Origin of the sequence: Methyloversatilis sp. NSM2 (assembly GCF_038066675.1) — a bacterium.
GTDB classification, from domain to species: domain Bacteria; phylum Pseudomonadota; class Gammaproteobacteria; order Burkholderiales; family Rhodocyclaceae; genus Methyloversatilis; species Methyloversatilis discipulorum_A.
This window is the reverse complement of sequence record NZ_JBBUKV010000006.1, coordinates 1-224,968: the sequence shown is the minus strand read 5'-3', so window position 1 is coordinate 224,968 and position 224,968 is coordinate 1. Positions and strand designations below refer to the sequence as shown.

Genomic DNA, 224,968 nt, shown 5'->3' with positions numbered 1-224,968 from the left:
GGTGACACTGGCGGCGGTGGCGCTGGCCGCGGCCGTGGCTTTGTGGGCTGCACCGACAGCGAAGCTTGTGGAAGCGGTCGTTCAGGGCCAGGCCTCGGTGCTGCTCATCTTCGCGTCGGGCCTGAAGGCCGGCTTGCTCACCTTCGGCGGCGCCTACACAGCGATTCCGTTCGTTCGCAACGACGCCGTCGGGCGCGGATGGATGACGGATGGGCAGTTCCTGGACGGCCTGGCGCTGTCCGGTGTGCTGCCGGCACCCCTCATCATCTTCGCCACGTTCGTCGGCTATGTGGCAGGGGGGCCGATCGGGGCGGTGGCCATGACGGTGGGTGTCTTTCTTCCGGCCTTTGCGTTCTCGTTGATTTTCTACGACCGGCTGGAGGCTGTCGTGGAGAACAAACGGCTGCACGCGTTCCTGGACGGCGTCGCGGCCGGCGTAGTCGGCCTGATCGGCGCAACTACCCTCGACTTGGCGCAGGTCACGGCTGAACGTGTCCCATCGCTGGCGATGGGCATGTCGATCTTCGCCGCAGGCTTGGCGTTCCTTTATGCCTGGAAGAACAAGCTCAACGTCGTCGTCGTGATCCTCGCGGCGGGATTGGCGGGCTGGCTGGTGTTTCCGAACCAAGGCTGAACCTGATCGAGTCAGCCTTCGTCGCGCCGTTTCCGATCCACCTTGCTGAGGAAGCCAAGATGCCTTACGAACTGAAGCCCCTTTCGTGCGATCCAGCCAAGCTCACCGGCCTGTCCGAGAAGCTCATCGTCAGCCACTGGGAGAACAACTACGGCGGTGCGGTCAAGCGTCTCAACGCCATCGAGCAACAGCTGGCGCAATTGACCTGGGGAGCGGCGCCGGTGTTCGAGATCAACGGCCTCAAGCGCGAGGAGATGATCGCCAGCGGTTCCATGATCCTGCACGAGGTGTACTTCGATTCCCTCGGTGGCGCGGGAGGCGGCCCTGGCGGGACGCTGAAGGCGGCCATCGTGCGCGATTTCGGCTCCATGGACGCCTGGCGCGCCCAATTCACGGCCATGGGCAAGGCCCAGGGCGGCGGCTCCGGCTGGACCTTGCTGGTTTGGAGCCCGCGCCGCGAGCGTCTCGTGAACGCCTGGGCCGCCGACCACGCCCACAACCTGGCCGGCGCCACGCCGCTGATCGCCCTCGACATGTACGAGCACAGCTACCACATGGACTTCGGCGCAAAGGCCGCAGCTTATGTGGACGCCTTCATGCAGAACCTGTCCTGGGCGGCTGCCGAGGCTGCATTGGCCAACGTGGAGGGCTGAATGAAGCACGCCACTGCCCCGGCATCGTTCGCGCATGAACCGATCGGCCGGCCGACGCCGAATGGAGGCGGCGCGAGTCGAGCCATGAAGTGCCTCGCGCGGTCGATCGGCCTCGTGCTCCTGAGCCTGCTGGGGGTGGGAGCGTCATACGCCGACGTTCTGCCTGCACCTCGACAGTTGTCTCCCCATGCCTGGGCCTGGATTGGCCCGTACGAGGGCCCGAGCAAGGCCAATCGGGGTTTCCGCATGAATCTCGGCTTCGTTGTCGGCGAGGAGGCGGTGGCCGTCATCGACAGCGGTTATTCACCCGACATGGCCGAGGCGATGCTGCGCCACGTCCGCGCGCGCACCGCGCTGCCGGTGCGTTATGTGGTCAGTACCAATTCGCAGCCCCATCGCTTTCTCGGCAACGATGTCTTCCGCCGGGCCGGCGCCCGCATCCTCGCCGGCCGGGATGCGGCCGAGCGCATGTCGCGGGACGGCGCCACGATGGTGGGCGCGGCGGCGGGCATTCTCGGCATTGCCGAATGGCCCGTACCGGCCGCACCGGATCGATTGCTCAGCGCGGGCGAGTCCGCCGATCTTGATCTCGGCGGCGGCGTCGTGCTGCGCGTGCGCCACGCCGGCACGGCCCATACCAAGGGAAGCCTGGTGGCGGAGGTGCGCCCCGACCGCACCGTGTTCGCCGGCGACATCCTGTACGACGGCCGACTGCCGGCCCTGATTCCGGATGGCAGCGTCAAGGGCTGGCTTGAGGCCTTCGATGCGCTGCGCTCCCTGGACAGCGCCATCTTCGTGCCCGGGCATGGCGAGCCCGCGCCGCTCGCCGCCTTCGAGCATCCGACCCGCGACTACCTGACGCGGCTCAAGCGCCACATGGACGATGCGGTGAAGACAGGCACCGACATCGAACCGGCCAAGTCGGGCTTCGACGCCTCGGCCTGGCAATCGCTGGCCAACTTCAAGGAGCTGAATGGCCGCAACGCCTATCAGGCCTATCAGGAAAGCGAAGCCGAAGGTTTCTGAACAGGAGACGACCCCGATGAAATGGATCACCCGCGAACGCCCCAAGATCGACCGCATCGCCTGCCCCTGGCTGGTGGCGCGCTTCATCGACGAGGCCCCCGAGTTCCTCTACGTGCCGGCCGGCGACGTGATGCGCCTCGCCGCCGACACCGGCGCCATCCCCTATGACGTGCCGAATGTCGAGCTCGGCCACCACGGCGACCACTGTAGCTTCGACGCCTTCATCGAGAAGTATCAGCTCATCGACCCGGCCCTGAACAAGCTGGCGCTGATCGTGCGCGCCGCCGACTGCGGCCAGCCCCAACTCGCGAAGGAGGCGGCCGGCCTGCTGGCCATCTCGAAAGGGCTGTCGCTCAACTTCGCCGACGACCACGAGATGCTGAAGGCAGGCATGGTGATGTACGACGCGCTCTACGCCTGGTGCGCGGATACGCCGCTGAAGAAGGTCGCGCGGCTGCTCGGCTCGAAGTGATGCTGCTACCCGCCGGGGCCGCGCCCGAGGCGCGCCTGCTGCTCGCCGGCCGGGCGCTGCGGGCCTTCACCGACGGTTATGTCGCCATCCTGCTGCCGGTCTATCTGCTGGCCTTGGGGCTGGGCACGTGGGAAGTCGGGCTGATCAGTACCGCCACACTGCTCGGCTCGGCGCTGGCGACCCTGGCGGTAGGCCAGTGGGGACATCGCTTCCCGCAGCGCCGGCTGCTGCTCGCCGCCGCCGGATTGATGTGCCTGACCGGTCTGCTGCTGGCCGGCCTGGGTGGCGTTGGCGACTTCTGGCCGCTGCTGCTCGTCGCCTTCGTCGGCACGATGAATCCCAGCTCCGGCGACGTCAGCGTCTTCCTGCCGCTGGAGCACGCCCGCTTGGCCGAGTCGGCGCAGGGCGAGGCGCGCACCTTCCTCTTCGCGCGCTACACCTTCGTCGGCGCCTTGTGCGCCGCGGCCGGTTCTCTGGCGACGGCCATTCCGCAAACCCTGACGAATGCGGGCCTGGTGCAGCTCGACGCGCTGCGCCTCATGTTCGTCGCCTACGGGCTGACCGGCGTCGCGATCTTCCTTCTTTACCGCACGCTGCCGAACCATCCGGTCCACGCACAGGCGGCGCCGCCCGCACCACTGGGGCCTTCGCGCGGCATCGTGATCAAACTGGCCGCGCTGTTCTCGGTCGACGCCTTCGCCGGAGGACTGATCGTCAACACCTTGCTCGCGCTCTGGCTGTTCGAGCGCTTCGACCTCTCGCTCGCCGCCGCCGGCCACTTCTTCTTCTGGGCGGGGCTGCTCTCGGCAGGCTCCCAGCTCGCAGCGCCCTGGGTGGCGCGCCGCATCGGCCTCGTCAACACGATGGTGTTCACCCACATCCCGTCGAGCGTCTGCCTGATCCTCGCCGCCCTCGCCGAGAGTCTGCCGGTGGCGCTCACGCTGCTGTTCCTGCGCAGCGCCCTGTCGCAGATGGACGTGCCGACGCGCTCGGCCTTCGTCATGGCGGTAGTCACGCCGGCTGAGCGCGCCGCGGCGGCAAGCTTCACCGCCGTGCCCAGGAGCCTCGCGGCCGCGGTGAGCCCGGCCATCGGTGGCGCGCTGTTCGCCGCCGGCTGGCTGGCCGCGCCGCTGGTGGCCTGTGGCGCGCTGAAGATTGCCTATGACCTCGCGCTCTGGCGCGCCTTCCGACGGCACGGGGAGGCTACGCCGTGAGGCCGGTCCCCGCGCCCGATCCTGATGGGAAAGTCAGAAACACTTCAGTAGACCGGTCGCGAAGCTGGCCATAGATTGACGGCATCCGTCTGGAACGGTGCCGTCATGCGCATCCTGATCATCGAAGACCAGCTGCCGTGTCGGAGCGCCGAGTCACCGGAGCAACTTCGCCGGTTCATCGAGCGGATCGAACCGGTGCGGCCGCACTTGCCGGACCGGGCGGCGTCTTCAACGGCGAACCCGAGCGCCATCGCCACCGGCGAAATGACGGGCCCGAACCCGTCCTGACTTCCCTCGGAAACGGGGCGCCGCGCGTTTCGGATTTCCGGCATCCCGCGCAGCACGGTTCTGCAATGGTGAAGGCATCTCATCGCCATGGGGTGCCACATGCTGCCGTCTCTGCCTCGTTTCCTCTGCATCTTCGCCGTGCTCAGCGGCCTGCTGTCCGGCTGCACGACGACGCCGGCCACCTCTGACCGTATAGCAGCGCCGCCCGACGAGACAGCTTCGGAGCAGCGACTGGTGCCTGTGGCCCGCTACGGCCGCTACACCCTGGTCGAGCTGGTGCCGGAACCTGCGCAGCGTGATCTCTTGCAGCAGGCGGTGGAGGTCTCGATTCCGCCCATGCTCGATGCCAGCGTGGGCGATGCCATGCGCCATGTGCTGCTGCGCTCCGGCTATCGGCTCTGCGATGCGGCCGAGGCCGCATCGCTCCACGCGCTGCCGCTGCCCGCCGCACACCTGCGCCTGGGCCCGCTGATGCTGCGCGATGCCTTGCTGACCCTTGCCGGCCCCGCCTGGGAGCTGTCGGTCGATGACTTGACCCGCCAGGTCTGCTTCAGCCGGCACGGTGCTCCCACCTTCCTTTCCGCCAATCCGCCGGGCACCGCCACGCCCGTGCCGGACGCCGACCGGCCCGAGGAGCTGCAGCCATGACCCTTCCCCAATCGCCATCCGAGCGCGATTCCCGCACGCGCTGGCTCAAGATCGCCGCGGCCTTCTGGCTGCTGCTCATCAGTGCCGTGGCACTCATCAACAGCGTCGGCCTGTCGCGGCTCGCCGAACAGACCCAGAGCAGCGCACAGGATGCGCAGGTCAATGCGCTGGGCCTGCGCGTGGCCGATCTCGAACGACAGGTCGATGCGGACAAGCGCCGGCCGGCGCCGATCAGCCAGGCCGAATTCGCCAACGCGCGGCAGGCGCTGGACGAACGGATGACGCGCCTCGAAGAGGCCGATGAGGCGAGGGCCTTGGCCGTCGACCTGCAGACGCTGCTGGCGCGCGTGAACGCAATCGAAACCCGCCTTGAGAAAACCCGGCAGGTGGCATCCGCCGCTCGCCCGCGCACTCCGGTTGCGACGAAGCCCAAGGTGCCGGAGCCGCCGTTCCGTGTGCTCGGCGTGGAGCTGCGGGGAGGCGAGCGCTTTCTGTCGATCACCTCTACCGCCGCGGCCTCGCTCGCGGGCGCCCGGCTGCTGCGCGAGGGCGATGCCGAGGGCGGCTGGCAACTGCAGTCCATCGAGGCGCAGGCGGGCGTGTTCCAGGTGAACGGCCAGACGCAGCGCGTTGCGGTGCCGTAGGAGGTCGCCATGATCCTGCGGTCGTTGCTCGCTACCTTCGTCCTGTTCGCTGCTTTCGGCGCATCCGCCCAGCCGGCCCCGGTGACGAACTCGCGCATGGTGCCCGCCCAGGTGCAGCCGGGCGCTGATGCCGCGCTCGACGAGAGACAGGCGCGGGAGTGGGGGCTTCGCTCCGAGGAGTGGGCACGTTACCGGCAACTGATGCAGGGGCCGCTCGGGGTCTATTCGCCCCAGCTCGATCCGCTCACGGCGCTGGGCACCGAGGCCCGCAGCGAGGAGGAGCGCAGGCGCTACGCCGAACTGCAGGTGCAGGCCGAGGCGCGGCGCGTCGGCAAGACGCTGGCCTACCAGCGGGCCTACGACGCGGCGTGGCAGCGCCTGTTTCCCGGCCAGCCGCGCGTGAGCCTGCCCGGCGCCAAGGCGCAGGGCGCCGGCAACACCGGCTCCGGGCGCGTGGCGGTCTTCGTCAAGGCCGACTGCGCACCGTGCGCGCAGCGCGTGCAGCAGTTGCAGGCGGCCGGCACTGCCTTCGATCTCTACATGGTCGGCAGCCGTCAGGACGACGCGCGCATCCGGCAGTGGGCCACCCAGGCGGGCATCGACCCGGCCAGGGTGCGCGCCCGCACCATCACGCTCAACCACGATGCGGGGCGCTGGCTGTCGCTCGGCCTGCCCGGCGATCTGCCGGCCGTGGTGCGCGAGGTGAACGGCCAATGGCAGCGGCAATAGGTACTCCGGGCCGGGAGCGTCGGCCGTCCCGCGTCGCCATCCGCTGCGCCAGCGCCGTGCTGCTGCTCACCACCGGCGGCTGGGCGTTGGCCGTCCTGGCGCGGGAAGTCCCGCCGCCGGCCTATCGACTGGCGGCGCATCGTGCAGACGTGCCGGCGGCGGTGCTGTACGCGGTGGCCTTGCAGGAGAGCGGCGCCATGCTGCGCGGGCGCCTGATCCCCTGGCCGTGGACGCTCAACGTCGCCGGCTCGCCACAGCGCTACGCCACCCGCGCCGAGGCCTGCGCGGGGCTGCACCGTGCGCTCGCCCACACGCCGGCCAATCGCATCGACGCCGGCCTCGGCCAGGTCAATCTCGGCTACCACACGCATCGCTACACGCAGCCCTGCGAGCTGCTGGACCCGTACCGCAACCTCGCCATCGCTGCGGAAATCCTGCGCGAACAGCACACGCCGGGCGAGGACTGGCTGCTTGCCATCGGCCGCTACCACCGGCCCGCCGGCGGGGCACCCGCAGCGCGCTACCGGCGCAGTGTGCATCGGCACCTGACCCGCGTGCTCGACCCCGACGTTCCCGTTCCCACCCTCCAGGCCACCACGCCATGAACCACATCGTCCTCATCGCCGCCATCGGGCTGCTGCCCACGACCACCGTCTTTGCGCAGACCGCCTCCGCGCCGCTGATCGTCGTCGAAGATCGTGGCGGCGCCTCCGCGCTGCCGTACTACCGGCCGCTGAATCCCCAGCCGGACAAGGCCACGCCGCCGGCCCCGATGCCAGCCCCGCGCGCGGGCAACACGGCCGACGCCGAAGCCGCCATGCTGCCGGTGCGCTCGACGGAACTGTCGCCGGGCGAGGTGCAGCGCCGCGTCATCCGGGCGCCGGGCCTGACGGCGCTGTTCCTGATCGGCGACGACGAGCGGTCGCGCGCCTGGCTGCGGCAGCGGCAGGCGGCGCTGCGCGAGCTGCAGGCCGTGGGCCTGGTGGTCAACGTGGAATCGGCGACGGCACTCGCAGAACTGCGCCGCTTGGCTCCTGGCCTGACCCTCTCGCCGGCCTCCGGCGACGACCTGGCCCAGCGCCTGGGCCTGCGCCACTACCCGGTGCTCATCACGTCCACCGGCGTCGAGCAGTAGGTGCGCAAATGGCCCAACCGCATGCGGTCGAGGTGCTGCTGCGGCCAGCGGTGGAGCTTTACACCGTGGCGGTCTGCACTGGCGCCGCGATTCTGTGCCTGGTGGCACCGTGGTCGCTCGCGCTGAACCCGCTGCTCGGCCTGGGCTCGGCGCTGGCCTTCCTGACCTTCGGCGCGATTCGCCTGCGCGATGCCTGGGCGATCCTGCGCTATCGCCGCAACATCCGCCGCCTGTCGCGCTACGTAATGACCAGCCGCGACGTGCCGGTGAGTCAGCAACGGCTGTTCGTCGGCCGGGGCTTCCGCTGGGAGCAGCGACACACGCACCGGCTGATGCAGACCTACCGGCCGGAGTTCCGCCGCTATGTCGAGCCGACGGCGATCTACCGGGCCGCCCGGCGGCTGGAGGAGCGGCTTGAGTTCGCGCCGTTTCCTGTCTCGAAGCTGGCGCGCGCGCTGGCCTGGGACAGCCCGCTCAACCCGGCGCGGCCGCTGCCGCCGGTCGGCGGACTGCCGCGCCTGCATGGCATCGAGCCGCACGAGGTCGACGTCACCCTGCCGCTGGGCGAGCGCGTCGGCCACAGCCTGGTGCTGGGCACCACGCGCGTGGGCAAGACGCGGCTGGCCGAGCTGTTCATCACCCAGGACATCCGCCGCAAGGTTCGCGGCGAGCACGAGGTGGTGATCGTCTTCGACCCCAAGGGCGACGCCGACCTGTTGAAGCGCATGTACGTCGAGGCCAAGCGCGCCGGGCGCGAAGGCGAGTTCTACGTGTTTCATCTGGGCTGGCCGGACATCTCGGCGCGCTACAACGCCGTGGGCCGGTTCGGGCGGATCTCCGAGGTGGCAACGCGCATCGCCGGACAGCTCTCGGGCGAAGGCAACAGCGCCGCGTTCCGCGAATTCGCCTGGCGCTTCGTCAACATCATCGCGCGCGCCCTGGTCGAGCTGGGGCAGCGGCCGGACTACCTGCTGATCCAGCGCCACGTCATCAACATCGACGCGCTGTTCATCGAGTACGCCCAGCACTACTTCGCCAAGAACGAGCCGAAGGTCTGGGAGGTCATCGTCCAGCTCGAAGCGAAGCTGAACGACAAGAACATCCCGCGCAACATGATCGGGCGAGAGAAGCGCGTGGTGGCCCTCGAACAGTACCTGTCCCAGGTGCGCATCTATGACCCGGTGCTCGACGGCCTGCGCAGCGCCGTGCGCTACGACCGGACGTACTTCGACAAGATCGTCGCTTCGCTGCTGCCGCTGCTGGAGAAGCTCACCACCGGCAAGATCGCGCAACTGCTCGCACCGAACTATTCCGACCTGTCCGACCCGCGGCCGATCTTCGACTGGATGCAGGTGATCCGCAAACGCGCGGTGGTCTACGTGGGGCTGGATGCACTGTCCGACGCCGAAGTCGCGGCGGCGGTGGGCAACTCGATGTTCAGCGACCTGGTCTCGGTCGCCGGTCACATCTACAAGTTCGGCATCGACGACGGGCTGCCCGGCGCCGCGGTGGGCGCCAAGATTCCGATCAACGTCCACGCCGACGAATTCAATGAACTCATGGGCGACGAGTTCATTCCGATGGTCAACAAGGGCGGCGGTGCCGGCGTGCAGGTGACGGCCTACACGCAGACCTTGAGCGACATCGAGGCGCGCATCGGCAACCGTGCCAAGGCCGGCCAGGTCGTCGGCAACTTCAACAATCTGTTCATGCTGCGCGTGCGCGAGACCGCCACCGCCGAGCTGCTGACGCGACAACTGCCCAAGGTCGAGGTGTATGCCACGGCACTGATGAGCGGCGCCACCGACAGCTCCGACCCGCACGGCAATACCGCGTTCACGTCCAACACCCAGGACCGCATCAGCACGACCAGCGTGCCATTGATCGAGCCGGCGCATGTGGTGGCGTTGCCAAAGGGGCAGTGCTTCGCGCTGACCGAGGGCGGCAACCTCTGGAAAGTCCGCATGCCGCTGCCGGCACCCGACCCCGACGAAGCCATGCCGAAGGATCTGCAGGAGCTGGCCGGCTACATGCGACAGCACTACGTCGAGGCGGGAGACTGGTGGGAGAACCAAGGCATCCCCGGCCTGCAGGACAAGGCGCTGCCCGACGACCTGCTGGACGACTTCAAGCAGATGGCCGCCGCTGAAGAAGCCGAAGCATGAGCGATCCGGCCGTCGCGGCACAGCGCCAGCAGCAACGACAGCAGGGGCTGATCGCCAGCCTGGTCACGCTGCCATTCCGCTTCTTCGGCGTCCTGTGCGGCGCCCTGCTGCTGTGCATCCTGATCGAATGCGTCGGTATGCACTTCTTCTGGCCCGACCAGGGCTGGCGCCACGCGCAGGGCATGCTGCACTACGAGCTGGATCAGCTCTCCACGCACTTCACGCGCAGCGCGCTGGTGCAGGAGCCAGGGCGCACCGCGCACCGGCTGGTCGAGCAGGGCTACGACTGGCTGTTCGTGAAAAGCGGTCTGCTGGACTGGATACGCGATGCCTCGGCGCAGGCCAGCGTCGGCAGCCACCGCCCGACCAAGGATTTCCGCTATTACATCGGCTTGGTCTACGTGAACGTGGAGAGCTACCTGATAGCGGCGGCCTACACGACGCTGGTCTTCCTCGTGCGGCTGCTGGTGCTGTGCCTGACCCTGCCGCTGTTCCTGATGGCCGCCTTCGTCGGGCTGGTGGACGGCCTGGTGCGCCGGGACATCCGCCGCTTCGGCGCGGGACGCGAATCGGGGTTCATCTATCACCGCGCCAGGGCCAGCTTGATCCCGCTGGCCGTGCTGCCGTGGGTGACTTACCTGGCACTGCCGGTCAGCGTGAACCCGCTGCTGATCCTGCTGCCCAGCGCCGCACTGCTCGGCGTGGCGGTGTGCATTGCGGCGGCGACGTTCAAGAAGTACCTGTAGATCACTCCGGCTGTAGCAATTTAAAATTGCGGGGTTGCTTGCCTTCTTCGTTCAGACAGGCTCGCGCTTCGACAATCACGGTTGCTGCTGGAATCACAAGGAAGAGCATGACCGCCCTCTATCAACTTGCAGTGCTTGGTTCGCCAACCGATGCCCAGATTTCTGAGGTTGAAGAAGTCGTCGGAACTGCCGTAGGCATGTTCAACTTGCGACTAGGGCATGAAGTTGGATGGGAGGTGCGCCCGGAAGCGTTTAACCCCGACCAACAGCGCTCATCCGCTGCGGTATTTTTCGGAGGCGAGAATCCACCCCTTGCCAATGTGGCGAAGTTGCTGGAACGAGGCATCCCGTTACTGCCGATAGCGTCCGACGTCAATCGAGTTAGCGAAGAGATCCCTGAATTACTGCGACCTCTCAACTGCTTAGCCTATACGGCCAACGGACCACAGCGTGTCGCGACCGCTTTACTTGAGTGTGCGGGATTACTACCTCGCCAGCGTCGAGTATTTGTAAGCTACCGCCGCGGCGAAGCCCGTGATGCAGCCTTACAACTCTTCGATGCCTTGTCCGCTCGGCTATTCGATGTGTTTCTCGATACACATGGGATTCCACCTGCGGAAGATTTTCAGACGATGCTGTGGCATCGCCTTTGCGATTCCGACGTTCTTGTCATGCTTGACACACCAGGCTACTTTGAAAGCCGATGGACAAGCGCAGAGTTCGGACGCGCTCTGGCGAAAGGCATTAGCGTCTTACGGGTTGGCTGGCCAGACTGCACGCCATCTGCGCGAACAGCCACCGCCAGTCGCGCAGAATTGTTGCCCGAAGAAGTGGATGCGGCCACAGGACGCCTCGCAGACAGCGCTGTGGAGCGAATCTGTCTACAGCTCGAAGAAGTTCGCAGCCAAAGCCATGCGGTCCGTTCCGTCAATCTAGTGAGCAATTTGCGCAACGCTATTCAAACGATTGGCGGCCAACTTGTCGGCGTTGGACCGAACAAGGCGGTCTATATCCGACTACCGGATGGCCGGAATGTCGTCGTCTACCCAACAGTTGGTGTCCCCACGTCGACCACGTTGCATGACGCATCCACCAATTCGCCAGATCAATCGGTTGCCGTCGTTTACGATCATGTTGGCTTGCATCCCCGATGGCTGGGGCATTTGGACTGGCTGGGCCAGCATATCCACTCTGCGCGGTGGGTCAAAGCCAGCGAGGCTGGGTGGCAATTTGCGGACTGGGAGGTCTGAATCGTGAGCGCAATCTTCCTTTCAGCCAGTGTCCCACTTGTCGGCCGCGGCTCGTATCACGAGACCGCCAATCCATTCCTTATCCAGTGCGCTGTGAGGGAACTGGTCATAGCCGTCATCCGTCAGCACAAGATTGTGTGGGGAGGCCATCCCGCTATTACGCCCATGATCTGGAGCATTTGTGAGGATTTGGGTGTCGATTATTCTGGGTCCGTGGTTCTGTATCAGAGCACGTTCTTCAAGGACCGTTACCCGGAAGAAAACGACCGTTTTCACAATGTAGTCTTCACCAACGCAGTTGCCGGCGACAGGGATGCGAGCCTGCTGCTAATGCGGGAAGAAATGCTGTCGCGCGACGATCTCGTTGCCGCTGTTTTCATCGGCGGCATGGAAGGAGTGGAAGCCGAGCATGAACTCTTCAGGCAATTCCACCCCGCCGCCAAAGTTCTGCCCGTGCCATCGCCAGGCGGGGCAGCCCTGAACTTGGCCAAAGATCAAGGTTATTTCACCGACGTGGATCTTGGTGATATTGACTTTGCGCAACTCTTTCACACGCACCTCGCATTGAACATTCAAGGCGCAGCGAGCTGAATCTCCTCTGCCGATTCACACGAGCCAACGAAGGATTCGCCATGCCACGGAAAGTCTTCTATAGCTTCCACTATCAACGCGACAGTTGGCGCGCTTCCAAGATACGGAATATCGGTGTTGTTGAGGGCAACCAGCCCGCAAGCGATAACAAATGGGAAGAAGTGAAGCGAGGTGGCGAGGCCGCAATCAAGCGATGGATTGACGATCAACTGCAAGGACGGACGTGCGCAATTGTTCTGGTCGGCGCCGAAACGGCGAATCGCCCCTGGATTCGATATGAAATTGAGCAGTCATGGAATAGTGGCAAGGGACTCTTGGGAATACGAGTCCATAAGCTGCTGGACCATAACCAGCAACCATCAGTTGCCGGGGCCAATCCGTTTGACGCATTTACCTTGAACGACGGTAGAAAGCTATCCACCGTCGTCCGCATGTACGATCCACCGGGGGCCACCAGCAGCGCGGCCTATAACCACATCAGTGACAACCTATCGGGCTGGATTGAAGCGGCGATCGCTGCTCGCTAAGCAGCCCAGCCTCTCGTCAAAACAGCGACCCAGTGCTCATGGGGTGCCCATATAGTTCCGAGATTTGCTTCTGGAACTGGGTCTGTCCTCCGTAGCTAGGATGCCTCACGCAAATCACGGGTACGGAATCCGTGATGCGATGAGCCGCAGCGGCGGCATCGTTACCGATGGCGACGATACGCGAGGGGCGTAGCAAGACAATGAGCTGTTGGAGAAGTTCTTCGCCGGCTCGCCTCTCACGCGCGTTGTGCTGCCGGTTGGTGAAAGGATCTCCTGATTCATGCGGATGCAGAGGGAAAACGTTCCAGAGAAAGATGCGAGCATCAATATGTTCCAGCATGCCCCATATGACCGCGGCGGTTCGTTCGGCCACAGCACTGCCTATCGTCGGCCGCTCGGCGACCTGGTCGAGATTCCAACGCCTAGCGTGCTGGCTTATGTGAACGTCGTCGGTCAGGGCTAACCCAGTGCGGCGTCCTCCGCGGTATCCGAGGTCTCGTCCGATCCATATCGCGTCTACGGGTTCCTCGGTTGCACGACGCAACATGGCGGACAGTGCAGCGGCACGGCGACGTGGTGCGTCGCGTCTATCATGAACTTCACAACAATCCGAATACGGATTGAAGCAGTCTTCGAACTGCAGCGAAGCAACTGCATCAACGAACGGGTGGATCTTCATTTTTCAGACTCAAGTGGCATGTATTTGATGGTGCGTTGTTCTCGGTTTCCAATGATCCAGCCACCTTGATTTGCCTTGAGCTGGCGAAAGACAGCATAGCCATCCAGGATTGCCTTTTCCCAGAGCTTTAGCGGACATTTCTCCACTTCGTAACCACTCACGAACTCACCAATGGTCTTGAGAAACCCAAGTGAAACCTTTTCCTGGTTCTCGAAGAAATTCAGCTCCTTGGCCCTGGAGAAAATCCACGCTGAAAGCCCTTCCTCCACGACGATGGCCCGACCACTGTCCTGCTCTTCATCGTATTTCGGATTGCTCTTTCGCTTGTGCTTGATCAATGCCCGCATCACAGGCGACCAGTGCAGGATTGCGGCATAAGCAAAGTGGAAGACATCATGGAACCGGTAGCCATCGCGATCGGCAATGTTGTCCGTCAGAGGGTCTCCGATGAATACACCCTTCCATTGGAGATAACTCTTGCCGCTGCCTCGCTGATTGACCCGGATTTTGAAATCCCTGGGCAGTTGTTCCTCAATTCCAAACTCACTGTCGAAATCAAGGCCAGCCAGGTCTTCTGCCTGCGGCTCCAAGAATGCGCCGCGAGCTTTCCGGAGATTTCCGCGAGCCACCTCCGAAAACGCAAGCTCGGCCGCGTGGATTGCATCCAGATAGGCCCGTGCGAAAGCAATCAAGTCTGCACGTGCAGGCGTGCTTCCCAGTAGGGCCGCCGCTGACTGCCCCAAACGCACCAAGGTGGCATCCAACGAAGCAGTCACGGCGACGGGCACAGCGATATAGGCTAACGCACCTTCGGTGATGTCACTTGCAGCGCCCACATTCTTAAAGTTTCCGTGGTTCGCAGCTTCCGCGAAGATCTCTTCAAGAGGAATCTGCAGGCGCCTGCAGATTGCGGCCAAATACCAGAGGGTGTCGCCAAACTCCTCTTCTGCTGCCTTCTTGAAACCAGGGTAAGCCGTTCTCTCTCGAACATTTTTCTTGGCCGTAGCCATTATTCCGCCGACTTCTCCGTATAGACCTTGGAGGACAGGGTTGAAGTCATTCGGGTTGAGTACGTCTGTGGCTGCAATTTCCGCAGCGTAATCCGAGAGCAAGAGGGAGCCTTCCTTTTTCATCGGTCACCTACGAAGAGTCAGCCATTCGAATGGAGCGCCCTGATAACCGCTCACGTTAAAGCTGCGAATCCATTGCTCAAGGTTCGCAATCAGTTGCGCATCGTCAAAGGTGGTTAGGCCTCTTCCTGTTTTGCATAGAGGCCGATCTTGCTGGTCCTTCAGTTCCTCGGGAAACTCCGGACCCTCTCCCCCGAAATACACAAAATCATTACTGATCAGAACCCTATTGACGCCCGTATCACGGGCGACATGGTCCGGGTTGAGCGTGCCATTGGGGCGGGAGTGAAATGAGTCTCGCTGCTGCCAGGCAGCTCCAGGCACGGCCCTGAAGTAGATGTTGTCTCCGCAACTTTGCTTCCGACTTCCATTGCGGTACGGCTTCTTGTATTCAAACCGTGGATCTGCGCCGTATTCGTCAAATGTCATCGCCTCGGTAACGCGCATCGCGTACACGAGACGCCCGCCACGTCGGACAGTTCTATCATTGCTGCCACTGCCGACCACCCAATCACCGATGTCAGCGGATCGGCGGATATTGGGTTTGCAGGTCGCAAGCGTGCAGTAGCCATAGAAAGGATTGGGTGCGAAACCACTGTCGTATCGCACCACATAGGAGTGAATGCGAGCCATCAGCAGGGATGCCGCTTGAGTGGAACCGGGTCGCAGGCGCCGCCGTCAGGCTTTTCCCACGAGTCCTTCCCATTGATCGCGTCAATGATTGCATCGCCGTTCCACCCAACCAAGGCGTCGGCATACTCTTTCAGGGCATCCGGGAGGTCGCATTCCTTCTCACCATGCTCCCAAACACCAACAATGCGCTTGCCCTGTTTGGCCGCATACTCAATTTCCCAGTTCACCCAGTCGCTGTTCTTGGTCTGGGGGGAGACGTAGCAAATGAACACTCCGGCCCAGTTGATCGCAGGGGCAAGGATCTGCGTCTTTATGTAGTGCTCATCGGAAGCATTGTTGAACTTTCCTGTATGGATGGAGGAATCCCTGATTTCCATCCCATTTGGAGCCAACAGATCCTTGAGCTTTTGGAGCCCGTGATCGTCCTTATGGACATGGCTGATAAACACATTCCTTTTCTCTGTCACCTGTCACCTCCAAGGTTTTCATATGATCTGAAGATCGCAGCCGATTCAGCCAAAAGGTCGATGACAGAACGCTCGACCACGTAGCGTGCCGGATTCTCGCCAACCGCCAGCGCCTCAAAATGCGCCTCGCCACAGGCGATTTTTGCGCGCTCCTTGTTGCGCAGGTCGTCAGTGAACAGGCTGCCCTTGGTCTCCACCACGAAGTACAGTCGCTGCGCTCCACCGTCCTCCACCAGTACGGCCCAGTCCGGGTTATAAGTTCCCAGCGGCGTGGGCACCTTGAACCAGCCTGGCAGCTTGGCGTAGAGCTTAATGGCGTCGTTCTTCTCCAGCGCGTCGGCGAAGTCGCGCTCGGTGGTGGAGTCGTAGACCACGTGCTCGTAGATGGACTTGCCCGTGTCCATCAGCATGTTCTTCAGGTAGCCGGTCAGCTCTTCCTGCTCGAACAGTTCCTGTGCATAGACGTGCTGATCGCCAAGCTTCTGGTACTTGATGCCGTCGACCAAGGCCAGGCGCTTGCAGCGGTTGATGGTCTCGGCGGTCAGCTCGATGAACTGCTGCGGGTTGCGCTTGAAGTCGTCCAGCCGCCCGCTGCCGCTCAGGATGGTGGCGATGCTCCGGCGGGTGAGTTGGGTGCGATCCTGGAGGTCGGTGAGCAGGTCCGGCAGCTCGATGTCCGTCTCGTCCAGGACGACAGTTGCCGCGCCCGCTTTCTCCGTGGCCTCCACCCCTGCCTTGCCGATGGCGATGTCGGCCTTGCGCCATTGCAGCCGGGCCTTGGGGATGGCCGGGGCTTGTCGAAGCGAATCGATGCAGTTCTGGATCAGCTTGTCATTATCGAACTGTACCCGATAGGTCGTCTTGTGCTTGATGCGATCCCACAGCTCCTTGAACTCGGGGCTGAGATAGACGCCCTTGCGCACGGCAACCTGCTTGCGCTCGTCGGCGTTCTTGATTTCCAGACGGCCCGACACCTTGCGCAGCACCTCGGCGATTTGACTGCGCTGCGCGTCGAACTCCGCAGGTAGCGCCAGGGTTCCATCCTTTAACGCCGTCTTCAACGAATCCTGGACCTTGCCTTTGGCATCGATGTGGCCGGCAGCTTTCAGGTGCTCCCACAGCGTTTTCGATTGATCGACGCCCAGAGGCACGGCTTGGCCGTCGGCCCCGGTAACGGCGATGGCGGCGAACTGGTGTTGCTCGACGATGCCAAAGCGGATGCCGGTGTCGGCCTCGATTTCCTTCTGCAGGTTCTCGGCGAATTGCTCGTAGTTCTCGGTGGCAATCACCGTGAGGGTATTGACCTCGAAGCCGCGCACGCGCTCGCCGTTCTGGTTCACGGCGAGGCGTAACCCCCGGCCGATGGTCTGGCGGCGCTCGCGCTCGGTCTGAATGTCGCGCAGCGTGCAAATCTGGAACACGTTGGGGTTGTCCCAGCCTTCCTTGAGCGCTGAGTGGGAGAAGATGAATTTCAGCGGCGTATCGAAGGACAGCAGCTTCTCTTTCTCCTTCATGATCAGGTTGTAGGCACGCTCGGCGTTCTCCCGGTTGCCCGCATTGTTTTCACTGGTGTCCGTCCACCCGCCCTTCTTGTCGATGGAGAAGTAGCCGTTGTGGACTTCCTCGGCGGCACTCGCCAGGTCGATTTCGCCGAACAAACTTTGATAGGCGGGCAGCTTGGCCGCGCGGCGATATTCCTCTTCGAAGATACGCGCGTAGTCGCCCTTGACCGGGTTGCCGTCGGCGTCGTACTGGCGATACTTGTCCACCGCATCGATGAAGAACAGCGATAGCACCTTGATGCCCAGCGGGCGCAGGCGCTTTTCCTTGTCGAGGTGCTCCTTGATGGTGCGGCGGATCATCTCGCGCTGCACGGCCAGGGCATCGACATCACCATGCGCTTGCCCGACCCTGAGAAAGGTTTCGCCGCCGGGGTAGCGCAGCTCCAGAAACTCTTCGTCCTTGGCGGTATTGATCTCGCCTACGCGGAAATCGGCGTAGATCGGGCGCTTGGCGACCTGTTCCAAGTCATCGCCATCGGAAACGGTGACTTCTTGCCGTTTCACGCCCCCGGCAGTTGCCACGTCGAGTTCCACGCGGGCAGAGATCGTGCCACGACGGCTGGCCACCGAAACCAGCCGAACGAATGGTTTGTTATTGGCATCCTCCACGGTCGCCGAAGCGACTTCGATCTGCTTGACCAGCTTGCGCTCGTAGGCATCCACGGCATCGAGGCGGAACACCATGTGGTGCTTGTCTACGTGGGTGGCGGAATAACGCAGCGTGCAGAGCGGATTCATCGCGTCGAGCGCGGTCTTGCCCGCGCCCGTCAGGCCGCCGTCCACGCTCTGCGGCTCGTCGACGATCACGACCGGCCGCGTCGCCTTGATCAGATCGATGGGCTTCTCGCCGCCGGTCTTTTCGCTGTCCTTGTAGAGGTTGTTGACGTCCTTCTTGTTGATGGCCCCGACCGTGACCACCATGATCTGGATGTTTGAGCTGGTGGCGAAGTTGCGCACCTGGCCGAGCTTGCTGGAGTCGTAGAGGAAGTAGTCGAAGGGCACGCCGGCGTAGAGCCCCTTGAAGTGCTCCTCGGTGATCTGCAGGGTCTTGTAGACACCCTCCTTGATCGCCACCGACGGCACCACGATGACGAACTTGCTGAAGCCATAGCGCTTGTTCAGCTCGAAGATGCTGCGCAGGTAGACGTAGGTCTTGCCGGTGCCGGTTTCCATCTCGACGGTGAAATCGCCTGAGACCAGTGAGCCGGAAGGTGGCAATCCCCCACGCAACTGGATGTCGGCCAAGTTCTGGTGCAGCTCGTCGTCCAGCAACGTGAGGCGGTTGCCGACGCCCAGGTCCGATTCGGCCACGCCGAGGGTCAGCTGCTCCGGCTTTGTGCCCGGGAACATATCGTCGGCAACCGGCGGCGGTGCCTTCATCGTCACCGTGAATTCGGTGCGGCACACCTCTTGGCCACGAAACAGGTCGCAGACCGCCTCGATGGCCTGCAATTGGTAGTCGAGGTTGGGCTCGAAGTGCAGTTTCATCACCGAACCCTCACAGACTACGCACGTTCTGGATGCCGTGCTGCTCCAGGATCGCGGCGAGGTTGGTCTTGGTCACGTCGTCGGCGAAGGCGCTATCGCGGAACACGCAGGTGGTATCCCCTGCGGGCTGGAGTTCCTCCAGCCAGGCGACGATGCCTTGCGCCAGCAGCTCCACATCGTCGCGGAAAATACTTTCTGCCAGGCAGGCCATCAGCACGCCGCCGCCCACCGAATGCACGTCCTTGCCATGGATCGAGCGCTTCGCGATCGGCACGCACAGGTCGAGGCCCAGCTTGAGCAGAAGCTCGTAGAGGATGTCGGCCTCGGTTCGTCCCTCCACCAGATGATCCTGATGGGCAAACAGCGTCTGCTCCAGATCGATCGGGTCCGGATTCCAGGCGCGGATGTTGGAGGTGTCGAGCTTGAAGACGCGGAAGCCCACATCGCCAGTGAAGAGCGGGTCGGCCTCGCGATGGCGCTTACCGGCGCTACGGATACGGGCGCGGGTGACGTCCGCGATGGTCTTCCAGCCCGACGCCGCGGCACCGTCCAGAGGCTCGGGCAACTGCACCAGGATGCAGCGGCGCTTGCCGCCGTCCTCGGCGTTCTGCGCATAGACCGCTTCCATCGTCGTGCCGGTGCCGGCGAAGAAATCCACCACCAGATCTGCTGAATCCGGGGCCGTAGCCAATTGAAGAATGCGGCGCATCAGGCGCGTGGGCTTGGGCGTGTCGAAGACCACGTCGGAGTTGGGGAAGGTCACGGCCGCGAGGAGTTCTTTCTTTGCTTCCTGTGTGTGCCCGACTTCGTCATAGGTCCAGAGAGTCTGAGGGACACGGCCAGATTTCACTTCACTCAAGAAGCGCTTAAGGCGAGGCATGTTGTTGCCATCTGCACCCCACCAGATGCGTTTGTCCGCATCCAGTTCATCAAATTTGGCCCTGGAGACACGCCAGTAGGTTCCCGGTGGAGGGCCGTCGATTACGCGGCCAGATGGGCAGGTAACAGCGTAAGTTCCTTCACCGTAGAAATTGCGAGCAGATAGATCCCCCGACGTCCAAGGGCCGCGTGCGTCGTCATCAGGATTTGCGTATCGCGCCTCCATTTCTTCGGTACGCGGCAGCAGGCGCGGCGTCCAGACCTCCGCGTTCTTCGCATACACCACGATGTAGTCGTGGTCTTCGGAGAAATGCCGTGCGGAGTTTTTTGGCGAAAACACTTTCTGCCAGATCACCGCGGCGATGAAGTTCTCTTCACCGAACACCTCGTTCATTACCGCCCGCAGGTTGTGAATCTCGTGGTCGGCGATGCTGACGAAGATCACGCCGTCGTTGCGCAGCAGGCTGTGCGCCAGCTTCAGGCGCGGATAGATCATGTTCAACCAGTCGGTGTGAAACCGCCCGCTGGCCTCAGTGTTGCTGCTAACCTTGCGCCCGCCTTCGGCTTGCCCTGTCAGCTCCAGGTAGTTCTTGATGTTGTCCTGGAAGTTGTCCGGATACACGAAGTCCTTGCCCGTGTTGTACGGCGGGTCGATGTAGATTAACTTGACCTTGCCGGCATAGCTCTTCTGCAGGAGCTTGAGCACTTCGAGGTTGTCGCCCTCGATCATCAGGTTCTGCGTGGTGTCCCAGTCCACGCTCGCTTCAGGGCAGGGACGCAGGGTGCCGGTCGAGGGGGTGAGCGCCAGTTGCCGCGCGCGGCGCTTGCCATGCCAGTTCAGGCCATATTTCTCGTCGGCATCGGCGACGGTCCGATCGCCGACCAGCGACTTGAGGACGTCCACGTTTACCGCGACGCCGTTCGGGCCTTCGGTGATGAGTTCCGGGAACAGCGCCTTGAGCTGCTCGATGTTGCCGGCCACCAAGTCGGCAGACTGGGCCAGTGGGCTCGCGGCGTCGATGATCTGCATTTTCTTCTCCGTCATTCGTTCGATCTTCAAAGCTGTTCGCGTGCTGCAGCCAGTTGGACCAGCACGCGCTTGAGCGCGAGGTTCAGTTCAACCTGTCGCGCCAGTTGTTTTTCCCTGCCGGCCTGCGTGCGCAAGCGGGCCGCCTCGGCCTCCAGCCGCTCGCATTCCTGCAGGGCATGGCGACGGGCAGCGGCCTGCTCGGGGCCGTCGGCCGCCTTGAACATCCCGGTTAACTTCGCCGCCAACAGCGCCTGCGCGCTGTCCATCCACCCCTGATACAAGGCGAAAAGCGAGGATCGAGGCTGGCGAGTCAAGGCGATGACCTGAACAAATGCGTTCAGCGCATCGAGAGACGGCGCGTCCTCGGGCAACGACATGGACACCATGCCGCCGTCCAGCACCACTTTGCTCGCTTCGTTCTGTGCCCAGCGCTTATGTGCCAAAGAGAGCGTCATGCTCTGCCCGGAGTACAGCAGCAACAGGACCGGATAGGGGACCGCGCGGTGCACCAGCTCGGCGAGGCGGGCAGCGTTCGCTGGCTTGGCTTTGTCTTGCCCGGGCTGGCTGCGCAGCGTCACGGCAAGCACCGCGATCTCCAGGTACTCGCGCAACTCGTCTCGGTAGTCAGGCACGCCGATGGTGTTCGGCTTGAGCGCCGCGACCCACTGTATCTCCTCGACGGTATCGGCGATCAGTCGCTTGTCGGCAGCCGTGGGGGCTCCGTTCTCCAGCAGCAGCTTCTTCGGCACGCGCTGATCGACTCGGCAGCCGTCTGGCAGACCGAGCGAGGCGATGAATCCTGATACGTCCAGCGGCATGGTTCGCGTCACACCCTCGCACGAGCACGCGCCTGGACGCGGGCTTCAAGCACGGCACGCACTTGGGCATAGAGCTGGGCGTTCGCCTGCTCGCGGTCGGCGAGTACCACGGTGAGCGCATAGGGTTCTTCGCCATCGCGGCCGTTGGACCATGGACTGTCCTGGCGAGTCACCACCACGAAGACCTTGTTGCCGTTCGCAAGCGCCTGTTTGAAGCTCCAGCGAGAAACCTGCAACGTGCCGTTCTTGCGTGCGTCGTTGGACAGCCAGCGACCGTTGCTGCGCTCTCCCATGCCTTGCTCACGGTTCCGACGGAAAGCCTGTGTCACCTCGTCCAGGCCACTCGCTGTTACCACGGAGAACCACAGTTTGCTCATGCGGTAGTCCAGCCGCGTGGTACGGACGGCTGGACTGTGCGCCAGGGCAACCGTTATCTCCCGCGTACGGCGGCCGCCCGCCCAGAAGCTGTCAGGCAGTGGCAGCTCGAAAAAATGGTGCTGGTCGTTGCCGATGCGCTCTTCGGTCAGCAAGGTGACGGTGTGGTCCAGCGAACGAAAGAGGGCGGCATCCTCTACACACCCATAGCCGATCAGACGCAGCAGCTTGTCGCGCCCGTCACCGTTGCCGTCGGGGTTGAGCAAGCTCTCGCAGGCTTGCGGCCAGCCGGCATGCGCGCCGATCAACGCACGCAACAGGTTCGGTGTGGCATTCGGCAGTTCGGCCACGATCCTAGCCGCCTTATGCGCGACGACCGGGGCAGCATAGCTCGTCCCAATGTCCTCGCTGAACCCTGGTCCGCCGGCAAAGCCGCCGTTGAGTGAGACCACGCCCAACCCTGCATGCCGCGGACGTGCAACCGCCCGCATCAGCGCGACGTTGCCGGCATGCTCGACGACATCGGGTTTGATCGCGCCATTGATCGATAAGCCGCATCGCGTGAGCGGAAACGGCTGGTCAGTTCGCGCCAATGGTTGATCCTCAAGGGCGTTCGGATGCCGCTGCGCGTCCCTCGTCGCTTCGTTCTGTGCAATACCGCCTACCGTGAGCGCGTTCAGGGCAGTGGCCGGATCGAGCAAGCGCGCGGAGTCGGCAAGCAGATAGTCGGGATAGCGTTCTCGCGCGTCGGCTGGCAGCTCGGAAAGGTGCAGGTTGCCGGTGGGCACCACGAACAGGACACCGAGCTCCCGCGTCAGGCGATCCAGGGTGTAGGCCAGGCCGCGAACGTGGCGCCGGTCGTAGACCTTGTTGAGATCGCCATAGCTCAAATTGAAGACACGACACCCGTACTGGCCGTGCAACTCGCGCACAGCCTCCTCCACCGCCTTCTCGACGAACTCGGTCTGGTCGTTGCCGTCGTCATTGAAGACCTTTCCGGAGAACAGCCGGAGCTGCGGGACGAAGCGCCCGTCCCGGATCGCAGCCCCCACGTCCCCATACAGCGCCAAGCCGGCGACAAAAGTTCCGTGCCAGGGTTGATCGTCATGCGGGGTCCGATGGGGAGAAAGGTAGCCTTGTGCATCGCCCACTGCCGGCCCCAGCAAGGGGTGTCCAGGCGTCAGTCCCGAATCGAGTACCGCGACGGACGGAGCGCCGCCATCTGGAGGCAAGACAGCGGGAAGCTGGTTGACGTCAGTGAGCAGCAATTGGACGGCAATGCCGAGTCGCGGAGGAAGGTCGACCGTGCGCACGTCGCGATGCCGCAGGACCCGATCCGCTTGCTCTCGCGTACAGCGCATCCGCACCATCAGGAGGGAAGGCTGCGTGAGGCTATCCAGCCGCTCTATGCCGTATTCCTGCAGCCAGCGGGAAAACGCCTCCATGAGCGCCTGGCGTCTGTCTTGCCGCTCCTGGGGCCACAGTTCGACGTCGAGCGTGAAGGACTCCTCGGCGGGAAACCCCTGCTCGCGTATGAGCATCTGCGCCTGGGGAGAGAAGCGCCGCTGACGGATCGCCATAGACGTCAGGACAAGAGGCCTCGATTCAGGCCGGCTGACCCCCGCGCCCACGGCGCGATGCTGGCACAGAAGCTCGTCGTGGCGCGGGAACGGATCGGCGAAGAAGATCTGGGTGGATTCGACGATCGAAAGCTTCTCAAGATTCAGCTGCATGCCGGTGACAAAAGCGTTCCTGCATTCGACACGATTCCCGGTGTTGAGATCGTCAGCCAAGAAGACGAGTCCATCGTGCTGGCCTTCGCGACGGAAGAGGGTCTCGCAGAGTTCGAGAGTCGTCTCAGCACACTCGCCCGCGACGGCGTGGTGACGCGCAAGGAACTCCTGTTTGTCATCGAGGACTTCGACCATTGGACGTCCCAGGACCGTACCGGCGCGGCGCTAGCCCACTGTCACTTCCCTCCATGCTTAGCTCTTATGGCGATATTCGCGAGCCAGCGCAGTATCGACATGGGCCTTCTCAAGGAATTCTCGCCCCGAAAGGATCATCTCCTTCACGGCCCGGCGCAGTACGCGCTCGATGTCGGCATGGGACATTCCTTTGAACTGCGAGGCAACTTGGCCGTCGTCCGCCTCGAAATTTCGGCGAATGCCGGATAGCTTCAATGACAGCAGGCGTTTGATCTGCTCCAGACTGGGCAGCTCGAAACGCAGAACCTCGTCGAAACGCCGCCACACCGCCTTGTCCAGCAGGGACTCGTAGTTGGTCGTGGCGATGAGGATGCTCTCCCCACGGTAGCCGTCCATCATCTGCAGGACTGCGTTCACGGAGCGCTTCAGCTCGCCGTGATCGGCGCTGTCGCCACGATCTTTGGTCAGCGCATCGAATTCGTCGAAGAGCGCCACCACCGGCTGACTCGCCACGTAGTCGAACACTTTGCGCAGATTGGCCGCCGTTTCACCCAGGAAGGACGAAATAAGCGAATCGAGCCGAACCAGAACCAGTGGCATCGACAAGCTGTGCGCGATGACCTCCGCAGCCAGCGTCTTGCCGCAACCCGGCGGCCCACAAAACAAGAGCTTCTGCGCGGGGTGCATCCCAAAGGATCGCAACACATCGGCACGGTTGTGTTCCATCAGAATCTCATCCAGCGCCGACTTCGTGGCGTCCGAGAGGATGATGTCCTTTTCCTCTCGAATCACGGCACGCTCTTCGAGCAGCGCCAGACCATTGTCCTTGTTCGTGGGCAGATCGGTCACGGCATGCAGCCTGCGGGAGCCAGGACCGGGTTTGGCCTGATCGCCGTAAAGCAGGTGCTCGAGATCGTTGGCGAGCAGATGATGGTTCTTCTCGCGCTCTTCCTTGATGACCGCTTCGGAGGCGGAACGGAATCTGGCGAGATCCCCTTGTACGCCGGATTTGATCAATTGCCTGAGCAATTTTCCGCTAGCCATAAATGTCCCCTAGATTCTTCAACGCATTCTCTCGGTATGTTTCCTGTTCACTCTTGGGACAGCGCTACCATGAATGCCAACACTTCAAAGTCATTGCTTCCGGCGAACTCGCCTTTGATTGCATGCGTGCCGCCTGGCGAAAACAGACTGGCCACTGCGCGTTCCTCGTTCTTGCCGACAACCGACGCTACGCTTGCTGCGAGCAGCTTTTGCGCATGGCGCATGTCTTCGCCGTGCTTGGTGGCTTTGTCGAAGCGGGCGCAGGCGCCAGCGTCGGGCAGGTCGCGACCCAGCGCCAGGCGCTTGAGCCGGTCGAGAATGCGTTTGGCCTGCGTGTAGGGCAGCAACACGGCACCGTCGTCGCCGACATGGACGAGGTAATGGGGTGCCAAGGGGTAGTCCGATTCCTTGGCTTTGTGTGCCGCCGGGCCCTCGGCGCGCAGGCAGAAGATCACACCAGGCGGAATGTCGGCGTCGATGCTGGTGGTGACGGCGTAGGCCCCCAGCGGCTGCTTGTCCAGTTTGCCGGGATGCGCCTTGAGGTGCTGGGCCAGATCGATGCGGAAGTCGGTGAGCGTCAGGTCGGTAATTGATACGCCGGTGGACAGGTCTTCCAGGTCGATTACCGTGTCCTGCAGCTTGAGCAGCTGCTTGCGCCGGTACTCCAGATCGTTCATCGGGTTGCCGGACTGTTGCTCGATGAGGTTTTCCTCACCGGTGGCGGAGACGTCGAGCAGCACCATGCGGCCGCTGACGCGCTGTTCCAGATTGATGTATTCCTCCAGCTCCATGTTGGGCCAGAAGTTAACCAGCTGGATGCGTTCGTTGGGCGAGCCGATGCGGTCGATCCGGCCGAAGCGCTGGATGATGCGCACCGGGTTCCAGTGGATGTCGTAGTTGATCAGCCAGTCGCAGTCCTGCAGGTTCTGGCCTTCGGAAATGCAGTCGGTGGCGAAGAGCAGGTCCAGCTCGCCCTCGTCGGCCAAATCCGCCGGCCGCTCCTTGGAGCGCGGCGAGAACGCCGTAAGGATGGACGCCAGGTCCTTGCGCAGATGTGGCAGCGTGCTCTGATTTCGGCCCGAACCGGTAACGAGCGCCGACTCGATGCCGAGCGTGGCCTTCGCCCACGGCGCCAGTTGCGCGTAGAGGTATTCGGCGGTGTCCGCGAAGGCGGTGAAGACGATGAACTTGCGGTTGCCGGCATTGATCGGGTTGCGGCATTTGTCCTCGATCATGTTGCGCAAGGCGGCCAGCTTGGCGTCCCGGGCAGCATCGACCTGCTTGGCTGCGGCCAGCAGGGTGGCCAGACGGTTACGGTCTTCGATCAGGTCTTGTTTCCAACGGATGAGGTCGACGTCGCTGAGCAGTACCTTGACCTTGCGCCCGACCAGCAAGGTCTCGAAGGCGGGGTCATCGATGTCGACGTCGGCGATGTCGATTTCCTCGATGTCGGAAGCAGAAGCCTCAATGCGTGCGAGCGTGGTCTCCACGTCGCGAAGCTGGCGCTCGACGGTCAGGGTGAAGGAAGACACCGCGCTTTCCATGCGCTTGAGCACGTTGACTCGCAGGAGGTGGATCAGGCTCTCTTCGCGGTCCACCTGGCGGAAGAAGCTTTCACCCCCGCGGATCTGAGTGCTGTACTTCGCGTCATAGGCGGCCTGTTTGTGGGGCAGGACGTAGCGCAATGGCGCATAGCTGGCCAGATTGAGCCGCCGGATCTCTAGGTTGATGTCCCGGATGCTGCGGAACTCGCCGGCACGGTCCACGTCGGCCTTAATGTTGATCGGTGGCAGACGATCCGGGAAGCGGCCCGTCTCGCTGGTGCCGTAGTACTTCTCGATGTGCTTGCGCGAGCGGGCGATGGTGAGGTGATCCAGTAGGGTGAAGTAGTCGAAGCCCAGCATCTCGACCAGCCTCGCGGGTGTCTTCTCGGACTCGTCGAGGTTCAACCAGCGGTTGAACTGGGTCTGCGCCTTGCGGGTGGTCGCCTCGATGCTGGCGATGCCGTGTTCCAGCAAGGCGGTGTCGTCGCCCTCCGTGACGAAGGCGATCTGGTTGCGCAGGTCGGCCAGGCGGCTATTGACGGGCGTGGCCGACAGCATCAAGACCCGTGTCTTGACACCTTCCTTGATGATCCGTCGCATCAGACGGTCGTAGCGGGACTCCTTGCCCTTGTGCGTGGCCTTATTGCGGAAGTTGTGGGACTCATCGATCACCACCAGGTCGTAGTTGCCCCAGTTCACGTGCGACAGATCGATGTCGCCAGACGTGCCGCCGTCGCGCGAGAGATCGGTGTGGTTCAGGACATCGTAGTTGAAGCGGTCGGCCGCCAGGACGTTGCGCTTGTCGTTGGCCTTGTAGAGCGTCCAGTTGTCGCGCAAGCGCTTGGGTGCCAGTACCAGCACGCGATCGTTGCGCAGCTCGTGGTACTTGATGATCGCCAGGGCCTCGAAGGTTTTGCCGAGGCCCACGCTGTCGGCGATGATGCAGCCGCCGAAGCGGTTGAGCTTGTCGATGGCGCCGACCACACCATCACGCTGGAATTTGAAGAGCTTCTTCCACACCACCGTATTGCGGATACCCGTGGCGGACTTGACGATGCGCTCCTCGTCCATTTCATCGCCACTGTCGCGAAACAGGTGATGCAGGATGAGTGCATACAAGGAGAAGGGGTCGCGGTGCTCGCCAATCGTGCGGAGAGCTTCGAGTAAAACTTCACGCCCACTGCTGGCGTCTGCAGAGTGAGTCCGCAGAGCGGACCATTGATGATCGAACCATCTGGCAAGTTGCGCGGCCTCATCGGCCGATTCGGAAACCTGGATCAAGCTCAATGGGTTTCCCGGAGTCAAGCCGAGCCCATCGGTGCTGAAAGCAAAGGAACCGAGAACCACCTGCTCCGGCTGCTCTTGACCATTTCGTATGACTGCCGCCCCTTGCGGCACCGGGCCCGCAGCTCGGCGCAAGTCGACCTTGTCGCCGATCCATTTCGCACACTGGTTGGCTAGCCACCGGACCTGTAGGCGGTTGCGTGCGGCACGATCGCCTTCGACACCCAAGAACCCCAACTCCGCGTCGCCGGGAGGCAGAACGAGCTGGACGCGTTCCAGCGCCGTGAGCGCATCTCGCAACTCTGCAAACGCGAAGAGGGAGAACGACGGGGTCACGCAGCCGAGCTGGTTGCCATGCTTTAGGTGGGGGCGCATTAGGTCGATGACGCGGTCTGCGCCCGTGTTGTGGATCAGTTTCATGACCGGCGCCCCCCTTTCAACAGATCATCCCCGCCTTGCTGCTGATCGCCCGATGACTGCTGTTTGATCCAGCCGTCGATATCCGCACGGGAGAAGCGCCATATCCCGCCCACCTTAAAGGCCGGAATCTTCTTGGCTGCTGCCAAGCGATAGACCGTGCGCTTGCCCACCTTGAGGTAGGCAGCCACTTCATCGAGGGTCAATATCTGTCCGGGCTCGTCTTTCATTGCTTCCCCACCCGGTGAGGGTGGCACAGGCGGTAGTGACAATCCTGGCAAGTGTAGAGCAAACCAGTGCAATGCTGAACAGTTAAATGCGCAGTTCGCCGGCGTGAGGTCATCCAGTTCGTGAGGGGATAGCCCCACCACGGGGGCGAGCGCCACGTCGCGTCAAGCCGCCACCGCGGTGACGACCTCGGCCAGCGGAGAGAAGTAGGCGCACCGCGCCAGCAGGGTTTCCACATCAGTGACCGGCCCGTCTTGCTCTAGCTAGCAGCCAGGTCCTGGACTCCCGGCCCTTGTCCGGAAACGGCGCTACGCCAACCATCGAGGCAAATCCGGTGCACCGCCCGTTCCGATTCTTTGCGGCACACCCAAGCTTCACGCCGCAGCATCCCGCCATCCAGACGACTGTGGAACGGCGTGATGACACCCCTTGGCAACCTGACGAGCGCCTGGCGCCGTGTGCCGGCTCTGGCCTTGGCGCTGACCATCGCGCTGGCCGGCGCATCGCCCGCATCGGCCGGCGGTGTCGCCGCTGAACACGAGCAACTGGCGGCCCTCGCCCGCCAACTCGACCTGATCGACCGCCTCGCCGAGCACGCCGCCGGTACCGCTCCGCAGGAACGCGCCCGCTACCACTTCGACTACGCCCGATTGCGTGCCGACCTGAAGCGCGTTCGCGCCGGCCTGCAGGACTACCTCGTGCCCCAGCGCGCCCAGCTGCGCGATCCCGTCCCGCTGGCCGGCGATTACGTCCGCCGCGACCGCGCCGACGACGAGGAGCCGTCGCCATGACGCCCTCTGCCGATCAGGTCGCCGCCTTCCAGGCCAACGGCGGCTTTGCGCCTTCGGCCGTCTCTGCCGTGGTGCTCGCTTTCGTGTTCGCCGTGTTGCTGCTGTGGGGCGTGTGGGCCATGCGCACCGCCTACGTCGGCTGGGCCGAGCACCGCATCACTGAACGTCAGTTCCTCGCCGTCGTCGTGCGCTTCGTGGCGATGTACCTGGTGCTGACCTTCTTTCTCCTCTCCTGACCGTCACGAAGGGCCATACGCCATGAACACTCCAACGACATCCCATCGCATTCCGTCCCGCATCGCCGCTCCGCTGCTGCCGCTGGCGCTCGCGGGCCTGCCGCTGTCGGCCTTCGCGCAGGGCCTGCCGACCATGGAAGACCCATCGCGCGGCCAGGGCAGCGGCATCCTGCAGACCTTGCAGAACTACGGCTACGACATCGTGCTGCTGATCGCGCTGCTCGTGGTCGCCTCAATGTTCGTCGGCGTCTGCTATCACGCCTACACGCGCTACTCGGAGATCCACACCGGCCGCGCCACCTGGGGACAGTTCGGCCTGACGGTCGCCGTGGGCGCGATCCTCCTGGTGGTCGGCATCTGGCTGCTCACCAAGGCCACCGGCGTGCTGTGAGGGCGGCAAGCGATGGCCGTCCCTTCGGAGACCCCGCAAGACACGCTGGTGACCTTCCTGCCGCATCGGCTGAACCGCCAGCCGGTGGTCGTGCGCGGGCTGACCGCCGACGAGTTGTGGATCTGCACCGGCCTGTCGGCCGCCGCCGGGTTCGCGCTCGGCCTGCCGCTGGCCTGGCTCACGCACAGCATCGCCGTGGTGCCCACGCTGATCGTCGCCGGTATCGCGCTGGGCGTCTTCGTCGGTGGCGGCTTCCTGCGCGCGCAGAAGCGCGGCCGGCCCGACACCTGGCTCTACCGGCAGCTCCAGTGGCGGCTGGCATTGCGGCACCCGGCGCTGGCAGCGCTCCTGGGCGGCCAGCGCCTCATCACCCGCTCGGGCTACTGGACTACCCGGCGCAATGCCGATCGAGGTACGCCATGAGCCGTTTCAAGAACGAGGTTGCGCACCTGCAGGCGCACGTGAAGACGTTGCGTCTGGGGGCCGGCGCGTTGTTCGTGGTGGCGCTGCTGCTCGGCTTCGGTTGGTGGAGTGCGCCGAAGAGTCTGACCATCCATGTGCCGCCGGACTTGCGCTCGGGCAGCACGCGCAAGTGGTGGGACGTGCCGCCCGAGAGCGTGTATGCCTTCTCCTTCTACATCTGGCAGCAGGTACAGCGCTGGCCCACGAACGGCGAAGAAGACTACCCGCGCAACCTGCGCGCGCTGTCGGCCTACCTGACGCCGAGCTGCCGGGCCTTCCTGCAGCAGGACTACGAGTACCGGCGTGCCAGTGGCGAGCTGCGTCAGCGCGTGCGCGGCATCTACGAGATTCCCGGCCGCGGCTACGGCGATGATCCGGCCACGCGCGTCAAGGTGGTTTCCGACCGCGATTGGATCGTCACGCTCGACGTGAGCGCGGACGAATACTACGGCTCCGAGCAGGTCAAGCGCGCTCTGGTGCGCTACCCCATCAAGGTCGTCCGGCTGGACATCGACCCCGAGCGCAACCCCTTCGGCCTGGCGCTGGACTGCTACGCCAGCGCACCCCAGCGCATCGAACCGCCGCCGACGCCGACCCAGGCCGGCGCGCCCGCCAACGCCTCCGGCCACCTGCAGGGAGACTCCCCATGAAGCCCATTGCCTTGTCGGCCCTGGCCGGCGTCCTGCTGATCCTCGGTTTCGTGCCGGCCAGCCAGGCCGTGGAAATCCTGCGCTGGGAGCGTCTGCCCCTGCCGGTGCCGCTGGTGGTCGGTCAGGAGCGCGTGGTCTTCATCGACCGCAATGTGCGCGTCGGCGTGCCGGCAAGCGTCGGCGACCATCTACGTGTGCAGAGTGCGGGCGGCGCGATCTACCTGCGGGCGAGCGAGCCGATTCCGCCCACGCGGCTGCAACTGCAGGACGTGGAATCCGGCGCGCTGATCCTGCTCGACATCGCCGCCGAGCCGGCGAAGGACGGCCAGGCGCCGCTGGAGCCGGTGCGCATCGTGGAAGCGGAAGCCCCCGCGAAGCGCTACGGCGGCGGTGCAGCAAGCGGCGCGGACGAGCAGGCCGATGCGCCCGCGGACAAACCCCTTCTCCGGCGCGAAACGCCGGCACCGGTCGTGCTGACGCGCCATGCCGCGCAGAGCCTGTACGCGCCGCTGCGCACCGTCGAGCCGGTCGCCGGCATCGGGCGCGTGAACCTGCGCCGCGGCCTCGCGCTGGACACCTTGCTGCCGACGCTGCCGGTGCACGCGCGGGCACTGGTCGCGTGGCGCCTGGAAGACCAGTGGGTGACGGCCGTGCGACTCACCAACACCTCGGCGCGCTGGCTCGACCTCGACCCGCGCGCCCTGCAGGGGAACTTCGTGGCGGCGACCTTCCAGCATCCGAACCTGGGGCCGGCCGGTACCCCGTCCGACACCACGGTGCTCTATCTGGTCACGCGCGGCCACGGCCTGGCCGAGTCGCTGCTGCCGGCGCTGAGCCCGATCGACGCCAGCGTGAACCTGCCGCCGGCCGCCGCGGCCGGCTCGACCGGAGGAGCGCGCGATGAAGAGTAATCCGCTGCTCAAGTGGCTGCTGATCCCGATGGCGCTGCTGCTGGTGTTCGTCGGCATCAAGCTGTTCTCCGGCGCCCCCGGCGGCCAGCCCGCCCCCAAGGGCGCGGCCGGTACGCTCACGCCCGAGGAGATGAAAGCCCTGGGCATCGCTGGCGACACGCCGCGCGATACCGTCGCCACGCTGGTGGCCCAGGTGAAGCAGTTGCGCACCGAGCTGCAGAGCGCACTCGGCGACAACAAGCAGCACAAGGCCGAGAACGAGCGCCTGCGTGCGCGGGAAAGCGCGATCGACCAACGCATCCAGAGCGCGCTGGAAGGCGAACGCAACCGCCTGGAGCAGGAACGCAATCAGGTGGCCAGCGACAGGCAGCAGACCCAGGGGCTGCTGCAGGATCTGCAGCGGCAACTGGACGGCCTTTCCGGCAAGGGCGGCCCGTCCGACCTGCCCGTCGGGCTGGGGCTGGAAGAAGGTGACGGCAAGCGCTTCAACCGCGGCACCAGTGGCACGCAGTGGGTCGAGCCCGACGATGCCAAGGTCGACGCCAAGAACGGCAGCAAGGAGCCGAGCTTTCCCCTGAGCTTCGGGCCGGCCCAGAAAAGCCTGTCGGCCGCAGTGGAATCCGTCGCCGACGTCGGCAGCCGCGCGGTGGGCGCATCCACGAAGGCGGTCTACACCGTGCCGTCGAACTCGACGCTCATGGGGTCGATTGCCATGACGGCGCTGATCGGGCGCGTGCCGATCGACGGAACCGTCAACGACCCGTACCCGTTCAAGGTGTTGATCGGCCTGGACAACCTCACGGCCAACGGCATCGACATCCCCGACGTGGCCGGCGCCGTGGTCAGCGGCACGGCCTCGGGCGACTGGACGCTCTCGTGCGTGCGCGGGCAAATCCGCTCGGTCACGTTCGTGTTCCAGGACGGCACCATCCGCACGGTGCCGGAGGACAGCAGCAAGGGCGGCAGCAACAGCGGCAACTCGGGGCACAACGGCGCCAGCATCCAGGGCGGCCTGGGCTGGATCAGCGACCCCTACGGCATTCCCTGCGTCAGCGGCGAGCGGCGCAGCAACGCCCAGCAGTACCTGGGCAGCCAGGCGCTCATCACCGCAGCCGGCGCTGGCGCGGCCTCGCTCATCAAGTCCGACAACGGCAGCGTGGCCGTGGTCGCCAACAGCAACGGCTCGCTGGGCACCGTCGGCATCAGCGGCAATGAAGCGATGGGCCGCATCCTCGCGGGCGGCGTGCGCGACATGGCCGATTGGGTCAACAAGCTCTACGGCCAGGCCTTCGCGGCGGTCTACGTGCAGCCGGGCGCCAAAGTGGCCGTGCATCTGGAGCAGCCGCTCGACATCGACTACGACGCCAAAGGGCGTCGGGTCCACCACCGCACCGGAGAAGCCCATGCCTCGGATCTGGATTGACGCGGCCGCCGTCCTGCTGGCGGCCACCCTGCTCGGCGGCTGCGCCACCAGCAAGGAGAAGCTGCTGCCACACGGCGACAGCACCATGCTCGACATCTGGCATCAGGAAACCGGCGGCAGCGCGGGCGGCGGCCAGGCCGCGCGGCAACTGCTCGATGCGCGCCAGGGCCTGCGCCGGCCGCTGGCCGATGCCGATGTACAGGCGGCGCCCGGCGTGCAGGCGCGCTACACCCGCACCGCGCAGAACGAGATTTACCGCCAGTTCCACCGCCTGCCGAACCCCGACCTGGTGATGTACGTGTTCCCGCACCTGGCGGGCACCGACCCTGTGCCGGTGCCCGGCTACAGCACGGTGTTCCCGCTCTACCAGCGCGTGCAGTACGCGATGCCGGGCGAGCGCGTGGAGGACTACTGATGGCCTGGTCGCTGCCGTGGTCACGCAAGCCCGACGCATCGCCTGTTGACGCCGCGGATGCGGCCGATGATGCCTGGGCACGGCACGTAACGGCGCTGGCGGCACAGGGTGTCGCCGAGCCGGGCAGCGCGCTCGGCCGGGGCCGGCGCAGGCCGGCCACCCAGGCCGACCACGATGCGCTCTATGGCGTCGCGCCGTCGTTCGCGGACTTGCTGCCCTGGGTCGAGTACCTGCCCGGGACCAAGTGCATGTTGCTGGAAGATGGCCAGTCGGTGGCGGCCTTCTTCGAGCTGGCGCCGGTCGGCACCGAGGGCCGCGAGATGGCCTGGCTATGGCAGGCGCGCGATGCGCTGGAGAACGCCCTGCAGGACTCCTTCGACGAGTTGGACGACAACCCCTGGGTGGTGCAGCTCTACGCCCAGGACGAGGCCGACTGGGCCAACTATCTGCGCTCCCTGGCGAACTATCTGCAGCCGCGTGCGCAGGGAAGTGCGTTCAGCGACTTCTACCTGCGCTTCTTCGCCCATCACCTGCGGGCCATCGCCAAGCCGGGTGGCCTGTTCGAGGACACCACGGTGACGCGCCTGCCGTGGCGCGGCCAGGTCCGGCGCGTGCGCATGGTGGTCTACCGCCGCACGTCCGCGGCCTCAACCCCGCGGCGCAGCCAGTCGCCCGAGCAGGCGCTGACCACGATCTGCGACCGCCTCGCCGGCGGGCTGGCGAATGCCGGCGTGAAAGCCCGACGGCTCGGCGCGGCGGACATCCACGCCTGGCTGCTGCGGTGGTTCAACCCGAATCCGACCTTGCTCGGCGCCACTGCCGAAGACCGGGAACGCTTCTACGCGCTGACCCGCTACCCGGAAGAGCGGGAGGAGGGCGAGATCGAACTCGCCAGCGGCACCGACTTCGCGCAGCGCCTGTTCTTCGGCCAGCCCCGCTCGGACGTGCCAAACGGCCTGTGGTTCTTCGACGGCATGCCGCATCGGGTGATCGTGATGGATCGCCTGCGCACGCCACCCGTGACGGGCCATCTGACGGGCGAGACGCGCAAGGGCGGCGATGCCATGAACGCGCTGTTCGACCAGATGCCCGAGGACACGATGATGTGCCTGACGCTGGTCGCCACGCCCCAGGACGTGCTGGAGGCGCACCTAAACCACCTCGCCAGGAAGGCCGCCGGCGAGACCCTGGCCTCGGAGCAGACCCGGCAGGACGTGCAGCAGGCGCGCGGCCTGATCGGCAGCGCGCACAAGCTCTACCGCGGCGCGCTGGCGTTCTACCTGCGCGGCCGCGACCTGGCCCAGCTCGATGCGCGCGGCCTGCAGCTCGTCAACGTGATGCTCAACGCCGGTCTGCAACCGGTACGCGAAGAGGACGAGGTGGCGCCGCTGAACAGCTATCTGCGCTGGCTGCCGTGTGTGTTCGATCCGGCGGCCGACAAGCGCCAGTGGTACACCCAGCTCATGTTCGCGCAACACGCGGCGAACCTGGCGCCGGTCTGGGGCCGCAGCCAGGGCACGGGGCATCCGGGCATCACGTTCTTCAACCGCGGCGGCGGCGGTCCGATCACCTTCGATCCGTTGAACCGCCTCGACCGGCAGATGAACGCGCACCTGTTCCTGTTCGGCCCCACGGGTTCGGGCAAGAGCGCGACGCTCAACAACATCCTGAACCAGGTCACGGCGATCTATCGGCCGCGCCTGTTCATCGTCGAGGCGGGCAACAGCTTCGGCCTGTTTGGCGACTTCGCGGCACGGCTGGGTCTCACCGTGCATCGGGTGAAACTTGCACCCGGCGCGGGCGTCAGTCTGGCTCCGTTCGCCGACGCCTGGCGCCTGGTCGATACGCCGAGCCAGGTACAGACGCTGGACGCCGATGCGCTCGACGAAGACCAGACCGATGCCGGCATGGCCGTGGAGGGCGACGAGCAGCGCGACGTGCTCGGCGAGCTGGAGATCACTGCACGACTGATGATCACCGGCGGCGAGGACAAGGAAGAAGCGCGCATGACGCGCGCCGACCGCAGCCTGATCCGCCAGTGCATTCTCGATGCGGCACAGCGCTGCGTAGCGGAGAAGCGCACGGTACTGACCCGCGATGTGCGCGACGCGCTGCGCGAGCGCGCCCGCGATGCGACGCTGCCGGAGATGCGGCGCGCACGGCTGCTGGAGATGGCCGACGCCATGGATATGTTCTGCCAGGGCGTGGACGGCGAGATGTTCGACCGGTCCGGCACGCCGTGGCCCGAGGCGGACATCACCATCGTGGATCTCGCCACCTTCGCGCGCGAGGGCTACAACGCCCAACTCTCGATTGCCTACATCTCGCTCATCAACACCGTCAACAACATCGCCGAGCGCGACCAGTTCCTGGGCCGCCCGATCATCAACGTGACGGACGAAGGCCACATCATCACGAAGAACCTGCTGCTTGCGCCCTACGTGGTCAAGATCACCAAGATGTGGCGCAAGCTCGGCGCCTGGTTCTGGCTCGCCACGCAGAACCTGGACGACCTGCCGAAAGCGGCCGAGCCCATGCTCAACATGATCGAGTGGTGGATCTGCCTGTCGATGCCGCCCGATGAAGTCGAGAAGATCGCGCGCTTCCGCGAACTCAACGCTTCGCAGAAGGCGCTGATGCTCTCGGCACGCAAGGAGGCCGGCAAGTTCAGCGAGGGCGTCATCCTGTCCAAGTCGATGGAAGTGCTGTTCCGCGCTGTGCCGCCCAGCCTCTACCTGGCGATGGCGATGACCGAGCCCGAGGAGAAGGCCGAACGCTTCCAGTTGATGCAGCAGCACGGCATCAGCGAGCTGGATGCCGCCTTCCGCGTGGCCGAGAAGATCGACCGCGCGCGGGGCATCGAACCGCTGGCGCTGGACACGTTGGCCTGACGGGAGCGACACGATGCGCCTGCCTTCATTCGCCCGCCGTCATCCTCGGATCGGTCTGCTGATCGTGGTGACGATTGCGGTGGCCTCGTGGATGCTGCTGCGCGCGCCGCAACCGGCAACCGAGTCCATGCCCCTGGCCGCCGCCGGGTCCGAAGCGCCGAAACCGGCCGGCCCGCCCTGGCTGTATGGCCGTGCCGATGCGCGCTTCACGGTGGTCGGGTACGCCGACCTGGAGTGTCCGTACTGCCGGGCCTACTTCCCCGCGCTCAAGCGCTGGATCGACGCCCATCCCGAGGTGAACTGGCAGTGGCATCACTTGCCGCTGTCCATGCACGAGCCGGCCGCGACTGCCGGGGCACGCCTGGCCGAGTGCGCGGGCGAGACGGGCGGACATGCCACGTTCTGGCAGGCCGTGGCGTGGCTCTACTCGAACACCCGTGGCGACGGCCAGGGCCCGCCGGAAGGCCTGCGCTATCCCGACCTCACACCAGCCATGCAGGGTTGTCTCGACAGCGAGCGCCCCGATGCCGTCATCCGTGCCCAGGCGGTGGAAGCAGCACAACAGGGCATCGCGGCCACGCCGGCCCTGCAACTGCGCGACCGCGAGTCCGGCAAGACCCTCCTGCTGCACGGTCCCGTCGAAGGCGATGCCTTGCTGTCGGCCATCGACCTGCTCGCCGCCGGCAGCACGACCGTAGCCGAACCCGCCCATTCCCCAGACATGCCCGCCGGCGTTGCCGGTGACATGCCCAGGTAGCCATCGATCTTCAAGGCTGCGGCGCGGCTTGTCCGCGTTGATCGAAACCCGTTCGCATCGCATCCCTTGACGCGAACAGCCACCGCATCCGCGGTGGTGGATGCCCGCTCGTCACCCGTTCCATCCCCATCGTCCCCAGGAGGGTTTGCCCTCCAGGGGCAGGCGCCCTCCGATCTCATCCATTGGAGGTTCGCCATGTCTCTTGTCATCGCCGACTCCCGCCCGGAGTCGCTCACCCTGATCGCCGCCCAACACGAAGACTGGATCATCCGGCAGGCCATCACCCTGCTGGAGAACCGCGTGTTCAAGGCCGGTCCGGCGCTGGGCAGTCCCGCCGCCGTGCGCGACTACCTGCGCCTGAAACTGGTCGCGGAGCCGAACGAAATCTTCGCCGTCGTGTTTCTCGACAACCAGCACCAGGTGATCGCCTTCGAGCCGCTGTTCCAGGGCACGGTCGACCAGACTTCGGTGTATCCGAGGGTGGTGGTCCAGCGTGCGCTGGCGCTCAACGCTTCGGCGCTGATCCTGGCGCATCAGCACCCCTCGGGGACCACCGAGCCATCGGCCGCCGATCGTGCGATCACCGAGCGGCTGAAGAGCGCCCTGGCCACCGTCGATGTCCGGGTACTGGATCACTTCATCGTCGGCAAGGGCAGCCCGTACTCGTTCGCCGAAGCCGGCTTGCTGTAGCAGCACCACCCCACGCGCATTCCTTTCATCACCACGGGAGCCCTTGGCTCCCGTTTCTTTTCGCCGGTGCGCAGGAAATCGGGACTGACCGGTTTCGGTTTCTTTGTCGTCCCCTGATCTGCGTTGCGCTCGACTACGAGTCTGCATCGACTCCGCGGAGGCGCGACATGCCGGCTCATTCCCTCAACCTTCCTGCCGCCTCGCGGCGCCCCCTGGCCGCCCGGCTGGCCGCTGGACTGTGCGCCGCGCTGCTCGGTCCCATCGCGGCGGCCGCCGATGTGCTCGTCGTCACCGACAGCCGTCATCCGGTGCAGGCCCCGGCCGGCGTGCGGGTCATCGAGCTGGACCAGGCCACGCGCATCGAGGTCGAACTCGCCGCGCACCTGCCGGCCGACCCGCAACAGGCCGCGGCCCTGGTGCGGCAGCGGTTGCATGACGGCGGCGAGGCCCTGCAGCGCCGCATCGGCCATGCCTACCAAGGTGTCGCGGATGCCTGGGGGCTGGGCATCGCCAAGATTCCCGCCGTGGTGGTCGATCGACGCTACGTGGTCTACGGCGAGCCCGACGTGCCCCGCGCCGTCGCGCGCATCAACGCCTACCGGAGCACGCAGCCATGAGCCTCCTGCTGGCGTCCCGGCGCCTGCGCGCCACCGTCGCCTCGCTGCTGCTGAGCGCGGCCACGTCGACATTCGCCCTGGACACCGCCACCATCGTCTCGTCGACGCTGTCCCCCGACTGTCTCGAATACCGCGTGGTCGGAATCTGCTACTGGCTGTACTGCACGCCCTTCGGCTGCTCGGTTCGCACCTCCGTCAAGGTGCGCCACTACGTCCCCGATGCGGTGGTGTCGAGCTACTCGAACACCGGCGAAAACCCGTGGCTGGAAGTCAGGGCGATGAGCATGCCCAACCCGAGCGCCAAGGCGGGCGGTGACGGCACGACCAATCACGACAACGAGAACAACCTCGCCAAGTTCAAGAACGCCGATGTCATCGGTCATCCGGCCGGGATGGTGTTCAGCCAGTTCGCCAGCGCCTCCGGCTACACCTGCGAAGGCGCGGGCATGGCCTTCATGCCGTATCTGCTGAGCACGCTCGACACGATCGCCTGGCGCTACAACATCCCGGAAGCGTTCTACCCCGAAGCGCTCATCCCCGGCCGGCGAGAAATCGGTACGCGCACCGGCCTGAACCTCTGGGGCAACGTGTATCCCCGCGGCGGCTTCCTGCACCAGACCGACGACCACAAGAGCGGCGCCGTGGTCGCGCAGCGCGCGGGCGACATCGTGACGCGCCGCAACCAGATCCACGTGTACCAGCCCCTGCTGGCCAACGCCCGCGACGGGTACTGGCCGGCCGGCGCGTTGATGGAGACCGACGCCTCGACGGGCAAGTGGCAGGAGCTGACGCCCACGCTCTCGAACACTTGCGTGGTCTTCCCGCACAACCGCACCCGCGTGCAAGCCCAGCAAGGCGACTACGCCTGGGCCTTGTGGCGGCCGTACTCCTGCTGCCGGCGCCGTGGCCAGGTCTTCCTCGGCAGCGTCGATTTCATGTGAGGAACCCACGATGAACGCCTCCCTCCCTGACTTCCTGCGCCGCGCGAAGTCGCACCTGCGGCCCACGCTGCTCGTGGCGACCATCACGCTGGTCGTCGGCGCCGCCTGGGCGCAGACCCGCATCGATCCCAATGGCGTGAACGTCAGCGGCAGCGCGATCGGCGACGACGTGCTCTACAGCATCGGCGGCGGCCGGGCCGTGTCGATGGGTGGTGCCGGCAACATGCAGAGCATCGGCGTCGGCGTCGGCTGGAACAGCAACCTGATCTGCGGCGACATGAGCATCACCACGACGCTGCAGAACCAGCTCAACGGCATCACCAACGGCTTCCAGACGATCATGAGCAACGTGATCCAGAACGCCACCAGCGCCGTGGCCTCGCTGCCGGCCCTGATCATCCAGCGCGCCGACCCGGGGCTCTACAACCTGCTGACCAACGGCATCCTCCAGGCGCGCCTGGACTTCGACCGCTCGAAGATGACCTGCCGGGCCATCGCAAACCGGATGGCGGACATGGCCGGCGGCCAAGCCGGCTGGGACCAACTCGCCGAGGGGATGGCGCTGCGGGATGCGGTCAGCAGCACCGATGCCGTCTCCGCCATCGAGCAGGCCGAGTCCAACAAAGGGAACAACGGCGTGCCCTGGGTCGGCGGCGGCAACGCGGGCGGCTCCGGCCAGAGTTCGATCAAGGTGGTCGGCGACGTGACACGCGCGGGCTACAACCTGCTCAACGGGCGCAGCGTCACCGATACCTCGTCGATCGCGCGCAGCGCCTGCGGCAACCGCCTGACCTGCCAGACCTGGTCGTCGCCTGGTGCGGCCGCAGCCTTTGCGAACCGCGTGCTGGGCGAACGCGAGCAACGCACCTGCGAAAACTGCACGAAGACCCAGACCACGCCTGGCGTCGGGCTCACGCCAGTGATCCAGGAAGAGTACGAGACCAAGCTGCAGGTGCTGCAGGAGCTGGTGACGGGCGCCCGGCCGACGACGCCGGCCAATCTCGACGCGGCCGGCAGCAGCTCGCTGCCGATCACCCGCGGCGTGATCGAGGCCCTGCGGGACGAACCCGACCAGGACGTGCTGGGCAAGCGCCTGGCGTCGGAGGCGGCGCTGTCCAGCGTGCTGGAGAAGGCCCTGCTGCTGCAACGCACGTTGCTGACCGGCAAGAAGGAGCCGAACGTGGCCGCCAACGAGTTGGCCGTGCGTGCGGTCGACCAGGAGAACAGCGCGCTGGAGCAGGAGATCAACAACCTCAAGACCGAGCTGGAGCTGCGCCGCACGCTGGCCGGCAACTCGGCGATGGCGATCATCCAGCGCCACAGCACCCGCGCTGCCGGTTCGCGCGGCATCTTCGAGGGCGACACCACGCGCGACCGTCTGCGGGAAGTCCAGAAGCCGCGGAGCGGTACGCCATGAGCCGGCTGGCCTGGCTGCGGCTGCCATGGCTGTTCAACCGCCGCGTCGGCGTGGCGCTGCTGTGGACCTTGCTGGTGGTGGCCGCGGCGGTGGCGGTGAACATCGCCGGCATCCACGTGGTCGGCGGCGTCGAGGGCTGGCAGCACTGGCTGCAGGCGCACGCCGGCCACTTCTTCGTGTGGCGGCTGTGCCTCTACGGAGCGACGGCTTACGGCTGGTGGTGGATGCGTCGGCGCCTGTTGCGGCGGGAGCCGTCCCGCGAGACGCATCAGCGCCTGCTGCGCACGGAGATCGCGGCCGTGATCGCCGTGGTCGCGCTGGAAGCCAGCCAACTGTTGCGGCACGGCTGAGACCGGGAGGCAGGCATGACGCTCTACACCACGGACTACCTGGAGTATTACCTGACCCTGGTGGCTTGGGTGGTCAACAACGGCATCTGGAGCATCCTCGTGGCCAGCGGCGTGTTCGCGCTGCCGTTCGTGGCCATCGTGATCCAGGAATGGCTCAAGGCCCGCAGCGAAGGTGCGGACGAGGGCAACAAGGGCGTGCTGTCGTCGATGCGCATCGAGAACCGGGTGTGGGTGGCGATCGTGGTCATCATGTTCGCCGGCATCCCGTTGATCCCGGTAGATCTCGCCACGATCAAGTTCGACACCACGCGCTCCGCGCAATGCCAGGTCAACGTCCCGCTGCCCAACGACACGGGCTGGTCCAACGTCTACACGGCGCTCAACAACCAGAGTGCGCTGGTGCCGGTGTGGTGGTTCTTCATGCACGCCATCTCAAAGGCGGTCACCGGCGCCGCGGTGGCGGCGATTCCCTGCGGCACGGACCTGCGTCAGATTCGCATGGAAGTCGATGCCACGCGCATCGACGATCCGGTGCTGGCACAGGAGGTCGCCGACTTTACGCACGACTGCTACGGGCCGTCGCGCGCCAAGCTGTTCATGAATCGGCCGACGCTCTCCGACGAGCAGGTGAACGACGTGACTTGGATTGGGTCGAGCTACTTCCTCGACACGGCCGGCTTCTACGACACCTACCACTCCCGCACGCCGCGCACGGCCTGGCCCTACGACGCGACCCGCGATGCGGGGCTGGCACAGGTGGACAGCGGCGGCGGCTATCCGTCCTGCCGACAGTGGTGGGCCGATGGCGGTCAAGGGTTGCGCAGCCGGCTGCTGGCACAGGTCGACCCGGACCTGCTGACCCGCATCGGGCGCTGGGTGGGCTTCCTGTCGCAGAGCGAGGTCAATGACTCGGTGATCCGCGCCGTCGTCTCACCGCGGCAGCAGAAGATGAACCAGGGCGCCGTCTACACCGACTACGGCGGCCAGATCGACAAGACGCTGCCGAACATCGTCACGCGCGGCGCGAGCGACCTGGGGCTGACCGTCGGCTCGCTGGGCTTCTTTCCGGCGATGGACGTGGTGCGCCAAGCGCTGCCGATGGTGCTGACGATGCTCAAGATGGCGCTCGTCATCTGCATCCCGCTAGTGCTGCTGATCGGCACCTACGACCTGAAGACGGTGATGACGGTGAGCTGCGTCCAGTTCGCGCTGTTCTTCGTGGACTTCTGGTTCCAGCTCGCGCGCTGGATCGACAGCACGATCCTGGACGCGCTCTACGGCTGGGGGTTTGGCGCGGACAGGCCGCACGCCAACTTCGATCCGCTGATCGGCTTGAACAACGCTTTCGGCGATATGCTGCTGAACTTCGTCATGGCGATGATGTTCATCGTGCTGCCGACGTTTTGGGTGATGGCATTGGCTTGGGCAGGCGTGCGCACGGGAAATATCGTGCAGGGGTTGTCCACCGCCACGTCGGACGCCAAGGGCGCTGGGGGGCGTGGCGCTGGCATGGCAATGAGCGCCGTATCGAAGAAGTGACCGCCGTTCAGTCGTCGTCGGTCACATGCGGGTCGATGCGCCAGTCGCTCTTGTCATAAAGCCCGAAGCCGTTGGGGCCTTCCCTCCACTCGGGTTGCGGTTCCTCTTGATCAGGGTCGTCGTGCTGCACGAACCATGCAGCAGTCACCGCAAAGGCAAGCAGCAGGGCCAGCCAGAACGCGGAGTAGAGCAGCGCACCGAGCACGGCGAGCTTGACGATCCAGAGCACCGCCGTCGCCGCGCCTGCGGGCAGCCCGCGCGTCACCAGCCAGCCGGCGACACGCTGCTCGCGGCGCAGGTATCCACGCCAGGCACGGCCAGCCCCCCGGCCCAGCCGGTGGCTCCAGCGCCCGTTGTGCGTGTTGGTGGTCATGCTCATGTGCCTCGGCTTCAGTGGTGCCTCACCTCATGGAGCGGCCGGTTGTGGCTTGCCCTCCAGCATAGACCGCGATCAGGAGGGCGGGTTGCGGCTGGCAGGGCCGGGTCGGCCTGGGTCGCAGGTCGATTAGATTCTGCACTATAAATCAAACCTTATGCTACTTTCCATGCACGTTCCTGCGATAGCTCTAGGGGCTGATTGGATTCCGTGCTATTTTTATAGCATGGATGGAAATTCTAGGCACCAGATAATCAAGCGGCTGCAGGCGGGACTTCCCCGCGGGGCGCCGTTCGACCTTGCCACCCTGAGCCAGTTCGGGGTGTCGCCCCAGCTCGCCGCCCACTATGCCGACGGCGGGTGGCTCGTGCGCCTGGCCCATGGCATCTATGCCTTCCCGAACGATGAATTCGGGGTCTACGGTGCGCTGAAGTTCCTGCAACAGCGCGTGCCCGGCCTGCACGTCGGCGGCAAGAGCGCCCTGGCCCTGCAGGGCGTGCGGCACAACCTGGGCAGCCGGGAGACGCTGGTGCTGTGGGGCGACGGTCGCTTCGCGTTGCCGGCCTGGTTCACCTCGCGCTTTCCGGCCCGCTACGTCCACGCCCGCCTGTTCGACTGGCCGGACACGGCGCTGGCCAGCAAGACCCTAACCACGCCGCCTGGCCTGCCCGAGGATCTGCGGGTGGCTGCCTCCGAGCGTGCCGTTCTGGAACTGCTGTACGAAGCCGGCGTCAAGCAGAGCCTCGAAGAGGCCCGCAACCTCTTTGATGGACTGCGTTCCCCCCGCAAGGACTTGCTCGGACAACTGCTGTCCTGCTGCACCAGCGTGAAGGCCGTGCGCCTGTTCCTGACCTGGGCGCGCGAGACCAGCCTCGTGGATGTCGATGCCCTGTTGGAGCAGTACCCGGTTCGCACCGGCAGCAACACGCGCTGGATGAGCCGGCTCGATGACGGCACCTTGCTGAGCCTGAGACCTCATGGATAAGACCTACGCGGACACCGTTCGCCTGCTGCTGGCCGTCGCGCCCGACGTGTTCGCCAACGACATCTTCGCCATGAAGGGCGGCACGGCCATCAACCTCTTCGTGCGGGACATGCCGCGCCTTTCGGTGGACATCGACGTGGTGTACCTCCCGTGGCAGACGCCGCGCGACGAAGCGCTGCAAGCCATCAACCAGGAGCTGGCCGCCATCGCCACGCGCGTTGCGCCACTGGGCGTGCAGACACGCCTGGTTCGCGCCAAGGACCTGGGAGACACCAAGCTGATCGTCGAGAACGACGCCAGCCAGGTGAAGATCGAGGTCAATGTCGTGTTCCGCGGCAGCGTGCTGCCCGTCGAGCGGCGGCCGCTGAGCGCCAAGACCAGCGATCTGTTCGGCGTCGAGTTCGAGCTGCCGGTTCTGGCACCGGACGAGCTGTACGCCAGCAAGCTGGTGGCCGCGCTGGATCGACAGCACCCCCGCGACCTGTTCGACGTGTGGCAGCTCTACGAATCGGGCGACATCAGCGACGGCATGGTCGAGTGCTTCGTGATCTATCTGGCGGGCCACAACCGGCCGCCCCACGAAGTGCTGTTCGGCAACGACAAGGACATCGCCGGCGAGTACGAGCGGGCCTTTGTCGGCATGACCGAAGTGGACTGCTCCCTGGAGACACTGCTCGACGCTCGCGCCAGGATGCGGCGCGAGCTGCCACAGCGACTGAGCACCGCGCACAAGCAGTTTCTGAGCGGGCTGGCGCGCGCAGAACCGGACTGGTCGCTGGTGCAGTGCCAGCACGCCGCGCAACTGCCGGCACTGCGCTGGAAGCTCGCCAATCTCGAAACCTTCCGCAAGCGCCGTCCCGACGACTTCGCAGCGCAATCCGCCGCCCTCGACACCGGCTTGGGCCAGAGCTGACGAACGTCCCGCAGCGCCCCACTTGCCGGGATTGCCCCATGCCGCATTCATCGTGGCACCCGCGCAGCAGCGGCCCTATACCCAAAGGCTTCCGACAAAGGCCAAAGGGCTGGGAAGGGGCAAAGGAAGGGCGCCAAGGGGAAAGGCCCTATCCTGAAAAGGCCAAAAGGCGCCCCTGAGCAGCCCGTCATCCGGGGTTCGCCATGCTCTCGCTGTTCCAGCGCAAAAGGGTGCCACCCACCGCCGGCACACCGCCCACTTCCGCCATCGAAACTCCGAAAGGGTTGATGCGGCCGGAGTCGGCCGCATCGCTGCTGGCCACGCCGCGCCGGCAGAAACTCCTGGAACACATCTGGCAGCGCACATCGCTCTCGCGCCGGCAGTTCGCCACGCTCTACCTAGCCCCACTGGAGCGCTACGCCGAGTTGGTCCAGCAGTTCCCGGCCTCCGAGAACCACCACCACGCCTATCCGGGCGGCATGCTGGACCACGGCCTGGAGATCGTCGCCTATGCGCTGAAATTGCGGCAGTCATACCTGCTGCCTGCGGGCGTCACGCCGGAGGCACAGGCGGCCCAGGCCGAAGCCTGGACCGCAGGCACGGCCTACGCGGCCCTGCTGCACGACATCGGCAAGATTGCGGTCGATCTGCACGTCGAGCATGCCGACGGCAGCGTCTGGTATCCCTGGCACGGCCCGCTGCGAAAGCCCTACCGCTTTCGTTACCGAAAGGAGCGCGAGTACCGCCTGCACAGCGCCGCCACCGGGCTGCTCTACGCGCGCCTTCTCGATCGGGACATCTTCGACTGGCTCAGCGGCTATCCCGACCTCTGGGCCGCGCTGCTCTACGTGCTGGCCGGCCAGTACGAGCACGCCGGCACGCTCGGCGAGTTGGTCGTGCAGGCCGACCAGGCATCGGTCGCCCAGGAACTCGGCGGCGATCCCAGCAAGGCGCTGGCGGCGCCCAAGCATGCGCTGCAACGCAAATTGCTCGACGGCTTGCGCTACCTGCTCAAGGAAGCGTTCAAGTTGAACCAGGCCGGCCCGGCGGACGGTTGGCTGACCCAAGACGCCTTGTGGCTGGTGAGCAAGACCGTCTCCGACAAGCTGCGCGCACATCTGCTGTCGCAGGGCATCGACGGCATCCCGGCGAGCAATACGGCGGTGTTCAACGTGTTGCAGGATCACGGCATCGTGCAGCCGACACCGGATGGCAAGGCGATCTGGAAGGCTACCGTCACCAGCGACTCCGGCTGGTCGCACGCCTTCACCTTCCTGAAACTCTCGCCGGCGATGATCTGGGATGCCGCCGACCGGCCGGCGCCGTTCGCAGGCCGTGTGCAGGTCGAAGAGGAACAGGCGGAGCCGCCGCCGCTGGCGCCGGCGGTTGCCGATGGGCCGCACGTGGTAGGCACCGAAGCTGCACCCGCGAGCACGGCGCCGATCGCTTCCGCAGCCACAGACACCGGCGTGGCCGCGCTGCTCGACCTGCTGGGCGACACCGCTCCACCCACGGCACCGGAGATCCCGAGTTCCCCTGTTGCCGAGCCCGAGCCGGCCCCTTCGACCGTGCCCCCGCCGCAGGTGAGACCCGCGCCTTCCCAGAATCGCGCGGAGCCCTCCGGGGCGCACTTCATGGCCTGGCTGCGTCAGAGCATCCAGACGCGCAAGCTCATCATCAACGACGCCAAGGCCCTGGTGCATACCGTCGCCGGTACGACCTACCTCGTCAGCCCCGGCGTGTTCCAGCGCTACGAGCAGGAGTACCTTCAAGTCGCCGCGCTGGCCAAGCAGGAGAAGCTGGAGGGGTGGCAGTGGGTACAGAAGCGCTTCGAGAAGCTGGGACAGCACCGCAAGCAGCCGAGCGGGCTGAACATCTGGACCTGCGAAGTCACGGGGCCGCGCAAGTCGCGCCGGCTGCACGGCTACCTGCTCGCCAGCCCGGATGCGCTGTTCCAGGAGACGCCGCCAGACAACCCATACCTGCGGCTCGTCAACGAGGCCGCAAAGCGCGAAGATTCAGCCCTTGGGGGCAAGGACGACGATCAGGCGTAGGCATGCGACCGCTGTGCGGGCCGGCTTCAATCTGCGGATGGGGCCGACTCTGCCAGCTTGGCTTCGGTCAGAGTCATCAAGTGGGCGGAACTGCATTTCAGCGCACGGGCGATCTTGAGGATGAGAGGTAGCGTGGGGACATGCTCGCCGCGCTCGATCTTGCCCATGTGCGACCGTTCGATGCCGGCCATGTGGGCCAGCGTTTCCTGAGCGATACCCTGGTTGGTTCTTTCTTCCCGCACGGCAGCCCCAAACGCGATGGCTGGTTCCGCTTCGTAGGTAGTGGTGCCGGTGGGGCGGCCCCTTTGGATCGAACGCTTTGGCATTGCCAAGAGCGTCGAACACGGTCACGATTTAAACCACGTTAAACTTAACTCATTCAACGGCTTCGAGATCAGTTGCCACGACTTCACCGCCTGGGGGGAGCTGGACGTGGAATCGAGTGACATCACCGCCGAAATTCGCATGGCCGTCCTCGGCGAATGGGTGCCTCCCCAGCTCGCCGACGTGCTCGCCCTGCAGCGCGCCGAAGAGCCGGAGACTCATGCCGTCCTGGCCGGATGGACAGATCCCGGTCGAGGCGCGGAGCTGCCGGGCGACGGCTTCGACTTCGCCTTGTCTGCGGCTGCCCGGCAGTGGCCTGGCTGGATATGCGAGCCGCTGTGGCATGACACGCTGGCGGTCGCCGTGGCCAAGCGCTCCCACCTGCTGGCCTACCGTGAAGTGCCGTGCGAGGAAGTGCTCAAGCAGCCCTTGATCTGCTCGCAGTCCACGGCCGATGAACCATGGCGCGTGACCGTGCAGCGCGTGTTCGAAAACGCGCTGCAGGAGCGGGAGCAAACGGTGGAGACATTCGATGTGGCGATGACGCTGGTTGCTGCCGGGTACGGGATCGCCATTGCGCCTGCCGCGAGACTGGCGAGCTACCTACGCCGAGGCATCGCCGTACGGCCGCTGGCCGGCGCACCAATGATCGTGATGGCTTACCTGCTCCGCCGCAACGCTACCTTGTCGGACACCCAGGCAAGATTCGCCCGCCGCGCGCGCTTGGTGTCCTGACTGATGCGCTGGCCTTCCCATTGATGCGTAACGGCCGGAACTGCACGTCTTCGGCCCTCCGGCTCTGCCGCCATACGTAGTCGCCGATCAAATTGATGTGCTCCCAGCCCAGCGGCGACAGGTATTGCAGCAACCCGTCGTCGATCCCGTTGCCGGAGTCGCGCAGCGCCTGCGTCGCAGCTCATCCTGACAACAATCTACCCTTGTTACCCTTGTCTCGAATTTCAAGGAACCTAGCGATCAAACAGCCGACTCCGATGGAGATCGCAACATCGGCGAGGTTGAACGCGGGCCAGTGCATGCCCTGCCAGTGGAAGTCGAGGAAGTCCACAACCTGACCGCGCAGCAGGCGATCCACCACGTTGCCAAGTGCCCCGCCAAGAATGAGGCTGTAGCCGACGGCTTCGAAGCGCGGCAGCGTCTGCTTCAGTTGTCGGATGAGCCAGACCGCGACGAGCAGTCCTAACGTGATGAAGAAGTAACGTTGCCAGCCACTCGCTCCGGCCAAAAAGCTGAACGCGGCGCCCGGATTGAGCACATGCACGAGGTTGAAGAACGGCGTGATCTCGACCTGTTTGCCATAGACGAACGCCCGTTCGATCGAGAGCTTGGCTGCCTGATCAGCAGCAACCGCTGCCGCAGCCACCCCGTACCACGGCAAGGCCGGCGCGAGCAGCCCCTTTGCGCGCGCCGCAGTGGCGAACGAGATCAGCCACCGCGAGAGCACGGTGCAGCCCAAGCCCAGCCCCCAGCCTGCCAGCACGTCGCCCGGGAAGTGCATACCTGCCGCCATGCGTGACCAGCCAACCAGGGCGGCATACATCAACAGGCAACCGCGACCGCGCCAGGCCAGCAGCGGCCACAACGCAGCGGCCACCAGCGCCGCGTAGGTCGCGTGCCCGCTGGGCAGGCTGTAATGCAGCTCCACAGCGCCGATGACATGCACCGCTGCGCCCAGCACCGCATGCGGGCGCGGAAAGTCGAGCCACCACTTCAAGGCCGACGCCGCCGCCAAGGCCAGCAAGAACGCGACGCCGAAGTGCAACAAACGGCTCCGCACTAGCCGAACGCGGGCCGGATCGGAAGATGCCTTTGACCATGCCCATAGGCCCAGTACGGTTAGGGGCGCGGTCCAGTAGCTGCCGATTAGGCTGAAGAGCGACGCCAGCGGCCACAGCACTGCGGGCGTCCCAGCATTGATCGCTTGAAATAGCGCGAGATTCAGACCGGCCCAGTCATACAGCACGAATTTCCAACTCATCGGCGCAGCAGCCTCAAGCCATTGCCCACCACCAGCAGGCTAGCTCCCATGTCGGCGAACACCGCCATCCACATGGTCGCGTGGCCGGTGAAGGTGAGCACCAGGAACACGGCCTTGATGCCCAGCGCAAGCGCGATGTTCTGTGTGAGCACCTGTGCCGTGGTGCGGGACAGCCGCACGAAGGTCGGAATCTTGCGCAGGTCATCGTCCATCAGCGCCACGTCGGCCGTCTCGATGGCCGTGTCGGTGCCCGCCGCGCCCATCGCGAAGCCAATGTCGGCACGAGCCAACGCCGGAGCGTCGTTGATTCCATCACCGACCATGCCGACCCCGCCGGACTGGGCAAGCGCTTCGATCTCGCGCAGTTTGTCATCGGGGAGCAGGTTGCCTTGTGCGCGGTCGATCCCGGCCTGTGTGGCAATCGCCTTGGCGGTGTGTGGGTTGTCGCCGGTCAGCATCATGGTCTGGATGCCCAGCGCGTGCAGTTCGGCCACGGCGCTCCGGCTGCTGTCCTTGATGGTGTCGGCCACTGCCATGAGCGCCTGCACGCCCTCGGGCTCCACCAGCATCACCGCCGTCTTACCCTCGGCTTCCAGTGCGGTGATGCGTTGTTCCATTGCGGGGGAGCAATGTCCCAGCTCGTCGAGCATCCGATGGTTGCCGAGGTGATAGGCCACTCCGTCGATCACGCCGCGCACGCCTCGGCCGGGCAATGCGGCGAATTCCGCGACTTCGCGCAGCGCCACGCCGTCGGCAAGGGCGGCTTGCGCGATTGCCTTGGACACCGGATGGTCGGAGCGGCTGGCCAGGCTGGCCGCGAGACTACGGGCGTGCTGGGGCGAAGCGTTACCCAAGGCAACGAAGTCGGTCTGCGCGGGCTTGCCGTGGGTGATGGTGCCGGTCTTGTCCAAGGCCAGCCAGCGCAGCTTGCGGCCCTCTTCCAAATACACGCCGCCCTTGATGAGAATGCCGTGGCGTGCCGCTGCGGCCAACCCGCTGACGATGCTGACGGGTGTCGAAATCACCAGCGCGCACGGGCAGGCGATCACCAGCAAAACCAGCGCCCGATAGATCCAATCCAGCCATGCCGCTCCCACAAAGAGCGGCGGCACCAGTGCGACGACCACGGCCAAGGCGAATACGGCGGGCGTGTACCAGCGCGCGAACTGATCCACGAAGCGCTGGGTCGGCGCGCGGCTGCCTTGTGCGGCCTCCACCGCATGAATGATGCGGGCCAGCGTGGAGTTGTTCGCCAGCGCCGTGACACGGTACTCGAACGAGCCTGACTCGTTGAGGGAACCCGCAAAGACGGGATCGCCTAGGCCCTTGTCGACGGGCAGACTCTCCCCGGTGATCGGCGCTTGGTTCACGGTCGAGCGGCCTTCTACGACCTCCCCATCGAGGGCGATGCGTTCGCCAGGCCGCACTCGCACCCGGCTGCCGATCGCAACCTGCTTGGCATCCACCTCGCGCCATGAGCCATCAGGCTGTTGCACCGTGGCTCGCTCCGGGGCCAGATCGAGCAGCCCCGCGATGGCGTTGCGGGCGCGGTCCAGCGACTTGGCCTCGATGACCTCGGCCAAAGCGAACAACACCATCACCATCGCCGCCTCCGGCCAGTGCCCGATCAACATGGCCCCGGTGACGGCAATCGACATCAGGGCGTTCATGTTGAGGTTGCGGTTCTTGAGGGCAATCCATCCTTTCTTGTAGGTGGACAGGCCACCGGTGAGGATGGCGACCAGAGCCAGAACCATCACCGACCAATGATTGCCGCCTTGGAGCCAGTACACGGCCTCCGCCGCAACAGCGGCGACTAGCGAGATGCCGAGCGGCCACCAATGGGTCGTGGTCTGCCCCGGTGCTGATGACGCAGGCGTGCGGTTGGCTTCTTCGAGCACTTGGGCCTCGAAGCCGAGCGATTGCAGAGCACCCAGCACGTCAGGCAGCACGGCTGGGGCATGGCGCACGGTGAGCGTGCGTTGCATCAGGTTGAAGTCGAGATCGATCACACCGGCCAGCGTGGCGAGATTGCTGCGGATCAGCGCCTCCTCGGACGGACAATCCATCTTGGCGATGGCAAGGCGGGTGGTCTGCACCGCCGAGCGGTCGTCCTGTCGCACCGCCTGCATATCGACAGCCGCCAAGGCTTGTTCCACGGGGGCCAACGACGCCAGGGTGTGCCGCACGGTCAAGGTGCGCCGCATCAGGTTGAAATCGAGCTCCACCACGCCGGGCACGCCGCCCAGCTTGCCCCGGATCAGCGCTTCTTCCGTGGGGCAGTCCATGTTCTCGATGTGATAGACGGCAACCGCCACCCCGGTAGTGGCGCTGGTCTGTGTTTCTGATTTGAGAACGGGAGCATCAGCACAACCGTACCCGCTTGATCCGCAACTCATAGCAATTCCTCGGCGTCGTCATTCGTTCAAATGCATTAAAATCCCTATAGTGGCTATAGGGTCAAGCATTGGAGGACCAGCATGGAAATCAGGATCGGCGAACTGGCGCAGCGCACGGGATGCGAGGTCGTGACCATTCGTTACTACGAAAAGGAAGGGCTATTGCCTGAGCCGGCGCGAAGCAGAGGGAACTATCGGCTGTACGGCGAGGAGCAAGTCAAGCGCATGCAGTTCATTCGCCACTGCCGTTCGCTGGACATGTCGCTGGGCGAGATTCGGACCTTACTGAACCTGTGGGACAGCCCCACCCAGGATTGCGGAAAAGTGAATGCCCTGCTGGATGACCATATCCGGCAGGTGGAGGCGCGGGTCGAGGCGTTGTTGCAGCTAAGGCTGCATTTGACGGCCTTGCGTGAAAAGTGCGCCGGCGCACGACCCGTCGAGGCGTGCGGCATTCTTCAAGGGCTCGTGAATTGTTCTTGCCATACCGTCAGCACCCGAGACGAGGCCAGCGCTGGCGTTTAGCGTACGATTTTTCCCAAATTCTGTGGCTTCCCCTGCTAGGCGACCCCGACTCGCGGCAGGGTCCATTCGCTTTCCTTCACGGCTGTGCTCACGGCCATGACGAGCTTGTCGAGATTGCTGGCCGTCACGCCCTCCAGTGCCGAACGCCCCCGCAGCATCGAGCGCGGCTGCAGCAGTGCATGGTAGATCTGCCAAGGGTCCGCACCCCTGGTCAGCTTCAGGACGGACTGGATCAGCTCGTGCTTGAGTGGGTCGAGGTGCCAGTCCGGCACGCGCTGGCCGCGGTTGCCTACGTTCAACGCCAGCAAGTTGCCCGCCTTGATCTCGTAGCTGATCCACCTGCGGGATTTGCCTGCCATCCTGGCAAACGCAGCGACGGGAAGGTTGTGCGGCGCCTCGAAGACATCGAACAGTTCCATCCTCTCGCGCTGAATGTCCGAAGGCACCAGCGGCGCGGCCGATCGAGGGGGCGGAACCGCCGGCAGCCGATGTGCGGCGGCAGAAACCAACGGCATGGCGTCACCCGGCTTCGTCACGAGCAGGATTGGCGAAGCGGCAACCGGCGTGGAGGGCGCGCTTGCGGTTTGCTCACACGGGAACGCGGGCACGCCTTCCAGATGCACGGTGAGCGGCATGCTGGCTGCCTCGACCTGGTTCTGCTCGAAGAGGTCGAGCCGATCGGCCCAGTCCTGCATCATGCGGCGACGCTGCTCCACGTACTCGGCATGGTTGTAGGTCGCGCTGACCTTGTTGGGATCGACATGCGAGAGCTGTGCATCCACCCAGACCTTCGGGTAGCCGATCTCGTTGAGCGCAGTGGACATCGTGCCGCGGATGCCGTGTCCGGTCAGGCGTTCCTGATAGCCCATGCGCTTGAGCGCACCATTGAGCGTGTTCTCGCTGATGCGCTTCTTCAAGTCGCTGTCGTGCCGGAACAGGTGGCGCTGGGCCGGCTTGAACTCATCCAGCAGGTGCCGGACGATCTCCATGGCCTGAATCGACAGCGGCACGATGTAGGGCGGGATGTCCTTCGCCTGCTGCCGCTTCTTGCGCATATCCAACTGGAGTTGCTTCACGACGTCGGGCGGGATGATCCACAACCCACGGTCCAGATCGAATTGATCCGGCGTCGCCTGTCGCAGCTCTCCGGTTCGCACGCCGGTCAGCAGCAATAGCCGCAGCCCGAGCTGGGTCTGCCGCCTGCCGCGATAGCTGCGCAGCCGCTGCAACAGCTTCGGCAGCTCGGCCATGCGCAGGAACGGGTTGTGGTTGACGGGTGGCAGCGGCAGCGCCACCACATCGAGATCGGAGGCAGGGTTCTGCTCCAGGCCCGGCACGATCACCAGCGCGTAGCGGAACAGTTGGTTGAACCACGTCCTGACTTTCTCGGCGACGGAGAGCGCCCTGCGCTTCTCGATCTTGGCGATCACCTCCAAGAGGTCGGGACGCTTGATCTCATAGATCGACCGCTTGCCCAAGGCGGGCAGCACATCCTTGTCGAAGATGCGCGGAAGTATCGAGAGGGTCGTCTGCCGGCCTTCCTTGAGGCTGAGCCCGCGATGCTTGAGCCACTTGCGATACACCGCCTCGAAGGTGTTTTCGTCGGCGAGCCGGACAGCGGTGCGCTTCTGCTTGCGGTGAACGCGAGGATTGGTGCCTTTGGCCAGCAGGGCGCGCGCTTCGTCGCGCAGGCTGCGGGCCTCGCGAAGCGTCACCTCCGGATAGGTGCCGAGCGACATCCGCTTCTGCTTGCCCGCCCAGTAGTAGCGGAAGTGCCAAGTCCTGCCCCCTGCAGCCGTGACGGCCAGGGAGAGGCCATCCAAGTCAGGGAGGGTGTATGCCTTGCCAGTTGCCTTGGCCTGTCGAACGGCCAGGTCTGAGAGTGCCATGCTCTTGCTCCTGAACATGAGTCAGGAACCAGATGCTGGTCACGTCGACCTCGCCCCTCCATCAACAATCCGGAATCAGCCGCGCCCGCAAAAATGGACTTGTTTGTGGACTTAAAAGTCCCGGCTGTAGATGGATCGCAGTGGACCGCGGCAGAACGTCAAAGAGAGGAAAAGTCCTTGTGTGGCAACGACTTGCAGACTCTCTTGGACTTCTGCGGAAGTCCGCAGAATGATGCAGTGGAGCGGGTGAAGGGAATCGAACCCTCGTCTTAAGCTTGGGAAGCTTCAGCTCTGCCATTGAGCTACACCCGCATCGCGGCCCCGGCAGGTGCCGGGGCGCTGCGGATTGTACGCCGGATGCGTGTCTACTTCACCTCGATGGTCGCGCGCATGCCGGCTTCGGCCTGCGAGCGCTTCGACATCACGTCGTCGAATTTGCCGGTGCGTATCGGCAGGAACCACCACTCGACGCTGTGGCCGGGCGCCACTTCGATGCGCCGGATCGGGCCGTAGATCTCGGCGACTACCTTGCCGGCGGCGTCCTTGGCGACGACCTTGCGCGTGTAGACGGCATCGGCCAGGCCATTCGAGCCGAAGTAATAGGGTTCGCTGCCGGTGTTGTCGATGCGCAGCGCGTAAAGCCTGCCGGTTTCGAGCGTCAGCGCGTCCGGGGTGAAGCGGTGCTGGCCCTTGTCGACGCCCATCTGGATGGTGACGGTCGTCGGCTCCTGCTTGCTCAGATCGCCGGCGGCGAAGGCGACAGGCGACAGCAGCAAAAGTGCGGTGGCGATGCAGTAACGGTTCATCGGGCACTCCGTTGCGGGACTGTCGAAAAGAGTCATGCCGGCGCCGTCAGTTCCCGTCCGCTCGCGCGGACGGGAAATCTGGGCAGAGGCGGACGTGGATCAGAAGTCCCAGCGCACGCCGGCGATCACCTGCCGCGGCCGGTTCACGTGGATGCCGTTCACGCGGCTCACGATATAGGTGCGGTCGGTCAGGTTGGCGGCACTGAGGAACAGCGTCATGCCTTGCGGCTTCAGGCGGTAGTTGGCCGATGCGTTGAATATGGTTTGCGCATCGATCTCGCCCGATTGCCCGTCCGGCAGCGGCGTCTTCGAGTTCAGGCCGTCGGTGTACTGCTCGCTGATGTGCTCGACGCCCAGCCGCATGTCGAAGCCCGACGCGTGCTCGTAGCCGATCGCCGCGGCCAGCAGGTGGCGCGGCGCGTACGGCGTGCGGTTGCCATTGACGTTGACCTCGCCGATCTCGTTGCGCGCAGCGTCATAGACGGTGTTCAGCACGTCGTTCTCGAAGCGCGCCGTCCACAGATGCGTGTACGAGCCCTTCAGGTAGACGTTGTGCGCACTGCCGTTCATGCGGCCGAAGTCGATGCGGCCGCCCAGCTCCAGGCCTTCCTTGCGGGTTTCTCCGCCGTTGGCGAAGGTCTGGCCGAGGCCGAGCGACTGGCCGGGCACGATCTGGTTCTTGAAGTCGATGCGGAACAGCGTGGCTTCGAGCTGCACGCCCTTGAGCGGCGCCGAACGCATGCCCAGCTCGTAGTTGGTGCTCAGTTCCGGGCTCACCGCGACGTAGTCGGCGTCGAACGGCGACAGCGTGGCGTCCGGGCGCGGCGGCGCGAAGCCGCGGTGCACGCCGGCGAACACCGTGGTGTCGGGCATGCCGAACCAGGTTACGCCGAAACCGGGCAGCACCTTGTCGTTCTTGTCGGACAGGCGGGCATTGACCGGGTTGAAGTCCTCGGTCGAGGCGCTGAAGGTCTGCCGGTACTGTTCGTAACGCACACCCGGCGTCAGCGACCAGTTACCGACGTAGAAGGTGTTCTGCACGTAGCCGGACAGCGCGTCGGTCTTGATGCGGAAGTCGTCGCGCAGCAGCGTGCCGATCGAGTTCTCGCGCGCGGTCGAGAAGGCGCCGTTGTAGCGCTTGCGGCTGACATCCTCCCAGTGCAGGCGCACGCCCATCACCAGCTCGTTCTGGATGCCGAAGGTGTTGTGCTTCAGGTCCAGCCGCGGCTCGATGCCGAAGGTTTCATAGGTGCGCGGACGCATGTTGTTGCCGCACAGACGGGCGAAGTCCTCGAAGCCGTTCGGCACCGTGTAGTCGATGTTCGCCGGGCAGGCGCCGGACAGCGGCACCGGGTCGCCGTCGCGCAGCGTTTCCAGTTCGTCCTCCTCGGCGATGGCGTCGAGCTGGCGGTAGGAGGCGCGATCCACCTTGCTGTAATACATATTCGTGGTCAGCTTCGCCTCTTCGTTGATCTGGAAGGTGTGCACCGCCTGTGCGGCGTTGCGTTCCAGTTCGAAGCGGTCGTCGCGGAAGGGGTTGGCATACGGGTCGCGCTCGTAGCGGGCCTGGTCGAGGCCGGCTTCGCCGAACTTCGAGTCCTCCTCGAAGTAGCCGTACTTCAGCATCAGCGTGTTGCGCGCATTCAGGTTCAGCAGTGCCTTGATCGACACGTCCGTCATCTTGTGCTCGTTGCCGCGGCGGGTGCCGTCGCCTTCCTTCTGGCTGGCGCTGAGCAGCACGCCACCCCAGTCGCCGCCGGTGCCGACGCTGGCCGACAAGCCGTAGAAGTCGCGGCTGCCGGCCGAAGCCTGCACCGAACCCTGGAACTTGCGCGGTACGTCCTGCGTGACGAAGTTGATCACGCCGCCCACCGTCTGCGGGCCGTGCACGATCTGGCCCGATCCCTTGATCACCTCGATGCGGCGGATGCGCTCGAGCGGCGTGTGGTAGTGCGTGGTCGGATCGGCGTACGGCGCCAGCTGGATCGGTGCGCCATCTTCCAGCAGCAATGTGCGGCTGCTGCGGCGCGGGTCGAGGCCGCGCACGCCGATGTTCAGGTTCAGACCGAAGGCGTCCTCGCCGACGACATGTACGCCCGGCGCTTCACGCACCGCTTCCATGATCGACAGCGGGCGCTGCGCTTCAAGCTGTTCCGGACCGATCGCATGGACCGAGCCGGGAATGGCTTCGAGCCGGTCCGGCAGGGCTTCGATCACGGTGATCGCGGGCAGCGCGGTCGGGCTGCTCTGGGCGTGGGCGACGCCACCGATGCAGCCGATCGCCAGCGCGATCAGGGTGGGGGCGGGACTCCTCGCGATTTTTCTGGTTCTCACGTCTCTGATTCTCCGTTGTCGCGCGCGAACGCCTGCACATGCGAGTGCGCAGCCGGACGGCACGGGTGGCTTGTGTTGCGCGCCCGGGCGCACCTTCTCGCGGGTGCATGGACAGACATCGGGCGCGTCGCGACTATGATCAGTAGTGCGCGAATTGTTAAGGGACAAACTCCCGACCTGATCCGGCGCATCCGCCCGGCCCGGCGTGCGTTGCGCTGCAATACCGGTACACTTGTGCGGTGAGCGCACCCACCGTATCCATCCATCTGAACGGCCAGCCGCACCCGATCACGCCCGGGCAGACCGTGGCCGACCTGGTCGCCGCACTGGCGCTGACCGGCAAGCGCATCGCGGTAGAGCGCAACGGAGAAATCGTGCCGCGCGCGTCGCACGCGCAGACCGTGCTGAGCGCCGGCGACCGCCTCGAAATCGTCGTTGCCGTAGGCGGCGGCTGAACCCGGAACATTCGCATGAGCAAGGACATTCTGAAGATCGGCACGCGCGAGTTCTCGTCGCGTCTGCTGGTCGGTACCGGCAAGTACCGCGACTTCGACGAAACCCGCGAAGCGGTCGAGGCCTCCGGCGCCGAAATCATCACCGTCGCCATCCGCCGCACCAATATCGGCCAGGAGCCGGGGCAACCCAGCCTGCTGGAGGTGCTGCCGCCCGACCGCTACACGCTGCTACCCAACACCGCCGGCTGCTACACCGCTGACGACGCGGTGCGCACGCTGCGGCTGGCGCGCGAACTGCTCGACGGCCACAACCTGGTCAAGCTGGAGGTGCTGGGCGACGCCGACACGCTGTTCCCGGACATGACGCAGACGCTGGCCGCGGCCGAAACACTGGTGCGCGACGGCTTCGACGTGATGGTCTACTGCTCGGACGACCCCATCATGGCCAAACGGCTGGAAGAGATCGGTTGCGTCGCGGTGATGCCGCTGGCCAGCCTGATCGGCTCCGGCATGGGCATCCTGAATCCGTGGAACCTGCGCCTCATCATCGACAACGCGCGGGTGCCGGTCATCGTAGATGCCGGCGTGGGCACGGCGTCGGACGCCGCCATCGCGATGGAGCTCGGCTGCGACGGCGTGCTGATGAACACCGCCATCGCCAAGGCGCAGAACCCGGTGCTGATGGCCAGCGCGATGAAGAAGGGCGTCGAGGCCGGCCGCGAAGCCTTCCTCGCCGGCCGCATGCCGCGCAAGCTCTACAGCGGCGCGCCCAGCTCGCCGACCAGCGGCCTGATCACCGGCTGAACCCACTTCGCGCGGCGCCTGACGCGTCGCGCTGCAGGATTTTTCGCATGAACGACGACAACACGCCGGACACCTCGGAGGGCGCTGACGACGCGCGCCCGCAACGCCACATCCGCAGCTACGTGCTGCGCCAGGGCCGCATGTCGCCCGCCCAGATCCGCAATATCGAAGAAGGCATGCCGCGCTGGGGCATTCCGTACGCGGCGCAGGCGATCGACTACGCCGCTACTTTCGGGCGTACCGCGCCGGTGGTGCTGGAAATCGGTTTCGGCATGGGTTTCACTACCGCCGAAATCGCGGCCGCGCGACCGGATACCGATTTCATCGGCATCGAGGTGCATGGCCCGGGTGTCGGCAACATGTTCAAGCTGATCGCAGAACAGCAGCTCGCCAATGTCCGCGTCATCCAGCATGACGCGGTCGAGGTGCTGCGCGACATGATTCCCGATGGTTCGCTGGCCGGCGTGCACGTGTATTTTCCCGACCCGTGGCCGAAGAAGCGCCATCTGAAGCGCCGCCTGATCCAGGCACCGCTGGTCGCCCAGCTCGCCGCCAAGCTGGCGCCCGGCGGCTATCTGCACTGCGCGACCGACATCGAGGATTACGGCCAGCAGATGCTGGACGTGCTGTCCGCCGAACCCTTGCTCGAAAACACCGCCGACGGTTTCGCCCCGCGACCGGACTACCGCCCATTGACCAAGTTCGAGGCGCGCGGCCTCAGGCTGGGTCACGGCGTGTGGGACGTGATCTTCCGGCGCAGGGGCTGAAGCCGCAGCTGCGGGTCCTCGCACTGCGACGACCCGCAGGCATCCTCAGTCGAGAAATCGCTGCAGCAGCTCGTTCAGGAAGCGCCGCCCCCGCAGCGTCGGTTTTACCCGGCCGCTGTCCAGTGCCAGCAGCCCCGCTTCGCGCGCTTCGAGCAGTCGCGGCATCAGCTGCTCCAGCGCAAGGCCGGTGTGACGCGCGAACAGGTCGACGTGGAAGCCGTCGTTCAGCCGCGCCGCATTCATCATGAATTCGAAGGGCAGTTCATCGCTGCCGACCATGCGCGACTCCTGCACGAAATCGCCGCGCGCCGCGCCTTCCAGATAGGCGTTCGGATGCTTGTGCCGCATGTCGCGGCGGATGCGGTCGTGGAAGCTCAGCTTGCCGTGGGCGCCGGCGCCGATGCCCAGGTAGTCGCCGAACTGCCAGTAATTCAGGTTGTGCAGGCACTGCTGGCCCGGCCTGGCGAAGGCCGAGGTTTCGTAGTGCATGAAACCGGCGTCGGCCAGCTGCGCTTCTATCGCCTCCTGCATATCGGCCGAAACGTCGTCGTCCGGCAGGTCGGGCGGCTGCGCCGCGAACGGCGTATTCGGTTCCAGCGTCAGGTGATAGCAGGACAGGTGGGTCACGCCGGTGGCGATCGCGGTGTCGAGATCGGCGAGCGCTTCGGTCAGCGTCTGCTGCGGCAGCGCGTACATCAGGTCGATGTTCACCCGTTCGAAGGTGCGCAGCGCGAGGTCGATGGCGCGCCGCGCCTCGCGCGTGTCGTGGATGCGGCCGAGCGCGGCGAGCTGGCGGTCGTCGAAGCTCTGCACGCCGATCGACAGACGGTTCACGCCGGCGTCGCGGAAACCCTTGAAACGGTCGGCTTCCACCGTGCCCGGATTCGCCTCCAGCGTGATTTCCGCTTCCGGCGACAGATTCACGCGTGCGCGCACTGCGGTGAGCAGGCGGTCGAGCGCGTCCGGCGTCATCAGGCTGGGCGTGCCGCCGCCGAAGAAAATGGTTTGCACCCGGCGGCCCCAGATGTCGGGCAGCGACGATTCCAGGTCGGCGATCAGCGCGTCGATGTAGGCGGTTTCGGGAATGCCGTCGCGCACCGTGTGCGAGTTGAAGTCGCAGTAGGGGCATTTGCGTACGCACCACGGGAAGTGGATGTACAGCGACAGCGGCGGCGAAACGGTGAAGACCGGTGCAGATGTTGCTGCGCCCGCCGCAACCGGCTGCGCGGCGCGCGCCGGCTTCAGCGGGATGACGCGGCTCATGACGGCGTCTTGAGCCGGTCGAGCAGATGTCGCATCGCCGCTGCGCGATGCGACAGCGTGTTCTTCAGTTCCGGCGCCAGTTCGGCGGCGGTCTGTTCGAGCGAAGGCACGAAGAAGTGCGGATCGTAGCCAAAGCCGCCGTCACCGCGTGCCTGCGCGACGATTTCGCCATGCCATTCGCCGTCGGCGATCAGCGGCTGCGGATCGTCGGCCGAGCGCACCAGCACGATGACCGAATAGAAGTGGGCGCGACGGTCGTCGACGCCGTGCAGATCGGCGATCAGCTTGGCATTGTTGGCGAGATCCGATTTCGGTTCGCCGGCGTAGCGCGCCGACAGCACGCCCGGCTTGCCGCCGAGTGCGCTGACGCACAGGCCGGAGTCGTCGGCCAGCGCAGGCAGCCCGGTTTCGCGCGCCGCGTGGCGTGCCTTGGCCAGCGCGTTCTCGACGAAAGTGGGGTGGGGTTCTTCCGCCTCGCTGACACCAAGCGAGCCTTGCGTGACCACCTCGATGCCCAGTGGCGCCAGCATGGCCGACAGCTCGCGCAGTTTGCCGGCGTTGTTGCTTGCGAGGACCAGGCGTTCGATCGTCATCGGGGTCAGATCTCCAGTGCGCGGCGCTGGGCGGCGATCAGGCCGTTGATGCCGTTCTCGGCCAGATCCATCAGCGCGTTCAGTTCGTTGCGGGTGAAGGGTACGCCTTCGGCCGTGCCCTGCACTTCGCACAGGCCACCGGATGCGGTCATCACGACGTTCATGTCGGTGTCGCAGTTCGAGTCCTCGTCGTAGTCGAGGTCGAGCACCGGCGTGCCTTCGTGTATTCCGACCGACACCGCGGCGACCAGTTCGCGCAGCGGGTTGGCGGGCAGCAGTCCCTTCTTCACCAGACCGGTCAGCGCGTCGTGCAGCGCGACGCAGGCGCCGGTGATCGAGGCGCAGCGGGTGCCGCCGTCGGCCTGCAGCACGTCGCAGTCCAGCGTGATCTGGCGTTCGCCGAGCGCGGCGAGGTCGGTGACCGAACGCAGGCTGCGGCCGATCAGGCGCTGGATTTCCTGGGTGCGGCCGGTCTGCTTGCCCTTGGCCGCCTCGCGCGCGCTGCGCGTATGGGTGGAGCGCGGCAGCATGCCGTATTCGGCGGTCACCCAGCCCTGGCCCTTGCCGCGCAGGAAGGGCGGCACGCTCTCTTCGACGCTGGCGGTGCACAGCACGCGCGTGTTGCCGACCTCGATCAGCACCGAACCTTCGGCGTGGCAGGTGAAGTTGCGGGTGATGCGCAGGTCGCGCGCCTGGTCGGGCCGGCGGCCGCTGGGTCGTGTCACGTCATTGTCCCTTCGAGTACTTGTTGATCGCGGAATTGATTTCCGCGATGGCGGATTCGATTGCCGATTCGTCCCACTCTTCGCGCATCGACGCGCGGTCGCCGAAGCTTTCGATCACCGTGGTGTGACGGTCGAGCGGCAGCGTGCGGGTGGTGACCGAGCCCTGAGGCTCGTCGGCGTAGTTGTCGTGCCAGTTGATCGCCACCGTGGTCAGGTTGTCGGCCGTGTCTCCGCCCGCTGCCTCCGCCTGATCCATCAGCCGTGGCACGGCGGTCATCACATCGGGGTTCTCGAAGGTCTTCAGCAGCACATCGTTGCCCAGCGGACCCCACACACCATCGCTGCACAGCAGTACGGTGTCGCCGGCGAGCAGCGGCGTCTTGCGCGAATACTCGATCTGCGGCGCGATCGGGCCGCCGAGACAGCTGTAGATGCGGTTGCGGTGCGGGTGTGTCATCGCACCGTCCTCGTCCAGCAGGCCGCGGTCGATCATGCGCTGCACGCGCGAATGGTCGCGCGTCTGTGTCATCACGTGGCCGGCGCGCAGCACGTACAGCCGCGAATCGCCGGCGTGCGCCCAGTAGGCGACCGAATCCTGGATCACGCAGGCGACACAGGTGGTGCGCGGACCATCCTCGAGGTCGCGCTCGTCGGCGTAGTCGAGGATGGCGCAATGTGCGTTGGTCAGGCCGCGCGACAGGAACAGGAAGGGATCGTTCAGCCGCGGCTTGGCTTCGCGCTGGAAGGATTCGACCAGGTACTGCACCGCGATCTGCGCCGCCACCTCGCCCTGGAAGTGACCACCCATGCCGTCGGCCACCACCAGCAGCAGTGCGTCGCGCGAATACGAGTAGGCCATGCGGTCCTGATTGGACTTGCGCTTGCCGACCCGACTGTCCTGAAAGATGGTGAATCTCATTTGCTCATCCAGGTACTGAAGCGGCTGAACTGTGCGCGCACGCGGTCGAGCCAGTGTTCCGAGGCGTTGGTGCTGGCGCTGCCCGCCGCCGTCAGTTCGGCTTCCTCGTTCTCGCGATCCCAGGTGGCCAGCGACCGCTGCAGGGCGAAAACGCTCTGCGGCCGCTTCAGGTGATTGAGCTGCATGCACAGGTCTATCGTTTCGAGCAGCTGCTTCGAGTACTGGCCTATCCAGCGCTCGGAGGCGAGGATGACCGTATCGTTCTCCATGCGCTGGTCGGCCGCCTGCGGCGGTCCGCCCGACAGGCAGGCGTACATGCTGGCGCCGATGCTGTAGATGTCGCTCCACGGGCCGAGCAGGTCGCGGTTGCGGTAGTGCTCGGGGGCGGCAAAGCCGGGCGTGTACATCGGCTTCAGCATCGGCGTGTCGACCATCAGCGTGTTGCGTGCGGCGCCGAAGTCGATCAGTACCGGCGAACCGTTGTTGCGCAGGTAGATGTTCGACGGCTTGATGTCCAGGTGCAGCAGCTTGTGCGAATGCACTTCGCGCAGGCCGTTGAGCAGGCGCGTGAACACGTAGCGGATGAAACTTTCGCGAATCTCGCCGCGGCGACGCGTGATGTAGTCCTGCAGCGTGCGGCCGCGTTCGTAGCGCATCACCATGTACACGGTGTCGTTGGCGCGGAAGAAGTTGAGCACGCGCACCACGTTCGGGTGATTCAGCCCGGCCAGCGTGCGCCCTTCCTCGAAGAAGCACTTCATGCCATAGCGGAAGGCCGGCAGGAATTCCTCGGGAATCTTCGGCTGGATATGGCCTTCCTCGCGCAGGGCCAGCGCGTTCGGCAGGTATTCCTTGATCGCGACCGGCGTGTTGTCGCGGTCGTGCGCCAGATAGACGATGGAAAACCCGCCCAGGCTCAATTGGCTGTGGATGCGGTACTGGTCCAGTTCAAAGCCCGGCGGCAGGGCGCAATTGACTTGTGGGGGCATTCTGCGGGCCGCTATGATCCTTGTTTCGGCGCGATTCTGGGCGTTTGCCCACAGGCTGTAAAGCTGCCCGACAGGTGCTGTCGACAGCGTTTGCACGCGTTGATGACCGATGGATCAACAGGGGAAGAACGCGTGGCAGGCAGCATACACAGCATGACGGGTTTCGCGACGGCTGCAGTCAGTGTCGGCGCAGCAACGCTGAACCTTGAGCTCAGAACCGTTAATTCGCGTTTCCTTGACCTGCATTTCCGGCTGCCCGACGAACTGCGTGTGATCGAGCCCCTGCTGCGCGAGCAGATCACCGGCGCCTTGTCGCGCGGCAAGGTCGATTGCCGTGCCGGTCTGCAGGCGAGTGGCGAATCCAGCCGGGAGTTGGCACTGAACCCGCAGCTGCTGGCCCAGCTGGTGGCGCTCGAAGCCGGCGTGCGCGCGGCACTGCCACAGGCCGCCTCGCTGTCGGTCGCCGAGGTGCTGCGCTGGCCCGGCATGCTGGGCGACGACACGATACCGGCCGAGGCGCTGACCGAAGCCGGGGCACGGGCGGTGCGGCAGGCGCTGGCCGACCTCACCGCCTCGCGCAGCCGCGAAGGCGTGCGACTGGCCGGCATGCTGATGGAGCGCGTCACCCGCATGCGCGAACTGGTCGCGCAGGTAACGCCGCGTGTGCCCGAGGTGGTGCGCGAGTACCAGGCCAAGCTCGTGCAGAAGCTGCAGGAAGCCATAGGCAGCGCCGACGATGAGCGCATCCGCACTGAAGTCGGTCTGTTCGCGGTGCGCATCGACGTTGCCGAGGAACTGAACCGGCTGTCCGCGCATCTCGACGAAGTGGAGCGCATCCTCGCCAAGGGCGGCAGCGCCGGCAAACGGCTCGACTTCCTGATGCAGGAACTGAACCGCGAGGCGAACACGCTGGCGTCCAAGTCGGTCGCGCAGGACGTGGGCGGCGTCGCGATGGAGCTCAAGCTGCTGATCGAACAGATGCGCGAGCAGGTGCAGAACATCGAGTGAGCCCGAGTGAGTCGCTTGGCGGCTCCAGATTCACGCCGGCCTGCCGTTGACGCGGTTCCGGCGGATTTCGTCCTTTTCATTGCAAGACATGGCTAAACGCGGCGTACTTTTCATCGTCAGCGCACCGTCCGGTGCAGGCAAGACCACGCTGGTGCGCGGTCTGCTCGAACGTGACCCGCAGATCGGACTGTCGGTGTCGCACACCACGCGGGCGGCGCGTCCGGGCGAGGTGGATGGCGTTGCCTATCACTTCGTCAGCACCGACGCTTTCAGCGCGATGCGCGCGGCGGGCGACTTCATCGAGTCGGCGCACGTGCATGGCAATTACTACGGCACTTCGCGCCGCTGGCTCGAAGAACGGCTCAATGCCGGCCATGACGTGCTGCTGGAAATCGACTGGCAGGGCGCGCAGCAGGTGCGTGCGCTGTTTCCGGAGGCGGTGAGCATCTTCATCCTGCCGCCGTCGTTCGAGGCGCTGGCGCAGCGGCTGACCGGTCGCGGATCGGACGCGCCGGAGGTGATAGAACGAAGGCTGGCTGCGGCGCGCGAAGAGATCGGTCATCTTCGCGAGTTTGATTTCGTTATAATCAATAACATACTGAGTCAGGCGCTGGACGAAATGGTCACCGTCGCACGCGCTGCGCGGCTGCTCCGATCGAGCCAGATGGCCCGACATCCTGAGTTCTTCCAATCCCTGGGTGTGAATTGATATGGCACGCATTACCGTCGAAGATTGTCTGAAGCGCATTCCGAATCGTTTCCAGCTGACGCTGGTCGCTACCTACCGTGCCCGCCAGCTGTCCGCAGGTAGCACGCCGCAGGTCGATGGCGACAAGGACAAGCCCACCGTCGTCGCGCTGCGTGAAATCGCCGCCGGCAAGGTCGGTCTGGAAATCCTGAATCGAGGCCAGGCCTGATGAGGCCGGGCTGTCAGCGCTGAACTGAATGAACCGACCGGTGGACGACCTCATCATGCCCACCCCGGTCGCCCACGTTACGCCTGCACCGCCCATCGTCAGCCTCGGCCCGGCTGACAACGATCCCGACGCCGGTACGCCGGCGCCCCCCTGTTCCACGGTCGCCGATCTCGAACGCCTGATCGCCGACATTTCCACCTATCTGCGCGACGAAGACGTGCAGCGCGTGCGCGACGCGTACGCGCTGTCGGCCAGTGCGCACGCCGGGCAGTTCCGCATGAGCGGCGAGCCTTACGTGTCGCATCCGCTGGCGGTCGCCGAAATCCTTGCCGGCTGGCAGCTCGACTCCCAGGCGCTGTGCGCGGCGCTGCTGCACGACGTGATGGAAGACACCGCCATCACCAAGGCGGAGATTGCCGAGCGCTTCGGCAAGGTGGTGGCGGAACTGGTCGATGGCGTGTCCAAGCTCGACAAGATCGAGTTCCAGTCGAAGGAAGACGCGCAGGCCGAGAACTTCCGCAAGATGCTGATGGCGATGGCGCGCGACGTGCGCGTCATCCTGATCAAGCTGGCCGACCGCACGCACAACATGCGCACGCTGGGTTCGATGCGGCCAGACAAGCAGCGCCGCATCGCCCGCGAAACGCTGGAAATCCACGCCCCGATCGCTAACCGCCTCGGCCTGCACGCGGTGTACCGCGAACTGCAGGACATGTCCTTCCACGCGATGCACCCGATGCGCTATCGCGTGCTGGAGCGCGCGATGAAGTCGGCGCGTGGCAACCGGCGCGAGGTTGTGGGCAAGATCACCGAAGCGATCCGCACCCGCCTGCCGGAGCGTGGCATCGAAGCCGACGTGTTCGGCCGCGAGAAGAGCCTGTATTCGATCTTCCGCAAGATGCGCGACAAGCACCTGACTTTCTCGCAGGTGCTCGACATCTACGGTTTCCGCGTCGTGGTGAAGGACGTGGCGGCCTGCTATCTGGCCCTTGGCGCGCTGCATGCGCTGTACAAGCCGGTGCCGGGCAAGTTCAAGGACTACATCGCGATCCCGAAGGCCAATGGCTACCAATCGCTGCACACCACGCTGATCGGTCCGTTCGGCACGCCGGTCGAGGTGCAGATCCGCACCGCCGAAATGCACCAGATCGCGCAGAACGGCGTGGCTTCGCACTGGCTGTACAAGGACAGCGAACAGTCGCTCGACGACCTGCAGGCCAACACCCACCGCTGGCTGCAGTCGCTGCTGGAACTGCAGAGTTCGGCGCCGGATTCTGCCGAATTCCTCGAACACGTGAAGATCGATCTCTTCCCGGGCGAGGTGTACGTGTTCACGCCCAAGGGCAAGATCATGTCGCTGCCGCGCGGCGCGACCGCGGTCGACTTCGCCTACGCCGTGCACACCGACGTTGGCCACTGCTGTGTGGCCTGTCGCATCAACCAGGAACTGATGCCGCTGCGCAGCGAGCTCAGCAGCGGCGATCAGGTCGAAATCATCACCGCCTCGCACCCGAACCCGAACCCGGCCTGGCTGGGTTATGTGAAGACCGGCAAGGCGCGCGCGCAGATCCGCCACTTCCTGAAGACCATGCAGGTCGAGGAATCGGCGCAGCTGGGCGAGCGTCTGCTCACCCAGGCACTGCGCCAGTTCGGTGTCACGCCGGACGAGATCGGCGATGCCTCGTGGGCGCAGTGGCTTGAGACCACCGAGGTCAAGAGCCGCAAGGAGGCGCTGGCCGACATCGGCCAGGGCAAGAGTTCGGCCACCTTCGTCGCGCGCAGTCTGCTCAAGCTGCAGACCGCCAGCGAGCAGCAGGGCACGCCGCTGCCGGCGCCGGAGAGCGCGCTGCTGATCCGTGGTTCGGAAGGCATGGCGGTGCAGATCGCGCGCTGCTGCCAGCCGATACCGGGCGACCCCATCGTCGGTCAGCTGCGCGTTGGTTCCGGCCTGATGATCCACGCGCATGACTGCCCGACGCTGCGCCGCAACCGCAAGGACGGTGACCAGTGGGTCGACGTCGAGTGGGAACGCGACAGCAGCCGCGTGTTCGAGGTCGGCATCCGCGTCATCGCGGCGAACCGCCCGGGCGTGCTGGCCAAGGTCGCATTCGAGATCGCCGAATGCGGCGCCAACATCCAGAATGTCGGCATGGAAGAGGACGGCAGCCTCTACACGCAGATCCACTTCACGCTGCAGGTCAGTGATCGCGTCCATCTTGCGCGCATCATGAAGGGCCTGCGCCGCGTGCCGGAGGTCGTGCGCATCGCCCGCGTGCGGGCCTGCGACAAGGCCGACGAATCGCGCGGCAAGACACATTGAGTCGTTTCCAACGGAGTTTCAATTGGCTGATTACGAATCCGATCACACGCGTTTCATGCGCGAGTACCTCGAAAAGCACCCGGAACAGATCGAAGAGCAGCGTCGTGGTCGCGCGCTGTGGTGGGACAAGCCGCAGGACTTCGAAGCGCAGCGCCGCTTCAACGAAGCACGCGTCGCGCAGAAGCCCTATCCCTACCAGACCGACCTGACGCCCACCGACGCGCACTGAAGCCGCACCGTCCCACTTTCGGCTGCCCCGTGCGCTGCGCCACCGAGCGGGCGCGCAGGGCGGCGACCACCGCATGAGCGTGTTCGATCAGCCGCTGGCCATCGTCGACCTGGAAACGACAGGGGGCGACCCGCGCGCCGACCGTGTGACCGAGGTCGGCGTCGTGCTGATAGACGGGCCGCAGCGGCGCGAGTGGTCCAGCCTGGTCAATCCGGGCGTGTCGATTCCGTTGTCCATCCAGCGTTTTACTGGCATCACCGACGGCATGGTCGCCGGTGCGCCGCGCTTCGCCGATATCGCGGAAGAACTGGCGGCGCTGCTGTACGACCGCCTGTTCGTCGCGCACAACGCGCGCTTCGACCACGGCTTCCTGCGCAACGAGTTCGCCCGCGTCGGCCTGAACTTCGCGCCGCGCGTGCTGTGCTCGGTCAAGCTGTCGCGCGCCCTCTATCCGCACTTTCCGAAGCACGGGCTGGACGCGCTGATGGAGCGCTTCGGGCTGGTCTGCGACGCCCGCCACCGCGCCATCGGTGACGCGAGACTGGTGCGCGATTTTCTCGACATCGTCGCGCGCGACTTTCCGCCGGCGGTGATCGGTCCGGCAATGGAAAAGGCCGGGCGCACCGCGGCAGCGCCGCCGGGGATGGCACCGGGCGCGCTCGACGACGTGCCGGAGGCGCCGGGCGTCTATCTGTTCTACGGTGCGGCGCCGGAGTCGACCGACCTGCTGCCGGCGCCGGCCGAGCTGCCGCTCTACATCGGCAAGAGCCGTAACCTGCGTTCGCGCGTGCTGGCGCACTTCACCGGTTCGCACAAGGGTGGACAGGCGGCGCGCATGCTGCGCGAAACGAAGCGCATCGATTGGGTCGAAACGGCGGGAGAGCTGGGGGCGCTGCTTCTGGAAGCGAAGCTGGTGAAGCAGTTGCAGCCGCTGTACAACAAGCAGTTGCGGGCCGGCGGACCCGCCGTGGCGCTGGCGCTGCGCGGCGGCCCCGGTAACGAGGTGGCGGCCGGCGAAGCGGCGCTGACGCTGGTCGATCTCGACCGCGTCACGCCGCGTCAGCTGGCGGGACTGTACGGTCCCTTCCGCTCACGCCGCGACTGTCTGACCACGCTGCGCGAACTGGCGACTGCCTGGCAGCTGTGTCCGAAGCGCATCGGTCTGCAGGGCTACGAGCGGCGCACCGCCGCCTGCGTCAATGTGCAGATCAAGCGCTGCCGTGGTGTCTGCTGCGGTCGCGAAGACCCGCGGCAGCACGATATGCGGCTGATGAGTGCACTCGACGGCCTGCGCATGCCCGACTGGCCGTGGCCGGACGCCGTGGCGGTGCGCGAGCGCCGTCCGGGCGCCGAGCGGGGCGACCGGCACTGGCTGGCGCACTGGTGCTATCTGGGCAGCGCGCCGGAGGACAGCGACGACGCGGCGCCGCTGCAGCGCGACGCGCGCTTCGACTATGACCACTACCGCATCCTGCGCCGCCACCTCGACGGACTGCCGGCCGACGCGGTCGAGACCGTCTAGATATCGTCTGGCGGGTGCCGGAGCGACTGCCGCAGCTGGCCTGCCGACATCGGGCGCGCAAACAGATAACCCTGGCCCTCCGAACAACCGAGCCGCAGCAGCAGTTCGGCCTGTTCGGACAGCTCTATGCCCTCGGCGATGGTGGTCATGCGCAGTGAGCGACCCAGCGCCAGCATGGCTTCTATCATCGCGCGCGCGTCCTCGTTCTCGGTCAGGTCGATGATGAAGGAGCGGTCTATCTTGATGCGGTCTATCGGCAGGCCGCGCAGCACGCTCAGCGACGAGTAGCCGGTGCCGAAATCGTCGATGCTGATCGAGATGCCAAGCCGCTTCAGCGCATCGAGTATGCCGGCGCTCTGCTCGATCACCTGCAGCGTGGACTCGGTGATCTCGAGCTCTAGCGACTCGGCCGGGAAGCCGGTTTCGGTCAGCACCTCCAGCACATGGGCGACGAAGTCCTCGCGCATGAACTGCCTGACCGACACGTTGACGGCGAGGCGCATCTGCCGGCCATCGTTGTCCGGCAGGCCGACGATGTCATGGCAGGCGCGGCGTAGCACCCACATGCCCAGCGTTTCAATGATGCCGCTCTCTTCGGCGACCGGAATGAAGCGCGCGGGCGAAATCATGCCCAGTTCCGGATGCGGCCAGCGCACCAGCGCCTCGACGCCGATCACGTGCGCGTCGGACAGCCGGAGCTGGGGCTGGTAGTGCACCTCCAGCGCGTCGTTATCGATGGCGCGACGCAGGCCCTGTTCCATCTGCATGCGTTCCTGTGTGCGCTCCGACATGTCGGCAGTGAAGAACTGATAGCGGTTGCGTCCTTGCGACTTGGCCGAGTACATCGCGATGTCGGCTGCGCGCATCAGCACGTTGCGATCGGTGCCGTGGTCGGGGAACACGGCGATGCCTATGCTGCCGGTGATGCGTATCTGCTCGCCACCGAGGTCGAACGGATCACGCAGCGCACCGAGCAGCTTCATCGCCAGATGCGAGGCGTCTTCTGGCTGTGCGCTGCCGGTGAGCACGACGAATTCGTCGCCGCCGAGGCGGGCCAGCGTGTCGCTGCGGCGCAGCGCCTCACGCAGACGCACCGACACCGCGCGCAGCAGCTCGTCGCCGACGCCATGGCCCAGTGTGTCATTCACCCCCTTGAAGCTGTCCAGGTCGAGGAAGAGCAGGATGCAGCGCTGCTGCGCGCGACGTGCCTGTTCGATGGCGCGCTCGAAGCGGTCGTCGAACAGCAGGCGGTTGGGCAGGCCGGTCAGCGCGTCGTGATGCGCCAGATGATTCAGTTTCTCCTCGGCCTGATGGATGGCGCTGAAATCGGAGAAGGCAGCGACGAAATGGGTGACGGTGCCGTTGTCGTTGCGCACCGCGCTGATGCTCTCCCAGGCCGGGAAGCTGTCGCCCGACGCGCGTTGGCACAGCACCTCGCCCTGCCAGTAGCCGGTGCTCGAGGGGGCGACCAGCGCGGCGTAGAAATCGTCGCCGTGGCCGGTTCCGAGCACCGCGTCAGGGTCGAGGCCGAGTACCTGGGTCTCGTCGTGCCCGGTGATGCGTGTATAGGCGGCATTGACCGCGACGATGCGCCGACGCGCGTCGGCGATCACGATGGCTTCGGCCGTGGTGTGGAATACGACGCTGGACTGGCGCAGGCGCTCCTCGTCGCGGCGGCGTTGCGTCACGTCCTGCAGGATGCCGACGATGCGCTGCTCGCCGGCCGGGTCGCCGTAAGCGCGCGCGTGCGCTTCCAGACTGCGTGGGCCGCCATTGCCCACCGTCCGGAATTCGATGCGCACCGGATCGCCGCGCTGCAGTGCCGCGTTCAGCGCCGCCGACACGCGCTCGCGGTCGCCGGCATCGACGCGCGACAGAAAGAGATTCCACGATTCATCCAGCGGGACCGGGCGGTCGCCGAACAGGCTGCGCAAGTGGCCGTCGCCGTGCAACTGCATCGAATCGCCCTGCCACTCGATCACGCCGAGCGAGGCGGCATCCAGCGCCTGCTTGAACAGCTGTTCGCTGCGCTCCACGAGCACCTCGACTTCGCGACGCGCAAGCGCCATCTGTATCGTCGCGTGCAGCTCGCGCGCTTCGCACGGCTTGACCAGATAGCCGAAGGGCCGGCAGTCGAGTGCGCGGCGCAGCGTGTCGTCCTCGGCGTAGGCGGTCAGGAAGACCACCGGTACGCGGTGCTGCGACTGGATCTGCAGTGCCGCGTCTATGCCGTCGATCGGACCTTCGAGGTGGATGTCCATCAGCACCAGGTCGGGCGCCACCTCGCCGACCTTGCGCACCGCCTGCTCGCCGCTGGCCAGCACCGCGCCAACCTTGTAGCCGAAGGACTGCAGCTGGTTCTTCAGGTCGAAAGCGATCACGCGTTCGTCCTCGACCAGCATCAGATTGATCGGGAGCGGTGCGTTCATGTCGTACCTCGCACGTTGAGTGATGCCGGAAAGGTGATGAGATAGCAGGCGCCGCCGTCGCGCGCCATCTGCAGTTCGCCGTGCAGCTGATCTATCAGCAGGGGCACCAGCTGCAGGCCGAGCGACTTAACGGTGTCGAAGTCAAAACCGGCCGGCAGGCCGACTCCGTCGTCGCGCACGCCCAGCGTCAGCCGATCGTCGCTGCCGTGCAGCGAAACGGTGATGGTGCCGGCGCGCTGCGCAGGGAAGGCATGCTTGAAGGCATTGGTGACCAGTTCGTTCACCACCAGCCCGCACGGGATCGCGCGTTCCAGATCGAGATAGACCGGCTGCGGCGGGCGTTCGAGCCGCAGTTCGACGCCGCTCGCACTGCTGCGGTAGGCACCGCGCAGCAACTGCGCAAGACGGTCGAGATAGTCGCCGAGGTCCATGCGCGAAAAATCCTTGCGCTCGTACAGCAGCTGATGGGTCAGCGCCATCGCTCGCACGCGATTCTGGCTCTCGTTAAGGATGTCGCGTACGCGCGGGTCGTCGACATTGTTGGCCTGCAGGTTGAGCAGGCTGGTGATGACCTGCAGATTGTTCTTGACCCGGTGGTGAACTTCGTTGAGCAGCACCGTCTTTTCCTGCAGCGCCTGTTCCAGCACCTGCTGGGCGCGGCGCCGTTCGGTGATGTCGACGATGGATGCCAGCACCATGACCCCACTGCCGGTATCCATCGGGTTCAGGCCGATCTCGACCGGAAACTCGCTGCCGTCGGCACGGCAGGCGAACAGGTCGCGGCCGCCGCCCATCGGACGTGGGCTGGGCGATGACAGGAAGCTGTGACGGAAGTCGGCGTGGTGTGCACGCGCGGCCGACGGCACCAGCATATCGACCGAGCGGCCTATCAGTTCGGTACGCGGGTAACCGAACAGTCTTTCCGTCTGCTCGTTGACCAGCACCATCATGCCGCGGCCATCGACCAGAACCATCGCGCTGGGCGCGTACTCGACGACGCGGCGGAAGGCGTCGTCGTTCATCTGCGGCATCGGCGGGGCATCGTGCGCCGGTGTGCCATCGGTACGGATATCCATCGGCCATCCTCCGTGAGCCCGCGCTCATTTCGGGCTCATTCATTCTGGATGGCCGCGTGCGTCAAGACAAGGTCGTGTTGCCCTTCGTTTCGATTGCACAAAAACAAAAGCCCCTGCGGCTGGCAGGGGCTTTGGCTGTGGCTTTGCGCCGTGATCAGGCTTCCGGGTCGTACATGCAGTGCTTGATCTTGTGGCGGTTGGCGATCAGCTCGTCGATCGTCGGCTTGCCGGTCATCGCACGCTGTATCGCGATCTTGGTTGCTTCGTAATTGGTGCGGTACAGATCCTTCATGTCGAGGTTGGGATCCTTGACCGCGTTCGGGTCCAGCCACACCAGGTCGATGATGACCAGCTCGTCCACCAGATCCTTCGGGATGATGCCTTCCGACACGCAGTCGACGACCGCGTCGGCGGTGGCCGACTGCACCACGCCGCCGAGCAGTTCGACGGTGCGCGAGTTCTTGATCGTGACCTTGGGCACCATCATCGTCGCCGGCTTGGCCATCTGGTTGCAGTCGCGCACGGCGAGCATGCGGGTGTGACCGGCGGTCTGACCCATCATCTGGGCGAAGGCCTGGCCGACCGGGCCGTCGATCGAGCCGATGACGATTTCCGGCATGGCATCGGTGTATTGACCTTCCTTGGCGAAGACGGTGGCTTCACCGACCTTCATCACGATACGTTCGGACATGGTTCGATTCCTTTTGACAGTGTTTTCAATTCGTTGGCGCGCAAGGCTCAGCCGCCGCGAAGTTTAGCGCGCATGCGGTCGATTTCACGCCGCTGGGTCTTGGTGGGCCGTCCGTGCAGCATGTGTGACGGTTCCGGAGCAAGTCGGCGCCGTTCGCGTTCCGCTTCGCGCCGGGCGAGGCTCTCGGCGGTCTCTTCATAAAGCTTGCGTGCCTCTTCGGCCGGGCCGCGTTTGCCGGACAGCGCCTGCACGATCACCGTGTAGCGCACTTCGCCGGTCTGGATGTCCAGCCGGTCGCCGAGGCGTACCTCGCGCGACGGCTTGGCGCGCGCCTCGTTCAGCTGGATGCGGCCGGCGTCGATGGCGTCGGAGGCCAGCGTGCGGGTCTTGAAGAAGCGCGCCGCCCACAGCCACTTGTCGAGCCGCAGCCGTTCGCGCGCGGCCTCTTCGTCCTGGCTCACGGCAGCAGGCGTTCGCCGGCATAGAGGTCGGCGATGCGTTCGCGCGCGCGGATCAGGTGCACCTTGTCGCCATCGACCATCACTTCGGCGGCGCGCGGCCGCGTGTTGTAGTTCGAACTCATGGTCATGCCGTAGGCGCCGGCGGAGAAGATGGCGACCAGGTCCTCCGGCTCGACCGCCAGTTCACGTGCGCGGCCGAGGAAGTCGCCGCTTTCGCAGACCGGGCCGACCACGTCGTAGGTATCCGCCTCGCCGCGCGGGCGTACCTCGGCGATGCGGTGCCAGGCGTCGTACAGCGCCGGCCGGGCAAGATCGTTCATCGCCGCGTCGATGATGGCGAAATTGCGCTCCTCGCCGCGCTTCAGGTACTCGATCTTCGACAGCAGCACGCCGGCGTTGCCGACCAGAGAGCGGCCGGGTTCGAGCAGCAGTCTCTCCTTGCGGCCGGCCAGCACGGCCAGCAACGGCGCCAGGTAGTCACGCGTCGCCGGCACGTCCTCGTCGTCGTAGCGGATGCCGAGGCCGCCGCCGAGGTCGAGGTGGCGCAGTTCGATGCCGTCGCGGTTCAGTGCTTCGGCCAGCGCCACCACCTTGGCGGCCGCTTCGGCCACCGGCGCCGGGTCCAGCAGCTGCGAGCCGATGTGGCAGGCGATGCCGCGGATCTCCAGCTGCGGCAGTTTCACCGCATCGAGATAGATGCGGTGTGCGTCGGCGATGGGCACGCCGAACTTGTTGCACTTCAGGCCGGTGGATATGTACGGATGGGTTTTCGGGTCGACGTCCGGATTCACCCGCAGCGCGATCGGCGCACGCTTGCCCAGGCTGCCGGCGACCTCGGCCAGCCGGTGCAGTTCGGCTTCGGACTCGACGTTGAAGCAGTAGATGCCGTGGGTCAGCGCAGCGCGCATTTCGTCGCGCGTCTTGCCGACACCGGAGAACACCACCTTGGCCGGATCGCCGCCCGCCGCGATCACGCGCGCCAGTTCGCCGCCGGACACGATGTCGAAGCCGGTGCCCAGCCGCGCGAACACATTCATGATCGCCAGGTTGGAATTCGACTTCACCGCGTAGCACAGCATGGCGTCACGGCCGGACAGTGCATCGGCGTAGGCAGCGTGCGCTTCGGTCAGCGCCGCGCGGCTGTATACGAAGGTGGGCGTGCCGTACTCGGCGGCAATACGCTCGAGCGCAACGCCTTCGGCGTACAGCGCGCCGTCGCGGGTTTCGAAATGCTTCATTGCTTGTCGGCCTTGTTAGTATCTTGCGGAGCAGGTGCGGGCGCGGGCTTCGCGGCCGCCGGCTGGGCGCCCTGCTTGGGCGGCAGCGTCAATGGTCCCTTGGTGCCGCAGGCGGCGAGCGTCAGGGTCAGTGCGACGATGCGCACGAGCGGGCTGGAAAACATGTCGGATGGCCGGAATATGAACGAGAGTGAATTTAACAAATTGGCCGATGCGACGCTGGCTGCGATCGAGCAGGCCATCGAGCGCAGCGGCGCCGGAATCGACTACGAACTGCAGGCCGGCGGCGTGCTGGAACTGGAGTTCGACGACGGTTCGAAAATGGTGATCAACCGTCACGGCGTCGCGCAGGAAATCTGGGTCGCGGCGCGCTCCGGCGGCTTCCACTTCCGTGCCGACGGCGGCCGCTGGATAGGCACGCGCGACGGCAAGGAACTGATGCAGGCACTGGAAGAGCTGCTCAGCCAGCAGGCGGGCGAGCCGGTGAAGCTGCGCGGCTGAGCGTTTCCGGCACCGTCAGCCGCGATTCGCTCGGTACGATGTGGCCGGTCGGCGAGCGTGGCGGCGTCGGAATCGGTGCCGGCGACTGCGGCGGCGGGCCGGGCTGCAGCTCACCTTCCGAAGCCGGCGTTTCCGGCTCTTCCGGCAGCGATTCGGGCGGCGGCGGCAGGTGTTCCTCGTACATCAGGTCGGTGCGCGGGTTACCCTTGCTGTCCTCGCCGGCATCGATGCTGATCAGGCCGTCGGGCAGCGGCAGCCGCTGTTCGGGCACGTCCTTCAGTGCGTGGCGCATGTAATCCACCCACATCGGCAGCGCTGCCGAACCGCCGGTTTCGCCACGACCCAGGGTGCGCGGGTTGTCGAAGCCTATCCATGCAACGGCTACGCGCGAGGGCTGGTAGCCGCAGAACCAGGCGTCGAGATAGTCGTTGGTGGTGCCGGTCTTGCCGGCGAGGTCGCCGCGCTTGAGGGCCAGCGCGCGGGTGGCCGTTCCGCGGCGCACGACGTCCTGCATCATGCTGTCCATCAGGTAGGCGTTGCGCGCGTCGATGACGCGCAAACCTTCGTCGCCGGCCTTGCGCGGCGTGAAGCGCGCCAGCACGCGTCCCTCGCTGTCGGTGATCTCGCTCACCACATAGGGCTCGACCCGGTAGCCGCCGTTGGCGAACACGGCGTAGGCGGACGCCATCTGCCACGGGGTGACAGACCCCGCACCGAGCGCCATCGTCAGGTAGGGCGGGTGGCGCGCGGCGTCGAATCCGAAGCGTGAAACATAGTCCTGCGCATAGCGCGGACCGATCGAGCGCAGCATGCGGATAGACACCATGTTCTTCGACTTCGCCAGCGCCGTGCGCAGCGAGATCGGGCCGTCGTACTTGCCGTCGTAGTTCTTCGGCTGCCAGCTCTGGCTGCCGGTTTCGCCGGCCGACACCACCAGCGGCGTGTCCTCCTCGACGGTCGCCGGCCCGTAGCCCTTCTCCAGTGCCGCCGAGTAGATGAAGGGCTTGAATGCCGACCCGGGCTGACGCCAGCCCTGGGTGACGTGGTTGAACTTGCTGCGATTGAAGTCGAAACCGCCGACCAGCGCGCGGACCGCGCCATCGCTGGTGTCGATGGCGAGCAGGGCCGCCTCGACTTCTGGCATCTGCGCCAGCGTCCAGCCGAGCTTGGCGTCCTGCATCACGCGCACGACCGCGCCGCGACGCAGCTTGCGGGCCGGCGGCGCCTTGTCGTCCAGCATCGCCTTGGCGAACTTGATCGCGTCGGCGCCCAGGTTGAGCACTTCGCCGCCGCGCTTGTAGACCTTTACCGCCGTCGGACTGGCGGCGAGCACCACGGCGGCGTGCAGGCCGACCGCGTCCGGCACGTCCTGCAGCAGATCGTCGAGCAGTTCGTCGTCGTCGGCGCCGACGTCCTTCATGTCGACGAAGGACTCCGCGCCGCGATAGCCATGCCGGCGGTCGTAGTCGAACACGCCCTTGCGGACGGCCTCGATGGCGGCGTCCTGGTCGGCGCGCCGTATCGTCGTCACCACACGCAGGCCGAGCGAGTAGGCGTTCTCGCCGAAGCGCTCGACCGCCATCTGGCGCGCCATTTCGGCGACGAAATCCGCCGGCTTCGGCCCGCTGGCGGTGCTGCTGCTGTCGCGACGCAGGACCAGCTCTTCCTCGACCGCGCGAGCGCGGGTCGCTTCGTCGATGTAGCCCAGCTCCTGCATGCGCCGCAGCACGTAGGACTGGCGCAGCGCGGCGCGCTTCGGGTTCACCACCGGGTTGTACTTGGAAGGCGCTTTCGGCAGACCGGCGAGCATCGCTGCTTCGGCGACGCTAATGTCCTTCAGGTTTTTGCCGAAATAGGCTCTGGAGGCGGCGGCAAAACCGTAGGCGCGCTGACCGAGATAGATCTGGTTGATATAGAGCTGGAGTATCTGGTCTTTTGTCAGGCTGTTCTCGATTTTGAACGCCATCAGTGCTTCATAGACTTTCCGGCGCAGGGTGCGTTCGCTCGACAGGAAGAAATTGCGCGCCACCTGCATCGTGATGGTGCTGGCGCCCTGGCTGCGGCCGCCGCTGGTCAGATTGGCCAGCGCGGCACGGGCAATGCCGATGTAGTCGATGCCCGAGTGCTGGTAGAAGCGCTCGTCCTCGGCGGCAATGATGGCGTGCTTGAGCGCGTCCGGCACCTGTTCGATCGGCACGACCGAGCGGCGTTCTTCGCCGAATTCGCCGATCAGCTGCCCGTCGGCGTTGTAGACGCGAAGCGGGATCTTCGGCCGGTAGTCGGTCAGGATGTCCAGCGACGGGAGCTGAGGGTAGGCGAGCAGTACGACGATCAGCGCGAGGGCCGCGCCTATCAGTGCGAGGCCGGTGAGGGCGGTCAACGGGTAGAGCAGCCAGCGGAATTTGGAGAGCAAGAGGATGGGTTTCCGGAGGGGGTTTGAGGCCGAAAGTATAGCCGGCCGACCGTGTGAAGCTTCTCGTTACGCCTACCCAAAATTTGTTTACTTGTCGATACCTTGCTGCTAGCATCTTAATGTAATTTGTGCGTATTGGGCCTAATTCACTGTCTTAAAAGGAAAAAGCTTGGCTTTCGACCTGTCGGTATTTAACCCGGGAGCGCGTCCCCTGATGGGGCTGGACGTGTCGTCCTCGGCGGTCAAGCTGGTCGAGCTGTCCCGGACAGCGAAGGGCGAGCACCGCATCGAGCGCTACGCCATCGAGAACCTCCCGCGCGATTCGGTGGTGGATGGCAACATCGCCAAGCTCGAAGACGTCGCCGACGCCGTGCGTCGGGCGTGGAAGCGCATGGGCACGTCGACGCGCAATGTCGCGCTGGCCCTGCCAGCGGCGGCCGTCATCACGAAAAAGATCATCGTTCCGGCCAATCAGCGCGAGCAGGAGCTCGAAGTGCTGGTGGAGTCGGAAGCCAATCAGTACATCCCCTTCCAGCTCGACGAGGTGAATCTCGATTTCCAGGTGGTCGGCCCGGCGCCCGGCAACCCGGACGAGGTCGAGGTGCTGATCGCCGCCTCGCGCAAGGAAAAGGTCGAGGACCGCGTCGCGGTGGCCGAAGCGGCCGGCCTGCGCGCAGTCGTGGTTGATGTCGAGTCCTACGCGGCACAGGCCGCATTCGAACTGGTCGAGAAGCAGCTGCCGGACGGCGGCAAGGACACCAACATCGTGCTGGTCGACGTCGGCGCCAACGTGATGAACGTGATCATCCTGCGCAACGACCAGCCGGTCTATTCGCGCGAGCAGGCGTTCGGCGGCTACCAGCTGACGCAGGACATCATGCGCAACTACGGCATGAGCCCGGAAGAGGCCGAAGCCGCCAAGCGCACCAACACGCTGCCGGAGAATTACGAGAACGATCTGCTGCGTCCCTTCATGGACAACCTCGCGCTCGAGGTGTCGCGTGCGCTGCAGTTCTTCTTCACCTCGACGCAGTACAACAGCGTCGACCACATCGTGCTCGCCGGCGGGTGCTCGGTGATCCCCGGTCTGGACGAAGTGGTTGCCAACCGTACCCAGGTCGAAACCCGTATCGCGAACCCCTTTGTCGACATGCAGCTGTCGCAGACGGTCACCGCCAAGCGTCTCAGCCAGGACGCGCCGTCACTGCTGGTGGCCTGCGGCCTTGCGCTCAGGAGGTTCGACGCATGATACGCATCAACCTTCTTCCCCATCGCGAGGAGAAGCGCAAGGCTCGGCGCCAGCAGTTCTATGCGCTGACCGGCCTGACGCTGGTGCTCGGCGGTCTCATCGTGGCGCTCGGCAACGGCATCATCAGCGGTTACGTGTCGGCCCAGGACGAAAAGAACGCCTTCCTGAAGACCGAAATCGCTGCGCTCGACAAGTCGATCGACGAGATCAAGCGGTTGCGCGAGCAGACCGACGCGCTGCTGCAGCGCAAGCGGGTGATCGAGTCGCTGCAGGGCAACCGGTCGGAGGCGGTCGGCCTGTTCAACGAACTCGCGAAGAACGTGCCGGAAGGCGTCTATATCAAGAAGGTTTCGCAGCAGGCGAACAAGATCAATCTGGTCGGGTATGCGCAATCGAACGCGCGGGTGTCCAGCCTGATGCGGAATCTGGAGTCGTCGCCGCTGCTCGAGCGCCCGACCCTCATCGAAATCAAGGGCGCCACTGTCGACAAGCGCCGCATGAACGAATTCAGCCTCGATCTGTTCATCACGCGCGCGGTGGACGAGGCCGACAGCAAGACGGCGAAGGGGCGCAAGACATGAAGCAGATCCAGATGCCCCAGATCGATTTCACGCGCATTGCGGACGATTTCAAGAATCTCGACCCGAAGGACGTCGGCAACTGGGCCACCGCGCCGAAGGCCGCGGTCCTGCTGGGTGTGCTGGTCGCAACGCTGGCCGCAGGCTGGTGGTTCCTGTGGGATCCGCTGCGCGTCGAGCTCGAACAGAAGCGACTCGAGGAACAGACGCTGAAGGACGAATGGCTCAACAAGAAGCGTCAGGCGGTGAATCTCGAGCAGTACCAGCAACAGCTGGCCGACATCGACAAGTCCTTCGGTGCGCTGCTCAAGCAGCTTCCGAACAAGGCCGAGATGGAATCGCTGCTGGTCGACATCAGTCAGGCCGGTCTGAGCCGCGGCCTGCAGTTCGAAACCTGGAAGCCGGGTGGCGAAGCGGTCAAGGATTTCTACGCCGAAATGCCGATCACGATCCGCGTCACCGGCGGCTATCACGACCTCGGCAACTTTGCCGGTGACGTCGCCAAGCTCTCGCGCATCGTGACCCTGGGTTCGATCGTCATTGATTCAAGCAAGGACGGCCTGAAGATGGATGCCGTGGCGACCACCTACCGTTATCTCGACGACGAAGAGATTGCCCGAATCAAGAAGGCAAAGGCCGACAAGGCCAAGGGGGCCAATAAATGAAGCGCCTCCTGACGATGCTGGCGGCCAGTCTGGCGCTGGCGGGCTGCGGTAGCGAAGACCATGAAGACCTGCGCTCGTGGATGGAAGAGAACACCCAGGGCCTGAAGGGGCAGGTGAAGCCGCTGCCCGAAATCAAGCCTTCGATCATCGTTGCCTACGAAGCGGGCAATCTGCTCGATCCGTTCAGCGTGCAGAAGATCGAGCCCGAGCGGAAGAAGGGCGGCGGCGGTGGCGGTGGCATCACGCCCGACCTCGACCGGCGCAAGGAGCCGCTGGAGCAGTACCCGCTCGACACGCTGGCCATGGTCGGTCTGCTCGAGCAGGGGCGGGTCACCTATGCGCTGATCAAGGCGGACACGACCTTGCATCGCGTGCGCAGCGGCAATTACATGGGTCAGAACTTCGGTGTCATCACGTCGATATCCGGCGATGGCATCACCTTGAAGGAAATCGTTCAGGACGCGGACGGCGAATGGGTCGAACGTACCAGTACGCTCCAGTTGCAGGAGCAGGAGGCAAAAAAATGAATTTCGTCCGCAAACTCGCCGGCCTGCTGTGCGCGCTCGCCGTCGCTTCGATACCGGCACTTGCCGTCGCACAGGCACAGCCGAACAGCATCGAGTCCATCCTGGTGTCGCAGCAGGGCGGGGAGGTGCTGGTCAAGGTGACGACCAAGTCCGAACTGGCCACGGTGCCCGCCAACTTCAGCGTCGCCTCGCCCGCGCGCATCGCCTTCGATTTCCCGGCGACCGGAAACGCGCTCGGCCGCTCGTCCCAGAACTTGAACGAAGCGCACCTGCGCAGCTTCAACATCGTCGAGGTCGGTGACCGTACGAGACTGGTGCTCAACCTCAACAAGCTGTCCACCTTCAATACCCGGCTGTCCGGGCGCGACCTGTACATCAGCCTGGCGATGCCGACCAACGCAGAGGCTGTCGCCCAGTCCGACAAAACGTCCCGATTCGCCGAGCCGGCTGCGAACGAAGGTACGCAGACCCTGCGCAACGTCGGCTTCCGCCGCGGCAAGGATGGTGAAGGTCGCGTCGTGGTCGAACTGTCGGATCCGAACATCGGTATCGACATCCGCCAGCAGGGTACGAAGCTGGTGGTCGAATTCCTGCGCGCCTCGGTGGCCGAGGAATTCCTGAAGCGCTATGACGTGACCGACTTCGGCACGCCGATCACGCAGATGGAAGTCGTGCGCTCGGGTGCCAATACCCGCCTCACGGTCACTCCGACCGGTCTCTGGGAGCACAACGCCTACCAGAGCGAGAATCAGTTCATCCTCGAGGTGAAGCGTCTGGTCGAGGATCCGAACAAGCTGGTTCAGGGCAGCAAGCCGGGCTACCAGGGCGAGAAGCTGTCGCTGAATTTCCAGAATATCGACGTGCGTTCGGTGCTGCAGGTGATCGCCGACTTCACCGACAACAACATCATCACGTCCGACACCGTCGGTGGTTCGCTGACGCTGCGACTGAAGGACGTCCCCTGGGACCAGGCCCTCGACATCATTCTCGACGCCAAGGGGCTGGACAAGCGCAAGACTGGCAACGTCATCTGGATCGCGCCGCGCGACGAGCTGACGGCAAAGGAAAAGCTGGCGCTCGAAAGCCAGCAGCAGGTGAGCGAGCTCGAGCCGCTGCGTACCGAAACCTTCCAGCTGAACTATCACAAGGCGGAAGTTCTGTACAAATCCATCCTCGACGACAAGGACAAGCGCTTCCTGTCCAAGCGTGGGTCGATCGTGATGGACACGCGCACCAACAAGCTCATCGTGACCGACATCCCGTCGCGACTCGAAGACATCCGCCGCATCCTGATCGAGCTCGACGTGGCGACCCGCCAGGTCCTGATCGAGGCGCGTATCGTCGAAGCGAACGAGGACTTCGCGAAGAACCTCGGCGCACGTCTCGGTATCAACCAGACGGCCGCTGGTTCGGTGCAGCTGGGTCGCGCGGGTCTCAATATCGGTGGTTCCGCGGCGGCGACCGGTTTCCAGACTGGCCAGGTGCAGACCCAGCCGAACTTCCTGACCGATTCGTTGAGTACGAATCTGCGTGCAAACAACATCACGCCGCGTACGCCGGGCCAATTGTCCTTCGTGCTGTTCAATTCGGCGGCGACGCGTTTCCTGAACCTCGAACTGTCGGCGCTCGAACAGGACGGCAAGGGCAAGGTGATTTCCAGTCCGCGTGTCATGACCTCGGATCAGAACGAGGCACTGATCGAGCAGGGCGTCGAAATCCCCTACCAGCAGGCAACCAGTTCTGGCGCGACCAGCGTGTCCTTCCGCAAGGCCAACCTCAAGTTGCAGGTGAAGCCGCAGATCACGCCGGACGGTCGTGTGCAGATGGCGCTCGACATCAACAAGGACACGCCGAACACCCAGCTCTCGACGGGTTCGGGGGTGGCCATCGACACCAAGCACGTCAAGACCGATGTGCTCGTCGAGAACGGCGGTACGGTGGTCATTGGCGGTATCTACACGCAGGACGAGCGCCGCACCCAGACGCGCGTGCCTTTCCTCGGCGATCTGCCTTACGTCGGCTTTCTGTTCCGCAATACGGAAACCCGTGACAACCGCGCGGAACTGCTCATCTTCGTGACGCCGCGCATCGTCAGCGACAACCTGACGCTGCGCTGAGCGACCTCATCGACGTGGCATCGGGCGGCCCCGGCAACGGGGCCGCTTTCTTTTTGCGCTGCTAGAATCCGGCCGGTGGAACATAGCGACAACATTTTTCTGGTCGGCATGATGGGCGCCGGCAAAACGACCGTCGGCCGCCAGCTCGCGCGCAGGCTGCGCAAGCGCTTCGTCGACTGCGATCACGAGATCGAGGCGCGCACCGGCGTCAGCATTCCGACCATCTTCGAAATCGAGGGTGAAGCCGGCTTTCGCAGGCGCGAGGCTGCGACCATCGAAGCACTGGCCCACGAAACCGGGCTGGTGCTGGCCACCGGCGGCGGTGCGGTGCTCGACCCGATGAATCGGCAGAACCTGAAGGCTGGTGGCTGGGTGGTCTATCTCGACGTGCCGCCCGACATACTGTGGTCGCGCACCCGCGGCGATCGCAACCGGCCGCTGCTGCAGGTCGACGATCCGCGCGCCCGCGTGCGCGAACTTCACGGCCTGCGCGACCCTCTGTACCGGGAGGTCGCCGATTTCATCGCCGAAAGCGGCCAGGGCAGCCCGCTGTCCATCGTGCGGAAACTTGAACGGGAATACCTGAACCGATGCGCAGCCTGAACGTGGCGCTCGACGAGCGCGCCTACGACATCCATATCGGTCGTGGTCTGATAGACCGCGGCGACCTGTTCGCGTCGGTACTGAAGCGCAAGCGCGCCGTGGTCATCAGCAATGAAATCGTCGCGCCGCTGTACGCCGCGCGCGTGCTCGATGCGCTGGACTCGGTCGGCGTTGCCCGCCAGCTGGTCGTGCTGCCTGACGGCGAGGCACACAAGGACTGGCCGACGCTGAACCTCATTTTCGACGCGCTGCTCGGCGCCCGCGTCGAGCGCTCGACGACGCTGATCGCGCTCGGCGGCGGCGTCATCGGTGACATGGTCGGCTTCGCCGCGGCGACCTACCAGCGCGGCGTGCCCTTCATCCAGGTGCCGACCACGCTGCTGTCACAGGTCGATTCGTCGGTCGGTGGCAAGACCGCGATCAACCATCCGCTCGGCAAGAACATGATCGGCGCCTTCTACCAGCCCAAACTGGTGCTGGCCGACATCGATACGCTGGACACGCTGCCCGACCGCGAGCTGAAGGCCGGTCTGGCCGAAGTGATCAAGTACGGCCTGATCCGCGATCGCGAGTTCTTCGACTGGCTCGAAATCAACATGCCGCGCCTGCTGGCGCGCGACACCGAAGCGCTGGCCTTCGCCATCGAGCGCTCCTGCCGCAACAAGGCGGAAGTCGTCATCGAGGACGAAACCGAAGCCGGCGTGCGCGCCCACCTCAACCTCGGCCACACCTTCGGCCACGCGATCGAAACCGGTCTTGGGTACGGCGAGTGGCTGCACGGCGAGGCCGTTGCGGCCGGCACGTTGATGGCGGCCGAGCTGTCGCGCCGGCTCGGCTGGCTGACCGACGACGACGTCGCACGCATCCAGCGCATCCACGAATCCGCCGGTCTGGCGCTGCGCGGACCGAAGCTGGGCGTAGAGCGCTACCTCGAACTGATGTCGCACGACAAGAAGGTCGAGGCCGGCAAGTTGCGGCTGGTGCTGCTCAAGCGCATTGGCGAGGCCGTCGTGTACGGCGATGCCCCGGCAGCCGACATCGCCGCTTCCATCGAGCACTGCTGCGCGAATGCCTGAACTCGCGCCCTACGCAGCCTGCGACGAGAATTCGCGCGGACGCCGCTTTCCGGAAGATTCGCCGCACGGGCGCAGCCAGTTCCAGCGCGACCGCGACCGCATCGTGCACAGCACGGCCTTCCGCCGGCTCGAATACAAGACCCAGGTGTTCGTCAATCACGAAGGCGACCTCTTCCGCACCCGGCTCACGCACAGCATCGAGGTCGCACAGATCGCGCGCTCGATCGCGCGGGCACTGCGGGTGAACGAGGATCTGGCCGAGGCGGTGTCGATTGCCCATGATCTTGGCCACACGCCTTTCGGCCACGCCGGTCAGGACGCGCTGAACGAATGCATGCGCGACTACGGCGGTTTCGAGCACAACCTGCAGAGCCTGCGCACGGTCGATCTGCTGGAGGAGCGCTACGGCGCCTTCGATGGCCTGAACCTCACCTTCGAGACGCGCGAGGGTATCCTTAAGCACTGTTCGCCGACGCGCGCGCGCGAACTGGGCGAACTGGGCAAGCGCTTTCTCGACCGCACGCAGCCGACCATCGAGGCGCAGATCTGCAATCTGGCCGACGAAATCGCCTACAACAACCACGACGTCGACGACGGGCTGCGTTCCGGCCTGATCACGCTGGAACAGCTGGAAGAGGTTCCGATCTTCGCCCGCTTCCGCCGCGAAGTGGTCGATCTGTACCCGCAGATCGCCGGCCGGCGTCTGATCCATGAGGCGATCCGCCGCATGATCAATGCGCAAGTGATTGATCTGGTGGGGGAAACGACGGGCCGCATCGAAGCCGTGGCGCCACGCTCCATCGACGACGTGCGCGCTGCCCCGGTGCTGGTCGCCTACAGCGAAACGATGCGGGCCGAGCAGCTCAAGCTCAAGCAGTTCCTGCGCGACAACCTGTACCGTCACTATCAGGTGCTGCGTATGACCGCCAAGGCGCGCCGCATCATCGCCGAACTGTTCGGCGCCTTCATGGACGACCCGCGCCTGCTGCCGCCGCAGTACCAGCTCATGGCCCGCGACGACAAGCCGCGCGCCATCGCCGACTACATCGCCGGCATGACCGACCGTTACGCGATGCGCGAGCACCGCCGCCTGTTCGCGGTCGGCGAGATCTGACCCCGTCGGTCGGCGCTGTTTGATGCGCTGCCGCACGGGTGTTGTACGCAGCGGATCAAGGTTTTATACTCCGTCGTCCACCCCCAAAGTGCCTGTGCCGGTCTCACCGACGAGTCGGCGAGGCCACCCGAGCCGGTGCCCGCCAAATCCCCTTTAGAGGATGACCGCGGAAACCGGCTTTTTCGTGGATGCGGCGGTGCGAATTCCCGCAGTGGCGAGCGATCAGAGCGATGCCGCGCGCGGTTGGCAAACGAGTTTCGAGGACGAAAGCAATGGGTCTTCCCCATACTCAGGGTCTGTACGACCCCGAAAACGAGCGTGATGCATGTGGTGTGGGTTTCGTTGCGAACATCAAGAATCGCAAATCGCACGACATCATCGAACAGGGTCTGCTGATCCTGAAGAACCTCGATCACCGTGGCGCAACCGGTTACGACCCGCTGCTCGGCGATGGCGCCGGCATTTTGATCCAGATGCCTGACGCGCTGATGCGCGCCGAGGCCGCGAAGATCGGTATCACGCTGCCGCCCGCCGGCGACTACGCCTGTGGAACCGTTTTCCTGCCGCAATCGGCCAATGGCTGTGCCGCCTGTGAGTCGGTCGTTGCGCGCATCATCCACGAAGAAGGCCTCACCTTCCTCGGCTGGCGCGACGTTCCGCGCGACAGCAGCATCCTGGCCGAAGCCGCGCGAGCGATCGAGCCGCAGATGCGTCAGGTGTTCATCGCCCGTCCCGATGCCGTCGCCGACCAGATCGCCTTCGAACGCAAGCTGTTCGTCGTGCGCAAGCGCGTCGAGCACGCCGTGCGCGCGCTGAAGCTGGCTGACGTGAAGCAGTTCTACATTCCGTCGCTGTCCTCGCGCACCATTGTCTACAAGGGCATGCTGCTGGCGCACCAGGTTGGCGAGTACTTCCTCGACCTGCAGGACGCGCGCGCCCAGTCCGCACTCGCGCTGGTGCACCAGCGCTTCTCGACCAACACCTTCCCGACCTGGGATCTGGCCCACCCCTTCCGCATGATTGCCCACAACGGTGAGATCAACACCGTGCGCGGCAACATCAACTGGATGAAGGCGCGTCAGAAGTCGATGAAGTCGGCTGCACTCGGCGACGACCTCGACAAGCTGTGGCCGCTCATCGACGAAGGCGGCTCCGATTCGGCCTCGTTCGACAACGCGCTCGAACTGCTGGTGATGGGCGGCTATTCGCTGGCCCACGCCATGATGATGCTGATCCCCGAAGCCTGGGCCGGCAATCCGCTGATGGACGAAGAGCGTCGCGCCTTCTACGAATTCCACGCCGCCATCATGGAGCCGTGGGACGGCCCGGCCGCCGTGGCCTTCACCGACGGCCGCCAGATCGGCGCCACGCTGGACCGCAATGGCCTGCGTCCGGCGCGCTTCCTGGTCACCGACGACGACATGGTCGTGATGGCCTCCGAAATGGGCGTGCTGCCGATTCCGGACGAGCGCATCGTGCAGAAGTGGCGCCTGCAGCCGGGCAAGATGTTCATGATCGACCTCGAAAAGGGCGCGATCATCGAGGACGCCGCGCTCAAGCACGAGCTGTCCACTGAATACCCGTACGACAAGTGGATCACCGATTCGCGTTTCTTCCTGACCGAACTGGAAGAGATCAAGTACGCCACCGAGCGCAGCGAAACCCTGCTCGATACGCAGCAGGCCTTCGGCTACACGCAGGAAGACATCAAGTTCATCCTGGCGCCGATGGCGGCCGGTGGCGAAGAAGCCATCGGCTCGATGGGTAACGACTCCGCGCTGCCGGTGCTGTCGGACAAGAACAAGCCGCTGTATTCCTACTTCAAGCAGCTGTTCGCCCAGGTCACGAACCCGCCGATCGACCCGATCCGCGAAGAGATCGTGATGTCGCTCGCCTCCTTCATCGGCCCGCGTCCCAACCTGATGGGTGTGGCCGACAACGAGGACGGCCTGACGCCGCGCCTGGAAGTCACCCAGCCGGTGCTCACCAACGAAGACGTGCTGCGCCTGCGCGACATCGAGCGCCTGACCGGCGGCAAGTACCGTTCGCTGGTGCTCGACATCACCTACCCGGCGGCCGACGGCGCCGCTGCCTGCGAAGGGGCGATCAAGCGCCTGCAGGAAGCGGCCGAGAAGTCGGTGGCCGATGGTTTCAACATCGTCATCCTGTCCGACCGCGCGGCCTCGCGCGAGCGCGTCGCCATCCCGGCGCTGCTGGCCACGTCGGCCGTGCACCACCACCTGGTGCGCAAGGGCCTGCGCACGCTGACCGGCCTCGTGATCGACACCGGTTCGGCGCGTGAAACCCACCATTTCGCGCTGCTCGCCGGTTACGGCGCAGAAGCGATCTGTCCGTGGCTCGCTTTCGACACGATCGCCGAAATTTCCAACGAGCTGCCGTCCGGTCTGTCGACCAAGGACGCGTCGAAGCGCTTCATCAAGGCGGTGGGCAAGGGCCTGAACAAGGTCATGTCCAAGATGGGCATCTCGACCTACCAGTCGTACAGCGGCGCGCAGATCTTCGAAGCGATCGGCCTCAACTCGGCCTTCGTTGCCCGCTACTTCACCGGCACCGCCACCCAGGTCGAAGGCATCGGCCTGCAGGAAGTGGCCGAAGAGGCGCTGCGCACGCACGCCCAGGCCTTCGGCAACGACCCGGTGCTGGCCAATGCGCTCGATGCCGGTGGCGAGTACGCCTTCCGCATCCGCGGCGAAGAGCACATGTGGACGCCGGACGCGATCGCCAAGCTGCAGCACTCGACGCGTACCAACAAGTACGACACGTACAAGGAATACGCCCGCATCATCAACGACCAGACCAAGCGTCACATGACGCTGCGTGGTCTGTTCGACATCAAGCCGGCGGGCGCACCGGTGCCGCTGTCCGAAGTCGAGCCGGCGACCGAAATCGTCAAGCGCTTCGCCACCGGCGCGATGTCGCTCGGCTCGATCTCGACCGAAGCGCACACCACGCTGGCCATCGCGATGAACCGCATCGGCGGCAAGTCGAACACCGGCGAGGGCGGTGAAGACCCGATCCGCTTCAACCCGGTGACCGAAGACACCACGCTCGACAAGCTGATCGGCTCGTCGCGCGTCGAAGTCGCGCTGCCGCTGAAGAAGGGCGATTCGCTGCGCTCCAAGATCAAGCAGGTCGCGTCCGGCCGTTTCGGCGTCACCGCCGAATACCTGGCCAACTCCGACCAGATCCAGATCAAGATGGCCCAGGGCGCGAAGCCGGGCGAAGGCGGTCAGCTGCCTGGCCACAAGGTGTCGGAATACATCGGCTTCCTGCGCCACTCGGTGCCGGGCGTCGGTCTGATTTCGCCGCCGCCGCACCACGACATCTACTCGATCGAGGATCTGGCCCAGCTGATCCACGACCTGAAGAACTCGAACCCGACCGCGTCGATCTCGGTCAAGCTGGTGTCGGAAATCGGTGTCGGTACCGTGGCCGCCGGCGTGTCCAAGGCCAAGGCCGACCATCTGGTGATCGCCGGTCATGACGGCGGCACCGGTGCCAGCCCGATCTCGTCGATCAAGCACTGCGGTACGCCGTGGGAACTCGGCCTGGCCGAAACCCAGCAGACCCTGGTGCTGAACCGCCTGCGCGGCCGCATCCGCGTGCAGGCCGACGGTCAGATGAAGACCGGTCGCGACGTGCTGATCGGCGCGCTGCTGGGCGCCGACGAATTCGGCTTCGCCACCGCACCGCTGGTGGTCGAGGGCTGCATCATGATGCGCAAGTGCCACCTGAACACCTGCCCGGTCGGCGTCGCCACCCAGGATCCGGTGCTGCGCAAGAAGTTCACCGGCCAGCCGGAACACGTGGTCAATTACTTCTTCTTCGTCGCCGAAGAAGTGCGCGAACTGATGGCCTCGATGGGCGTGCGCAAGTTCGACGATCTGGTCGGCCGCTCCGACCTGCTCGACACCCGCGCCGGCATCGAACACTGGAAGGCGCGCGGCCTCGACTTCTCGCGCATCTTCTACATGCCGCCGGTTCCGGCCGAAGTGTCGCGCGTGCACAGCGAAACGCAGGACCACGGCATCGACCGCGCGCTCGACCACAGCCTGATCGCGAAGGCGAAGGACGCCATCGAAACCGGCAAGCCGGTCGTCGTCGAATCGCCGATCACCAATGTTAACCGCACCGCCGGCACCATGCTGTCGCACGAAGTGGCGCGCCGCTATGGTCACAAGGGCCTGCCTGACAACACCATCATGGTGAAGCTCAGCGGCACCGCCGGCCAGAGCTTCGGCGCCTTCATCGCGCGCGGCATCACGCTGGAACTGACCGGTCAGGGCAACGACTACGTCGCCAAGGGCCTGTCGGGTGGTCGCATCGTGATCAAGCCGTCGGACGCTTTCCGCGGCGCATCCGAGAAGAACATCATCGTCGGCAACACCGTGCTCTATGGTGCGACCGAAGGCGAGTGCTACTTCCGCGGCGTTGCCGGCGAGCGTTTCGCCGTGCGCAACTCGGGCGCCATCGCGGTGGTCGAGGGCACCGGTGACCACGGCTGCGAATACATGACCGGCGGCACCGTGGTCGTGCTCGGCCAGACCGGTCGCAACTTCGCTGCCGGCATGTCGGGCGGCGTCGCCTACGTCTATGACGAGGACGGCAGCTTCGCCAAGCGCTGCAACATGTCGATGGTCGAACTCGACACGATCAGTGGCGATCTGGCCAATGACGCCGACGACCACATCATCGGCGAGGCGGCGATCAACCACCTGACGATGAGCGACGAAGCCATCCTGCGTCGCCTGATCGCGCGTCACGCCGCCTTCTCGGGCTCGAAGCGTGCCGCCGACATCCTCGCCGACTGGGCGAACGCCCGTGGCAAGTTCGTCAAGGTGATGCCGGTCGAGTACCGCCGCGCGCTGCGTGAAATGGCTGCCAAGGCGGATGCGCCGGCTGCAGCGATGGCCAAGTAACAGGAAAAGAATCGAACATGGGAAAGTCCACCGGTTTTCTTGAGTACCAGCGTCTGTCCGAAGCATCGCTGCCGGTCGCCGAGCGCGTGCGCAACTACAAGGAGTTCGTGCTCCACCTGAGCGACGAGGAAGCGAAGATCCAGGGCGCGCGCTGCATGGACTGCGGCATCCCGTTCTGCAACAGCGGCTGCCCGGTCAACAACATCATCCCCGACTTCAACGACCTAGTTTACCGCCAGGACTGGAAGCAGGCGATCGAGGTGCTGCACTCGACCAACAACTTCCCGGAATTCACCGGCCGCATCTGTCCGGCGCCGTGCGAAGCCGCCTGTACGCTGAACATCAACAGCGACGCAGTGGGCATCAAGTCGATCGAGCACGCCATCATCGACAAGGCCTGGGAGAACGGCTGGGTGGTGCCGCAGCCGCCGGCGACGAAGACCGGCAAGAAGGTCGCGGTCGTCGGCTCCGGCCCGGCCGGCATGGCCGCCGCGCAGCAGCTGGCGCGCGCCGGTCACGACGTGACCGTGTTCGAGAAGAACAGCCGCGTCGGCGGTCTGCTGCGCTACGGCATCCCCGACTTCAAGATGGAAAAGTCGCACATCGACCGCCGCATCGCGCAGATGGAAGCCGAAGGCGTGACCTTCCGCACCGGTGTGCAGGTCGGCCCGCTGCCTGAAGGTTCGCCGGTGCACAGCGACGCCGCCACCGTGGTCAGCCCGGAGCAGCTCAAGGCCGAGTTCGACGCCGTCATCCTCGCCGGCGGTGCTGAACAGCCGCGCGACCTGCCGGTGCCGGGCCGCGAACTGGCCGGCGTGCATTTCGCGATGGACTTCCTGCCGCTGCAGAACCGCGTCGTTGCCGGCGACACCGTGCCCGACCAGATCATGGCCACCGGCAAGCACGTGGTCGTGATCGGCGGCGGCGACACCGGTTCCGACTGCGTCGGCACCTCGAACCGTCACGGCGCGGCCAGCGTCATCCAGTTCGAACTGATGCCGCAGCCGCCGGAGTCGGAGAACAAGCCGCTGGTATGGCCCTACTGGCCGATCAAGCTGCGCACCTCGTCCAGCCACGAAGAAGGCTGCGAGCGTGACTGGGCGATCGCCACCAAGGAATTCATCGGCGAGAACGGCAAGGTCACCCAGGTCAAGACCGTGCGCGTCGAGTGGAAGGACGGTCGCATGCAGGAAGTGGCCGGCACCGAGCAACTGCTGAAGGCCGACCTCGTGCTGCTCGCGATGGGCTTCGTCAGCCCGGCTGGCAGCATCATCGAAAGCTTCGGCGTCGAGAAGGACGGCCGTGGCAACGCCCGCGCCACCACCGACGGTGAAGGCTGCTACGCCACCAACGTGCCCAAGGTATTCGCCGCCGGCGACATGCGCCGCGGGCAATCGCTGGTGGTGTGGGCGATCAGAGAAGGGCGCCAATGCGCCCGCGAGGTGGATCAGTTCCTCATGGGTTCGACCACTCTGCCGCGTTGATCTCTCCGCCCCTCTCTGACCGCCCACAGGCGGGGAGTGGGGAACGCCGGCCGACCGGCCGGCGTTGGCGCGGGGCCGGCAGTGCGCACGCGAAGTCGATCAGTTCCTCCTGGGTTCGACCACTCTGCCGCGTTGATCTCTCCGCCCCTCTCTGACCGCCCACAGGCGGGGACAGGGGAACGCCGGCCGCCGGGCCGGTGTTGGCGCGAGGGCCGCAATCGCGAGCAAGCTCGCTCCCACAAGACCTGGCTCGGGTTGGGTCTCGGGTCAGGCGCCTCCCATGTAGGAGCGGTCTTCCGACCGCGACTGCGGCGCCTGAGTAGGAAGCGGTGCTTGATCACAGGCCCCGTCGGGGTCAGAAGACCCCTCCCACAGAACCCTGATTCCGCCTCGGGCCGCAGGTCTGGCGCCCCCCCTGTGGGAGCGGCCTTGGCCGCGACGCGGCCGCTGCAGTCCGCCGGCTTCGACGCAGGCTGCTGTCGGGGTCAAGACCCCTCCCACAGAGCCCCGCCCACTCGCCGGCGACCGCTCAAACGCCCACCTACGGCAACTTTCGCATCAGCACCGGCGGCTCCGGGGGCGGTGCGGGCGGACGGGCTATCGGCGGGTAGAGGGGAGGGTGGCGACGGATGATGCGTGGCGGTACGCCGTACAGGGTTTCCTCGATCAGCGCCGGATCGTCGCAATCCACACGCCTCTGTTCCAGGCAGCGACGGCGCGCTTCCGCCATCGCAGCTTCCTGCCGCGCGGCGCTCTCTCGCGCGACCGATGCACGTTCCCGCTGCAATGCCGATTCGACCTCGCGCTGTACCGCGTCGCGGTCTGCCACTCCACCTGGCGGGGCTGGCGGCGTCGCAGCACGGGCAGGGGGCGGTGAGCCGGTCACGGTGAGCGGATCGACGGTGCGGATCGGCGTCGATTTGCGACCCTCGGGCGGCGCGTCGCCGTAATTCACGACGCCGCGTTCATCGACCCAGCGGTGCACGGTGTCGCCCGCGAACAGCGTCACGGGCAGCATGCAGAGGGCGGCGTAAAGGGCGGCGGCTTTCATGTCGTAGACCTCCCGGTTGAATTGTTAAATCTATGGCAACGCGCACGTCGGCAGGTTGCAAACACGCGGTGGGCGAGAACTGCTGCGCAGCAGGCCGTCGTACCCCGAATGCTAGAATCCACGCGGTTTTCCGCCATATGGTGTCCGATGCAGATCGTCATTCTGGCAGCCGGGCAAGGCAAGCGCATGCGCTCCGCCCTGCCCAAGGTGCTGCAACCCCTGTCTGACCGCCCGCTGCTCGGGCATGTGCTGCGCACCGCAGCGTCCCTGAACCCGTCGCACACCTGCGTGGTGTACGGCCACGGTGGCGACGCAGTGCGCGCAGCTTTCCCCGATCTCGCGGTCGACTGGGCGCTGCAGGCCGAACAGCTCGGCACCGGTCACGCCGTCCGCCAGGCGCTGCCGCATCTGTCGCGCGACGAACCGGTGCTCATACTTTACGGCGACGTGCCGCTGCTGCGCGCCGACACGCTGGTCAAGCTGGCCGAAGCGGCCGGCAACGACAAGCTCGCCATCCTTACCGTCAGCTTCGACGACCCGACCGGCTACGGCCGCATCGTGCGCGACGGCGAGGGCCGCATCGTGCGCATCGTCGAGCAGAAGGATGCCTCCGAGGCCGAGCGCGCCATCCGCGAAGTGAACACCGGCATCATGGTCGTGCCCGGCGGCAAGCTCGCCGGCTGGCTCGACCAGCTGTCGAACGACAACGCCCAGCGCGAGTACTACCTGACCGACGTGGTCGCGGCCGCCGTGCGCGACGGCGTGCCGGTGGTGAGCACGCAGCCGGCGCGCGTGTCGGAAACGCTGGGCGTGAATGACAAGGCGCAACTGGCCGAACTCGAACGCATCCATCAGCGCGAGAACGCCGAGCGTCTGCTGGCCGAAGGCGTCACGCTGCGTGACCCGGCACGCATCGACGTGCGCGGCGAGCTGGTCTGCGGCCGCGACGTCGAGATCGACATCGGCTGCATCTTCGAAGGCCGCGTCGAACTGGGCGACGGCGTCAAGGTGGGCGCGCACTCGGTGCTGCGCAACGTCACCGTCGCCGCCGGCACCGTCATCGCGCCCTTCTGTCATTTCGACGACGCCGTGGTCGGCGCCGGCTGCCAGCTCGGCCCCTACGCGCGTCTGCGCCCCGGTGCGAACCTGGCGGAAGACGTCCACATCGGCAACTTCGTCGAAGTGAAGAACAGCGACATCGCCGCACACAGCAAGGCCAACCACCTTGCCTACGTCGGCGACGCCACCGTGGGCAGCCGCGTGAACATCGGCGCCGGCACCATCTGCTGCAACTACGACGGCGCCAACAAATTCCGCACCATCATCGAAGACGACGTGTTCATCGGCTCCGACACCCAGCTGGTCGCGCCGGTCACCGTCGGCCGCGGCGCCACGCTGGGCGCCGGCACCACACTGACGCAGGACGCACCGCCGGGCGAGCTCACGATCTCGCGCGTGCGCCAGACCACCATCACCGGCTGGACCCGGCCGGTGAAGAAAAAGAAATGACCGGGCAGTAACCGACACACAACGCATCGCAACGGCAAAGGATTTCCCATGTGTGGCATCGTCGCGGCCATCGCCGGCCAGAACATCGTTCCCGTCCTGCTCGAAGGGCTGCGCAAGCTCGAATACCGGGGCTATGACTCGGCCGGCCTCGCCGTGCTGAATGGCGCCAACGGCACCGAACTGCGCCGCCTGCGCTCGGTCGGCCGCGTGGCCGAACTGGCCACCCAGGCCAGCGAACAGCAGCTCGACGCCGCCATCGGCATCGCCCACACCCGCTGGGCCACGCACGGCGTACCGTCCGAGCGCAACGCGCACCCGCACATCAGCGACGGTCTGGCCGTCGTGCACAACGGCATCATCGAGAACTTCGAGCCGCTGCGCGCCCGCCTCACCGGCCTCGGCTACACCTTCACGTCGGAAACCGACACCGAAGTGATCGCCCACCTGGTGCGCCACCACCTGAAGACCACGCCCGACCTGCTCGACGCCGTGCGCGCCACCTGTGGCGAACTGATCGGCGCCTACGCCATCGCCATCGTCACCGAAGGCGAAGACTCGCGCATCGTCGTCGCCCGCCACGGCTCGCCGCTGGTGCTGGGCCAGTCGGATTCCGGCAACTACGCCGCCTCCGACACCTCGGCGCTGCTGCAGGTCACGCGCAACATGATCTACCTCGAAGACGGCGACATGGCCGAACTCACCCGCAACTCGATGCGCATCATGCGTCTCGACGGCACGCCGGTCGAACGCCCGGTGCAAGTGAGCCAGCTGTCGGCCGACGCGGTCGAACTGGGCAGCTACCGCCACTACATGCAGAAAGAGATTTTCGAGCAGCCGGCCGCGCTGTCGAACACGCTCGAAATGCTGGCCCAGGCGCGCTCGATCACGCCCAACCTGTTCGGCGTCGAAGCCGACAGCGTGTTCCGCTCGGTGCGCCGCGTGCTCGTGCTCGCCTGCGGCACCAGCTTTCACGCCGGCCTGGTCGCCCGCTACTGGCTGGAAGACATCGCCGGCATCGAATGCTCGGTCGAGATCGCCAGCGAATACCGCTACCGCAAGCCGGTGGCCGACCCCGACACGCTGGTCGTCACCATTTCGCAGTCCGGCGAAACCGCCGACACGCTGGCCGCGCTGAAGTACGCCAAGTCGCTTGGCATGACCCGCACGCTGGCCATCTGCAACGTGCCGGAATCGGCCATCGTGCGCGAATCCAGCCTGCGTTTCATCACCCGCGCCGGCCCGGAAATCGGCGTCGCCTCGACCAAGGCCTACACCACCCAGCTCGCCGCGCTCGCGCTGCTCACGCTGGCCATGGCCAAGACCCGCGGCACGCTCAGCGTCGCGCAGGAAGAGAAATACCTCGGCGCGCTGCGCCACCTGCCGGGCGCGGTCACCCGCGTGCTCGAGCTCGAACCGCAGATCCAGGCCTGGGCCGAACGCTTCGCGATGAAGCACCACGCCCTCTTCCTTGGTCGCGGCCAGCACTACCCGATCGCGCTCGAAGGCGCGCTCAAGCTCAAGGAGATTTCCTACATCCACGCCGAAGCCTACCCGGCCGGCGAACTGAAGCACGGCCCGCTGGCCCTGGTCGACCGCGACATGCCGGTCATCGCCATCGCCCCGAACGACGCGCTGATCGAAAAGCTCAAGAGCAACATCCAGGAAGTCCGCGCCCGTGGCGGCGAGCTCTACGTCATCGCCGACGCCGGCACCGAAATGGTCGAAGGCGAGGGCGTGCACATCCTGAACATGCCGGAGAACTACGGCCTGCTGTCACCGGTGCTGCACGTCGTGCCGCTGCAGTTGCTCGCCTACCACGCCGCGCTGGTGAAGGGCACCGATGTGGACAAGCCGCGGAATCTGGCGAAGAGCGTGACGGTGGAGTGAGCCGGACCGCAGCAAATGAAAAGGCCACGCTGAGTGCGTGGCCTTTTTTTGATCAGGAAGCCTGCGACAGGCGCTTCCGTTGCGCGGCCATCGGGGCAATCATCACTGCTGAGTGCCTCGTTGCAGAGCGAAGCGCCGAGTAACGTGCCTCGTATGTGCGCAGCCCTGCAATGCTCAGAGGCTGGCCTCGCTGACCGCCTTCAGACCTTCTTCGATGTTCTTCCGCGTAACGCCCTCGACGGCGAGGCGCAGGCGCGTCACGGCAGCGAAGGCATCGCTGAAGGTCGCGGTAAACGATGATTTGACGACCTTCCGCATCACCACTGATTTGTCGGAAACCTTGCTCAGCACCCAACCCGCTTCCATCTCGACCATCAGGTCCAGGCCAAACATCGGGCGATCCATTCGGGTGACCGTCACCGTCAGCAGATAGTCCCCATCCTTCCCTTGCACGACGCTCTGGAACAGTTCCGACTTGGCAATCGAGGCCTCGATCGCAGCCTTGAGCTCCTGGTCGGAGAGGTGCGTACCGGTCATGGCTGAGGTTTCGGTGCCGCCCTGCGTAGCTACCGAGACGCTATGCGGGTTCGTCTTGAGGCCTTCCAGCTTCACCGTGATCGCATCGCGACTCACAGGCGAGGCGCAGGCCGTCAGCCCGAGAACCATCGAGGTGATGATCGCTGCCTTAAGGCGTTGGAGGGGAGCGGTGCGCATGTCTTACTTCTCCTGCTTCTTGAAAATGTTGTCGAGAACTTCGGTCACCATTTCCGGCGGTGACTTCCGCGTGAGGGATGTGTGCAGGGAGTTTCCGCTTGCGAGCGGATAGTCGTCCTTCGGATCGCTGATGATGATGGTCAGCTCCAGCATGTACATCGTGATGTCCCAGAACCACTTGTCTACGTAGGACACGGTGGCATCGGGTGTCTGGGATACGTCGGGATCGGTGGTCACGGTGTAACCGCGAGATCTCAACTCGGTAGCAATGAGTTGGTCTATTGCGCGGTCGTCGTCAGCTTTCTTTTTCACATGCAACGACTTGAGGCTGCCGAGATCTGCAGACGGATCGACCGTTGCGGTGGCCCGATTGACTGCACATCCCGAAAGCATCAGGGCGAGTACAGCGAGCAGGGCAAACAGGCTCCTCTTCAAGTTATCTCCTTGGGTGTTGTGGGTTCAGCAGGCGGAAGCGGTTTGCGCCGAATGGAAATCGGCGCTGATGGTGAAAACGAGTTGCAGGTCGCGGGTTTCGTCCTGCATCGCGGCGCCGTCCCCAACCACGTCGTGATCGTTGAGGGTGCTTGTCCTGTTTCGCACACTTCCGAAGGACGTCAGAAGCGAGACTTCATGAGCGGACGCACGGAAAGACGGAGAGATGACAGGGGCTGGGGCCAGTAGAGGGAATCCGGGCAGACGAAGTGACATGATTGTTATTGGAGTTGTTGTCTCGCAACCGTCCTCGGCCGCGACGATCCGGCCTTCTTATAGCACCATGGCATTGGTCATGCCCGCGGCATTGGTGAAATTTCGTCAAATCGGATCGGAAGCCCCGATGAGGTGTGGGGCCCTACCTTCGGCTCCGAGCCTCTGGGCATGGGAGTCGTCACCGGGAATGCCTGCAGTCAGGTTGCCGCACCAGCAGCGCTCAGATCCAGGCAGATGTCTGCGAACTACACGGCCGGCGAGATGAAGCACTGTCCGTTCGCGCCTACGGCGGCGAGCTCTACTTCATCGCGGACGCTGGCAGCGAAATGGTCGAAGGCAAGAACTTGCACATCCTGAACATGCCGCAGAGTTACGGCCTGCTGTCGCCGGTGCTGCACGTCGTGCCGCTACAACTGCTCGCCTGCCGCGCGGCGCTGGTGAAGGGCACGGATGTGGACAAGTCGCGGAATCTGGCGAAGAGCGTGACGGTGGAGTGAGGCGGTTCATCCGCGAAAAGAAGCCACGCTGCGAGCGTGGCCCTATCTATTCCGGAGTCGACCTGCGGCGGAAGCTCCAGCTGGTCAAACTGCGCAGCATCGATCGGCGTGATTTGCCGAGAAATCGCTAGCGGTCTCTTGAGAGAGGTCTTCTGCGAAGGGCGAGCACGCCGAGGCCGGCAAGCATCAGCCAAGCGCGGTCCAGCTCAGGCACAGGCGCCAGAACGAATGCGGCCGCAACCAGGGTTCTGCTGTTGAAGGCTTCGCCGACGATCCATCCGGATTCATTCACATCGTGAGCTTGGTGCAGACGCCAGCCTGCGTCACGCATTTCATCGGACAGGAGGGTATTCAAGTCGACTACCTCACCGTCCTGCCACATGCTGGCCACCCAGTGACCTGCCGAAGCTTCAATACCTCCAACGATCAGGCCGGACTCATTCACGGCATTTGCGACGGATCGCTCAGCGCCCGCAAAAGTGTCGAGTACTGATAGCCCGTTGTCGTCCCAGAAGACTGCTCTCGAGATGCCGAGTAGATCAGTCGAGAGACCGACAATGAGTCCGTTGTTATTGATGTCATTCGCACCGCTGTCGTTTCCACCCAGCGACTCCAGTTCGACTGGATACGGATTCCCGGCGCTCCAGCGGAAAGCCGAAGCATGAAAATACATTCCACTGCTGGCTGCGAAACCCACGACCTCGCCATGATCGTTGAGTGCTGTTGCGTAGGTGCCAAGCCCAAGTGTGTAGGACACCAGACTTGACCCCGAAGACATGTATCCCGCTAACTGAGGTTCCGGCCGAGGGGGCTGCCAATTGACGACTGTGCCGGTGATGTCACCATGTGCGTTGATATCACGGACGGACCGGAAATCCCAACCCGGTCCATGTGACGTGCTCACGTCGGACGGATAGACCTTAATCGTTCCATCGCGCCATGCATATGCGTTTGCGCCGTCCTGGCCAACCAGTACGACCGTGCCGACTGCAACGCCGTCGTTGTTCAGACCCTGGATGTCGCTATATTCCACACCGGGGGCGACAACCGTATGAAAAGCGCCGTTGCTCCACAGAAAGCCAAAATGTTCGGCATTGTCTTGCGTAAACGCGCCGCCGCCGACCATGCCGTGATCGTTGATCACACTGGCCATGGCATTCGTGCTTCCGAACGGATTCAGAAGTGTGAGCGTGTGCGTTGAAGCCTGTGTGGAAGCAGGGACGCTGAGAAGAAGCGCCAGCAAAGGAAGTCCGAGGAAGTGGGGCTGCATGATCTCTTTCGAATAATTGTCCCGCATGAACTCTCAGCTGCGATGATTGCCTCCGTTATAGCAGGACAATATTTCTTATCCATATGGAATTCTGTGAAGATTCGTCAAATTGAACTGAGAAGCCGGGCGAGGTTCCGCAGTTGTTGTTTTCCAGCAGTCCTGGCGTTAGCGAACTGCGATATGCCGATCGTTGCCATCGCGCCGAACGATGTGCTGATCGGAAAGCTCAACAGCAAGGTCGAGGAAGTCCGTACCCGCTGCGGGGAGCTCCAGGTCATCACCTAGGTCGTTACCGCAGCGGCCGATGGCAGGAAGGAGCAGTGTCAGGTCGTGATGGCGGCAGGCGGGCATGAGCGACCCGAGTGCCGAAACGAAGCCGACGCCGCGGATGATCTGTAATCGACGATCCGGACATCTGTAAGAGGGTGAGAAAAGAAGCTTGAAAACAACTGCCTGAAATCTAGCCCGGGAAAAACATCTTGAAAGCCCCGGGGCTTCTTCTGCGATGTCTCTCATGCGCATCTCGAATATCCGCACCGTACGCGGTGTGGGGCCGGTCATCGCACAACCACCGCCTTACTCTCGCTGGGTCATGAATCGGCGCCGGGACTTGCATTCCTACCTCGCGCGCTCACCGCCGGATCGTCGACCTATCTGGCGTCACCGCACTTGACCCGATAAACTGTACAGAATTCTGACACCTTTCCATCGGGAGCCTGCCATGGGCATTTCAGCGCGCGACGTGGTGCCCTTCACCCAGGCACGCGCCAATCTTTCGGAACTGGCCGAGCAGGCCAAGGCCGGCGCCGAGAAGATCATCACCAAGAACGGCGAAAGCTATGTCGCGCTGATCGACGCCGACCGGCTGGACTACTACCACCGGCTGGAACGCGAGCGCATCCATCTGCTTCTGCTTGAAGACGCCCGTCGCGGTCTGGACGACATTGCAGCGGGACGAACCCGGCCGGCCGATGCCGCAATCGCCGGTCTCGAGAAGCGTCGCGCGAAGACACGTGGCTGAAGACCTTCACCGGGTTGAGCTGACTGACAGCTTCCTGGCGCGCCTCGAAGCCATCGAAGCCTTTCTGATCGAAGCCGATGCAGGCGCGGCCTTCGACGATCTGCTCGATCAGTTGCGCAGCACGGTCATCCCCAATCTGGCCCGCTTTCCTCGCATCGGTCGGCGCTATCTCGACCACCCGCCCCAATCCGCCGAGGCAATCAGCTTGCTCGCCGCCATGCCGACAGGGGCCGCCGATTCCCTTCGCGAGTATCTGCACGGCGACTACCTCATGCTCTACACCGTGGCCGATGAGCTGGCGACGGTCTATCTGCTGACGATCCGCCACCATCGGCAGTTGTCGTTCGATATTGCGGGGCTTTGGCCGGCGGGAAGTTGAGCGCAGCGCGGATTTCGTCCGGTTGCCGCCTGATCACGGCGGGCCGCGCTTGAGTACGGTTCGCAAGCGCTGATCGCCCGCGACATGCCGGGCAACGCCACCGCGCCGAACGACGCGCTGATCGAAAAGCTCAAGAGCAATCAGGAAGTCCGCGCCCGCGCCGGCGAGCGCTACGTCATCGCCGACGCCGGCACCGGAACGGTCGAAGGCGAGGGCGTGCACATCCTGAACATGCCGGAGAACTATGGCCTGCTGTCACCGGTGCTGCACGTCGTGCCGCTGCAGCTGCTGGCGTATCACGCGGCGCTGGTGACGGGTACGGATGTGGACAAGCCGCGGAACTTGGCGAAGAGCGTGACGGTGAAGTGACGCTTAGTTTGAGTGCCACATAGGCGTACTCGGCGTACCACTCGATTTCTCGGTCAAGAAAGACGTCTTGCCTCACGACTAATACGTATTTCGTGACCTTCTCGAGACAGCCGACAGGTACTCACGAAACACAAGCGTGTGTCGCCTTAAGTCCGATTCCTAAAGTGGCGGCTGCGCTCAAGGAGTCTGTCACGCGCGGCCCCGAGATCATAGCGATCCATTAACGCTTCTATTGAATCACGCTGTCCGAGCATGTCCAGGGCATATAGGATGCGCTCTAATGCTCTGATGCTTCCCAGCTTCTTGTCTAACGCTATCTGATACTCGTCTGCGTGATTCTTGTAGCGGTTAGTTCTTCTCTGGTGAATTTTTAGTAGTCGTTCAAAAGCCTCGGAGAATGGCGCCTCTTCTTCAAAATGGAATAGTGCTTCAATTGCTGAAAAATCAACGAAATTGATTTTTTTGGCGAGATCTCTGGCGATCACCTGGCGCTGAGTGCAGCGTTTGTTTACCTCAATAAAATCAAGTCCGTCTACGATGGTTGGCGGTGGTGGTGTGATGACATTTTTCCGATCGTGGACTTGAAACCATCCGTCAAAAAAACATAGCAATTTTTCTATTTTTAGTCCTTCAATTGGAACTTGGATCCCAATGTGTGATGCCATTTCGTGATTGGTTTGGATAAGGTGGAGTGCCTTGCTAAATTCGGTGCTGCTGAGATTGTATTGAGATATCAAGTGCTTCTTGATGTCGCGGAAAGATTCGTTTGTCCAGGTCTCCCGAGCGGGAAGTTCGGTTGCTAGATGGCACAATTGATGCCGAGAAAGTGATCTCGTAAACGTTCCTTGACCGTACTCCTCAATAAGGCGTTCGGTTAGACTGTCAATTGATATCAACAATTCCTTTGTTATCTCGAACTGCTCCCTTAGCACATAGAAATTAACTATGCTTACTTCGCTTAGGTGTTTCTTGTTGTTGATGTCGAAAGGGTATCTGAATACTTGCCCTGTTGCGTCAATTTGTGATAGGTCTTGAATGTACCTTTCGAGCTTGTTTATTGGCTCCATGAGGCGGTTGTCAGTTTCTTGCGCGCTTTCCCTCACGAACCTCCATATTAATGCAAGATCGTGAGATGCCGCGGCGTTGAATTTCTGAAGCCGTGTTCTGCGAATTTCTGAAATCGTGGCTAAGGAAGCGGCAAATGATTTCAAGAAAAGTTCTACGGAATGACGCATTGAGAAACATATCGGGTAGACCAACGTGTCTACTTTTAGGGTTGTTCCTTCGCATTCAATCGCGCTGTCGAGCAATGCTGTGGCCGCAGATGCAAACCCAAGCGCGTACTCGAATATCTTTGGATCTCCATTTTCTCCTACGCAAGCATTTGCCCAAGTGGGCCCTGCACCATGGAAGATTTGGTTCTTGAAGGAGCTATTCATAGTCTCTTGGTCACCTTGATGCTTGGAGCCTGCGTCCGTTTTTGTAGACGTGGCTGCTCGAGAATATGCCTCTGCGGACGCTTTCAATGAGTACCACGCGGCAGATCTGATGAAAGTTGGTGATCGAGCGCTCCGAGGTTGTCCGGTAGCGCCGCAGGCCAACTGCATCACTAGTACGTGGGTGGTGTCTCTGCTTTCTTGCGGCAGGTTGAAGCGCTGGCCTCTTTGGATGCGGTGACGGCTTACGCTCCGCCACGCCATCTATTGCGCGTGGTTTCGAGAGCCTGCTGCTTGCGCCATGAGGAGCCGACTGAGGATCCGGCAAGGTCGGCTCGTGATCTTGGGCGCCCCATTTCCTGCTGGGAGGAGGCGTGCGTGGGCCACAATCAGAGATGCAATTGACCATGATTTCATCATCCCTATGCCATCTGCCATCACCCTCCCCACCGCCGCCCGCGACCTCTACCGCGCCCTCTGGCTCCACGCCCGCGGCGCACGCGCGCAGATGCTCGGGGCCGCGGCACTGCTGTCCGGCGCGCAGCTGCTGCGCCTCACCATGCCCTGGCTGGCGGCGCAGGCGATCAATGCCTTGCAGCAGGGCGATATGGCGACGGCGGGGCGGTGGATTCTTTATCTGGTCGGCATCTATCTGCTGTCCTGGCTGCTTCACGGGCCGGGGCGGGTGCTGGAGCGGAATGTCGGCGTGCGGGTGCGCGTGCGGCTGGCGGATGCGCTGTATGCGCGCCTCGCGGCCGCACCCTTGGCCTGGCGGGACGGGCGGCATTCGGGTGAGCTGCAGCACCGCGTGATGCAGGCGAGCCGGGCGCTGTCGGACTTCGCGCAGAACCAGTTCGATTACCTGCAGAGCGCGTTCAACTTCGTCGGTCCCCTGGTCGCGCTGGCGCTGCTGTCGCGCACCAGTGGCGCGATCGCGGTGAGTGGCTATGTGGTGATCGCGCTCATCATTCTGCGCTTCGACCGCACGCTGATGCAGCTCGCGCGCGCCGAGAACGATGCCGACCGCCGCTATGCCGCGGCGCTGCTCGATTTCGTCGGAAACGCGGGCACGGTGATCGGGCTGCGGCTGCAGGCGGCGTCGCGTGTGCTGCTGGGCCGGCGCATGGAGGCGGTGATGGCGCCGCTGCGGCGCGCGGTGATGGTGAACGAGGGCAAGTGGTTCGCCGTGGATCTGCTCGGCATGGGGCTCACCTGGGTGCTGGTGGTGGTGTATGTCATGCAGGTGCGCGAGCCGGGGCAGGCGGTGGCGCTGGGCACGGTGTTCATGATCTACCAGTACGCGCAGCAGGCGGCCGGCGTGGTGGCGTCGCTGGCGTCGAACTTCCAGGGCTTCGCGCGCATGCACACCGACTACTGCAGCGCCGAGCCGATCTGGGCCGCGCCCGGCGAGCCGGATGCGGCGGTGCCCGCGGTGCAGGCGGACGCCTCATGGCAGACGCTGGCACTGCGCGGCGCCACCTGGCGCTACGGCGACGACGCGCGCGGCGGTCTGCATGGCGTGGATCTGGAACTGCGACGCGGCACGCGCGTGGCGCTGATCGGCCCGAGTGGCGGCGGCAAGAGCACGCTGCTGCGCACGCTGGCCGGCCTCTATCTGCCGCAGCAGGGCGAACTGCTGCGCGACGGCGTACCGGTGCCGTGGGGCGAACTGCGCACGCTGGCCACGCTGATTCCGCAGGAAGCCGAAGTGTTCGAAGCCAGCGTCGAAGAGAACCTCACTTTCGGCCAGCCGGCCGATGCGGCGGCGCTGCAGTCGGCGATGCACGCCGGCGTGTTCGACGAAGTGCTTGAGCGCCTGCCGGACGGTCTGCGCAGCACGCTCAGCGAACGCGGCGGCAACCTCTCTGGCGGTCAGCGGCAGCGCCTGGCGCTGGCCCGCGGTGCGCTGGCGGCGCAGGGCAGTTCGCTGCTGCTGCTCGACGAACCGACCAGCGCGCTCGACCCGCAGGCCGAAGGCCGGGTGTTCGACCGCATGGTGGCGGCGTTTCCGCAGGCCTGCATCGTGGCGTCGGTACACCGGCCCAGCCTGCTCGCGCGCTTCGACACAGTGGTCGTGGTCGAGGCCGGTCGCGTGGTCGACGCCGGCCCGCGCGACGAGGTGCTGGCGCGGCGGACGCACTGAGAGGTCTCAGGTGGATTTGATCTGGATCAAATTTTGCTCGGATCGCTCCGAAGGCATGAATTCATGTCGCCCTTGTCGTGACTGTCGCAAGCCGGTGAGCGCTTGCTTGCCGCGCCTGCGATGAAGACAAGGCGCCGGTGCGGCCCGTCGGCTGCCCGCGCCGGTTCTTCGCACGCCCTCAGCCCGCGCCGCCAACGCCACAGGAGACCCACCATGACGCTTCGCACCTACAGCATCACCCCCGACGCCGCGAGCGGCGCCCCCGCCGGCAGCTATGTCAGCGCCGACGACGCCACAAAGCTGGAAGAAACCCTGAGCGCGCTCATCTGGGGCGTGCTCTACGGCAAGCCCATCGACGGCTCGCGCCTCGCCGTGCAGGCTGAACAGGTGCTCGCCGGTCTGCGCGCGAAGGAAGCGGCCTGATGGCACGCGCCCGACCGTCGCGCGCCTCCGCGACGAAGAGCGCGTCCTGTCGGAGAGGAATGCCTCGACCGTCGTGACGCAGGCGGCCGGCAGCGCTGCCGGGTCCGGGGCGCTGTCGGTGCGTGCGTCATGGCGTGGCCTCTCGGACGCCTCATCCGCGGCCGATTCGCCTCGCCCTGTGCCGCGGTTAGACTGCGGGTCATCCATTTCCCGCCGTCGCGATGCGCTTCAGTCCTTGCCCCCTGCGGATGTTGCCCGGCGCGCTGATGCTGCTGGCGTGCGCCGGCGCGGCGGCCCACGCGGGCGGCCTGAACGCCGAGGGCTGCCACAACAACCGCAGGACCGGGGACTACCACTGCCACCGCGGCGCGCCGGCGCGCACCTCATCGTCAGCGACGGAAGGGGCGGCCGCGGTGCCGGCAGGCACCGCCTTCCGCAACTGTGCCGAAGCGCGTGCCGCGGGCGCGGCGCCGGTGCGGGCGGGCGAGCCGGGTTACGGCCCGCACCTCGACCGCGACGGTGACGGCATCGGCTGCGAGCCTTACCGCGGACGCTGAGCTGCCGCCAACGCGCCGGCGGCATGTTGCCGCGCACGCCGCCGCGCCGCGAAACCTGTCAGTCCCAGGCCGGCGAGCAGTAGCGCCCAGCTTTCCGGCTCCGGCACCATGAGCACGGTCGGTCCGGACAGTCCCATGGCGTACACCGCAGCCAGCGCGTCGGCCGAACCGGTCCGCGTCGACAGGTCATAGCTGCTGACGAATTCTTCGCCGACGGCGCCGGACGATTTCAGGGTGATGTACTTCAGCGTGACGGTGCGGTATTCGAAGGCCGCTGACAGGGCCGGCGCGCTGCCGCTGCTGCCGGTCAGGTCGAACGTGGTGACGAAGGCGTCGGTGAACACCATCTCGAAGAAGGTGGCGCGCTGGCCTTCGATGTCCGTCGTCGCGTGCAGCGTCACGGTGTCCAGCACGTCACCGCTGCTGGCCCGCGCGAACAGCTTGGCCACGCTGGCGTCGAGCGCCTGCGTCCATTCGAAGTCGCGGAACACCGGGCGACGGATCGTGATGTCGCTGGTGGGGCCGCCGCTGACCGTTTCGATGCCGAAGCCCCAGGTGAACGTGTCGATCTCGTTCCAGTTCGGGTGCTTGTCGTCGGTGCTGGAGCCCTTGATGTCGTCCAGCTTCAGGAAGTAGTCGAAACCCGCCTGCGCCTGACCCGCGCACAGCGCAAGCGCGACGGAGGCGGCCATCAGTACGGGGCGGAACGGTGTCGGAACGCGCATGGAAATCTCCCTGTCGAGTGGGTGACGGCCATCGGGGCGGACGCCGGGCGGCCGGCTTCGCGCAGCACGCAAAGTGCATCCATTAAAGCAGCCCGCATGCGCAGCGGATAGCGCTCCGTGCGATTTCAGACGAAGCGCGTGAGCACCACGCCCGATACCGCGATATGTGCCAGCGACACCCGCACCGACACGCCGTGCAGCCATTTGAAGCGGGCCGTCCGTCCGTCGTCGGTGGCGGCGTTTCCGGATGCCTGCATCGTTGCGTCGGTGCACTGGCCCAGCCTGCTCGCACGCTTCGACACGGTGGTGGTGGAAGCTGGCCGCGTGGTCGACGCCGGCCTGCGCGACGCGGTGCTGTCACGGCGGCCGCGCATCCGGGCGCTTGAATGCCGAGGGATGCCACAACAACCGCAAGACTGGGGACGACCACTGCCATCGCGGCGCCGGTGCGCGCAGGCGAGCCCGATCACGGCCCGCACCTCGACCGCGATGGTGACGGCATCGGCTGCGAGCCTTACCGCGGACGCTGAGCCGCCCGCGGTGCGTTCACTTCAGCGGCACGAACACCAGCGTGCCGGCCATCATGTCCGGCATCAGCAGGTAGTGTCCGTCCGCCGACAGCCCGATGTCCGCAGAGGACTTGTGGCCTTCGGTGATCAGTTGCGGCGCCGACCGGGGCTTGCTCAGACGCCACACCTTGCCGCCCTTCCAGTCGCTCACGTAGAGCGCGCCGTCGCGATCGCGCAGCAGCCCGTCGGCGGCACCGAATCCGCTGTAGAGCAGCTTGAGCGTCGGTTTGCCGTCGGCCTTCTTCATCACCAGACGAAACAGCTCGCCGGTGCCGAAGTCGGCGACCAGCAGCGAGCGCGGGCCGTCGAGCAGCAGGCCGTTCGGGCGCATGATGCCTGCATTGGCGCCGAGTACCGTGCGGATGCCGCCGTCGGGCGCGATCGCGTAGATGCCCGCGCCCTGGCCCTTGTCGTCGCCGCTGTCGGACACGTAGACGACGCCGTCGCCGTCGATCTCGATGTCGTTCAGGAAGACCGGCTTGTTCGGGAAGTCGCCGGGCTTTGCCAGTTCGGTCACCGTGCCGTCGAGGCCGATGCGCAGCACGCGGTCGACGTCGGCGACGTAGAGCCAGTCGCCGAAGAGGTCCATGCCCTTGGGGTCGTTCAGCCCGCCGACCAGCGTTTCAGTGCGGCCGTCCGGATGCACGACGGTCACCTTGCCGTCACCCGCCTTGTTGAACGCGCCGATCTCGGTCACGAAGATGCGGCCGTCCGCGTGGGCGACCGCCGATTCAGGGTTGGTCAGGCCGACGACTTCCTTGAGCGTGGTGCCAGCAGGGCGCGCGGTCGGCTCTGCGCTGTTCGGTTCAGCGGCCGGGGCGGTGGCCGAGGTCAGGACCGCGAGCGCGGCGACCAGCCATCGCAGGCGAAAGGTGCTGCGGACGGTGTTCTTCATGGTGATCTCCGGTTCGAGTGAGTAAAGGGACGGAAGGGGGAATGAATGCCTTGAAGGGGAAAGGTGATCGAGGAATGGGTGCGCAGCGGCGAAGTTGTCGCCCCTGGGCGCGTCGTCTGCATGAGCTCGACTGCGGGCAGTCGCGACAGTTCGGTGGTCTTGAAGTGAGCGGCGCCGCGGATTCAGGCACTATCGCCCGTATCAGCGTCCCCGGGTGACGCTTTCCGACATGAGCACGCCATGGCTTCGAACCAAGACCGCTACCAGGCGAATCTCCGCGACGAACTCGACGGCGCCGCGCTGTACGCCGCGCTGGCCGATGCCGAATCCGATCCGGTGCGGCGCGACCTGTTCCGCCAGCTGGCGGAAGCCGAGGCGGCGCATGCGCAGCTGTGGCGCAGCAAGCTGGAGGCCGCAGGCGTGAAGCCGGAGGCGTTCCGGCCGAGCTTCCGCACGCGCGTGCTGGCGGCGCTGGCAAAGCGCTTCGGGCCGTCCTTCGTGCTGCCGTCGGTGGCGACCGCCGAAGTCGCCGACCGTGACAAGTACGCCGGTCAGGCCGACGCGGCGTCGCTGTCTGCGGAAGAGCGTTCGCATGCGGCGGTGCTGGAGGCGGCGTCCGGGCAACCGCGCGGCATGAGCGGGGCGGCCATCGCCAAGGGCGAACGCTGGCACCGCGGTGGCTCGGGCAACGAACTTCGGGCGTCGGTGCTGGGCGCGAACGACGGGCTGGTGTCCAACCTCTGCCTGGTGATGGGCGTGGCCGGCGCCGGTGCGCCGGCGCAGACCATCCTGCTGACCGGGCTGGCCGGGCTGATCGCCGGTGCGGTGTCGATGGCGCTGGGCGAGTGGCTGTCGGTCACCAATTCGCGCGAGTTCGCGCAGACGCAGATGGCGGCCGAGGCGGCCGAGCTGGAAGATACGCCAGAGGCCGAGCGCAAGGAACTGGCGCTCATCTTCCAGGCCAAGGGGCTGGCGCGGGAGGATGCCCAGCGCGTGGCGACCGAACTGATGCGCGACAAGAAGGCCGCGCTGGACACGCTGATGCGCGAGGAACTGGGCATCGATCCGGCCGAGCTGGGCGGCAACCCGTGGAGCGCCGCCGGCTTCTCCTTCGTGCTGTTCGCCGTCGGCGCGCTGTTCCCGGTGCTGCCCTTCTTCTTCACCGGGGGCGCTGTCGGCATGGCCTGGAGCGGTGGCCTGTCGGCGGCTGCGCTGGCCGCGATCGGGCTGGCGACCTCGCTGTTCAGCGGACGCGGGCCAGTGTTTTCGGTGGTGCGTCAGGTGCTGATCGGCGCCGCGGCGGCAGGGGTGACCTACGGCACCGGCGCGCTGATCGGGGTGTCGCTGGCCTGAGCGGGCCGACCTGCCGTCGATTGACGGCCACCCCCGGCGCGCCCGATACTCCGCCCCCGGCGGCGCGCCATATATATGCGCCGCCCCGCCGCTGTTCCGGCAGCTGGCGATCCGCGCCGGGCCGCCCGCGCACCCGCTCATCCCCACGTCCTGCCGCCGTTTGCCCCGCGGGAGAACCCGCTGGAGTTTCACCCGCATGATCACGCTCAGAAACGTCGTCCTTCGCCGCAGCGCCAAGGTGCTGCTCGATGGCGCCACCGCCACCATCAATCCGGGCGAGAAGGTCGGCCTGGTCGGCCGCAACGGCGCCGGCAAGTCGACACTGTTCGCGCTGCTCAACGGCACGCTGCACGAGGACGGCGGCGAGTTCGTCATGCCGGCCCAGTGGCGCATGGCGCAGGTGGCGCAGGACATGCCGGAAACCGATCAGCCGGCGACCGATTTCGTAATCGAGGGCGACACCGCGCTACTCGCCGCGCAGAAGGAAGTGCAGGCTGCCGAAGCCACCGACGACGGCGAGCGCATGGCCTACGCCTACATGGCGCTGCACGACGCCGGCGCACACGACGCGCAGTCGCGGGCACAGGCGCTCATCCTCGGTCTGGGCTTCACTGCCGACCAGATGTGCAATCCGGTGAACAGCTTTTCCGGCGGCTGGCGCATGCGCCTGCAGCTGGCGCGCGCGCTGATGTGTCCGTCCGACCTGCTGCTGCTCGACGAACCGACCAACCACCTGGATCTGGACGCGCTGGTGTGGCTGGAATCGTGGCTCAAGCGCTACGAAGGCACGCTGGTGGTGATCAGCCATGACCGCGAATTCCTCGACGCCATCACCAACGTGACGCTGCATATCGACGCCGGCAAGCTCACGCGCTACGGCGGCAACTACAGCACCTTCGAGGACATGCGCGCGCAGCAGATGGAACTGCAGCAGAACGCCTACGCGAAGCAGCAGGACAAGATCGCCCACCTGCAGAAGTTCATCGCCCGCTTCAAGGCCAAGGCCAGCAAGGCCAAGCAGGCGCAGAGCCGGGTCAAGGCGCTCGACCGCATGGAGAAGCTGGCGCCCATGCTGGCCACGGCCGACTTCAACTTCGAGTTCAAGGAGCCGGCCAACCTGCCCAACCCGATGCTGGTGATGGAAGAGGCGAGCTTCGGCTATCCGCCGCCGGCCGACGCGCCCGCGGGCACGCCGCCGACGGTGATCGTGCGCAATGTGAACAAGTCGGTCATGGCCGGCCAGCGCATTGGCATCCTCGGCGCCAACGGCCAGGGCAAGTCGACCGCGGTGAAAACCATCGCCCGCGCGCTGGCACCGATCGCCGGCCGCGTGACCGAGGGCAAGGGTCTCAGCATCGGCTACTTCGCGCAGCAGGAACTGGACGTGCTGCGCCCGCAGGACAATCCGCTCGAACACATGACCCGCATGGCGCGCGAAGGCCTGCCGGCCGGGCAGAGCGGCCGCGAACAGGACCTGCGCAATTTCCTCGGCACCTTCAACTTCAGCGGCGACATGGTGAAGCAGGCGGTCGGCACCATGAGCGGCGGCGAGAAGGCGCGGCTGGTGCTGTGCATGCTCGTGTGGCAGCGCCCCAACCTGCTGCTGATGGACGAACCGACCAACCACCTCGACCTCGCCACGCGCGAGGCGCTGGCGGTGGCGCTGAACGAATTCGAAGGCACGGTGATGCTGGTGAGCCACGACCGCTCGCTGCTGCGTTCGGTGTGCGACGAGTTCTGGCTGGTGTCGCGCGGCGGCATCGAACCGTTCGACGGCGACCTCGACGACTACCAGCGCTACCTGCTGGACGAAGCCAAGCGCGCGCGCGAAGTGCTGAAGGACTCGATGAAGGCTGCTCCGGCCGAAGCCGCGCCGGTCGTGCAGGCACCGCCTGTCGCTGCGTCGGTGAAGAAGGCGCCGGTGAACCTCAAGGCGCTGAAGAACGAACTGGGCAAGCTCGAACAGCGCATCCTCGAACTGCAGACGAAGAAGCACGCACTGACCGCCAAGCTCGCCAGCCCGCTGCCGCCGAAGGAAATCGGCGAAGTCGGCGTCGAACTGCAGAAGGTGGACGAAGAACTCGAAGCGCAGGAAATGCACTGGCTCGAGGTGTCGGAACAGATCGAAGCGGCGGGTTGATCCAGCCGGCCGCGGCGGTGCCCTGAATCGCCGGCCGGCGTCATGGCAAGGGTTTTGTAGATACTGTTATCCGAGTCAAACCCCGTGAGCGGTTGGGTCGAAAGGTTTGCCGGATCGGAGAACGCCAAAGGCGACGTGGATGAGCTTGCGCATCATTGCGCCGATGATGAGTTTCGGCGGCTTGCCAGCAGCGGACAGACGCTGTCGGAAGAGTTTCCCCCAGGCGGTGCGATAGAGCGCGACCATGGCCGGCATGTAGAGTGACTTGCGCAGGAAAGAGTGGCCGACCTTGGACATGCGTGGTTTGGCGCAGACGCTGCTGCCGGATTGGTGCTGCCGAGGGTCAAGGCCAGCGAATGCAGTGGCCTGACGAGCGTTGTCGAAGCGGGATACCCGTGCGTAGAAGGCCAGCAGAATGGCGATGGTGCGTTCGCCCAGGCCCGGGATGCTGTCGAGCAGACGACGCTTGCCGTCCAGATCGTCATCCTGGTCGAGCAGATCCCGGATCGCGCGGGCGAGCCGCTCAATCTCGGCGTCCAGCCATTCGATGTGCTGAGTGATCCCCTGCCGTAGCGCGCTTTGCGCAACGAGCAGACGATTCGATTCCTGGGTGCGCATGCTTTGCACGCTGTCCAGACGCAGCACGAGCGCGCGCAAAGTGCGTTCGGCCTCGGACGGCGGCTGCCAGGGCTCGGGTGAGCGTTCATGGCAGAACAGAGCGATGAGTGCGGCATCGACCTTGTCGGTCTTGGTGCGCACCATGCGCGAGGCGGCAAAGGCCTTGATCTGCGCCGGGTTGATGACACTGACGGTGACGTGGGGCAGAGCGGCGAGGAACTCAGCCACCGGCTCCCAATAGACGCCTGTGGCTTCCATGCATACGTGCAGTGTCAAAGCGTGTTGCCGGGACAGAAAAGCCTGCAGTTGGTCGAAGCCGGCTGCGTCGTTGGTGATGACCTTGTGGCGAATCTTGCCCTCGGGTGAGCGCAGCGCACAGTCGAGCTTGGCCTTGGCTACGTCGATACCCAGATGAAACAACTCCATGCAAAACCTCGTGAGATCAACCTTGTGAATGCGGGCTGCCGGCCAAGCCGGGCCAAAGATACTGTTCGATCGGAACGTGAGGGTGAGCAGGCGCTGCAAAATCTACAGAACGTGCGATAAGCCCAAGGAGGGGTGCGGCATCCACCTGCTCGTCCCGAGGTGCCCCTCGGGAGGTAAAGACAATACAAGGAGGGGTCTTCCGACCGCGACAGTGCGCAAACCTGTGTTGCCGACGATGACAGGCGCAGTTGCGGTCGGAAGGCCGCTCCCCAAGGTGCGCAGGATCGTCGGGTTTTCAGCAGGACAGCAGCGCTGACCCCTGAATATGGAATCTCCGCCCGTCCGTCGCGCTCAGCGCGCGAAATCTCCATCGACGTAGTACCAGCGCCCGTTCTCCCGCACGAAACGGCTGTTTTCGTGCAGGCGGTGCGCCCGTCCGCCCAGCTTGCTGCGGGCGACGAATTCGACCGTGCCGCGATCGGCGTCCTGCAGCGTGCTGCGCTTCACCTCCAGCCCGAGCCATTTCAGGCCAGGCTCGGGCGGCGGCAACGCAGCGGGGCGCGTCGTCGGGTGCCAAGTGGCCAGCAGGTACTCGCGCAGATCGAGTACGAAGGCGCTGTAGCGCGAGCGCATCAGCGCCTCCGGTGTCGGTGCCGGTTCACCGGCATGGAAGCGCGCGCAGCAGGCGTCCGCCGCGCGGCCGCTGCCGCACACGCAGACCGGCATCAGTAACGGCTGACCCGCGTATTGCCGCTGGAGCCGACGAGTTTCACGCGGTCGCCCGGGTTGAACTTCTCGTCGCCTTCCTGCACCACGGCGATCACGTTGCCGCTGTCCAGACGTATCGTGATTTCCTGACCGGATCGGCGGGTCGCGCCTTCCTCGATCAATGCACCGGCGACGCCGCCGACCACTGCACCGGCGATGGCGCCTGCGGTCGAACCGCGCCCACCGGCCAGACCGCCGATGGCGGCACCGCTGGCGGTGCCGACGTGTGACTTGGTGCCTTCGATGGTGACCGCGCGCACGGCTTCTACCGTCCCCATGCGTACCGACATTTCGCGCCGCGCCTGATCGCGCGAATAGGTGTCACCGGACAGGCTGGACTGGCAGCCGGCCAGCACCAGGCCGGCCATCATCAGCGCGGTAAGCGCCAAGCGATTCATTTCATCTCTCCGTCGGATTTCTGCCGGCACGTTGCCGGCAAACCATCCCATTTAAAGCGCCGGCAATGAACCGGCGATGCTGCAATCGTGAGCAGTTGTTTCCGTGCTCTCGTTCAGAAATCGAGCGCACTGCCAAAGGTGGCGCGGAAGCGACGCTCGATCTCGGTTCGCGTCGGCGCATGGTTCTGACCGCCGCGGCTGGCGATCTTGATCGCTCCCATAACCGACGCCAGACGGGCCGACGACACGACGTCGGCGCCGCGCGACAGGCCGTACAGCAGGCCGCCACGGTAGGCGTCGCCGCAGCCGGTCGGGTCGAGCAATTCGTCGGCCGGCACGCAGGCCACTTCGGTCACCGTACCGCCGTGATAGACGCGCGAACCTTCGCCGCCGCGGGTGACGATCAGCGCGTCGACGCGCTCGGCGATCTGCGCTTCACTGAGGCCGGTGCGGTCGCACAGCATGCGCGTCTCGTAATCATTGACCGTGCACCAGGTCGCCAGTTCGAGGAAATGCAGCAGGTCGTCGCCGTTGAACATCGGCATGCCCTGACCCGGATCGAACACGAAGGGGATGCCGGCGTCGGCGAACTGCTGCGCGTGCGTCAGCATGCCGTCGCGGCCGTCGGGCGCGACGATGCCCAGTTTCACGCCCTGCGCGTCGCCGACCCGGTTCTCGTGCGAAAAGCTCATCGCGCCCGGATGGAAGGCGGTGATCTGGTTGTCGTCGAGGTCGGTGGTGATGAAGCACTGCGCGGTGAAGGCGTCATCGACGCGGCGCACGTGGGTGACCGGGATGCCGAGTGCGGCGAAGCGCTCGAAATAGGGGCCGGCGTCCTGACCGACGGTGGCCATCATCAGCGGTTCGCCGCCGAGCAGCTTCAGGTTGTAGGCGATGTTGCCGGCGCAGCCGCCGAACTCGCGCCGCATGTCCGGCACCAGGAAGGACACGTTCAGGATGTGGATCTGGTCCGGCAGGATGTGGTGCTTGAAGCGGTCCGGAAAGACCATGATGTTGTCGTAGGCGATGGAGCCGCAGATGAGGACGGACATGGAGGGCGTGCCGGTAGCGGGAAAACCGCGAGTATACGGCGCCCGGAGCGGCACCGGCAGGCCTTCAGAAGGCGTCGTCGCGTGCCCGGCGCAGGGTTTCGGCACTGCTGACGGCGTTGCGCAGCCGGCGGGCGAAGGTGTCCGCGACGCTGTTCCAGTCCAGCTGCTCGACGCTGCGTCGTGCGCCGGTCGCCATCGCCTCGCGCAGCGCGTTGTTGCGGCCGGCGCGCAGAGTCTGTTCGATGAAGGCCGCTTCGTCGCCCGGCGGCGCCAGCAGGCCGTTGCGGCCGGGTTCTATCAGTTCGGCTGCGGCCGCCTGGGCATAGCTCACCACCGGCAGGCCGCTGGCCAGCGCTTCGGCCAGCACGTTGCCAAAGGTTTCGGTCAGGCTGCCGAACAGGAACAGGTCGGCGCTGGCGTAGTGAGTGGCCAGATCCTCGCCGCTGCGCATGCCGGCGAACAGGTGGTGCGGATACTGCTGCGCCAGCGTTTCGCGCGCCGGGCCGTCGCCGACCCACAGCATGCGTGCGTCCGGCCGCTCGCGGCGCAGCGCTTCGAACGCGCGGGCGACCAGGTCGAGGTTCTTCTCCGGCGCCAGGCGGCTGACGAAGGCGACCACCAGATCGTCGGCGCCGGCTCCCCAGGCAGCGCGCAGCGCCTTGCTGCGACGCGACGGCGAGAACAGCGCGGTGTCGACGCCGCGCGACACGACTTCGATATTGCGGTAGCCGCAGTCGGTCAGCTGCGCCTGCAGCGCCTGCGTCGGCACGAAGGTGGCGTGGCCGAGGTTGTGGAAGCGGCGCAGGTAGGCGGCGATCGGCCGCTTCAGCCAGCGGATGCCGTAGTGCGCGCTGTAGGCGTCGAAATTGGTGCGGAAATCGCTGGTGACCGGCAGCTTGAGCTTGCGCGCCGCCGCCATCGCCGACCAGCCGAGCGGGCCTTCGGTGACCAGGTGCACCAGGTCGGGACGCTCCAGGGTCCACAGGCGGGCGAGCTTCTGCTTGGCCGGCAGGCCGACGCGCAGGCTGCCGTACTTCGGGATCGGCACGCCGCGCGCCAGCACCTCGCGCAACGGGCCGTCGCGCAGCGGCGCATCGGTCGCGTGCTGCTTCGGCCGGATCAGCTGCACCCGGTGACCGCGCGCGAGCAGGCCGTCCACCATGCGCTTCAGACTCATCGCCACGCCATTGACCTCGGGCGGCCAGGTCTCGGTCACGACGGCAATGCGCAATGCCTCGTCCGCCGCCTGCAGGCGTTCGACGGTGAAGGCGATGTCGGTGCGGGGATCGTCGCGACGCATGTGGACAGTGTCATTGCGGCCCAATGCAGGCCGGTGACGGGGTGGTGACAGCGGCGTGACAGTGGCCCTGCTCCCCGAGCGGATGAAATGCGGAGCCGCTGCCACTACACTGCGCGCTTCGACACACCCTTCGTGCGCACATGTTTCGGTCCGTTCTGCGTGCCGGTCGTCTGGCGGCCTGCCTGCTGGCGCTGTGCTCGGCGCCGCTCTGTGCGGCCGCCTTGACGCCGGTCGAGCCGACGGCGCTGCCCCAGGGCGGCGACGCGAACCTTGCCACGCGGCTCGCGTCTTACGCCGGTCGTCCGGTGCTGGTGAATTTCTGGGCGTCGTGGTGCGAACCCTGTCGCGAAGAAATGCCGGCGCTGCAGGCGCTCGCCGACAGCGGTGTTGTGGTGCTGACCATTGCCGTCGCCGACCGCGACGCCGATGCGCGCCGCTTCCTCGATCAGGCCGGTGTCGCACTGCCGCTGCTGTTCGACCGCGAGCAGCGCATCAGCAAGGCGTGGGGCGTGCGTCTGCTGCCCTACACCGTGGTGCTCGACCGCCGGCATCGCGTGGTGGCGCGGGCGCAAGGCGTGGTCGACTGGGACGCATCGGCTGTGCGCGAACAGCTGCAGCGCCTGATGCGCTGATTGAATTTCGTCTGGAGAATGTCCATGGATCGTCGTCGTTTCATTCACGCCAGTGCGCTGGCCGGCCTGTCGGCCTCACTGCCCGCCGCACTGCGCGCCGCCCCGGCCGGCTTCGATCCGTCGCCAGCGAGTGGCTGGCGCACCTACGAGGTGGTGACCCGGGTGACGCCGGTGGTAAGCGATCAGGCGGTAACGGTGTGGATTCCGCTGCCGTCGCTGAACAACGACGACTGGATCCGCACGCTGGGCAACGAATGGAGCGGCAACGCCGCGCGCGCCGGTGTGGCCGAGGACACGGTCTATGGCGCACGCATGCTGGTCGCACAGTGGAGCGCCGGGCAGGCCGCGCCGGAGATCGAGGTGGTCAGCCGCTTCGCCACCCGCGACCGCGCGATCGATTTCGCTGCGCCGGGCGCGGTACCGCCGCTCGACGCGACCGAGCGGCGCCTGTTCACGCAGCCGACCGAACTGCTGCCGACCGACGGCATCGTGCTCGACACCGCGCAGAAGGCGACACGTGGCGCAAAGACCGACACCGACCGTGCCCGTGCGCTGTACGAGTGGATCTGCGACAACACCGAGCGCAATCCGAAGACGCGCGGCTGTGGCCTGGGTGATATCCGCAGCATGCTGGAAAGCGGCAACCTGTCGGGTAAGTGCGCCGACCTGAATGCATTGTTCGTCGGCCTTGCCCGCTCGGTGGGGCTGCCGGCGCGCGATGTCTATGGCATCCGCGTGGCCGATTCGAAGTTCGGCTACAAGAGCCTGGGCAAGAGCGGCGACATCACGAAGGCGCAGCACTGCCGCGCCGAGGTGTGGCTGGCCGGTTACGGATGGGTACCGGTCGATCCGGCCGACGTGCGCAAGGTGGTGCTGGAAGAGCGTCCGGGGCTGACGCTGAAGGACGATGTCGTCGTTGCTGCGCGCATGAAACTGTTCGGCGCGTGGGAAATGAACTGGCTGGCCTACAACGTCGCTCACGACATCGCACTGCCGGGGTCGAACGGCGCCGCCGTGCCCTTCCTGATGTATCCGCAGGGCGAAACCGCTGCCGGCCGCCTGGACAGCCTCGACCCGGCCGGTTTCAGCTACACCATCACTTCACGAGAAGTCGCCGTCTGAGGTCAGGGCTTCAAGGCGTCGGGGGCCGCACCAGCCCCCGATCCCAGCCCCTGCCCACTCACTCATGCCCGGCTTCCGGGTAGATCGTGATCGACAGGAAGCGGATGGGCACCTTGGTCAGCTTTTCCGGGCCGTGCGGCACGTTGCCGTCGAAGGTGAGCGCGTCGCCCGGCTGCAGGTCGTACACCGTCTTGCCGTGCCGGTACTCGATGCGGCCTTCCAGCATGTAGATGAATTCCGTTCCCGGGTGTTCGAACACCGGGAAGGTTTCGCTTTCCTGCTCGATCGTGATCAGGAAAGGCTCGAACAGCTTGGTCGGGCCCTGGTGATAGGACAGCAGGTGGTAGGTGTGACCGCTGCGCGTACCGCGGCGGGCCACTTCCATGCTCTCGCCGGCCTTGATCAGCTGCGCGCCGCCGCCCTCCGTCTCATAGTTCTTGAACAGCGCCGACAGCGACACGCCGAGCGCGCGCGCGATGCGTGACAGCGCGTCGAGGCTGGTCGCGGTCTGACCGTTCTCGATGCGAGAAAGCATGCCGCGGCTGATGTCGGCGCGCTCCGAAATATCGGCAATCGTCAGGCCGTGCGCGCGGCGCAGCTCCCGGATGGTGTTTCCGAGGTAGCGCTCCAGCTCGCCTTCCATGACGCTGTCTTGTGTACTCATTGCTTTTCCGCCTCCAGACTGGGCCTCTACCTGTCCCTTGTGACCGTTATCTTACACGCGGTGTTTCATAAGAAGAATTTAAGTTGACTTGGGTACAAAAAGGTTCATGATTCGAAAAAAAGTTGCTTCACCCGAAACACGCTGCATTGCAGCAGAAGCGACACCCTTTCAGTCTGGACTACAGGAAAGCACATGCCCTGGCGCCTATTGCGATTCGGTCTGTCGAAGTCTCATCCGGAACCCCGGATGTTCACTGCTCACGACAAGCTCAAGCCCTCGTACGACGTAGTGATCATCGGAGGGGGCGGCCACGGCCTCTCCAGCGCCTATTACCTCGCCCGTGATCACGGCATCACCAATGTGGCGGTGCTCGAAAAGGGTTATATCGGTGGCGGCAACACCGGCCGCAATACCACCATCATCCGCTCGAACTACCTGACGCCCGAAGGCGTCAAGTTCTACGACAAGTCGGTCCAGCTCTGGCAGGACCTGTCGACCGAGTTCGATCTCAACCTCTTCTATTCGACGCGCGGCCACTTCACGCTGGCCCACACCGACTCCGCGATGCGCACGATGCGCTGGCGTGCAGAGGTGAACAAGCACTACGGCATCGCGTCCGAAGTGGTCGGCCCGGAAGAGGTGAAGCGCCAGACCCCGCAGATCGACCTGTCCTGTGGCGGTCATGCGCCGATCCAGGGCGCGCTGTACCACGCGCCGGGGGCCGTGGCCCGCCACGACGCGGTGGCCTGGGGTTACGGCCGCGGCGCCGACATGCGCGGTGCGGAAATCCACCAGCAGACCGCAGTCACCGGCATCGAGGTCAAGGGCGGCAAGGTGGTCGGAGTACACACCACCAAGGGTTTCATCTCGACCAACAAGGTCATCTGTGCGGTCGCCGGCTTCACGCCGCGCATCACCGACATGGTGGGCTTCAAGACGCCGATCTTCGTGCATCCGCTGCAGGCCATGGTGAGCGAGCCGATGAAGCCCTGGCTCGACACCATCCTGGTGTCCGGCAGCCTGCACATCTATGTCAGCCAGAGCGCCCGCGGCGAACTGGTGATGGGCGCCTCGCTCGATCCGTACGAAGTGCAATCGACGCGTTCGACGCTGGACTTCCCGGAAGGCCTCGCCGCTCACCTGCTCGACATGTTCCCCTTCCTGTCCCATTCCAAGGTGGTGCGCCAGTGGGCCGGCATGGCCGACATGACGCCGGACTTCGCGCCCATCATGGGTCTGACTCCGGTCGAAGGCTTCTATCTCGATTCCGGCTGGGGTACTTGGGGCTTCAAGGCGACGCCGGTCTGTGGCAAGACCATGGCCTGGACCGCCGTCAATGACAAGCCGCACGAGCTGATCACCGGCTTCTCGCTCGACCGCTTCCGCAACTACTCGCTGACCGGCGAGAAGGGTGCGGCGAGCGTGGGTCACTGAGCGCCGAACAGAGAGCGGAGACGACGACATGAAACTGATGACCTGTCCGATGAACGGCACGCGTCCGATTTCGGAGTTCGCCTACTGGGGCGAAATCCGCCCGGCACCCGACGCCGACACCTGCACCGACGAGCAGTGGGCCGACTACGTGTTCAACCGCAACGGCGCACCTGGCGTGAAGAAGGAATGGTGGTGCCACACGCCGTCGAACACCTGGTTCATCGCCGAGCGCGATACCGAAAAGGACAAGGTGCTGCGCACCTATCTGCATGGAGAAGACAAGTGATGCGCCTGCCCGCAATGCCCGACGAGTGGCTCGATCGCAGCCGCACTGTCCGGTTCCGTTTTGAAGGTCGCGCCTTTGAAGCCGTCGCTGGCGACAGCATCGCCAGCGCGCTGTGGGCGGCCGGTCAGCGCACCCAGGGCCGCAGCTTCAAGTACCACCGCGTGCGCGGCATCCTGTCCGCGGCCAACCACGACGTGAACGTGATGGTGCAGGACGGCCAGAAGCTGAACACCCGCGGCGACGTGGTCGCCGTGCGCGAGGGCATGGACCTGACCGCGGTGAACACCTTCGGCGGTCTGGCCAATGACCGCGCGCGTCACCTCGGCATGTTCGCCCGCTTCCTGCCGGTCGGCTTCTACTACAAGGCCTTCCACAACAAGCGCCTGTTCCCGATGTGGGAGCGCGTGTTCCGCCGCATCACCGGTCTTGGCGTGGTCGACTTCTCGACGCCGCACATCCGCACCGCCAAGCGCTACGACTTCTGCGACGTGCTGGTGATCGGCGCCGGTCCGTCCGGTCTGTCGGCCGCGCTGTCGGCCGCCGATGCCGGCGCCCGCGTCGTGATCTGTGACGAGAACGCTCGCGCCGGTGGCAGTGGCCTCTATCAGCTCGGCGGCGATGCCGTCCGCCGTCAGCACACCCGCTCACTGCTCGACAAGGTGAAGGCGCACGCCAACATCCGTCTGCTCGAGGGCACCTACGCCGGTGCCTACTACGCCGACCAGTGGGTGCCGCTGATCGACGCCGACAAGATGACGAAGATGCGCGCCAAGGCCGTCATCGTCGCAAGTGGTGCCTTCGAACAGCCGGCGGTGTTCCGCAACAACGACCTGCCGGGCGTCATGAACGGCTCGGCGATGCAGCGCCTGATCTACCGCTACGCGGTGAAGCCGGCGGGCAATGCCGTCGTGCTGGCGGCCAACGCCGACGGCTACCGCGTCGCGCTCGACCTGATCGCTGCGGGCGCCAGCGTTGCCGCCGTGCTCGACATGCGTGCCAGCGTGCCGCCGTCGGCACAGGCTGACGCACTGCGCGCCAAGGGTGTCGAAATCCTCGCTGGCCACGCCGTCTATGAGGCGCACGCCGACGGCAAGGGCGAACTGGCCGGCATTACCGCCTGCCGCATCGACGGCTCGGGCCGCGTGGTGTCGGGTTCGCAGCGTCGCATCGCCTGTGATGGTCTGGCCATGAGCACCGGCTGGGCGCCGGCTGCCAACCTGCTGTACCAGGCCGGCACCAAGATGCGCTTCGACGAACTGCTGCAGCAGTTCGTGCCGGACCAGCTGCCGGAAGGCGTGTTCGCCTGTGGTCGCGTCAATGGCGTGTTCAAGCTGGAATCGCGCATCGCCGACGGACAGCGCGCCGGCCTGGCCGCCGCCGCGCACGCCGGTCACGGCAGCGCTGCCCAGGTCGATGTGCCGCCCGAAACCGAATCGCCGTCGCACGCATGGCCCATCGTCGCCCATCCGGACGGCAAGAACTTCGTCGATTTCGACGAGGATCTGCAGGTGAAGGATTTCGAGAACGCGGTGCAGGAAGGCTACGACAACATCGAGCTGCTGAAGCGCTTCTCGACTGTCGGCATGGGCCCGAGCCAGGGCAAGCATTCGAACATGACGGCGCTGCGCATCCTGGCGCGCCTGACCGGCAAGTCGCCGCAGCAGGTCGGCACCACGACCGCGCGCCCGTTCTTCCACCCGGTGCCGCTGTCGCATCTGGCCGGTCGCGGCTTCAGCCCGCAGCGTCACTCGCCGCTGCACGGCCGTCACGCCGCGCTCGGTGCGGTGTTCATGCAGGCCGGCGCGTGGGAGCGTCCGGAGTATTACGCGGTCGAGGGCAAGTCGCGCATCGACTGTATCCGTGAAGAAGCGCGCCGCGTGCGCACCGCCGTCGCGCTGATCGACGTCGGCACGCTGGGCAAGCTGGAAATCCGTGGTCCGCAGGCGGCCGAGTTCCTGAACCGCTGCTACACCGGCCGCTACGACAACATGAAGGTGGGCGCCACGCGCTACGCCGTCATGTGCGACGAGTCCGGCGTGCTGAGCGACGAAGGCGTGGTGGCGCGCATCGCCGAAGACGTCTTCTACTTCACGACCACCAGCTCGGGTGCGGCCACCGTCTATCGCGAACTGTCGCGCCTGAACATCGAGTGGAAGCTGGACTGCGGCCTGATCAACCTGACCGGCTCGTACTCGGCGATGAACCTCGCCGGCCCGGCCTCGCGCAAGGTGCTGGCGCAGCTGACCGACATGGACCTGTCGTCTGCCGCCTTCCCGTATCTGGCGGTGCGCAGCGGAACCGTCGCCGGCATCCCGGTACGCATGATGCGCGTCGGTTTCGTCGGCGAATGGGGCTATGAAATCCACGTGCCGGCCGAATACGGCCCGACGCTGTGGGACGCGCTGATGAAGGCGGGTGAAGGCGCCGGCATCGGTCCCTTCGGTGTCGAGGCCCAGCGTCTGCTGCGCCTGGAAAAGGGCCATCTGATCGTGAGCCAGGACACCGACGGCCTGACCAACCCGTTCGAGGTCGGCATGGACTGGGCGGTCAAGCTCGACAAGCCTTTCTTCACCGGCAAGCGCTCGCTGCAGATCGTCAAGAAGATGCCGCTCAAGCGCAAGCTGGTCGGCTTCCGCCTGGCCGAGAACTACAGCGGCGAAGTGCCCAAGGAATGCCACCTGATCATCGAGAACGGTGACATCGCCGGCCGCGTGACCAGCATTTCGTGGAGCCCGCACGTCGGTCGCTACATCGGTCTGGCCTTCGTGCTGCCCAGCATGACCGAGCCGGGTACGCCGTTCTCGATCCGCATCACCGACGGCAGCATGGTCGCGGCCGAGGTCTGCAGCACGCCCTTCTTCGACCCGAAAGACGAACGCCAGAAGGAAATCGAATGAACGCCCCCTTCGCCCCTACTCGCATCAGTCCGCTGTTCGACGAACAGGCGCCGCACGCGGCGAAGTGGACCCAGGTCGAGACGATGCAGAGCGTCGCCGCCTACGGTTCGGCCGACGCAGCACGTGTGCCGCTTGCCGGTATCGGCGACCTGTCGTTCCGCCGCCGTGCCGGCGTCAAGGGACCGGGCGCCGCCGTCTGGCTCAACGCGCTCGGCATCGCCACGCCGGAACGGCCGAACAGCTATCTGCGCCTCGATGACGGCACGCTGGTGCTGCGCATGGGCAATACCGAGTTCCTGGTCGAGGACGTCGCCGGCGGCAGTCGCGCCGCCACGATGCTCGCCACCGCGCCGAGCGCTGGCGTCTATCCGGTGCCGCGCTACGACGCCGCGCTGGTGATTACCGGCCGCAACGCGATCGAACTGACCCGCCAGACCTGCGCCTTCGATTTCGCCAGCCTGTCGCCGAGCGCGCAGCCGCTGGTGATGACGTCGATGGTCGGCGTCGGCGTCACCGCGATCGCGCTCGACGGCGCCGACGGCACGTATTTCCGCCTGTGGTGCGACGGCACCTACGGCGGCTATCTGTGGGCCACGCTGGTCGAGGTGGCTGCGGATCTCGGAGGTGGAGCGGTCGGCCTCGATGCACTCGGGCGGATTGCACAGCAATAACAAGCAAAGAGCGCGTCATCGAAGCTGACGCAAATCAGTGGGATCAGAGCCGTTTGGACAGGGAGGAATGTGATGTCACCCAGCGAAGCACAGCAGTTCCTGAAGGAAAACGAGGTCAAGTACATCCTCGCGCAGTTCGTGGATATCCACGGTTCGGCCAAGACGAAGTCGGTTCCGGCCGAGCACTACAAAACCGTGGTCACGGATGGCGCCGGCTTCGCCGGTTTCGCGATCTGGGGCATGGGCATGACGCCCAATGTCGACGCCGACTACATGGCCGTCGGCGACGCGTCGACGCTGTCGCTGGTGCCCTGGCAACCGGGCTATGCCCGCATCGCCTGTGACGGTCACACCCATGGCAAGCCGCACGAGTACGACACCCGCGTCGTGCTGAAGAAGCAGCTGGAACAGATCACCGCACGCGGCTGGACCTTCTTCACCGGCATGGAGCCGGAGTTCTCGCTGCTGCGCAAGGTCGAAGGCAAGATCCTGCCGGCCGACCCGGGCGACACGCTGTCCAAGCCCTGTTACGACTACAAGGGCCTGTCGCGCGCCCGCGTCTTCCTCGAGCGCCTGTCCGAATCGCTGCGCGCGGTCGGCATCGACGTCTATCAGATCGACCACGAAGACGCGAACGGCCAGTTCGAGATCAACTACACCTTCACCGACGCGCTGACCTCCTGCGACCACTACACCTTCTTCAAGATGGGTGCCGCCGAGATCGCCGCCGAACTGGGCCTGATCTGCTCCTTCATGCCCAAGCCGTTCTCGAACCGCCCGGGCAACGGCCTGCACATGCACATGAGCATCGGTGACGGAAAGCGCAACCTGTTCGAGGACAAGTCGGACAAGAACGGCCTCGCCCTTTCCAAGCTCGCCTACCACTGGGCCGCCGGCCTGCTCAAGCACGCGCCGGCACTGGCTGCGCTGTGCTGCCCGACGGTCAACTCGTACAAGCGCCTGGTGGTCGGCCGCTCGCTGACCGGCGCCACCTGGGCACCGGCCTACATCTGCTACGGCGGCAACAACCGCAGCGGCATGATCCGCAGCCCGGGCGGTCGCCTGGAACTGCGCCTGCCGGACGCTTCCTGCAACGCTTACCTCGCGACGGCCGCGGTCATCGCCGCCGGCATGGACGGGGTGAACAACGAGCTCGATCCGGGCGCGCCGCAGAACGACAACCTGTACGACTACAGCCAGGCCCAGCTCGACGCGGCCGGCATCCGCGTACTGCCGCAGAACCTGCACGAGGCGCTGGTGGCGCTCGAAAAGGACGAAGTGATCCGTGGTGCTCTGGGTCCGGTCGTCGACGAGTTCCTGCGCCTCAAGCATATGGAGTGGGTCGAGTACATGCGTCACGTTTCCGATTGGGAAGTGAACAGCTACCTCGAATTCTTCTGATCATCCCCGGAGAACTGTTATGTGTGGAATCGTGGGTTTGCTGGTCAAGACACCGGCATTGAAGGAACGCCTGGGCGAGCTGATGGTGCCCATGCTGATCGGCATGACCGAACGCGGCCCGGACTCGGCGGGTCTGGCCGTTTTCGGCGATACGCTGGCTGAAAATTCGCGCAAGCTGAGCCTGTACTCGGGCCTCACCGACGACGGTGCGGACTTCAACTGGCACGGCCTGACGCACGCGCTGAAGGAACACCTCGATGTCGACGCGCACATCGACGTCAAGCACAACCACGCCGTGCTGTCGTTCGCGGTGTCGCCGGAGCTGGTCAAGCGCTGGCTGCGCGAGAACCATCCGAAGCTGCACATCCTGAGCACCGGTCGCACCATCGACCTGTACAAGGACATCGGCACGCCGGCGCAGGTTGCGGACCGCTACGACTTCAAGTCGATGAAGGGTTCGCACCTGGTGGGTCACACCCGCATGGCGACCGAATCGGCCGTGACGCCGGATCGCGCACACCCCTTCACCGCCGGCGAAGACTTCTGCCTGGTGCACAACGGTTCGCTGTCGAACCCGAACTCGATCCGCCGCAAGCTGACGCCGGCCGGCATCCACTTCGAAACCGACAACGACACCGAAGCCGCCTGCCGCTTCCTCGAATGGCGTCTGCGTGAAGGCGACGACCTGGAAGTCGCGCTGCAGAAGGGCTTCGACGAACTGGACGGCTTCTTCACCTTCCTGATGGGTACGCCGGACAAGCTCGCGCTGATCCGCGACCCCTTCGCCTGCAAGCCCGCTGTTGTGGCCGAAACCGACGACTACGTCGCGATCGCGTCGGAGTTCCGTTCGCTGGCCCACCTGCCTGGCGTCAAGCACGCCAACGTGTTCGAACCCGCGCCCGAGGAGATGTACGTATGGAACGCATGACCTTTGATCTCGCCAGCTCGTCGCTGACCGAGATGAACACCTTCCTGCACAAGGGTCTTGAGGAGGGTGACAAGCGCCACATTTCGGTGCTGAACCCGGACGGCGCGCACAACATCGCAGTCGGCCTGAACCAGCCGGTCACGGTCGAGGTGCATGGCCATGCGGGTTACTACGCCGCCGGCATGAACAAGCACGCCCGCGTCGTCATCCACGGCAGCGCCGGCACCGGCGTGGCCGAGAACATGATGAGCGGCACCGTGCATGTGAAGGGTTTCGCCTCGAACGGCGCTGGCGCCACCGCCCACGGCGGTCTGCTGGTGATCGACGGTGACGCCGGCCTGCGCTGCGGCATCTCGCTGAAGGGCGGCGACATCGTCGTCGGCGGCAGCGTCGGCAGCTTCTCGGGCTTCATGGCCCAGGCCGGCCACATGGTCATCTGTGGCGACGCCGGCGACGCGCTCGGCGACTCGCTGTACGAAGCGGTCATCTACCTGCGCGGCAACGTCAAGTCGCTCGGTGCCGATGCACGTTTCGAGGACATGACCGACGCCGACTACGCGACGCTGGCCGAACTGCTGTCCAAGGCCGGTCTCGAGCACGACCCGAAGAGCTTCAAGCGCATCGCTTCCGCGCGTTCCCTGTACCACTGGAACGCCGACGCGAACCAGGAGTATTGACCCACACGGAGCGGCGATGCCGCTCCGGGCCCCGAGGGGCGGCGAGGAAGCCAGGGACGACCCGGTGCTTCCTCCGGTGCAGACACGGATACATCAAGGACTCAACATGGACATCAAACCCGTATCGTTCAAGCGCGTCTCCCGCGAGGAGTCCGCCAGCTTCGACCGCAGCGTCATCGACTACATCCAGAACGCCGCGGCGCACGGCCTGTACGAAATCCGCGGCATGGGCGCCAAGCGCAAGCTGCCGCATTTCGACGACCTGGTCTTCCTCGCCGGTTCGCTGTCGCGTTACCCGCTCGAAGGCTATCGCGAGAAGTGCGTCACCAAGACCATTCTCGGCACCCGCTTCGCCAAGAAGCCGCTCGAGCTGGACATCCCGATCACCGTCGCCGGCATGAGCTTCGGCGCGCTGTCGGCCAACGTGAAGGAATCGCTGGGCCGTGCCGCCACCGAGATGGGCACCACCACGACCACCGGTGACGGCGGCATGACGCCGGAAGAGCGCAACTCGTCGAAGACGCTGGTGTATCAGTGCCTGCCGTCGCGTTACGGCTTCAACCCGGACGACGTGCGTCGCGCCGACGCCATCGAAGTGGTGATCGGCCAGGGCGCCAAGCCGGGCGGCGGCGGCATGCTGCTGGGCCAGAAGGTGAACCCGCGCGTGGCCAAGATGCGCACGCTGCCGCAAGGCGTCGACCAGCGCTCGGCCTGCCGTCACCCGGACTGGACCGGTCCGGACGATCTGGCAATCAAGATCCAGGAACTGCGCGAACTGACCGACTGGGAAAAGCCGATCTACGTGAAGGTCGGTGCCACCCGCACCTTCAACGACGTCAAGCTGGCTGTCCATGCCGGCGCCGACGTGGTGGTGGTCGATGGCATGCAGGGCGGCACCGCGGCGACGCAGACCTGCTACATCGAACACATCGGCATCCCGACGCTGGCTGCAGTCCGCCAGGCGGTCGATGCGCTGGAAGACCTGAACATGAAGGGCGAAGTGCAGCTCATCGTGTCCGGCGGCATCCGCAGCGGCGCAGACGTCGCCAAGGCGCTGGCCATGGGCGCCGATGCGGTCGCGATCGGCCAGGGCATCCTGTACGCGCTTGGCTGTAACTCGGAAACCTATATCCAGAACGGTCAGCACATGTCGGCGCTGGAAGGTTACGACGCGCTCGGCACCACGCCCGGCTTCTGCCACCACTGCCATACCGGCAAGTGCCCGGTCGGCGTGACCACGCAGGATTCGGTGCTCGAACAGCGCCTGCAGCCGGATGTCGGTGCCCGTCGCGTCAAGAACTACCTGAAGACGCTGAACATGGAACTGACCACGATCGCTCGTGCCTGCGGCAAGCAGAACGTGCATCACCTGGAGCGCGAAGATCTGGTCGCCCTGACGCTGGAAGCCGCCGCCATGGCGCGCATCCCGCTGGCAGGCACCAGCTGGATCCCGGGCCACAACGGCTACTGATCCACGCCGCCATGAGGAGTCTGCGGACGTGACCGGCTGGCTCTTCCTGCTGGGCGCCATCGTTGCCGAAGTCATAGCAACGAGTGCGCTCAAGCAGGTCGAGGGCCTGTCACGTCCGCTGCCTCTGGCGTTCACGGTCGTCGGTTACGTCATCGCGTTTTCGCTGATGTCGCTGTCGCTGAAGACCATACCGATCGGCATCGCCTACGCGGTGTGGTCGGGCGTCGGCATCGTCGCGATATCAATAATCGGCCTCATCGCATTCGGCCAGCGACTCGATACGGCAGCGCTCGCGGGCATCGCCCTTATCGTGAGCGGGGTCGCCGTGATCCAGCTCTTTTCGAAGTCACAGGCCTGAACAACGCAACACCTACAGACACTTTCCCGAGGAGATCCCACCACCGCACATCCGACGTTCCACATCTGCTGCTGACGATTTCATCCCATCAAAAAATGCACCCATAAAGGAGGAGAGCAAGATGGATCAAAGCAAAAGCAAACACCCCGTAAGTCCCGCGCTCGAACGCCGCATCAACAGCATGTTCGGTCGGGACAAGGCCATGTCTCTGGGCGCCCTGCTCGGACTGTGGCTTGCGCTGGGCTATGTGTACCTCGCCGTACCACACGGCTTCCTCGGCTCGCCCGTCGGCATCGTGCTGACCGTGGCAGGCTCGCTCGTACTGCTGTTCAACACGGCATCGGTGATCGCCATGCTTCGTCATTACGCCGAAGACCGCGAGCACATCTACGGCATCGACATCCACCACCTCGACGAACACCGCGCCCGTGCCCGCAAGGCCGCACTGCGCCCGGCTCACGTCGACATCGGCTGAGGAGTGCACACATGTCCCGCAACGCCTACAAACCCCCTGTGCAGAAGGGCTTCGGTCAGTTCGTCGACGCCATGGTCGTGCTCGCCCTGGTCTATCTGAGCCTGCTCGCGCCGCTGCTGCTCGGCGGCACTGCAGCCGAATCGGAAGCGCCTGTCGACAAGCCGGTCGCGACCTGGGAGGCGATGAAGCAGAACGAAACGATGGCCGCGCAGTGGCAGAAGCTCGGCTTCGATGCCGAAACGGCCGAGCCCATCGTCAGCAAGAAGTTCAGCTACGAGATCGAACCCTGGTCGCTGGGCATCACCGTCGCCGTGATCGCCATCTACTTCTTCTTCGTGCTCAAGGTGTCCGACCGCGAGTACCGCGAAGTCATCAACGAGCGCTTCGGCCCGCGCGCCGGCAAGGAGGACTGAGTCATGGATTTCTGGACGGCACTGGAATACGCGGCCTGGGGCATTTCGATCGTGCTGATCGGCTGGATGCTGGTCGATGCGCGCTTCGTCAGCACCACCTATGGCGAAGACTTCCTGCTCAGCTCGCGCGAAGGCGACGAGTGATCAGTGGTTCGAACCACGCACAACGGCGTGCGTGAAGACGGGAGAACAAGATGGGAACTGCAACTGCAGCGGCAGGGAAGCAGGAGAAGATTTCACTGCTGAAAGTGTTGGGCCCGGTGCACGTATGGGCACTGGGCGTCGGGATCGTGCTGGTCGGCGAGTACATGGGCTGGAACTTCTCGGTGGCAAAGGGCGGCGCCTACGGCGCGCTGATCGCCTGCTGGGTGATCGGTCTGCTCTATACCTGTGTGGCGATGATCGATTCCGAGGTGACCTCAACGGTCGCCGCGGCCGGCGGTCAGTACACGCAGGCCAAGCACATCATCGGGCCCTTGATGGCCTTCAACGTCGGCCTCTATCTGGTGATGGCTTACACCATGCTGGAGGCGGCCGACGCGCTGGTGGTCGGTGACCTGCTGCATGCGGTGGCTGCGCAGTACGGCGCCGAGCTCGATCCCAAGCCCTTCGTGGTGCTGACGATCGCCTTCCTCGCCTGGCTGAACTACCGCGGCGTGTTCATGACGCTGACGGTGAACTTCGTCATCACCGCCTTCGCCGTGCTTGCCATCCTGGTGCTGTTCTTCAGCACCACCGGCATCGCCGGCGGCGAAAGCGTGCTGCGCCACAGCGAACTGCTGACCGATCTGCCCTACGGCTGGATCGGCGTGCTCGCCTCGCTGCAGTTCGGCATGTGGTACTACCTCGGCATCGAAGGCACCTGCCAGGCGGCGGAAGAAGTGCGCTCGGCCGGCCGCTCGATTCCGCTCGGCACGATGGGCGGCATGATGACGCTGCTGATCGCGGCTTCGCTGACCTGGTACATCTGCACCGGTCTCATCCCGTGGGAATACCTGGGCCAGGCGACCACGCCGCTTTACGACGCCGCGCGACTGACCGGCAATGTCGAGCTGGAGGTGATCCTGTTCATCGGCACCATGTTCGCGGCCATCGCGTCGGCCAACGGCTGCATCAACGACGCCTCGCGCGCCTGGTTCTCGATGTCGCGCGACCGCTACATGCCGCACTGGTTCGGCGCCGTGCATCCGCGCTACCGCACGCCCTACCGCGCCATCCTGTTCCTGATCCCGATCGCCGTGTCCTTCGCCTTTACCGGGCTGCTCGATCAGGTGATCACCTTCTCCATCCTGTCGGGCCTGCTGGGTTACACCTTCATGTCCTTCAACATCGTGCGCTTCCGCCGGCTGTGGCCGCTGGGGTCGATCGAGCGTGGTTACGTGCATCCCTACCACCCGCTGCCCTGCATCGTGCTCGGCCTGCTGTGCGGCGCGACCTACTTCGCGACCTATCTGGGCTACGGCACCTCGCTGCTGTCCATCATGGCTTTCTACATCCTGGTGTCGATCTGGTTCGTCGTGCGTCGCTATCCCTACGTGAAGCGCGGCGAACAATTCACGATGCCGTGGCCGCGTCCCAAGGGCTACTGATGACGGTCGCGACGATGGCGGCGCTGCTGCTCGGCGGCGGACTGTTCGCGTGGTGGCAGCGGCGCACGCAGCGGCAGTTCCGCGACGAGCGTGCGGCGGTGTTCGACCACTGTGCCGGCATGTTCGACGCCGTCGGCGTGGCCGATTCGGGGGCGGAGTACCCGCGCCTGAGCGGCCGCTACGGCGGTGCGCAGTTCGAGCTGCAGGCCATGCTCGATCACGTCGGCTACCGCAAGGTGCCCTCGCTGTGGCTGTCGGTGACGCTGCGCACGCCGCTGCCGGTGGGCGGCCGTTTCGACCTGCTGATGCGGCCGCAGAACATCGAGTTCTGGTCGGCCTCGGACAGCATGGACGAGCGCATCGATCTGCCCGCCGACTGGCCGGTTCACCAGATCGCCAAGGTCAGCCCGGCCGGCTGGCGGCCGCCGCTGGGTGCACTGCGCGAAGCGGCTGGCAGCCTGATCGACGAGCCCTCGTTCAAGGAACTGCTGGTGAGCCCGCGCGGCGTGCGCATCGTGTTCCGCGTCGGTGGCGTACAGCGCGCGCACTACCTGGTGCTGCGCTCGCTGCTGCCGGACGAGACGCGCGTCGAGCCGGAGCTGTTGCAGCCGCTGCTCGACGCCGCACTGCGCATCGCTTCGTCGCTGAAGCTTACGAAACTGGAGAAGGCAGCATGACTTCCGCAAGCGTATCGACACCATCCCGTCCGCCGCATCCGTTCTTCGTGCTCGCCGCCGCGCTGCTGCTGCCTGGCATGGGGCAGGTGCTGAACGGCATGCTGGTGCGGGCGTGGATCATGCTGTTCTTCGCGCTCAGCCTCGGCGTCGTCAGCTGGCACATGACGACGCCCGAGCATTCATTCGTCGGGCGCCATGCCGGCGGCTTTTTTGTCTATGCCGTCATGGTCATGGACGCCTACGTCTGGGCGCGTTACAGGCACACACTGGCCCGAGTCCGCGCGGGCCAGCGCTGAAGGGGCGGCGCACACCGTCCTCACCTTGGCCGGTACATGCGGGGCGGCTCCTCCTGCGCCGCATGTACCGGGTCTTTTTCAAGGCATCCGCATTCGAACGAACTTCCTCCGGAGCGCGGCACGCGTTCGCGCCTGCGGGGCACATTCAGAAAGGTATCCGACATCATGAAAACGAACTGCATTCGCCTCCCGCTGGCCGCGCTCGCGCTGTTCGCCGCTTCCGTCACCGTCCAGGCGCAGGAAACGGCCGCCGCGCCGGCCTATACGATCAGCGCCAACGTGGGCCTGTTCTCGCAGTACATCTTCCGCGGCATCAGCTACACGCAGGAGAAGCCGGCGGTGCAGGGCGGTTTCGACGTGGCCCACGAGAGTGGCGCCTACCTGGGCATCTGGGGCACCAATGTGAGCGACCTGGCGCTGTCGAACGCGACCGGCGAGATCGACGTGTACGGTGGTTACGCGAAGACGGTGGGCGACTTCACCTTCGACGTGGGCTTCCTGCAGTTCATCTTTCCGGGCGGCAAGTACGACCTGGTCGGCGGCGGCACCGAAAGCCTGAACACGCTGGAACTGAACGCGGCGGTGACGTGGAAGTTCATCCAGCTGAAGTACTCGTACGCGGTGACCGACTACTTCGGTTTCAGCAAGAAGTCCTTCGGAGCGGATTCGGACGGATCGGACTACATCGAGCTGAACGCGAACTACGAGTTCATGCCGTCGTGGATCGCCAATGTTCACGTCGGTCACCAGAAGGTGAAGAACTACGACGACTACGACTTCACGGACTGGAAGGTGGGCGTGACGAAGAACTTCGAAGGCGGCTGGCAGGCAGCGGTGGCGTATGTCGACACCAATGCGGACAAGAACTTCTACACCATCTGCGACAACGGCATCCGCTGCAAGGACACCGGCGACAGCAAGTGGCTGCTCTACGTGAAGCGCACGTTCTGAAGTATCGACAATGTCCTCGCGGATTCCGCCTCCGGCGGAATCCTTGACGGCCGCACGCTCTCCTCGCGTCGCGGCCGTTTTTTTCAGTCAGACAGCCCGGGGAAGGGCCAGTCCCCGGTACCCGAGGACCACGGCTGGGCGCGCACCTGCGGCGGGCGCTTCAGCGTGGACGACGGCGACTCGCCGAACAGCGCCTTGTAGTAGGACGAGAACATGCCCATGTGCCAGAAGCCCCACTTGCAGGCGGCACTGCTGACCGACATGTCCGGGCCGCCATGCAGCAGGTCCTTGCGTACGCCGTGCAGGCGCACGTAGCGCAGGAAGGTGACCGGGCTGATGCCGAGCACGTTCATGAAGGCATGGTGCAGGCCGCGACGGCTCATCTTCAGATGGACGCTGAGGTCGCTGACCGACGGTGGCGCGTCGCGGTTGGCAAGGATGTACTGGCGTGCGCGTTCGACGATGGCGCGGTGGATGGCGTGCCCGCCGCGGCTGCGCTCGGGCCGCTCGGAAATCGACAGCAGCGCGGTGAGCGATGCATTGATGATGGATTCCGACACCGCCTGACAGGAGGCCGCGTGCTGCAGCACCTCGGGCGTCGACTGCACGCAGCACATCACTTCGTGCAGCACCTGCCGGTATCGCATCGCCGCACCTGACTGCAGCGTCTGCATCTGCGTGCGCGCGACCACGCTCGCGACTTCGCGTCCGAGCACCGATTCGGCGTAGCCGTCCAGCGTGTCGGCGTCGATCACCGCGACGAAGATGTCGGACATCCGCGGTGTGCGGAAGTGAAGTTCCTCGCCCGGCAGCAGCGTGAGCAGGCTGTCGCGGCGCACCTCCTGCGCTTGCCAGTAGCCGTCCGGATGCACGTTGATCGGCACACCGAAGGTGTAGGAGGAGGGCCGCGGATGGCCCTTCTCGTCGATCACCTGGTCCATCGACTCGCGGAACAGCTGCACCGGACCGGACGACATTTCGACGATGCGACCGCGGAATTCGCCGCTGGTCAGCTGCAGGTATTCCTGCGACCACTGCGGCAGGCTGTCCGCGTGCTGACAGGGGTCCTCGGTGACGAAACAGCACACCTGGGGACCGACCGGCTGTTCGTGCGACAGCATCTCGCGGGTGGATTCAACGGTATTCACGCTCACTCCCTTCGCCGCTCGTGATCGGCGCAACCCATGCTGTCTGGCAGTACGGATGACGCTTCGGAAAATGGCGGCGTTCTCTGTGTCTGCGGATCGGCGTGCGTTCCGGCGCGCAGACCGGACCCGCCCGGCTCGCCCGGACTCCTCTGAAACTCATGGTAGGCCTGCCCACATCCCCCGGCAATACACCGCCGGGCGGCGTCCGGACGAACGGGCCGATTCTTGATAGTGCGAACGGAAGCTCTGGCCGGTTCGCGATAACGCCCGCGCGGACCCCACTCCTATAGTCGATCAACGGCCGGCGAGCTCCGCCTGCGCCGTGATCCACAGACGCCGCATCGCCACCGGGCGGCATTCATGGCCAACAACTCAAGAGGTACTCGATGCACAGAACAGTACTCAACAGGAGGTCGCAGCGAGCGCTCGTGCTTGCCACCGGCCTGCTCACCCAGCTTTGCGTCGCGGGCGCCTACGCGGCAGCCCCGGCCGGCGAAGCGCTGGTCAACACTAAGTGCGCGTCCTGTCACTCCGCCAAGGGCGACGGCAAGTGGGACCGCATCAGTGAAAGCCGCCGCACACCGGAAGGCTGGGACATGACGGTCGCCCGCATGAGCTTCGCGCACGGCGTAAAGCTGAGCCACGACGAGCGCGGCGCCATCGTCAAGTACCTGTCGGACGCCTACGGCCTGTCGCCGGACGAGTCGGCGGCGCACCGCTACATCGTCGACCGCACGCCCAGCGTGGTCGAGCACCCGGAGAACAAGCTGATCGGCGACACCTGCGCGCGCTGCCATTCCTACGGCCGCATCGCCGTGCAGCGCCGCACCGAGGCGGACTGGCGCAAGCTGGTGCATTTCCACGTCGGCCAGTTTCCGGCGATCGAGATCCAGGCCGGCGGTCGCGATCGCAACTGGTTCGACATTGCCACCGGCGAGGCCGCGGTCGAACTGGGCAAGGTGTATGGCTTCGAGTCCGACAGCTGGAACAAGTGGAAGGCGCAGAAGCCGGCCGACGCGAGCGGCAGCTGGCGCCTGGTCGGCCACAAGCCGGGCACCGGCGCCTACGAAGGCACGGCCACGGTCAAGCGCACCGGCAACGACGCCTATTCGGTCAGCATGACCGTGCGCTACGAGAACGGCACGAGCGAACAGCTGACCGGATCCGCCCTCGTCTACACCGGTCACGAATGGCGCGCGACGCTGAAGAGTGGCGAGCGCGAGATCAACCAGGTCATGACGCTGGCCGATGGCGGTCGCGCGTTGTCCGGGCGCTGGTTCGAGTCCGGTTACGACGCGATCGGCGGCACGCTGCGTGCCGTGCGTGCGGACGGTGCCCAGCCGACCGTGCTGTCAGTACAGCCGGCCGCGCTGAAGGCGGGCACCCGCGGCCGCCTCGTCATCAATGGCGTCGGTCTCGATGGCGACGTGAGCCTGGGCAATGGCGTGAAGGTGCTGTCGGTGGCCGAGCGCAGCGCCGAGCGCGTGGTGGTCGAGGTCGAATCGGCCAAGGACGCCGTGACCGGCCCGCGCGAGGTGAAGGTGGGCAATGCGCGCAGCGGCGACGCGCTCAAGGTCTATCAGCGCATCGACTACGTGAAGATCACGCCCGACCACCCGATGGCCCGTGTCGGCGGCAACGGCGGCTCGATGAACAAGGTGCCGGCCCAGCTTGAAGCGCTGGCCTACGCCGTAGGCGCCGACGGCAAGCAGGGCACGGCCGACGATGTGCTGCTGGGCGCCATGCCTGCGGCCTGGTCCTTCGACAACCTGAACAAGGTGGCGGCGGAAATGAAGGACGCCAAGTTCGCCGGGCGCATCGACCAGACCGGCCTGTTCATGACCAACGACGCCGGCCCCAACCCGCAGCGCAAGTACCGCACCAACAACGCGGGCGAGCTGAAGGTGACCGCCGCGGTCAAGGACGGCACGCGCACGGTCAAGGCCACGGCGCCGCTGATCGTCACCGTGCAGCGTTTCAACGATCCCCCGATCCGCTGAGCGCGGGCCGTCACCGGAACAGCCACCATGTCCGAAGCCAACCTGCTTTACGTCGATACGCACGCCTTCCACGACGTGGATGTGAAGGGCCGGCGCGTGCTGCTGCACGTGCCGAGCACCGGCATCTTCGATCTCGACGGCGTGACCACCGAGGTGCTCGATTTCGTGCGGCCGAAGGCGACCGTGAGCTTCGAGGAGCTGCTGCAGCGCTTCTCGGGCAGCGGCTCGCCAGCGCTGATCGCCGACGCGATCGAGGATCTGAAGTCGCTGGGCGTGCTGCGCGGCGACCCCGCCGTGGCCGACCGCGGCGCCGGGATCAGCGTGACCGAGTTCCCGCTCAGCACCATCGTGCTGAACGTGAACACCGGCTGCAACCTGAGCTGCACCTACTGCTACAAGGAGGACCTGACGACGCCGTCCAAGGGCGAGAAGCTCGACTTCGACAAGGCGAAGAAGAGCATCGAGCTGCTGCTGAAGGAAGGTGCGAAGCGCGACCGCGTCAACGTGGTGTTCTTCGGTGGCGAGCCGCTGTCGAACATGCGGCTGATCAAGGCGGTCACCGCCTACGCGGAAGAGCGTTGCCGCGAGGAGGGCAAGCAGGTCGACTTCTCGCTCACCACCAACGCCACGCTGCTCACCGAAGAGATCGCCGACTGGTTCAACGAGCATTCCTTCGGCATCTCGATCAGCATGGACGGCCCGCAGGCGGTTCATGACCTGCGTCGCAAGACGATAGGCGGCAAGGGCACGTACGAGGTGGTGGCGAAGAAGGCGCGCATGCTGCTGTCGCGCTACACCGCGCGGGCGGTCGGTGCGCGGGTCACGCTGACCGCAGGCTATTCCGACGTGGCGGCCATCCACCATCACCTGAAGGACGAACTCGGCTTCGCCGAAGTGGGTTTCGCGCCGGTCACCAGCAATCCGATCACCACCTTCAACCTGGTCGGTGACGAGCTGCGCGCGGTGTTCGACGCGATGAAGACGCTGGGCCGCGAGTATGTCGAGGCGGCCGTCGAGGGCCGCAACATCGGCTTCTCGAACATGCACCAGATGCTGTCCGATCTGTACGAGGGCCGTCGTAAGGCGCTGCCCTGCGGTGCCGGCATCGGGCTGCTGGCGGTCGATCACAAGGGCGAACTGAATCTCTGCCACCGCTTCACCGGCTCCGAGCTGCCGACCTTCGGCAACGTCGACACCGGCATCGCGAAGGCGGAGCTGGGTGCCTTTCTCGAAGGCGCGCTCGACCGTTCGGAGCGCGGCTGCTCGACCTGCCGCATCCGCAATCTGTGTTCCGGTGGCTGCTACCACGAGTCCTACGCCAACTTCAGCGACCCGCATTCGCCGGTCTATCACTACTGCGAACTGCTCAGGGAGTGGGTCGATTTCGGCATCGAGGCCTACCTCGAAATCCTCGAAAAGAACCCCGCCTTCCTCCACAAGCACGTCGCGAACAGGAGCTCTGAACTATGAACCGCTTGAAACCGCTGAACCGCAAGGCCCACCAGATCGAAGCCGCCCCGAACGACGAGGCGGTCGAGAAGGTGGTCGCGATGACCGCCGCCGTCGCCGGCTGCGCCACCACCTTCGACCCGGGCTGGGAACTGGATCCCTTCCTCGGCGTGGCCGGCCTGTGCCAGCCGATGGAAGCCGATCTGTACGGCTGTTCCGATCCGTGCTGGTGGCCCGCCCAGGTGCCGGACACGCTGCACAACTACCCGGACTGGAACACCGGCAAGGACGACGCTGCGCGCGACTGGAAGGCGCTGCAGAGCGTGTTCCCGAAGTAAGCCCGCGAACGTACAAGAGGAACTGCTGACCATGAAGATCAAGACCACGGCGGCCGCACTGGCCGCCAGCTCCGGCGTCGCGCTGTTCGGCGCCCTCCCGACGGCCGCCCTCGCGGCCAAGGACTATCTGGTGACGGCTGCACGCCCCAACCTCGTGTTCGTGATGGACGCGAAGGAACGCAAGGTGGTGAAGACGCACACCATTCCCAACACCTCGATGGGCAACAGCCCGATCACGCTGGTGCATTCGCGCGACGGCAAGACCGCCTACGTCATCCACAACCGCTGGGAAACCGTGTCCGGCATCGACCTGGACAGCGGCAAGGAGGTGTTCCGCGCCGAACTGTCCGGCGGCGACATCCGCGGCAAGTCGCCTTTCCCGATGGACCTGAGCCCGGACGGCAAGGAGCTGGCCGTCTATGTGAACCCGACCCAGCTGCTGCCGGGCGAGTACAAGGCGCTCGATCCCTACATCGCGATCTACCGCACCGACGCCGGCACCGACGCCGAGCCGGTACGCAAGCTCAAGGTGCCGCGCCGCGTGTCCACGCTGGCCTGGTCGCCCAAGGGCGACACCTTGTACGCCTTCAGCTGGGACATGCTCAAGCTCGACCCGCAGACCGGTGCAGTCAAGGGCAAGCACCCGTGGCGCAGCTGGAAGAACGGCGAGCAGGGCGAGCCGGACACGCTGGCGATCTGGCCGCAGTGGGAACAGACCAATGTGTTCGCCACGCCGTACTACGTGGCCTACGGAAACAAGCCGGAGGGTGATCCGTCCGCGCTCCGCGCCGGCATCTGGACGCTCGATCTGGAAAAGGACACGGTGCATTTCAAGGAATTCGAGAACGCCGGCGTCGTGCTGTTTTCCAGCGTGGTGAACCCGGTGCGCCGCGACGAAACCTATACGGTCTATACCCAGCTCACCAAGGTGAACACGAAGACCGGCAAGATGGACCGCGTCGATCTCGATCACACTTATTACAACGTGAATGTGTCGAGCGACGGCAAGGAGCTGTACATCGGCGGCACCCAGGGCGATATCGCGGTGTATGACAGCGCCACGCTGAAGCGCATTGGCAACATCCGCACGCCGGGCGGTGGCGACCAGGTGCTCACTTCGTTGCGCATCTTCCAGCGCTGAGCGGCATGAGGGCAGAAGCACTGCATGCGCCCGCAGCGGGCGCCGCGCCGGTCGCGGCGGCGTCTGCGGGGCAGGGCGACCGTCGTCTCGGCGCGCTCTACCGCTGGGCCGGTGACTTCATCCGGCCAGAGTGGCCGGCGCTGGTGGCCGTGCTTCTGCTCTCGATGCTCGCCGTGCTGGCCGGACTGGCTCAGCCGCTGCTGACCCGGGCGCTGATCGACGACGGCATCCTCGCGCACGATCGCGCGGCGGTGCTGGCCAGTGGCGGCTGGATGGTGGGGCTGGCGCTGTGCGCGCTGGCGGTCGGCTTCGCCTGCCGCCGCATCCACGTGGCGGCGTCCGCCCGCATCCTCCATCGCATGCGCGAATCGCTGTTCGCGCATGTGCTGAGGCTGTCGCCGGCCTTTTTCGCGCGCATGCGGCAGGGCGACCTGCTGACGCGGCTTGAGGGCGACCTCGGCGAGGTGCAGCGTTTCGCCGTCGACGCCGTGCTGTCGGCCATCAACTCGGTACTCACGCTGATCGGCACCGTCGTCCTGCTCTGGCTGCTCAGCCCGAAGCTCGCGCTTTTCCTCGCGCTGCTGATGGGGCTCAACAGCATCGTGCTGTCCTGGGTGCGACCGCGCATCGAAAAGCTGTCGCAGCAGTCGCGCGACGCCGGTGTCGAGGTGTCGAGCTTCCTGGTCGAGAAGGTCGGTGCGGTGCGCTGCATACAGACGCACGCCGCCGAGCGGCGCGAGCTGGAACGGCTCGCCGTCTTGCACGGCGCGGTGCGCGAGCGCCTGCTGTCGCTGCAGCTGTTCGGCTATCTCGGCGGCGCTTTTCCCAATCTGCTGCTGTCGCTGGCGGTGATCGGCATCTTCGTCGGCGGCAGCCTGTCGATGCTGGCCGGCGAGGCGCTGACGCTGGGCACGCTCGTCGCCTTCGCCACCTGCGTGCAGCGCGCCAGCGCGCCGCTGCATGCGCTGATGGGGCTCTACCTGCAGTGGCAGCGGGTGAAGGTGGGCCTGAACCGCGTCGATGAACTGCGCGCGCTCGATGTGCCGGACGATGCGGCGCCGTTGCCGGCAGACGTTCTGCCGACCGGCGACCTGGTGGTGCGCGACCTCGCCTTCAGCTATCCGGGCGCGGCGCGCCCAGCGTTCAGCGGACTGAACCTGACCCTTCCTGCCGGCGCCCGCGTGTGGCTACGTGGCGATTCAGGCAGCGGCAAATCCACTTTCATCGATCTGCTGCATCGCCACTTCGAACCGTCGGCCGGCTGGATGGCCATCGGCGGCGTGAACCTGCAGGCCATCGACCGCGCCACGCTGCGTCGGCACGTCGTCGTGGTGTCGCAGGAGGCGGTGCTGTTCACCGGCTCGCTGCGCGACAACATCCGCTACGGCCGGCCGGACGCGCGTCGCGACGAGGTCGAGCGGACGGCGCAGGCGGCCGGCGTGAGCGACTTCCTGTCGCGTCTGCCCGACGGGCTGGACGCCATGGTCGGCCCGCGCGGCGCCTCGCTGTCCGGCGGCGAGCGGCAGCGGGTCGCCCTGGCGCGCGCGCTGCTGATGTCGCCGGCCCTGCTGGTGATTGACGAGGGCACGTCCTCGCTCGACGGCGCACTCGAACTGCGCACGCTCGCGGCGATCGACGCGCTGCTGCCGCAGGCGACGCGCATCGTGGTCAGTCACCGCGATCTGTCGCAGCTCGCCTTCGACTGCGTCATCGATTTTCCGCAGGCCGCCGCATGACCGCAGTCGTTCGCGTGGGTCTGCTCGACAGTGCGCTGGACAGCGGCTTGAGCGACGCGGTGTATGCCACGTCCGGAGCCGCGCCGCTGGACGCCGATGCGCGCGGCCACGGCAGCCAGATCGCGCGCTGCGTGCTCGCGCACGCGCCGCAGGCCCGGCTGGCGGTGGCGCAGGTGTTCGACCGCAGCCGTGAAACCACGGTCCATGCGGTGCTCGACGGCTTCTACTGGCTGATCGGACAGGGCGTTCAGTTGATCAACATGAGCTTCGGCATGCCGACCGCCAGCCCTCGGCTGGCGCAGGCCTGCCGCGACGCCGCCGACGCCGGCATCGTGCTGGTCGCCTCGGCGCCTGCACGCGGCGCGCCCGTGTATCCGGCCGCCTTCGCGCACTGCATCGCCGTCACCGGCGACGCGCGTTGCGCGCCGGGCGAGCTGTCGTGGCTGGCGAGCGCGGCAGCCGACTTCGGCACGCACGCGCTGATCGAACCCGGTCATCCGGAACGCGGCGGCGGCGCCAGCATCGCCACCGCGCGGATGAGCGGGCTGATCGCCGCGCTGCTCGCGCAGGGCGTCGAGCCGAGCGATCTGCGCGAGCGGCTGCAAGGCGCGGCAATCCATGTCGGACCGGAGCGCCGTCATGCGTGATCGTCTGCTGTGGAGCGCAGTGCTGCTGGCGGCGTTTGTCTGTACGGCGCTGCCGGCGGTTGGCAATGCGCTGCTTGCAGCCGCGGGTGCCGCCGCACTGTGGAGCGGCGTGGCGCCCGCCCGGCGCGCCGCGCTGCTGCGTGTCGCGGCCGGTCTGCTGTGGGGCGCGCTGATTGCGCTCGCCGTGCTGCTGGTCGGCGACCGCTTCGACCTGCGCTACGTGTGGATCTACAGCGGCGCAGAACTGCCGCTGCATCTGAAGCTGGCCAATCTGTGGGGTGGCGACGAAGGTACGACGCTGCTGCTGGCCGCCTTCCTGAGCACATTGGCCGCGCGTGGGGCAGCGCAGCGCCGCCAGCGCATCGACGTCGCGGCGCTGCTGGCGGCCTGGTATGCGCTGACCGCCGCCTGGCTTGGTCCGTTCGCGGCGACCCCGGTCGACTGGCTGCAGAAGTCAGCGTCACAGGGCATGAACGCGCACCTGATGAAGATATGGATGCTGGTGCACGCGCCGCTCATCCTCGCCGCCTACGCGTGGACGCTGTCGCTCGCCGCGCCCGCGCTGGCTGCGCTCGGCGGGCAGGAGACGCGCTGGCCGGGCAGTGCGCTGACGCACGCGCGACGAGCCTGGGCGCTGCTCACCGCCGGCATCGGCTTCGGCATGGTGTGGGCCTTCGAAGACGCGATGTACGGCCAGGTGTGGCACTGGGACCCGGTGCAGACTGCGGTGTTCGCCGTGTGGTGCCTGCTCGCCGCCCATCTGCACGGTGCAGGCGGCTGGCGGCCCGGGCGCACGATGTGGCGTTGGGTGCCTTTCGCCGCACTGGCGGCGGCGGTGCTGACCGCGGTCGCGATGGGCGTCACGCGCAACGAGGTGCTCGCCAGTTCGCACCGCTACGTCGGCGCGTCGACCTGGGCGGCCCACATGACGCTGGCTGTCCTGCTGTCGCTGGCCGGACTGGCCGCCTGGCTGCACGGACTGCGCGCGGTGCGGCCCCTGCCGAGTGCGAAACGCCTGAACCTCGCCGCCTGGGGCTTGCGCGCGACGCAGCTCATTTTCGTGTTCATCGGCCTGGCCGCAGTGGCGCATCTCGCCTGGGCCTTCTACGCCAGCGCACAGGCCCTGCCGCGGCCGGACGACCTGAAGCCCTTCTTCGAAACGCTGCGCAACTGGGCACGCGGCTCCGAACTGCCGGCGCTGCGCGCGGCCTTCGCGCAGTGGGACATCGATGGCTACGGGCTGGCGCGCCTTCTGCTGCTGCCCATGGTTGCGGCAGGGTTGATCGGCGGCTGGTTCTTCGCGCGCCGGCTGTCGGCGCGACTGGGCTGGATCACGCTGACCGTCGCGGCGCTGGCGTGCGTCGCGGTGTTCGTGCAGGGCGGCCTGCTGGCCGGTCATTACGCCGGCAGTGGCGTGCTGTCACAGCAGATCGTCACCGTGTTGCCGCGCATCGATGCAGCCCTGATCGGCGGCGCCTATCTGGCGCTCGGTTGTGCGGCCTGGAGCCTGCACGGCGCCTGGCACAACCGGCGCACCGCCGGCTATCTGCTGCCGCTCGGCCTGCTGCACCTTGGGGCGGTGGTCGCGCTGTGGGGCGGGCTGCTGGCGACGGCGCTGAATGGCTATTCGCAGCACCTGGTCGATATCGACGGTGACTGGCAGCGCGGGTACCAGGGCTATGCCGTACGCGTTACCGGGCTCGACGTGGACCGCGCGTCCGACGGCGGTCGCACGCACGGCGACGGCAGCTTCCGCGCGCTGGCGCAGATCGAGATTGCGACGCCGGAGCACGGCGTGCTGCAGGGGCAGACGCTGTACCGCGACGCGCGCAGCGCGATCGCCGGCTACGCGGGGCCGGTGCGCCAGATCTGCGAAATCCTCGACTACCGCTATGCGCGCTACGCCGACCACCCCGGCTATGTGCTGCATCCCTTCATCGACCGCGGCTGGGCGCGCGACCTGCAGCTGTGGGTCGCCACCTCGTCCGCGGTGGCGGCGCTCGAGGGCGGGCCGCAGGCCGCACAGGCCGTGGTCATGCTGCGCGTGCTGCCTTTCGCCTCGCTGCTGTGGATCGGTCTGACGCTGACTTCGCTGGGCGCGCTGTGGCTCGCACTGCGCCCGCAACCCGTGCACAGGGAGGTGCAACGATGAATCCGCTGGTCATCCTGGGCGCCGGACCGGCCGCCAGCCTGCTGGCGATCGCGCTGGCGCGGCACGACATATCGGCGCAGGTGATCGGGCGTCCGCGCACGGCAGCTGCGGTCGAGGGTCTGTCGCAGCGTGTGGTCGAGGCGCTGAAGCAGCTCGGCTGTCACGAGGCGCTGGCCTTGCTCGGCCCGCGCTGGCATCGCGTGTCGAGCTGGAACGCGCAGGAGGTCGAGATGAACGGCGAGTTCGTCGTCGACCGCGTTGCCTTCGACGAAGCACTGCTGCGTGACGTGCGCGCGGCGGGCGTCGACCTCCGTGACGGGCTGGTGCGCGAACTGGAACGGCGTGAGGACGGCGGCTGGTGCGTGCGCTGGGAGGACGCCGACGGCTGCCTGCAGCGCACCGACGCCGCACTGCTCGCCGAGTGCCGCGGTCACACCGCGCCGAAGATGGCACCCGATCGCCATGCCGGCCCGACGCTGGTGTCGCTGGGCCGCACCTTCGACGGTGCGCGGCCGCAGCCGCGCACTACCTTCATCGAATCCTTTCCCTCCGGCTGGGCCTGGGGCGGCGTCGATCCGCAGGGCCGTGCGCACATCCAGGTGGTCGTGCAGCCGGCCAGCGTGGCGGCCGTCGGCGGCGACCTCGATCTGGCGCACGCGGCAGCGCTGGCGCAACTCACGCGCCTGCCACGACGTTTCGGCATGCAGTTGAAACCGGCCGGTGCGACGCGGGCGCGTGGCATACAGGCGGCGCTGCGTGGCGGCGCCGTCGGCGACGGCTATCTGCGCGTCGGCGATGCCGCCTATACCTGCGATCCGCTGTCCGGTCACGGCATGTTCGAAGCGGCGTCCGGCGCCATTGCCGCGGTGCCCGTCGTCAACACGCTGCTGCGGCGGCCGGCGCAGAAGGCGCTGGCGCAGCGCTACCTGCGCGAACGCATCGAAACGGTGTTCGCATCGCGCGTCGAGGCGGCGCGGCAGCACTACGCGGCCGAGATGCACTGGGCCGATGAGCCCTTCTGGCGGCAGGTGACCTCGCCACCCGTTGCGTCGTCATTGGCGCTCGCCCCGGTCGCCGCGGCGGCGTTCGCGACGCGACCGGTGGTCGAGGACGGCTTCATCGTCGAGCGCCGCGTCGTCGTCAGTGCCGAGCATCCGCGCGGTGTGCGCTTCATCGACGGCATAGACCTCGGCCGGCTCGACGAACTGCTGCAGGGTGGGCCACAAACGGCACCGAGCGACATCGGCCAGCACCTGCACGCATCGGCCGACGCGGTGGCGCGTGCGCTGCGCTGGCTGCAGGCGCAGTCCCTGATTACCCGCGCCGGGCACTGATCCGGCGTTTCACCCACCGCAAGAGGAGACGTTTCAACATGAGAAGAACACGGATGAAGGGGCTGCTGCCCGCGATACTGACCTGTTTGCTGCCGCTGTCGTCACTTGCCGAGGAAGCCGCCGCACCGGCCTACACGATCAGCGCGAACGTGGGCCTGTTCTCGCAGTACATCTTCCGCGGCATCAGCTACACGCAGGAGAATCCGGCGGTGCAGGGCGGTTTCGACGTTGCCCACGAGAGTGGCGCCTACCTGGGCATCTGGGGCACCAATGTGAGCGACCTGGCGCTGTCGAACGCGACCGGCGAGATCGACGTGTACGGTGGTTACGCGAAGACGGTGGGCGACTTCACCTTCGACGTGGGCTTCCTGCAGTTCATCTTTCCGGGCGGCAAGTACGACCTGGTCGGCGGCGGCACCGAAAGCCTGAACACGCTGGAACTGAACGCAGCGGTGACGTGGAAGTTCATCCAGCTGAAGTACTCGTACGCGGTGACCGACTACTTCGGTTTCAGCAAGAAGGCCTTCGGAGCGGATTCGGACGGATCGGACTACATCGAGCTGAACGCGAACTACGAGTTCATGCCGTCGTGGATCGCCAACGTTCACGTCGGTCACCAGAAGGTGAAGAACTACGACGACTACGACTTCACCGACTGGAAGGTGGGCGTGACGAAGAACTTCGAAGGGGGCTGGCAGGCGGCGGTGGCGTATGTCGACACCAATGCGGACAAGAACTTCTACACGATCTGCGACAACGGCATCCGCTGCAAGGACACCGGCGACAGCAAGTGGCTGCTCTACGTGAAGCGTACCTTCTGACCGACCTCGTTGGTGCCTTGCAGGCACCGTTGTACAGCGCGCGGCATTCAGCTTCCCGGACGGCTGCGCGCTGTCTTTTTCAGCCTGCCATCATCTGTCTGAACTGCGGGTTCTGCAGTGCCCACACCGCCGCTTCGAGCCGGCTCTTCATGTTCAGCTTGCGCAGCAGATGCTTGATGTGCACCTTCACCGTGGCGTCGGAAATGCCCAGTTCGCGCGCGATTTCCTTGTTGCTGCGGCCGTCGGCCAGCAGGCCGAGGATTTCCCGTTCGCGTTCGGTCAGATCGCTGTGCGAGGCGGCCGGCGGTGCGTTCAGCGCGTGCGCCAGCAGGCCGGCGACGCTGGCGTCGAGCACCACGTTGCCACCGACCGACTGCTTGATGCGGGCGCACAGTTCTTCCGGTTCCATGTCCTTCAGCAGATAGCCGTCGGCGCCGGCTTTCATCGCGTCGAGCACGTCGCGCTCGTCGTCCGACACGGTGAGCATGACGCAGCGCGCACGCACGCCGGAGGCCTTCAGCTGGCGCAGCGTTTCGATGCCGTTCATCGACTTCATGTTGAGGTCGATCAGGATGAGGTCGGGGTCGAGTTCGGCGGCCAGCGCGATGCCGCTGGCGCCGTCGCTGACCTCGCCCGCCAGTTCGAGCTCGTCGTCGGCGCGCACCAGCTGGGCCACGCCCTTGCGGAACAGCGGATGGTCGTCGATCAGCAGGATGCGGATGCTCATGCGGTACTTTCGTCTAGTTGGCCGACCGGCAGTTTCTGCGGTGCGAAGGCGAGCTGCACGCGGGTGCCGCCGCCGGGGCGGTGCACGACCGACACTTCGCCGCCGAGCGAGCGCGCGCGTTCGCGCATGATGCTCAGGCCGTAGTGGTTGCTTTCGGCGTACGGATTGGTGAGGCCGCGACCGTCGTCATCGACGACCACGTTCAGCAGGTGTTCGGGGCCGTAATGCATGCTCACCCACACATGATAGGCGCGCGCGTGGCGCACGGTGTTCGACAACGCTTCGCGGATCACCTGCATCACGTGGAATTCCTCGTTCACTTCGAGGTGGCAGCGACCGAGGTCGTGCACGAAGCTGATGTCCAGACCGCTGCGCTGGGCGAAGTCGTCGACCGCGTCCTGTACCGTCGACAGCAGGCCGCCGGGGCCCATCCGTACGCGGAAAGCGGCGATCAGTTCGCGCACTTCGCGGTAGGCGGCGGACAGGCCTTCGCGCAGTTCGCGCGCCGCCTGCGCGACGTCGGTCGGATGCTTTTCGCGATCGAGGCCGCGCTGCAGCCGCGCCACCTGGATCTTCATGTAGGCCAGCGACTGCGCCAGCGAGTCGTGCAGTTCGCCGGCGATGGCGCTGCGCTCTTCCATCAGCGCCACCCGTCTTTCCTCCTGGCTGCGGCTGATGCTGGAGATGGCCAGCGCGGCGAGGTGGGCAAAGCTCTCGGCGAGATTGACCTGCGGGTCGTCGACGCGCGCGACTTCGGGGAATTCGATCACCAGCGTGCCCACCGACACGTCGCCGCGACATACCGGCACCACCAGCGAATGCGCGGTGCAGTCGCCCGACGGCGGAACCACGCGTGCGCTGACCTCGCGCGCGCTCTGTTCGGCGCCGAGCTGGCGTACGATGGCCGGCTCGCCGCGGGTGCACAGCAGCGGGCCGGTGCCCAGCGCCTTGTGTGCCGGCGTGTTCAGGCAGAGCGCGGCGGTCTGTGCGCCGAGCGAGGTTTCGAGCAGGGCGAGACCGTTGCGCAGGCTGAACTCGGACACGTCACCGTCGGTGAACATGCGCGCCACCTGATGCAGCGTCTGCAGCGCCTGGCTCTTGCGGCGCAGCTGTTCGCCGCTGACCTGCTGCCGCCAGCGGCCCTCGGCTTCGAAGCCCGCCTGGCGCGCCGTCAGTTCGGCCAGGCTGTCGACCAGGCGTTCGACCTCGTCGCGGCCGCGGGTGCGGGCGCTGTCCGGCATCAGCGACAGCGCCGATTCGGTCCGCCGCACCAGCACACGGTGCGCGCGTTGGGCGATCAGCAGGGTGCCGGCGATGATGACGGCGAAGCACAGCCCCTGCAGCAGCAGCATTACGGCGACGCGTTCGAGCAGCGTGCGTTCGACGCTGGCGAAGGCGGCGCAGACGGCCGAGTCACGGTCGCCGGCGCTGAGCGCACAGAGATCGACCAGCGTGCCGAACACCTGTTCGAACTGACGCTCGATCTCGACGCTGCCCCAGATGCTGAGCACGGCGGCGACCGCGCAGCCCGCCAGAGTGGCGACCAATCCGGTATATAGGGGATAGCGCCCGCTGGGGCCGAAGAAAGAACGGATCACCATGACTTTGTACGTGTTTTCAGCCTGGATACTGGCGCTGCTGTTCGCTGCAGTGGTCGGTTCGTGGTACGGCTCGGCGATGGCCTATGCGCTGCCGGGTGCCGTCGTGCTGGCCGGGCTCACCATGCTCGGCCTGGCGCGCCGGCTGCCCTGGTATGTCGGTCGCCCGCATCCGCCGGAGGCCAGTGCGCAGCAGATGGAGTGGGCGGGTCAACTGTGCCACAACATTTCGTCGCCCTCGGTCACGATTCAGGGGCAGCAGATCACTTTTGCGAACCAGGCCTTCCTCGCGCTGCTGAACTACCGCGGACGCGGCGACCAGGTGGTCGGCCTGCCCTTCACCAACCTGCTGCATCCAGTCGATCACGCACGCTTCGCGACGCTGATGGCGATCGCCGGCGGCGAGGACGCGTCGGACGCCGAGGGCGTGCTGCGACTGGTGCGCTCGGACGGCGGTGCGATCAAGATGCACGCCAGCATTTCGCCGCTGTCGTCGGTGCCCGGCAGCCTGCTGATCCAGTTCAGTCCGGATGCGGCGGCCGCGCCGGTGCGCGACGGTGTCGAGAACTCGATGTCGCTGGTGCTCGACCAGCTCGATCTGGTGCTGTTCAAGACCGATGCGGAAGGGCGCATCGCCTACGTGAACCGCGCGTGGGAGAGGCTCACCGGCCGCAGCATGGCGGACAGCCGAGGCCGGCTGCTGTCGGTGGCCATCCACCCCGAAGACCGCGACGCGGTCGATCGCGGCATGCTGTCAGTAGCCGGTGGCCAGCTCGATCACCTGAATACTGAAGTGCGCATGGTGAATGGCAGCGGCACCGTGTTCTGGGTCATGTTGCGTGCGCAGACCTGCACGCTGCCCGACGGCGACCTGCTCGGTGTCGTCGGCACCATGACCGAGGTGACGCGGCGCCGGCGCGGCGAGGACCTGGGGTCGAGCCGGCGTTACCTGAACACGTTGCTGGCCAACGTGCCAGGCATGGTGTATCGCGGTCGCAACGACCCGGACTGGACGATGGAATTCGTCAGCGACGGCAGCGTGGACCTGATCGGTTACGAACCGTGGGAACTGGTGGACAACCACCGCGTGGCCTTCGGCAGCCTGGTGCACCCGGAGGACCGCGAATTCCTGTGGGCGCAGGTGCAGGCCAATCTGGCGCAGCACAAGCCCTACCAGATTTCCTACCGCATCGCCGACGTCAGCGGCAACTACATCTGGGTGTGGGAGCAGGGTCGCGGCGTGTTTTCGTCGCAGGGCGAACTGCTGGCGATCGAAGGCTTCATCACCGACGTCAGCGAGCGGCGCGGTGCGGAGGAAAAAGCGCGCCGGCGCATGTGGTTCGAGGCGCGCACCGGCATGACCAGCCGCGCCATCTTCGACGCGCTGCTGGCGTGGACGCTGCACCAGTCGCAGGTGAACGAGCACCCCTTCGCGCTGCTATGGGTGGACGCCAGCGGTCTGGCGGAGCCGGTGATGAGCAGCAGCGCCGAAGCGGCGGAACAGATACTGGCCACGGTGGCGCGCCGCTTCCGGCCGGTCAATTACCCGGGGGCGGCGATCACCTATCTCGACAATTACCAGTTCGCCGTGCTGCTGACCGATTTCCGCGCCGGTGAGGCGGCGCGTGCACTGTCCGGCTCGAACGAGGTGATACCGGCCGTGTCGCAACTTGCCAGCCGTCTGGTGCAGGAACTGTCGGCGCCGCTCAACGTGGGCGGGCGCGACATTTCGGTGCCGGTCGCAGTCGGCATCGCCATCGCCGATGCGCGCTATATCGGTGCCGAATCGATGTTCGCGGCGGCCCGTCGTGCGGCAACGCAGGCGGCCGAGCTGGGGCCCGGCCACTGCGAGTTTGCCGACGAGTGAGGGCGCTGCGGGTGAGCGGAATCCTTCAGGGCTCGATGGCGATGCCGCGCAGCGCTTCGCCGGTGCCCACCTGGCCGATGCGCGTCGCCTTGCCGCTCTTCAGGTCGATTTCGTAGAACTGGGCAGCGGCCGCCTTTGCCGTGCCAAGTACGGCGAAGGCGGCGTTGTTCAGGTCGGCGATGTCGAAGTGGGCGTCGGTCAGTCCGGCGACGCCGAGCGAGCCCACCGTGTAGAGCTTGCCCAGATTGGGCGACACGACGGGCTGCGTGCCCTCGGTCGAACCCTGGCGAACCAGTGCGCCGGTGGCGCCGTCGATCGCGTAGTTGGTGGTGAGCTTCTCGTTGTCCTTGTTGTAGGTGTAGCCGGCAGCGACCACGCGCGGTGCCACCTTCTCGTTCGCGTCGCCGGCGGCATAGTGCAGCGTGCCGTCCGTCTGCAGGCCCGGCGCATCGGGCGAGGCGTCGACCAGGGCACCGGTGTCCGGGTGGGCGCGCAGGTTCTGCCCCGTATCGGACACGATGCGGATGCGGTCGGCCGCCGGGTTGAAGTCGAAGCCGAACTGGCGGCCATTCAGCGGCTGCGCGAATGTCTCGTTGCCGACTGGCGTCAGCTGGCCGCTCGCGGTATCCACGCGGAACACGCGACCGCTGCTGCCGAGCGCATACAGCTCGCCGCGAGCGACCCGGTAGTCGATACCCAGCACCGTTTCGCCGGCGGCCAGACCCTTCAGTGCGACGTCCGACAGCAGCCGGCCGGGCTGCCCGGCGTTGAAGCTGACCAGGTGGTGCGACTGCGTGACCGCGCGGACGATCTCCTTGCGCGGTGTGCCGCCGGCGTCGGACAGGCCGGCGCAGCCGGTCGCGAGCAGGGTGACGCCAATGACTGCAGCGGGAAAAGCGAGAGCATGTTTCATCGTGAGGATCCGTATGTCGTTGTTCGAGTGCGGCGCCGCGGCGGTGCGATCCGCATGGTTACCGACCTGATGACGGCTGCACAGGCCCGGTCTTGAGACAGCTGTCTCGTCCGTCTTGCCCCGTCGGGTGAGCTGCCCGCCTCAAGGGACCGGGGCGACGTCCGTTAATCAGGCAGTCAACGATCAGAGCGAACCGCCGTGCCCTGCGCCGTCATCGTGTTTCATCATGTCCGCCGTGTCCTGCTCGTCGCCGTCGTCCTGGCGGGCGCCGGCCTGCCTGCACGGGCCGCCACGGTCACGATCAAGGCTGGCGATGGATCGGGCAATGCGCTGGACAGCGTCGTCGTGTCGCTGGTTCCGGTGTCGCGCGGCGGCCTGCCTGCTGCCAGACCGGCGCAGATCGAGCAGCGCAACAAGACCTTTCTGCCGGCGATCAGCGTCGTGCAGACCGGTACCGCGATCGAGTTTCCGAACAACGACACGGTGCGCCATCACGTCTATTCCTTCTCGGCGGCCAAGGTTTTCGAGCTGAAGCTCTACGCCGGCAAGCCGGAAAAGCCGGTGGTGTTCGACAAGCCGGGCGTCGTCGTGCTGGGCTGCAACATCCACGACAAGATGGCGGCTTACGTCGTCGTGGTCGATACGCCGTGGTCGGCGATCTCTCAGACCGACGGCCTGGCCCGCATCGCCGACGTGCCGGTTGGAGACTACCAGCTTCAGCTGTGGCACCCGCGTCGCCTCGGCATGCCCGACATCCCGCCGCGGCCACTGCGCATCGCCGGTGACCTGACCGAAGTGGTCAAGGTCGAACTGAGGCCCTGAGTCGATGCGGTTCAGCCTCAAATGGAAGATCGCGGCCTGGTGCGCTGCACTGCTGCTGGTTACGCAGATCGGCGGCCTGATGCTGTTCGGCCAGATCGGTCGCGGCAGTGCGATGGCCGATGCACAGACCGACCTGAAGACGGGCGACCGCGTGTTCGCGCGCCTGCTCGACGAGCGGGCATCGCAGCTGACCCAGGCGGCGCGCGTGCTGGCGGCGGACTACGGTTTTCGCGAGGCGCTGCTCAGCCAGGACAGGGAAACGATCGAATCGGCGCTGGCGAACCACGGCGGGCGCATCCGTGCCGACGTGATGCTGCTGCTGGCACTCGACGAGTCCGTCGTTGCCAGCTCGTCCTTCAATCCGGGGCGCACGCCCGAGCGTCTGCGCCAGCTGATCGAAGGCGCGCGCAGCGGCGCACACAGCGGCGGCTTTGCGGTGGTGTCCGGAATGCTCTACCAGCTGGTCGTGGTGCCGGTGATGGCGCCGGTGCCGGTTGGCTGGGTGGTGATGGGCTTCAGCGTGGACAAGAGCCTGGCCAATGACCTGAAGGGCGTGACCGGCCTCGAAGTGAGTTTCGTGCGACGCAGTGGCGACGACAGGTGGGTGCTGGCGACGAGCACCTTGGACGAGCCGCTGCAGAGCGCGCTGATCGGTGAGTTGTCGAGGCGCGGCGCACCGCAGGACCAGGCGCTGACGCTCGGCGATCACGATTACGTCAGCCTGATGCACCCGATCGACGCAGGTCCGCAGCAGCGGGTTGGCGCCGTGCTGCAATTGTCGCTGGAGCGCGCGCTGGCACCTTGGGAACGCCTGTACCGCCAATGGACGGGGCTTTCGCTGCTTGGCGTCCTGCTGGCGCTGGCCGCCAGTGCCTTCATGGGGCGATCCATTGCCTCGCCGGTGGTCCGGCTGGCGGAATTCGCGCGCCGCGTCGAATCCGGCGAGTACGGCACTCCGCCCGCAGTGGCCCGCGGTGACGAGATCGGCCAGCTCGCCAATGCCTTCGTTCATATGACCGATGCCATTTCGCTGCGCGAGACGCGCATCAGCGAACTGGCCTACTACGACGTGCTGACCGGCTTGCCCAACCGTGCCTACTTTACCGAAAGGCTGGAGGAGTCCCTGCGCGCATCGGTCGCCGGCGGCAGCGATCTCGCCGTCGTGTGCCTGGACGTGGACCGCTTCAAGATGGTGAATGACACGTTGGGTCACGATCTGGGCGATCTGCTGCTGCAGGAGGTGGCGCGGCGGCTGCGCGAAACGCTGCGCGACGTGCGCGACCAGGTCGCGCGGCTGGGGGGCGACGAGTTCGCGGTCATGCTGCCGGGCGCCGATGCGCCGAAGGCGCTGAGCGTGGCCCACCGCATCGCCGAGGCGATGAACCGGCCGATGAACCTCGACGGCCAGATGGTCGATGTCAGCGCCAGCATGGGCGTGTCCGCCTGCCCGACACACGGCAGCGACGCGCAGTCGCTGCTGCGCCACGCCGATGTGGCCATGTATCTGGCCAAGCGTCACAACACGATGGCCGAGATCTACGACCCCAAACATCACGACCAGAACGTCGAGCGGCTGTCGCTGCTGAGCGAACTGCGGCTGGCAGTCGAGCGCGATGAACTGGTGCTGTACTACCAGCCCAAGGTGGCGACGGCGCCGGATCCGGTGCACCACGTCGAGGCACTGGTGCGCTGGATACACCCGACGCGCGGCTTCGTACCGCCTTTCGAGTTCATTCCCTTTGCCGAGCAGACCGGCTACATCAAGGCGATCACGCTGTGGGTGATGAATGCGGCGATCCGTCAGTGCGGGGTGTGGCTGCGGCAGGGGCTGGAGGTGAACGTGTCGCTGAACATTTCCGCGCGTGACCTGCTGAACCCGGAACTGCCGGCGCTGTTCGCGCGCATGCTGGAACGCCATGGCTGTCCGGCACGCCTGATCACGCTCGAAATCACCGAAAGCGCGGTGCTTGACGATCCGCTGCGCGCACTGGCGAATCTGCAGGTGCTGCGCGAGACCGGCTGCGCGCTGTCGATCGACGATTACGGCACCGGCTACTCGTCGCTGTCCTACCTCCGGCAGATGCCGGTCAGCGAAATGAAGATAGACCGCAGTTTCGTGATGCACCTGCTCGACAATCCGAACGACGAAATCATCGTACGTTCGACAATCGAACTGGCCCACAACATGGGTCTGAAGGTGACGGCCGAGGGCGTGGAGACCGAAGCCGTGCTGGAGCGACTGCGCGCGCTCGGTTGCGATCTCGCCCAAGGCTATCTGATCAGCAAGCCGATTCCGGCCGCAGCCCTCGAAGAATGGTTCCGCGCGTCGCACTGGGCGCGAGTGCATGACGAATCGACGGTGCCGGCAGATCTGAGTGGGCAGCGCATCGTTGCAGTCTGATTCTCCTGCATCGCTTTTACGGGCCCGATACATGCTTCAGGTTACAGTGTCGGGAACCTGCAGGAGCGCATAACAATGATGAAGCGTCACGGACCACTGGAAATCATTACCCGCACGCCTCACGTCAGGTCGCGGCCAGTGCCGCTGCTGTTCGTGCATGGCGCCTATACGGCCGCCTGGTGCTGGGACGAACACTTCCTGCCCTGTTTTGCCGAAGCCGGCTACGAGGCGCACGCGCTGTCGCTGTCCGGTCATGGCGGCAGCCCGGGCCGCGAGTACCTCGACCTGATCAGTCTCGACGATTACGTGCGCGACGTGCTCGAAGTGCTGGACCAGTTCGACACACCGCCGGTGCTGATCGGGCATTCGATGGGCGGCATGGTGGTACAGAAGTGTCTCGAGATGAGACAGGTGCCCGCTGCCGTGCTGATGGCGTCGGTGCCGCCGCAGGGACTGTGGGCGTCGGCGGTCGGCCTGGTCATGCGCAAGCCGGATCTGATGTCGGAGCTGAACAGCCTGCTGGCCGGCGGCGCGACCTCGCTTGAAGCATTGCGCGAGGCCCTGTTTGCGCAGCCGGTGTCGATGGAGCGCCTGCAGCAGATGGCCAGCCGCGTGCAGCCTGAGTCGGCGCGGGTGATCTGGGACATGACGCTGTTCAACCTGCCGCAGCCGGCGCGCATGCATCGTCCGCCGATGCTGGTGCTGGGCGCCGAGTGCGATCCCATCATCCCGCCGGCGCTGACCGAAATGACCTCGCGCGCGCTTGGTGTGCCGGCTCACGTGTTCCCGGGCATGGGGCACGGCATGATGCTGGAGGCCGATTGGCGCAAGGTGGCGCAATGCATGCTCGACTGGCTGCCCGGCGCCCTGTCGGCGGTGCAGCCGGAGGCCCAGGGCTGCAACGCCGGCGCCTGACCGGCTGACATTCGGTCCGTCACGCGGCGGACCGAACGCCCGCGGTCACGAACCCCGGCGCCCCGGTGCGGCGTGCCGCTGCAGATAGGCCAGGATGTCGGGCAGGCGCAGCTGCGGTTCGCCCGGCATCGCCCGTGAGCCGACCACGCGGTTCATCCACGCCATATTCCTCTCCATCCGCGCGACCACGCGCCGCCACTCGCCGGCCGTGCGGCTCGACGGTTCCGGCAGCACATGGCACTGGTCGCAGGCGTCGCGGAAGCTGCGACCGTGCGTATCGAGGTCGGGATAGCGCTCTGCATCGATCGGCTTCTGTGCATTACGTCGCAGGTAGCCGATCAGCATGTGTACTTCTTCCTCGTCCGGCGCCTTGACGCCGCCCATCATGTCCTTCATCAGCGCCCCACGGTTTCCGTGTCCGCGCATGCGCACCACCATGCGGTCGACGATCTTCGGCCACTTGTCCGGGTGATGCATGGCCGGATTCGGAACGTGGTGGCACTGAACACAGTAGCGCGCCAGCAACGCGGCGCCGCGCGATCCGGGTTCCGGCAGCGAGGCGGCGTCGAGCGAGGGCGGCAGGATGCGCGCGAGCCAGCCGGCTTGCGGCGATCCTTCCCAGCGCGCACGTGCGGCGTCGATCGCGGCCTGGTTCGCCAGCGGACCGTCGCCGGCTGTAACGGTGCCGTAAGCAAACAGTGCGATCAGTAGCGCGATGCCGTGATGAAACATGTGTGCGGGGAGGAGGTCAGACCTCTCCAGAGTAGTCCAGCAAGACGGCTGACAAAAGCTCGTCACGAGCTTTTCAGGAAGCCGCGAACGCAGGTGCTGCAGCATGGATTTGTGAAGTTTCGCTGCGTGTTCGCATCGACCCTTCGGACGATTCAAGCCGGCAGTGCTGTCCGCCGTTAGCCATGGTGTCGGGTACGGGAAGAGAAAGATGGATCTGTTCGATTTCATGACCGGGAAGTCGCTGGGCCGCGCCCAGGACTACGGAGACGAAGTGCTCAACGCGGGCTGGTTGCCGCAGCTCGAAGCTGCCGCGGCCGGCCGTCGTGTGCAGGCGGTACGCCAGCGCAGTGCGGTGGCCGACCCCGACGCCTTTCTGCGCGACATCTACCGCAGCCAGGAATAAGCGGGTCTGACCGGATGAGGCGTGAGACACGTGCCCGCGGGCATGTGTCTTCGTTCGCGCCGATACGTCGGTCCGCATTCCGATCCTGCATATTGCGCAGCCGGCGCAGGTAATATCGCGCTCATGGCCTGCACCCCTGTTTCAGTTTCCCGTCCGATGCCTGCCGCGCGCCGCGGCCTCCGCCCTGCGGAGCGGTCCGCATGAGCGATGCCGTGCGCAAGCTGGGGCGTTACGTGCTCGGCCGCGAAATCGGTCGCGGCGAGCGTGGCGCCGTATTCGAAGCCACCGAGGCCGGCAGCGGCCGATTGCTGGCAATCAAGACCTTCCGTACCGATCTCGCCGCTGATCCGGCGCACTACGTGCGCAAGCTGGGCGAAAGCCTGCTTGCCTCCTCCTCGCTGCATCACCCGGGCATCGTCCGCATCATCGAACAGGGCGTGGCCGACGACGGGCAGCCCTGGGCGGCGCTCGAGCGGCTGGACGCACGCTCGCTGCGTCAGTTGCTCGACGCGCTGCCGCGCATGGCCTTCGACTGGGTGCGCAGCATCGGCAGTCAGGCGGCCGATGCATTGGCATATGCGCATGCAGCCGGCGTCGTGCATGGCGGACTGAAGGCGTCGAACATTCTTGTGGATGGCGACGGACGCGTGTTCGTCACCGATTTCGCTCTGCCGGCGCAGTCGCCGGATGCGCTGCCGGCGATGCCGCAGTACCTGTCGCCGGAACAGGTGCAGGGACTGCCGCCGGATGCCCGTTCCGATGTGTTCTCGCTCGGCGCCATCCTGTTCGAAATGCTGGCTGGCCGCCCGCCTTTCGGCTCGCCGCTGACCGGATCCTTGTCCACCGTGCTGGAGAACATCGCCTACGCGCCGACGCCGACGCCCAGTGCGATCGATCCCGATGTGCCGCCGGATCTGGACATGGTCGTGATGAAGGCGCTGGCGAAGTCACCGATCGAGCGCTATGCCGACGCCTCGGCGCTGGCGGAAGCGCTGCGCGGCGCACAGCCCACCCCGGTCGCACGCGATGCAGACCCGCTGCCCGATGTACTGCCGGTCGATGCCGGGCCGGCGCCCATCCTGCGTCGCGGGCAGTCGGGCAGACCGAAGGCGCCGGTCGAGGACGTGCTGGCCGAACTGGCGGCCGACATCGACGCCTTCGCCGCGCGCGGCGCGCCGCAACCGTCGATCGGGCAGGCGGCGTCCGCCTCCGCGCAGCGACCGCTGCGCGAACAGGCGCCGCCTGCCGTTGCCTTCCCGACGCTGCACGAAGTGCCGGCGCCGCTGCAAGCGCCTCCGACACCGGCGCCAGCCGTGCAACGCGCAGCACAATCGCCCGCCGATCCGCCGGCCGCGGCGTCTTCGCTGCTGGCTGATCTCGCCGGCGAGGCGCAGCGCATCCGTGCGCACACGACGCAGATGCAGCGTGGCGAGCGTGCGGTCCGCACCGACGCGGAACAGGCGTTGTCGAACCGCCTGTTGCTGGTGCGCGACTACTTCACCCAGTTGAGCGCCCAGCTCAACGTGATCAAGCCGCAGGTGGCGCGCGACTACCCGCTGCTCGGACTTGGCGTGCTGCGCGGCCTGGCCTGGCAGGCGTCGGATGTAAACACCCGCAACCGCGGCGCTGAAGCGCCCGACCAACTGGTGCGCGTGTCCTTGTCCTGGCTGCTGCGCGGCCAGGCGGTGCTGCGCTGCGAGCGCGATCCGCTGGCGGCCGATGCGCTGCGTCTGGCGCTGCGCGAGCACGGCCTGCGCTTCGAGGAACAGCCGGCGCGCGACGAACTGAACCGGCTGCGCGCGCAGATTTTCGACGTCGCGCCCGAGGTGCGCGGCCGGGTCGAGCTGAATGCCGACTACCGGACGCTCACGCTGCGCGTGACGCTGCAGAACGTCGAACGCTTCGGCCTGGTCGATTACGTGCCGCCGGCCGAAGACCGCGGCAGCGAATGGCTGGACGAGCTGGTGCGACTGCTGCTCGGCCAGCCCAGCCGTTTCCCGACGCTGGCCAAGCTCATCGTGCCGTCACCGATGTGAGATGGCGCGGATGATGCTTCGTTTCAGTCGGGGGTGTGCCGGCCGTTCAGTTTCCGGTCGGACGAGACGTTGAATCAGGTGTCGGACAGCAGGAGGCGAGCCATCATGGACGGGGCGGATATTCGGATTCCCCTGGCGGAATGTCGCGAAATCTACGACGTGGGTGATGTGGACCGGGCAATGGAGTCCGGCAGCGGGGCGCGCAACGAGGCGCTGACCGCCTTCTACGGAAAGATGAAGACGCTGGGCGGCGTGCGCTACGTGGTCAAGCCGTCCTCCTTCGACGGCCTCGATCCGCTGTATGCCCGCTGCCCCAACTTCACGCCGGTGCTCGACGACCTGAAGCGCTATCTGGCGCTGGCGGTGGCCGGCAACGAACCGATGAATTTCACGCCTATCCTGCTGCTCGGCGAGCCGGGCATCGGCAAGACCCACTTTGCGCGCCAGCTGGCCAATGTGCTGGGCACCGGCTTCGAATTCGTGTCGATGTCCTCGCTGACCGCCGGCTGGATCCTGAGTGGCGCTTCGTCGCAGTGGTCGCACGCCAAGCCGGGCAAGGTGGCGCAGGCGCTGGTGTGCGGCGACTACGCCAATCCGCTGGTGGTGCTGGACGAGGTCGACAAGGCCGGCGGCGACGCGCGCTACGACCCGATGGGCGCGCTGTACGGCCTGCTCGAACAGGACACGGCACGCCAGTTCAAGGACGAATTCGTCGAGGTCGACATCGATGCCAGCCACATCATGTGGGTGTCCACCGCCAACGACGAGCGTTCGATTCCCGAACCCATCCTGAGCCGGATGAATGTGTACACGGTGCCGCGGCCGGATCACGATCAGGCCTGCATCATCGCGCGCACGCTTTACGAGGAACTGGTGGCCGCGCACGACTGGGGCTTCGCGCCGGAGGCGCCGGAAGACGTGATCGACCGCCTGGCCGGCGTGCCGCCGCGCGACATGCGCAAGGTGCTGCTGGCCGCGTTCGGCAACGCCAAGCTGGCGCACCGCGACCACCTGCTGCCGGCCGACCTCGAAGCGGGACGTGCGACGCGGCAGAAGAAGATCGGTTTCTGAGCGGGCGACCCTAAAGCGTGTGGCTGCGGTCGCCGCGCAGGAAGCCGGTCAGCGGCGCATCGATGTCGCGGGTCATGCAGATCACCTTGAACAACTCGCCCATTTCGGCTGGCGAGGTGAGTTGATTCAAGGCGGCATTCTGCTTCGCCCGGCTCAGCGCGTCGGCGTCGCGGTCCAGCAGTTCGAGCACGCCGCAATTCAGCAGGAAGTTCGCCTGGCTGGTGTAGCCGGCCAGCGACATACCGGCGTCGAAGGCGGCCTGGGCGATGGCGGTGAAATCGACGTGCGCGGTCAGGTCGTTCAGGCCCGGCATCCACAGTGGGTCGGTGTGCGCGTGGTGGCGGTAGTGGCACATCAGCGTGCCGCTGCGCCGGTCCGGATGGTAGTACTCGGCCTGCGGGAAGCCGTAGTCGATCAGCAGCAGCGCGCCGCGGCCGATGCGTCGCGCCCACTCGGCCACCCATGCACGGGCGGCGAAGTTGATCTCGCTGTCGTAGCCGTCGGTGAATCCGAGCGCGCGTGCTTCGTCGGCCAGCGCGGCGGGCGCGGGGCGCCAGTCCAGCGCCGGCTGCCCGGACGGGTCGAGCGCCAGGCCCGCCTGTTCGATGCGGCCGGCCGCGTTGCGCAGGCGCTCGACCGGCATCGCGTCGAGCACCTCGTTGCCGATCACGACGCCGTCAAACGCGTCCGGCAGACTGTCCAGCCAGCTTACGCGTGCGCTCAGATGCGGCAGTTCGGCAGCGATCAGCGCCTGCTGGCGGGCGCGCAGATCGGCCGACAGTTCGAGGATGCGATAGCTCTGCGGTGCGGCGCCCAGGCGGTCGAGTTCGGCCAGCAGATCGGCGGCCAGGCGACCGCTGCCGGCGCCCGCCTCGATCAGGTGGGGCGCGCTCAGCGCCATCAGTTCCGCCAGCTGGCGGGCGAGGCTGCGGCCGAACAGCGGCGTCAGCTCCGGCGCGGTGACGAAATCGCCGTCGTGGCCGAACTTTTGCAGCGCGCCGCTGTAATAGCCGAGCCCCGGCGCGTACAGCGCGCTCTCCATGTAGCGGCTGAACGGCATCCAGCCGGTGCGGGCGATCTCGTCGCGGATCTGTCCGAGCAGGCGCTGGCTGTGCTCGACGGCGTCTGAATCGGGCTGGGGCAGTGACATGGCACGGGTGTCCGGTCGCGGGGTCCGCGATAATGCGACATCGCGTCGCGACAGACAAACAGGTGGACAGGGAAGCGATGGAAAACGGCAAGGTTGCACTGATCACCGGCGCGGCGCGGCGCCTTGGCGCGCAGATGGCGCGCACGCTGCACGACGCTGGCTGGCGGGTGGCCATCCACTACCGGCAGTCGGCGGAAGAGGCACTGCTACTGCTCGACGAGTTCAATGCGCGCCGCGCGAAAAGCGCCTGCTGCCTGTCGGCCGACCTGCTGGACACCGCCCGTCTGCCCGAACTGGTCGACAAGACGCTGGCGAAGTTCGGGCGGCTGGACGCGCTGATCAACAACGCCTCGTCCTTCTACCCGACGCCGATCGGCACCATCACGCAGCGCGACTGGGACGACCTGACCGGCAGCAACTTCCGCGCGCCGCTCTTCCTGTCGCAGGCGGCGGCGCCGGCGCTGCGCGATACAGGCGGCTGCATCGTCAATATTGCCGACATCCACGCCGACCGACCGCTGCCCGGCTACGCGCTGTACAGCGCGTCGAAAGGCGCGCTGGCGACGCTGACCCGGGCGCTGGCCATCGACCTCGCTCCACGGGTGCGCGTAAATGGCGTGGCGCCGGGGCCCATCCAGTGGCCGGAGAACGACCTGTTCGATCCGGAAGAACGCGCCCGCATCGTGCGGCATACCCTGTTGCAGCGAGAAGGCGACCCACAGGACATCGCACGTACGGTACGCTTCCTGATCGAGGACGCACCCTACATCACCGGTCAGATCATCGCCGTCGATGGCGGGCGCAGCGTGCACCTGTGACGCATCCGTCAGACCTTCGTCGGATTGCCGGCGCGGCGTCGCACGTATATCGTCGGTAATTGTAAAATGACGTAAATGCCTGACGTTGCAGCACTGACCTCGGGCCCTGACGTTGAAGCCCTATGCCACCCGGCCTGCCATGAGTTCCCAACCTAAATCTGTGTGCGTGCTGTTCGCCGACGTCTCCGGCAGCACCCGGCTCTACGAGAAGCTGGGTGACGCCGAAGCGCTGCGCGCCGTGGAACGCTGCCTCAATCGCATGCGGCGCGTGGTCGACGGGCATGGCGGCAAGGTGATCAAGACCATAGGCGACGAGGTGATGACCACCTTCCCCAATGCCGACGCGGGCATACAGGCCGCCTGTGAGATGCAGCATCGGGTGACCGATCTGCCGCCGGTGTCGGGCGTCAAGCTGGCGATCCGTGTTGGCTTCCACTTCGGACCGGCGATCGAGGAGAACGACGACGTGTTCGGCGACACCGTCAACACGGCGGCGCGCATGGCGGGCCTGGCCAAGGCCGGGCAGATTATCACCACCGCCGAAACGCTGGCCGCGGTGACGCTGTCGATGGGGCCGGAAGTACGCGAGATCGACGCACTGACGGTGAAGGGCAAGGCCGAGGATGTGCGCGTCTGCGAAGTGCTGTGGCAGGAGGGCGCCGACCTGACGATGAAGGCGTCGAGCATTGTCGCCAGCTATCACGTGGCGCGGCTGCTGGTGCGCTACCGCGATACCGAACTGACGGTGGACAACGCGCACGGCCCGCTCACCCTGGGTCGCGACATGAGCAACGAGGTGGTGATCAAGGACCAGCGCGCGTCGCGCAATCACGCGCGCATCGAGCGCCGGCGCGACAAGTTCGTGCTGGTCGACCAGAGCACCAACGGCACCTTCCTGCGCATCGAGGGCGAGAACGAGGTGGTGCTCAAGCGTGAAGAGATCATCCTGCGCGGCCAGGGCACCATCGGCTTCGGCCACAGCGCGCTCGAGCAGGGCATAGACCTGATGAGCTTCGAAGTGCTGGACTGAGGGGCGTAGTCCTTACTGGTACCTGAAGCGTGGTTCCGCGGTGGCCGCCGGCTGGCACGGCGGCCCGCGGCGGTCAGATGCTGATGCGCTTGCGCAGTTCGGGACTGTGCACGACCGCTTCACGCCGCGACGGCGCGGCTTCCATCAGTCCGGCCGGTGGCAGGGTCTGCAGCTTCGCCACCATGTCCGGCGCGGCGCAGGCCGGGTCGAAACTGAGCGTCACGGCGTCGGGCGTGCTCGACGCGACGCTGAGGCAGTTGCGGCCCAGCTTGCGCGACAGCGGCATCAGAATGCCGGCCTGCACGTTCTGGCTGGCGTCGGCGAGGCCGCCCGACATGTCGACCACGAACTCCGCACGCTCGCTGCCCAGCGACTTCACTTCGGTTGCCAGCACCGCACGCAGCGACGCGATTTCGCGCAGCAGCGAGCCGGCGACTTCCTCGCCCGGCAGGCCGGTAAGTTGCAGCGCCACCTTGCGGGCGGTGAAATGGAAATGGCTGAGGAAGAACTCGCGGCTGAACTGCTCGCCGACGCGCTTGCCGATGTCGGCCAGCGCCTTCTCTTCGGACGTCCAGCTGGTGCCTTCCGGCACCTCGGTGTTCAGATAGACCTCTTCACCGGACTTGCGGTCGGTGCAGCGCACCGTCCATGAGGTCAGCACGACCTTGTCGATCACCAGACCCGACGCCGCCAGCCTGACGCTCAGCCGCTTGAAGCGCACTTCGCCGTCGATCGCGAAGTCGGCGTTCTGGCCGGTGCCCGCCTCGTCGTTCCAGGTGCGGAAGCCGAAGCCCTGGATGTGCTGCTTCAATGTGTTCTCGGCCAGTTGCGAACGCAGCGGGGGGGCGGTCGGATCGCCGTCGGGCCAAAGCGAGGACACGGCGACTGCGATCTTCGGGTCGCCGTTGTTGCGGATGAAATCGACCCGTTCCTCCTGCGACATCTGGTTCAGCGACTTCTGCACCTGGCGTACGCGCACCGCGGCGCGCACTTCGCCGGACATCAGACCGTCCTTGCCCAGCTGCGCCGGACCTTCTTCCAGCACCGCCTGTATGAAGTCGCCGCTGCGGTCGAGCAGGCGCGACTGCAGCACGTCGTAGTGCGCATTGACCGACTTCGGGTCGACGAACAACGCAACCGCTTTTTCCAGTATCTGGCGGCGCGCGTCGTCGCGCATGGCCTGGTTCAGCGCGTTGCGATCATTGGCCAGCCTGGGGTCGCCGGGATCGGCCAGTCCGATGGCGCTGATGATGGCGACACCCGGATCCAGCGCTGCCGCCGGTGCCGGCGGCGGTGGCGCTACGGCGACGGGGGCCGTGTCGGCTGCGAGCGGCGCGGGTGCGGACGGGGTCGGCTCGGAGCCGCCACCGAGGTAGGTCCAGGCACCGCCGGCAATCAGCAGTGCGGCTACGCCGGCGGCGATGAGCATCGGATTGCGCTTTGCCGCGACTGGCGGCGTGGTTGCGGATGGCGTTTCGGCTGTCGTGCGTGCCGGTGCCGGGGCCGCCATGGGCTGAGGTGGCGGCGCGGGCTCGACCGCTGGCGGCGCCGGCATGCGGGCGGTCTGCAATGTCGCGTCCGGCGTCGCCGACAGCACGGTGGCGTCGCCGTCGTCCAGGCTCATGACGGTGGCGTCGTCGTCGGCAACCGGCGCCGACAGCGCCGCGTCGAGTGCGCGGCGGAATTCGGCGGCGCTCTGGAAGCGGTCCTCCGGCCGTTTGGCCATCGCCCGCTTGACCACCGCGTCGATGCGAGGCGACACATGGACGTTCAGCACCGACGGCCAGGGCGGGTCTTCCTTCAGCACCTTGTGCATGATGGTGGTGAGCGCGCCGGTGAAGGGCTTCTCGCCGGTCAGCAGCTGGTACAGCACGACGCCGGCCGAGAACAGGTCGCTGCGCCCGTCCACGGTCTGTCCCATGAACTGTTCGGGCGACATGTAGGACGGCGTGCCCATCACGGTGCCGGCCTGGGTCAGGTTCGACGATTCGATGCGAGCAACGCCGAAATCGGCCACCTTCACCGTTCCGTCGGCGAGCAGGATGATGTTGGCGGGCTTGATGTCGCGGTGGGTGACGCCATTGCGGTGGGCGTGCTCCAGCGCGTCGAGCAGCTGGTCCATCACGCGGCCGACCATCTGGAGCGGGATGCGCTCGTCGGAGTCGAAGGCGTCCTTCAGTTCGCGTCCCTGCACGAATTCCATCGCGATGAAGGCGGTACCGCCCGCTTCCTCGCCATACTCGTAGATGGCCACCACGTTCGGGTGGTTGAGCCGGCCTGCCGCCTGTGCCTCGCGCTTGAAGCGGGCGATCACCTCGTCCGCCTCGCTGCGTTCCAGCTGTTCGCGCTTGAGCGTCTTGATGGCGACCCGGCGATCGATCACCGGGTCACGCCCCTCATAGACGATGCCCATCGCGCCCTGGCCCAGTTCGCGCAGGATGTCGTACTTGCCCAGTCTGGCAGGAATGCTCACGAGGCGTGCTCCGGCAGCGTTGGCGGGGAATTACTTGTACTTGGCGTCGATTTCCCAGACCGACTTCTGCACCAGACGCTGCACCATGCCGTCGAGCGTGATGCCGCCTTCCTGGCTGCTGGACACGCCGAGGATGGAACTGCCCTTGGCGCCCACTTCCATCTTCTCTTCGGTATAGCCCTGCGCCAGCTGCTCGGTGGTGTTGGCGTCCATGATCTTGTAGCGCATGCCAATGATCCAGACGCCGGCGGCGGCACCGGTCTCGACCGAGCCGACCGCTTCGCCGGCGGCGTAGCTGCCGCGGCTGCCGCCGAGGATGCCGATGATGTTGCCGAGCGTGCGGCCGCTGACGCCTTCCTTCGCGGCGGCCACCTGCTCCGCCTTCAGGATGTCGAACTTGACCACGTACTTGGTCGTCTTGAACTTGCCCTTCTGCAGCATCTTGCGCGCCGAGCCGGGGTCGCCCATCGAGTAGGCGAGCTGGAACTCGTTCAGCAGCGGACCCATGTCCGAACGTTCGAGCACCTTGAAGTTGGCCTGCGACAGTTCCAGTTCGCCGAAATCGGCGATGTTGTTCGAGGCGAACTTCTGCGTGAACGTGGCGTTGTTGCTCTTGATCTCGCCCGGCACGACAACGACCGCGGGGCCCGGCTTGTTCTTGTTGCTGTATTCGACGGCCTTGTACATCGCCTTGTCGGCGCTTTCGTTGGCCTTCTGCGACACGCTGTCGCCGGCGGTCGGCGAAGCGCTTTCGAAAGTGGGCTGGGCGTACGCGAGCGGCAGCAGGCTGCCGACGGCGGCGGCGAATGCCGCGGATTTCAGTGCGCGATGCAAGGTGAAGTTCATGGAGGTCCCTTTCTCTGAAGATTGCTGGGACGCCTGCGCCCCGTTATGTGTCCGCGCGGTCGGGCCGCGCGGTGCCTATTTGCTTTTCTTCTTGCCGCCTGCGGGCGGATTGGCCGCGCAGTAGCCGCCGAGCAGTGTGCTGACGACGGCGTCGGCCTGCTCTTCGATCAGCGTGCCGGCCATGCCGAGCGTGTCGCTGCCGGAATACGATTCGGCTTTCGCGCTCGCCTCGGAAATCATCTTTCCGCCGGGGGTCATCAGTACGTACGCAATCGAAACATAGACCTCAGGAATGCGCAGCACCGGATTGATCGCCGAACGGGAGTCGATGGTGCCGCGCATCACCAGCTGCGCGCCCATCTTCTTCGACGCGGCCAGCGCCGCGTCCGGGTCGTTGCGGAAATAGGCGTCGACCTCGGCCTGCGCGATCTGCGCGCGGATTTCCTGCTGGGAATAGGTGCGGATGCCGTGCTTGAGCAGGCGTTTGTTGATCGAGTTGAAGTGCGGGCTGAAACGGGCCTGCTCGGCAGTGACCCCTTCGCCGGTCCGCTCGCCCATCACGATCATGATCTTCCGGCGCCGCAGTTCGTCGAGGCAGGCCGGCGGCAGCGACAGCACGTGCGCGGCAGCGGCGGCCCGGCTTTCCTCTGCCGCGGCGGCGTCCTTCTTCGCGTCCTCGGAGAAGCTGAAGGCAAGGGCGCCGGGGGCCACGATGGCGAGGACGGTGGCGAGCAGTGCGGGGCGCAGGAATCGGTCGGGCAACATCGGGCAGCTCCGACGTTCGAAGACGATCGACTATACCAAAAGGCTTTTGCCTGTCCGGCAGGCCCCGGGCGCCTTTCGGGGACGTCTTGTTGCATAGCGCACGAAAGCAGGTGCGACCCGCCACCAAGGGCGGGCCGATGCTGCCGGGTTCAGGTCTTCGAGCACTCGCTGATGAAGGTCTTGCGCTCGTCTCCCTTCAGCGATTTGGCGCTGGCTTCGGCGCGACACTGTTTCTTGCGCGCCGCAGCATCGTCGGATGCATCTGCAGTCCGTGTCGCCTCGCTCTTGCCGGACGACAGGCAGCTGCTCATGAAGGACTTGCGCTCGTCGCCCTTCAGCGACTTTTCCTTCGCCTCCTTGTTGCAGGCCCGCATCCTGTCCTGTTGCGGTCCGGCGACGGCGGCATGCGGGAAGGTGGCGAGCAGGGTGATGCTGACGAGTGTGCAGCTGAGCGTACGGCGGGTATTCGGCATGACTGAGCTCCTGGCTGTGCAGCATGAAATGACAATACCGACGGCAGCCCGGGCGAGCTGCCGTCGTGCATGTTATGCATATGTCATCGTCATGTACAGTCGCCGGGTCAGCCGTCCTCCCCACCCAGGGCGCGGCGCTGGCGTTCGACGAATTCGAGCGTCGAATCGATGCCGCGGAAACTCAGTATCGTGGTGCGCACGGCGGCCTCGACCAGCACCGCCAGGTTGCGGCCAGCGGCGACCGGAATGACCACCTTGCGTATCTTCACGCCGAGGATGTCCATCACCTCGTTGTCCAGCGGCATGCGCGTGGCTTCGGGCAGGCCGGTCACCTGCTTCTGCAGATGTACGACCAGTTGCAGCTTCATCTTGCGCCGACAGGCGGTTTCGCCGAATACGGTGCGGATGTTCAGTACGCCCAGCCCGCGCACTTCGAGGAAGTCCTTCAGCAGTTCCGGGCAGCGTCCTTCGAGCACATTGGGCGCGATGCGCGAAATGTCGACGCAATCGTCGGCCACCAGGCCGTGGCCGCGCGAAATCAGTTCCAGCGCCAGTTCGCTCTTGCCGACGCCGGAGTCACCGGTGATCAGCACACCCATGCCCAGCACGTCCATCGACACGCCGTGCAGCGTGGTCTGGTCCGCCAGCTCGCGCGCGAGATAGGCGCGCAGCTGGTCGATGACCGATGCGGCGCTGCGTTGCGTGGTCATCAGCGGGATGCCGCGACTGGCACAGCCGCTGCGGATGGCGGGCGGCGGATCGGCACCGTCGGCGACGATGAAGGCGGGCGGGCGGGCGTCGAGCAGGGTATCGACGATGTCCTCGACCTTGCGCGTCGATACGCTCTCCGCCCACAGGATTTCCGGCACGCCGACAACCTGTATGCGCCGGGTGTGGATGGTGTTCAGGTGTCCGACCAGGTCGGCCGGTGACAGACCGATCTGGTCGGCGACGATCAGCGTTTCACCGCTGCCGCACTGCCATTGCAGGCGCAGCCGGTCGCGATTGTCCTCAAACAGCCGCGCGACGCTGAGTTTCCGCATGCGCGGGCTGCCAGGCTGTGAACAGGGTATGGATGGCGGGTACGTCGGCGGCCTGCATCAGCTGTTCGCGGAATGCCTTGTCGGCAAACATCTGTGCCAGCTCGGACAGGATCTGCAGATGCAGTTCGGTCGCCTGCTCCGGGACCAGCAGCACGAACAGGAGATTGACCGGACGGCCGTCCGGCGCATCGAAAGCGACCGGGTTTTCCAGTCGCACGAAGCCGCCGATGGCTTCCTTCAGTCCCTTGATGCGGCCATGCGGAATGGCCACACCCTGGCCGAGGCCGGTCGAACCGAGCTTTTCGCGCGCGAACAGGCTGTCGAAGACCTGGCTGCGGGCGATGCCCTGGTTGTTTTCGAAAAGCAGGCCGGCTTGTTCGAACACACGCTTCTTGCTGCTGGCGTCGAGGCCGAGGCAGATGTTCGAAACGGGCAACAGCTTTGCGATAAGCGTCATGTCAGGGGCTACTCCGAACACGCGGCGGGCGCGGTACCGAGGTTAACGGTCGCCGCGCCGGAAAAGTTGATTGCACTGCAACAAGGCCGCGGATTATACGCCCCTGGCAGCGGGCAATCGTTTCATTCTGCCGCCTGGTGCTTCAGTGCCTCACGGGTGTGTTCGCCGGACTTCTCCTTGTGCTTCAGTACCTGGCGATCGAGCTTGTCGATCAGGTTGTCGAGCGTCGCGTACATGTCCTCGCTTTCGGCTTCCACGAAGATGTCCTTGCCGCGGACATGCAGCGTGACTTCCGCCTTCTGTCGCAGCTTTTCCACCGACAGGATGACGGAAACGCTGGTCACGTGGTCGAAATGGCGGATCACGCGGTCGAGTTTCGTTTCGACGTATTCGCGGATGGCCGGGGTGACTTCGAGGTGATGGCCGGTGATGGTGAGGTTCATGCTGCCTCCTTTCGTTACGGGACGAAAAATGCGTGGCGATCGGGTCGGTCGATGTGATCGGTCTCAGATCGCCTTGCGCACGCTGACCGGCGGGATGTTCAGGGACTCGCGGTACTTGGCGATGGTGCGCCGCGCAACGACGATGCCCTGCTGGCCCAGTATTTCCGCGATGCGCGAGTCCGACAGCGGACGCTTTGCATCCTCGGCGCCCACCAACTGGCGGATGAGCGCGCGGATCGCGGTGGCCGAACAGGCCCCGCCACTTTCGGTCGCCACATGGCTGCCGAAGAAATACTTCAGTTCGAACAGTCCGCGCGTCGTCGCCATGTACTTCTGCGAGGTGACACGCGAAATGGTGGATTCGTGCAATTCGAGCGTTTCGGCGATCTCGCGCAGCGTCAGCGGCCGCATCGCCACCTCGCCGAACTCGAAGAACTGGCGCTGCCGCTCGACGATGGCCTGCGACACGCGCAGGATGGTGTCGAAGCGCTGCTGCACGTTCTTGATCAGCCACTTGGCTTCCTGCAGCTGGCCGGACAGCCCGCTGCCGCGCTGACCCTGCAGGATTTCCGCGTACAGCCGGTTGATGCGCAGGCGCGGCATCGCGTCCGGGTTGAGCAGGGCCGTCCATTGGCCGCGCACCTTGCGCACCACCACGTCGGGCACGATGTAGCGCGCGTCGATCGGTGCGAACTGCGCGCCCGGGCGCGGGTTCAGCGAGCGGATCAGGGTCTGGGCGGCACGCAGCAGTTCCTCGTCGCAGCCGACGGCGCGACGGATCTTGGCGAAATCGCGCGCGGCCAGCAGGTCGATGTGCTGGTCGATGATGATGCGCGCAAGCCGCGACACCTCGTCTGTCGGCAACGCGTTGAGCTGAAGCAGCAGGCATTCGCGCGGATCGCGCGCGCCGACGCCGACCGGGTCGAAGTTCTGCAGCTGGCGCAGCGCGATCGACAGGTCGTCGAGATCGATGTCGGCCTCTTCCGGCAGCAGCTCGACCAGTTCGGTCAGCTCCTGGTTCAGGTAGCCGTCGTCGTCCAGCGCCTCGATCAGCAGGCGGATCAGGTAGCGGTCGCGCTCGCTCATCTGCGACAGCGCGAGCTGGCCGCACAGGTGGTCGCGCAGCGAGGTGCCGGCGGCCTGCACGTCCTGATAGTCGCCGTCCTCGTCGTCGCCGCCACTGCGCGAGCCGTAGCTGCCGCTTTCGCCGGACCAGTCGTCCATGTCGGCGCTGCTGGCGCTTTCCTGGGCGCGCTGCTCTTCCTGCTGGGCGTCCGCACTCTCCTGCGGCGTGCTTTCACGCGTCTCACCCATGCTGTCCTGCGGCGGCTGGTAATTCGCGACCGGCTCGCTGTCGTCGCGCTCGAGCATCGGGTTCTCGTCCAGGAAGCGTTCGATCTCCTGGTTGAACTCGATGGTCGACAGCTGCAGCAGCCGGATGGACTGCTGCAGTTGCGGCGTGAGCGCAAGATGCTGGGAAAGTTTGAGTTGCAGCGACTGCTTCATGGTGTGCAAATTTCGGCGGTCTAGAGGCGGAAGTGTTCGCCGAGATAGACCTTCCTGACGCTCTCGTTATACACGATTTCTTCCGGCCGGCCGCTCGCCAGTACCTCACCGGCGTTGATGATGTAGGCGCGATCGCAGATGCCCAGCGTCTCGCGCACATTGTGATCGGTGATCAGTACGCCGATGCCGCGCTCCTTCAGGAAACGGATGGTTTTCTGGATGTCGATGACGGCGATCGGGTCCACGCCGGCGAACGGTTCGTCGAGCAGGATGAAGCGTGGCGAGGTGGCCAGCGCGCGGGCGATTTCGACGCGGCGGCGCTCGCCGCCGGACAGCGCCGCGGCCGGGCTCTTGCGCAGGTGGCCGATGCCCAGCTCCTCCAGCAGTTCGTCCAGCCGGGCGGCACGCCGGGTCGCGTCCTTCTCGTTCAGCTCGAGGATGGCGAGGATGTTCTCCTCGACGTCCAGCTTGCGGAACACCGAATTTTCCTGCGGCAGGTAGGACAACCCTTCGTGCGCCCGCCGGTGGATGGGCAGATGCGTTAGGCGTTCGCCGTCGAGGTGGATTTCGCCGCCGTCGGCGCTGACCAGACCGACGATCATGTAGAAACAGGTGGTCTTGCCGGCGCCGTTCGGGCCCAGCAGACCGATTACCTCGCCACTGCCGACCTCGAAGGACACGTCCTTCACCACCGGGCGCGATTTGTACTTTTTGCGCAGCCGCTCGACCTTGAGCCGGCTGGCGGACCGGGTTTCACTCATCTTGTTCGGGTTGTTCGCGCAATACCTTGTGAATGCTATCGGCGGAAAAGCCGCGGGATTGCAGAAATCTTGCCTGTTTCGCCCAGCTTTTGGCATCCGACGGCCGGGCGTCGAACTTGCGTGCCCACACCGCGCGGGCGCGGGCGGTTTCGTCGTCGCCGACGGTGGCCAGCGCATCCGCCACGTCGGCATCGGCCACGCCGCGCTGCTTCAGGTCGTACTGCAGCCGGCGGGTGCCGAAGCGCGCCGCGCGGGACGATACGAACTGTCCGGCGAAACGGCTATCGGACAGCAGTCCGCATTCCTCGAAACGGACGAGCAGGGCGGCGATCTCGTCCTCGTCGCCGTCCTCGCGCAACTTACGCGCCAGTTCCGCCCGGCTGTGGTCGCGCCGCGCGAGCAGGCGCAAAGCCTTCTCGCGCAGCGCGGCGTTCACGCGGCGTCCGCCTTGCTGTCCGGCGCGATCACTGCCAGTTCGGGCATGCCGCAGGCAACGCGCACCTTGTTCTCGATCTCGCGGGCCATCGCCGGATTGGCGCGCAGGAATTCGCGCACATTGTCCTTGCCCTGGCCGATGCGGTCGCCGCTGTAGGAATACCAGGCGCCGGATTTCTCGACGAACTTGTGCAGCACGCCCAGTTCGATGATTTCGCCTTCGCGCGAGATGCCCTCGCCGTACAGGATGTCGAACTCGGCCTGCTTGAACGGCGGCGCCACCTTGTTCTTGACGACCTTGACGCGGGTTTCCGAGCCGACCACCTCTTCGCCCTTCTTGATCGCGCCGGTGCGGCGGATGTCCAGGCGGACCGAGGCGTAGAACTTCAGCGCGTTGCCGCCGGTGGTGGTTTCCGGGTTGCCGAACATGACGCCGATCTTCATCCGGATCTGGTTGATGAAGATGACCAGCGTGTTCGTGCGCTTGATGTTGGCGGTCAGCTTGCGCAGCGCCTGACTCATCAGGCGGGCCTGCAGGCCGGGCAGCGAATCACCCATCTCGCCTTCGATTTCGGCCTTCGGCGTCAGTGCGGCGACCGAGTCGATGACGATGATGTCCACGCCGCCCGAGCGCACCAGCATGTCGGCGATTTCCAGCGCCTGTTCGCCGGTGTCCGGCTGCGAAATGAGCAGGTCGTCGATGCGCACGCCCAGCTTGCCGGCGTACTGCACGTCGAGAGCGTGTTCGGCGTCGATGAAGGCCGCGGTGCCGCCGAGCTTCTGCATTTCGGCGATCACCTGCAGCGTCAGCGTGGTCTTGCCGGACGATTCCGGGCCGTAGATCTCGACCACGCGGCCGCGCGGCAGGCCGCCGATGCCGAGGGCGATGTCCAGCCCGAGCGAACCGGTCGAAACCGCCTGGATGTCGTTTTCGAGCTGGCCGTCGCTCATGCGCATGATCGAGCCCTTGCCGAACTGCTTCTCGATCTGCGCGAGCGCTGCGGCGAGCGCCTTGGCCTTGCTGTCGTCCATGCTGAATCCTTTCCTGGGTATGCGGTCGATTATGGCACAGTTCTTGCCACAGGGTCTTTTGGCGTGCCTCCCAGCAAAGCCAGGAGCACGGCCAGTGTATGACATGCGGATTGACGGCGGACCGCTTCGCGGTCGCCGTCGAAATGCAGGGTTTCGCTGCGGCTGCGGCCGTCGGCCAGCGACCAGCCGAAGCAGACGGTGCCCACCGGCTTGCCCGGTACCGCGCCGCCGGGGCCGGCGATGCCGGTGATCGACAGTGCGACCGTGGCGTCCGAATGCGCCAGCGCGCCGCGCGCCATCGCCAGCGCCACCGCTTCGCTGACGGCGCCGTGCGCCTTCAGCGTGGCTTCGGGCACGCCCAGCATGCGCTGCTTGGCGGCGTTCGAGTAGGTGACGAAACCGCAGTCGAACCAGGCCGAACTGCCGGCGGTGGCGGTGACGATCTCCGCCACCCAGCCGCCGGTGCACGATTCGGCGGTGGCCAGCACGGCGCCGGCCGCTTTCAATGCGGCGCCCACCTCGACCGACAGGGTCTGCAGATCGGCGTCCATCAGAAGAAGCGCACGACCAGCAGGTGCAGCGCCGCGATCGACGCCGCCGCGAATAGTGCGGCGATGGCGTCGTCCAGCATGACGCCGAAGCCGTTCTTCATGTTTACGTCCACCCAGCGCGCCGGTGGCGGCTTGAAGATGTCGAAGAAGCGGAACGCGAAGAAGGCGGCCAGCTGCCACCAGAAATCGACCGGCGTCACCCACAGCACCAGCCAGAAGGCGACGATTTCGTCCCACACGATGGCGCCGTGGTCGGCCACGCCGAGCGCGCGACCGGTGCGCTGGCAGCAGGCGCTGCCGAGCGCGAAGGCGATCAGCAGGAACAGCGCGAAGGCGCCGTCGGAAAACGAGGGCTTGATCAGCAGGTAGAGCGGCCAGGCGGCCAGCGTGCCCCAGGTGCCGGAGGCGAAGGGGATCAGGCCGCTGCCGAAGCCGCAGGCCAGCATGTGGGCCGGGTGGACGAGGAAGCCGGGTCCGGGATAGGGCGCTCTGGTTTTCATGACTCAGGCGAAATTTCAGGCGAAATGGTCGTAACCGCGTCTGCCGACCGGCAGTTCCGCGCCGGCGGCGTCGACCAGGTGCACGCCGTCGCCGGACTGCATCGCGCCGATGCGGGTGAGGGGCAGAGCCAGCCGGGCCGACAGCGCGGCGAGCGCGTCGTCGGCCTCGGGTGGTGCGCAGAACAGCAGTTCGTAATCGTCGCCGCCAGCCAGCAGCGCGTCGCGCGCCGCCGCACCGTCGGTGCAGGCGGCGTGCAGTGCCGCCCAGGGCAGCGCCGCGTCGTCGACCACGGCGCCCAGACCGCTGGCACGGGCGATGTGGCCAAGATCGGCCAGCAAGCCGTCGGACACATCGATCATCGCCGTCGCCAGGCCCTGCAATGCGGCGCCGAGCGCGACGCGCGGCTGCGGCTGTTCCAGCGCCGCGACGCAGTCGTCGTGTGCACTGCCGTGCAGCCGGACCTTGCCCAGCAGGTCGGCCAGGCCGAGCGCGGCGCGACCGGGCTGGCCGGACACCCAGATGCCGTCGCCGACGCGTGCGCCGCCGCGGCGTATCGCGCGGCCAGCCGCGATCTCGCCGAAGGCGGTCACGCACAGGTTGAGCGGGCCGCGCGTCGTGTCGCCGCCGATCAGATCTACGCCGAAGGTGTCGGCACAGTCGAAGAAGCCGGCGGCGAAGGCGGCCAGCCAGTCGTGATCGACCTGCGGCAGCGACAGCGCCAGCGTGACCCAGCGCGGCACGGCACCCATCGCGGCGACGTCGGACAGATTTACCGCCAGCGCCTTCCAGCCGAGGCGTCGCGGATCGGTGTCCGGCAGGAAGTGGGTGCCGGCGACCAGCATGTCGCTGGTGATCGCCAGTTCGTGGCCGGGCGACGGACGGATGAGCGCGCAGTCGTCGCCCGGGCCGAGCGAAGTGGTACGCATCGGTCGCACGAAGTGGCGGCGGATCAGGTCGAACTCGGGCGTCATCCGGCGTCGGTACTCATGCAGGAAGTGCCATGCACGCCGTGTGCATATATATATGCAGCGTGCGGACGGCGCTCAGCCGCGCGGACGGTTGCGGGCGGCCTCGACCTCGACCGCGCGCAGCTGCGGCGCCAGCTTGTCGAGCACGCCGTTGACGAACTTGTGGCCGTCGGCGCCGCCGAATTCCTTGGTCAGCTCGATCGCCTCGTTGATCACGACGCGGTAGGGCGTCTCGATCATGTTGGCCAGTTCGAAGGTGGCCACCAGCAGGATGGCGTGCTCGACCGGTGACAGCTCCTCCACCTTGCGGTCGAGGTGGGTTCCGAACTGCGCGCGCAGCGCCTCTGCGTTGTCCAGCGCGCCTTTCAGCAGCGTGCGGAAGAGCTTGTGGTCGACCTTGGAGAAGCCGGGATCCTCGCTCAGGTGAGCGATGATGTCCGCCGCCTCGTTGCCCGACAGCAGCGACTGGTAAATGCCCTGCACCGCATATTCACGGGCGAGGCGGCGGCTGGATTTGCGCGGGGCTTCGGGCTTGGCGTCCATGTTCAATCCGTCAGTCTGGCGAGCAGGCGCGCCATTTCGACCGCGGCGCGACCGCAGTCGGCGCCCTTCTCGTGCATGCGGGCGATGGCCTGGTCGTCGTCCTCGGTGGTCAGCACGCCATTGGCGATCGGTACGCCGGTCTTCAGCTGGATGTCGGCCACGCCGCGCGCCATTTCATTCGACACGATCTCGAAGTGGTAGGTCTCACCGCGGATGACCGCGCCGAGCGCGACCAGTGCGTCGTACTTGCCGGACAGCGCCAGGCGCTGCAGCGTCAGCGGCAGTTCGAGCGCACCGGGCACGGTGACGATCAGCGTGTCGGCCGGTGCCACGCCAAGCTTGCGCAGTTCGGCGCAGCAGGCCGACAGCAGGCCGTTGCCGATGTCCGGATTGAAGCGGGCCATCGCGATGGCGACGCGCAGACCTTTGCCGTCGAGGTTTTCCTCGATTTCAGGGATGTCGTTGAAGCGGGGCATGGATATCTCGATCGAATTGTTCAGTCTTGCAGGTAGCCGGTCAGTTCGAGGTCGAAGCCGGCCATGCTCGGAATCTTGCGCGGGCTGGCGAGCAGCCGCATCTTGCGCACGTTCAGCGTACGCAGGATCTGCGCGCCGACGCCGAAGGTGCGGGCGTCCCAGCGGGCCGCCGGTGCGTCGGCAGGGTCGATCAGCAGCGCGCGCATGCTGGCGTCGGTTTCGGTCCGGCGCAGCATGACGATGACGCCGCTGCCGGCGTCGTTGATGATCTGCATCGCGCGGTCGATGCTGAAACTGTGGCGCGGATTGTCGGCGTCGAGGAAGTCGAGCACCGAAATCGGCTCATGCACGCGCACCAGCGTTTCGGTATCCGGGTCGATCTCGCCCTTCACCATCGCCAGGTGGATTTCGCCGGTGGTGGTGTCCTCGAAGCCATGCAGCGTGAACTGGCCGTAGGCGCTGTGCACCTCGCGCTTCGACACCTCGCGCACCAGCGCCTCGGTGGCGGCACGGTAGGCGATCAGGTCACGGATGGCGCCGATCTTAAGGCCGTGTTCCTTGGCGAACTCGATCAGGTCCGGCAGGCGCGCCATCGTGCCGTCGTCCTTCAGGATTTCGCAGATCACCGCCGCCGGCTCCAGGCCAGCCAGCTGGGCGAGGTCACAACCGGCTTCGGTGTGACCGGCGCGGATCAGCACGCCGCCCTTCTGCGCGGTCAGCGGGAAGATGTGGCCGGGCATCACGATGTCGTCCGGCTTAGCGTTGCGTGCCACCGCCACCTGGATGGTGCGCGCGCGGTCGTGCGCCGAAATGCCGGTGGTCACGCCGGTGGCCGCCTCGATCGACGCGGTGAAGGCGGTGCCGTGCGGCGTGCGGTTGTGGCGCACCATCTGTTCCAGCCCGAGCTGGCGGCAGCGCTCGTCGGTCAGCGTCAGGCAGACCAGGCCGCGGCAATGCTTCACCATGAAATTGATCGCTTCGGGCGTCACGAATTCGGCGGCCAGCACCACGTCGCCCTCGTTTTCGCGGTCTTCCTCGTCAACAAGGATGACCATGCGGCCGGCCTTGATGTCGGCGATGATGTCCTTGACCGGCGCCAGTGCGCTCATCTGTATCAGTCCTCTGCAGCCATCACGCGCTCCGCGTAGCGGGCGATGAGGTCGATTTCAAGATTGACCCGGCTGCCTGCCTTCAGGCTGCCGAGCGTGGTGACCTGTACCGTGTGCGGAATCAGGTTGATCGAAAATTCGCAGCCATCCTCGACGTCGGCCACGCGATTCACGGTGAGGCTGACGCCCTGCACCGTGATCGAGCCCTTGCGCGCGATGTAGCGGGCCAGCGGCTTGGGCGCGACGATGACCAGTTCGTGCGATTCGCCGACGCGTTCGAAGCTGCGCACCGTGCCTACGCCGTCGACGTGGCCGCTGACCAGATGGCCACCCAGCCGGTCGGACAGGCGCAGCGCCTTTTCCAGGTTCACCTCGCCGGGTGCGTCGAGGCCGGCGGTGCAGTTCAGCGTTTCCTTCGATACGTCGAACTGCGCGTTGCGGCCGTCGAGGCCGATCACCGTCAGGCAGACGCCGTTGTGCGCGATCGAGTCGCCGAGCGCGACGTCGTCCAGGCCGAGACCGGCGGTGTCCACGGTCAGACGGACGCCCTGTTCGAGCGGATCAATGCGGGTGATGCGGCCGACGGCGGCCACGATGCCGGAAAACATGGGGAAGGGTGCGCAGCGGAAAGATGCGCGATTTTACGCGATCAGCGCGCGCTGCTGGCAGCGATTACGCGATCGAGGCTGGCGGCGAAGGCCTCGGCCGGCACGAAACCGACCGTGCGCGCGCTGTCGATCTCGCGTCCGCCCGGGCCGAAGAACAGGATGCCCGGCGGTCCGAACAGGCCGAAACGCTTCAGCAGCGCCTGATGCTCGGCGTCGTTCGCGGTCACGTCGGCCTTCAGCAGCGTGAAACCGGCCAGTCGTGCAGTCACCTGTGGATCGGCGAAGGTGAAGCGCTCCATCTCCTTGCAGCTGACGCACCAGTCGGCGTAGAAGTCGAGCATGACCGGGCGCGTGGCGGCGCTCAACCGGGCATCCAGTTCAGCCACGCTGCGCACCGGTTCGAACACCGGTTTCGCCTCGGCCGCCGCCGCACCGCCACGCAGCACCGACAGCGGCTGCAACGGGTCGCGCGAGCCGGCCGCGGCACCGATGAGGATGCTGGCACCAGCCAGTAGCGCGATCACGCCAACGCCCTTCCACAGCTTGTGCCAGCCCTTGGCGTGCGCCGGCAGCGGGTCGAGCGCATGCAGGTAGATGCTGCTGGCGATCAGCAGCGCCGCCCAGGCCAGCATCACCAACAAGGCGGGCAGTACCGGCTGTGCGATCCAGATCGCGGTTGCCAGCAGCAGCACGCCGAAGAAGCGCTTGACGCCCTCCATCCACGGGCCGGTGTGCGGCAGCAGCGAGCGCGACGCCACGCCGACCGCGATCAGCGGGGCGCCCATGCCCAGCGCCAGCGCGAACAGCGCCAGGCCGCCGAGCGCAGCGTCGCCGGTCTGCGCGATGTAGAGCAGCGCGCCGGCCAGCGGCGCGGCGACGCAGGGGCCGACGATGAGCGCCGACAACGCGCCCATCGCGACAATGCCGCCGTAGGAGCCGCGCCGGTGGTTGGCCGTGTCGGACAGGCGCGACTGCAGCGCGGTCGGCAGCTGCAGTTCGTAGAAGCCGAACATCGACAATGCGAGCACGACGAACAGCAGCGCAAAGCCGCCCAGCACCCAGGCGTTCTGCAGCACCGCCGACAGCAGCGTGCCGGACAGCCCGGCGGCCACGCCGGCGACGGCGTAGGTCACCGCCATGCCCAGCACGTAGGCGAGCGACAGCGCGAGCGCACGGCCGCGCGAGATGTGCGCACCGTGGCCGACGATGATGCCGGACAGGATGGGCACCATGGGCAGCACGCAGGGCGTGAAGCTCAATGCCAGGCCGAAGCCGAAGAAGGCGACGGCGACCAGCCACAGATTGCCGCCGCGCAGCAGGCCGGCGGCGAGGGAGCCGTCGTCGGCCGGGGCGGCGCTGGCGACCGGCGCCTCCACCAGCGCCGACGCTTCGCTACTCATCGCGCGGCCGCGCAGCCGGTCCAGCAGGCCGCCGCCCGCATTGTCGCCATCGAGGCCGACCGGCCACACGCGTACGCCGGGCTGTGCCGGGTCGAGCAGCACCGTCTGTTCGCTCGGCGGATAGCACACGCCGGCGTCGGCGCAGCCCTGCGACGCCACCTTTAGTGTCACCGTCTCGCCGCTGGCGCTCAGCGGCAGACGGATCGACAGCTGGCCGCGATGCACCTCGACGTCGCCGAAGATTTCGTCCTTCTTCATCTTGCCCGGCGGGATGTCCGGCGTGCCGAGTGCCGCCTGTTCGGCGGCGAAACCCAGCTTGTCGCGGTACAGGTAATAGCCGTCGGCGATGTCGAAGCGCACTTCGATGGTGTTGCGGTCCACCACCTGGGCCGACAGGCGGAAAGCCTGTTCCAGCGGCAGCAGTTCGGGTTCGGCGCGCACGGGTGCTGTGGCCAGCAGCGCCAGCCAGGCCAGCGCGGCAATGAGGATGCGGATCATCGGCTTTCCGGGTGCTTGGTCGTCATGTCGCCCACCCACTGCAGATAGGCCGGCAGACCGCGGTCCACCGGCAGCGCAATGATTTCGGGCAGGTCGTAGGGGTGCAGCGCACGCAGCGCGGATTCGAGTGCGTCGTAGGCGGCGACGGTGGTCTTGATCGCCAGCGGCACCTCGTCCGCCTCCTCGATCGCGCCCTGCCACGTGTAGATGGACCGGACCGGCGCACCGATGCTGACGCAGGCGGCGTGTCCGCTCTCGACCAGCGATCGCGCGATGTCTTGCGCGGTCGCGGCGTCCGGCAGCGTGGTCAGCACCAGCAGCACGTCGGTCATTGCCCGGCTGGCGTGGTGGCACGCCACCAGCGTTCGATCAGCACGCGCAGCACGTGCAGCTTGCCGTGGAAGAAGTGGCCGCTGTCGCCGAGCACCGCGACCGGCAGGTTCTGCGGCGCCGCCCAGGCCAGCACATTGGCCAGCGGCACGACCTGGTCGCGCTCGCCGTGGATCACCAGCGCGTCGTCGCGCACCGGGCCTGGCTCGTAGTGACGGATGCCCTCGACGCTGCCGGCGGCCAGGCCGACCAGCACCATGCCGGCCACCGGGCGGCCGTTCTCGGCCAGGCGGTCGGCGACGCGGGTGGCGACGAAGGCGCCGAAGGAGAAGCCGGCGACGATGACCGGCAGGTCGCCGTATGCATTAAGGCCGTGTTCGATCACCGCCAGCTGGTCGTCTGTTTCGCCGCGGCCTTCGTCGTGCGTGCCTTCGGTCGCGCCGACGCCGCGGAACTGCGAACGCAGCGTGACGCAGCCCAGTTCGCGCAGCGCCCGCGCGACGGTCACCACCACCTTGTTTTCCATGGTGCCGCCGAACAGCGGGTGCGGGTGGCCGATCAGCGCCAGTGCGCGCGGCGCGTGGTCCGGTCGCTCGGCCAGCACCTCGATGCCGCCGACCGGGCCGGCGATCACCGTCCGTTCGGACTGGATGCGCGTATTCATCAGACTTTCAGCCGTTCGACGACGCGGCCGTGTACCAGGTGCTCGTCGATGATTTCGTCGATGTCCTCGCGGTCCACATAGGTGTACCAGACCGCCTCCGGGTAGATCACCATGACCGGGCCTTCGCCGCAACGGTCCAGGCAGCCGGCCATGTTCACCCGGGTCTTGCCCTCGCCGGACAGGCCCAGTGCCTTGACGCGCTGTTTCGCGTAGTCGCGCAGCGCGGCGGCGCCCAGCGCGGCACAGCACTGTTCGCCCTCGGCGCGCTGGTTGCAGCAGAAGAATACGTGGTGCTTGAAGTGGCTCATGCGAAGCTCGGGTTCGGACAAAGACGTGATTATCGGTGATCGTGGGCGGCATGGCGGCCGCGGCTTTCGCGCAGTTGCAGCGCCATCAGGTAAGGCAGCGCGAAATACGGCCACAGCGCCGACGCCAGTCGGGTCAGACCGCTGAAATTGAAAAAGTGCCCGGCCCGCCAGGCATCGGACACCGCCGACGGGTAGGGGTTGTCGGGCGCCAGGTTAACCAGTGCCACGCCGGCGAGCAGGGCCAGCGCCGCGACGCCGAAGCGCAGCGTGACCGGCAGCCACAGCGCGACGCGCAGCGCGACAGCGCCGCCGGCCAGCCCGGCCAGCGCGCCCGGTGTGGCCCACAGCCAGGCACCGCCGGCCGGCACCAGCACCGCGCCGGAGCCGGCCTTGATCGCCAGCGCGACGACGAAAGTCGAGCCGAGCAGCCAGAAGCTGCGCGCGCGCATGCTGTGCCAGCCGATCACGCCGACGCTCACCATCGCGCAGATGCAGGCGCCGATCTCCACTGCGCGGTAGCGCCGTTCGGTGAAATCGACCGGTGCTTCGAGGCCGAACACCCAGCGCAGGTCGCCCAGACCGAACAAGGGCGTGTCCGGATCGATCTGCGCCAGCCACCACAGCACGAGCAGCACCAAGGCGAATTCGCCGGTGTGGCCGCGCACGATGCGGCGCGCGCGCCAGCGCGCCAGCGCGCCGCCGTCGCCCAGCATGCCGCCCCAGCGCGCGCCGAGCAGTGCGCCGCAGGCGGCGCCCAGGGCATTCGACGCGACGTCGAGATTGGACGGCACGCGGGTCGGCAGATAGTGCTGCAGAACTTCGAGCCCGATGGACAGGCCGGTCGCCAGCAGGCAGGCGAGCAGGAAGGCCGGCAGACGGCGCAGCCAGGGCGACGCGGCCGGCACCAGCAGGAAGCCCAGCGGCAGGTAGCCGAGCGCATTGGCGATCACGTCGAAACGCGTCCAGTAGCGCGGCCACGGCGCGCTCAGGAAGCCGAGCAGGTCGCCACCCCCTTCGCGGAAGTCGCCCAGCGGATGCAGGCTGGCGTAGGCGATCAGCAGCGTCCACAGCAGCGCGAGGTGGCGGGCGAGATGGGTGGCGTGGCGACTGTTCTTCATGCCATCAGCCCGGCGATGGCGAGATAGCGCGCACCCTTGCCGATCGCCATCATGACTGCGCTGCGCAGCGGCGGCAGGCGCAGCCAGCCTGCGGCGATGCACAGTGCGTCGCCGATCAGCGGCACCCAGGACAGCAGCAGCGCCGTCGTGCCGTGTGTCTGCACCAGCGCCAGCCGGCCCGGCAGTTCCTTGCGCGGGATGAAGCGCCCCATCGCGTAGCTCACCATGCCGCCGGCGGTGTTGCCGGCGGTGGCCAGCAGCAGCGCGGCGTCGCGTTGTTCCGGGTGGGCGGCGAGCACGGCCAGCAGCGCCGCTTCCGAGCCGCCGGGCAGCACGGTGGCCGACAGGAAGCTGGCGAGCGTCAGTCCGGCCAGGCTGGCTTCGGCCCCGGGCATGAAATCCATGCTCAGCGCGCGTCCGTGCCGGGCGCGATTTGCCCCCGGCCTGTGCGCGCTGCTAGGCTTGCGTGCTTGCGCATCGGCCATTCCGGCGCCGGTGCGGGCTGCGCTGTGTCCTCATCATGCAAACCGACTACCTCGAAAGAATCCTCAACGCGCAAGTGTACGACGTCGCGGTCGAAACGCCGCTCGACGCCGCGCCGAACCTGTCGCGGCGCATCGGCAATACCGTGCTGTTCAAGCGTGAGGACATGCAGCCGGTGTTCTCGTTCAAGCTGCGCGGCGCCTACAACAAGATCGCCCAGCTGTCGGACGAAGCGCGCGCGCGTGGCGTCATCTGCGCGTCGGCAGGCAATCACGCCCAGGGCGTGGCGCTGTCGGCGGCCAAGGTGGGCTGCCGTGCGGTCATCGTGATGCCGACGACGACGCCGCGCATCAAGGTGGACGCCGTGGCGGCGCGCGGCGGCGAGGTGGTACTGGCTGGCGAATCCTACGACGAGGCCTACGCGCACGCCCGCAAGCTCGAAGCCGAGCAGGGCCTCACCTTCGTGCATCCGTTCGACGACCCGGACGTGATCGCCGGCCAGGGCACGATAGGCGTCGAAATCCTGCGCCAGCACCCGAAGCCCATCGACGCCGTGTTCTGCTGCGTCGGCGGCGGCGGGCTGATCGCCGGTGTGGCGGCCTACATCAAGCGGCTGCGTCCGAACACCCGCATCATCGGCGTCGAGGCGTCGGACGCCGACGCGATGGCGCAGTCGCTGAAGGCGGGCAGGCGCATACAGCTCGACAGCGTCGGGCTGTTCGCCGATGGCGCTGCGGTCAAGCTGGTCGGCGAGGAAACCTTCCGGCTGGCGCAGCAGTACGTCGACGAAATGGTGCTGGTCGATACCGACGCCATCTGTGCCGCGATCAAGGACGTGTTCGAGGACACCCGCTCGATTCTGGAGCCGGCCGGTGCGCTGGCGGTGGCCGGCGCCAAGGCCTGGGCGGCGCGCAACAACGTGAAGGGCAAGACCCTGGTCGCGGTGGCCAGCGGCGCCAACATGAATTTCGACCGCCTGCGCTTCGTCGCCGAACGCGCCGAGATCGGCGAGTCGCGCGAAGCGGTGCTGGCGGTGACGCTGCCCGAGCGCCCGGGCGCCTATCGCGAGCTGGTGGCGCTGTTCGGTCGCCGCAACATCACCGAACTGAATTACCGCTACAAGGACGCGAAAGAGGCGCACGCCTTCGTTGGCGTGCAGGTATCGGGCCGCGCCGAGGCCGCCGAGCTGGTGAATCACCTCGCCGCCAACGGCTACCCGGCGCTGGATCTGACCGACGACGAAATGGCCAAGCTGCACGTGCGCTACATGGTGGGCGGCCGCAGCCCGGCAGTCGGCCACGAACAGGTGTTCCGCTTCGAATTCCCGGAGCGTCCGGGCGCGCTGATGAAATTCCTCGACTCGATGAGTCGCGACTGGAACATCAGCCTGTTCCACTACCGCAACCACGGCGCCGACTACGGCCGCGTGCTGGTCGGCATGCAGGTGCCGCCGGGCGACGCGGCGGCGCTGCAGCGCTTCCTCGACACGCTGGGCTATTCCTGGCGCGAGGAAACCGCGAATCCGGCGTACAAGCTTTTCCTCGGATGAGGCGCTTCGCCGTCCTGCTGGCGCTGTGCGCCGCGGCGACCTGTGCGTCGGCCGGGCCGCTGGCCTACATCACGAACCAGGGCTCGCACGAGGTGACGGTGGTCGACGTCGACGCGTCCACCATCGTCGCCCGCCTGCCGGCGGGCAAGTCGCCGGCCGGCATCTGGGTCAGCGAGGCGGCCGGCAAGGCCTTCGTCAGCGCGCCGGACAGCGCGACGATCACCGTGATCGATCTGGCGAGCCGCGCGGTGGTGGGCGAGATGAAGGCCGGCCGCAGCCCGGTCGGCATCACCGTCACGCCGGACGGCCGACGTGTGCTGGTGGCCGACTGGTTCTCCCACCGCGTGCTGGTGTTCGATGCGTCAAGCCACGCCGCGCTCGGCGAGATCGCGGTCGGCAACGCGCCGGCCGGGCTGGTCGCGTCGCCCGACAGTCGTACCGCCTATGTCGCCAACCGCGACGACAATGCGGTCGGCGTGCTCGACCTCGACGCGATGAAGCAGACCGGCGTCATCGCCGTCGGCAACCATCCGTTCGCGCTCGAACTGTCGGCCGACGGCCGCACGCTGTATGCGCTGAACGTGTGGAGCGACGACGTGTCGGTGGTCGACCTCGCACAGTCACGTACCGTCGCTACACTGCCGGTCGGCAAGGCGCCCTATGGCATCGCTTTCTCTGACGATGGCGCGCGCGCTTACGTGACGAATCAGAAGGGCGACAGCGTATCGGTCATCGACACAGCGGAACGGCGCGTCATCGCGACCTGGCCCTCGGTCGTTTATCCCGAGGGCGTCGCGGTGGCCGGCACTAAACTGCTGGTCGTGAGCTGGATGGACGATCTGGTCGGCGTGTACGACGCGCGGACCGGACAGTCGCTGGGCAGCATCGAACTCGGGCGCAACCCGCGCGGTTTCGGGCGCTTCATGCACAAGCCTGCGGCGGCACGTTGATCGCGACAGTGCTTGCCGCTATCTTCACCGCCTTTTTCGTCGCCGACTTTTCAACCCAACCATTCTGACAACGAGGAGATTCAACCCATGCGTTTTGTATCGGCATTCGTCATGATGCTGGCCGCGTCGCTGGCGGCATCGTTCGCCCACGCGCACGGCCCGACCCGCCAGAAGGCGTTCGAAACCATCACCATCAAGGCCAGCCCGGATGCGGTGTGGGCCAAGGTGAGCGATTTCACCCAGCTGCAGGGCTGGCATCCGGCGGTCGAGAGCAGCACCGCCACCAACGGCAGCAACGTCGGCTCGGTGCGTACGCTGAAGCTCAAGGGCGGCGGCGAACTGGTCGAGACGCTGGAGTCCATCGACCCGGCGGCGAAGAAGTTCTCCTACCGCGCCAAGGACGGCGGCGCGCTGCCGGTGACCAACTACAGCTCGAACCTGACGGTGAAAGCCGGCGACGGCGGCACCTCGGTGGTCGAATGGCGCGGCGCCTTCTATCGCAAGTACATGAACAACGACCCCCCGAAGGGTGAGGACGACGAAGCCGCGCTGAGCGCGGTGACCGGCGTCTACAAGAGCGGTCTGGAAAACCTGAAGAAGGTGATGGAGAAGTAAGCGTCCGCAGGACGCAACGAACCGGGCCACGCGGCCCGGTTTTTTTCGCCTACGGAAACACCGGAATGTCCGGATCGGCGCCGTGCGGCTGCACCTGCGGATGCAGGGCGCGCACCCGTTCGGTGATTTCGTCGACCCGCGCGCGCGGCACGTCGAGCATGACCAGCAGCTGGCCCTGTTCGATCGCGTCCTCGAAGGCCTTCAGGTGCGTGTTGCCGGCAGTCAGCCCGACCATGCCGCCGACCCAGGCGCCGGCGCCGGCACCGCCCAGGCCGGACGCCAGCAGGATGCCGCCGGCGATCACCGCCGCGCCAGGCGACAGCGCCAGCCCGATCAGCCCGCCCAGTATGCCGACGCTGCCGTCCATGGCCAGTCCGCGCTGCACGGCCGGCGAAAAGTCGGACTTCTGCAGCATGGTCGCCTCAGGCAGCTCTTCCAGCGGCGTGCCACGTCGCGCCAGGATGTGGATGTGCTTCTCGGGAATGCGCGCCACCAGCATGTCGTTGACCACGGTGCGTGCGGTGTCGATGCCGGGTACCAGGAAATAGATGCGTTTCATGCCGTCCTCCTCCGTGCGGGGCCTTGCAGGCGCGCACCCCGGTGCCGGCAGGCGCGCGATCAGGTCGGGACTGCTTCCAGCATAGACGGCCAGCGGCGCGCTGCCCGGCCGCTCAGCGGCGCGACGGGAAGGCGCCGGCTTCGGTGACGATCCAGTCCATCGGCAGGTCGTGCGGCTGCGGCTGCAGATCGTCGAGGCGGCCGTCCTCGATCGCCACGCCGACGGCCAGCGGCGTCGGTTCGAGCGCGGCCAGCGTGCGGTCGTAATGGCCGGCGCCGTAGCCCAGCCGGTAGCCGCGCGCGTCGAAACCGTTGCACGGGATCAGCAGCAGTTCGGGCACCACCGGGCCGCCCTCGGCCGGGTAGGGGATGCCGTAGCGGTCGGTCGCCATCGCGCTGTCCGGCGCCCAGCGGCGGAAGCTCATCGGCTGGCCCTTCTCGCCGACCACCGGCAGTGCGGCCCAGCGGGACGGGTCTGCGGCCAGCCAGCGGCGCATCAGTGGCAGCGCGTCGAATTCGCCGCGATAGGGCCAGGTGAAGCCGATCGAGCGCGGCGCCAGACGGGTCAGCAGCGCCTCCAGCCTTTCGTTCAGCGCGGCGTGCAGCGGCGCCAGGGTGGCTGGGTCCATGGCCAGGCGGCGGCCGACCAGTTCGAGTCGCAGCGCCTTGCGGCGTGCGCGATCATCGGGAACATTCATGTGCGGGCGGTATCATTCGTGCAAACCCGGAAACACTAGCAGATGCCCACACGATTCCCGCTTCACACCGTCCGCACGCTGTTCATCGGCGCCTGCATGACTGTCGCTGCCGTCGCGCACGCCAATGACGACGCGGCCTTCCTCGCCGCGCGCGACGCCTTTGCCGCCGGCAACCGCCAGGCCTTCGAACGCTACGCCGCCGGCCTGCAGTCCCACCCGCTGGCGTCCTACATCGATTATTACCGGCTGCGCATGGACATCGACCGCACGTCGCCGGACAGCATTGCGGTGTTCCTCGAACGCAATGCCGACACGGTGGTTGCGCAACGCTTGCGCAGCGACTGGCTGCGCCAGCTGGCGAAGACCGAGCAGTGGGCGGCTTACCGCACCGAATACGCAAAGCTGCCGCTGAAGAATCCGTCGCCCGAGAATGACCTGCGCTGCCACGCTGCGCGCGCGGGCATGGTGGTCGGCGACGCGGCGGCGATCAACGAGGCGCGCATGCTGTGGGACACGCTGGACGACGCCCCGTCGGCCTGCAATCCGGTGTTCGCCGCGCTGTTCGACGCCGGTCGTCTGAGCGAGGACGACGTCTGGGCGCGTGCGCGCCGGCAGATGGAGGCGAAGCGGCCGGGTCAGGCGAGCAGCGTGCTGGATCTGCTGCCGGCGGCCGAACGGCCGGGCCGCGTGCTCGACGACATCGTCGCCAATCCGGCGCGCTGGCTGGTCCGCCAGCCGGCCAATTTCTCGATCACCCGCCGTGGTCGCGAGCTGGCGCTGATGGCGATCGCCCGCATGGCGCGCAACGACGTGCGCGCGGCCGAGCGCAGTCTGGAGGTGATCGCCGCCCGTCTGAGTCCGCAGGAACGCGCCTACGCTTTCGGTCAGCTCGGCTGGCAGGGCGCGATGCGGCACGACCCGCGTGCGCTGCAGTGGTGCCGCTCGGCCGATGACGCGATGGACGGCGACGAGGTGTTCGCCTGGTGCGCGCGTGCCGCGATGCGCGACGGCAAGTGGAAGGTGTTGCGCGACATCGTCGAGCGCATGCCCGAAGCGCTGGCGTCGAAGCCGGAATGGATCTACTGGGGCGGCCGCGCGCGCGGCGCCACCGGCCACGTCGACCAGGCGCGCGAACACTATCGCCGCATTGCCGACCAGCCGAATTTCTACGGTCTGCTGGCGCGCGAGGAACTGGGTCAGCCCTACCAGCTGCCGCCGCAGGCGGCCGAGCCGTCGCCGGAGGACATCCGCCGCGCCGAACTGACGCCGGCCATCCAGCGCGCGCTCAAGCTGTTCGCACTCGACCTGCGTACCGAAGCGGTGCGCGAATGGAACTGGGCGATCCGCGAGGCGGACGACCGCACACTGCTGGCGGTCGCTCACCTCGCGGCAAAGAAGTCGCTGTGGGACCGCGCCATCGCCAGTGCCGACCGCACCGTGGCCGAGCACGACTACGCGCTGCGCTACCTGGCGCCGATGCGCAGCGAGGTCGAGCCGCACGTGCAGGCGCGCGCGCTCGATCTGAGCTGGGTGTACGGCCTGATGCGGCAGGAAAGCCGCTTCATCATGAACGCGAAGTCGTCGGCCGGTGCCCAGGGCCTGATGCAGGTGATGCCGGCGACCGCCAAGTGGGTGGCGAAGAAGATCGGTCTGAACGGCTACCAGCCGTCGCAGATCGCCGACACCGACACCAATCTGCTGCTCGGCACCAGCTACATGCGCCTGGTGCTGGACAGCCTGGACGACCACCCGGTGCTGGCCAGCGCCGGCTACAACGCCGGGCCCGGCCGCGCCAAGAAGTGGCGTGCCGCCAAACCGCTGGAAGGCGCCATCTACGCCGAAACCATTCCGTTCACCGAAACGCGCGACTACGTGAAGAAGGTGATGGCCAACGCCGTCATGTACAACCTCGTGTTCGGCCGCAAGGAGATCGGTCTGAAGCAGCGCCTCGGCACCATACAGCCCGGTCCCGGCGCGCTGCCGGACGATCCGATCTGATCCACAAACAGAGTCTCGACCCACAGACCCGGAGTGCCCCCATGTTCCCGAAAACCGTCCTCCTGATCGGTGGCGCCGGCTTCATCGGCAGCCACGTCGCCAGCCAGCTCGCCGCCCGCGACGTACGCGTCATCGTGCCGACGCGCCGCCGCGATCGCGCCAAGCATCTGATACTGCTGCCGATGATCGACGTGGTCGAGGCCGACGTGCACGACCCGGCCGCGCTGGCGCGCCTGATGACGGGCGTCGATGCAGTGGTGAACTTCGTCGGCATCCTGCATTCGCGCGAAGGCAGCCCATGGGGACGCGATTTCGAACGTGCGCACGTCGCGCTGCCCAAGGCCATCGCCGCTGCGGCGAAGGCGGCCGGCGTGCGTCAGCTCGTCCATGTCAGCGCGCTGGGCGCCGCCGAAGGTGCGCCATCCGGCTACCTGCGTTCGAAGGCCGCCGGTGAGGCGGCGATACGCGCCGGTGGCGTGGACTGGACGATATTCCGCCCGTCGCTGGTGTATGGCGACGGCAAGTGTTTCCTGTCGATGTTCGCCGGTCTGCTGAAGATGTTCCCGGTGTTCCCGCTGGCCGGTGCCGACACCCGCTACCAGCCGGTCGCCGCACGCGACGTCGCGCGCTGCATCGTGCATGCGCTGGGTGACGAGGCAGCCATCGGCCAGACCTGGGCGCTGTGCGGCCCCAAGGTCTACACGATGCGCGAACTGGTGAAGATGACCGGCCGTACCATCGGCGCCGAGCGCTGCGTCATCGGTCTGCCCGGCCCGCTGGCGTCGCTGCAGGCGCTGGCGCTGGAACTGGCGCCGGGGCCGACGCTGATGTCGCGCGACAACCTGCGCTCGATGCAGGTCGACAGCGTGTGCGATGCCGGCTGCGCGCTGCCTTTCGGTTTCGTGCCGCTGACACTGGAGAGCGAGATCGACGCCTGCCTGGCCGACTTCCGGCCGACCGACCGCTTCGAGCACGCGCGCTCGAAAGCGCACAGATAGATGAAGATCTACCGCGTCGGCGGCTCGGTCCGTGACGAGCTGATGGGGCTGCCGGCCGGCGACCGCGACTGGGTGGTGGTCGGCGCCACGCCGGAGGACATGGTGGCCGCCGGTTACACGCCGGTCGGTCGCGATTTCCCGGTCTTCCTGCACCCGCAGACGCACGAGGAACACGCACTGGCGCGCACCGAGCGCAAGACCGCGCCGGGCTACCGCGGCTTCGTGTTCCACGCCGACCGCTCGGTGACGCTGGAGCAGGATCTGCAGCGGCGCGATCTCACCATCAACGCGATCGCACTCGCCGACGACGGTACGCTCATCGACCCGTGCAACGGCCGCGCCGACATCGCCGCGCGCGTGTTGCGCCACGTCAGCGCCGCCTTTGCGGAAGACCCGGTGCGGATACTCAGGCTGGCCCGCTTCGCCGCGCGCTTCCACGACTTCACGGTGGCGCCGGCGACGATGGCGCTGATGCGCGACATGGTGGACTGCGGCGAGGTCGATGCACTGGTGGCCGAACGCGTGTGGCAGGAACTGTCGCGCGGGCTGATGGAGGCGAAGCCCTCGCGCATGATCGAAGTGCTGCGCGAGTGCGGCGCGCTGCGTGTCGTGCTGCCGGAGGTGGACGCGCTGTTCGGTGTACCGCAGCCGCCGCAGCATCACCCGGAGATCGACACCGGCCTCCATCTGATGCAGTGCCTGGACTGGGCGGCGGCGCACGGCGCTTCGCTGGCGGTGCGCTGGGCGCTGGTGGCGCACGACCTCGGCAAGGGCACGACGCCGAAGGAGGAGTGGCCGCGCCACATCGCGCACGAGCCGCGCAGCGCGAAGCTGGCGCGCGAGGTGGCCGAGCGCCTGCGCGTGCCGGTCGATATCGCCGACATCGCGCGGCTGGTGGCGCAGGAACACACCAATGTGCACCGTGCCGCCGAGCTGCGTGCCGACACCATGGTGAAGCTGCTGGAGCGGCTGGACGTGATGCGCAAACCGGAACGGCTGGCCGACATCCTGCTCGCCTGCGAAGCGGACGCGCGCAGCCGCCCGGGTTTCGACGCGCGCGGCTATCCGCAGGCCGGGCTCGTACGCGCGGCCGCAGAGGCGTTCAGATCGGTCGATGCCGGTGCCATCGCGAAGCAGCTGGCCGAATCCGGCAAGGCTTCCGGCCCGTCGATCGCGCAGGCGGTGCACGCGGCGCGCGTGCAGGCGGTGGCCGCGCGCTAGGGTCTGTTGCCATTGAATCGCGCGCGGCCCGCGATTCAATGGCAACAGACCCTGGATCACCGCCGGCGGGTCGTTACCACCAGTGCGATACCGCCCAGCGTCGCGACCGAGGCCAGCAGCAGGCGCAGCGTCAGCGCTTCGGACAGCAGCAGTGCGCCCCCGATGGCCGCGATCACCGGCACCGACAGCTGCACGCTGGCTGCCTGCGTTGCGCTGAGGCCGCGCAGCGCGCTATACCAGATGGCATAGCCGACGCCGGACGCCAGTGCGCCGGACAGCGCCGCATAGACGAAGCCCAGCGCATCGATGCGCGCATCGGCAGCGGCAATCATCGACAGACCGATCGCCATCGGCACCGCGCGCACGAAGTTGCCGGCGGTCATCGCCAGCGGCGTGCCGCGGGCGCGCCGGCCGCGCAGCGAGTAGACGCCCCAGGCAATACCGGCCAGCGCCATCATGATGGCGGCCTCGGCCGGCGGTGCGCTGACACCGGGTGCCAGCAGCACGCCCAGCCCGGCCAGCGCCAGCAGCAGACCCACGGTCTGCAGCGCGCACAGCCGCTCACCCTTCAGCAGGCCGGTGCCTATCATCGTCACCTGCACGGTGCCGAACAGCAGCAACGCGCCGGTGCCGGCGGCCAGTTCGCGGTAGGCGTAGGAGAAGGCGGCGGCATAGACGAACAGAGCCGCCGCGCCGGGCCAGTCGCCGGCCAGCCGTCCGTCCGGCTGGCGGCGCACCAGTGCCCACAGCACCAGGGCGCCGGCGGCGATGCGTATCAGCGTGAAGCTGGCGGCGTCGATCGCCGTGTTGGCCAGTGCCAGCCGGTTCAGGATGGAGTTGGCGGCGAAGGCCAGCATCGCCGCCGCGGTCAGGGCGGCGATGCGGCCCGGCATCGGGCCTGCGCTCAAGAGCGACGCAGCTGGCTCAGGTCGCGCACGGCGCCGGTGTCGGCGCTGGTGGTCATCAGCGCATAGGCCTGCAGCGCGGTCGACACCACCCGCTCGCGCGCGTGCGGCGTGTACGCGGCGGCGCCGCGGTCCTCTTCCGCTTCACGACGGTGCGCCAGTTCGGCGTCATCGACCGCGAGGTGGATGGTGCGGTTAGGGATGTCGATCTCGATCACGTCGCCGTCCTTGACCAGCGCGATCAGGCCGCCCTGGGCCGCCTCCGGCGAGGCGTGGCCGATCGACAGGCCGGAGGTGCCGCCGGAGAAGCGGCCGTCGGTCAGCAGCGCGCAGGCCTTGCCCAGGCCCTTGGACTTCAGATAGGTGGTCGGATACAGCATTTCCTGCATGCCCGGGCCGCCCTTAGGACCTTCGTAGCGGATCACCACGACTTCGCCCGGCTTGACCTGATCGCCGAGGATGCCGGCGACCGCGTCGTCCTGGCTTTCGAACACCTTGGCGGTGCCGGAGAACTTCAGGATGGAATCATCGACGCCGGCCGTCTTCACGATGCAGCCGCGCTCGGCGATGTTGCCGTACAGCACGGCCAGCCCGCCGTCCTGGCTGAAGGCGTGTTCCTTGTTGCGGATGACGCCGTTCTCGCGGTCGAGGTCCAGTTCCGGGTAGCGGCGGTCCTGCGAGAAGGCGACCTGGGTCGGGATGCCGCCGGGGGCGGCGCGGTAGAAGGTGCGGACGGCCTCGTCCTGCGTGCGCACGATGTCGTACTTGTCGAGCGCTTCGCCCAGCGTCGCGCTGTGCACGGTGGGCAGGTCGCGGTGGATCAGGCCGGCGCGGTCCAGTTCGCCGAGGATGGCCATGATGCCGCCGGCGCGATGCACGTCTTCCATGTGCACGTCGGACTTGGCCGGTGCCACCTTGGACAGGCAGGGCACGTGGCGCGAAATGCGGTCGATGTCGGCCATCGTGAAATGCACGCCGGCTTCCTTCGCCGCAGCCAGCAGGTGCAGCACGGTATTGGTCGAGCCGCCCATCGACACGTCCAGCGTCATCGCGTTCTCGAAGGCCTTGAAGCTGGCGATCGAGCGCGGAAGCACCGAGGCATCCTCGCCTTCGTAGTACTTGCGGCACAGTTCCACCGCCAGCTGGCCGGCGCGCAGGAACAGCGCCTTGCGGTCGGCGTGGGTGGCCAGCACCGAACCGTTGCCCGGCAAAGACAGGCCCAGCGCTTCGGTCAGGCAGTTCATCGAATTGGCGGTGAACATGCCGGAGCAGGAGCCGCAGGTCGGACAGGCGCTGCGCTCGTAGGCTTCGGCCTCCTCGTCAGAGCAGTTGCTGTCGGCGCCCTTGACCATGGCGTCGACCAGGTCGACGGCGATGATCTTCTGGCCCCAGTTCACCTTGCCGGCTTCCATCGGGCCGCCGGACACGAACACGGTCGGGATGTTCAGCCGCAGCGCCGCCATCAGCATGCCCGGGGTGATCTTGTCGCAGTTCGAGATGCACACCAGCGCGTCGGCGCAGTGGGCATTCACCATGTATTCGACGCTGTCGGCGATCAGATCGCGCGAAGGCAGCGAGTACAACATGCCGCCGTGGCCCATCGCGATGCCGTCGTCGACGGCGATGGTGTTGAATTCCTTGGCCACACCGCCGGCCTTCTCGATCTCGCGCGCGACCATCTGGCCGAGATCCTTCAGGTGCACGTGGCCCGGCACGAACTGGGTGAAGCTGTTCGCGATGGCGATGATGGGCTTGCCGAAATCGCCGTCCTTCATGCCGGTGGCGCGCCACAGCGCGCGGGCGCCGGCCATGTTGCGGCCGTGGGTCGAGGTACGGGAACGGTAGGCGGGCATGGAAGCTCCTGCAGAATCGGGTAAAAGCGGAATTCTATCCGTCCCTTCACCTTCCGTCCTTTCATCTTCCCCGAAGCGTCTCCGATGAGCCGACCGAAACTGATATTCGTCACCCGCAGCCGCTACTGGCGTCCGGGTAACGGCGAAGCGGCGCGCACCGCGGCGCTGATCGACGCGCTGGCCGAAGTCTGCGATCTGACCGTGTTCTTCCCCGAGCAGCCTGACGCAGCCACCCGGCCCTTCGTCGAGCGCAGCCGGCACCGCTACCGCCTCGCCGTCGGCGACACCGCGAGGCCGGAACGCGCCGCGCTGGTGAGCGGGCTGCGCGGCATGTGCCGGCAGATCGCGCCGGACTGCGTGCTGCTGTCGCGGCTGCAGCTCGATTTCCTGCGGCTGGGGGTGCCGGACGGCATCCGCCTGGTGATGGACACGCACGACCTTGTCAGTGACAACGCCGCGTCACGCGCGAGCGTGGGCGTCGCGGTCGAGGAGGCGCTGGATTTCGAACGCGAGCTCGCCTTCCTGCAGCACTACGACCGCGTGCTGCTGATACAGCCGGACGATCACGCGCGTGTCGCCGCCGTGCTCGGCGAACGGGCGCTGTGCGTGCCGCACCCGGTGGTGCTGCCGGCGCAGCCGGTGAGGCCGGATTCGCGTGTGGTCGGCTACGCGGCCAGCCAGTGGGTGGCGAACCGGCACGGCCTGCAGTGGTTCATCGATGACGTGTGGCCCGCGCTGTCCGCCGAGCGTGCCGAGCTGCAGGTGGCCGGGCACATCGCCGCGCTGCTGCCGCAGCCGTTGCCGGACGGCATCCGCGCGCGCGGCTTCGTTCCCGACATCGAGGTGCTGTGGAGCGGCGTGGACATCGCCATCAACCCGGTGCGCTGGGGCTCCGGGCTGAAGATCAAGACGGTCGAGGCGCTCGCCGCCGGTCTGCCCCTGGTCACCACGCGCGAAGGCGCGCGCGGCCTGGAGGATGGCGCCGGCGAGGCCTTTCTGCTCGCCGACGAAGCCGCTGCCTTTGCCGACGCCTGCCGCACGCTGCTCGACGATCTGCCGCTGCGCCGGCGCTACGCGCGCGCCGCCCACACCTACGCCCGCGAGCGCTTTTCGCATGCGGCCTGCTATGGCGGACTGATCGCCTGGCTGCGCGGCTGAACACGCTTCGAGTCACCCAGGTCCGCTGGAAAAAATCATTGTTAAACAGTGTGTTGCGTCGGTGTTGTGGCGCAGCATCCGCTCAAGGGGGCGACGGCGCGTTCCGTTAACGCGGGGTGTCCATTGCCGTCCCGTCTGCCCGGATGTTCCTCGCCTTCACCCGTCTGCTGCTGTCCGTCGCCTGTTTCATTCCCGCGCTTGCGCTTGCCCAGGACGCGCCGCTGTTCCGCATCGGCGTCGCGCCGCACACCAGCTCGCGCGTCATCATCGAAATGTACCAACCGCTGCGGCAGCATCTGCAGAAGACGCTCGGCACGCCCGTTGCCATCGTCACCGCGCCGGACTTCACCGAGTTCGCGCGGCGGGCGCTCAACCGCGAATACGAGTTGGTCATCACGACCGGACATCAGGCCGAACTGCTGCGCGCGGATGCGCGTTACCGGCCGCTGCTGACCTACCGTGCGCCCTTTCATGCGGTCGTTGCCGTCGCTGCGGGCAGCCGGGCGAAGTCGGCACGCGACCTGGCCGGCAGCACGGTGGCCGGGCTCAGTCCGTCGTCGCTGGTGACGCTGTGGGGCCTGCGCTGGATGAGCGAGCACGGTGCGGCCGGCGTCACCGTTCGCTACGTCAGCGCCGCCGACAGCGTGGCGCAGCTGCTGCTCAATGGCGAAGTCAGCGCCGGCACGATGTCGCTTGCGAACTTTCAGGGCCTGGCGCCCGAGGTGCGTGCGCGACTGCAGCTGCTGACCGACAGTCCGGCCATGGTCGGCCGCGTCTATCTGCTCAATCAGGCCGACGCGGCGCGCGGAGCCGCGATCGAGAGGGCGTTGTGGTCGTTCGCCGAAACGCCGGCCGGCGTCGATTACTTCGCCCGTTACAAGCTTGAAGGCTATCGCCCGCTGCGTTCCGGCGAACTCGATGCGATGGCGCCCTACGCGGCCGAGGTGCGCGAACAACTGAAGAAGTCCGCTCTGTGAGCCGACTGTTCGATTTCCGGCTGCGGCGCTCGGTGCGCGGCCGCCTGCTGATCGCGGCCATCGTCGTCGAGGCGGTCATGCTGACGCTGCTGGTGAGCAACAGCGTGCGCCTGCAGCGCACCCACATGACCGAGCAGGCGGAGCGTCACGCGCAGCAGATCGTGCCCATACTGAACGCGGCGCTGGTGGCGCCGATGGCGCAGAGCGACTACGCGACGATGCAGGCGGTGCTGGACGAGAGCCGATCCAGTCAGGGCATCGCCTATCTCATCCTGCGCGACAGCGGCGGCCACGTCGTCGCGCACAGCGGCTGGTCGCGCGATGCGCCGGTACCGCAGACCGACGAGCGCTTCGACCTGTCGGTCGAGGACGATCCGCCGATCTACGATCTGGTCACGCCGGTGGCGCTGGCCGGGCAGCCGCTCGGTCAGCTGCATTTCGGTCTCGACATGTCGGCGCTGCGCAGTGCCAACCGCCAGCTGCTGCTGCAAGGCATCGGCATCGCCGGGGGCGAACTGCTGCTGTCGATCGCGCTGCTGACCGGTCTCGGTCTGTGGCTGACACGCCAGCTGCTGCGGCTCACGCATGCGGCGGAAGAGGTTGCGACCGGCACCCTGACGCCGGCGCCGGTCGCCGAGGGCGAGGACGAGGTCGGCCAGCTCGGTCGCGCCTTCAACGCGATGTCGGCGGCGATCCGGGAGCGCATCGGCGAACTGCAGGCGCTGCACGAGAAGGAGCACGGTCTGGCGCGTATCGCGTCCGAGGCGAACGGTCGCCTCGAAGCGCTGCTCGACGCGATGGACATTGGCGTGCTGCTGGCCGACCACGAGAACCGGGTGCTGTACGCGAACGACAAGCTGGCGCAGGTGTGGGCGCTCGACGCCGGTCGTCCGCCGGATGGGTGTGCGCTGCAGGTGGTCGAATCGATGTGTGCCGCGCGGCTGTCGCCCGGCGCGGCGATGACGGTGTTCTGTCCTCACCGACGCGAGCGGGAGATCCTGCTCGCCGACGGCCGCACGCTGACCCAGCGCAGCTTTGCCGTCCGCGACGGCGACGGCCGCGAGATCGGCTGTCTGTGGCTGAGCGAGGACGTGTCGGCGGCGCGCGCGGCGGCCGACGAACTGCGTCGTGCACGCGACGAGGCCGAGGCGGCCAGCCGCGCCAAGGCGGCCTTCCTCGCCACGATGAGTCACGAAATCCGCACGCCGATGAACGGCATCATCGGCATGACCGACATGGTGCTGTCGGAGCCGCTCAGCGACGAGCAGCGCGAGAACCTCGGCTGGGTCAAATCGTCCGCCGACAGCCTGATGGGCATCCTGAACGACATCCTCGACTACTCCAAGGTCGATGCCGGTCAGCTGCAGCTGGAGGCGGTCGATTTCGGCCTCGAAACGCTGGTCGCCGACACGCTGGCCATCTTCTCGACGCAGGCCGCGGCCAAGGGCATTGCGCTGCGCTGGCAGGTCGCGCCGGCCTTGCCCGCCATCGTCACCGGCGATCCGCTGCGGCTGCGGCAGATACTGTCCAATCTGGTGTCGAATGCGCTGAAGTTCACCGCCCACGGCGGCGTGACGGTGAGCGTCGAGAGCGCAGGCGCGGGGCGGATCGCGCTGTCGGTCGCCGACACCGGCATCGGCATCGCATCCGACAAGCAGGCGCAGGTGTTCATGCCCTTCTCGCAGGCGGATTCATCGACCACGCGCACCTATGGCGGCACCGGGCTGGGCCTGTCCATCGTGTCGCGACTGGTTGCGCTGATGCACGGTACGCTGACGCTGGACAGCACGCCGGGCCGCGGCAGCACCTTCCGCGTCGAATTGCCGCTGCCGGCCGCAGCGACCGAGGACGTCGCGGCGCGCCCGGACGAGGCGGCATCGACGCACGAGGCGGCGCTGCTTGATGCCGACGTGCTGATCGCCGAGGACACGCCAGTCAACCAGGTGCTGCTCGGCCGCCTGCTGTCGCGCCACGGCGTGCGCATCACCCAGGCGGCCGACGGCCGGCAGGCGCTGGCTGCCTGCGCCGAGCGCCATTTCGATCTGGTGCTGATGGACATGCAGATGCCGGTCATGGACGGGCTGGAGGCGACGCGCCGCATTCGCGCGCTGGGCGATGCGCACTGGCAGCAGGTGCCCATCGTCGCGATCACGGCCAACGCGCTGGACGAGGACCGCGCCCGCTGTCGCGACGCGGGCATGGACGATTTCATCAGCAAACCCTTCCAGGCCGGGGAACTGGTGGCGACGCTGGCGCGTCATCTGTCGTACCGTCGCGCACCGGAAGCGGGATAACCACAGGTTATCGAAACATTGTTATTTGGTTTGTTGAGTTATGGTGCGCTGCGGCGCTATAAATGCACCAACGCCTTTCAACCGGATTACTGCCATGGCCAGCGTCGCGCCCGAAAAAGTCCTCAGCGTCCATCACTGGAACGATTCGCTGTTCAGCTTCAAGACCACGCGCGACCCCGGTCTGCGCTTCCGCAACGGTCATTTCGTCATGATCGGTCTGGAAACCGGCGGCAAGCCGCTGCTGCGCGCCTACAGCATCGCCAGCGCCAATTACGAGGAACACTTGGAGTTCTTCAGCATCAAGGTGCCGGACGGCCCGCTCACGTCGAAGCTGCAGCACCTGCAGCCGGGCGATGAAATCCTGGTCGGCCGCAAGCCCACCGGCACGCTGGTGCTGGACGACCTGAAGCCGGGCCGGCACCTCTATCTGTTCGGCACCGGCACCGGTCTGGCGCCCTTCCTCAGCCTGATCCGCGATCCCGAAGCCTACGAGCGTTTCGACAAGGTGATCCTGTTCCATGGCGTACGCCACGTGAATGAACTGGCCTACCAGGACTACATCGAGAACGAGCTGCCGAACGACGAATTCCTCGGCGAGTTCGTGCGCGACAAGCTGCTGTACTACCCCAGCGTCACGCGCGAGCCCTACCGCAACCGCGGTCGCCTGACCGATCTCATCGTCAGCAACAAGATGACGGACGACCTCGGCCTGCCGCCGCTGAATCCGGAAACCGACCGCGCGATGATCTGCGGCAGCCCGAGTATGAACAAGGACACCGCCGACCTGCTCGACGCGCGCGGCTTCGTCATCTCTCCGGGGGTGGGCGAACCGGGTGATTACGTGATCGAGCGGGCCTTCGTCGAGCGCTGATCGCCTCCGGACGGCGGAAACAAAAAAGCACCGCATGCGGTGCTTTTTTGTTGTCGGTGCCGACGTGCGACTCAGCCGCGCTTCTTCCGCCGTCGTGCGACGCCGGCCGCGCCCGCCGCGAGTGCCAGCAAGGCGAGGCTGCCCGGCTCCGGCACGGCGCGCGTGGTGACGCGCAGGCTGTTCGGGTCAGCGTTGACCGGATTCGCTTCGATCTCGAACGGGTCGCCGTAGAAGGCCGACGCATTGCCCTTGCTCTGCGTGCACACCGAGGTGCTCTGCAGCACCGGGCCGTAGCCGCCATATCCACCGTAGCCGCCGTAGCCCTCGTAACCACCGCCGCAATCGTAGGCGTAGACCCCGAGGTTGCTGGCGGCGCTGTCCGACAGCTCGGCCAACACGTCGAGCGACTCGTTCGGGTCGAGCACGCCGAGGTCGATGGTGACGTAACGGCTTTGCCAGCTGTAATAGCCGTCGCTGCCGTCGTCGTTGCTGTTCAGGTCGGTACCCGACTTGTCGTGCGTGATGACGCCGCCGTTGTTCTGGATGCTGGCCGACGAGTACCAGACCTGATTGCCATCGATCTTGATCGACGCCAGGTAATCGACGCTGAGGTATTCGTCTGCGTCGAGCGCGTAGTAGTTCGTTGCACTGATCGAGCCGCCGTAGATCTTGAACGTGAGGCTGAAATTCTGCGCCACGTTCGAGGCGTTGGTGACGGTGGCGAGGATGCTCGCCATCGCGCTGGCGCTGCCGTTGTAGCCGTAGGCCGAGGAGGACACGGCATAGGCGCCGGTGGCGGACGAGAAGGCGTAACCGGAGGCGGAGTTGTTGTCGCCCGACCAGATGTAGCTCGAGCTGTTGCGGTACTCCGGCGTCACCCAATCAGAAGGTGTTGCAGTGCTGCCGTTGCTGCTGGCGGCGGACGAGGCGCCGAGAACCGGCAGTGCGTGGGCGAGCGGCACCTGACTGAACCAGGCGAACAGCGATACCGCGATCAGTGTCGGGCGCGAGGGCAGCGAGAAGTTCATTGTTTTCATCCTGTACGATTAAGGCGCTCGCCGCCTGTAACAAGATTTATGCCCATCTTCTTAGGTTAAACGGATCAATGACTTGCACGTCGTCTTCGCGCTCCGACAGGGCGTGGTGTAAAGCCCCTCGACAGGTGTGCGCGCGATGAGCCGTGTGCTGATGGCTTGGGAACTGGGCGCCAATATGGGCCACATCGACCGCATGCTGATCACCGCGCGCGCGCTGCGCGAACGCGGGCACGCGGTCACCTTTGCGCTGAAGGATCTCGCGCGCGCGCACGGCCGCATCGTCGCCGACGGTTTTCCGGTACTGCAGTCGCCGCTGTGGCTGCCGCGCATGGTCAACCCGCCGAAGCTGGTCAATTTCTCGGCCGTGCTGGCCGCTGCCGGATGGCTGGACCCGGGCGGACTGGCCGGGCTGCTGTCCGCCTGGCGCGGGCTGTTCGAACTGCACCGCCCGGATCTGCTGGTGTGCGACCACGCGCCGACCGCGATGCTGGCGATGCGCGGCCGCGGCACGCCGATCGCGGCGATCGGTAACTGCTTCGAGATTCCGCCGCATCGCGACGTGTTTCCGGCGATGAACTACTGGGACAAGGGCGACGTTGCCCAGTGCGCACGCAGCGATGCGCTATTGCTGGCGCCGGTGAATCAGGCGCTGGCGCTGCTCGGTGACAGCGCCCTGCTGCGCCTGACCGAACTGTTCGGCGGGGTGCGCTGCATCGCCGCCAGCCTGCCGGAGCTGGCCCACTACCCCGAATACGACGAGCGCGTACGGATGGTTGGTCCGAGCTACGTCGGCGACAGCGGCGTGGCGCCGGAGTGGCCGGCGGGCGAGGGGGCGCGCGTGTTCGTCTACCTGTCGCCCGAGCACGCGGATTTCAATGCGCTGATGGAGGCGCTGCGGCAGTCCGGCATGCGCACGCTGGTGCATGCCAAAGGGCTGTCGCCGGACGCCGCGCGACGGCTCGGTGGGCCGTCCATCCGTTTTGAATCGGCGCCGGTGCGGATGGACCCGGCTGTGCGCGCGGCCGATCTGGTCGTTTCGCACGCCAGCATCGGCACCGTCAGCGCTGCGGCGCTTGCCGGGTGCCCGCAACTGGTGCTGCCCAATCACATGGAGCAGTACATGGTGGCGCGTCGCATCGTCGATGGCGGCCTCGGTCTTGCCGTGCCGCCGGGAAGCCGGAACACCGATTACCCGTCGCTGCTGCGTCGCCTGCTCGACGAACCGCGCTTCGCCGCGGCGGCGCGCGCGCTGGCGCAGCGTCACGCCGGCGCTGACCCGACGAAGACCGGTGCCTGCATCGCCGACGAGCTCGAAGCGCTGCTGCGCTGAGCGGGAACCTCCTGCCGTGGGCGCGCTCTGCGCATCATGAATTCCGCGCTGCGTCGACTGCTGTTGCACCTGCCACTGCTGGCCGTGCTGCCGGCCCGCGCCGACGAAGCCGCCTACGATCCGGTGCTGCCCGCCACGCCGCGCAGCCTGCCGCGTGACCACGGGGCGCACCCCGGCCACCGCATCGAGTGGTGGTACATCACCGGCTGGCTGGAGCGCGATGCTGCGGCACCGGTCGGCTTCCAGCTCACCTTCTTCCGCGTGCGCCAGCCGGCGCACGATGCCAACCCGAGCCGCTTCGCGCCGCGCCAGCTGCTGTTCGCGCACGCCGCGGTGTCCGACCCGGCGCGTGGCCGCCTGCTGCACGCGCAGAAGATCGCCCGCGCCGGCTTCGGTCTGGCCGAGGCGTCGGCCGACGACCTCGACGTCCGCATCGACGACTGGCATCTGGCCCGCCAGCCTGCGCCGGAGCGCCTGCTCGCACACATCGCGGCGGACGATTTCGACTACGCGCTGACCTTCGCGCCGACGCAGCCGGTGCTGTGGCAGGGCGAACAGGGGTTCAGCCGAAAGGGGCCTGATCCGGCGCACGCCAGTCACTATCTGAGTTGGCCGCAGTTGGAGGTGAGCGGACGCCTGCGCATTGCTGCGAAGACCGGCGCCGTGCGCGGTCGCGCCTGGCTCGATCACGAGTGGTCGAGCGCGCTGATGCCGGAGGGCGCGCAGGGCTGGGACTGGCTGGGCATCAATCTGGACGACGGCGGTGCGCTGATGGCCTTCCGCATGCGCGACGCCAACGGCCACGCGCTGTGGGCGGCAGCGACCGTGCGCGACGCGGCGGGCGATCGCCGCCATGCGTCGAATGAAGTCGGTTTCGCGGTGCGCCGCGTCTGGCGCAGCCCGCGCAGCGGCGGCGCCTATCCGATCGAACTCGACGTCAGTGTGGGGGGGCGTCGCTTCCTGGTGAAACCGCTGTTCGACGACCAGGAACTGGACAGCCGCGCCAGCAGTGGCGCCATCTACTGGGAAGGCGCGGTGACCGTGTTCGAAGGCGCGCGCCGGGTCGGCCGCGGCTATCTGGAGCTGACCGGTTACGCGGCGGCGCTGAAGATCTGACGCTCTGTCACTCGCCGCCACCGAGCTGCGAGTTGTAGAGGCCGGCGTACATGCCGCCCGCTGCCAGCAGGTCGGCATGCTTGCCGATCTCGGCGATGCGGCCGCGGTCCATCACGACGATGCGGTCGGCGCGCTCGATGGTGGACAGCCGGTGCGCGATCACCAGCGTCGTGCGGTTCTTCATCAGCACTTCGAGCGCGGCCTGCACCTGACGCTCGGATTCGGTGTCCAGTGCCGAGGTGGCTTCGTCCAGTATGAGCACCGGCGCGTCCTTCAGCAGCGCGCGCGCGATCGCCAGCCGCTGGCGCTGGCCGCCCGACAGCTTGACGCCGTTCTCGCCGATCATGGTGTCGAAGCCTTCCGGCATCGCCTGGATGAAATCCAGCGCATAGGCGGCGCGAGCCGCCGCCTCGATATCTGCGCGGTCGGTGCCGCGCAGCGCGCCGTAGGCGATGTTGGCCGCCACCGTGTCGTTGAACAGTACGACGTCCTGGCTCACCAGCGCCATATTGGCGCGCAGGCTGGCCAGCTTCACGTTCTGGATGTCGTGCCCGTCAAGCAGGATGCGGCCCGAAGTCGGCGTGTAGAAACGCGCCAGCAGATGCGCCAACGTGGTCTTGCCGGAGCCCGAAGCGCCGACCAGCGCCACTGTCTCGCCCGGCGCGATCGACAGATCGAAGTGCTGCAGCACGCGCAGTTCGCGGCCCGGGTAGCCGAAGCCCAGCTGGTCGAAGTCGATGCGGCCGCGCGCACGTTCGAGTTCGACCGTACCGCTGTCGCGTTCGGCCTGCTGGTCGATCAGCTGGAACACACTTTCCGCCGCCGCCAGCCCGCGCTGCAGCGGCGCGTTCACGTCGGTCAGCCGCTTCAGCGGCGCCAGCAGCATCAGCATGGCGGTGACGAAGCCCATGAAGCCGCCGACCGTGGTGCGATTGGCCGCCGAGTCGGCCAGCGCGACCGCGATGACGATGCCCAATGCCACCGCGGTGAGCACCTGGGTCATCGGCGACACCAGCGAGGCGGCGACGATGTTGCGCATGTTCTGCCGGCGCTGCTTGCGGCAGGCGGCGTCGAAGCGGCCCATTTCGTAGTCCTGGCCGCCGAAGATCTTCACCACCTTGTGCGCCTCGATGGTTTCTTCCAGCGTGTGCGCGATGCTGCCCATCGCCGTCTGCGCGCCGCGCGCCGATTCGCGGATGCGACGCGAACTGAGTCGCACGATGAGCGCGATCAGCGGCAGCATGCCGAGCACGATCAGCGTGAGCTTCCAGTTCAGCCACAGCAGCCAGGCCAGCAGGCCGGCCACGGTGAGCGTGTCGCGCACGAACACGGTGATCACGTTGGTCGCCGCCTGCGTCACGCCCTGCACATCGTAGGCGACCTTGGAAATCAGCGCGCCGGACGAGTTGTTGTCGAAGAAATCGGTCGGCAGTGCCAGCAGGCGGCCGAACATCGCGCGGCGCAGATCGAGCACCACGTTGTTGGCGGCCCAGGCGAAGGCGTAGTCGGCGATGAAACCGAAGATGCCGCGCACCGCGAACAGCAGCACGATGGCCAACGGGTAGAACCACACCGCCTGCGGGTCCTGACCGCCGAAGCCGCCGTCGAGCAGCGACTTCATCAGCGCCGGAAAGACCGGTTCGGCCGCTGCCGTCAGCGCCATGCAGACGATGGAGACGGCGAAGGCGATCCAGTAGGGGCGCACGTAGCCGAGCAGACGCATATACAGCGCGCGGCTGGAAACCTGGGGTGAATTCATGGTGGGCGTCGGGCGGAGAAGCGCGGATTATCCTTGATCCGGCCGGGCTCTGTTCATCCGGGCTGCGCTGCGCGCAGGCTTCAGCGATTGAAGCTGCGCAGCTTGGGCCCGAGCGGGCCAATGGCCAGATGCGTGACGCGGCCGAACTCGAACTCCAGATTGAGCCAGCGGCTCGGGGGCAGGCCGAGCAGGGTGCCGGTCAGCGCGCGCATCGGCCCGTTGTGCGCGACCACGACCAGCGCACCCGTGCCGGCGCGGTGTGCTTCGAAAGCGTCCCAGACGCGCGTCGCCATATCCGCGTACAGCTCGCCGCCGGGCGCGCGGAAGTCGATCAACGTGCTGCCCCACACCTCGAAGCCTTCCGCCGGAATGTCGGCGAAGGGCTTCAGTTCCCAGTCGCCGAAATCAAGCTCGCGCAGCCGCGCGTCCAGATGCACCGTCGGCGATACCGCTTCGGCCAGCAGACGGGCCCGCGTCAGCGGGCTGCTGACCACGCGCGCGTCGGTTGGCAGCAGTGGCGCAAGCCGTGCGGCGCAGGCGGCGATGTCCTCGGCCACCGGCAGGTCGGCGGCGCCGTAACACAGCGCCGGGTCGACGGCCGGCTTCGGGTGACGGACCAGATACAGGTCCAGTGGATCAGTCAGACGGAACAGTTCGTTCATCGTGTTGCATTCATGCAATGACAGCGGCGTGACGGCGCACCCGCCGGCCGGCACACCTGGAGCACTGTGTAACGTCGCGTATGCACTTTGATGCGCTGCAAAAAATTCTTACTTGATCTGAGGCAAACCACGGCAGACGTAGGGCTTGAAAGGTTTGTTGCGGTGCACTACATTGAACTCAACGACAGCTTTTTAACTTGCAAGGAGCATCACCATGAAAACCACTGCAATCCGCATCGCTCTCGCGACCACTCTTGCGATCGCCACGCTTGGCGCATCGGCGGCCACCGAAGCTTCGGTGTCGTCGGCCGCCGTCGGGCACCCCGAAGACTACAAGGTGTTCATCGACGCGCCCACCGGCTACGCTTTCGTGAAGACGCCGTCGCGCTGGGTGTTCACCCGCAAGGTGGACAGCGTCCGCGTCGCCGAATCGTCCGCCGAAAAGCGCGTCGAGAAGGCCGAAGCGACCCGCTGATCGAAGTTTCAGTGCCGCACCGGAAAAGCCACCCGCAAGGGTGGCTTTTTCATTTTGCGGTCTCGCTACGGCGCCAGCCGCCGTCCGCGGCCGATTCCAGCTTGATGCACGCACCCTGCGGGCAGGCGATGTCCAGCCAGTCGTTCTGCGGCAGGCCGAGCAGCCGGCCCGCCATCACCCGGAGTGGTCCGCCATGCGCAACCACGACGAGGTCGCCGCCCGCCGATGCGCCCCATTCCTCCCAGGCGGCCCACGCGCGCGCCGCCATGTCCGCCGCCGATTCGCCGCCGGGGATGCGGAAGCCCCACACGTCGGCGGACCAGCGGTCGATGTCGGCGCGTGGCAGCGTGTCGTAGCGCCTCATTTCCCATTCGCCGAAATCCATCTCCTGCAGGCGGTGGTCGAAGGTCACCGTGTCCGACAGCGCCCGCGCCAGTTCGGCGCAGCGGCGCAGCGGACTGCTCAGGATCGTTGCACCCCGCGGCAACTCGTCACGCAGCGTCGCCGCGGCAGCGGCAACCGGTGCGGCCAGCGCCACGTCGGAACGCCCGTAACAGATGCCGCGTTCCACGGCGACCGGCGGATGCCGCACCAACCAGAGTCGGCGCGCGCTCACGGCCGCTTCAGCGCCAGCGGAAGCCCGGCGGTGACCAGCGTCACCCGCGCACAGAGGCGGGCCAGCGCCTGGTGCAGGCGGCCGGCCTCGTCGACGAACACGCGCGACAGCCGCCCCATCGGCACGACGCCGCTGCCGACCTCGTTCGATACCAGTGCGATCCGGCCGGGCAGCATCGGCAGTGTGTCGACCAGCGCCGCGCGCTCGCGTACGAAAAGGCCAGGCAGCGGCGCGCCCGGCGCATCGTCCATATCCATCAGCAGGTTGGACAGCCAGAGTGTCAGGCAGTCGACGACGATGAAGCGATCCTCCGCGGCGGCTTCGCGCAGCGCAGCCGCAAGATGCAGCGGTGCCTCGACCACTGGCCAGTGCGCCGGCCGGTTGGCGCGGTGGCGCTCGATGCGCGCCGCCATCTCGCCGTCGCCAGCTTGCGCGGTGACCACCATGGTCACTGCCAGACCGCTTTCGGCGGCCTGGGCCTCGGCATAGGCACTCTTGCCGCTGCGGGCGCCGCCCAGAATCAGTTCGTGCACTGCGTATCGCTCCATTGCTTGCTGGCGAAGGATTGTAGGTCGGCCGCGCCGCAGGCGCTGTGCTGTCTTGACCGGCCCGGCGGCGCCCACCTATAGTTCGCCGATGGATCATGACATCAACCAGCTCGGCGACCGACTCGACATCCTGCTCGGTCGCTTCCGCGCGCTGCATGACGAAAACATCGTCCTGCGCAACCGCGTTGCGGCGCTCGAAGGCGAGAACAAGGTGCTCGGCGACAAGGTCGCCGCGGCGCGTGAAAAGGTGAGCGGTCTGCTCGAAAGGCTGCCTCAGGAATGAGCGAATCGAATCTCGTCGAAATCACCATACTCGGCCGCGAGTATCGGGTGCAGTGCCGCGAGGGCGAACGCGATGCGCTGAATGCATCGGTCGAACTCGTCGAGCGCCGCATGCGCGATCTTGCCGAGGCCACGCGCGCCTCCGGCGAGCGTCTCGCCGTCATGTGTGCGCTCAACCTGGCACACGAAATTTTTCAGATGCAGGCGACAGGCGGTGTTGATTTGGTGCCGCTGCGGCGTAGAATCAACGCCATGCAATCGCGCATCGACGAAGCGCTCTCCGCACAGGAAAAGCTCTTCTAGAGGCGGTTGCAGCAAGGTGAAAGACCTTGCGTATCAATCCCCTGCGGTGTTCGCCAAGGTCATAGATTCCTTGAACCAATGTCTCATTGGCATAAGGTCGCGAACCATGGACGCCGCTGTTGTGCGCACCTCTCGGGGATGCGCCTGATGCGGCAGGGACGCGGCCGCTCTGAACCCTCGGTTCAGGATGCCGGCCTAGCGACATGCGCGGGGGTCCCCCACAAAGCAGTACCGTAGAGTGTTGCACGCCCGACGCCCACTACCCCGGGTACGGGCCGGTCACCAGAAGTGGCCTCCCTCCTCCGGCCGCGGCCATACAAGCCGCGGTCTTTGCTGTGTAACGCATCTGTTACACATTGCTCCGTCGTAGAGATCCGCTGCGTCAGCTTTGCTGTGCGCGGCTGTTTTGCGGCAGCGCGTCTTGAACACCCGTTCGATCTGGGAAAGACTCAGCTGCCGTTCGTCCCGTGCGTCCATACGATGCACGTGGCTCCGTCGCGGAAGCGGATGCACCCATCCATTCCTTTGTTTCCTGAGTTTTTCGGAGTTCGTATGTCCGGTATTTCCACGCTTGCCGAGCTGTTTTCCACCGGTGCCGATTCGGCAGTGGCGCTGTCTGCGCCCGCGCGCACCGATCTGAGCTTCGGCAATCTGCGCGCCCTGATGACGCGCACCGTTGCACGTCTGAATGAACTGGGTGTGGGTCGTAACGACCGCGTCGCCATCGTCCTGCCGAACGGCCCGGACATGGCCAGTGCCTTCATCAGCATTGCTTCCGGTGCCACCGCCGCGCCGCTGAATCCGGGCTACCGCGCCGAGGAATTCGAGTTCTACCTGTCCGACCTGAATGCCAAGGCGCTGGTGGTCGAGCGCGGCAGCGTGTCGCCGGCGATCGAAGTGGCGAAGAAGCTGGGTGTGCGCGTGATCGATCTGGTGGCGAACGAAGCCGCCGGCGATTTCAGCCTTGAGCCGCGCGAAGCCGCGGCCGTCGCCCCGGCCGCCAACGGCGGCGCCGCGCAGGCCGACGACGTCGCATTGGTGCTGCACACCTCGGGCACGACCTCGCGTCCGAAGATCGTTCCGCTGACCCAGCGCAACGTGTCCGCTTCGGCACAGAACATCCGCGCCACGCTGGCCTTCACCGAAAAGGACCGCGGCCTGAACATCATGCCGCTGTTCCATATCCACGGCCTGATCGCCGGCATCATGGCGCCGCTGTCGGCAGGTGCTTCGGTGTTCTGCACGCCGGGCTTCGATGCGCTGAAGTTCTTCTCGCTGATGGATGAAGCGCACCCGACCTGGTACACGGCGGTGCCGACCATGCATCAGGCCATCCTGTCGCGCGCCTCGCGCAACAAGGAAATCATCGAACGCAACCCGCTGCGCTTCATGCGCTCGTCGTCGTCGTCGATTCCGCCGCAGGTGATCCGCGAGCTGGAGGAAACCTTCGGCGCTCCGCTGATCGAGGCTTACGGCATGACCGAAGCGTCGCACCAGATGGCGTCCAACCCGCTGCCGCCGCGCGCCCGCAAGCCGGGTTCCGTCGGTCTGGCCGCCGGTCCGGAAGTCGAAATCATGGACGACGACGGCAACATCCTGCCGGCCGGCGAGATCGGCGAAATCGTCATCCGCGGTGCCAACGTCACCCCGGGTTACGAGAACAACGAAAAGGCCAACAAGGAAGGCTTCACCAATGGCTGGTTCCGCACCGGCGACCAGGGCAGCAAGGACGCCGAGGGCTATCTGTCGCTGACCGGCCGCCTGAAGGAAATCATCAACCGCGGCGGCGAGAAGATTTCGCCGCGCGAAGTCGACGAAGTGCTGATGGATCACCCCGCCGTGGCGCAGGTCGTCACCTTCGGCATCCCCCACCCCAAGCTGGGCGAGGAAGTGGGCGCTGTCGTCGTGCTGCGTGAAGGTCAGCAGGCCACCGACAAGGAAATCACCGCCTTCGCTGCCACGCGACTGGCCGACTTCAAGGTTCCGCGCAAGATCCTGTTCATGGATGAAATCCCCAAGGGTGCGACCGGCAAGCTGCAACGCATCGGTCTCGCCCAGAAGCTGGGTCTGGGTGGCTGAGCCATCCCCTTCCGCGCACTACCGCATCAACAATAAAGGAGACTTGCACATGACCAAACTCGGAAAGTGGGCCGGCCGCGCCCTCGTGACCGCCATCGCGACCATCGGTCTGACCGGTGTCGCGCAAGCCTGGGAACCGACCAAGCCGGTCGAGTTCGTTGTGCCGGCCGGTACCGGTGGCGGCGCCGACCAGATGGCCCGCTTCATCCAGGGCATCGTCGCCAAGAACAAGCTGATGGCCCAACCGCTGGTCGTCGTGAACAAGTCGGGCGGTGCAGGCGCGGAAGGTTTCCTCGAAGTGAAGGGCGCCAAGGGCGACCCGCACAAGATCATCATCACCCTGTCGAACCTGTTCACCACGCCGCTGGCGACCGGTGTCCCGTTCAACTGGCGTGACCTGACCCCGGGCGCAATGCTGGCGCTCGACCAGTTCGTGCTGTGGGTGAACGCCGATGCGCCGTACAAGACGGCCAAGGAATACATCGACGACATCAAGGCCAAGCCCGCCAACACCTTCAAGATGGCCGGTACCGGCTCGAAGCAGGAAGACCAGATCATCACCGCGATGATCGACAAGGCCACCGGCAAGAAGATGACCTACGTGCCGTTCAAGGGCGGTGGCGACGTGGCGGTGCAGCTGGTCGGCGGTCACGTCAATTCGACGGTTAACAACCCGATCGAGGCCGAAGCCCACTGGCGCGGCGGCAAGCTGCGTCCGCTGTGCATCATGGACAGCGAAAAGCTGCCGTACAACGAGAAGGTGACCGCGACCCAGGCCTGGGGCGACATCCCGACCTGCAAGAGCGCCGGCGTACCGATCGAGTACCTGATGCTGCGCGGCGTGTTCCTGGCGCCGGGTGTCACGCAGGAACAGGTCGACTTCTACGTCAATCTGTTCAAGAAAGTACGCGAGACGCCGGAGTGGGCCGACTTCATGAAGAAGGGCGCGTTCAAGCAGACCTTCATGAGCGGCAAGGAATTTGCCGACTGGGTCGGCAAGTCGGAAGCGATGCACTACGGCCTGATGAAGGACGCAGGCTTCCTCGCCAAGTAATCAGCCTGTAGCAGTGTGCGAATACGGGCGGGTCATCCCGCCCGTATTCGTTTCGATGTGCCGCGAAGATGTTCACTTCCTGTTTTTAGTTTCTGGAGATTCATGATGGAGCGATCCGAGGACGCCGCTGAAGCCGGCATGTCCAACCGCTGGCCGGAAATCCTGGTCGCGCTCTTCCTGTTCGCCATCGGCATCATCGTGGTGAACGACAGCATCCGCGTCGGCATCGGCTGGGAAGAGGGCGAGGGCCCGCGTGCCGGCTATTTCCCCTTCTACATCGGCTGCATCCTGCTCATATCCAGCGGCTGGATCCTGTTCGGCGCACTGGCACGCTTCAAGAAGGCGCAGCCGCAGTTCGCGTCCTGGGTCGAGCTGAAGTCGGTGATGCAGATGCTGGTGCCGCTCACCGTCTACATCGTGGCTGTCGTCTATCTCGGCATCTACGTGTCGTCGCTGGTGCTGATCGCCTTCTTCATGAAGGTGCACGGCAAGTTCGGCCTCATTGCCACCACCCTGACCGCAGTCGGCGTGCCGCTCGCAGCCTTCATGCTGTTCGAGCGCTGGTTCCTCGTGCCGCTGCCCAAAGGTCCGATCGAGCTGATGCTCGGTTTCTGACATAACGCGAAATTCCCGAGACCGAGATGGAAGAACTCAACAACCTCATGCACGGGTTCAGCGTCGCGCTGACCCTGCCCAATCTGGGCTTCATGGTGCTCGGCATCACGCTGGGCATCCTGATCGGCGTGCTGCCGGGCCTGGGCGGTGCCAACGGCATCGCCATCCTGCTGCCGCTGACCTTTTCGATGGACCAGACCTCGGCCATCATCATGCTGTCCTGCATCTACTGGGGCGCGCTGTTCGGCGGGGCGATCACGTCGATCCTGTTCAACATTCCGGGCGAACCCTGGTCGGTGGCGACCACCTTCGACGGCTTCCCGCTGGCGCAGCAGGGCCGTGCCGGTGCCGCACTGACGGCGGCATTCACCTCGTCCTTCGTCGGCGCCTTCTTCGCCGTGCTGCTGATCACCTTCCTCGCCCCGCTGGTGGCGAAGTTCGCGCTGAAGTTCGGGGCGGCGGAAATGTTCGCGGTGCAGATGCTCACCTTCTGCTCCTTCGTCGGCATGAGCAAGGAGCCACCCGCCAAGACGCTGGCCGTGATGGCGCTCGGCTTCGCGCTGGCGGCGGTCGGCATGGACACGGTGACCGGCACGCTGCGCATGACCTTCGGCACGACCGAACTTCTGAAGGGCTTCGACTTCCTGATCGCGGTGATCGGCCTGTTCGGCATCGGTGAAATCCTGCTGACGATGGAAGAGGGCCTGGCCTTCAAGGGCAAGAGCGCGAAGATCCAGCTCAATGTCGTGCTGCAGACCTGGAAGGAACTGCTGCGCTACTGGAAGACCTCGATCCGCTCGGTGCTGGTGGGCTGCTGGATGGGCGTCACCCCGGGTGGCGCGACGCCGGCATCGTTCATGGCCTACGGTCTGGCCCGTCGTGGCGCCAAGGACAAGGACTCGTTCGGCAAGGGCAATATCGAAGGCGTGGTGGCCCCGGAAACCGCGGCGCATGCCGCCGGCACCTCGGCGCTGCTGCCGATGCTGACGCTGGGCATCCCCGGTTCGCCGACCGCCGCCGTGCTGCTGGGCGGCCTGCTGATCTGGGGTCTGCAGCCCGGTCCGCTGCTGTTTACCGAGAAGCCGGACTTCGTCTGGGGCCTGATCGCGTCGATGTACCTCGGCAACATCGTCGGCCTCATCGTCGTGCTGACCACGGTGCCCTGGTGGGCGGCCATCCTGCGCATCCCGTTCTCGGTGATCGGCCCGGTCATCATCGTCATCTGCGCGATCGGTGCCTACACGGTGCACAGCTCCATCTTCGACGTGGTGATGATGCTGGTGTTCGGCGTCTTCGGTTACCTGTTCAAGAAGCTGCGCTATCCGTTGGCGCCGCTGGTGCTTGCGCTGGTGCTCGGCGACATGGCCGAATCGAGCTTCCGCCAGTCCATGCTGCTGTCGCAGGGCAGTCTCGACATCTTCTGGGCCAACCCGCTGGTGGCCGGTCTGATGCTGCTGTCCTTCACCATGCTGCTGTGGCCCATCGTGCCGGCGCTGAAGCACTATCTGCGCGGCCGTGCGTGACATGAACTGATTCCGCCCGCCACACGACGGCGGGACGGAATGACGGCGGGCCGGTTGCGCAAGCGCCGTCCCGCCGCGCCATTGAAGGAGATGAAAAGATGAAGATCGCAGTCGTTGGCGCGGGCGCCATCGGTGGTTACCTGGCGGTGAAGCTGTCGCGCGCCGGCAATGAAGTGACTTGCATTGCGCGCGGCCCCAACCTCGCCGCCATCCAGGCCAAGGGCATGTCGCTGATCCTGGAGGACGGCACCGTCGAAGACGCCCCGAACATCCGCGGCGTGCAGAAGATGGCCGACGCCGGCGTGCAGGACGTCATCCTGCTGACGCTGAAGGCGCATCAGGTGAAGGACGTGGCGGCCGACATGCGCGCGCTGTTCGGCCCCGACACGATGGTCGTGACCATGCAGAACGGCATCCCCTGGTGGTATTTCCACAAGCTGGGCGGAGACTACGAGGGCACGCCGGTCACCTCGGTCGATCCGGATGGCATCGTCGCCGCCAATATCGAGGTCGAGCGCGTGATCGGCTCGGTCGTCTATCCGGCGTCCGAACTGGTCGAGCCGGGCGTGATCAAGCTGATCGAGGGCAACCGCTTCACGCTGGGCGAGCTCGACGGTTCGCGTTCGCCGCGCATCGAGGCGCTGTCGCAGGCGATGATCGCCGCCGGCTTCAAGTCGCCGGTGTCGAAGGACATCCGCTCCGAAATGTGGGTCAAGCTGTGGGGCAATCTGAGCTTCAATCCGATTTCGGCGCTGACCCACGCCACGCTGGAGGATATCTGCCGCTTCCCGCTCACCCGCGAACTGGCTGCCAACATGATGCGCGAGGCGCAGGCGGTCGGTGAGAAGCTGGGCGTCGAGTTCAAGATCGGCCTCGACAAGCGCATCGCCGGTGCAGAAGCGGTCGGCGCGCACAAGACATCGATGCTGCAGGATGTCGAAGCCGGCCGTCCGCTGGAGTTCGAGGCGCTGGTCGGTTCGGTGCGCGAACTGGGCCGTATCACCGGCATCCCGACGCCCAACATCGACGCCGTCTACGCGCTGGTGTCGCTGCTGGCGCGCACCTTGTCGGACAAGAAGGGCAAGCTGGCCATCGCCGGTTGATCGTCGCCGACTGTACGACACAGCGGGGCGCCTTCGGGCGCCCCGTTTTGTTTTTGCGCCACGCCGCTTTTGCGGCAACGACGCGTGCTGTGTTCAGATAGCGCCTTTTGCGCTGCACCATGATGCTGATACCGGACTTCTTCCCCAGCCTCGACTTCGTCCTCGCCTGTCTCGTGCTCGGTGCCGTTGCCGGCTTCTTCGCCGGCATGCTGGGCATAGGCGGCGGTACGCTGCTGGTACCGATACTGGTGATGCTGTTCGAACAGCAGCAGGTGACGCCCGACCACATCCTGCATCTGGCGCTGGGCACCTCGATGGCCGCCATCGTGGTGTCCGCCTTCGTCAGCCTGCGCACCCATCACGCACACGGCGCGGTCGACTGGCCGGTGGTCCGGCTGATGACGGTGGGCGTGCTGCTCGGTACCGCGCTCGGCACCTTCATCGCGCGTCTCGTGTCGACGCAAACGCTGTCGGTGTTCTTTGCGGTATTCATCGCCTACATCGCGATCAATATGCTGGTCGGGCTGAAGCCCAAGCCGTCGCGCCAGCTGCCGGGGCCGGCCGGCCTCATCGCCGTCGGTGGCGGCATCGGCACCATTTCGGCTTTGGTGGCGGTGGGCGGTGGTGCGATGACGGTGCCTTTCCTGACCTGGTGCAATCGCGACATCCGCAACGCGATCGGAACCTCGGCCGCGCTGGGCCTGCCGATCGCGCTTGGCGGCACGGTCGGCTACGTCGTCAATGGCTGGGATGTGCAGGGCATGCCGGCGCAGGTGCTGGGCTATGTGCACCTGCCGGCGCTGGCGGCCATTCTGTGCACCAGCGTGTTCACCACGCCCTGGGGTGCGCGTGCCGCCCACCGTCTGCCGGCCACCTTGCTCAAGCGCGTGTTCGCGACGCTGTTGGTCGTGCTGTGCGCGCGCATGCTGTGGAAGCTGTGGGCGGCCTGAGCCGCCGCTTCACGGACGGTGGCGCGCCGCCGACAGCCGTTCGACTGCAGTCTGCTGGTCGCCTGCGCGAGCTTCTGCGCTCATCGCGGTGAAGCTGACCGTCAGTTCGCCGACGCGCAGCATGCCCTGGCGCAGCCGGGTATAGGGTTCCGGCGTAATGCTGCCGCCGGCGTCGAAATAGAAGCCGGTCGCCGTCGCCTGCAGCGCCGCCGCCGCCGCGCCGACCGTTTCGGCGGTGCGGCGGACGCGGGCGCGGATTTCGTCCGGCGTGGCCGGCGGCTTGCGGTCGGCGGCCTTCCACACGGCCGTCACCACCCACTGCGCCTGACCGTCCGGCGCGGCGACGGTCACCGTCGGCGGCATGCGGGCGTCGTGACGGCTGATGTCCACTGCCCAGTCCTCGGGGACGTCGAACTCCAGCGTACCGGCCTCGGCGCAGGGCACGGTGACGATGCGGTCAGCCGCTTCGGCACATGCGCCGGCGATCATCATCGCGAGGCCGAAGGCGAACAGGCGCAGCTGCATGGCAAGTCCTTCAGATCAGGAACAGGGTGGCCAGCCCGAGGAAGATGAAGAAGCCGCCGGAATCGGTCACCGCGGTGATCAGCACCGAAGAGCCCACCGCCGGGTCGCGCCCGTAGCGGGCCAGCAGCATAGGTACCGATACACCGACAAAGGCGGCGAGCAGAAGGTTCAGCGTCATCGCGCCGGTCATCACCATGCCCAGCGCCCACGAGTCGTACAGCCACCAGGCGAGCAGGCCGAGCAGGCCGCCCCAGACGATGCCATTGATCAGCGACACGCCCATCTCCTTGCGGTAGAGGCGGCGCGCCGCCTCAGGCTGCAGCTGACCGAGGGCGATCGCGCGCACGATCATCGTGATGGTCTGGTTGCCGGAGTTGCCGCCGATGCCGGCGACGATGGGCATCAGCGCCGCCAGCGCCACCAGCTTCTCGATCGAGCCTTCGAAGGCGCCGATCACGCGCGAGGCGAAGAAGGCAGTGACCAGATTGATCGCCAGCCAGGCCCAGCGGTTCTTCACCGAATCCATGATGGGCGCGAAGATGTCCTCCTCCTCGCGCAGACCGGCGTGTGCCAGCAGTTCCTCTTCCGACTGCTCGCGGATGAAGTCCATCACCTCGTTAACGGTGAGTCGGCCGATCAGCTGGTCGTGGTGGTCGACCACCGGCGCCGACACCAGGTCGTAGCGCTCGAAAGCCTGGGCGGCCGATTCGGCGCTGTCCGAGGCGCGCAGCACGAGCGGATGGTCGTGCATCACGCTGGCCACATCGACGTCGACGTCGTTCACCAGCAGCGTGTTCAGCGACAGCGAGCCGCGCAGCTTGTCGTCGCGGTCAATGACGAAGATCTGGTCGGTGTGGTCCGGCAGTTCGTCGAACAGGCGCAGGTAGCGCAGCACGACTTCCAGTGTCACGTCCTCGCGCACCGTGACCATGTCGAAATCCATCAGCGCGCCGACCGAATCCTCCGGGTAGGACATCGCCGCACGCAGCTGTTCGCGCTCCTCGTGGTCGAGCGAGCTGAACACGTCCTGCATGACTTCGGTCGGCAGGTCGGGCGCGAGGTCGGCCAGTTCGTCGGCGTCGAGCTGTTCGACCGCGGCGACCAGCTCCTTTGGCTCCATCGCGTCGATCAGCGTCTCGCGTACCGCGTCCGACACTTCGAGCAGGATTTCGCCGTCGCGCTCGGCGCGCACCAGGTCCCACACCAGCAGACGGTCGTCCGGCGGCAGCGCCTCAAGGATGTAGGCGATGTCGGCCGGGTGCATCGCGTCGAGCTTCTTGGTCAGCTCGTTGTGATGCTGCTTGGCCACCAGCGTCTCGACCAGCTCGTGACGCGGCATCTCCTGCCGGTGCACCAGGCTTTCGACCCGCTTCTGGCGGTCGAGCAGCGTCCTCACCTCTTGCAGGCGCTCTTGCATCGCGTCGTGGTGAAGGATTTCGTCGGCGTCGGCCACGTGAAACAAATCCGGGTCGGGCCTGCCGGGCGGCGGGCTGGCAGGCGATTGTAGCCGCCCCCGGTTACCGGCCCGAGGCTTTTTGCCGCGATGCGACAGCGGCTGCGCGCTTTCAACGATAATCACGGGCCGTATCCCTGCCGACCCGTTTCATGAATGTTCTTTTCGAAGAGGACGGCCACTTCCGCGCCGGCTCCGTGATGACCGACAGCGTGTCCTCGCTGCAGGTCGAACTGCCGAGCGGCAAGCGCTCAAAGGTGAAGGCGGCCAACGTGCTGCTGCGTTTCGCCAGCCCCGAGCCGTCCGCGCTGCTGGCGGCCGCCGAAACGCAGGCGGCCGATCTCGACGCGCCCTTTCTGTGGGAAGTGTGTGGCGATGACGAGTTCGCCTTCGAGGAACTGGCCCGCGAATACCACGGCGCCGCACCGGATGCCGTGCAGTCGACCGCCATCCTGCTGTGCCTGCACGCCGCTCCGATCTACTTCCATCGCAAGGGCCGCGGTCGCTTCCGCAAGGCGCCACCGGACATCCTGAAGGCCGCGCTCGCCGGGCTGGAAAAGAAGCGGCTGCAGCAGGAGCAGATCGAGCACTGGAGTGCCGAACTGCAGGCCGGGCGCACGCCGCCCGAAATCGCGGCCTGTGCGACGCAGATCCTGTACAAGCCGGACCGCAACCGCCTCGAAACCAAGGCGGTCGAAGCCGCCGCCGCGGCCGCCGGCCTGTCGGTGGTGGGGCTGATGGCGAAGGCCGGTGCCTTCGCGTCCAGCCACGACTATCACCTCGGCCGCTTCCTGTTCGAGTACTTCCCGAAGGGCACCGACTTCCCGACGCACGAAGTGCCGCCCGCTGGCGATTTGCCGGACGCCGGCGTGCGCGCCTTCTCGATCGACGACGCCACCACCACCGAGATCGACGACGCCTTCTCGGTGCGCCCGAAGGAGGGCGGCGGCTGGCGCGTCGGCATCCACATCGCCGCGCCGTCGCTGGCGATACAGCCCGGCAGTGCGCTGGCCGACATCGCGCGCAGCCGGCTGTCGACCGTCTATTTCCCCGGCCGCAAGATCACCATGCTGCCGGACGAGGCGGTCGAGGCCTACACGCTGGCCGCCGGGCGCGACTGCCCGGCGCTGTCGCTCTACCTCGATGTCGAGACCGATCTGCGGGTGACGGCGAAGCAGACCCGCATCGAACGCGTCGCCGTGGTCGCCAATCTGCGTCATCACGAGATCGAGCCGCTGTTCAACGACGACACGCTGACGGCCGGCGAACTGCCGGACTTCGAATGGCGCGACGAACTGCTGCTGCTGTGGCGTCTGGCCGAAGTGCTCGAAGCCGGTCGCGGCAAGCCGTCGGCCAACGGCGGGCAGATGGATTTCAACTTCTACGTCGATTGGGAACAGACGACCGAAGACGGCGAAGGCCGCGTCGACATCCTGCGCCGTGCCCGCGGCAGCCCGCTGGACAAGCTGGTGGCCGAGCTGATGATCGTCGCCAACAACACCTGGGGCGCCGACCTGCGCGATGCAGGCATCCCGGCGCTGTACCGCGCCCAGGGCGCCGGCAAGGTGCGCATGACCACGGTGGCCGCACCGCACGAAGGTCTGGGCGTCGACTGCTACGCCTGGTCGACCTCGCCGCTGCGCCGCTACGTCGATCTGGTGAATCAGTGGCAGATGATCACGCTGCTGCGCGGCGAGCCGCCAGTGTTCCCGCCGAAGTCGGAAGCGCTGCTGTCGGCGCTGCGCGACTTCGAGCTGGTGTACGCCGCCTACGCCGACTTCCAGCGCGCGATGGAGCGCTACTGGTGCCTGCGCTGGCTGCGTCAGCGGGCGGCGGCTGGCGATACCTCGCCGCTGTCGGCCATCGTGCTGCGCGAATCGCTGGTGCGGCTGGAGCAGATTCCGCTGGTACTGCGCTGCCCCAGCCTGCCGGCGCGCGATCCGCGCTCGCGGGTCGAGGTCGAGGTGGAGCACATCCATCTGCTCGACAACGATGCCCGCGCCCGCTGGGTCGGCGATCTGGCAGCACTGACCGGCGCTGCCGCGGTGTCGGAGGAAGAACTGGCGGAGGAAATCGCCGAAGCCGAGCTGCCGCCGGAAACACCGCCCGCCGACGCGCCGGTGCCCGAACTGCCGGTGACCCCGCCGGAGAGCGGCGAGGCGGACTGAAGCTTACTGATATTCCTCAAGCCACCCGGTCGAGAACGCGCCTTCTCCAGCCGATCAGGCCGAGCCCCGCTGCAAGCATGAGGGGCGACGCCGGCTCCGGTACCTCGGCAACCTGAATGGACAGCGTCAGTGCGGTGCTGTTGATGCTGAATATCGCCGAGGCATCGTTGCCCGGATCGAACGAGAGCTGAAGACCGGTGACGCTGAGGTGCCTGAAGCTCTGAATCAGGAAGGAGTCGGTCTCGAGACTGAAGAAGCCGGCGCGGAGCCCCGCGTTGTCGATGGCCGTGGTTTTCGTGAGTGCATGGTCGATGGCACCGATCACCCGGCCGTCTGCGACCAGCCAGCCCTGAAGCGATGCCCGGCTGAGCGCGTTTCCGGTTTCAGAGAAGACGAGGTCGTCTACGCTGATGGCCACCGCAGCGGCCAGTGGCAGGTCACGCCTTGGCGACACTTCAAAGGACGGCAGCCGATGCAAACGTGGCTCACCATTGGCCTGGATCTCATCGGTGAACTGAACGCCGGGGCCGTGCTCGGTGGCCATGTGCACGTACGAAAGGAAGTGTCCGGGGACTGACACCACATAGTCCGGATACTCGGCGCGGAAACTCCAGCCTGCATCTTCAGCCTGTGCGCACGTCCAGGAGATGGACAGCAGGAGGCCGACAACAAGTCGGCGGGCATTGCGAGCTGACATCTGTGGTGCTCTGCGAAGACGATGTGCTCACGATGCCGGTCGAATGTTGCGAAGCTGTTTCGACGCCTGCCGTCGCGGAAAAGGCTGTTCAACATTGGCTTGATCGAAGCCATGCCCGAGTGCGGAACGGTCGGGCAACCCGTGTCGCCCGTTCAAGGCCTGATTCAGGCCTGATCGCCAACCATTCAGCCCGAAAGCAGTGAGCCGGGGAGAGACTGAGGCGGGGGGCAGAAAGAAAAAAGCCGGCGTGAGCCGGCTTTTTTCATGGTGCGTGCTGCGGTCAGCGCGGCAGACGGCGACGGGCTACCAGGGACACGATGCCCAGACCGGCCAGCAGCATGGCGTACGTGTCGGCTTCCGGCGCCGCCGCGGTGTCGGAGGAAGAACTGGCGGAGGAAATCGCCGAAGCCGAGCTGCCGCCTGAAATACCGCCCGCCGACGCGCCGGTGCCCGAGCTGCCGGTGACCCCGCCGGAGAGCGGCGAGGCGGACTGAAGGCGGGCGCGCGACCGCTTCAGGGGCGCGTCGGGACGCCGGCCCGGTCGTTACGGCGGCGGCCGGCCGCGCTGCTGCGCGGTCGCCAGATGCGCAGGAAGGCGCGCACCTTCTGCCGCGGCGTCAGCGTGTCATCCGACACCGCGTCGAAAAATTCCGACAGCGCGCTCGATTTCTTCAGTGTGTAGAAGGTGAGCACCAGCGTAGGAATCGCCACCACGACGACCGCCCCGATCTTGCCGAGCAGCGTGGTCGGCGGGCCGTCGAAAATGTTCATGCCGAGGAAGCCGGTGACGATGGTGCCGACCAGACCGAAGATGGTCACTACGGTCAGGCGGAGCAGCGTTTCGTTCTGGCGACGGCTGTCGTCCGCCTCCAGGTAGTTGTCCATGTCGAGTATTTCGGCGCGCAGCTCGTCGTACAGCGCGTCGTTGCCGAGGTTGCGCGTCCACATGTCGAACAGGTCCTTGGCCATCGATTGCTTAGACACCTCGCCGAACCAGTAGCGGTGGCTGAAGCGCAGAAAGATTTCCATGGTCTGGCGGATGCTGCGCTTGAAGCGGCGGCGTGAATCCGCCTCGTCGGCGTCGAGCAGGCTCACCGCTACGACCAGCCGATCCATCAGCATCAGCAGCGACGCACGGTGGAAGTGGGCGATCAGTCCGATCAGGAAGTACTGGTGGCGGAATTCGGCCAGCAGGCCGTTCTGCGGATCGGAATAGCCGCTCAGGCCGTGCATGCCCACCATCACCATCGACGGTCCGGTACAGATGACGCGCGTGCTCGCGTTTTCGCTGCGCCGCCCGGGCACCCAGAAGCGGTCGTAGCAGGACGTGCGTTCGAACTCCGACATCACCTCTTCCGAATAGGGCAGCGGCCGGCCGTCGTCCGGCTGCGTCGCCTGACCCAGCCGGACGAAGTCCTCGCGCGTCAGCGCGAACGGGTCGTCGAAGGACAGGAAAGTCATCTTCGGCTGGCGGTGATATTCGAGCTGGCGATAGCGGATGTCGCCGTCGGCTTCCGAGTGGTGCAGCACCATCGGGCTGAGCAGGTACTCCCAGTGCTTGCCGATGGCCGACGCGCGGTGTTCCCACACGTGGCGCAGATAGCGTTCGCGGTCGCCGTAGTCCGACTCGGCCAGCACCTCGCCGTCGCGCCCCAGCCACTGCACGCTGCGCATGCACTGCGCGGCGCGGCTGTCGTTGCTGTCGCCATTGGTCCACTTTGCCGGGAAGGCGCGGCCGAAACGGAACAGCAGTTCCTGCACGCGCGGCAGCGGCAGGTCGTCGGCATACACCTCCAGCACCAGCAGCACCACATCGACGTCATAGAAGAAGTAGAGGTCGATGTGCTGCACCGTCAGGTCCAGCGTGCTGCCGTCCTCGCAACCGAGGCGGACGGCGGCGATGTCATGTCTTCGGAATACGCGGATCGGCGATTCGCCATAGCCGCGCAGGGTCGCGCTGGAGCGCCCCTGGCCGTAGAGGAAGCGCTGCACATGCGGCAGGAAGGTGACGAATTCGCGGTAGTGGCGTTCGTGGAAGTCGGTCGGCGCGCCGGTGAATTCGTCGCGCTGTTCGCGCCAGGGGTTGTTCTCGGTGATCGCTGCCAGCGCTTCGGAATGCCGCTGCACCTGGTCGCCGGCGCGCATCGGCATCAGCCGCAGCGGCCACATCAGGATCTGGCGGAAATGACGGGCAACGGGTGGGGTGGATGCACTCATGACGATCGCGCCGGTTGCGGGTGGCCGAGTGTAGCGCCCCGCTCAGCGCAACGGGCGGCGCAGTTCGGGTGGCAGCGCGCGGCGGTCCTTCACCACGGTCAGCGTCAGTCCGGCGCGCTCGACGCGCGCGATCTCGTCGCCGCGCAGCACTTCGTCGCACCGCATGTGCGTGGTCGAAACGAAGAAGTCGGCCCGCACCCAGTCGCGGGTGACGACGTAGCGCTCGGCCGGCAGCCAGGCCTGTGCCTGCAGCGATTCGGCGCACACCGCTACCTGCCAGGGTTCGGCCGGCGCCGGCTCGGCGTCGATGCGCGTGCGCAGCAGCGCCGCCGCCTCGCGCACGCCGTCCGACCAGTAATCGGTTTCCCAGCGGTCCGGTGCGCCGGCGAAGCCGCCGGCCAGCCGGTTGTAGTTCACGTAGTGATAGGGGGCGAGCCGCGCCATGTCGTACAGCGGCACGGCGACGCCGGCCGCGCACAGCAGCGCGAAGGCGGCGGTCGTGGCCGGCCGCGCACGCGACCAGCGTCCGGCGGCGCACAGGCCAGCGGCCGCGATCACCGCCAGCGGCGGCAGCAGGAAGGTGAAGTGGCGGATGCCGTTGTACAGCGTCGGGCGGGTGGCCAGTGCGAGCGCCAGCGGCAGCAGCGCGGCCAGCAGCACCGGCAGCCAGCGCAGCCAGTCGATGCGCCGCCATGCCGTCGTCGCGCCGGCGGCGGCGAGCAGCAGCCCGGCCAGCGCCAGTTCGGGCAGACGGGCCGCCAGATAGAGCGGCAGGTAGTGGCGCGGCACGTCGCCGATCTTCATCACCTCGCCATCGAGCACCGTGTACAGGTCGAAGGTGAAGTGGGAGAAGGTAGTGAGCGCCTTGAACAGATTGCCGGGCGCCTGCACCGACCACGGCCAGAACAGCGCCATGAGCGCCAGCGCGATCGGCACGGCAGGGAGCAGGCTGACGATCGAGCGCAGCAGGTGAATCGCGCGCGTGCGCAGACTGCCTGCTGACAGCGCACTGACCGCAACTACAGTCAGGCCCAGGGCCATCACCGCGAACACCGCGCCGACGCGCAGCCCGAACGCACAGCCGATGGCCGCGCCCAATTGCAGCACGAGCGCCATTGGCGGGCGCGGCATCAACGGCACCAGCCGCACGGTGCACAGCGTCGCCCACGCCATGCAGGCGGCAAAGGGGATGTCCTTGGTGTGCGTGAACAGCGCGCCGCTCCAGGCGCCGGTCAGCATGAGCAGCCCGACCGCGCTCAGCGCCGACGCCTCACCGGCCAGCAGGCGCGCCGTGCGATAGACGGCGAGCAGGCCGCCGACGCCGAACAGCGCGGTCAGCAGGTGCCGCAGATCCCACACATTCATCGCCGGCAGCAGCCGTTCGGCCGACGCGGCGAGCAGGTCGAACAGGCCGCCATAGAGGTAGAGGTTCTTGTACTGGAAGGCCGCGAGGTCGGTCAGACCGGAACGGTAGTAATCGAGCAGAAGCCGGCCATAGACGTGCTGTACTTCTTCGTCGTTGCTCAGACCGTGCTGGTCGAAGCACAGCAGGACGTACAGCGCGATCAGGACGAACAGCAGGAAGGCGGGGATGTTGCGGCGGGCGGCGGCTGGATTCACGACGAGTGCAGGCGGTTGGACGGCCGCATAACGCGCGACCGCGTGCCGCGCTGACAGCGCGCACAAAAGAAAACGCCCCGCGGTGCGGGGCGTTGGTTCGCGCCGGGTACGGTGCTCAGACGCGGCGACGGGCAATCGCGCCGATCACGCCGAGACCGGCGGCCAGCAGTGCCCAGCTCGCCGGCTCCGGAACGGGCAGCGGGCTGCCAGCGTACAGGATGGCATGCGACAGGTTCTGCGCGTTGCCGCGGACATTGGTCGCGATGCCGGCGGTGGTGTCGAAGCTCAGCGAGGTGACCGGAGCGGCCAGGTCGAAGTAGTAGAAGCTGTGCTGATTGGCCGCCTTCAGGCCGATCACGATGCGGCCGCTGACCGCGCTGTCGAAGTTCAGCGTGCCCGAGGTCGCCCCGCTCGGGTTGGACGAGAAGGGGCCGAAGCCCGTGCTGTCGGTCGAGCCCACGAAAGTCCAGCTGCCGCCGAAGGTGGTCGCGAGGAAGTCGGTTTCGGCCGTTGCGCCATTGATGTTGTTCGGCCGCGCACCGACGCAGGCGCTGGCGGCGACGCCGGAGAAGCTGGTGTCGGCGCAGTCTTCGGCGCGGGCGCCGTTCATGGCCAGCAGCGCCAGCAGAGGCAGGGAGAATCGGGCGAGGGACTTCAGCATTTCGTGGCTCCAGATCGCCGCGCAGCGACTACCGCGCGATGGATTTGATGCTACGCAACATGGCTGGGGGCGGCCGGAAATAAGTCATGCAGAAAGTGACCGAAAGGTTACGTTTTGCATCGCACCATACGGAAGGGCGGTCAGGGAATGCTCACTGTGGGAGCGGCCTTGCCCGTGACAGGGCAGTCGCAGTCTGCAGGCTTCGATACAGGCTGCCGTCGGGGTCAAGACCCCTCCCACACAACCCCGGCCCGGGCTCAGGCCGTGGATCGGGCGCTCACCCTGTAGATACTGTTATCCGAGTCAAGCACCGTGAGCGGTTGGGTCAAAAGGTTTGCCGGATCGGAGAACGCCAAA

The 224,968-nt window shown here is 66.2% G+C and carries 217 protein-coding genes, 1 tRNA gene, 1 other RNA gene and 3 pseudogenes (1 of these 222 cut by a window edge); 129 read left to right on the top strand and 93 right to left on the bottom strand.

Annotation, left to right across the window (positions count from 1 at the left end; all coding sequences use genetic code 11):
- The 16 genes from chrA to WJU27_RS14585 form a co-directional block, all read left to right on the top strand.
- Window positions 1-634, top strand: the 3' portion of a protein-coding gene (chrA, locus tag WJU27_RS14660; RefSeq protein ID WP_172040025.1) for a chromate resistance efflux protein ChrA. Its footprint begins 599 nt before the window's first position; 634 of the gene's 1,233 nt are visible here — the last part of the coding sequence; the start codon falls outside the window, past its left edge; its stop codon occupies window positions 632-634.
- A 59-nt stretch (window positions 635-693) separates the two neighbouring features.
- Complete coding sequence (locus WJU27_RS14655; protein WP_116829749.1) at window positions 694-1,287, top strand: superoxide dismutase; 594 nt, start codon at window positions 694-696, stop codon at window positions 1,285-1,287.
- Window positions 1,288-2,313 carry an MBL fold metallo-hydrolase gene (locus tag WJU27_RS14650; protein WP_196751209.1) on the top strand — a complete coding sequence of 342 codons (1,026 nt, stop codon included), beginning with the start codon at window positions 1,288-1,290 and terminating at the stop codon, window positions 2,311-2,313.
- A 16-nt stretch (window positions 2,314-2,329) separates the two neighbouring features.
- A complete protein-coding gene (locus tag WJU27_RS14645) occupies window positions 2,330-2,785 on the top strand; it encodes a chromate resistance protein ChrB domain-containing protein (protein ID WP_033986567.1) in 456 nt (151 codons plus the stop codon).
- Window positions 2,785-3,999, top strand: a complete 1,215-nt coding sequence (locus WJU27_RS14640) for an MFS transporter (RefSeq protein WP_033986569.1) — start codon at window positions 2,785-2,787, stop codon at window positions 3,997-3,999. Before WJU27_RS14645 ends, WJU27_RS14640 begins: the two co-directional genes overlap by 1 nt.
- A gap of 105 nt (window positions 4,000-4,104) precedes the next feature.
- Window positions 4,105-4,287, top strand: coding sequence for a hypothetical protein (locus WJU27_RS14635; protein ID WP_033986571.1), 183 nt, complete (start codon window positions 4,105-4,107; stop codon window positions 4,285-4,287).
- A 99-nt stretch (window positions 4,288-4,386) separates the two neighbouring features.
- Window positions 4,387-4,935 carry a PFGI-1 class ICE element type IV pilus protein PilL2 gene (gene pilL2, locus WJU27_RS14630; RefSeq protein ID WP_045786193.1) on the top strand — a complete coding sequence of 183 codons (549 nt, stop codon included), beginning with the start codon at window positions 4,387-4,389 and terminating at the stop codon, window positions 4,933-4,935.
- Window positions 4,932-5,579: a hypothetical protein gene (locus WJU27_RS14625; RefSeq protein ID WP_341422559.1), complete on the top strand. Its 648-nt coding sequence runs from the start codon at window positions 4,932-4,934 to the stop codon at window positions 5,577-5,579. The genes pilL2 and WJU27_RS14625 overlap by 4 nt, the downstream gene beginning before the upstream one ends.
- 9 nt (window positions 5,580-5,588) lie before the next feature.
- The gene (locus WJU27_RS14620; RefSeq protein WP_341422558.1) at window positions 5,589-6,308 is read left to right on the top strand and encodes a TIGR03759 family integrating conjugative element protein; all 720 of its coding nucleotides are present in this window, start codon (window positions 5,589-5,591) and stop codon (window positions 6,306-6,308) included.
- Window positions 6,293-6,913 carry a lytic transglycosylase gene (locus WJU27_RS14615; RefSeq protein WP_045786196.1) on the top strand — a complete coding sequence of 207 codons (621 nt, stop codon included), beginning with the start codon at window positions 6,293-6,295 and terminating at the stop codon, window positions 6,911-6,913. Before WJU27_RS14620 ends, WJU27_RS14615 begins: the two co-directional genes overlap by 16 nt.
- On the top strand, window positions 6,910-7,443 hold the full coding sequence (locus WJU27_RS14610; RefSeq protein WP_341422557.1) for an integrating conjugative element protein: 534 nt from the start codon (window positions 6,910-6,912) through the stop codon (window positions 7,441-7,443). Before WJU27_RS14615 ends, WJU27_RS14610 begins: the two co-directional genes overlap by 4 nt.
- 8 nt (window positions 7,444-7,451) lie before the next feature.
- Window positions 7,452-9,608 carry a type IV conjugative transfer system coupling protein TraD gene (traD, locus tag WJU27_RS14605; RefSeq protein ID WP_341422556.1) on the top strand — a complete coding sequence of 719 codons (2,157 nt, stop codon included), beginning with the start codon at window positions 7,452-7,454 and terminating at the stop codon, window positions 9,606-9,608.
- Window positions 9,605-10,354 (top strand): TIGR03747 family integrating conjugative element membrane protein, encoded by a 750-nt coding sequence (locus WJU27_RS14600; protein WP_341422555.1) that lies wholly within the window; start codon window positions 9,605-9,607, stop codon window positions 10,352-10,354. Before traD ends, WJU27_RS14600 begins: the two co-directional genes overlap by 4 nt.
- 107 nt (window positions 10,355-10,461) lie before the next feature.
- On the top strand, window positions 10,462-11,604 hold the full coding sequence (locus WJU27_RS14595; RefSeq protein ID WP_079380534.1) for a toll/interleukin-1 receptor domain-containing protein: 1,143 nt from the start codon (window positions 10,462-10,464) through the stop codon (window positions 11,602-11,604).
- 3 nt (window positions 11,605-11,607) lie between these two features.
- Complete coding sequence (locus WJU27_RS14590) at window positions 11,608-12,195, top strand: SLOG domain-containing protein (protein ID WP_043496611.1); 588 nt, start codon at window positions 11,608-11,610, stop codon at window positions 12,193-12,195.
- 41 nt (window positions 12,196-12,236) lie between these two features.
- Window positions 12,237-12,722, top strand: a complete 486-nt coding sequence (locus WJU27_RS14585; protein ID WP_079758535.1) for a TIR domain-containing protein — start codon at window positions 12,237-12,239, stop codon at window positions 12,720-12,722.
- 16 nt (window positions 12,723-12,738) lie between these two features.
- Here WJU27_RS14585 and WJU27_RS14580 read toward each other — a convergent pair whose 3' ends face one another.
- The 11 genes from WJU27_RS14580 to mads1 are packed head-to-tail and all read right to left on the bottom strand — an operon-like array spanning window position 12,739 to window position 28,230.
- Window positions 12,739-13,401: a uracil-DNA glycosylase gene (locus WJU27_RS14580; RefSeq protein ID WP_079380532.1), complete on the bottom strand. Its 663-nt coding sequence runs from the start codon at window positions 13,399-13,401 to the stop codon at window positions 12,739-12,741.
- The gene (locus tag WJU27_RS14575; protein ID WP_043496606.1) at window positions 13,398-14,534 is read right to left on the bottom strand and encodes a nucleoside triphosphate pyrophosphohydrolase family protein; all 1,137 of its coding nucleotides are present in this window, start codon (window positions 14,532-14,534) and stop codon (window positions 13,398-13,400) included. Before WJU27_RS14575 ends, WJU27_RS14580 begins: the two co-directional genes overlap by 4 nt.
- Before the next feature lie 3 nt (window positions 14,535-14,537).
- Window positions 14,538-15,164, bottom strand: a complete 627-nt coding sequence (locus tag WJU27_RS14570) for an Nmad2 family putative nucleotide modification protein (protein WP_079380531.1) — start codon at window positions 15,162-15,164, stop codon at window positions 14,538-14,540.
- On the bottom strand, window positions 15,164-15,613 hold the full coding sequence (locus WJU27_RS14565; RefSeq protein WP_236079554.1) for a TIR domain-containing protein: 450 nt from the start codon (window positions 15,611-15,613) through the stop codon (window positions 15,164-15,166). Before WJU27_RS14565 ends, WJU27_RS14570 begins: the two co-directional genes overlap by 1 nt.
- 14 nt (window positions 15,614-15,627) lie before the next feature.
- Entirely contained in the window at window positions 15,628-18,681 is a 3,054-nt protein-coding gene (locus WJU27_RS14560; RefSeq protein WP_252627589.1) for a type III restriction-modification system endonuclease, read from the bottom strand.
- Window positions 18,682-18,691: 10 nt separating this feature from the next.
- Window positions 18,692-20,590 (bottom strand): site-specific DNA-methyltransferase, encoded by a 1,899-nt coding sequence (locus tag WJU27_RS14555; RefSeq protein WP_252627588.1) that lies wholly within the window; start codon window positions 20,588-20,590, stop codon window positions 18,692-18,694.
- A 26-nt stretch (window positions 20,591-20,616) separates the two neighbouring features.
- Window positions 20,617-21,408, bottom strand: a complete 792-nt coding sequence (locus WJU27_RS14550; protein WP_252627586.1) for a DUF4391 domain-containing protein — start codon at window positions 21,406-21,408, stop codon at window positions 20,617-20,619.
- An 8-nt stretch (window positions 21,409-21,416) separates the two neighbouring features.
- Window positions 21,417-23,711 carry a S8 family peptidase gene (locus tag WJU27_RS14545; RefSeq protein WP_341422551.1) on the bottom strand — a complete coding sequence of 765 codons (2,295 nt, stop codon included), beginning with the start codon at window positions 23,709-23,711 and terminating at the stop codon, window positions 21,417-21,419.
- A 57-nt stretch (window positions 23,712-23,768) separates the two neighbouring features.
- Entirely contained in the window at window positions 23,769-24,755 is a 987-nt protein-coding gene (locus tag WJU27_RS14540) for an AAA family ATPase (RefSeq protein WP_059301310.1), read from the bottom strand.
- 47 nt (window positions 24,756-24,802) lie between these two features.
- Window positions 24,803-28,003, bottom strand: coding sequence for a helicase-related protein (locus WJU27_RS14535; RefSeq protein ID WP_059301312.1), 3,201 nt, complete (start codon window positions 28,001-28,003; stop codon window positions 24,803-24,805).
- Entirely contained in the window at window positions 28,000-28,230 is a 231-nt protein-coding gene (gene mads1, locus WJU27_RS14530) for a methylation-associated defense system helix-turn-helix domain-containing protein MAD1 (RefSeq protein ID WP_043496594.1), read from the bottom strand. Before mads1 ends, WJU27_RS14535 begins: the two co-directional genes overlap by 4 nt.
- A 417-nt stretch (window positions 28,231-28,647) precedes the next feature.
- Here mads1 and WJU27_RS14525 point away from each other — a divergent pair, with 417 nt between their 5' ends.
- The 16 genes from WJU27_RS14525 (at window position 28,648) to WJU27_RS14450 (ending at window position 42,709) form a co-directional block, all read left to right on the top strand.
- Entirely contained in the window at window positions 28,648-29,019 is a 372-nt protein-coding gene (locus tag WJU27_RS14525) for an integrative conjugative element protein, RAQPRD family (RefSeq protein WP_341422550.1), read from the top strand.
- Window positions 29,016-29,255, top strand: a complete 240-nt coding sequence (locus tag WJU27_RS14520; protein WP_003140997.1) for a TIGR03758 family integrating conjugative element protein — start codon at window positions 29,016-29,018, stop codon at window positions 29,253-29,255. The genes WJU27_RS14525 and WJU27_RS14520 overlap by 4 nt, the downstream gene beginning before the upstream one ends.
- A 22-nt stretch (window positions 29,256-29,277) precedes the next feature.
- The gene (locus tag WJU27_RS14515) at window positions 29,278-29,646 is read left to right on the top strand and encodes a TIGR03745 family integrating conjugative element membrane protein (protein WP_003294215.1); all 369 of its coding nucleotides are present in this window, start codon (window positions 29,278-29,280) and stop codon (window positions 29,644-29,646) included.
- A 12-nt stretch (window positions 29,647-29,658) separates the two neighbouring features.
- The gene (locus WJU27_RS14510) at window positions 29,659-30,069 is read left to right on the top strand and encodes a TIGR03750 family conjugal transfer protein (protein WP_003294216.1); all 411 of its coding nucleotides are present in this window, start codon (window positions 29,659-29,661) and stop codon (window positions 30,067-30,069) included.
- Entirely contained in the window at window positions 30,066-30,758 is a 693-nt protein-coding gene (locus WJU27_RS14505; protein ID WP_065085010.1) for a PFL_4703 family integrating conjugative element protein, read from the top strand. Before WJU27_RS14510 ends, WJU27_RS14505 begins: the two co-directional genes overlap by 4 nt.
- Window positions 30,755-31,669: a TIGR03749 family integrating conjugative element protein gene (locus WJU27_RS14500; protein WP_341422549.1), complete on the top strand. Its 915-nt coding sequence runs from the start codon at window positions 30,755-30,757 to the stop codon at window positions 31,667-31,669. The genes WJU27_RS14505 and WJU27_RS14500 overlap by 4 nt, the downstream gene beginning before the upstream one ends.
- Window positions 31,659-33,092 carry a TIGR03752 family integrating conjugative element protein gene (locus tag WJU27_RS14495; RefSeq protein ID WP_341422548.1) on the top strand — a complete coding sequence of 478 codons (1,434 nt, stop codon included), beginning with the start codon at window positions 31,659-31,661 and terminating at the stop codon, window positions 33,090-33,092. The genes WJU27_RS14500 and WJU27_RS14495 overlap by 11 nt, the downstream gene beginning before the upstream one ends.
- The gene (locus tag WJU27_RS14490) at window positions 33,073-33,507 is read left to right on the top strand and encodes a TIGR03751 family conjugal transfer lipoprotein (protein ID WP_023083166.1); all 435 of its coding nucleotides are present in this window, start codon (window positions 33,073-33,075) and stop codon (window positions 33,505-33,507) included. The genes WJU27_RS14495 and WJU27_RS14490 overlap by 20 nt, the downstream gene beginning before the upstream one ends.
- Window positions 33,507-36,398, top strand: coding sequence for a conjugative transfer ATPase (locus WJU27_RS14485; protein WP_341422547.1), 2,892 nt, complete (start codon window positions 33,507-33,509; stop codon window positions 36,396-36,398). The genes WJU27_RS14490 and WJU27_RS14485 overlap by 1 nt, the downstream gene beginning before the upstream one ends.
- 13 nt (window positions 36,399-36,411) lie before the next feature.
- Entirely contained in the window at window positions 36,412-37,155 is a 744-nt protein-coding gene (locus WJU27_RS14480; protein WP_023093109.1) for a DsbA family protein, read from the top strand.
- Window positions 37,156-37,350: 195 nt separating this feature from the next.
- Window positions 37,351-37,845 carry a RadC family protein gene (gene radC, locus WJU27_RS14475; protein WP_023093108.1) on the top strand — a complete coding sequence of 165 codons (495 nt, stop codon included), beginning with the start codon at window positions 37,351-37,353 and terminating at the stop codon, window positions 37,843-37,845.
- A 167-nt stretch (window positions 37,846-38,012) separates the two neighbouring features.
- Window positions 38,013-38,462, top strand: coding sequence for a TIGR03757 family integrating conjugative element protein (locus WJU27_RS14470; protein ID WP_023093107.1), 450 nt, complete (start codon window positions 38,013-38,015; stop codon window positions 38,460-38,462).
- A complete protein-coding gene (locus WJU27_RS14465; protein WP_023093106.1) occupies window positions 38,459-39,403 on the top strand; it encodes a TIGR03756 family integrating conjugative element protein in 945 nt (314 codons plus the stop codon). The genes WJU27_RS14470 and WJU27_RS14465 overlap by 4 nt, the downstream gene beginning before the upstream one ends.
- Before the next feature lie 10 nt (window positions 39,404-39,413).
- Window positions 39,414-40,820, top strand: coding sequence for an integrating conjugative element protein (locus tag WJU27_RS14460; protein ID WP_033873014.1), 1,407 nt, complete (start codon window positions 39,414-39,416; stop codon window positions 40,818-40,820).
- Window positions 40,817-41,170, top strand: a complete 354-nt coding sequence (locus WJU27_RS14455) for a hypothetical protein (RefSeq protein WP_003292115.1) — start codon at window positions 40,817-40,819, stop codon at window positions 41,168-41,170. Before WJU27_RS14460 ends, WJU27_RS14455 begins: the two co-directional genes overlap by 4 nt.
- A gap of 15 nt (window positions 41,171-41,185) precedes the next feature.
- The gene (locus WJU27_RS14450; protein ID WP_023093104.1) at window positions 41,186-42,709 is read left to right on the top strand and encodes a conjugal transfer protein TraG N-terminal domain-containing protein; all 1,524 of its coding nucleotides are present in this window, start codon (window positions 41,186-41,188) and stop codon (window positions 42,707-42,709) included.
- A 7-nt stretch (window positions 42,710-42,716) separates the two neighbouring features.
- Here the strand turns inward: WJU27_RS14450 and WJU27_RS14445 are convergent, their stop codons facing one another.
- Window positions 42,717-43,088, bottom strand: a complete 372-nt coding sequence (locus WJU27_RS14445; protein ID WP_031642510.1) for a DUF3742 family protein — start codon at window positions 43,086-43,088, stop codon at window positions 42,717-42,719.
- 154 nt (window positions 43,089-43,242) lie between these two features.
- Here WJU27_RS14445 and WJU27_RS14440 point away from each other — a divergent pair, with 154 nt between their 5' ends.
- The 3 genes from WJU27_RS14440 to mobH all read left to right on the top strand — a co-directional run bounded on the left by WJU27_RS14440 (window position 43,243) and on the right by mobH (window position 47,037).
- Window positions 43,243-44,070 (top strand): type IV toxin-antitoxin system AbiEi family antitoxin domain-containing protein, encoded by an 828-nt coding sequence (locus tag WJU27_RS14440; protein ID WP_103738221.1) that lies wholly within the window; start codon window positions 43,243-43,245, stop codon window positions 44,068-44,070.
- Window positions 44,063-44,983: a nucleotidyl transferase AbiEii/AbiGii toxin family protein gene (locus WJU27_RS14435; RefSeq protein WP_019373846.1), complete on the top strand. Its 921-nt coding sequence runs from the start codon at window positions 44,063-44,065 to the stop codon at window positions 44,981-44,983. Before WJU27_RS14440 ends, WJU27_RS14435 begins: the two co-directional genes overlap by 8 nt.
- 203 nt (window positions 44,984-45,186) lie before the next feature.
- Window positions 45,187-47,037, top strand: coding sequence for a MobH family relaxase (gene mobH, locus WJU27_RS14430; protein ID WP_023093101.1), 1,851 nt, complete (start codon window positions 45,187-45,189; stop codon window positions 47,035-47,037).
- Window positions 47,038-47,063: 26 nt separating this feature from the next.
- Here mobH and WJU27_RS14425 read toward each other — a convergent pair whose 3' ends face one another.
- Complete coding sequence (locus tag WJU27_RS14425; protein WP_003282197.1) at window positions 47,064-47,363, bottom strand: helix-turn-helix domain-containing protein; 300 nt, start codon at window positions 47,361-47,363, stop codon at window positions 47,064-47,066.
- On the opposite strand from WJU27_RS14425, the gene WJU27_RS14420 reads away from it, so the two are divergent.
- Window positions 47,329-48,096, top strand: a complete 768-nt coding sequence (locus tag WJU27_RS14420) for a substrate-binding domain-containing protein (protein WP_445928438.1) — start codon at window positions 47,329-47,331, stop codon at window positions 48,094-48,096. The two genes, WJU27_RS14425 and WJU27_RS14420, sit on opposite strands and share 35 nt — an antisense overlap.
- 25 nt (window positions 48,097-48,121) lie before the next feature.
- Here the strand turns inward: WJU27_RS14420 and WJU27_RS21035 are convergent.
- The 3 genes and pseudogenes from WJU27_RS21035 to WJU27_RS14405 all read right to left on the bottom strand — a co-directional run.
- A pseudogene (locus WJU27_RS21035) lies at window positions 48,122-48,274 on the bottom strand (Tn3 family transposase); the annotation flags it as partial.
- 3 nt (window positions 48,275-48,277) lie between these two features.
- On the bottom strand, window positions 48,278-49,357 hold the full coding sequence (gene lspA, locus WJU27_RS14410; RefSeq protein WP_013721907.1) for a signal peptidase II: 1,080 nt from the start codon (window positions 49,355-49,357) through the stop codon (window positions 48,278-48,280).
- A complete protein-coding gene (locus tag WJU27_RS14405; RefSeq protein ID WP_013721908.1) occupies window positions 49,354-51,756 on the bottom strand; it encodes a heavy metal translocating P-type ATPase in 2,403 nt (800 codons plus the stop codon). The genes lspA and WJU27_RS14405 overlap by 4 nt, the downstream gene beginning before the upstream one ends.
- Before the next feature lie 81 nt (window positions 51,757-51,837).
- On the opposite strand from WJU27_RS14405, the gene cadR reads away from it, so the two are divergent.
- Window positions 51,838-52,281 carry a Cd(II)/Pb(II)-responsive transcriptional regulator gene (gene cadR / locus WJU27_RS14400; protein WP_341422546.1) on the top strand — a complete coding sequence of 148 codons (444 nt, stop codon included), beginning with the start codon at window positions 51,838-51,840 and terminating at the stop codon, window positions 52,279-52,281.
- A 35-nt stretch (window positions 52,282-52,316) separates the two neighbouring features.
- On the opposite strand, the gene WJU27_RS14395 is transcribed toward cadR, so the two are convergent.
- From WJU27_RS14395 to WJU27_RS14380, 4 genes are all read right to left on the bottom strand, one after another.
- The gene (locus WJU27_RS14395; RefSeq protein ID WP_023093099.1) at window positions 52,317-54,170 is read right to left on the bottom strand and encodes a tyrosine-type recombinase/integrase; all 1,854 of its coding nucleotides are present in this window, start codon (window positions 54,168-54,170) and stop codon (window positions 52,317-52,319) included.
- Window positions 54,171-54,408: 238 nt separating this feature from the next.
- Window positions 54,409-54,482 (bottom strand) — tRNA-Gly (locus WJU27_RS14390).
- A gap of 53 nt (window positions 54,483-54,535) precedes the next feature.
- On the bottom strand, window positions 54,536-54,976 hold the full coding sequence (locus tag WJU27_RS14385) for a hypothetical protein (protein ID WP_341422545.1): 441 nt from the start codon (window positions 54,974-54,976) through the stop codon (window positions 54,536-54,538).
- A gap of 99 nt (window positions 54,977-55,075) precedes the next feature.
- Window positions 55,076-57,310: a TonB-dependent receptor family protein gene (locus tag WJU27_RS14380; RefSeq protein WP_341422544.1), complete on the bottom strand. Its 2,235-nt coding sequence runs from the start codon at window positions 57,308-57,310 to the stop codon at window positions 55,076-55,078.
- A 239-nt stretch (window positions 57,311-57,549) separates the two neighbouring features.
- On the opposite strand from WJU27_RS14380, the gene thiS reads away from it, so the two are divergent.
- From thiS to trmB, 3 genes are read left to right on the top strand one after another with little or no spacing between them, the layout of a single operon-like run.
- Window positions 57,550-57,765, top strand: coding sequence for a sulfur carrier protein ThiS (thiS, locus tag WJU27_RS14375; protein ID WP_341422543.1), 216 nt, complete (start codon window positions 57,550-57,552; stop codon window positions 57,763-57,765).
- A gap of 15 nt (window positions 57,766-57,780) precedes the next feature.
- Window positions 57,781-58,569 (top strand): thiazole synthase, encoded by a 789-nt coding sequence (locus WJU27_RS14370; RefSeq protein WP_020166096.1) that lies wholly within the window; start codon window positions 57,781-57,783, stop codon window positions 58,567-58,569.
- 47 nt (window positions 58,570-58,616) lie between these two features.
- Complete coding sequence (gene trmB, locus WJU27_RS14365) at window positions 58,617-59,336, top strand: tRNA (guanosine(46)-N7)-methyltransferase TrmB (RefSeq protein WP_341422542.1); 720 nt, start codon at window positions 58,617-58,619, stop codon at window positions 59,334-59,336.
- A gap of 45 nt (window positions 59,337-59,381) precedes the next feature.
- On the opposite strand, the gene hemW is transcribed toward trmB, so the two are convergent.
- From hemW to WJU27_RS14340, 5 genes are read right to left on the bottom strand one after another with little or no spacing between them, the layout of a single operon-like run.
- Window positions 59,382-60,599: a radical SAM family heme chaperone HemW gene (hemW, locus tag WJU27_RS14360; protein WP_341422541.1), complete on the bottom strand. Its 1,218-nt coding sequence runs from the start codon at window positions 60,597-60,599 to the stop codon at window positions 59,382-59,384.
- The gene (gene rdgB / locus WJU27_RS14355) at window positions 60,596-61,192 is read right to left on the bottom strand and encodes an RdgB/HAM1 family non-canonical purine NTP pyrophosphatase (protein WP_020166093.1); all 597 of its coding nucleotides are present in this window, start codon (window positions 61,190-61,192) and stop codon (window positions 60,596-60,598) included. The genes hemW and rdgB overlap by 4 nt, the downstream gene beginning before the upstream one ends.
- Before the next feature lie 5 nt (window positions 61,193-61,197).
- Window positions 61,198-61,917 (bottom strand): ribonuclease PH, encoded by a 720-nt coding sequence (gene rph / locus WJU27_RS14350; protein WP_020166092.1) that lies wholly within the window; start codon window positions 61,915-61,917, stop codon window positions 61,198-61,200.
- Window position 61,918: 1 nt separating this feature from the next.
- Entirely contained in the window at window positions 61,919-62,836 is a 918-nt protein-coding gene (locus WJU27_RS14345) for a PP2C family protein-serine/threonine phosphatase (RefSeq protein WP_020166091.1), read from the bottom strand.
- Window positions 62,833-63,825: a serine/threonine protein kinase gene (locus WJU27_RS14340; RefSeq protein ID WP_341422540.1), complete on the bottom strand. Its 993-nt coding sequence runs from the start codon at window positions 63,823-63,825 to the stop codon at window positions 62,833-62,835. Before WJU27_RS14340 ends, WJU27_RS14345 begins: the two co-directional genes overlap by 4 nt.
- A 153-nt stretch (window positions 63,826-63,978) precedes the next feature.
- Between WJU27_RS14340 and WJU27_RS14335 the strand changes: the two genes are divergently transcribed.
- From WJU27_RS14335 to WJU27_RS14310, 6 genes are all read left to right on the top strand, one after another.
- Window positions 63,979-64,833: a YicC/YloC family endoribonuclease gene (locus WJU27_RS14335; RefSeq protein ID WP_020166089.1), complete on the top strand. Its 855-nt coding sequence runs from the start codon at window positions 63,979-63,981 to the stop codon at window positions 64,831-64,833.
- A gap of 88 nt (window positions 64,834-64,921) precedes the next feature.
- Window positions 64,922-65,542 (top strand): guanylate kinase, encoded by a 621-nt coding sequence (gene gmk, locus WJU27_RS14330; RefSeq protein WP_020166088.1) that lies wholly within the window; start codon window positions 64,922-64,924, stop codon window positions 65,540-65,542.
- 1 nt (window position 65,543) lies between these two features.
- On the top strand, window positions 65,544-65,750 hold the full coding sequence (gene rpoZ / locus WJU27_RS14325) for a DNA-directed RNA polymerase subunit omega (protein WP_019916482.1): 207 nt from the start codon (window positions 65,544-65,546) through the stop codon (window positions 65,748-65,750).
- A 55-nt stretch (window positions 65,751-65,805) separates the two neighbouring features.
- The gene (locus tag WJU27_RS14320) at window positions 65,806-68,070 is read left to right on the top strand and encodes a RelA/SpoT family protein (RefSeq protein ID WP_341422576.1); all 2,265 of its coding nucleotides are present in this window, start codon (window positions 65,806-65,808) and stop codon (window positions 68,068-68,070) included.
- Window positions 68,071-68,092: 22 nt separating this feature from the next.
- Complete coding sequence (locus tag WJU27_RS14315) at window positions 68,093-68,299, top strand: DUF3460 family protein (RefSeq protein WP_020166086.1); 207 nt, start codon at window positions 68,093-68,095, stop codon at window positions 68,297-68,299.
- Window positions 68,300-68,372: 73 nt separating this feature from the next.
- Window positions 68,373-69,821 (top strand): 3'-5' exonuclease family protein, encoded by a 1,449-nt coding sequence (locus WJU27_RS14310; RefSeq protein ID WP_341422539.1) that lies wholly within the window; start codon window positions 68,373-68,375, stop codon window positions 69,819-69,821.
- Here the strand turns inward: WJU27_RS14310 and WJU27_RS14305 are convergent.
- The 6 genes from WJU27_RS14305 to lptM form a co-directional block, all read right to left on the bottom strand.
- On the bottom strand, window positions 69,818-72,250 hold the full coding sequence (locus WJU27_RS14305) for a two-component system response regulator (RefSeq protein WP_341422538.1): 2,433 nt from the start codon (window positions 72,248-72,250) through the stop codon (window positions 69,818-69,820). The two genes, WJU27_RS14310 and WJU27_RS14305, sit on opposite strands and share 4 nt — an antisense overlap.
- Window positions 72,247-73,326, bottom strand: coding sequence for a sensor histidine kinase (locus WJU27_RS14300; RefSeq protein ID WP_020166083.1), 1,080 nt, complete (start codon window positions 73,324-73,326; stop codon window positions 72,247-72,249). The genes WJU27_RS14305 and WJU27_RS14300 overlap by 4 nt, the downstream gene beginning before the upstream one ends.
- A gap of 154 nt (window positions 73,327-73,480) precedes the next feature.
- The gene (gene fae, locus WJU27_RS14295; protein ID WP_020166082.1) at window positions 73,481-74,017 is read right to left on the bottom strand and encodes a formaldehyde-activating enzyme; all 537 of its coding nucleotides are present in this window, start codon (window positions 74,015-74,017) and stop codon (window positions 73,481-73,483) included.
- 47 nt (window positions 74,018-74,064) lie between these two features.
- Window positions 74,065-74,478 (bottom strand): RNA-binding S4 domain-containing protein, encoded by a 414-nt coding sequence (locus WJU27_RS14290; protein ID WP_341422537.1) that lies wholly within the window; start codon window positions 74,476-74,478, stop codon window positions 74,065-74,067.
- Window positions 74,475-75,716: a diaminopimelate decarboxylase gene (gene lysA, locus WJU27_RS14285; protein ID WP_341422536.1), complete on the bottom strand. Its 1,242-nt coding sequence runs from the start codon at window positions 75,714-75,716 to the stop codon at window positions 74,475-74,477. Before lysA ends, WJU27_RS14290 begins: the two co-directional genes overlap by 4 nt.
- A complete protein-coding gene (gene lptM / locus WJU27_RS14280) occupies window positions 75,713-75,880 on the bottom strand; it encodes an LPS translocon maturation chaperone LptM (protein ID WP_081629111.1) in 168 nt (55 codons plus the stop codon). The genes lysA and lptM overlap by 4 nt, the downstream gene beginning before the upstream one ends.
- A 16-nt stretch (window positions 75,881-75,896) precedes the next feature.
- Between lptM and cyaY the strand changes: the two genes are divergently transcribed.
- On the top strand, window positions 75,897-76,217 hold the full coding sequence (cyaY, locus tag WJU27_RS14275) for an iron donor protein CyaY (RefSeq protein ID WP_024300770.1): 321 nt from the start codon (window positions 75,897-75,899) through the stop codon (window positions 76,215-76,217).
- Here cyaY and WJU27_RS14270 read toward each other — a convergent pair.
- The gene (locus WJU27_RS14270; protein ID WP_341422535.1) at window positions 76,177-78,630 is read right to left on the bottom strand and encodes a penicillin-binding protein 1A; all 2,454 of its coding nucleotides are present in this window, start codon (window positions 78,628-78,630) and stop codon (window positions 76,177-76,179) included. The two genes, cyaY and WJU27_RS14270, sit on opposite strands and share 41 nt — an antisense overlap.
- Window positions 78,631-78,799: 169 nt before the next feature.
- Here WJU27_RS14270 and WJU27_RS14265 point away from each other — a divergent pair, with 169 nt between their 5' ends.
- The 10 genes from WJU27_RS14265 (at window position 78,800) to WJU27_RS14220 (ending at window position 92,983) form a co-directional block, all read left to right on the top strand.
- Complete coding sequence (locus tag WJU27_RS14265) at window positions 78,800-79,879, top strand: pilus assembly protein PilM (protein ID WP_024300771.1); 1,080 nt, start codon at window positions 78,800-78,802, stop codon at window positions 79,877-79,879.
- Window positions 79,876-80,460, top strand: a complete 585-nt coding sequence (locus tag WJU27_RS14260; RefSeq protein WP_020166077.1) for a PilN domain-containing protein — start codon at window positions 79,876-79,878, stop codon at window positions 80,458-80,460. Before WJU27_RS14265 ends, WJU27_RS14260 begins: the two co-directional genes overlap by 4 nt.
- Window positions 80,457-81,122 (top strand): type 4a pilus biogenesis protein PilO, encoded by a 666-nt coding sequence (locus tag WJU27_RS14255; protein WP_020166076.1) that lies wholly within the window; start codon window positions 80,457-80,459, stop codon window positions 81,120-81,122. Before WJU27_RS14260 ends, WJU27_RS14255 begins: the two co-directional genes overlap by 4 nt.
- A complete protein-coding gene (locus WJU27_RS14250) occupies window positions 81,119-81,649 on the top strand; it encodes a pilus assembly protein PilP (RefSeq protein WP_296813084.1) in 531 nt (176 codons plus the stop codon). Before WJU27_RS14255 ends, WJU27_RS14250 begins: the two co-directional genes overlap by 4 nt.
- A complete protein-coding gene (locus tag WJU27_RS14245; protein WP_341422534.1) occupies window positions 81,646-83,766 on the top strand; it encodes a type IV pilus secretin PilQ in 2,121 nt (706 codons plus the stop codon). The genes WJU27_RS14250 and WJU27_RS14245 overlap by 4 nt, the downstream gene beginning before the upstream one ends.
- A 75-nt stretch (window positions 83,767-83,841) precedes the next feature.
- Entirely contained in the window at window positions 83,842-84,369 is a 528-nt protein-coding gene (locus WJU27_RS14240; protein ID WP_019916501.1) for a shikimate kinase, read from the top strand.
- Window positions 84,357-85,445 carry a 3-dehydroquinate synthase gene (gene aroB, locus WJU27_RS14235; protein WP_341422533.1) on the top strand — a complete coding sequence of 363 codons (1,089 nt, stop codon included), beginning with the start codon at window positions 84,357-84,359 and terminating at the stop codon, window positions 85,443-85,445. The genes WJU27_RS14240 and aroB overlap by 13 nt, the downstream gene beginning before the upstream one ends.
- A complete protein-coding gene (locus WJU27_RS14230) occupies window positions 85,438-86,559 on the top strand; it encodes a deoxyguanosinetriphosphate triphosphohydrolase (protein WP_341422532.1) in 1,122 nt (373 codons plus the stop codon). Before aroB ends, WJU27_RS14230 begins: the two co-directional genes overlap by 8 nt.
- 272 nt (window positions 86,560-86,831) lie before the next feature.
- Window positions 86,832-91,499: a glutamate synthase-related protein gene (locus tag WJU27_RS14225; protein WP_341422531.1), complete on the top strand. Its 4,668-nt coding sequence runs from the start codon at window positions 86,832-86,834 to the stop codon at window positions 91,497-91,499.
- A gap of 17 nt (window positions 91,500-91,516) precedes the next feature.
- Window positions 91,517-92,983: a glutamate synthase subunit beta gene (locus WJU27_RS14220; protein WP_020166069.1), complete on the top strand. Its 1,467-nt coding sequence runs from the start codon at window positions 91,517-91,519 to the stop codon at window positions 92,981-92,983.
- 541 nt (window positions 92,984-93,524) lie between these two features.
- Here the strand turns inward: WJU27_RS14220 and WJU27_RS14215 are convergent.
- Window positions 93,525-94,034 (bottom strand): DUF4124 domain-containing protein, encoded by a 510-nt coding sequence (locus WJU27_RS14215; RefSeq protein WP_341422530.1) that lies wholly within the window; start codon window positions 94,032-94,034, stop codon window positions 93,525-93,527.
- Between the two features lie 147 nt (window positions 94,035-94,181).
- On the opposite strand from WJU27_RS14215, the gene glmU reads away from it, so the two are divergent.
- Both glmU and glmS read left to right on the top strand, forming a co-directional pair.
- Window positions 94,182-95,543: a bifunctional UDP-N-acetylglucosamine diphosphorylase/glucosamine-1-phosphate N-acetyltransferase GlmU gene (gene glmU, locus WJU27_RS14210; RefSeq protein WP_341422529.1), complete on the top strand. Its 1,362-nt coding sequence runs from the start codon at window positions 94,182-94,184 to the stop codon at window positions 95,541-95,543.
- 48 nt (window positions 95,544-95,591) lie between these two features.
- Window positions 95,592-97,430, top strand: coding sequence for a glutamine--fructose-6-phosphate transaminase (isomerizing) (gene glmS / locus WJU27_RS14205; protein WP_020166066.1), 1,839 nt, complete (start codon window positions 95,592-95,594; stop codon window positions 97,428-97,430).
- A 174-nt stretch (window positions 97,431-97,604) separates the two neighbouring features.
- Here glmS and WJU27_RS14200 read toward each other — a convergent pair whose 3' ends face one another.
- Together WJU27_RS14200 and WJU27_RS14195 are read right to left on the bottom strand one after the other, a co-directional pair.
- Window positions 97,605-98,144, bottom strand: coding sequence for a hypothetical protein (locus tag WJU27_RS14200; protein WP_341422528.1), 540 nt, complete (start codon window positions 98,142-98,144; stop codon window positions 97,605-97,607).
- A 3-nt stretch (window positions 98,145-98,147) separates the two neighbouring features.
- Window positions 98,148-98,579 carry a hypothetical protein gene (locus WJU27_RS14195; protein ID WP_341422526.1) on the bottom strand — a complete coding sequence of 144 codons (432 nt, stop codon included), beginning with the start codon at window positions 98,577-98,579 and terminating at the stop codon, window positions 98,148-98,150.
- 548 nt (window positions 98,580-99,127) lie between these two features.
- Between WJU27_RS14195 and WJU27_RS14190 the strand changes: the two are divergent.
- Window positions 99,128-99,349: pseudogene (locus WJU27_RS14190) on the top strand (glutamine--fructose-6-phosphate transaminase (isomerizing)); the annotation flags it as partial.
- 127 nt (window positions 99,350-99,476) lie between these two features.
- On the opposite strand, the gene WJU27_RS14185 reads toward WJU27_RS14190, so the two are convergent.
- Window positions 99,477-100,646, bottom strand: a complete 1,170-nt coding sequence (locus WJU27_RS14185) for a hypothetical protein (RefSeq protein ID WP_341422525.1) — start codon at window positions 100,644-100,646, stop codon at window positions 99,477-99,479.
- Window positions 100,647-100,784: 138 nt separating this feature from the next.
- Window positions 100,785-101,135 (bottom strand): hypothetical protein, encoded by a 351-nt coding sequence (locus WJU27_RS14180; RefSeq protein ID WP_341422523.1) that lies wholly within the window; start codon window positions 101,133-101,135, stop codon window positions 100,785-100,787.
- 205 nt (window positions 101,136-101,340) lie between these two features.
- On the opposite strand from WJU27_RS14180, the gene WJU27_RS14175 reads away from it, so the two are divergent.
- The 3 genes and pseudogenes from WJU27_RS14175 to WJU27_RS14165 all read left to right on the top strand — a co-directional run.
- Window positions 101,341-101,640, top strand: a complete 300-nt coding sequence (locus WJU27_RS14175) for a type II toxin-antitoxin system Phd/YefM family antitoxin (protein ID WP_341422522.1) — start codon at window positions 101,341-101,343, stop codon at window positions 101,638-101,640.
- On the top strand, window positions 101,633-102,019 hold the full coding sequence (locus WJU27_RS14170) for a type II toxin-antitoxin system RelE/ParE family toxin (protein WP_445928437.1): 387 nt from the start codon (window positions 101,633-101,635) through the stop codon (window positions 102,017-102,019). Before WJU27_RS14175 ends, WJU27_RS14170 begins: the two co-directional genes overlap by 8 nt.
- Window positions 102,020-102,067: 48 nt before the next feature.
- Window positions 102,068-102,388, top strand: a pseudogene (locus tag WJU27_RS14165) (glutamine--fructose-6-phosphate transaminase (isomerizing)); the annotation flags it as partial.
- A gap of 146 nt (window positions 102,389-102,534) precedes the next feature.
- On the opposite strand, the gene WJU27_RS14160 reads toward WJU27_RS14165, so the two are convergent.
- A complete protein-coding gene (locus WJU27_RS14160) occupies window positions 102,535-103,827 on the bottom strand; it encodes a hypothetical protein (protein WP_341422521.1) in 1,293 nt (430 codons plus the stop codon).
- A 505-nt stretch (window positions 103,828-104,332) separates the two neighbouring features.
- Between WJU27_RS14160 and WJU27_RS14155 the strand changes: the two genes are divergently transcribed.
- From WJU27_RS14155 to WJU27_RS14145, 3 genes are all read left to right on the top strand, one after another.
- The gene (locus WJU27_RS14155; RefSeq protein WP_341422575.1) at window positions 104,333-105,967 is read left to right on the top strand and encodes an ABC transporter ATP-binding protein; all 1,635 of its coding nucleotides are present in this window, start codon (window positions 104,333-104,335) and stop codon (window positions 105,965-105,967) included.
- Between the two features lie 213 nt (window positions 105,968-106,180).
- Window positions 106,181-106,390 (top strand): hypothetical protein, encoded by a 210-nt coding sequence (locus tag WJU27_RS14150; RefSeq protein WP_341422520.1) that lies wholly within the window; start codon window positions 106,181-106,183, stop codon window positions 106,388-106,390.
- Window positions 106,391-106,611: 221 nt separating this feature from the next.
- Complete coding sequence (locus WJU27_RS14145; protein ID WP_341422519.1) at window positions 106,612-106,947, top strand: excalibur calcium-binding domain-containing protein; 336 nt, start codon at window positions 106,612-106,614, stop codon at window positions 106,945-106,947.
- On the opposite strand, the gene WJU27_RS14140 is transcribed toward WJU27_RS14145, so the two are convergent.
- Both WJU27_RS14140 and WJU27_RS14135 read right to left on the bottom strand, forming a co-directional pair.
- The gene (locus tag WJU27_RS14140; RefSeq protein ID WP_341422518.1) at window positions 106,932-107,672 is read right to left on the bottom strand and encodes an Hcp family type VI secretion system effector; all 741 of its coding nucleotides are present in this window, start codon (window positions 107,670-107,672) and stop codon (window positions 106,932-106,934) included. The two genes, WJU27_RS14145 and WJU27_RS14140, sit on opposite strands and share 16 nt — an antisense overlap.
- Window positions 107,673-107,797: 125 nt before the next feature.
- Window positions 107,798-108,046, bottom strand: a complete 249-nt coding sequence (locus WJU27_RS14135; protein WP_341422517.1) for a hypothetical protein — start codon at window positions 108,044-108,046, stop codon at window positions 107,798-107,800.
- A gap of 72 nt (window positions 108,047-108,118) precedes the next feature.
- Here WJU27_RS14135 and WJU27_RS21030 point away from each other — a divergent pair, with 72 nt between their 5' ends.
- Window positions 108,119-108,202, top strand: coding sequence for an excalibur calcium-binding domain-containing protein (locus tag WJU27_RS21030; RefSeq protein ID WP_445928439.1), 84 nt, complete (start codon window positions 108,119-108,121; stop codon window positions 108,200-108,202).
- Window positions 108,203-108,218: 16 nt separating this feature from the next.
- Here WJU27_RS21030 and WJU27_RS14125 read toward each other — a convergent pair whose 3' ends face one another.
- A complete protein-coding gene (locus WJU27_RS14125) occupies window positions 108,219-109,136 on the bottom strand; it encodes an SMP-30/gluconolactonase/LRE family protein (RefSeq protein ID WP_341422515.1) in 918 nt (305 codons plus the stop codon).
- A 240-nt stretch (window positions 109,137-109,376) separates the two neighbouring features.
- Between WJU27_RS14125 and WJU27_RS14120 the strand changes: the two genes are divergently transcribed.
- The gene (locus tag WJU27_RS14120; RefSeq protein WP_341422514.1) at window positions 109,377-110,489 is read left to right on the top strand and encodes a VIT1/CCC1 transporter family protein; all 1,113 of its coding nucleotides are present in this window, start codon (window positions 109,377-109,379) and stop codon (window positions 110,487-110,489) included.
- A gap of 196 nt (window positions 110,490-110,685) precedes the next feature.
- Entirely contained in the window at window positions 110,686-112,629 is a 1,944-nt protein-coding gene (locus WJU27_RS14115) for an ABC-F family ATP-binding cassette domain-containing protein (protein WP_341422513.1), read from the top strand.
- 75 nt (window positions 112,630-112,704) lie between these two features.
- Here the strand turns inward: WJU27_RS14115 and WJU27_RS14110 are convergent, their stop codons facing one another.
- From WJU27_RS14110 to WJU27_RS14090, 5 genes are all read right to left on the bottom strand, one after another.
- Window positions 112,705-113,673, bottom strand: coding sequence for a transposase (locus tag WJU27_RS14110; protein ID WP_341422512.1), 969 nt, complete (start codon window positions 113,671-113,673; stop codon window positions 112,705-112,707).
- A gap of 351 nt (window positions 113,674-114,024) precedes the next feature.
- A complete protein-coding gene (locus WJU27_RS14105; RefSeq protein WP_341422511.1) occupies window positions 114,025-114,399 on the bottom strand; it encodes a YchJ family protein in 375 nt (124 codons plus the stop codon).
- Window positions 114,399-114,839, bottom strand: a complete 441-nt coding sequence (locus WJU27_RS14100; protein WP_020163131.1) for an outer membrane lipoprotein — start codon at window positions 114,837-114,839, stop codon at window positions 114,399-114,401. The genes WJU27_RS14105 and WJU27_RS14100 overlap by 1 nt, the downstream gene beginning before the upstream one ends.
- Window positions 114,840-114,952: 113 nt before the next feature.
- Window positions 114,953-115,891 carry a carbohydrate kinase family protein gene (locus WJU27_RS14095; RefSeq protein WP_341422510.1) on the bottom strand — a complete coding sequence of 313 codons (939 nt, stop codon included), beginning with the start codon at window positions 115,889-115,891 and terminating at the stop codon, window positions 114,953-114,955.
- Between the two features lie 64 nt (window positions 115,892-115,955).
- Window positions 115,956-117,191: a glycosyltransferase family 4 protein gene (locus tag WJU27_RS14090; RefSeq protein WP_341422509.1), complete on the bottom strand. Its 1,236-nt coding sequence runs from the start codon at window positions 117,189-117,191 to the stop codon at window positions 115,956-115,958.
- A 140-nt stretch (window positions 117,192-117,331) separates the two neighbouring features.
- Between WJU27_RS14090 and WJU27_RS14085 the strand changes: the two genes are divergently transcribed.
- Window positions 117,332-117,823: a TlpA family protein disulfide reductase gene (locus WJU27_RS14085; protein ID WP_020163134.1), complete on the top strand. Its 492-nt coding sequence runs from the start codon at window positions 117,332-117,334 to the stop codon at window positions 117,821-117,823.
- 24 nt (window positions 117,824-117,847) lie between these two features.
- Window positions 117,848-118,945 (top strand): transglutaminase-like domain-containing protein, encoded by a 1,098-nt coding sequence (locus WJU27_RS14080; RefSeq protein ID WP_341422508.1) that lies wholly within the window; start codon window positions 117,848-117,850, stop codon window positions 118,943-118,945.
- 58 nt (window positions 118,946-119,003) lie between these two features.
- Here WJU27_RS14080 and WJU27_RS14075 read toward each other — a convergent pair whose 3' ends face one another.
- Window positions 119,004-119,588 carry a helix-turn-helix domain-containing protein gene (locus tag WJU27_RS14075; protein WP_019915631.1) on the bottom strand — a complete coding sequence of 195 codons (585 nt, stop codon included), beginning with the start codon at window positions 119,586-119,588 and terminating at the stop codon, window positions 119,004-119,006.
- A gap of 213 nt (window positions 119,589-119,801) precedes the next feature.
- Between WJU27_RS14075 and WJU27_RS14070 the strand changes: the two genes are divergently transcribed.
- The 16 genes from WJU27_RS14070 to WJU27_RS13995 all read left to right on the top strand — a co-directional run bounded on the left by WJU27_RS14070 (window position 119,802) and on the right by WJU27_RS13995 (window position 134,133).
- Entirely contained in the window at window positions 119,802-121,043 is a 1,242-nt protein-coding gene (locus tag WJU27_RS14070; RefSeq protein ID WP_024300675.1) for an FAD-dependent oxidoreductase, read from the top strand.
- Between the two features lie 28 nt (window positions 121,044-121,071).
- On the top strand, window positions 121,072-121,329 hold the full coding sequence (locus WJU27_RS14065) for a sarcosine oxidase subunit delta (protein WP_019915629.1): 258 nt from the start codon (window positions 121,072-121,074) through the stop codon (window positions 121,327-121,329).
- Complete coding sequence (locus WJU27_RS14060; protein ID WP_341422507.1) at window positions 121,329-124,226, top strand: 2Fe-2S iron-sulfur cluster-binding protein; 2,898 nt, start codon at window positions 121,329-121,331, stop codon at window positions 124,224-124,226. Before WJU27_RS14065 ends, WJU27_RS14060 begins: the two co-directional genes overlap by 1 nt.
- Window positions 124,223-124,897: a methylglutamate dehydrogenase gene (locus WJU27_RS14055; protein ID WP_304012679.1), complete on the top strand. Its 675-nt coding sequence runs from the start codon at window positions 124,223-124,225 to the stop codon at window positions 124,895-124,897. Before WJU27_RS14060 ends, WJU27_RS14055 begins: the two co-directional genes overlap by 4 nt.
- A gap of 72 nt (window positions 124,898-124,969) precedes the next feature.
- Complete coding sequence (gene glnT / locus WJU27_RS14050) at window positions 124,970-126,298, top strand: type III glutamate--ammonia ligase (RefSeq protein ID WP_341422506.1); 1,329 nt, start codon at window positions 124,970-124,972, stop codon at window positions 126,296-126,298.
- 19 nt (window positions 126,299-126,317) lie between these two features.
- Entirely contained in the window at window positions 126,318-127,226 is a 909-nt protein-coding gene (locus tag WJU27_RS14045) for a class II glutamine amidotransferase (protein WP_020163141.1), read from the top strand.
- A complete protein-coding gene (locus WJU27_RS14040; RefSeq protein WP_019915621.1) occupies window positions 127,214-127,903 on the top strand; it encodes a protein glxC in 690 nt (229 codons plus the stop codon). The genes WJU27_RS14045 and WJU27_RS14040 overlap by 13 nt, the downstream gene beginning before the upstream one ends.
- Before the next feature lie 106 nt (window positions 127,904-128,009).
- Window positions 128,010-129,374, top strand: coding sequence for an FMN-binding glutamate synthase family protein (locus WJU27_RS14035; RefSeq protein WP_019915620.1), 1,365 nt, complete (start codon window positions 128,010-128,012; stop codon window positions 129,372-129,374).
- A gap of 28 nt (window positions 129,375-129,402) precedes the next feature.
- On the top strand, window positions 129,403-129,732 hold the full coding sequence (locus WJU27_RS14030; protein ID WP_020163142.1) for a DMT family transporter: 330 nt from the start codon (window positions 129,403-129,405) through the stop codon (window positions 129,730-129,732).
- Between the two features lie 121 nt (window positions 129,733-129,853).
- Complete coding sequence (locus WJU27_RS14025) at window positions 129,854-130,207, top strand: hypothetical protein (RefSeq protein ID WP_020163143.1); 354 nt, start codon at window positions 129,854-129,856, stop codon at window positions 130,205-130,207.
- Between the two features lie 11 nt (window positions 130,208-130,218).
- Window positions 130,219-130,620, top strand: coding sequence for a hypothetical protein (locus WJU27_RS14020; protein WP_341422505.1), 402 nt, complete (start codon window positions 130,219-130,221; stop codon window positions 130,618-130,620).
- A gap of 3 nt (window positions 130,621-130,623) precedes the next feature.
- Window positions 130,624-130,764: a hypothetical protein gene (locus WJU27_RS14015; RefSeq protein ID WP_020163145.1), complete on the top strand. Its 141-nt coding sequence runs from the start codon at window positions 130,624-130,626 to the stop codon at window positions 130,762-130,764.
- Window positions 130,765-130,814: 50 nt separating this feature from the next.
- Window positions 130,815-132,209, top strand: coding sequence for an APC family permease (locus WJU27_RS14010; RefSeq protein WP_024300674.1), 1,395 nt, complete (start codon window positions 130,815-130,817; stop codon window positions 132,207-132,209).
- Window positions 132,209-132,886, top strand: coding sequence for a hypothetical protein (locus tag WJU27_RS14005; protein WP_341422504.1), 678 nt, complete (start codon window positions 132,209-132,211; stop codon window positions 132,884-132,886). The genes WJU27_RS14010 and WJU27_RS14005 overlap by 1 nt, the downstream gene beginning before the upstream one ends.
- Entirely contained in the window at window positions 132,883-133,182 is a 300-nt protein-coding gene (locus WJU27_RS14000; protein ID WP_020163147.1) for a hypothetical protein, read from the top strand. The genes WJU27_RS14005 and WJU27_RS14000 overlap by 4 nt, the downstream gene beginning before the upstream one ends.
- A gap of 165 nt (window positions 133,183-133,347) precedes the next feature.
- A complete protein-coding gene (locus WJU27_RS13995; RefSeq protein ID WP_341422503.1) occupies window positions 133,348-134,133 on the top strand; it encodes a TorF family putative porin in 786 nt (261 codons plus the stop codon).
- Window positions 134,134-134,216: 83 nt separating this feature from the next.
- On the opposite strand, the gene WJU27_RS13990 is transcribed toward WJU27_RS13995, so the two are convergent.
- Window positions 134,217-135,281 carry a helix-turn-helix domain-containing protein gene (locus WJU27_RS13990; RefSeq protein ID WP_232419751.1) on the bottom strand — a complete coding sequence of 355 codons (1,065 nt, stop codon included), beginning with the start codon at window positions 135,279-135,281 and terminating at the stop codon, window positions 134,217-134,219.
- 386 nt (window positions 135,282-135,667) lie between these two features.
- Between WJU27_RS13990 and peaA the strand changes: the two genes are divergently transcribed.
- Genes peaA through WJU27_RS13945 form a run of 9 tightly spaced genes read left to right on the top strand, consistent with a single transcriptional unit; the run spans window position 135,668 to window position 146,899 of the window.
- Window positions 135,668-137,281: a quinohemoprotein amine dehydrogenase subunit alpha gene (gene peaA / locus WJU27_RS13985; RefSeq protein ID WP_341422502.1), complete on the top strand. Its 1,614-nt coding sequence runs from the start codon at window positions 135,668-135,670 to the stop codon at window positions 137,279-137,281.
- Window positions 137,282-137,308: 27 nt separating this feature from the next.
- Window positions 137,309-138,751, top strand: coding sequence for a quinohemoprotein amine dehydrogenase maturation protein (peaB, locus tag WJU27_RS13980; RefSeq protein ID WP_296808205.1), 1,443 nt, complete (start codon window positions 137,309-137,311; stop codon window positions 138,749-138,751).
- Window positions 138,748-139,068, top strand: a complete 321-nt coding sequence (gene qhpC / locus WJU27_RS13975) for a quinohemoprotein amine dehydrogenase subunit gamma (protein WP_019915608.1) — start codon at window positions 138,748-138,750, stop codon at window positions 139,066-139,068. Before peaB ends, qhpC begins: the two co-directional genes overlap by 4 nt.
- Window positions 139,069-139,099: 31 nt before the next feature.
- A complete protein-coding gene (gene peaD, locus WJU27_RS13970) occupies window positions 139,100-140,209 on the top strand; it encodes a quinohemoprotein amine dehydrogenase subunit beta (protein ID WP_341422501.1) in 1,110 nt (369 codons plus the stop codon).
- Window positions 140,210-140,214: 5 nt separating this feature from the next.
- The gene (locus WJU27_RS13965; RefSeq protein WP_341422500.1) at window positions 140,215-141,945 is read left to right on the top strand and encodes an ABC transporter ATP-binding protein; all 1,731 of its coding nucleotides are present in this window, start codon (window positions 140,215-140,217) and stop codon (window positions 141,943-141,945) included.
- A complete protein-coding gene (gene qhpE, locus WJU27_RS13960; protein ID WP_341422499.1) occupies window positions 141,942-142,592 on the top strand; it encodes a subtilisin-like serine protease QhpE in 651 nt (216 codons plus the stop codon). Before WJU27_RS13965 ends, qhpE begins: the two co-directional genes overlap by 4 nt.
- Window positions 142,585-144,744: a cytochrome c biogenesis protein CcsA gene (gene ccsA / locus WJU27_RS13955; RefSeq protein WP_341422498.1), complete on the top strand. Its 2,160-nt coding sequence runs from the start codon at window positions 142,585-142,587 to the stop codon at window positions 144,742-144,744. Before qhpE ends, ccsA begins: the two co-directional genes overlap by 8 nt.
- Window positions 144,741-146,078 carry a flavin-dependent monooxygenase QhpG gene (gene qhpG / locus WJU27_RS13950; protein ID WP_341422497.1) on the top strand — a complete coding sequence of 446 codons (1,338 nt, stop codon included), beginning with the start codon at window positions 144,741-144,743 and terminating at the stop codon, window positions 146,076-146,078. The genes ccsA and qhpG overlap by 4 nt, the downstream gene beginning before the upstream one ends.
- Window positions 146,079-146,131: 53 nt before the next feature.
- Window positions 146,132-146,899, top strand: a complete 768-nt coding sequence (locus WJU27_RS13945; protein WP_341422574.1) for a TorF family putative porin — start codon at window positions 146,132-146,134, stop codon at window positions 146,897-146,899.
- Window positions 146,900-146,978: 79 nt separating this feature from the next.
- Here the strand turns inward: WJU27_RS13945 and narL are convergent, their stop codons facing one another.
- Window positions 146,979-147,626, bottom strand: a complete 648-nt coding sequence (narL, locus tag WJU27_RS13940; protein WP_020163158.1) for a two-component system response regulator NarL — start codon at window positions 147,624-147,626, stop codon at window positions 146,979-146,981.
- The gene (locus WJU27_RS13935; protein ID WP_341422496.1) at window positions 147,623-149,227 is read right to left on the bottom strand and encodes an ATP-binding protein; all 1,605 of its coding nucleotides are present in this window, start codon (window positions 149,225-149,227) and stop codon (window positions 147,623-147,625) included. The genes narL and WJU27_RS13935 overlap by 4 nt, the downstream gene beginning before the upstream one ends.
- Between WJU27_RS13935 and WJU27_RS13930 the strand changes: the two genes are divergently transcribed.
- Window positions 149,226-151,091, top strand: a complete 1,866-nt coding sequence (locus tag WJU27_RS13930) for a sensor domain-containing diguanylate cyclase (protein ID WP_341422495.1) — start codon at window positions 149,226-149,228, stop codon at window positions 151,089-151,091. The two genes, WJU27_RS13935 and WJU27_RS13930, sit on opposite strands and share 2 nt — an antisense overlap.
- Window positions 151,092-151,116: 25 nt before the next feature.
- Here WJU27_RS13930 and WJU27_RS13925 read toward each other — a convergent pair whose 3' ends face one another.
- Window positions 151,117-152,004, bottom strand: coding sequence for a DUF4394 domain-containing protein (locus WJU27_RS13925; RefSeq protein WP_341422494.1), 888 nt, complete (start codon window positions 152,002-152,004; stop codon window positions 151,117-151,119).
- 216 nt (window positions 152,005-152,220) lie between these two features.
- Between WJU27_RS13925 and WJU27_RS13920 the strand changes: the two genes are divergently transcribed.
- The 3 genes from WJU27_RS13920 (at window position 152,221) to WJU27_RS13910 (ending at window position 156,142) form a co-directional block, all read left to right on the top strand.
- Window positions 152,221-152,826 (top strand): methylamine utilization protein, encoded by a 606-nt coding sequence (locus tag WJU27_RS13920; protein WP_445928436.1) that lies wholly within the window; start codon window positions 152,221-152,223, stop codon window positions 152,824-152,826.
- Between the two features lie 4 nt (window positions 152,827-152,830).
- Window positions 152,831-155,227, top strand: a complete 2,397-nt coding sequence (locus WJU27_RS13915; protein WP_341422492.1) for a putative bifunctional diguanylate cyclase/phosphodiesterase — start codon at window positions 152,831-152,833, stop codon at window positions 155,225-155,227.
- Window positions 155,228-155,302: 75 nt separating this feature from the next.
- On the top strand, window positions 155,303-156,142 hold the full coding sequence (locus WJU27_RS13910) for an alpha/beta hydrolase (protein WP_341422491.1): 840 nt from the start codon (window positions 155,303-155,305) through the stop codon (window positions 156,140-156,142).
- A gap of 45 nt (window positions 156,143-156,187) precedes the next feature.
- Here WJU27_RS13910 and WJU27_RS13905 read toward each other — a convergent pair whose 3' ends face one another.
- Entirely contained in the window at window positions 156,188-156,874 is a 687-nt protein-coding gene (locus WJU27_RS13905) for a hypothetical protein (RefSeq protein WP_341422490.1), read from the bottom strand.
- A 208-nt stretch (window positions 156,875-157,082) separates the two neighbouring features.
- Between WJU27_RS13905 and WJU27_RS13900 the strand changes: the two genes are divergently transcribed.
- From WJU27_RS13900 to WJU27_RS13890, 3 genes are all read left to right on the top strand, one after another.
- Window positions 157,083-157,277: a hypothetical protein gene (locus tag WJU27_RS13900; RefSeq protein WP_304000592.1), complete on the top strand. Its 195-nt coding sequence runs from the start codon at window positions 157,083-157,085 to the stop codon at window positions 157,275-157,277.
- A gap of 200 nt (window positions 157,278-157,477) precedes the next feature.
- Window positions 157,478-159,313: a serine/threonine protein kinase gene (locus WJU27_RS13895; RefSeq protein WP_341422489.1), complete on the top strand. Its 1,836-nt coding sequence runs from the start codon at window positions 157,478-157,480 to the stop codon at window positions 159,311-159,313.
- Between the two features lie 180 nt (window positions 159,314-159,493).
- On the top strand, window positions 159,494-160,384 hold the full coding sequence (locus tag WJU27_RS13890; protein ID WP_341422488.1) for an AAA family ATPase: 891 nt from the start codon (window positions 159,494-159,496) through the stop codon (window positions 160,382-160,384).
- Between the two features lie 10 nt (window positions 160,385-160,394).
- On the opposite strand, the gene WJU27_RS13885 is transcribed toward WJU27_RS13890, so the two are convergent.
- Entirely contained in the window at window positions 160,395-161,534 is a 1,140-nt protein-coding gene (locus WJU27_RS13885) for a class I SAM-dependent methyltransferase (RefSeq protein WP_341422487.1), read from the bottom strand.
- Between the two features lie 77 nt (window positions 161,535-161,611).
- Between WJU27_RS13885 and WJU27_RS13880 the strand changes: the two genes are divergently transcribed.
- Both WJU27_RS13880 and WJU27_RS13875 read left to right on the top strand, forming a co-directional pair.
- A complete protein-coding gene (locus WJU27_RS13880; RefSeq protein WP_341422486.1) occupies window positions 161,612-162,352 on the top strand; it encodes a pteridine reductase in 741 nt (246 codons plus the stop codon).
- Between the two features lie 139 nt (window positions 162,353-162,491).
- Window positions 162,492-163,382, top strand: coding sequence for an adenylate/guanylate cyclase domain-containing protein (locus WJU27_RS13875; RefSeq protein ID WP_232415943.1), 891 nt, complete (start codon window positions 162,492-162,494; stop codon window positions 163,380-163,382).
- Window positions 163,383-163,455: 73 nt separating this feature from the next.
- On the opposite strand, the gene WJU27_RS13870 is transcribed toward WJU27_RS13875, so the two are convergent.
- The 24 genes from WJU27_RS13870 to WJU27_RS13755 form a co-directional block, all read right to left on the bottom strand.
- The gene (locus WJU27_RS13870; RefSeq protein WP_341422484.1) at window positions 163,456-165,855 is read right to left on the bottom strand and encodes a serine/threonine-protein kinase; all 2,400 of its coding nucleotides are present in this window, start codon (window positions 165,853-165,855) and stop codon (window positions 163,456-163,458) included.
- A gap of 30 nt (window positions 165,856-165,885) precedes the next feature.
- Window positions 165,886-166,701, bottom strand: a complete 816-nt coding sequence (locus tag WJU27_RS13865; protein ID WP_296808294.1) for a hypothetical protein — start codon at window positions 166,699-166,701, stop codon at window positions 165,886-165,888.
- 75 nt (window positions 166,702-166,776) lie between these two features.
- Window positions 166,777-167,466, bottom strand: a complete 690-nt coding sequence (locus tag WJU27_RS13860; RefSeq protein WP_020163173.1) for a hypothetical protein — start codon at window positions 167,464-167,466, stop codon at window positions 166,777-166,779.
- A gap of 149 nt (window positions 167,467-167,615) precedes the next feature.
- A complete protein-coding gene (locus tag WJU27_RS13855; protein WP_020163174.1) occupies window positions 167,616-167,939 on the bottom strand; it encodes a PsiF family protein in 324 nt (107 codons plus the stop codon).
- Window positions 167,940-168,046: 107 nt separating this feature from the next.
- Window positions 168,047-168,982 (bottom strand): HPr(Ser) kinase/phosphatase, encoded by a 936-nt coding sequence (hprK, locus tag WJU27_RS13850; RefSeq protein WP_020163175.1) that lies wholly within the window; start codon window positions 168,980-168,982, stop codon window positions 168,047-168,049.
- Window positions 168,951-169,439: a PTS IIA-like nitrogen regulatory protein PtsN gene (ptsN, locus tag WJU27_RS13845; RefSeq protein WP_020163176.1), complete on the bottom strand. Its 489-nt coding sequence runs from the start codon at window positions 169,437-169,439 to the stop codon at window positions 168,951-168,953. The genes hprK and ptsN overlap by 32 nt, the downstream gene beginning before the upstream one ends.
- A gap of 122 nt (window positions 169,440-169,561) precedes the next feature.
- On the bottom strand, window positions 169,562-169,882 hold the full coding sequence (gene hpf, locus WJU27_RS13840; protein WP_019915577.1) for a ribosome hibernation-promoting factor, HPF/YfiA family: 321 nt from the start codon (window positions 169,880-169,882) through the stop codon (window positions 169,562-169,564).
- Window positions 169,883-169,945: 63 nt separating this feature from the next.
- Window positions 169,946-171,388: an RNA polymerase factor sigma-54 gene (locus WJU27_RS13835; RefSeq protein WP_304013448.1), complete on the bottom strand. Its 1,443-nt coding sequence runs from the start codon at window positions 171,386-171,388 to the stop codon at window positions 169,946-169,948.
- 20 nt (window positions 171,389-171,408) lie between these two features.
- Window positions 171,409-172,149: an LPS export ABC transporter ATP-binding protein gene (lptB, locus tag WJU27_RS13830; RefSeq protein WP_341422482.1), complete on the bottom strand. Its 741-nt coding sequence runs from the start codon at window positions 172,147-172,149 to the stop codon at window positions 171,409-171,411.
- A complete protein-coding gene (recX, locus tag WJU27_RS13825; protein ID WP_341422481.1) occupies window positions 172,142-172,585 on the bottom strand; it encodes a recombination regulator RecX in 444 nt (147 codons plus the stop codon). The genes lptB and recX overlap by 8 nt, the downstream gene beginning before the upstream one ends.
- A complete protein-coding gene (recA, locus tag WJU27_RS13820; protein ID WP_019915573.1) occupies window positions 172,582-173,616 on the bottom strand; it encodes a recombinase RecA in 1,035 nt (344 codons plus the stop codon). The genes recX and recA overlap by 4 nt, the downstream gene beginning before the upstream one ends.
- A 29-nt stretch (window positions 173,617-173,645) precedes the next feature.
- Window positions 173,646-174,167 (bottom strand): CinA family protein, encoded by a 522-nt coding sequence (locus WJU27_RS13815; protein ID WP_341422480.1) that lies wholly within the window; start codon window positions 174,165-174,167, stop codon window positions 173,646-173,648.
- Complete coding sequence (locus WJU27_RS13810) at window positions 174,167-174,613, bottom strand: phosphatidylglycerophosphatase A family protein (RefSeq protein WP_296810046.1); 447 nt, start codon at window positions 174,611-174,613, stop codon at window positions 174,167-174,169. Before WJU27_RS13810 ends, WJU27_RS13815 begins: the two co-directional genes overlap by 1 nt.
- Window positions 174,614-174,682: 69 nt before the next feature.
- Window positions 174,683-175,639 (bottom strand): thiamine-phosphate kinase, encoded by a 957-nt coding sequence (gene thiL, locus WJU27_RS13805; protein ID WP_341422479.1) that lies wholly within the window; start codon window positions 175,637-175,639, stop codon window positions 174,683-174,685.
- A gap of 72 nt (window positions 175,640-175,711) precedes the next feature.
- Entirely contained in the window at window positions 175,712-176,179 is a 468-nt protein-coding gene (nusB, locus tag WJU27_RS13800) for a transcription antitermination factor NusB (protein ID WP_341422478.1), read from the bottom strand.
- Between the two features lie 2 nt (window positions 176,180-176,181).
- Window positions 176,182-176,655 (bottom strand): 6,7-dimethyl-8-ribityllumazine synthase, encoded by a 474-nt coding sequence (gene ribH / locus WJU27_RS13795; RefSeq protein ID WP_020163184.1) that lies wholly within the window; start codon window positions 176,653-176,655, stop codon window positions 176,182-176,184.
- A gap of 20 nt (window positions 176,656-176,675) precedes the next feature.
- On the bottom strand, window positions 176,676-177,764 hold the full coding sequence (ribBA, locus tag WJU27_RS13790) for a bifunctional 3,4-dihydroxy-2-butanone-4-phosphate synthase/GTP cyclohydrolase II (protein ID WP_341422477.1): 1,089 nt from the start codon (window positions 177,762-177,764) through the stop codon (window positions 176,676-176,678).
- A gap of 5 nt (window positions 177,765-177,769) precedes the next feature.
- Window positions 177,770-178,372: a riboflavin synthase gene (locus WJU27_RS13785; protein ID WP_341422476.1), complete on the bottom strand. Its 603-nt coding sequence runs from the start codon at window positions 178,370-178,372 to the stop codon at window positions 177,770-177,772.
- A 41-nt stretch (window positions 178,373-178,413) separates the two neighbouring features.
- On the bottom strand, window positions 178,414-180,270 hold the full coding sequence (gene dsbD, locus WJU27_RS13780; protein ID WP_341422475.1) for a protein-disulfide reductase DsbD: 1,857 nt from the start codon (window positions 180,268-180,270) through the stop codon (window positions 178,414-178,416).
- Window positions 180,267-180,602 (bottom strand): divalent-cation tolerance protein CutA, encoded by a 336-nt coding sequence (cutA, locus tag WJU27_RS13775; RefSeq protein ID WP_341422474.1) that lies wholly within the window; start codon window positions 180,600-180,602, stop codon window positions 180,267-180,269. Before cutA ends, dsbD begins: the two co-directional genes overlap by 4 nt.
- On the bottom strand, window positions 180,599-181,264 hold the full coding sequence (locus WJU27_RS13770) for an alpha/beta hydrolase (protein WP_020163189.1): 666 nt from the start codon (window positions 181,262-181,264) through the stop codon (window positions 180,599-180,601). The genes cutA and WJU27_RS13770 overlap by 4 nt, the downstream gene beginning before the upstream one ends.
- On the bottom strand, window positions 181,264-181,572 hold the full coding sequence (locus tag WJU27_RS13765; RefSeq protein WP_019915560.1) for a (2Fe-2S) ferredoxin domain-containing protein: 309 nt from the start codon (window positions 181,570-181,572) through the stop codon (window positions 181,264-181,266). The genes WJU27_RS13770 and WJU27_RS13765 overlap by 1 nt, the downstream gene beginning before the upstream one ends.
- 29 nt (window positions 181,573-181,601) lie before the next feature.
- Complete coding sequence (locus WJU27_RS13760; protein WP_020163190.1) at window positions 181,602-182,690, bottom strand: VanZ family protein; 1,089 nt, start codon at window positions 182,688-182,690, stop codon at window positions 181,602-181,604.
- Entirely contained in the window at window positions 182,687-183,094 is a 408-nt protein-coding gene (locus WJU27_RS13755; RefSeq protein WP_341422473.1) for a YqaA family protein, read from the bottom strand. Before WJU27_RS13755 ends, WJU27_RS13760 begins: the two co-directional genes overlap by 4 nt.
- Window positions 183,095-183,210: 116 nt before the next feature.
- Between WJU27_RS13755 and ilvA the strand changes: the two genes are divergently transcribed.
- From ilvA to WJU27_RS13740, 3 genes are all read left to right on the top strand, one after another.
- Window positions 183,211-184,722, top strand: coding sequence for a threonine ammonia-lyase, biosynthetic (ilvA, locus tag WJU27_RS13750; RefSeq protein WP_341422472.1), 1,512 nt, complete (start codon window positions 183,211-183,213; stop codon window positions 184,720-184,722).
- Window positions 184,719-185,672: a YncE family protein gene (locus WJU27_RS13745; RefSeq protein WP_341422471.1), complete on the top strand. Its 954-nt coding sequence runs from the start codon at window positions 184,719-184,721 to the stop codon at window positions 185,670-185,672. Before ilvA ends, WJU27_RS13745 begins: the two co-directional genes overlap by 4 nt.
- A gap of 87 nt (window positions 185,673-185,759) precedes the next feature.
- On the top strand, window positions 185,760-186,287 hold the full coding sequence (locus WJU27_RS13740) for an SRPBCC family protein (RefSeq protein ID WP_020163194.1): 528 nt from the start codon (window positions 185,760-185,762) through the stop codon (window positions 186,285-186,287).
- Window positions 186,288-186,336: 49 nt separating this feature from the next.
- On the opposite strand, the gene WJU27_RS13735 is transcribed toward WJU27_RS13740, so the two are convergent.
- Both WJU27_RS13735 and WJU27_RS13730 read right to left on the bottom strand, forming a co-directional pair.
- Window positions 186,337-186,846 carry a DUF1269 domain-containing protein gene (locus WJU27_RS13735; protein ID WP_341422470.1) on the bottom strand — a complete coding sequence of 170 codons (510 nt, stop codon included), beginning with the start codon at window positions 186,844-186,846 and terminating at the stop codon, window positions 186,337-186,339.
- A 112-nt stretch (window positions 186,847-186,958) separates the two neighbouring features.
- Window positions 186,959-187,543 (bottom strand): 5-formyltetrahydrofolate cyclo-ligase, encoded by a 585-nt coding sequence (locus tag WJU27_RS13730; RefSeq protein ID WP_341422469.1) that lies wholly within the window; start codon window positions 187,541-187,543, stop codon window positions 186,959-186,961.
- 42 nt (window positions 187,544-187,585) lie between these two features.
- Here WJU27_RS13730 and WJU27_RS13725 point away from each other — a divergent pair, with 42 nt between their 5' ends.
- Genes WJU27_RS13725 through WJU27_RS13715 form a run of 3 tightly spaced genes read left to right on the top strand, consistent with a single transcriptional unit; the run spans window position 187,586 to window position 191,760 of the window.
- Window positions 187,586-189,541 carry a lytic transglycosylase domain-containing protein gene (locus WJU27_RS13725; RefSeq protein ID WP_341422468.1) on the top strand — a complete coding sequence of 652 codons (1,956 nt, stop codon included), beginning with the start codon at window positions 187,586-187,588 and terminating at the stop codon, window positions 189,539-189,541.
- 41 nt (window positions 189,542-189,582) lie between these two features.
- Window positions 189,583-190,539 (top strand): complex I NDUFA9 subunit family protein, encoded by a 957-nt coding sequence (locus WJU27_RS13720; protein ID WP_341422467.1) that lies wholly within the window; start codon window positions 189,583-189,585, stop codon window positions 190,537-190,539.
- Window positions 190,540-191,760, top strand: a complete 1,221-nt coding sequence (locus WJU27_RS13715; protein WP_341422466.1) for a multifunctional CCA addition/repair protein — start codon at window positions 190,540-190,542, stop codon at window positions 191,758-191,760.
- Window positions 191,761-191,816: 56 nt separating this feature from the next.
- Here the strand turns inward: WJU27_RS13715 and WJU27_RS13710 are convergent, their stop codons facing one another.
- Window positions 191,817-192,653, bottom strand: a complete 837-nt coding sequence (locus tag WJU27_RS13710) for a DMT family transporter (protein ID WP_341422465.1) — start codon at window positions 192,651-192,653, stop codon at window positions 191,817-191,819.
- A gap of 11 nt (window positions 192,654-192,664) precedes the next feature.
- Window positions 192,665-194,518, bottom strand: a complete 1,854-nt coding sequence (gene ilvD / locus WJU27_RS13705) for a dihydroxy-acid dehydratase (protein ID WP_020163201.1) — start codon at window positions 194,516-194,518, stop codon at window positions 192,665-192,667.
- Between the two features lie 84 nt (window positions 194,519-194,602).
- Here ilvD and WJU27_RS13700 point away from each other — a divergent pair, with 84 nt between their 5' ends.
- The 4 genes from WJU27_RS13700 to WJU27_RS13685 all read left to right on the top strand — a co-directional run bounded on the left by WJU27_RS13700 (window position 194,603) and on the right by WJU27_RS13685 (window position 199,818).
- Window positions 194,603-195,676, top strand: coding sequence for a glycosyltransferase (locus WJU27_RS13700; protein WP_341422464.1), 1,074 nt, complete (start codon window positions 194,603-194,605; stop codon window positions 195,674-195,676).
- A gap of 143 nt (window positions 195,677-195,819) precedes the next feature.
- A complete protein-coding gene (locus WJU27_RS13695; RefSeq protein ID WP_341422463.1) occupies window positions 195,820-196,653 on the top strand; it encodes a phosphate/phosphite/phosphonate ABC transporter substrate-binding protein in 834 nt (277 codons plus the stop codon).
- Complete coding sequence (locus WJU27_RS13690; protein WP_341422462.1) at window positions 196,650-198,947, top strand: ATP-binding protein; 2,298 nt, start codon at window positions 196,650-196,652, stop codon at window positions 198,945-198,947. Before WJU27_RS13695 ends, WJU27_RS13690 begins: the two co-directional genes overlap by 4 nt.
- Before the next feature lie 94 nt (window positions 198,948-199,041).
- Window positions 199,042-199,818 (top strand): ferredoxin--NADP reductase, encoded by a 777-nt coding sequence (locus WJU27_RS13685; RefSeq protein ID WP_020163205.1) that lies wholly within the window; start codon window positions 199,042-199,044, stop codon window positions 199,816-199,818.
- A 71-nt stretch (window positions 199,819-199,889) separates the two neighbouring features.
- On the opposite strand, the gene WJU27_RS13680 is transcribed toward WJU27_RS13685, so the two are convergent.
- Window positions 199,890-200,846: a PEP-CTERM sorting domain-containing protein gene (locus WJU27_RS13680; RefSeq protein ID WP_341422461.1), complete on the bottom strand. Its 957-nt coding sequence runs from the start codon at window positions 200,844-200,846 to the stop codon at window positions 199,890-199,892.
- A gap of 145 nt (window positions 200,847-200,991) precedes the next feature.
- On the opposite strand from WJU27_RS13680, the gene WJU27_RS13675 reads away from it, so the two are divergent.
- Both WJU27_RS13675 and WJU27_RS13670 read left to right on the top strand, forming a co-directional pair.
- Window positions 200,992-202,185, top strand: coding sequence for a glycosyltransferase (locus tag WJU27_RS13675; protein WP_341422460.1), 1,194 nt, complete (start codon window positions 200,992-200,994; stop codon window positions 202,183-202,185).
- 36 nt (window positions 202,186-202,221) lie between these two features.
- Window positions 202,222-203,301, top strand: a complete 1,080-nt coding sequence (locus WJU27_RS13670; protein ID WP_341422459.1) for a lipocalin-like domain-containing protein — start codon at window positions 202,222-202,224, stop codon at window positions 203,299-203,301.
- Window positions 203,302-203,308: 7 nt separating this feature from the next.
- On the opposite strand, the gene msbA is transcribed toward WJU27_RS13670, so the two are convergent.
- Together msbA and WJU27_RS13660 are read right to left on the bottom strand one after the other, a co-directional pair.
- Window positions 203,309-205,024 carry a lipid A export permease/ATP-binding protein MsbA gene (gene msbA, locus WJU27_RS13665; protein ID WP_020163209.1) on the bottom strand — a complete coding sequence of 572 codons (1,716 nt, stop codon included), beginning with the start codon at window positions 205,022-205,024 and terminating at the stop codon, window positions 203,309-203,311.
- A 116-nt stretch (window positions 205,025-205,140) separates the two neighbouring features.
- Window positions 205,141-205,722, bottom strand: coding sequence for a histidine phosphatase family protein (locus WJU27_RS13660; RefSeq protein WP_020163210.1), 582 nt, complete (start codon window positions 205,720-205,722; stop codon window positions 205,141-205,143).
- Window positions 205,723-205,936: 214 nt separating this feature from the next.
- On the opposite strand from WJU27_RS13660, the gene WJU27_RS13655 reads away from it, so the two are divergent.
- The gene (locus tag WJU27_RS13655; protein WP_296808376.1) at window positions 205,937-206,197 is read left to right on the top strand and encodes a hypothetical protein; all 261 of its coding nucleotides are present in this window, start codon (window positions 205,937-205,939) and stop codon (window positions 206,195-206,197) included.
- Window positions 206,198-206,246: 49 nt separating this feature from the next.
- Here WJU27_RS13655 and WJU27_RS13650 read toward each other — a convergent pair whose 3' ends face one another.
- Together WJU27_RS13650 and cobU are read right to left on the bottom strand one after the other, a co-directional pair.
- Window positions 206,247-206,813: a histidine phosphatase family protein gene (locus WJU27_RS13650; RefSeq protein ID WP_341422458.1), complete on the bottom strand. Its 567-nt coding sequence runs from the start codon at window positions 206,811-206,813 to the stop codon at window positions 206,247-206,249.
- Entirely contained in the window at window positions 206,810-207,346 is a 537-nt protein-coding gene (gene cobU, locus WJU27_RS13645; RefSeq protein ID WP_341422457.1) for a bifunctional adenosylcobinamide kinase/adenosylcobinamide-phosphate guanylyltransferase, read from the bottom strand. Before cobU ends, WJU27_RS13650 begins: the two co-directional genes overlap by 4 nt.
- Before the next feature lie 103 nt (window positions 207,347-207,449).
- Here cobU and WJU27_RS13640 point away from each other — a divergent pair, with 103 nt between their 5' ends.
- The 9 genes from WJU27_RS13640 (at window position 207,450) to WJU27_RS13600 (ending at window position 215,270) form a co-directional block, all read left to right on the top strand.
- Entirely contained in the window at window positions 207,450-207,644 is a 195-nt protein-coding gene (locus WJU27_RS13640; RefSeq protein ID WP_008061278.1) for a hypothetical protein, read from the top strand.
- On the top strand, window positions 207,641-207,946 hold the full coding sequence (locus WJU27_RS13635) for a cell division protein ZapA (RefSeq protein ID WP_019915533.1): 306 nt from the start codon (window positions 207,641-207,643) through the stop codon (window positions 207,944-207,946). The genes WJU27_RS13640 and WJU27_RS13635 overlap by 4 nt, the downstream gene beginning before the upstream one ends.
- 35 nt (window positions 207,947-207,981) lie before the next feature.
- Window positions 207,982-208,164: non-coding RNA, 6S RNA (gene ssrS / locus WJU27_RS13630), on the top strand.
- A gap of 334 nt (window positions 208,165-208,498) precedes the next feature.
- On the top strand, window positions 208,499-210,025 hold the full coding sequence (locus WJU27_RS13625) for an acyl--CoA ligase (RefSeq protein ID WP_020163214.1): 1,527 nt from the start codon (window positions 208,499-208,501) through the stop codon (window positions 210,023-210,025).
- Between the two features lie 49 nt (window positions 210,026-210,074).
- A complete protein-coding gene (locus WJU27_RS13620; RefSeq protein ID WP_296808393.1) occupies window positions 210,075-211,079 on the top strand; it encodes a Bug family tripartite tricarboxylate transporter substrate binding protein in 1,005 nt (334 codons plus the stop codon).
- A gap of 102 nt (window positions 211,080-211,181) precedes the next feature.
- Window positions 211,182-211,694, top strand: a complete 513-nt coding sequence (locus WJU27_RS13615) for a tripartite tricarboxylate transporter TctB family protein (RefSeq protein WP_296808396.1) — start codon at window positions 211,182-211,184, stop codon at window positions 211,692-211,694.
- Between the two features lie 26 nt (window positions 211,695-211,720).
- Window positions 211,721-213,217, top strand: coding sequence for a tripartite tricarboxylate transporter permease (locus tag WJU27_RS13610; protein WP_020163217.1), 1,497 nt, complete (start codon window positions 211,721-211,723; stop codon window positions 213,215-213,217).
- Between the two features lie 98 nt (window positions 213,218-213,315).
- A complete protein-coding gene (locus WJU27_RS13605) occupies window positions 213,316-214,320 on the top strand; it encodes a 2-dehydropantoate 2-reductase (RefSeq protein ID WP_020163218.1) in 1,005 nt (334 codons plus the stop codon).
- 119 nt (window positions 214,321-214,439) lie between these two features.
- Window positions 214,440-215,270 carry a sulfite exporter TauE/SafE family protein gene (locus WJU27_RS13600; RefSeq protein ID WP_341422456.1) on the top strand — a complete coding sequence of 277 codons (831 nt, stop codon included), beginning with the start codon at window positions 214,440-214,442 and terminating at the stop codon, window positions 215,268-215,270.
- A gap of 9 nt (window positions 215,271-215,279) precedes the next feature.
- On the opposite strand, the gene WJU27_RS13595 is transcribed toward WJU27_RS13600, so the two are convergent.
- Both WJU27_RS13595 and mgtE read right to left on the bottom strand, forming a co-directional pair.
- Window positions 215,280-215,795: a hypothetical protein gene (locus tag WJU27_RS13595; RefSeq protein WP_341422455.1), complete on the bottom strand. Its 516-nt coding sequence runs from the start codon at window positions 215,793-215,795 to the stop codon at window positions 215,280-215,282.
- A 10-nt stretch (window positions 215,796-215,805) separates the two neighbouring features.
- Window positions 215,806-217,248: a magnesium transporter gene (gene mgtE, locus WJU27_RS13590; protein ID WP_024300664.1), complete on the bottom strand. Its 1,443-nt coding sequence runs from the start codon at window positions 217,246-217,248 to the stop codon at window positions 215,806-215,808.
- A gap of 152 nt (window positions 217,249-217,400) precedes the next feature.
- On the opposite strand from mgtE, the gene WJU27_RS13585 reads away from it, so the two are divergent.
- Window positions 217,401-219,416, top strand: coding sequence for a ribonuclease catalytic domain-containing protein (locus WJU27_RS13585; RefSeq protein WP_341422454.1), 2,016 nt, complete (start codon window positions 217,401-217,403; stop codon window positions 219,414-219,416).
- A 16-nt stretch (window positions 219,417-219,432) separates the two neighbouring features.
- Here the strand turns inward: WJU27_RS13585 and WJU27_RS13580 are convergent, their stop codons facing one another.
- Window positions 219,433-220,113, bottom strand: coding sequence for a PEP-CTERM sorting domain-containing protein (locus tag WJU27_RS13580; protein ID WP_341422453.1), 681 nt, complete (start codon window positions 220,111-220,113; stop codon window positions 219,433-219,435).
- 280 nt (window positions 220,114-220,393) lie between these two features.
- The gene (locus WJU27_RS13575; protein WP_341422573.1) at window positions 220,394-220,453 is read right to left on the bottom strand and encodes a hypothetical protein; all 60 of its coding nucleotides are present in this window, start codon (window positions 220,451-220,453) and stop codon (window positions 220,394-220,396) included.
- On the opposite strand from WJU27_RS13575, the gene WJU27_RS13570 reads away from it, so the two are divergent.
- Window positions 220,431-220,607, top strand: coding sequence for a hypothetical protein (locus WJU27_RS13570; RefSeq protein ID WP_341422452.1), 177 nt, complete (start codon window positions 220,431-220,433; stop codon window positions 220,605-220,607). The genes WJU27_RS13575 and WJU27_RS13570 overlap by 23 nt on opposite strands.
- 19 nt (window positions 220,608-220,626) lie before the next feature.
- On the opposite strand, the gene WJU27_RS13565 is transcribed toward WJU27_RS13570, so the two are convergent.
- The 3 genes from WJU27_RS13565 to WJU27_RS13555 form a co-directional block, all read right to left on the bottom strand.
- Complete coding sequence (locus tag WJU27_RS13565; RefSeq protein ID WP_341422451.1) at window positions 220,627-222,330, bottom strand: CorA family divalent cation transporter; 1,704 nt, start codon at window positions 222,328-222,330, stop codon at window positions 220,627-220,629.
- 42 nt (window positions 222,331-222,372) lie between these two features.
- Entirely contained in the window at window positions 222,373-223,950 is a 1,578-nt protein-coding gene (locus WJU27_RS13560; protein ID WP_341422450.1) for a glycosyltransferase family 39 protein, read from the bottom strand.
- Window positions 223,951-224,065: 115 nt separating this feature from the next.
- The gene (locus WJU27_RS13555; protein ID WP_304006254.1) at window positions 224,066-224,611 is read right to left on the bottom strand and encodes a PEPxxWA-CTERM sorting domain-containing protein; all 546 of its coding nucleotides are present in this window, start codon (window positions 224,609-224,611) and stop codon (window positions 224,066-224,068) included.
- Window positions 224,612-224,968 lie beyond the last annotated feature (357 nt).

Coding starts and splice junctions, on each gene's coding strand:
- WJU27_RS14200 (WP_341422528.1), bottom strand. CDS start 98,144: ATGCGCACCGCTCCCCTCCAACGCCTTAAGGCAGCGATCATCACCTCG.
- lspA (WP_013721907.1), bottom strand. CDS start 49,357: ATGAGTTGGAAATTCGTGCTGTATGACTGGGCCGGTCTGAATCTCGCG.
- WJU27_RS13935 (WP_341422496.1), bottom strand. CDS start 149,227: ATGGTGATCCGTTCTTTCTTCGGCCCCAGCGGGCGCTATCCCCTATAT.
- WJU27_RS14105 (WP_341422511.1), bottom strand. CDS start 114,399: ATGCCGGTCTGCGTGTGCGGCAGCGGCCGCGCGGCGGACGCCTGCTGC.
- WJU27_RS14465 (WP_023093106.1), top strand. CDS start 38,459: ATGAGCCTCCTGCTGGCGTCCCGGCGCCTGCGCGCCACCGTCGCCTCG.
- WJU27_RS13670 (WP_341422459.1), top strand. CDS start 202,222: ATGAATTCCGCGCTGCGTCGACTGCTGTTGCACCTGCCACTGCTGGCC.
- WJU27_RS13915 (WP_341422492.1), top strand. CDS start 152,831: ATGCGGTTCAGCCTCAAATGGAAGATCGCGGCCTGGTGCGCTGCACTG.
- WJU27_RS14145 (WP_341422519.1), top strand. CDS start 106,612: ATGCGCTTCAGTCCTTGCCCCCTGCGGATGTTGCCCGGCGCGCTGATG.
- WJU27_RS13755 (WP_341422473.1), bottom strand. CDS start 183,094: ATGGATTTCATGCCCGGGGCCGAAGCCAGCCTGGCCGGACTGACGCTC.
- WJU27_RS13835 (WP_304013448.1), bottom strand. CDS start 171,388: ATGAAGCAGTCGCTGCAACTCAAACTTTCCCAGCATCTTGCGCTCACG.
- WJU27_RS14045 (WP_020163141.1), top strand. CDS start 126,318: ATGTGTGGAATCGTGGGTTTGCTGGTCAAGACACCGGCATTGAAGGAA.
- WJU27_RS14135 (WP_341422517.1), bottom strand. CDS start 108,046: ATGCGCGGCCGCCGTGACAGCACCGCGTCGCGCAGGCCGGCGTCGACC.
- WJU27_RS14490 (WP_023083166.1), top strand. CDS start 33,073: ATGCCTCGGATCTGGATTGACGCGGCCGCCGTCCTGCTGGCGGCCACC.
- WJU27_RS13605 (WP_020163218.1), top strand. CDS start 213,316: ATGAAGATCGCAGTCGTTGGCGCGGGCGCCATCGGTGGTTACCTGGCG.
- WJU27_RS14150 (WP_341422520.1), top strand. CDS start 106,181: ATGACGCTTCGCACCTACAGCATCACCCCCGACGCCGCGAGCGGCGCC.
- ribBA (WP_341422477.1), bottom strand. CDS start 177,764: ATGAGCGCACTGGCGCCGGTCAAGGACATCATCGCCGACATCAAGGCC.
- WJU27_RS14250 (WP_296813084.1), top strand. CDS start 81,119: ATGAAGCGCCTCCTGACGATGCTGGCGGCCAGTCTGGCGCTGGCGGGC.
- fae (WP_020166082.1), bottom strand. CDS start 74,017: ATGTCCGAACGTATCGTGATGAAGGTCGGTGAAGCCACCGTCTTCGCC.
- WJU27_RS14640 (WP_033986569.1), top strand. CDS start 2,785: ATGCTGCTACCCGCCGGGGCCGCGCCCGAGGCGCGCCTGCTGCTCGCC.
- WJU27_RS13675 (WP_341422460.1), top strand. CDS start 200,992: ATGAGCCGTGTGCTGATGGCTTGGGAACTGGGCGCCAATATGGGCCAC.
- WJU27_RS14470 (WP_023093107.1), top strand. CDS start 38,013: ATGCCGGCTCATTCCCTCAACCTTCCTGCCGCCTCGCGGCGCCCCCTG.
- WJU27_RS13610 (WP_020163217.1), top strand. CDS start 211,721: ATGGAAGAACTCAACAACCTCATGCACGGGTTCAGCGTCGCGCTGACC.
- WJU27_RS14440 (WP_103738221.1), top strand. CDS start 43,243: ATGCTACTTTCCATGCACGTTCCTGCGATAGCTCTAGGGGCTGATTGG.
- WJU27_RS14625 (WP_341422559.1), top strand. CDS start 4,932: ATGACCCTTCCCCAATCGCCATCCGAGCGCGATTCCCGCACGCGCTGG.
- WJU27_RS14320 (WP_341422576.1), top strand. CDS start 65,806: ATGCCCACCCCGGTCGCCCACGTTACGCCTGCACCGCCCATCGTCAGC.
- WJU27_RS13595 (WP_341422455.1), bottom strand. CDS start 215,795: ATGCAGCTGCGCCTGTTCGCCTTCGGCCTCGCGATGATGATCGCCGGC.
- WJU27_RS14510 (WP_003294216.1), top strand. CDS start 29,659: ATGGCCGTCCCTTCGGAGACCCCGCAAGACACGCTGGTGACCTTCCTG.
- WJU27_RS14055 (WP_304012679.1), top strand. CDS start 124,223: ATGAACGCCCCCTTCGCCCCTACTCGCATCAGTCCGCTGTTCGACGAA.
- WJU27_RS14650 (WP_196751209.1), top strand. CDS start 1,288: ATGAAGCACGCCACTGCCCCGGCATCGTTCGCGCATGAACCGATCGGC.
- WJU27_RS14385 (WP_341422545.1), bottom strand. CDS start 54,976: ATGAACCGTTACTGCATCGCCACCGCACTTTTGCTGCTGTCGCCTGTC.
- WJU27_RS13925 (WP_341422494.1), bottom strand. CDS start 152,004: ATGAAACATGCTCTCGCTTTTCCCGCTGCAGTCATTGGCGTCACCCTG.
- WJU27_RS13555 (WP_304006254.1), bottom strand. CDS start 224,611: ATGCTGAAGTCCCTCGCCCGATTCTCCCTGCCTCTGCTGGCGCTGCTG.
- WJU27_RS13770 (WP_020163189.1), bottom strand. CDS start 181,264: ATGAATACGCGCATCCAGTCCGAACGGACGGTGATCGCCGGCCCGGTC.
- hpf (WP_019915577.1), bottom strand. CDS start 169,882: ATGAACCTCACCATCACCGGCCATCACCTCGAAGTCACCCCGGCCATC.
- peaB (WP_296808205.1), top strand. CDS start 137,309: ATGTCCGAAGCCAACCTGCTTTACGTCGATACGCACGCCTTCCACGAC.
- WJU27_RS14585 (WP_079758535.1), top strand. CDS start 12,237: ATGCCACGGAAAGTCTTCTATAGCTTCCACTATCAACGCGACAGTTGG.
- WJU27_RS14155 (WP_341422575.1), top strand. CDS start 104,333: ATGCTCGGGGCCGCGGCACTGCTGTCCGGCGCGCAGCTGCTGCGCCTC.
- WJU27_RS13880 (WP_341422486.1), top strand. CDS start 161,612: ATGGAAAACGGCAAGGTTGCACTGATCACCGGCGCGGCGCGGCGCCTT.
- WJU27_RS14300 (WP_020166083.1), bottom strand. CDS start 73,326: ATGGATATCCGTACCGATGGCACACCGGCGCACGATGCCCCGCCGATG.
- WJU27_RS14370 (WP_020166096.1), top strand. CDS start 57,781: ATGAGCAAGGACATTCTGAAGATCGGCACGCGCGAGTTCTCGTCGCGT.
- WJU27_RS13580 (WP_341422453.1), bottom strand. CDS start 220,113: ATGTCAGCTCGCAATGCCCGCCGACTTGTTGTCGGCCTCCTGCTGTCC.
- WJU27_RS13885 (WP_341422487.1), bottom strand. CDS start 161,534: ATGTCACTGCCCCAGCCCGATTCAGACGCCGTCGAGCACAGCCAGCGC.
- WJU27_RS14515 (WP_003294215.1), top strand. CDS start 29,278: ATGAACACTCCAACGACATCCCATCGCATTCCGTCCCGCATCGCCGCT.
- WJU27_RS14015 (WP_020163145.1), top strand. CDS start 130,624: ATGGATTTCTGGACGGCACTGGAATACGCGGCCTGGGGCATTTCGATC.
- WJU27_RS14550 (WP_252627586.1), bottom strand. CDS start 21,408: ATGCCGCTGGACGTATCAGGATTCATCGCCTCGCTCGGTCTGCCAGAC.
- WJU27_RS13905 (WP_341422490.1), bottom strand. CDS start 156,874: ATGTTTCATCACGGCATCGCGCTACTGATCGCACTGTTTGCTTACGGC.
- WJU27_RS14635 (WP_033986571.1), top strand. CDS start 4,105: ATGCGCATCCTGATCATCGAAGACCAGCTGCCGTGTCGGAGCGCCGAG.
- WJU27_RS14600 (WP_341422555.1), top strand. CDS start 9,605: ATGAGCGATCCGGCCGTCGCGGCACAGCGCCAGCAGCAACGACAGCAG.
- WJU27_RS14405 (WP_013721908.1), bottom strand. CDS start 51,756: ATGAGTTGCGGATCAAGCGGGTACGGTTGTGCTGATGCTCCCGTTCTC.
- WJU27_RS14480 (WP_023093109.1), top strand. CDS start 36,412: ATGCGCCTGCCTTCATTCGCCCGCCGTCATCCTCGGATCGGTCTGCTG.
- WJU27_RS13695 (WP_341422463.1), top strand. CDS start 195,820: ATGTTCCTCGCCTTCACCCGTCTGCTGCTGTCCGTCGCCTGTTTCATT.
- gmk (WP_020166088.1), top strand. CDS start 64,922: ATGGCTAAACGCGGCGTACTTTTCATCGTCAGCGCACCGTCCGGTGCA.
- narL (WP_020163158.1), bottom strand. CDS start 147,626: ATGAGCATCCGCATCCTGCTGATCGACGACCATCCGCTGTTCCGCAAG.
- WJU27_RS14125 (WP_341422515.1), bottom strand. CDS start 109,136: ATGAAGAACACCGTCCGCAGCACCTTTCGCCTGCGATGGCTGGTCGCC.
- WJU27_RS14175 (WP_341422522.1), top strand. CDS start 101,341: ATGGGCATTTCAGCGCGCGACGTGGTGCCCTTCACCCAGGCACGCGCC.
- WJU27_RS13760 (WP_020163190.1), bottom strand. CDS start 182,690: ATGAAGAACAGTCGCCACGCCACCCATCTCGCCCGCCACCTCGCGCTG.
- WJU27_RS14540 (WP_059301310.1), bottom strand. CDS start 24,755: ATGGCTAGCGGAAAATTGCTCAGGCAATTGATCAAATCCGGCGTACAA.
- WJU27_RS14335 (WP_020166089.1), top strand. CDS start 63,979: ATGACGGGTTTCGCGACGGCTGCAGTCAGTGTCGGCGCAGCAACGCTG.
- WJU27_RS14340 (WP_341422540.1), bottom strand. CDS start 63,825: ATGCCCCCACAAGTCAATTGCGCCCTGCCGCCGGGCTTTGAACTGGAC.
- WJU27_RS14655 (WP_116829749.1), top strand. CDS start 694: ATGCCTTACGAACTGAAGCCCCTTTCGTGCGATCCAGCCAAGCTCACC.
- WJU27_RS14555 (WP_252627588.1), bottom strand. CDS start 20,590: ATGCAGATCATCGACGCCGCGAGCCCACTGGCCCAGTCTGCCGACTTG.
- WJU27_RS13860 (WP_020163173.1), bottom strand. CDS start 167,466: ATGTTGCCCGACCGATTCCTGCGCCCCGCACTGCTCGCCACCGTCCTC.
- WJU27_RS13945 (WP_341422574.1), top strand. CDS start 146,132: ATGAAGGGGCTGCTGCCCGCGATACTGACCTGTTTGCTGCCGCTGTCG.
- WJU27_RS14570 (WP_079380531.1), bottom strand. CDS start 15,164: ATGGCTCGCATTCACTCCTATGTGGTGCGATACGACAGTGGTTTCGCA.
- WJU27_RS14255 (WP_020166076.1), top strand. CDS start 80,457: ATGAAGCAGATCCAGATGCCCCAGATCGATTTCACGCGCATTGCGGAC.
- WJU27_RS13815 (WP_341422480.1), bottom strand. CDS start 174,167: ATGGACGCCGATCTGCAGACCCTGTCGGTCGAGGTGGGCGCCGCATTG.
- qhpC (WP_019915608.1), top strand. CDS start 138,748: ATGAACCGCTTGAAACCGCTGAACCGCAAGGCCCACCAGATCGAAGCC.
- WJU27_RS13875 (WP_232415943.1), top strand. CDS start 162,492: ATGAGTTCCCAACCTAAATCTGTGTGCGTGCTGTTCGCCGACGTCTCC.
- ribH (WP_020163184.1), bottom strand. CDS start 176,655: ATGCCCCGCTTCAACGACATCCCTGAAATCGAGGAAAACCTCGACGGC.
- WJU27_RS13615 (WP_296808396.1), top strand. CDS start 211,182: ATGATGGAGCGATCCGAGGACGCCGCTGAAGCCGGCATGTCCAACCGC.
- ilvA (WP_341422472.1), top strand. CDS start 183,211: ATGCAAACCGACTACCTCGAAAGAATCCTCAACGCGCAAGTGTACGAC.
- WJU27_RS13720 (WP_341422467.1), top strand. CDS start 189,583: ATGTTCCCGAAAACCGTCCTCCTGATCGGTGGCGCCGGCTTCATCGGC.
- WJU27_RS14610 (WP_341422557.1), top strand. CDS start 6,910: ATGAACCACATCGTCCTCATCGCCGCCATCGGGCTGCTGCCCACGACC.
- WJU27_RS14100 (WP_020163131.1), bottom strand. CDS start 114,839: ATGAATCGCTTGGCGCTTACCGCGCTGATGATGGCCGGCCTGGTGCTG.
- WJU27_RS13725 (WP_341422468.1), top strand. CDS start 187,586: ATGCCCACACGATTCCCGCTTCACACCGTCCGCACGCTGTTCATCGGC.
- WJU27_RS14070 (WP_024300675.1), top strand. CDS start 119,802: ATGCCCTGGCGCCTATTGCGATTCGGTCTGTCGAAGTCTCATCCGGAA.
- WJU27_RS14460 (WP_033873014.1), top strand. CDS start 39,414: ATGAACGCCTCCCTCCCTGACTTCCTGCGCCGCGCGAAGTCGCACCTG.
- WJU27_RS14560 (WP_252627589.1), bottom strand. CDS start 18,681: ATGAAACTGCACTTCGAGCCCAACCTCGACTACCAATTGCAGGCCATC.
- WJU27_RS13735 (WP_341422470.1), bottom strand. CDS start 186,846: ATGAAACGCATCTATTTCCTGGTACCCGGCATCGACACCGCACGCACC.
- aroB (WP_341422533.1), top strand. CDS start 84,357: ATGCGCAGCCTGAACGTGGCGCTCGACGAGCGCGCCTACGACATCCAT.
- WJU27_RS13625 (WP_020163214.1), top strand. CDS start 208,499: ATGTCCGGTATTTCCACGCTTGCCGAGCTGTTTTCCACCGGTGCCGAT.
- hprK (WP_020163175.1), bottom strand. CDS start 168,982: ATGCGGAAACTCAGCGTCGCGCGGCTGTTTGAGGACAATCGCGACCGG.
- WJU27_RS14220 (WP_020166069.1), top strand. CDS start 91,517: ATGGGAAAGTCCACCGGTTTTCTTGAGTACCAGCGTCTGTCCGAAGCA.
- WJU27_RS14005 (WP_341422504.1), top strand. CDS start 132,209: ATGACGGTCGCGACGATGGCGGCGCTGCTGCTCGGCGGCGGACTGTTC.
- WJU27_RS13855 (WP_020163174.1), bottom strand. CDS start 167,939: ATGCCGAATACCCGCCGTACGCTCAGCTGCACACTCGTCAGCATCACC.
- WJU27_RS13785 (WP_341422476.1), bottom strand. CDS start 178,372: ATGTTTTCCGGCATCGTGGCCGCCGTCGGCCGCATCACCCGCATTGAT.
- WJU27_RS14535 (WP_059301312.1), bottom strand. CDS start 28,003: ATGAAACTGATCCACAACACGGGCGCAGACCGCGTCATCGACCTAATG.
- dsbD (WP_341422475.1), bottom strand. CDS start 180,270: ATGATCCGCATCCTCATTGCCGCGCTGGCCTGGCTGGCGCTGCTGGCC.
- WJU27_RS13930 (WP_341422495.1), top strand. CDS start 149,226: ATGACTTTGTACGTGTTTTCAGCCTGGATACTGGCGCTGCTGTTCGCT.
- WJU27_RS14260 (WP_020166077.1), top strand. CDS start 79,876: ATGATACGCATCAACCTTCTTCCCCATCGCGAGGAGAAGCGCAAGGCT.
- WJU27_RS13965 (WP_341422500.1), top strand. CDS start 140,215: ATGAGGGCAGAAGCACTGCATGCGCCCGCAGCGGGCGCCGCGCCGGTC.
- WJU27_RS13635 (WP_019915533.1), top strand. CDS start 207,641: ATGAGCGAATCGAATCTCGTCGAAATCACCATACTCGGCCGCGAGTAT.
- WJU27_RS14115 (WP_341422513.1), top strand. CDS start 110,686: ATGATCACGCTCAGAAACGTCGTCCTTCGCCGCAGCGCCAAGGTGCTG.
- lysA (WP_341422536.1), bottom strand. CDS start 75,716: ATGAAGCATTTCGAAACCCGCGACGGCGCGCTGTACGCCGAAGGCGTT.
- WJU27_RS14395 (WP_023093099.1), bottom strand. CDS start 54,170: ATGGCACTCTCAGACCTGGCCGTTCGACAGGCCAAGGCAACTGGCAAG.
- WJU27_RS14065 (WP_019915629.1), top strand. CDS start 121,072: ATGAAACTGATGACCTGTCCGATGAACGGCACGCGTCCGATTTCGGAG.
- WJU27_RS13700 (WP_341422464.1), top strand. CDS start 194,603: ATGAGCCGACCGAAACTGATATTCGTCACCCGCAGCCGCTACTGGCGT.
- WJU27_RS13710 (WP_341422465.1), bottom strand. CDS start 192,653: ATGCCGGGCCGCATCGCCGCCCTGACCGCGGCGGCGATGCTGGCCTTC.
- WJU27_RS13890 (WP_341422488.1), top strand. CDS start 159,494: ATGGAGTCCGGCAGCGGGGCGCGCAACGAGGCGCTGACCGCCTTCTAC.
- WJU27_RS13895 (WP_341422489.1), top strand. CDS start 157,478: ATGAGCGATGCCGTGCGCAAGCTGGGGCGTTACGTGCTCGGCCGCGAA.
- cadR (WP_341422546.1), top strand. CDS start 51,838: ATGGAAATCAGGATCGGCGAACTGGCGCAGCGCACGGGATGCGAGGTC.
- WJU27_RS13565 (WP_341422451.1), bottom strand. CDS start 222,330: ATGAGTGCATCCACCCCACCCGTTGCCCGTCATTTCCGCCAGATCCTG.
- traD (WP_341422556.1), top strand. CDS start 7,452: ATGGCCCAACCGCATGCGGTCGAGGTGCTGCTGCGGCCAGCGGTGGAG.
- WJU27_RS14090 (WP_341422509.1), bottom strand. CDS start 117,191: ATGCGTCGCGACGATCCCCGCACCGACATCGCCTTCACCGTCGAACGC.
- thiL (WP_341422479.1), bottom strand. CDS start 175,639: ATGACGCCCGAGTTCGACCTGATCCGCCGCCACTTCGTGCGACCGATG.
- rdgB (WP_020166093.1), bottom strand. CDS start 61,192: ATGACGATCGAACGCCTGGTCCTCGCAAGCAACAACGCCGGCAAACTG.
- cutA (WP_341422474.1), bottom strand. CDS start 180,602: ATGACCGACGTGCTGCTGGTGCTGACCACGCTGCCGGACGCCGCGACC.
- qhpE (WP_341422499.1), top strand. CDS start 141,942: ATGACCGCAGTCGTTCGCGTGGGTCTGCTCGACAGTGCGCTGGACAGC.
- WJU27_RS13585 (WP_341422454.1), top strand. CDS start 217,401: ATGAATGTTCTTTTCGAAGAGGACGGCCACTTCCGCGCCGGCTCCGTG.
- WJU27_RS14160 (WP_341422521.1), bottom strand. CDS start 103,827: ATGAATAGCTCCTTCAAGAACCAAATCTTCCATGGTGCAGGGCCCACT.
- WJU27_RS14645 (WP_033986567.1), top strand. CDS start 2,330: ATGAAATGGATCACCCGCGAACGCCCCAAGATCGACCGCATCGCCTGC.
- WJU27_RS14500 (WP_341422549.1), top strand. CDS start 30,755: ATGAAGCCCATTGCCTTGTCGGCCCTGGCCGGCGTCCTGCTGATCCTC.
- WJU27_RS14580 (WP_079380532.1), bottom strand. CDS start 13,401: ATGAAGATCCACCCGTTCGTTGATGCAGTTGCTTCGCTGCAGTTCGAA.
- glmS (WP_020166066.1), top strand. CDS start 95,592: ATGTGTGGCATCGTCGCGGCCATCGCCGGCCAGAACATCGTTCCCGTC.
- WJU27_RS14025 (WP_020163143.1), top strand. CDS start 129,854: ATGGATCAAAGCAAAAGCAAACACCCCGTAAGTCCCGCGCTCGAACGC.
- WJU27_RS14040 (WP_019915621.1), top strand. CDS start 127,214: ATGGAACGCATGACCTTTGATCTCGCCAGCTCGTCGCTGACCGAGATG.
- rpoZ (WP_019916482.1), top strand. CDS start 65,544: ATGGCACGCATTACCGTCGAAGATTGTCTGAAGCGCATTCCGAATCGT.
- lptM (WP_081629111.1), bottom strand. CDS start 75,880: ATGTTTTCCAGCCCGCTCGTGCGCATCGTCGCACTGACCCTGACGCTC.
- WJU27_RS14060 (WP_341422507.1), top strand. CDS start 121,329: ATGCGCCTGCCCGCAATGCCCGACGAGTGGCTCGATCGCAGCCGCACT.
- WJU27_RS13715 (WP_341422466.1), top strand. CDS start 190,540: ATGAAGATCTACCGCGTCGGCGGCTCGGTCCGTGACGAGCTGATGGGG.
- WJU27_RS14445 (WP_031642510.1), bottom strand. CDS start 43,088: ATGAGCATGACCACCAACACGCACAACGGGCGCTGGAGCCACCGGCTG.
- glnT (WP_341422506.1), top strand. CDS start 124,970: ATGTCACCCAGCGAAGCACAGCAGTTCCTGAAGGAAAACGAGGTCAAG.
- WJU27_RS14425 (WP_003282197.1), bottom strand. CDS start 47,363: ATGCCAAAGCGTTCGATCCAAAGGGGCCGCCCCACCGGCACCACTACC.
- lptB (WP_341422482.1), bottom strand. CDS start 172,149: ATGAGTGAAACCCGGTCCGCCAGCCGGCTCAAGGTCGAGCGGCTGCGC.
- ilvD (WP_020163201.1), bottom strand. CDS start 194,518: ATGCCCGCCTACCGTTCCCGTACCTCGACCCACGGCCGCAACATGGCC.
- WJU27_RS13685 (WP_020163205.1), top strand. CDS start 199,042: ATGGCCAGCGTCGCGCCCGAAAAAGTCCTCAGCGTCCATCACTGGAAC.
- WJU27_RS13640 (WP_008061278.1), top strand. CDS start 207,450: ATGGATCATGACATCAACCAGCTCGGCGACCGACTCGACATCCTGCTC.
- WJU27_RS13655 (WP_296808376.1), top strand. CDS start 205,937: ATGAAAACCACTGCAATCCGCATCGCTCTCGCGACCACTCTTGCGATC.
- trmB (WP_341422542.1), top strand. CDS start 58,617: ATGAACGACGACAACACGCCGGACACCTCGGAGGGCGCTGACGACGCG.
- WJU27_RS13865 (WP_296808294.1), bottom strand. CDS start 166,701: ATGAACTTCACCTTGCATCGCGCACTGAAATCCGCGGCATTCGCCGCC.
- WJU27_RS13995 (WP_341422503.1), top strand. CDS start 133,348: ATGAAAACGAACTGCATTCGCCTCCCGCTGGCCGCGCTCGCGCTGTTC.
- WJU27_RS14215 (WP_341422530.1), bottom strand. CDS start 94,034: ATGAAAGCCGCCGCCCTTTACGCCGCCCTCTGCATGCTGCCCGTGACG.
- WJU27_RS13730 (WP_341422469.1), bottom strand. CDS start 187,543: ATGAATGTTCCCGATGATCGCGCACGCCGCAAGGCGCTGCGACTCGAA.
- ptsN (WP_020163176.1), bottom strand. CDS start 169,439: ATGACGCTTATCGCAAAGCTGTTGCCCGTTTCGAACATCTGCCTCGGC.
- WJU27_RS14310 (WP_341422539.1), top strand. CDS start 68,373: ATGAGCGTGTTCGATCAGCCGCTGGCCATCGTCGACCTGGAAACGACA.
- WJU27_RS14450 (WP_023093104.1), top strand. CDS start 41,186: ATGACGCTCTACACCACGGACTACCTGGAGTATTACCTGACCCTGGTG.
- WJU27_RS14520 (WP_003140997.1), top strand. CDS start 29,016: ATGACGCCCTCTGCCGATCAGGTCGCCGCCTTCCAGGCCAACGGCGGC.
- peaA (WP_341422502.1), top strand. CDS start 135,668: ATGCACAGAACAGTACTCAACAGGAGGTCGCAGCGAGCGCTCGTGCTT.
- WJU27_RS14225 (WP_341422531.1), top strand. CDS start 86,832: ATGGGTCTTCCCCATACTCAGGGTCTGTACGACCCCGAAAACGAGCGT.
- WJU27_RS14185 (WP_341422525.1), bottom strand. CDS start 100,646: ATGCGGGACAATTATTCGAAAGAGATCATGCAGCCCCACTTCCTCGGA.
- WJU27_RS13570 (WP_341422452.1), top strand. CDS start 220,431: ATGCCCAGACCGGCCAGCAGCATGGCGTACGTGTCGGCTTCCGGCGCC.
- radC (WP_023093108.1), top strand. CDS start 37,351: ATGTCTCTTGTCATCGCCGACTCCCGCCCGGAGTCGCTCACCCTGATC.
- peaD (WP_341422501.1), top strand. CDS start 139,100: ATGAAGATCAAGACCACGGCGGCCGCACTGGCCGCCAGCTCCGGCGTC.
- WJU27_RS14545 (WP_341422551.1), bottom strand. CDS start 23,711: ATGGTCGAAGTCCTCGATGACAAACAGGAGTTCCTTGCGCGTCACCAC.
- hemW (WP_341422541.1), bottom strand. CDS start 60,599: ATGAGCCGCGTCATCCCGCTGAAGCCGGCGCGCGCCGCGCAGCCGGTT.
- WJU27_RS14485 (WP_341422547.1), top strand. CDS start 33,507: ATGGCCTGGTCGCTGCCGTGGTCACGCAAGCCCGACGCATCGCCTGTT.
- WJU27_RS13660 (WP_020163210.1), bottom strand. CDS start 205,722: ATGAACGAACTGTTCCGTCTGACTGATCCACTGGACCTGTATCTGGTC.
- pilL2 (WP_045786193.1), top strand. CDS start 4,387: ATGCTGCCGTCTCTGCCTCGTTTCCTCTGCATCTTCGCCGTGCTCAGC.
- WJU27_RS14095 (WP_341422510.1), bottom strand. CDS start 115,891: ATGTCCGTCCTCATCTGCGGCTCCATCGCCTACGACAACATCATGGTC.
- WJU27_RS14345 (WP_020166091.1), bottom strand. CDS start 62,836: ATGAGATTCACCATCTTTCAGGACAGTCGGGTCGGCAAGCGCAAGTCC.
- qhpG (WP_341422497.1), top strand. CDS start 144,741: ATGAATCCGCTGGTCATCCTGGGCGCCGGACCGGCCGCCAGCCTGCTG.
- WJU27_RS14595 (WP_079380534.1), top strand. CDS start 10,462: ATGACCGCCCTCTATCAACTTGCAGTGCTTGGTTCGCCAACCGATGCC.
- WJU27_RS14455 (WP_003292115.1), top strand. CDS start 40,817: ATGAGCCGGCTGGCCTGGCTGCGGCTGCCATGGCTGTTCAACCGCCGC.
- WJU27_RS13680 (WP_341422461.1), bottom strand. CDS start 200,846: ATGAACTTCTCGCTGCCCTCGCGCCCGACACTGATCGCGGTATCGCTG.
- WJU27_RS14505 (WP_065085010.1), top strand. CDS start 30,066: ATGAGCCGTTTCAAGAACGAGGTTGCGCACCTGCAGGCGCACGTGAAG.
- WJU27_RS14020 (WP_341422505.1), top strand. CDS start 130,219: ATGTCCCGCAACGCCTACAAACCCCCTGTGCAGAAGGGCTTCGGTCAG.
- WJU27_RS14435 (WP_019373846.1), top strand. CDS start 44,063: ATGGATAAGACCTACGCGGACACCGTTCGCCTGCTGCTGGCCGTCGCG.
- WJU27_RS14180 (WP_341422523.1), bottom strand. CDS start 101,135: ATGAGAGACATCGCAGAAGAAGCCCCGGGGCTTTCAAGATGTTTTTCC.
- WJU27_RS14080 (WP_341422508.1), top strand. CDS start 117,848: ATGGATCGTCGTCGTTTCATTCACGCCAGTGCGCTGGCCGGCCTGTCG.
- WJU27_RS14575 (WP_043496606.1), bottom strand. CDS start 14,534: ATGAAAAAGGAAGGCTCCCTCTTGCTCTCGGATTACGCTGCGGAAATT.
- WJU27_RS14620 (WP_341422558.1), top strand. CDS start 5,589: ATGATCCTGCGGTCGTTGCTCGCTACCTTCGTCCTGTTCGCTGCTTTC.
- WJU27_RS14305 (WP_341422538.1), bottom strand. CDS start 72,250: ATGAACGCACCGCTCCCGATCAATCTGATGCTGGTCGAGGACGAACGC.
- WJU27_RS13600 (WP_341422456.1), top strand. CDS start 214,440: ATGATGCTGATACCGGACTTCTTCCCCAGCCTCGACTTCGTCCTCGCC.
- cyaY (WP_024300770.1), top strand. CDS start 75,897: ATGAACGAGAGTGAATTTAACAAATTGGCCGATGCGACGCTGGCTGCG.
- WJU27_RS13910 (WP_341422491.1), top strand. CDS start 155,303: ATGATGAAGCGTCACGGACCACTGGAAATCATTACCCGCACGCCTCAC.
- mads1 (WP_043496594.1), bottom strand. CDS start 28,230: ATGAAAGACGAGCCCGGACAGATATTGACCCTCGATGAAGTGGCTGCC.
- WJU27_RS14245 (WP_341422534.1), top strand. CDS start 81,646: ATGAATTTCGTCCGCAAACTCGCCGGCCTGCTGTGCGCGCTCGCCGTC.
- WJU27_RS14010 (WP_024300674.1), top strand. CDS start 130,815: ATGGGAACTGCAACTGCAGCGGCAGGGAAGCAGGAGAAGATTTCACTG.
- WJU27_RS14230 (WP_341422532.1), top strand. CDS start 85,438: ATGCCTGAACTCGCGCCCTACGCAGCCTGCGACGAGAATTCGCGCGGA.
- recA (WP_019915573.1), bottom strand. CDS start 173,616: ATGGACGACAGCAAGGCCAAGGCGCTCGCCGCAGCGCTCGCGCAGATC.
- WJU27_RS14615 (WP_045786196.1), top strand. CDS start 6,293: ATGGCAGCGGCAATAGGTACTCCGGGCCGGGAGCGTCGGCCGTCCCGC.
- WJU27_RS14075 (WP_019915631.1), bottom strand. CDS start 119,588: ATGGAAGGCGAGCTGGAGCGCTACCTCGGAAACACCATCCGGGAGCTG.
- glmU (WP_341422529.1), top strand. CDS start 94,182: ATGCAGATCGTCATTCTGGCAGCCGGGCAAGGCAAGCGCATGCGCTCC.
- WJU27_RS14495 (WP_341422548.1), top strand. CDS start 31,659: ATGAAGAGTAATCCGCTGCTCAAGTGGCTGCTGATCCCGATGGCGCTG.
- WJU27_RS13765 (WP_019915560.1), bottom strand. CDS start 181,572: ATGAGCCACTTCAAGCACCACGTATTCTTCTGCTGCAACCAGCGCGCC.
- WJU27_RS13740 (WP_020163194.1), top strand. CDS start 185,760: ATGCGTTTTGTATCGGCATTCGTCATGATGCTGGCCGCGTCGCTGGCG.
- WJU27_RS14525 (WP_341422550.1), top strand. CDS start 28,648: ATGACACCCCTTGGCAACCTGACGAGCGCCTGGCGCCGTGTGCCGGCT.
- WJU27_RS14110 (WP_341422512.1), bottom strand. CDS start 113,673: ATGGAGTTGTTTCATCTGGGTATCGACGTAGCCAAGGCCAAGCTCGAC.
- WJU27_RS13745 (WP_341422471.1), top strand. CDS start 184,719: ATGAGGCGCTTCGCCGTCCTGCTGGCGCTGTGCGCCGCGGCGACCTGT.
- msbA (WP_020163209.1), bottom strand. CDS start 205,024: ATGCGTCTGCTCGGCTACGTGCGCCCCTACTGGATCGCCTTCGCCGTC.
- WJU27_RS13810 (WP_296810046.1), bottom strand. CDS start 174,613: ATGCTGGCCTGCGGCTTCGGCAGCGGCCTGATCCCCTTCGCCTCCGGC.
- WJU27_RS14085 (WP_020163134.1), top strand. CDS start 117,332: ATGTTTCGGTCCGTTCTGCGTGCCGGTCGTCTGGCGGCCTGCCTGCTG.
- ccsA (WP_341422498.1), top strand. CDS start 142,585: ATGCGTGATCGTCTGCTGTGGAGCGCAGTGCTGCTGGCGGCGTTTGTC.
- WJU27_RS13620 (WP_296808393.1), top strand. CDS start 210,075: ATGACCAAACTCGGAAAGTGGGCCGGCCGCGCCCTCGTGACCGCCATC.
- WJU27_RS14140 (WP_341422518.1), bottom strand. CDS start 107,672: ATGCGCGTTCCGACACCGTTCCGCCCCGTACTGATGGCCGCCTCCGTC.
- WJU27_RS14035 (WP_019915620.1), top strand. CDS start 128,010: ATGGACATCAAACCCGTATCGTTCAAGCGCGTCTCCCGCGAGGAGTCC.
- nusB (WP_341422478.1), bottom strand. CDS start 176,179: ATGGACGCCAAGCCCGAAGCCCCGCGCAAATCCAGCCGCCGCCTCGCC.
- mobH (WP_023093101.1), top strand. CDS start 45,187: ATGCTCTCGCTGTTCCAGCGCAAAAGGGTGCCACCCACCGCCGGCACA.
- WJU27_RS14000 (WP_020163147.1), top strand. CDS start 132,883: ATGACTTCCGCAAGCGTATCGACACCATCCCGTCCGCCGCATCCGTTC.
- WJU27_RS13900 (WP_304000592.1), top strand. CDS start 157,083: ATGGATCTGTTCGATTTCATGACCGGGAAGTCGCTGGGCCGCGCCCAG.
- WJU27_RS14120 (WP_341422514.1), top strand. CDS start 109,377: ATGGCTTCGAACCAAGACCGCTACCAGGCGAATCTCCGCGACGAACTC.